We start from the raw sequence: 230,686 nt of genomic DNA on the forward strand, positions 1-230,686 counted from the left end.
CTCACCACCACCCACCCCATCGACACCCGAGAACTCCGCGCACTGCTCGAGGAATCGCTGCCGGAGTACCTCGTGCCCGCCCATCTCGTCGTCCTCCCCCGGATGCCGCTCACGCCCACCGGAAAGATCGACGTCGCGGCCCTGCCCGCCCCGGTCGTGCGCGGCACCGGATCGGGATCGGCGGCCGACGAACGGGAGCGGATTTTGTGCCGGCTGGTCGGCGAGGTCCTCGGAGTGCCTCACGTGGGCACCGAGGACAACTTCTTCGATTTGGGCGGGCACTCCCTGCTCGCGACCCGGCTGATCGGCCGGATCCGCGCCGAACTCGGGGCCGAGCTCAAGCTGCGCACGCTGTTCGAGCACCCGACGATCGCCGGCTTCGCCCGCCGGCTCGGCACCGCCAGGATCCGGCCGCGGCTGCGCCGCGAGGACGAACCCGAAAACCGCTGACACACGACGAATCGGAGGAAGGACCGCAGATGGCCGAGTCGACCAACCCGTTCGACGATCCCGAAGGCACCTTTCTGGTGCTGATCAACGATGAGAAGCAGTACTCGTTGTGGCCGCAGTTCGCGGCTGTGCCCGACGGCTGGCGGACGGTGCACGGTCCCGGCCCTCGGCAGGACTGCCTCGAGTACATCGAGACCCACTGGACCGACATGCGCCCGGCCAGCCTCGTTCGCGCCATGGCCGAGCGAGAGAGCTGAACGGCGGGAGCCCTATGGAGCGCACGACCATGCCTGCGGACGGCCGCGCGGTGGTCCTGACGGCGGAGGAAGCCCAGGCGTTGACCCGCCTGACCGGCGAGCTCGCCGACGGAACCGCGCTGGAGAGTCCACTGTGGATGAACCGGGCGCGGACTGCCTCGTGCGCCTTGCCGACCAGGATCGGCGCGGCCCTGCGCCGGTTCCGGCACGACGCCGGCGAGGACGGGGTGCTGCTGGTCAAGGGACTCCCGCTAGGCCCCCTCCCTCCCACCCCTGGCCGCTACGACAGTCTCCAGATGTACGCCACGCAGCCGGCGGCGCTCCTGGTGTCCCTCGCGCTCTGCATCGGCGAACCGGTCGGCTTCGCCGACGAAAAGGGGGGCAGCCTCGTGCACGATGTGGTGCCGGTTCCCGGGATGGCCGACTTCCCGGGCAACGCGGGGTCCGCGCCGCTGACCCTGCACGTGGAGAACGCGTTCCACCCGCACCGGCCGGACGTCGTCGGCTTGCTGTGCCTGCGCAACGACCACGACGACGCGGCAGCGCTCCGGACCGCGTCGGGCAGACGGGCGGTCCGGCTGCTCGACAGCGGGACGGTCGACGTACTGCGCGAGCCTCGCTTCGTCACCGAAGCGCCGGCGTCGTTCGGATCCGGCGAAACGGCCGCTGAGCCGCACGCCGTGCTGTACGGCAGCGTGGAAGACCCCAGCGTCCGCGTCGACTTCACCAGCACGCACGCGACAGACGGCGCGGCGGCCGGCGCGCTCGCCGAGCTCTCCTGGGCCTTGGAAGAGGTCCGCACCGACCTGGTGCTCGCCCCCGGCGACCTCGCCCTGGTGGACAACCGGGTCGCGTTGCACGGCCGGTCGCGGTTCGCCCCGCGGCACGACGGGACCGACCGGTGGCTGCACCGGGTCTTCGTCCACGTCGACTTCCGCGCTTCGCGCGCCTGGCGGCCGCGAGGCGGGCACGTGATCTCCGGGCAGGCGGTTTCGTGACAGCGCAAGCGATGATCGTCGACGGCAGGGACCTGGACGCACAGGCTTCGGCTCTGCGGACTGTTTCCCCGCGGCTGCACGGCTGCCTGGACCCTCTCCGGCTGGCCGCCGCGGCGTCCGCTGCCCTGGACGGGAGCGCGCGCGACTTCGGTCCGGAAACCGCCGGCGGCCGCGGTGGCGCCTACGTCCGGGCGCAGACAGCCCAGCTCTCCGCGCGAGCGGACGGCATCCGGGCGCTGCTCGGTCTCTTCGGGCCGACCGTGCGCCGCCCCGACGCGGTGGTGCTGGACCTCCTGGGCGGCAACGGCTTGGTCCGCCAGGTCAACGACCGGCTCGGCTTGATCGACGCCGAAATCCTCACCTGCGACGGTGCGCCGCACATGGTCTCGGCGGCATGGGCGCAGGGCAGCCCCGCCGTCCTGCAGCGGGCCCAGCACCTCGTCGTGCGGGAAGGTTCGGTCGACGGCGTCCTGCTCGCCTACGGCACCCATCACATCCCCGAGGAGGAGAGGTCCGGAGTTGCGCTCGAAGCGCGGCGCGCGCTCCGGACCGGGGGCGCCTTCGTCCTGCACGACTTCGAAACCGGCTCGCCGATGGACACCTGGTTCGCCGAGATCGTCGATCCGCATTCGGCGACCGGACACCGCTACCCGCACCTGACCCGGGCGATGATCGAGGACCATCTGGCCACGGCCGGGTTCGGCGCGTACCGCGTCACGGAGATCCTCGACCCCTACGTGACCACTGCGCCGACCCGCGAGGAAGCACGGCTCCGGCTCGGCCGCTACCTCACCGACATGTACGGCCTCGTCAAGGCCGAGGCCGAGCTGGGGCCGGAGGACGTGTCCGCGTGGGCGGCCCGGCGGGCCGAGGAGATCTTTCGGTTCACGACGCAGGACGGCAGGCAGGCCCGGCCGCGGTTCGAGCGCACCGCCGACGGGCAATGGGCTTACCTGGTCCCCCGGCCCGCGCTGGTCGGAACGGCGGTCAAGTGACCACCCCCCAGTCCGGAGCCGGATCCGCTGCCACGGACCGCGGCGGCTCGCTGCGCGCGCTGTTCGGCCAGCGGAACTACCGGCTGTTCGCCTTCGGCCAGGTCGTGTCGATCACCGGTACCTGGATCCAGCGCATCGCACAGGACTGGCTCGTCCTGCACCTGTCCGGCGGCAACGCGGTCGCCCTTGGCACAGCCGCGGCAATGCAGTGGGGCCCGACGTTGGTGCTCTCGCTGTGGGCAGGAGACATCGCCGACCGCGTCACGCGGCGGCGCTTCCTGATGTTCTCCGGCACGGTTCTGGGCGGGTTGAGCCTCCTGTGCGGTGTCCTGGTGCTGACCGGAGCGATCCAGCTGTGGCAAGTGCTCGTGCTGTGCCTGCTGGCCGGTGCCGTGTCGGCGGTGGAAACCCCGGTGCGTGCGGCTTTCACTTCCGAGATGGTCGAACCAGGGCAGGTCGCGACGGCGGTGGCGGTGAACTCGGTGGTGTTCAACGTGGCGCGCGTGACCGGACCGGCTGTGGCCGGCGCGTTGATCAGCGTGCTCGGCACCGGGCCCCTGTTCGTCGTGGACGCCGTCAGCTTCGGCGCGGTCGTCCTGGCGCTGCTGCGGATGCGTCCCGGCGAGCTGCGCGTCTCGGCGGTCCCGTCCCGGCGGACCAAATCGCTCCGGGAGAGCTACCGGGAAGTGCTGCGACACCCCGGGCTCGGCGCTCTCATCACTCTGGTGTTCTGCCTCTCGGCCATGGGCACGAGCTTCGTGACGATCCTCGCGGTGGTCGCGACACAGGTGTTCCAACGCGGCGCGGGGGGATTCGGCCTGCTCTCGTCGGTCCTCGCGGCGGGCGCTCTCGGCGGGGCCGTGGCCGCCACCCGCTACACCCTCCGCCACCGGCCGGGCACGCGGTTGCTCGCCGCGATCGCGTGCCTGCTCGGGCTCGGGGAAGTGGTGATGGGTCAGCTGCCGACCTTCTGGACGTTCACCGTGATGCTGCTGTGCTGCGGGTTCGTCGCGCAGATGTTCCTGCCGCTTGCCAACAGCACCGTGCAGCTGTCCGTACCGGCCGGCCAGCGAGGCCGCGTGATGGCTCTGTACGGGATCGCCGTGGTCGGCGCCTACCCGGTGGGCAGCCTCGCCATCGGCTGGCTGGCCGAGGCCGCGGGCTCGCGGGTCGCGATCGTCGCGGGCGGCGCGGCGCTGGCCGTCGCGGCCGCAGGGTACGGCCTGGTGACGAGGGGCGCGGAGATACCGCGCGGGAACGAAGGGCTGGAGGAGACCGATGGCTGACAACCGGAACACCGACGAGCCTGCGTCCCGTGCGGCACCGCCGGCAGTGCCCCTGGCCGTTCTGCACCAGGCCGCACGGCACCCCGGAAGGCCCGCCGTCGAGCACGACGGCGGCAGCTTGACCTACGCCGAGCTGGTACGGCATGCCGACGCGGTCCGCACCCGGCTCGTCGCGAACGGCCTCCGGCCGGGCGGCCGCGTGGCCCTGTTGCTGGACAGGTCGCCGGACCTCGTCGCCGCGGCACTCGGCGTGCTGCTGGCCGGCGGCGCCTACGTCGGCCTCGACGTGCGGGAACCGCCCGCCCGGCTGGCCACGATGCTGGCCGACGCCGGGGCGCCGCCGGTCCTCACCGACGAAGCCGGCGCGGCACGCCTGCCACCCGGGCACCCGGTGATCCCGGTCGCGCCCGGACCCGGCAGCGGCACTCCGGCGGTCGTGGCTCCGTTGCTCGGGCAGCCCTGCTACGTCACCTACACCTCCGGCTCGACCGGAACCCCGAAGGGAGTCGAAGTGACTCACGGCGGGGCGGCGAACCTCGTTCAGTGGTACGGCGAGCGATTCGCGGTCGGCGCGGCCGACCGGATGCCGCAAATCGCCAGACCGTCGTTCGACGGCTGGTCGCTCGAGGTCTGGCCGTGCCTGGCGCACGGCGCGACGTTGTGCATCCCGCCGGACCGCGTCTTCCGCTCGGCTGAGGGACTGGCCCGGTGGCTGGGCGACGAGCGCATCACCGTGTGCTTCCTGACTACCGCGCTCGGCACCGCGGTCCTCGCCCAGCCGTGGCACGCGTCGCGTTCCCGTTTGCGGGCCTTCCTCGTCGGCGGCGAGCAGCTGCGCGCCGATCCCCCGGCTCACCTGCCGTTCGCCGTGTACAACGTCTACGGCCCGACAGAGACCGCGATGCTGGCGACCTGCCACGACTTCGCCTCCGGCGGGGCTTCCGCGGGACCCCCGCCGATCGGGGTCCCGCTCACCGGAGTCACCGGGCACGTTCTCGACGAGCGGTTGCGGCCTGTCCCCATCGGCGGAACCGGCGAGCTCTATCTCGGCGGACGCGGCGTCGCGCAGGGCTACCTCGACCGGCCGGGGCTGACCGCGGCGCGTTTCGTCGCCGACCCGTTCGCCGGCGGCCCGGCCCGGCTCTACCGCAGCGGAGACGTCGTCCGGCTGCTCCGCGGCGGCGCACTCGAATTCGTGGGCCGCGCCGACAGCCAGGTCAAGCTGCGCGGCTTCCGGATCGAACCCGGCGAGGTGGAGTCGGCGGCGCGCGCCCTGCCCCCGGTGGCCGACGCGGTGGCTGTCGTGCATGAGCCTGCCCCCGGAAGCGGGATTCTCGTACTGCACGTGATTCCCGCCGACCCTGCCGCGCCGCCGGAGCCGGACGCGCTGCGCAAAGAGCTCGCCGCAATCCTGCCGGACTACCTGACCCCGGCAGCCGTGCGCGTGCTGGCCGCGTTTCCGACGAACGCGCACGGCAAGACCGACCGGGCAGCACTGGCCGCGCTGCCCCCGCAAGCCGGTCCGGCTGCCGGCGCCGGCACGCTGACCGGCCTCGAGGGCCTGATAGCCGAACTGTGGTGCGAGGTGCTGCCCATCACCGCCGCCGACCGCGACGACAGTTTCTTCGACCTCGGCGGCGACTCGTTGGCGGCGATGCGGGTCGCGGCGAAAGCCCGCAAGCGCGGTCTTCGGCTTGGCGCCGAAGACCTGTTCGAGCACGAGGTGCTGAGCGAGCTCGCCGCCGCTCTGGAAGGAACGGAAGCGCAGGCATGAACACCGCCACCACAGGGGTCACCTTCGTCGAATTGCCGTTGTACCCCAACACCCTTCCGCTGGCATCCGGGTACCTGCAGGCCTACGCCCAGCAGGACCCGGCGATCGCGGCGGCGTACCGCTTCACGATCGTTTCGCAGCCGGCCGGCACGCCGGTGGAGGACGTGCTGGCGGCGCTGCTCGCCGAAGAAGACACCGCCGTCTACGCGCTCAGCTGCTACCTATGGAACATGCGGGCGATGACCAGGCTGCTCGACGGACTGCTCGAACGCCGGCCGGACGCGTACGTCATCCTCGGCGGCCCGCAGGTGATGAACCACGCCGCCGCCTACGTGCCGCCCGGCCGCGATCGCGTCGTGGTGTGCAACGGCGAGGGCGAAGCGACATTCTCAGCGTTCCTCGCCGCGCTGCTTGCCGGAAAGCCGGACTTCGCGGCCGTGCCGGGAATCAGCTTCTACGACGGAGACACCCTTCGCACCACCGAGGAAGCCGCCCGGCTGCGCGATCTCGACGAGATCCCGTCCCCGTTCGCCGCGGGAATCTTCGACGGGGGCGACTACACGTTCGCGGTGGTCGAGACCAACCGCGGCTGCCCGTTCAAGTGCTCGTATTGCTACTGGGGCGCGGCCACCAACGACAAGGTGTACCGCTGGGACCAGGACCGGGTGCTCGACGACCTCACGTGGATCAGCGAGCACGGGGTGGAAAGCGTGTTCCTCGCCGACGCGAACTGGGGCGCGCTGCCGCGGGACGTCGAACTGACGCGGCACCTCGTCGCGTGCAAGCAGCGCAACGGCTATCCGATGATGATTTCCATGCAGGCGGCCAAGAACCGGCCGGACCGGGTCACCGAAATCACCGAGCTCCTGGTCGAGGGCGGCCTGCTGGCCAGCCAGCCGGTGTCGCTGCAGACCATGAGCGACGAGACCCTGAAGATTGTCGAGCGAGCCAACATCAGGGAGAGCACCTACGTCACCCTGCAGGCGAAGCTCAAGGAAAAACGGATCAGTTCCTACACCGAGCTCATCTGGCCCCTGCCGGGCGAGACGCTCCGGTCGTTCCGCGACGGCGTCGACCGGCTCTGCCGCTCCGGAGCCGACGCCATCGTCACCTATCCACAGCTCCTGCTCCACAACACCCCGATGCACGCGCAGCAGGAAGTGCTCGGCATCCGAACCGTGCGGGTGGACGACGCGGTGGCCGAAGCCGACGTCGTGGTAGGCACCAAGTGGGTCGACCGGGCCGACTACGACTCGGGGATCTGGTTCACCTATGCGGTGATCAGCCTCTACAACGGCCGTGCGGCGCAGTTCACCGCGCGGGAACTGGACCGCGACGGCACCTGCTCCTACGGGGACTTCCTCGCCGGCGCGGCCGAGTTCTTCCGCGCCCGCGCCGGCGATCCGATTTGCGCGTTCTTCGCCGACTCGGTGTCCGGGCTCCGCAACTACGACATCAACAACACCGGCAAGGTGCTGCACTACGTCCTGCACTCCCACCGCGCCGAACTCGACCGGTCGCTGCGGGACTTCCTGCGCGAGCACGGCTGGCTGGACACCGCCCGCCGCCAGGCTGCCTTCGAACTGGATCTGCTCGCCCGGCCGTACGTCTACCGAGAACCCTTCGCCCCGCCGTCGCTTCCGTTGCGGCAGCTCGAAATCAAGTCAACGTCGCGCTACGCCGTCGAGCTGGAGGCTTCGGCGGAGGCGCTGGACCTGCTGGGTGCGCCGAGCGGCGTCGACCGCGTCCGCGCGGACCACACGGGCCGCCGCAAGATGCCCTACCCGCGGCACCGCAGCCTTGACCACAACGCGGCCTACTGCCAGGCGATGATGAACCGGCTCCGCGACATCATGCCCTCCTGGTCCGCACTGGCTCCCGACGGCCGGGCGGAGGTCTTCGATGCGGCGTGAGCTTTTCACCGCGGCACACGAGGACTTCCGCGCTCTGGTGCGGACGTTCCTGGAGCGGGAAGTGCTGCCTCGCTACCCGGACTGGGAACGCGCAGGGGCGGTCGACCGGGACGTCTGGCGGGCGGCGGGCAAGCACGGCCTGCTCGGCATGGACTTGGCCCTCGAATACGGCGGCGGCGGCGCGGACGACTACCGGTACCACGTCGTGCTGGCCGAGGAATTCGCCGCGGCCGGGGTGCACGCACCGGCTTTGTCGCTGCACAACGAGGTCGTCGGCGCCTACCTGAAAGCGCTCGCGACGCCCGAGCAGCGGACGCGGTGGCTGCCCGGATTCTGTTCAGGCGAGTTGATCACTGCGATCGCCATCACCGAACCCGACGCGGGCAGCGATCTCACCCGTCTGCGCACCACTGCGCGGCCGGACGGCCGGGGATTCCGGCTCACCGGCCGCAAGACGTTCATCTCGCACGGCGAACTGGCCGATCTGGTGCTGGTGCTGGCCAAGACGGGAAAACGCGACACCGACTTCGGGCTGTTCGCCGTCGAGCGCACCGCCGCCGGGTTCGCCGTCGGCAAGCGCATCGACAAACTGGGAATGCGCGCACTCGACACCGTCGAAATGGTCTTCGAAGACGTATCGGTCCCCGCCGCGAATGTCGTCGGGCGCCCGGGCCGCGCGATGGGCTACCTGCTGCGTCATCTCAAACAGGAACGACTGTGGATCGCGGTGTCCGCGCTCGCCGGAGCGGAGCGCGTGTTCGCGGACACGGTCGGCTACTGCCGCGTGCGCGAGGTCTCCGGCGGCCCGCTGACCGCGCTCCAGCACACCCGCTTCGTGCTCGCCGAACTCGCCACGGAGCTGTCGGTGGCCCGGACGTTCACCGACCGCTGCGTCGCCGCGCACGCCGACGACATGCTCGGGGCGGACGAAGCGGCGATGGCCAAGTGGTGGAACACCGAACTGGCGCAGCGCACCACGGACCGCTGCCTGCAACTGCACGGCGGATACGGCTACACGCACGAGTTCGCGGTCGGCCGGGCTTTCGTCGACAGCAGGGTCCAGACGATTTACGGCGGTACGACCGAAGTGATGAAAGAGACCATCGCGCAGTCGCTGATCTGACGAGCGGACGCGCGCGGCCGAGAAAGGGGCCATCGATGAGCACCAACCCGTTGTGGTACCAGGCATTCGAGCCGCGCCCCGCGGCACAGGTCCGGCTGTACTGCCTGCCCTGCGCGGGCGGCGGCGCGTCGTCCTACCGGCCGTGGACGCCCTTCGTCCCGGAGTGGGCCGAGCTGCGCGCGATCAGGCTGCCGGGACGGCAGGCCCGGCACCGGGAAGCCTCCTTCGACGATTGCGACACCGCGGCCCGCGCCCTCGCCGGCTGGCTGTCCGAGGAGGACGGGCCGTATGCGCTTTTCGGGCACAGCATGGGCGCCATGCTCGCCTACCGCGCCACGAGGTTCCTGCTGGCTGACGGTGCCCGGCCGCCCCTGTTCCTCGCGTCCGCGTGCTGGCCCGTTCAGGGAGTGCCGCCGACGACGATGCCCGCCACGACCGACGACGACGAGACATTCTGCGCCAAAGTCGCCGGAATGGGCGGGGCGGCCTCCGAGCTGTTGGACGACCCGGATGTCCGCGAACTGGTGCTCCCGGTCCTGCGCGCCGACTTCGCGCTGTGCCATAGCTACCGGTACCGCGACGAGCCGCCGCTGCCGATGCCGGTCGCCGTATACGGGGGCGCTGACGATCCGGTCACTGTGGCCGAAAGCCTCGATGCCTGGAAGGCGCACGCCGCCCGGCTCACCGGCCCCCGGCTGTTCCCCGGCGGTCACTTCTTCCTCCAAGAACGCGCTGACGAGTTCGCCGGGACCGTGTTCAGCGACCTCGCAGCCGCACTGCGCACAGTTCCCCTCCCGGCCGACCAAGGAGCCCGCCCGTGATCGTGCTCAACGCCGCCGACGTGCGTGAGCTGCTTCCCATGGCGGACGCAGTGGACCTGATGCGGACCGCCTTCCGCGCGTTCAGCGGCGGCGCCGTGGAACAACCTGTCCGGCACATGGTGCGTTCCCCGTCGGGCGACGTGCTCGCCGTGATGCCCGCCCATGTCAGCGAAGGCGAACAAGGGTTCGGGCTCAAGGCCGTGTCGGTCGTTCCGGAGAACGCCGAACGAGGGCTGCCGGTGCACGCCGGGCTGGTGCTCGTATTCGACCGCACCACGGGGCAACCCTGCGCGCTGGCGAGTGGTGCCGCGATCACCGCCATCCGGACCGCCGCCGCGTCCGCGGCCGCCACCGACGCGCTCGCCCGCCCGGACGCGAGCACACTCGCGATCCTCGGCTCCGGCGTACAGGCCCGGTCGCACCTCGAAGCGATGGCGATCGTCCGGCCGCCGAAAACAGTGTCCGTGTGGAACCACCGCCGAGAGAGTGCCGAACGGTTCGCGGAGTGGGCAGGCGAGCGCGTCGACTGCCCCGTCGAAGTCTGCGCGACCGCGGCGGAAGCGGCATCGGGAGCGGACGTGGTGTGCACCGTGACCGCCAGCGCCGAACCCGTGCTGGCCGCCGCCGACGCCGGCGCTCACCTGAACGCGGTCGGCTCCTCCTTCCCGCATGCGCGCGAGCTGACCGGAGAACTGGTCGGCCGCTGCCGTGTCTTCGCCGACAGCCGCGAATCCGCGGCACGGGAGTCGGGCGATCTGCTCGCCGCCGTGGCCGAGGGGCACTTCGCGATGGACCGCATCCAAGCCGAGATCGGCGAGGTTCTCGCCGGGCGGCGCCCGGGCCGCCAATCCGCGGACGAGGTGACGTTGTTCAAGTCCCTCGGGCTGGCGGCTCAGGACGTCTACTCCGGACTGCTGCTGCACCGCCGTGCCGCGGCGGCCGGGATCGGCACCCGGCTGGACTTCGCCGACGCCGACGAATGAGCGGCGCCGAAGCGATCCCCCTGTCCTACGGCCAGGAAGGGCTGTGGTTTCTGCACCGGCTGGACCGAGCCGGCGCCGCCTACAACCTGCCGCTGCAGCTGGCGCTGTCCGGCGTCCCCTCCGAGGAGACGCTGCGCGCGGCGCTCGGCGACCTGCTGGACCGGCACGAAATCCTCCGCACGGTGTTCCGCGAGGACGAAGGCACGCCGGTCCAGCACATTTTCGAACCCCGGCCCGCAGGCTGGCCGCCGCTGCACGTCGTCGCGACCGAGGCCGACGCGGTGGACGACCTGGTAGCCGACGCCGTCCGCGGCGAATTCGACCTTGCGGCCGGGCCGTTGCTGCGCGCTTGGCTGTTCGTCTTCGCCGACGGCACCAGCCGCCTGCTGCTGGTGCTGCACCACACCGTGGCCGACGGCTGGTCCGTCGCGCCGCTGCTGGCCGACCTCTCCGCGGCTTGTCGTGCCCGGTTGTCGGGCCACGCTCCCGTCTGGCCTGGAGAACTGCCGGTGCAGTACGCGGATTATGCGCTGTGGCAACGGGATCTGCTCGGCGACCCCGCCGATCCGACCAGCCTGGCCGGGCTCCAGCTGTCGTTCTGGCACCGCCGGTTGAGCGATCTTCCCGACCAGCAACCGCTGCCTGTCGCCGGACCGCGTCCAGAGCGTCCCGTGTCCGCCGGTGCGGTGGTGCCGTTCCGCGTCGACACGGCGAGCGCGCTGCGGCTGGCCGACCTGGCCCGCGAGCACCGGGCCTCGCTGTTCATGGTCCTCTACGCGGGCCTGGCCGCGACTTTGCACCTCGCCGGCGGAGGAGAAGACATCGTGATCGGTTCGCCGGTGGCCGGCCGCACTGACACCGCACTGGAGCGGCTGGTCGGCTACTTCGTCAACACGCTCGTCCTGCGCGTCGACGTGAGCGGCGACGATACGTTCTCCGCGCTGCTGGGCCGGGCCCGCACGACAGTGCTCACCGCTCAGTCCCACCAGGACGTCCCGTTCGAGCAAGTGGTCGAGACGGTGAACCCGCCTCGCGCGCCCGGCAGACACCCGCTCTTCCAGATCGCACTGCTCTTGCAGCACGACGCCCCGGCCCACGTCGAGCTGGCCGGATGCGTCGGCAGGCTTCTTCCTGCGCGGACCGGAACCGCCAAGTTCGACCTGACATTCGCGGTCGACGCGGGCGACGCCGCCGCCGGGTTCACCGGAACGCTCGAATACGCCACGGCGCTTTTCGACAATGTCGGTGCGGCTTGGCTCGCAGGCTTGTTCGAAACTGTCCTGGCACAGGTCGCGGCGGCTCCGGACCTTCCGCTTGGCGCGATCGTGCCGCCGGACGACCCGTGGCCGGCTGCGATGCCCGTACCGGCGCGGCGGGCCGCTCCGGAGGTCCGCGACGAAGCGCTCGAGCGCCGGCTCTGCGCACTGTTCGGGGAAGTCCTGGGCACGCCTGGCTTCGATCCGGCACACAGCTTCTTCGAGGAGGGCGGCCACTCGTTGCTCGCCGCGAAACTGGCTCGCCGTGTCGAGCGATCGCTGGGCCGCAGGTTCGACCTGTGGACGCTCGTGGCCGCGCCAAGCCCGCGAGAACTGGCCGCGCGGCTTTCGGCCGGGGATGCGGCCGAGGGCGCGCCGGCCGTGACGCTCCTGCGCGGCGGCGGGGACGCGCCGCCGTTGTTCTGTGTTCCCCCGGCCGCCGGCGTCAGCTCGGTCTACCTCGAGTTGACCCGGCATCTGCCCGCCGAAATACCCGTCCTCGGGCTGGACTCGCCGCTGCTCGACGGCGGGCGGCGCGGGCAGCCGACGTTCGACGACCTGACGGCCGACCTCGTCTCCCGCATCCGCTCGATCCCCTCCGCAGGAGGGTACCGGCTGCTCGGCTGGTCGTTCGGGGGGAACCTCGCCCACGCGACCGCAGCCAGGCTGCAGGAGGCCGGCGAACGAGTCAGCCTGCTCACCCTGCTGGACGCGCACCCCTGTCCTCCGAAGCCCGGCGACGACGTGCCGAGCGAGGCCGCCCTGCGCCGGTCGCTGGGGCTGTCGACAACGGACGAGCTGCCCGCGGAACTGGACACGCTGGTGAACGCCTTCGCTGCTTCCCTTGCCGCAATGCCACCGCGCCCCGCCGCCGAGTTCGACGGCGATCTGCTGTTCTTCCGCGCCCTTCGCAACCCCGAGCCGGCAAACCCGGCGCAGTGGCGCCCGTACATCGGCGGTCGCATCATCACCCACGACGTCGACTGCGCACACGGCGAACTGACCGGGCCGGCGGCTCTGCGCCGCCTCGGCCCGCTGCTGGCACACGCTTTGCTCGCTTCGGCCGCATAACTCACCCGGACAGCGAGCCAAGGCCGTCCGCCGCTGCGCGGACCGGCTGTTCAGCGGTCGGCACCGAACAGCGATCAGATCCCGCGACGTGGCCGAGTTTCGGACGACTGGATTCCGGCGCTTCCGAAGGCGCCGGAGAATCTCTTCCGCTTGTCTCCAGGAGACATGCACTGAGGTGTTCCCGGACATGAGGCCGACGGCGATCTTCCGGAGGCGGCATTCGCGTCGTGGGACAGGCATCCGGATCCGCGACCACCGTCAGCTTCAGCGTTCCTTGGCCAGCCCCCTGTCGGCGGAATCTCAACTCCCCGCGGCACCTCAGCCCTGGCTGAGCAACGTGCGCGATGGTCGACCCGCGTCCCCACAACCGATTTGACGCATTCATGCGTCTCTCGGCGCTACCCCGCGGATCGGCGCCCTTCGCCTTCCGGCATCTCGCCGACGTCGAGACCGGGCCGCAGCGGTCTCCCCTGTGCGATGGTTTGCACCGACCCCGGGCTCTCCACCGCATCGCCTTCGTCCGACTCGCGAGGAAAGACCCATTTGCGGAAGGCCCACCAGCGGAACACCATTGCCACAAACGTTCCTACGATGAGGCTGCTGACGAAATCGGCCGCTTCCTGGACTACGAGAGACACCACCGGGACGTGCAGCTGGAGCACGTACCGCGACAGATACAGCGGTGTCGAGTTCAGGGCTACCCCGACACCGCTGAGCACGAAGAAGAGGGCAGCTTCGTGCCGTCGCTCGCGGACTCGGCGGGAGCGAAAGGACCACTCGCGGTTCAGCACATACGAAACGATCGTCGCGACGATGGTCGCGACGATCATGGCGGTAACCGGTTTTTCCCGCAGGACGGTGTACTTTAACGCGTAGTTGACGAAGAACGTGACCAGAAAGCACACGCCGCCGACGAGTGCGAACTTAAGAAGTGCTCGATGCCGAAAAACGTAAGGACGCGCAAAAGCTGGCACGAGCGTCAAGGCTTTCCGAACAACCGACACCGTCTGAACTATACACAGGGCTATTCCCCGGTATCCGGACGCCCTGCGGACAAGCGCGCTACGGTTTTGGGGCCACCTTGACCAGCGGGACGAACGCCTCCGCGACGTTGAGTTCGCCGACGCTGCATCCGTCGACTTCCGCCCAAGCGTGCGCACTGAACGGCGCCGCTCGCCGCACGCCCGCGCACCACGTCGGCCACGCTCCGCGGAATCGGCAGAGCAGCACGATCGCCAGCGATCGGGGCAGGCATGCTCGCAAAGCGCGCATGCCCAAGCTCCCGGCAAGGACGTCGTCGCGGCACCGTTCCGCCTCGGCATAGGTAGCCGGTCGCGCCTTCCAGCGCAAGCAGAGCAGTATCCGGCGAATATGTCTCGGCGGCAGCAACGAGAGGAGACGACCGGACACGATCGCGCACCGGGTCATCACCTTGACCCCGAGGGGCCGCGGGGCGTTCGCTCTCCGGGCGACAGACATCTCGACGCTCATGACAGGAGTCCGGCCGCGGCGATTTTGCCGATGATGTTCGAAACGTCAGCCAAAGACCGGTCGCGGTCGACCGCGAACTTGCCGGCGACGATTTCCGCGGTCCGCTCCGGCGTCTCGCCCGCCTCGAGCGCGCGGACTATCAGAGCGGCTGTCGGGTTCATTTCCCAGTACCGGCCGCTTCGCTGGTCGAGCAGCACGGCGCCGAACTCGGTCTCGGCCAGGCTGACATGTTTTCTGAAGACGAAACTCATCGTTCACTCCTTGGGCGAGCCATTTCGTGACGTCTGGCGCGCAGCCACGTTTCACAGGCCAGCGCGCCGGAAAGCCCTAGGTCGCTCGACGCGAGCGGATCGATCCGGGCGCACACCGAACGCAGCCGTCCTGGATCGACGAGCCCCAGTCGCCCGAGTTGCGAGTCCTCCCACATCTCAGCGAGTTCAGCCTGATGGTGACGCAGCCCGCGGACGGCGTCGACAGTCCCGTCCGCCTTCGTAGTGCGATCGAGGATCGGGCCGGGCACGATGTCGCGCATCGCGACAGCCAGCAGGGGTTTGTAGCGCCACGCGGTAGCCCGGTGCTCAGGCGCCGCGCCGAGCGCCGCATCGATCACCTGGTCGTCGAAAAACGGTGCGTGGGTCTCGACGCCCAAGCCGCGCGACATCCGGGCCAGGGCTCGAATATCGCGGGTGCCCGACCGGATCGCGCTGAGTTCGGCATGGGTCCCCCGCGAGGACGCCAACGGCGCGACTCGCGCGGCCAGTTCGCCGATCTCCCCGGCGATCATCTCCTCGGCGTCCGCGGTCAGCCAGCCGGGCAGGTGGAGATCAGTGTTCCAGCCGAGCCTCGGTTCGAACATGTCGAGGGGCCTGCCCCGCGTGAGGTCGACCGCGGCGAAGGCTTCGGGAAACGTCTGATTCCGGAGAACCGCGCGCACCGTGCGGGACAACGGCCACGAGCGGGAGATCCGGAACGCCCTGAGTTCCCGGAACGCCCTCAGCGGCTTCGTGCGCGCGAGGGTATGCCAGTGCGCCGGCGATCCGGTGAAGAGGTGGTCCCCGCCGTGGCCGGTGAGGTGATGCCGGGCTCCGCGCTCTGCCATCCGCGCGACAATTCCCAGCGCGCGCTCGCGGAAAACCACCATGGCCGACGGCTCGTCGAGCAGGTCTCCGGCCGCGTTCATCCCGGCGTAGCACAAGGGGATCTCGTTCGCGGGAATTACCTCGTGCCGGACGCATGGCAGGTGAGCGACGGCGCGGCTCGCCCACACGTTGTCGTCGACGGTGGAATCGGACACGAGCGCAGTGCACGCGGTGAGGGGCACATCGTTCCGCGCCGCGAGAAAGGTCACCGAGGTGGAGTCGAACCCTCCCGAGAGCTCGGTGCTGACGTGCCCGTTGAGCTTGGTTCTCACCGACACCGCCGAAGCAAGCGCGGCCCGGACCGCGGCGGCGCTCTCCGCCATGCCGCGACTCGCCGGCGGCGGGGTCCACCAGCGCCGAACCCGCACGGTCCGGCCATTACCCGCGACCTCGACGCAATCGCCCGGCTCGACCGGTGTCACGCCGGACCACAGCGGGCGCTCGCTCAGCGGAAACGACGGCTGCAGCAGGCGAACTGCGAGCGTCGGCACCCGCAACTCCGCCCGTGTCAGGTCCGCGAGCACGTCTGCCTGGTCGGCGACGACCGGGATGCCGTCGAACTCGGCGTGGTAGACGCGGCGGAGACCGGACGCCGTGCCCTGAATCCTCATGCGGTCGCCGATCGCGATCGCGACGTGGTAGCTGCCGGGATACTTCCGCGTAATCAGCTCCGTGTCGGATAGCTGCCTGATTCTGCCGACGTCGCCTCGGAGTTCGTCAGCCTTCGCGGCGAAGCAGCCGATCAACGCGACCCTCGTCGTGCCCACGGTGACGGTGAGCAACTCTCGCTCATCCCATCGACCGACCAGCCACGGCCTGCCGGAAGGGTGCGGGCTGGTGTCGACGCCCGCTCCGGACAGGCGAGGATGCAAGGCCACGGCGTCCGTGAACGTGTTGTCCGGCAGCACGACAAAGAACGGAACACCGAAGCCCTGCATCATGCACTCCTTACCTGGTTACGGGAATCACCAGTCGCGGCTGAGCACAATCCCGTCGAATCCGAAATTGTTCAGCCCGTCCGTCTTTTCCCGAAACGAGCCGACCGGGCGAAACTCCGGGATCTCGTACGGCTCCTTGGACTCGATCGATTCGCTGGTCGTGTCGGCTTCCATCATGAGGTCCTTTCCGTGAATGACAGAATGCATCAACCCGGGCACGCGGGTCGACGCGAGAAAATAGGAGTTTGACCTTCACGAACAGGAAAACAAATCAACCTCGAAATTGTTTTCCGGTGCCCTGCAAACGGTAGCAGCTGCACCGATTCCGATCCAGTTCGCGCCGCACCGGCAGGCGCCATCGCAACGAGATACTCTCCGGCAGCGCACCAGCCGGGACTGGATCTGCGAAGATCCAGTCCCGGCTGTCCTCGGCTCCGGTGGTTGCTCGTGGCGGCTCCCGCCGCATGGCACGGGCAGATCCGCCGCGAAGCTAACGAGTAGACCTCTGTCCGCCGGTAACCAGTCCGGCGGACAGCAGCTGCTGGACGAAATCCCTCACATCCTGCTCGACCATTTCGCGGTCGGCTCCCGCGGAGGCGGCAAGACGGTCTCTGAGATCCTCCGGCCTGCCGCCGGCGATGAGTTCGCGCAAGATCCGGGCAGCCGTGGAGTTGAGCTGCCAGTACCGCCCCTTGCGCTCGTCGAGCAGGACGACGCTGTCGTCGACCGGTGTCATGCTCACGTGGTCACTCAACCGCAGCGCCAACGTCGGCTCCCCCTTTCCGTACGGACACGGTCATTTGCCGTTGCCATCGGGACATGTCGCCCGACTCGCCTATGGCCACTCCGTCGGCCTCGACCCACGCATGCGCGCGGAACGGGTGGACCTGGACCCCGGTGTGCCAGGTCGGCCAGTGACCATGCAGGCGGCACCACAGAGCAACTGCGATCGACCGGGGCAGGCAGCCGTCGCCGGCGCACATGAGGCTCGCCCGCAACACTGCGCGGTGCGCGATTTCCGCCTCTTCCCTCCGGGAGGGGCGAGCTCCGCGACTGAGCGCTTCCAGTATGCGACGAATTCGGAAAGGCGGGCAGGCGGCCAGGATTCGGGCCGCGTAGACGACCGTCGCCACCGGTATCCGGCGGACAAATCCGGACCCGTCAAGCCTGGCCAGGGCGGTAGCTGCGGCTTTCATCGCACACCTTTGCTTTCCGCGGTCGCTTTGGTCGGCTCGGCACCAGGCGACGGCGAGGAGGACGTGACACCACGTAGCCATGTTTCGCAGTTGAGAGTCGTGATCATCGCCGGCAACGCCGCTCCGGGAGGCTGGGGCGACGTGCACGCCAGGCGCAGGGCGTTCGCGTCGACTAGTCCGAGCTGTGCCAGGACTGAATCCTGGCACAGCTCGGCGATCTGCCGACGCCGCTTCCGAAAGCCCGCATGCACGTTTTCGGACATGTCGTTCTTTGTCGATCGCTGCATCAGCTCCGCGGGCACAATGCCGCGCAGGCTCTCCGTCAGCAATGGCTTGAAGTCCCACGGGCTCGACCGTTCGTAGGGCCGCACGGCAAGGCAGCACTCGATCACCCGGTCGTCGAGGAACGGAGAAGCGACCGCGACACCTCCTCGTCCGGCGGCCTGTCCGATCAGCCGGGCAACACGTCCGGACAGGCCGATGTTCTCCAGAGACTGGTGCTGAGACCGCGTCCGGGCCAGCGGTTCGGCGTCGGCCGCGGCGGACAAGGCGTCGGCCACGACGCGTCTGCCCTCTTCGGTGACCCAGCCGGGCAGGCGCAGCCGCTGGTTCCAGGTCGGCGGTGGCGGATGCGGTCCGGACAGCGGGAAGGCCAGATCACGGGCGCATCCCGACAGCCAGTCGCCGTAGGAGCCGCGATCGCCGACGACTCCCCACAGGTCACGCAGCGACCAGCGCCGAAGCGCACGTTGGCCGTACAGATGATTCAAGGCGACCCTGGGGTTGCGCCTGGCCAACGTGTGAAGATAGGACGTCGGCGCGGTGAGCACTTCGTCACCGCCGTGCCCGGAGAGATGGAGGGTCGATCCACGGGCCGCCACGAGTCGAGCGATCGCCAGGAACTTAGCGCTCTGGACGCCGACGAACGGCTCGTCGTGACATTCCGGTGCATCGAACATGCCGTCAAGCGCGCCAGGCATATTCGCGTCCTCGAGCAGGACGTGATCGACGCCTGGCATTCTTTCCGCGGCTCGCAACGCGCTCGCGGTGTCGTCGTCCGCAGTGGTCAGGCCGCACAAGGTCACTGCGGTGAGGCGCGGATTCTTGAGCCAGGCCAGGTAGGCGACCGGCGTCGAGTCCATGCCGCCGGAAAGGTCGCAGCTCATCGTCACGTGCGCGGACGCCCGGTTGTCGACAGCAGCGCACAGGGCCTCTCGGAACAGAGAACTCGCTTCGGCCCTGCCGAGTTCAGACTCGGGCGGCTGCCACCACTGAGACGTCCGGACGGCGCCGCCGGTCGCACGAAATTCGGCGTCATGCCCAGGCGGAACTGCCTCGACGCCACGCCAGAGAGTCCGGTTCGAGAGCGGGTGCGGCACCGCCGGAAACATCAGCCGCAGCGCGATCGATGTCTCGTCCAGCGCCGCCGTCTGCATGCCTGCGACGACATCCGCACGATTGGAGAGCACGCAGTCGCTCGTGCCCCGCGGGTAGAACACACGCCGCGTGTTCGACAGGGTCCCCCGGACGCGAATGCGATCGCCGAGCGCAGCGATCACGTAATGGCTCCCCGGCAGCCGCTTGGTCACGCGGTCGAGATCAGCGTAGCTGCTGACCTGGTCGAGCTTGGAGCGGAGATCCTCGTCGGAAACCGGGCAGAAGCCGAGCAGGGCCACGAGGCCGGCACGACTCCGGTGCACGAAAAGCGCGTCCGCGCCGAGCACTCCCACGATCAGAGGCCGACCCGATTCGTGCGTCGCGAGCGTTCGGGAATCCGGAGCGGGACGACGAACGGCGAGAGCGCCGTCGTGGTCGGGCAAGACCACGAACACGCTCTCGCCTCCGCCGACTGTGTGGCGGTCACGCATCAGCCGCTCTCAGTCCCAGAGCCAGGCGACGTCCCACGTGTTGCTGCCGATTCCGTTGGTGAGTTCGCCGAACTCGCCAACGGGCGTCATCGCCGGTCGCTCGTAGTCGATCGGCAAATTCTCGGCTTCACTCTGAATACGCTGGTCCATGAATCTTCTCCTCGTTTTCGGAAATTTCCCGGAAATATGGGCCGAATGTGCGAACTGGCCCACTGATTACGTTATCCCAGCGTCAGATTCCGGGCAACTCAAGAGAGCATCTCTCGCTGTTGCCGACCGCGAATGACCACTATGGAAGCAGATCAACAAACTCCAGCATCCAAATGCCGGTGAAATACACCGATGATTTTCCGGCTTTCACGCCTGCGCCGGCCGTCCCGCGCGGGCAAGACCGCGGACTGGGCATGAAACGTCAGGTGGTGGCAGGTTCCCGCATGTCAAGCGCTGATGACTGAGCCGAAACCTGCTCTGCGAACTCGCGCCACGTCTGGGAGCATTCCCTGGCAAGATTTGCCACGGAGTTCGCCCGGTGCGGCGGCACATGCGCGATGAGACGATTCCACTCGCGCACCTGGTTGAGATGCAAGTCCAGCAGCCGGAGCAGAAAGCGGCCGGTGTCAGTCAGCCGGAAGGCAGGATCCTGCCGCAGCGCCTGAAGCGTTTCCATGCTGGTTGCGGCGCTGCGACCAGCCGGGGCGCGTGATCGGCGCTCCCGCCCGTCACCTCGCTCGCCTGCCTTTCCGGTGCCAGTGTCCGCTTTCGACTCTCCCTCCGGCGCGGCCGGACGCTTGTTCCCCGGTTTCCGCGCGGGAAGTCGGCGAACCCGGCCGTCTCGGCCGACGCGTACCTGCGACTGAGGAATTTCCTCAGTCGAACGCATCCGCACAGCGCCGACCGTCTTGGGCGAGAGTCCGACCAAGACGGCGATCCTGCGGTCCGACCACTCGGCGTGCGCCTTGACAATGCGGGCGGCGGCGGCCGTGCGATCAGCCAAGGTCAACGGCAGCCCGTGCGCCACGTTCGCCTGCACTGACTTGACGAACGCTTCGTCCTCGGAGCCGTCGAAGAAGCAGACCTCGACGGTCGAACAGCCCTGCAATTCGGCCGCCATCAACCGGTGCCTGCCATCGATGACCTTCATCGTGCCGCGATGAACAAGGATCGGCGGGAGCTGCCCTTGTGCCTCGGCAAGAGCGTGGACGTGGTCCATGTCGACGCCTTCGAGCCGCGGGGAGTCGTCGACTGCCAGCAAGTCGATTCGCACCGGCTGTGCCACGTCCTCCGCGGTGTCTTCGCCAAGTACCGTTCTGTCCGCCGGTTCGGAGCCCCGCCCCGCCGACCGGGCGCCGGTCGACCCGACGCCGCTCAGCACCGGATTGATTTCAGAAGACGAGTATTCGTTGCTGTCTGGCGATCTTTTCGTGCAACCATCCAAGAGTCCTCCCCCTGACCGTAGACGTCCCGCCTTCGCGGCCCGCGCCAATGCAAGGCGGCTGCGGCGAACTGAACATCCGATGGCTGAATCCCCCGACGGAAGACATCGCAACATTGCGTGCCTTCATCGTCACAGTAGCTCGGACTTGAGACATGTCAAGCTGTTTCGCGCCTGCTCGACAACGCCTGGCGGCGAACAGGTCCGTGCTGCGCGGGGGCATCCGGTCGATCGTGTCGCAGGTTTGGGCGCGGGCAGCGTGACCGGAGTGCGATCGCGGGTTGCTGCACCGAATCTTGCTGTCGAGAGCGCGGTTTTCGCTTGGCTCCGACGGAGTTGTACAGCTTTGGTCTTTGCCTCTCACCGCAGGGGACGGGAACTGATCGCAGGCGCTGCGGACCGCCCGGGGCCAGCCGTGGCTGGTCGCCGCGGTTCTGATCAGCGACATGCCTTGCGAGTTCGCCTACGATCGCTCACTGGCCTTCGACGTCGGCCAAGCGGGAACCTTCGACCACGACGATTTCCCGGCCTTGTCCGGTTCCCGGGCCGCCGCTGCGCGGATACCCGGTGCATTCCGCAGTGCCCGACACGAAGCAGGTCGTCGAAGCTGCTCCAGGCGTGGCTTGCGACCGACCGCGGACTAGATGTCTCCGTTGGTGCCGTTGATGAATTGACCCGACCACTTGCGTTTGAGCCGGAGGCTCGCCAGGTTCACCCGGTCCCGGAGAATTCCCATCGGGCGGCGGATGTCGATGATCACCACGATCCGGTCCTCTTCGCTCTCGTTGCTGACCTCGTGCTCGAAGGTGTCGTCGATGAGCACGCTTTCGCCCTCCCGCCAGGTGTAGTGCTCGGTGTCGACCCGCAGCCGCGGCGGATTCTCCCGCGGCACTTTGATCCCGAGGTGATACCGGAGAATTCCCGCGTAGGGACCGTTGTGCGCGTTGAGCTTCACCCCGGGTTCGAGGACCGAGATCATCGCGTTCACCACCGTGGGCGTCCGCTCGGCGAAAGACAGGATGGTCGGGCAGTCTTCCCGTGCTTTGGGGTTCGCGACGCCGAGCATGTAGGCGTAGTAGAGCCGCCAGTTGTCGGACACCTCCGCCGCGCGGACGGGGTCGATGTCTCGGTACTGGGGCAGGTCGCGCCTGCCGACCAGGGCCAGCACTTCGCTTCTGACCTGGTCGAACTGCGCTTCGAGCTGTCGTGCCTCAGGAAAGAGCTTGTACGGGGACATGATCCGGAAACGTTTCTCGCCACCGCTGGTGCGCAGGAAGTAGCTGTTGATCGCGTTCCGGACGCCCGGCTGGTCGACGCTGAGCGAGCCTTTCATGTGATGCTCCTTGTGCGGAAGAGGGTGGTTTTCGGTTCAGTCGGAGCCTTCGGCGTGCGAAACCTCCTTGGTGCCGTGACGGCGGAGGAGCAGATGGATCGTCAGCCCGCCGCAGATGATCGCGGCGCCCCAGCAGACGATCACCATGCGCACCGACAGGACGAGGGTCAGCGTGCCCAGACCCAGCGCGACGGCAAGCCACAACGCCGACAACACCAGCTGCGACACCGCGAGGATCCGGCCGGTGTAGTCCGGCGGTGCTTCGGCCTGGACATAAGCGCGGAACAGCACGAGCGAGCCGAGCGCCGCCCCGCCCACGAAGGCGGCCAGCGCGATCGACCACGGCAGGTTCGTCGCCGTGGCCAGCAGCGTCATCGCGCAGCCGGTGAGCAGCAGCGAACCGGTGTGGTAGCGCGGGTCGTCGTGCGCGTGGGAAAGCTTCACGCACACCAGCCCCGCGAGGAACGCGCCGACGCCCCAAGCCGCGTCGATCAGCCCGTACTCGGCGGCGCCCATCCCGTTGTCGTTCTTGACGAAAGCGGGCAGCACCGCGTTGATGCCGGAGATCAGACTGCCTGGTATCGCGGCGAAGAGGGCCGCCAACAGCAGTCTCCGGTGCGACGCCAGCACGCGCCAGGCGTCGGTCATGTCGCGGAACAGCAGCCCGCTCGTGCGCTTCGTCGCGGGTTTGGTGGTGCGCCGCGACGGCATCGCCAGGAGCATGCCGCTGGTGAGTATGCGCCCGGCCAGGCCGACGAGCAGCGGAGCGGTGTCGCCGAGAGCCGGAATGGCGGCCCCGCCCAACCCCGCCCCGATGAACACCCCGACCTGCGACACGGCCTGCCAGACCCCATTCGCCCGCAGGAGTCCCGTCCGGTCGAACAGTTCCGGCAGCAGGGCGCTGTAGCTGGCCGACGACAGCGAATACAGGCCGCTGACCACCGCGCCCGCTACCAGCACGTGCCAGGGCCGCAACTCCCCCAGGCCGGCGAGGAGCGGGATCGCGCCGAGCGGCAGGACACGCCCGAGTTCGGTGGCCACGGTGACCGCGCGCCGGGAGAATCGGTCGATCAGCGGTCCCCCGAAGAACGCGGCGGGCACTCCCGCGCCCGCGTTGAGCGCGGCCATGACCGCGAGGTGCAGCGGGGTGCCTCCGAGGGCGAGGACGAGCCAAGCCAGCACGACGACGTCCAAGCCGGTGCACAGGGTGGAGAGTGCACGCGCGCCCAGCAGCAACCGGAAAGCGGGGGTGCCCAGCATCAGAGCTCGGCCCTTCCGGCGTCGGCGATCCGGTCGAGCCGTTCCCGCAGCCCCTCAGGGCACATCGGACCGAGCTCATCCCGCAGTTCCCGCGCCTTGGCCCGGTTGTGCCGGGCGGCGTCCTCGTCCGACCAGCCGGACGGAGGGCGCAGCAGCATCGACCACACGGGCACGGGCTCGCCGCCCCGCAGCAGTTTCTGCCGGTACCCCGCCACGCCGAGGTCGAGTTCGCGCAGTCCGTTCCGCAGGCAGTACCGGACCGGTTCGTGGATCATCAGGTTGAAGTACTCGGCGTGGTCGCCGATCCGGTCGTAGTCGAGCCCCGCGGAGCGGCCGACCAGCGTACGACCGTGCCGGATGCAGGAGAAGTAGCCGAGGGCGCGGCCTTCGTGGCGGCAGACGAAGGCGAACAGCGCGTCGCCGAGGACCGATTTCAGCTTTCGGTAGCGCCCGACGAAATAGTCGGCGTCGCCGTAGCTGCCGTGCCGGCGCTGGGTGCTTTCCTGCAGCTCGCCGATCTCGCGGAGGTTGTCGTCGGTGATGTCCTCGACGGTCACCGACCGACCGCCTCTCGCCAGCAGCCGTCGCTCCCAGCGCACCCGGTCGCGGTCCCGTTTGCGCAGGCCCGCTTCGTACTCCCGCTCCGAATCGGCGTGCACCGGCACCGAGATCCGCATCGCTGTCAGCAATACCGGCCGGCCGGGCAGCAGTTCCCGCAGCCGAGTCATGTCCGGTCCGGTCAGGTGCGCGGCGAACGCGGTCCCAGCCCCGGCAGCCGCCTCGCACTCCGCCGCCGCGGCCCATGCCTCCAGCCCGCCGTTCACCACGGGTGCGGTTCCGTAGCCCGAGGCGTTCCCCACCACGGTCACCGGTTCCCAGCGGCGGGCGGCCTCGTCGGTCACCCGGTCCGCGCCGCCGAAGAGCGTGCCGGGATGGAGGTGGGAGTTGGCGGGACCGTCGCGGTACCGGAACAGCGGGACGATCGCGCGCAGGGCGCCGCCGGCGTCCCGTACGACTAGTACCCGCTCCTCCGCGCCGTTCTGCCCGAGCATGGCGAGGTTCCAGGTCCTGGCCGAGTAGAACCCGATCCCGGTCGGGGCCGCCAGATCGTCCCATTCCGCCGGCGCGGCGGGAAGCGGGCACTCCTCGATCTCGAAAGCGCTGCGGCCGGTTGCCCGCGTGCGCGCGGTCATGCCGTGGGCCCCGTCAGCGCCACCAGAGGACGGGGGGTCAGGCCCATCTTGCGTTTGAACGGTTCGTTGAGGCGTCCGCATTCCGCGATCTCGACCCCGGACGACCACATCAGTTCCAGCATCTGCCACCACATCCGGTAATAGGGGCTGAACGCGACGTCCGGCCGGTCGCGCAGGTACCCGGCGGCCCAGTACTGCAGCCGGGCCGCTTCGAGAAAGCTCACTCCGACGGCCAGCGTCGCGCCGGCGGCGTCGCAGACCTCCAGCACCCGCACGGGCTCCCCCAGTTCGCGCAGGAACGCCGCGAGCTTGACCGGGTCGTAGTACCGCGGCGACCCGGCCCGGGTGGCGGTGGCGGCCACGAACTCCATCAATCGGGGAAGGTCCGGGTGGTCGGCTCGACGGATCTCGCACCGGGCGCCCTGGTCTTCGGCCCGGCGCAGCTGCCTGCCGAGTTCGCGCCGGGCCGAGCCACGGAGCGAGGCCAGGTAGGAGGGGCCGTCGGGCGCGAGCGTGCGCGGCAGCACCCACCGCGGCACGAGTTCCTCGCGCTGGAACCCGTGCTCGCCAAGCGCGCGGACGGTGTCAGTGCCGTCCTCGAGATTGATGAAGCCCCATCGTGCGCATCCGGTCTCCGCTGCCTGCGCGCCGAACGCTTCGCCCAGCGCCCGCAGGGATTCGTCGTCGCGCGCGAGCACTCTCGCACCGGGGCAGTGCCACATCGGGGAGAGAAACGCCTGCTCGTTTTCGCGCAGGCCGAGCAGTCCGAGCGGGTCGCCCTGGAGGTAGGCGGGGGCGGCGGCCAGCAACGCGCCGCTGGCGTCGCGCACTTCCAGATAGCGCGGGAGGGCGATCTTCTGCACCGGATGGTGTTCGTAGGCACGCAGGAACGCCCTGGTGTGGAACACCGGCGCGGCGAGATCCTTCGCCAGCTCGTCCCACTCCGGGCCGAGCTCGTCGGCGGTGCGGAGCACCCTGACCTCCCGCCGCCCGCCGCCCGGCGCGCTCCGACGGGGCGTGGTGACGGCGGCGATCGCCTCGGCGCAGGCCGCCACGTCGGCGGGCGCGACCGGGCCCATGTGACCGATCCGGAGGACATCGCGTTTCCACGCGCCGCGTCCCGAGGACACCCACACGTCGTGCCGGGCGGCGAGGGTGTCGCGAACCCGTTCGGCGGTGGGCGCCGGCAGGCGGACCGCAGTGACCGTCGGCGAGCACAGCGGCTCCGGAGGCACTACGAGGAGTCCTCGCGCACGCAAGGTCTCCCGGCAGAGGCGCGCCGTCTCGGCGTGCCGCGACCAGACGTTTTCCAGGCCCTCTTTCTCGATCTCGCCGACCGCCGCTTCCAGCGCGAAGAGCACGGACAGGTTGGGGGTGTACGTGGTGGTGGACTCGCGGGCGTGCGCGGCGGCGCGAGCGAGGTCGAGGTAGTAGCTGCCCGCTCCGGGAGCGGCGGCCCGGGCGAGCGCCCGCTCCGACGCGGCCACCAGCGCGAGGCCGGGCGGACAGGCGAGTGCCTTCTGGGGCACCCCGACGGCGACGTCCAGGCCCAGCCGGTCGAACGCGATCTCGGCAGCGCCCAGACTGCTCACGACGTCGACCAGGATCAGGCAGTCGCTGACCGAACGGATCGCCGCGGCCCACTCCTCCAGCGGGGCCAGTACCCCGGTCGAGGTTTCGTTGTGCGTCAGCAGGACAGCCTGGTAGCCCTCGGCGGCCTTCGCGCGGATCTCCTCGGTCGAGGGCACGTCGCCCCACGCGGATTCCAGGACGTCGACCTCGGCGCCGTGGAACGCGGCGATCTCGCCGAAACGCGCGCCGAAGTAGCCCTGCCGCACCGACAGCACGCGATCGCCCCGCCGCAGCACCGACGCGGCCGCCGCCTCAAGCCCGCCTGTGCCGGAGCAGGTCAGCACCAGCACCGGCGCGGTCGTGCCGAACACCCTCGCCAGCCGCGGCGTCAGGTCTGCCAGCCGGTCGCGAAACTCCCGCGAGCGATGGCTGATCATCCGTTCGGCGGCCATCGCCTCCAGCGTCGCCCCGCTCACTTCCGCGGGGCCGGTCATTCGGTAGTTGCGCATGGGACATCGCCCTTCCTTCGCCGGTCCGCGGCGCTCGATCCGGCAGGCAACAAGCCCTCGACCGCGGCACGGACGCGCGCCCGGTCGAGCACCACCGGGGTACCGCTGACCCGGTTCGAAGCCAATCCCTCTTCCACCACGACTCCGGCGAGTCCGGGTTCGCCTTCGGCGCGGCACTCCGCCGGCAGGCCGCGGGCGGTGATGAGCGACCGGATCGTCGCGCCGAGGTCGCGCTCGCCGGCTCGAAGCAGCCGCCGCAGCTTCGCGGTCGCTGCGGCGACCGCCGCCGGATCGTGGTGGTCCGGAATCTCGGCCGGCCCCGCCCGCTCGACCATCGGGGCCAGCCAGGTCAGGTGCATCGCACAAGCGAGGCCGTGCGGCACGCCGAGATGGACGGTGAGCGGATAGGCCAGGGCGTGCGCCGCGGTGGTGCGGGTGATGTCGATGGCCCGTCCAGCCAGGGTGGCGGCCTCGCAGAGCAGATCCCGCTCCGCCGCCGTGGGAACCTCGCCCGCCTCGCGCAGGATCGGGATGACCTTGCCGAGCGCGGCCTCGGCATGGTCCCGGGATTGCTCTGTCGCGCGGATCGACCACAGCGATTCGACGGCGTGCGCGAGCGTGTCGAAAGCACAGCTCCAGGTGAGCGCGGGCGCACAACTGTCGGTCAGCGCGGGATCGACCAGCGCGACGTCGGCCCGTACCGCCGCGTCGTCGAGCGAAACCTTGCGGTTCCCCCGGTACAGAGTCGCGAACCGGGTGACCTCGCTGCCCGAGCCCGCGGTCGTCGGGACCAGCACCAGCCTGGCTCCGTCGAGCGGAGCGCGGCGTCCCTCGAGCACCTCCGCGGCCGCCGAGGGTTCGGGAGGCAACGCCCGGGCCGCCTTGGCGATGTCGAGCGAAGAGCCGCCGCCCACGCCGACCACCAAGGTGGCGCCGCAGTCCGCCCTCGCCCCGGCCGCAGCCACCGCCTCGTCGAACGTCGGATTCGGCCGGAATCCGGAGAAGACGCGGGTGCCGGGCGGCAGCCGGCGCGCCAGCCCGAGCCGTCGCACGGTGCCCCTGCTGGCGACCACGAGCGTGCCTGCCCAGCCAAGCCCCGCGAGCTCGGCGAGCCTGCCGGACACACCCCTCCCGGCGATCACCGGGACGCTCGGCTCGGCAGCCGCTGTCACGACGCCTGCCCAGCAGCCGCGCCGCGGAACCGTTCTGCGACCGCGTCGAGGCTCATGGCCGCGGACGCCCTCGGGTGCACCTCGTCCGGCGTCGGCATGGCCTTGAGGACGCACAGCACCGGACCCGGCGCGGACAGGGCGGCGCGCACCTTGGGGGTGAGCGTCCTTTCGTCGTCGCACGTCAGGACCGTGCGGTACCCGAGCCCCCGGCCAAGGGAGTCCCAATCGAGCCCCGCCGAGGTACTGCGCTGGCAGCCGGTGGATTCGTAACATCCGTTGTCCACCACCACATGCACCAGTTGCGCGGCACCGGAAGCGGCGACGGTGCTTCCGGTGCCGAGATGCATGAGGAAAGCGCCGTCGCCGTCGAGCACCACCACGCGGCGTCCTGGGCGCGCGGTCGCCAGGCCCAGCCCGATGGCCGCGGCGTGCCCCATCGAACCCTGCATGTAGAACGTCTCCGGCCGGTCCCGCTCGTGATGAGCCTGCCGCGACAGATAGCCGGTCGTGGTGACCAGCAGTTCGTCGGTCAACTGGTCGAACAAGGCGGCGACCGCGGCCGCCCGGGTCAGCCCGGACCCCCGCACCGGTTCCTTCTCCGCCGCCTTCCCGATCGATTTCCTCGGCACCAAAAGGAAGAACGGGTCGTTCTTGGCACGCGCTCGAGCCGCGTCGTCGAGCGCTTCGCCGAGTCCGTCCGGCCGGAGCACCGCGTGCGGAATGCCGAAGCCGGCGAGCATCGGAAGGGTGGCCGAGCCCATCACCGCGTGCTGGGCCTCGTCCTCGCCGGGGTCCGGCCAGCCGCGCAGCGTCATCACCACCAGCACCGGGACGCGGTAGGGCAGCACGAGCGAGGTCAACGGGTTGACCAGGTTGCCGAATCCCGAGTTCTGGCACAGCACCGCGGCCTGCTCCCCGGCGAGTTCCCAGCCCGCGGCCAGCGCCAGCGCGGCGCCCTCGGACGCGGCCGGGGTCAGTTCGCCCGCACGGTCGAAGAGCGTCCAGGGCCCGGCGAGATGACCGCACGGGACGCCCGTCACCCGGCGGGTGCCGTAGGCGCGCAGTTCGCGGACGAACGCCTCGGCCGCCAGTACCCCGCTCAACGGTCCCTGCCCAGCCACTGGTTCATGCCGGACAGGTCGAAGATCTCTTTCACCGAAGCGATATGCGGTTCGATGCCGGTGGTGGACCCCTCGGCGAGCACGGTCGCCCAAGCGTCGCGTACCGCCCGTACTGTCGCCCGCATTCCCTGGTTCGCGTAGATCACCATGGCGATGCCGGCGTCGTTCGCCTCTTGGACCGAGAACCGCGCGTAGGTGGTGGGCACGACCACCACCGGCGCCCGATGCCGCCACCGGTCCATGAAGGCGATGACTTCCGCCGAATCGACGGCCTTCGAGTGCACCAGCACCGCGTCGGCGCCGACGTCGACGTAGTGATGGCAGCGGCGGAGCGCCTCATCGACCCCGAGGCCGCAGATGAACGCCTCTGTCCTGGCGATGAGGACCGTGTCCGGGTGTCGCTGGGCCTGCTTCGCGGTCGTCAGCTTCTGCCCGAACTCTTCGGCCTCGAGAAGCTGCTGTCCGGCGTCGACGAAGCTGTTTCGCTTCGGGAACACCTTGTCCTCTATGCAGACCGCGGCGACCCCGGTGTCCTCGTAGCACATCATTGTGTACGCGGCGTTGAGGTTTCCGCCGAATCCGGTGTCGCAGTCCGCCACCACCGGGACGGCCACCGACCGTTGCATCGTGGCCGCGCCGGCGAGGAATTCGGCCATGCCGAGAAGGCTGACGTCCGGAAGCCCGTGCGCCGCCGAGATCTCCAGCCCGGACGCCCAGATGGCGTCGAACCCGGCTTCGGCGGCCAACCGGGCGCTGAGGCCGTCGTGCGCGCCTGCCACCCGGAGAAGCTTTTTCTCGGCGAACGCGCGCCGCAGCATGGCCGCCCGCGCACCGGGCGCCTCGATCAGGTTCGCAGTTTCTGTTGTCATCGCAGTCCTTCGCTCTTTCCGGCTGCTCCGATTGCAGCCGTCCCCAGGAATTCCGACAGGCGGCCAGCGGCCTCCGACAGGAGGCCAGGCACCGCCGCGACACAGAGCCGGACATGGCCCGGCAGCCCGAAGGTGGACCCGGGCCGCAGGCGGACTCCGGCGTGCTCGGCCAACGCCGCGCACAGCACCCGGTCGTCACGCCACTCGGGCCGCGCCTTCGCGAGCCCCGAAGTGTCGAGGCACAGATAAATACCGCCGCGCGGGACGATCACGCGCACCGCCGGAACGGCCGACATCGTCCGTACGGCGTGCTCCCGCAACGCGTCCAGCCGGCGCACCCGATCCGGCACGGCGTCCTGCTGCCGGTCGAGAACCGCGGCGACCGCGGGCTGCGCCAGGGTGCTGACCGGCCCGGTGGTGTGCTCCACGATGGTCCGCACCGCCGCCGTCAGCGCCGCGTCCGCCCACACCCAGCCGACCCGGAGACCGGCCAGCGCATGCACCTTCGAAGCTCCGCCGACCACGACCTCGCACGCACCGGCCCGTACCCCGCCGGCGTCTTCGCCGCCGTAGGCCCAGTAGATGTCGTCGACGACCAGAAGCAGCCCGTGCTGTGCGCACCACGCGCGGATCGCAGCCAGGGTTTCCGTGTCGTAGACGGCTCCCGTCGGGTTGACCGGGCTGTTGACCACGACCGCTTTGGTCCGCCCGGTCCGCGCGGCTTCGAGCCGATCGGGATCCGGCAGCCAGCCGTTGGCCGGATCGCCCGGCACGGGCACCGGCCGGGCGCCTGCGATCCGCAGCATCTCGGGATAGTGGCTCCACCGGGGTTCCGGGACGAGGATCTCGCCGTCGGCCGCCGAAGCCGCGGCGACGCTGAAGAGCCCGTGCCGCGCTCCCGCGGTGACGGTGATCTGCTCGGGGTCGACGTCGGATCCGACCCGGCGGGCGTAGTGCGCGGCGACGGCGGAGCGCAGACCCGATTCTCCGCCGGATGCCGCATAAGCGGTGACCTCGCGGGCGGACACGGTCTCGGCGAGCGCCTTCAACGCCGGTTCGGCCAGCGGCTCGATCACCTGGCCCGAGGACAGGTCGATCACCCCGCTCATCCGTCGCCGTCCTTGGCCTGGAGCGGGCGGATGCCGTTGAGGGCCGCGATCTTCGCCAGGTCGGTTACCACCGCCGGCAACAGCGGGATGCCGTCGGCGGCGCGCTGTCGCGCCGATCTGCGGCGCCGGTCGCCCGGCATGCGCACCGGGACTTCCGGATTCGCAGGCCTGGCCGAGCGCACCTCGGCGGCCAGGCGGTGCACCTCGCCGGCGACGACGTCCGGTTCGCCGAGGGCGCCGAGATCCAGGCACAGCACGAACTGCCCGAGACCGGCCCCGCTCTCGTCGTAGGTGTGTTTGCTCCACCGCGCGCCCGCCAACGGGCCGCACAGCAGTTCGGCGAGCAACCCGAGCCCGGATCCTTTGTGCCCGCCGTATTCCTCGCCGAGGCCGCCGAGCGGGAGGAGCGCGAATCCCGCCCGTGCCTTCAGCCCGGCGACGACCGCGGGGATGTCCGTCGCTGATTCGCCGTCCGGGCCGACCGCCCAACCGGGACGCATCGGCCTGCCTTCGCGGCGAAGACGTTCGAGCTTGCCGCGCGGCACGATGCTCGTCGCCGCGTCGAAACACAGCGGGCCGTCCGTACTGGGCACGGCGTAGCTGATCGGGTCGGTGCCGAACATCGGCTCGCCCGCTCCCGACGGCGCGACCTGCGGCGTGGCGTTGGTGGTGGCGATCGCGAACATGCCCGCGCGCGCGGCGCGTTCGGTGTACCAGCCCGCGATGCCGATGTGGTTCGAGCGGCGCACCGCCACCGCCGCGACTCCCTGCGCCCTCGCACGTTCGACGGCCAGGTCCATCGCGAAGCACAACGCAGGCTGTCCGAGCCCGTTGTGCGCGTCGACCACGGCGACCGCGCCGTGGTCACGCACGACCTCCGGCGAGGCGAGTCCGTCGATCGTGCCTTCCCGCAATCCCTCGACGTAGCGGCGCAGCCGAGCGACACCGTGACTGTCCACACCGGACAGATCGGCGGCGACCAGCACCTCCGCGGTCAGGTCGGCATCGTGACCGGACGCTCCCGTCGCTCGCAGCGCGGTCGCGGCGAACGCGCGCAGTTCGGCGGCTCCCACGATCACGACGGCATCACCGCCGCGAACGGCGTGCACGAGCGTGCCGCCGCGTCGGCCAGCCCGCTCCACAGCGCGGCGCCGGTCAACGGCGACGCGGGCGGCGGATCGGCGACCTGGTGGTGGGCGATGAGCGGATCCGGAGAGCGGCCGGCGAACCGGATCGCCACTACGCCCGTGCGGAGCCCGTCCGCGGCGCGCCGGGAGGCTATGGTGCCCGGGAGTTTGCCCCTCCAGGTGCTCTCGTCCACTTTTCCTTCCGCGGTGACGGCGAGATCCGCCGACCGCACCGCGCCTGTTCTGTCCACCATGTCGAGAAGTGCCTCCGCCCCGGGTTTCGCCTCCGCTGTCGCCGCCGCGGCCAGTCCGAATCCGATCCCGCCGCCCGCCCCGAACCAGCCGCTGCGGAACCGGGCCGGGGCGGCTTCGTCGCCTGCTGCCGCGAGCAGGCCGACGAGCTGGCTCAATGCGCCCGCCGCGATCGGCCGGTCCTGCTCGGTCATGCCTTTCTGCGCACCGAAAAAAGCAAGGTTCTCCGCCAGCGACGGGCGGACGTCCGGCAGCAGGCGCAGACTCACTCCGTCGAGAAGACGCCGGGCTGGGGCCAGATCGATCAACGCTGCCTCGCGCAGCGTCGAGGGAACGGGAACGACGCGCTTGCCCGCCGAGTCGAGAAACCGTGCACCGAGCGCGTGCAGCGCGCCCGCTCCGCCGTCGACGACGGCCGTGCCGCCAAGGGCGAGCAAAACAGTCTTCGCTCCGTTGGCGATCGCGTGTGCGATCACCGTGCCGACCCCCGCCGAACTCGCCGCGAGCGGGCGGAGATTCCGCGGGCTCGTTCCGCCGAGCCCGCAGATCGACGCGGTCTCCACCACAGCGGTGCGGGAGTCCAGTGCCAGCCAGGAAATCCGTTGCGCGCGACCTGAGGCGTCCTGGGCGGTGACGGGCATCAACCGACCCCCGAGGACCTCGTGCAGCACGGACAGCGTGCCGTCGCCTCCGTCGGCGAGCGGCAGCACGGTGACGGAGGCGTGCGGAAGCGCGCGCCGGACGCCGACCGCGAGCGCGTCGGCGACCTCGACGGACGTGGCGTAGCCACGCAGGCAGTTCGGAGCGACGACCACGCTGCCGATGCGTCGCGCGGCCGCCCGGATATCGGGACTCATCTGCGCACGGCGGAGCGCCCGCGGACCCACGTGCGTAGCAGCAGCCGCGTGTGATCGGGTTCGTCCTGGAATTCGGTGCGCCCGTGCAACAGGGAGAGATTGTCGAACAGGGCGAGTTCGCCTTCGCGCAGCTTGCCTGTCTTCGCGAGGCCGCCGGAGGCGACAATCCGGTCCAGCTCGTCCAGCGCGGCGCGCTGCCGATCGGTCAACGGCGGGATTCCGGGGTGCTCGTGCCCTCGCTCGATGTAACCGCGAAGATAGCTGATCGCGGACTTTCCGTTCTGAGTGAACAACACCGGCTTCCGCGTGGTCGGCGGTTCGCCCGGAGCCTGGTCGCCTCTGCGATCGAAATGGAAAGGCTCGCGCAGCGCCGCGGTCACCCCTGCGCGGGAGGCGAGAGCGGCTTCCAGGTCGCGAATGTGCACGAACTCCAGTGCTCCGCCCCGCGCGGATTGCCGGACGCACAGGAGCGTGAAGAACTCGGGCGCCGGAAGCGGAGCCTCCGCGCCGTCCGTGTGCAGGCTGCCGCCGAAGCGGGAGTCCGAATACCGCGCCCGCGCGCCTTCGCCGATCGCCGTTCCGCGGTCCCGGACCTCGCGAACCAGGTTGCCCTCCCCGTCCTGCGGGAGCGGTTCGCCGAGCAGGCTCGTGAACCGGACCAGCGCCTCCTTGTTCCTCTCGTCGTCGAGCGGGAAACCGGTCAGGACCAGCACTCCCTGGCCAAGCTCGACGTGCTCCCTGACCAAGGCGGCGAGTTCGTCGCGCGCCTCGTGCGGGGCCGGGTCCTCGTCGTCGGCGACGAGGAATGCGCGAAGCCCTCCGGCGAGCGGGACGCGCGAGGCGCCGAAGCTGTCGACGCTGTCGACCTCCGCTCTGGCACCCGCGGCATCGCGAGGCGTTGCCAAAAACTCGACCAACGGATCCCCCTCTGTCCGTTTTGTGCACCTGCCGTCAGAAAACTGCCAAGCTCCGGCAGAACGCCGAATCACGGCAAGGTGCTCCCCAGATCTTATTGCCCCAGTAGTGCGCAATTAACGAAAATGTAGTCTAGGTGTCATCTTGTCCGAGTGTCAAGGCAGCATCCGCGTCCGCCGGGTACCGTACTGCTCCTTTCGGGCCACCGGCTCCTGCGTTTTTTGACAATTTTTGCGCCCGTTTCGCTTTTCCGCGCGCGGTGCGTACAGCAAGCGGATGCGATCGCTGCCCCAAAGGACGGAACATCATTAACGAACAGACTGCCGGGCAGACGCACCGCTCGATACGGGAAAGATCAGCGGCACCAATGGTCACAGGCTGACATTCCGGGCGTAACACCGCGGACGGCAGTGCGATTTTCCCAGCATTGAGCGCATCGAACTTCAGATTCCGCAAAAGCTAAGCAGCGGCAAACAACATCGCTGCACGGCCGCGCCCCGCCCCGGAGTTGCCGATCGGCCGGCCGACCAGTTGGTGTTCCACTTGCACACTATTCAGGAAAATGATCGTGACCAAAGAGCGCAAACAGCGCAGAACCGGCTAATAGGTCAAGTAATCCGCTGCGTTCTCGGGCCTTGCTGCCCGCGCAACGGCGGGTCGACCGGGCCCGGCAACAGCATGGGCGGAGCGATTCGCTTGCTCGAGGTGGCCGGGGCGGACTACTCGCGTTGACGCGGCGGGAGATCGTCCTCGACCCGGTTGCCCGGCCGCGGCACCACTGTGTTCCACAAGACTCGACGACGCAGCCGCTCCCGGCTGTCCTTGGCAGGCCGTGCCATCACCGTTCCGCCGAAGTTTCGGCCTATCAGCACGACGTCCGCGAGGCCGCATCCCGGGCCGGACCGCCGCACCAGGAACTGTGCCCCTGAACGAAATTGATCGTAACTAAGCGCTCGTTTTCCGGGGTACGGAACGAATCGAACGGAACGATGCGAGTCACCGACGAAAACCCGCGCTCGCCACGCACGCGAGGACAAGCAGTGCAACCCTCGCGCCCCCGCCGCCCGACCAGGTTAGCCGCAGCCCTGGCCAGAAGAAGATCAGCTCACCCCAAGGCGGCGCGATCCGCCCGCGGCAGCGGACGGCCAAGGGGCCTCCGCGCCGCCGGAACCGCGGATGAGCCTTTCGGATGGATCAATGCTCCGTCGGCGGTCATCGCGAGTCTGACATTTGTCCCACGGCGCGTCCCCGGCCGAGGTTTCGACGTGCTCGCCGCCGAACCGCGCAGTACAACGCCAGTGCCTAGGCCGTTGAGCAATGGAGTCATGGGCGGTTGCGAAACCGGAAATTCTCGCCGGACGCCCGACCGCCGCGGGCAGTCGGTGCAGATTTTGCGGGCAGGGTCGGAGGTGGAGAGCTTCTGCCACTGACGTGCCGCAGCACCGGTTCTACCCTTCGGCCCGGACGGTGACCAGCCCCGACAGTCTGGTCACTGCGATGCAGGACTCCGCCCGGATCGGTTTCCCTTCGACGTCGCCGACCGGCCGGATGGCGGCCCGCCGGGCAATTTCGGAAAACCTCGACGGCCGCGGCGTGCGGGCGGGCGACAGCCGCCCGGTCAAGATACTTGTCGCCGGCGTCCGAGAGACCTGGTTCATCGACCGTCAGGTCGGAGTCTTCGTGCCGGAGAACCGGCGGCTCGCGATGGGCCACCCGGACCCACCTCTCGCGGGACCCAGCACGGCGTGAAACCCGGCCGGTACTCGCGGTTGTTCCTGTTCATTCCCCGAACCTGTTGCCGCATCGCGACCCGCGCAGGGCACCGACCTCTCGCCGATAAGATCCGCACGGGTTTCCCGGTGCGGGAAAGCTCCTCGCCGAGGCTGCCACGGTCACCGCGGCCAGCATCGGATCGCCAGGAGCACACGCGCCCGCGTCCCGTCGTCTTGCGGCCCGCCGTGGACTTGGCCGCAGGCGCCCGCTGCGTGCTCACGGCGACCGGGAACGCAACTGTCCCCCACCTTTGCCGCGGTTGCCCCGCTCCCTGTTTGCGGATCTCGGAGCCGGACCGCGCGCCCAGTGCGGCTATCGCACTCGCCGGGGCTTTCCGTCCGCTCAATTCGAGAAGAACAATTCTCATGGAATTGCGATCATTGCGGTCGTCATTTTGTCCGTTTCGAGATTTTCCTCAGGTTCTGCCGGGCTCGTGATTCGGATCACCGAAATGGCGCAGCGAATTCACCGGCTGCGCCTGTAGCATGTGAGAAGGAGACCGGGTGGGCATTCTCGCGCCATCTGGGGAACAGAGCTTCAGTGTCGGATCCGATCTCCGGGCGAGGGTTTGCGCGCGACAGCGGATCGTTCCCGGGCGTCGCGGGAACCGCGCGGGCGACGCATTTATCGGAAACAGCTGTGCATCAGCGGCATCATGACGACGCGGTACGGGCGCATCCGGCAACTGCGCCAGTACCGCACTGGGGGTACGGTGGAAGAATTGAAAAGCCGGGCCGCGGTCCGGCGTGCGGCTTTTTTCGATGTCGACGAAACAGTCATCACCGCAAAAAGCATGTTCGCCTTCCTGCGCTACTGGATGGAACGCCATGGCGACGACGGGAGCGGGTATGCCCGCCGCGCCGGCGAATTGCGGCAGATCGCTGCCTCCGGCAGGCCGCGGGAGGAAGGGAATCGACTTTACTACCGGTATTTCGCCGGGGCCGTTGCGGCCGAGGTGCAGGCCGCGGGCCGGGCCTGGTACGCGACGTACCGGGCGGGTCCCGAAGCGTTCGTCGGGGCCGCCCTGGCGGCACTGGAGAGACATCGCCGCGCCGGGCACCGGATCGTGCTGGTGTCCGGCTCCTTCACGGCCTGCCTGACGCCGCTCGCGGAGGACCTCGGGGCTGACCTCGTACTCTGCTCTGAGCCGTTGACCTCGGAAGACGGGCGGTATACCGGCGAAGTCCGCCGTTCGATGATCGGCGAGGCCAAGCGGGACGCGGTGACGGCGGAGATCGCCGCGGCGAATCTGGATCCGCGTGATTGCTTCGCGTACGGCGACCACGCCAGCGACCTCGACATGCTGGCCGCGGTGGGCAATCCGGTCGTGGTCGGGAACGATCCGGTGCTGACCGCCCGCGGCTGGCCCGCCCTGCCCGCGGACCCCGCGCCGCGGTATTCCGGCGCGCGGGAAAACGCCGCGCACTGACTCCCGCGGCACATTACTCAGCAAGGACACCAGCCCCGTGGAGGTGGGGATGACTGCGTTCGTCGTGGTCGGCGATCGATTTTCGAAATTCGCCGCGCGTACCGGAGCTCTGACCGTTTCACAAGTGATCCAAAAGATGCGGGGCGACGGCATGCCAGGTGCGACGAAGCTGGTCGGCGGGCAAGGCGTGGCAGAATGCGACTGGGACCGGATCCGAGACGAAATCGCGCACCGGGGAACGTCCGGCGAAGTCGAGATCCACCCGCTGACGCACGGCCCGCTCAGCGACCGTTCGGAAACCCACAAGCACAATCCGCACAACGTTCTGGTCGCCGGACTGGAACCGGTGGGCGACCACGAGTTCGAGGCAGCGCTGCGGTTGCACAACGACCAGGAGTTCCAACTCGACCACATGGGCGTGCACGTCCAGGGAATGATCGTGCTGGAGGCCGCGCGGCAGATGTATCTCGCGGTGTGCGAGCGCTATTACCCGGGCGAAGGCGAAATTCATCTGTTCGACAAGATGGAGACAACTTTCCGCAACTTCCTTTATCCCCTGGAAACCCGGCTGCGCTCCGCGGTGACCGCCGGGACCAGCGACCTCGGCCGGCCGGTCTTCGACGTGCGGACCGAGTTCCGGCAGGCCGGGCTGCACATCGCGGAGGTGCGGACGGTCGGCACCGCCTTGTCCGCGCAGTCGCTGGAGCGCAAGGAGCACCGCGGGGCCGAACGCGCCCTGCGGCACGCCCTCAAGAACGCCCCGGCGCCCGATCCGGCCCGCTGACCCCGCTGCGAAGAGGAGAACCATGACGACGACGGAAGGCGCGGGACCGCCGAAATTCCCGATGCCCCGCCGCCCCGGCTGCCCGTTCGACCCGCCGGAGGAACTCGCCGAGATCCGCGAGACCCGGCCCGTCCAGCAGGTGCGCAACTGGGACGGCTCCCGGCACTGGCTGATCACCCGGTACTCGGACTGCCGCACGGTGCTCGGCGACGCGCGGTTCAGCTCGAACTTCCGGCTGCCCGGCTACCCGACCACCGGGCCGGCGCAGCTCGCCTCGACCTGGCGCAGCTTCATCAACATGGACGGCCCCGAGCATCTGGACCAGCGCAGGGTGCTCATGCGCGAGTTCACCCGGCGCCGGGCGGAGCAGCTGCGGCCGCACGTGCAGCAGATCGTGGACGACGCCATCGACGCTCTGCTCGCTCAAGGCCCGCCTGCCGACCTGGTGAGCCGTTTCGCGCTGCCGGTCTCCTCGCTGGTGATCTGCGAACTGCTCGGCGTGCCGTTCGAAGACTCCGCGTTCTTCCAGGACCGCTCGGCCGCCATGCTGGACAAGACGCTGAGCCGGGAAGGCATCAACAACGCCAGGGAGGAGCTGCGCGGTTTCCTGCGCGACCTGGTGGCCGCCAAGGAGGCGACGCCGGGCGACGACCTGATCAGCCGGCTCGTGCACGACCAGGTCCGGGCCGGGCGGATGACTTCGGTGCAGGTCGTGGACACCAGCATGCTGTTGCTCATCGCCGGCCACGAGACCACCGCGGACATGATCGGTCTCGGCACCGCGGCGCTGCTGGCCCATCCGGACCGGCTGGCCGAGATCCGCGACAGCGACGACCCGGCGTTTCTCGCCAACGCGGCCGAGGAAATGCTGCGGTATCTCACCATCACCCAGTCCGGCAGGCGGCGGGTGGCGGTCGCCGACATCGAGGTGGGCGGGCAGCTGATCCGCGCCGGCGAAGGCGTGATCGTCGCGAACGCCGCCGCCAACCGAGATCCCCGGCACTTCGCGGCCCCGGACGACCTCGACCCGCACCAGAAGGCGCGCCACCACCTCGCGTTCGGCTACGGGCCGCACCAATGCCTCGGCCAGTCGCTGGCCCGGGTCGAGTTGCAGGTCGTCTACGGCACGCTCTACCGGCGGATCCCCGCCCTGCGGCTCGCCGTCGCTCCGGAAGAAGTCCGCTACCAGCACGAAATGCTCATCTACGGCGTGCACGAGCTGCCGGTCGCCTGGTGACCGCGGCGCGAACCCCGATACCCGGAAAGGGAATCTTCATGACTTCATCGTTGCTCCTGGCCACCGAGATCCCGGTGGCCGGGCAGTCGGCGGCCGACGCGGTCAAAGCGCTGCGGGACAACGGTTCCGGCACGCTCTACGAGGGCCTCGAACACCCGGCGATCCTCGAGCTGACGCCGGTCGCCGACGCGGCCGCGCTCGCCGCGCCGCTGGCCCGGCTGCGCGAACTGCGCAAACCGCTCGCGCCGCTGCAGACCGGCGACTTCCGCACCCAGGTGCTGGAATTCGTCGCCGCGCCGAAGCCGGTCGACAGAGACCTCCCGGACACCCCGTACGTGCAACTGCGGCACGTCGAGGTGAAACCGCCGGTGCACGAGGAATACCTGGCCTGGCGCGAGGGGACGATCTTCGCCGAGGTCCGCGAGTCGGCCAAGATCGAAGCCTTCCTGGCTTATCACTCGCTGGTGAGCACCGAGCCGGGCGTGCTGTTCGTCGCGGGGTTCTCCTGCCCGCCGGAGGAGTACCTGCCGACGTTCGCCTCGGCGCGGTACGCCGAGATCGCCCGGCAGGCGCATCCCCGTTTCGTCACCGACGAAGGCCTCTACACCCGGATCTACCGGCGGGTTCCCGCTGAAGGCGAGCAGTCCCGATGACCGAGCCGTGCCGGTCCGCGGTCTACCGGCTGAGCATGACCACCCAGGGCCCGCTGTACCCGCCGAGCGAGGTGATGAACACCGACGGGGACTTCGTCGTCATCGGCACGATCACCCGCGCGCAGCCGGACGGCAGCGTCGCGGCGGCGCCCGGACGCGCGATCGTCTCGGCGGACAGCCCGCTCCCGGAGTTCGGGAGCACCCTCCCCTACCGGATCGTCCGCGAACTGCCCGAGGAGCTTTCCGCCGAGGACGAGGCGATGGTGCTCGCCACGCTGCCGCTGCCGCTGCCCTGCTCCAACTACACCGCGGTGATGGCGCCGCAACAGCAGCCGGAGCCGTTCTCGGTGACGCGCCCGAGCTATCCGTTCCACCAGGCCCCGATTCCGGATCTGCAGCCGGAAGACGGCCCGAAGGTGACCGCGCCGGTCACGCTCGGGCAGTGGGTCAAGGCCCGCGGCTCGCTGACCGTCACGCTGGCGGAGGACAGCACGGCGGCGGAGTTCCGCGGCGAGTTCTCCGGGCTGATCCCGGAAAGCCTGTACACCGTGATGGCGATCCGCCGCCGGGACATGGACCCGGACGGCCCGGCCCACCCCAGCCCGCTGGGAGTGCCGAATGTGTTCGTCGCCGACGAGGAGGGCAACGGGCGCTACCGCGCCGTGCTGCCCGACCCGTTCCCGGCCGCGGACGCGCCGAACAGCGCGGACCGGCTGGTCAATTTCGTCGTGCTGTGGATGAGCTACCAGCAGAACTACGGCGGCGCGGTGGGGCACCACGGTCTCGGCGCCGACATCCACGCGCAGCTGCGCCTCGACGCGCCCGGCTTCGCCGAATTCACCACCCGGCCCCGCAACGGAGATGGCAAATGACGTCAGGAATCGTGTCCCCGGTCAGCGATCCGGCCGACGAGGCCGCCCGCGGGCGCAACGCGGCGGCGGGCTTGCGCCGGCCGGTCGGCGTCGTGTCGACCGGGCTGTGCGTGCCGCCGCGGGTGGTGACCAACACCGAACTCACCCGCACGCTCGACACCTCCGACGCGTGGATCCGGTCCCGCACCGGGATCGAAGAACGGCGGTACCTCGCGACTGGACTGTCCACATCGGACATGAGTATCGCAGCGGCGCGCGAGGCGCTGCGCCGGGGCGGTGTCGCCGCGGCCGAGCTGGACGCGATCATCGTCACCACGTTCACTCCGGACCAGCCGCTGCCCTCCACCGCGTTGATGGTCAAGGAACGGCTGGGCGCGCACCGCGCCGTCCCGCTCGACCTCACCCAGGCGGCGTGTGCCGGCGGGATCTACGCCCTGGTGGTGGCGGCGCACTTGCTGCAGAACACCTCGTACCGGCACGTGCTGGTGATCGGGGCCGACGCGGGTTCGCGGGCGACCGATCCGCAGGACCGCGGCACCCGGGTGTTCCTCGGGGACGCCGCGGGCGCCGCGCTGCTTTCGCCGACCGCGGACGGCTTCGGAATCCTGTCCTGGCACACCGATTCCGAACTGTCCTACGAGGTCGAGATCCCGGCAGGCGGCTCGCGGACGCCGACCAGCCCGGAAACCCTGCAGCGGCGCGACCAGTACCTGAAGATGAACGGCAAGGCAGTCTGGACCATGGCGACCGACCGGCTGCCGCGCAGCATCCGCGAAACCGCGGCACGAGCCGGGATCGGTCTCGACGAGGTCGGCTATTACCTGCTGCACCAGGCCAATCTCAACATCATCACCGAGGCGATGGCGAGCCTCGGCGTGCCTGCCGAGCGAGCTCCCACCACCGTCCGGCGCTTCGGGAACACCGCCGCGGCCAGCATGTTCACCGTTCTGCACGAGACGCTGAACGGCCCCGCGGAACACGGCGACGTGCTGATCATGGCGGGCATCGGCGCCGGGTTCCTGTGGGGTTCGATGTGCCTGCGCCACTGCGCGGCCCGGGGCTAGCTGTGTTCGCGATCTCAGCGGCGGGCACCGACGCCGCCGACCCGCTCGGCCAGCTGCGCGCCGGAGAGTGGCCGGACCCCTCCCCTGGCGAAGGCTGGACGACGGTGACCGTTCGCGCGGCTTCGCTGAACCGCCACGACCTGTGGACGTTGCGCGGCGTGGTGCCGCCGCACCAGCGGCTGCCGGTGGTACTCGGTTCGGACGCCGCCGGCGTCGACGAGAACGGCGAACCGGTCCTCGTGCATTCGGTGATCGGGAACCCGGAGTACCGGGGCGACGAGACGCTGGATCCGGACCGCACCGTGCTGAGCGAGAAATACGACGGCACGTTCGCCGAACGAGTCGCCGTCCCGGTCCGGAACCTGCTGCCCAAACCATCGTGGCTTTCGTTCGAGGAGGCCGCGTGCCTCCCGGGTTCGTGGTTGACGGCGTATCGGATGCTTTTCGAACAGGCACCGCTGAAACCCGGCGACACGGTGCTGGTGCAGGGCGCGGGCGGCGGGGTGTCGACCGCGCTCGTCGCGCTCGCCGCCGCCGGCGGGTTCCGGGTCTGGGTGACCGGCAGTACCGAAGAACGGCGGCGGCGGGCCGAGCGGCTCGGCGCGGACGCGTCCTTCCCGCCCGGAACCCGCCTGCCGCGCCGGGTCGACGCGGTGATGGAGACCGTCGGCGAGGCGACGCTGGCGCATTCGCTCCGGAGCGTCCGGTCCGGCGGCCACATCGTCGTCTCCGGTGCGACCACCGGGGCGACTCCGCGCATCGACCTGACGCACGTGTTCTACCGGCAGCTCACCCTCACCGGCTGCACGCTCGGCACCCGCGAGCACCTGGCGCGGCTCCTGCGGTTCTGCGCGGAGCATCGGCTCGCGCCCGAGGTCGACCGGGTGCTGCCGCTGTCGCGTGCGGCGGCCGGATTCCGGGCGATGGCGGAGGGGAACGTGTTCGGCAAGGTCGTGTTCACGGTCTGAATCAGTTGTCCGCACGGAAAAACTAACCCAAGGAGAGTGGTGTGGTGAGCAGTTCCGCGGTGACCCGCGAGGCGCTGGAGACCTTCGTGATCGACGCGCTGGCGGAGCAGGGCGCGGCCCGGGAACGGATCGGCCCGGATGTGTCCTTCGACGAGCTGGGGCTGGATTCGCTGAACGTGACCGACATGGGCCTGTCGGTCAAGAACGAGTTCGGCATCGACGTGCACCCCGGCGACCTCGAAGACGCCGAGAATCTCCGCGCGGCGCTCGCGGTGATCTACCGGAAGGCCGGGCTCGGATGACGGTCACGCTCTCCGGGGCCGGATCGGCGCTGCCGCGCCGCGTCGTCGGCAACGACGACTTCACACACCTGGACACGTCCGACGAATGGATCGTGCAGCGCACCGGCATCCGGCAGCGGTACTGGCTGGAGGAGGACGAAACCCTCGCGGACCTCGCGGAGCGGGCCTGCCGCGCCGCGCTCGCCGACGCGGCGGTCGCGCCGCAGGCGATCCGGCACGTCATCGTGGCCACGTCCACCGCGGACCGGATCAGCCCGGGTGTCGCGGTCGAGGTGGCCACCCGGCTCGGCCTCGACTGTCCGGCGGCGTTCGACGTCAGCGCCGGCTGCTCTGGCTTTCTCTACGCGCTGGACCAAGGGATCGCGCTCATCGAGTCCGGGCGCGCCGAGCACGTCCTGGTGTGCGGAGCCGAGGCGCTTTCGCGCATCACCGATTTCTCCGACCGGAGCACGGCCGTGCTGCTGGGCGACGGTGCGGGCGCGGTGGTGGTGTCGCGCGCACCGGGCGCGATGCGGCCGGTCTTCGCGTTGGGCTCGGACGGGACGAAGATCGACCTGCTGTACGTCGGCCGGCACGACGGGCTGCTGCGGATGCGCGGCCGGGACATTTACGAACACGCCGTCGAGGCGATGACCGGGCACACCCGGCTGGTGCTGAAAACCTCCGGGCTGAACGCAGGCGACCTCGCGCTCTTCGTCGCGCATCAGGCCAACGCGCGAATCGTGCAGGCGGTTGCCCGGCGGCTGGAAGTGCCCGAGCGCAAGGTCTTTCTCAATGTCGACCGGGTAGCGAACACGTCGTCCGCGTCGATCCCGCTCGCGCTCGCGCAGGCCGCAGGGCAGCGGCTGGCGCCCGCGGGCGGAATCCTCGGCCTGGCCACCTTCGGTGCGGGCCTGACCTGGGGTGCCGGGGTCATTTCGTGGAAAGCGAGACCCGGCGCAAGCGGAGAATCAACCGAAAGGGAAACACCATGAACCATCCGGGACTGCTGGCAGGCAAGGTCGCGCTGATCACCGGCGCGAGCAGCGGGATCGGCGCCGCGGCGGCAAAGATTTTCGCGCGGGAGGGCGCCAAGGTCGTTCTGGTGGCGCGGCGCAAGGAGCGGTTGGAGGCGTTGACCGAGGAACTGCGGGACCGCGGCGCGGAAGCGGAGTTCGCGGTCGCGGACGTGCGCGTCGCCGAAGAATGCGCGGCTGCGGTGGACCTTGCCGTCGAGCGGTTCGGCCGGCTCGACGTGGCCTTCAACAACGCGGGCCACGGCATCGGGCGCGACCCGTTGCACCTGATGGACGACGATGTTTACGACTACCTCGTCGACACCAACCTGCGCGGTGTCTTCAACTGCCTCCGTCCGGAGATCACCACGATGCTGACGAACGAGAACGGCGGTGCGATCGTCAACACCAGCAGCGTCGGCGGGCTCGTCGCGTCACCCGTGTCCGCGCCGTACATCGCTGCGAAACACGCCGTCGTCGGCCTGACCCGGGCGGCTGCCGCGGAGTACGGGCGCGAGCGGATCCGGGTGAACGCCATCGCACCGGGCGCGACGCACAGCGAGCAGGTGGCCGACTGGTTCACGAAGAACCCTGGCATGGAGGAGACGCTGCACCAGCTGACCCCGCTGCCCCGGACCGCGCAGCCGGAGGAAACCGCCGAGGTGGTCGCGTGGCTGTGCAGCGACCGTGCCTCCTACGTCACCGGCGTCGCGATGCCGGTCGACGGCGGATTCACCATCCAGTGACGCCGCCGGCCGGCGCGGGAAAGGAGAAGGCGATGGGAGGCCGCCTCGACGGAAAGGTCGCGGTGATCACCGGGGCGGGATCGGGAATCGGGCGGGCGACCGCGGAACGATTCGCCGCCGAAGGCGCCGTCGTCGCCGCATGGGACGTCAATGCCGACGGCGCGGGTCTGACGGCGAAAACGTTGGCAGACCGTGGATTCCGGGCCGCCGCGTTCGCGGTCGACGTGTCCTCGGCGGAGTCGGTGCGGACGGCCGCCGGCGAGGTCGCCGCGCAGTTCGGCACAGTGGACGTCCTGGTCAACAACGCGGGGATCTTCGATTACTACGCCACCCTGCGCGACACGACCGAGGAAGCCTGGGACCGCGTCCTGAACGTGAACCTGAAGGGGATGTTCCTCGTCACCCAGGCGCTGCTCGACGCGCTCGTCGACGGCGGCGGGGCGGTGGTGAACACGTCCTCGATCTCCGGCTTGGTGGCCGGCGGCGGCGGGGTCGCCTACACCGCGTCGAAGCACGGCGTCATCGGATTCACCCGGCAACTGGCCCTCGAATACGGCAAACACGGCGTGCGGGCCAATGCGGTGCTGCCCGGCGCGGTCGAAACCGAAATGACCAAACCGCTGCTGGCACAGGCTGATCTGCCGATTCTGGAAACCGTCCGCAGCGTGCCGGCCGGCAGGCACGCCCAGCCGGACGAGATCGCCGACACGGTGCTGTTCCTGGCCAGCGACGAGGCCAGGTTCGTCTACGGCACGAGCTTCGTCGTCGACGGCGGCTGGACCGTCGTCTGACCGACGGAACCGATTTCGGCTGTTTTTCCTGGGGAAGCATTTTTCTCAGCACTGGGGTTCCGCGCGCGAAAAATCGCGCGCGGATGGACGAAAGAATGGACGACCATGTTCTTTTCCGAATCGCGGACGCCGGGCAGGGCCGGCCGCCGCGGCATCGCGTTGCTGGCCGCCTGCGCGGCGTTGGCGCTGACCGCGGGGACGGCGGACGCAGCCGGTCCGGTGACGCCGCTGTTCACCCTTCCGGCAGGCAATGTCGCTCCCGAGTCGCTGACCGCGGACCCGGCCACCGGCGACATCTACGTTTCCAGCTACACCAACGGCGAAGTCGACCGCCGCGCCGCCGGTTCCGGGCAGGCGCAGGTGTTCATTCCCGGCGGCGCCGACGGCAGGGCGAACGCGACCGGGGTCAAAGTCGACAGCGCCGGCCGGCTGTGGGTGCTGGGCGGCCCCACCGGCATCGTCGACGTCTACGACGTCAAAACCGGAGCGCGGATCGCGGCATTCACCAGCGGCAGCACCGACGGCCTGCTCAACGATGTCGCCTTCGGCCCGGACGGCAGCGCGTACATCACCGATTCGTATCTGCCGGTGGTGTACCGGGTCGCCCCGGCCGATCTCGCCGGCGCGGCGAACGGCGCGACCCTGCCGCAGTGGCTCTCCCTGCGCGGCACGCCCGCGGACTACGGCACGGCGAAACAGCTGAACCTCAACGGCATCGGCGTGTACCGCGGAAATCTGGTGACAGTCAACTCCACCACCGGGCAATTGTTCCGGATCTGCCTGGCGACGCGTTCGGTCAGCGTCGTGCAGAGCAGCGCGAAGTTTGTCGACGGCGACGGCCTGACCATCGCCGGCGACAAGATGTGGATCGCCCAGAACTACCGCAACACGGTGGTGCGGGCCGGACTCAGCGGCGACGCCGGTGTCGCCTCCCCGGAGGTCTCGTTCACCAGCGACGACCTCCGGATTCCCAGTTCGGTGATCCGCTACGGCGGGCAGACGGTCGTGACCCGCGGCCAGTTCGGCAGCCCGACGCCCGTGACCCCGTTCGACGTCGCCGCGGTCGCCGGGGTCTAGCGGACGATCTCCGCGAGAGCCGTAGCGCCTCCCGTGCGGGTGCCGGCGGTCTCAGCCGCCGCCGGCACCCGCACGGGAGGCCATCTCCGCGAGCCTCCGCAGCGCCTCGTGGTCCGCGCTGCCCGGTTCGGCCTGGTAGATCGTCATCCGCTGGCCGCCCGGGCCCAGCCGCAGCACCTCGTAGTCGAACGTGACCTCGCCGAGGTCCGGATGCCGCAGCCGGGCTTGGGCGCTGCGCCGGCTGCGGACATCGTAGCGCTGCCACAGCCGGCAGAATTCCGTGCTGTCCCGGGAAAGTTCCTCGACCAGCGCGGCCAGGTCCGGAGCCTCGGGCGCGTCGGCGAGCAGCGACCGCAGCTGCGCGGCGGTGCTGACCGCGGCTTCCTCCCAATCGACGTAAAGCTCCCGCGCGGCCGGATGCCGGAACAGGTACCGGATCGTATTGCGGCGTTCGGCAGGCCAGTCCGTCAATCCCGGGAACAGCGCGAGCGCTTCCGGATTCGCGGCGAGGATGTCGCTGGTTCGGCTCAGCAGATGCGCAGGCCACGGGCGCACCGTCTCGAGGAGCCGGAGAATGCCCGGCCGCACCTCGCGTTCGGACGGATTTCCCGGTGACAGCACGCGTTGCGCGGTGTGGTTGGCAAGCGCGTAGAGGTGCGCGTGCTCCTCCCGGTTGAGCCGCAGCGCATTCGCGATCCCGTCGAGGACCACGCCGCTCGGATTGGTTTCGCGGCCTTGCTCCAGCCGGATGTAGTACTGGACGCTGAGCCCGGCGAGAGTGGCGAGTTCCTCCCGGCGCAACCCCTGCGTGCGGCGGAGTCCGGTGCCCTCGGGGAGCCCGACGTCGGCAGGGCGCAGCCGGGCGCGCCGGGCGAGCAGGAATTCGCCGAGCAGGGCGGGCGTGCTCGTGGGCACGGATTCTCCTCTTCCAGGGCTCGCCGGTGTGGTGGTTGCCGGACGCTGCCTGTCCCTTTCACTGGCAGGCACGGTGGTGCCATGCACACTGCGGTCTTCTTCCTGACGGTACTTGCTGCCAGGGTCGAAGTCATCCCGGAAACCCGGGCAGACCCGAAGGGAGATCCGTGACACGAATGCCGGGCACGGTTTCGCCGCCGCGCGGCCGCTGGGCGGGCCCGCCGCCGGAACAGGCGGGGTTCGGCGGCCGGTTCACTGCCGCGACCTCGATCGGCTCCGTGCTCAACCCGGTCAACTCGTCGATCATCGCGATCGCACTGGTGTCCATCGGCCAGGCGTTCGGGGTCGGAGCCGACGCCACCACGTGGCTGGTTTCCGCGCTGTACGTGGCGACCGCGGTGGGCCAGCCGACCGCGGGACGGCTCGCCGACCTGTTCGGACCGCGCCGGGTCTACCTGATCGGCTCGGCGCTGGTCGGCCTCGGCGGACTGCTCGGATTTCTCGCGCCGACGCTGTCCCTGCTGGTGGTTGCGCGGGTGATCATCGGGATCGGCACCTCAGCCGCGTATCCGGCGGCGATGGCCATGGTGCGGCGGCAATCCGAGCGGCTGCGCACTCCGGCCCCGGGCGGCGTGCTGAGCGCGCTGGCGATCGCTGGCTGGACCAGCATGGCGGTCGGTCCGCCACTGGGCGGTCTGCTGATCGCGATCGGCGGCTGGCGGGCCACCTTCGTCGTCAACCTTCCCCTGGCGGCGATCAGCGTGCTGTGCGCTCTGCGCTGGCTGCCCGCCGACGAACCGAACGAGCGCGGCACTTCGCGGCTGCGCAGTTTCGACCCGGCCGGAATGGCGCTGTTCGCGGTCGTGCTGATCGGCCTGCTGGTATTCCTGATGGACCTGAGCGCGCCTCGCTGGTGGCTGCTCGGCGGCGCCGCGGTGCTGCTTGGCGTGCTGGTCTGGTGGGAACTGCGGAATCCCACGCCGTTCCTCGACGTGCGGATGCTGGCCACGAACCGGGCGTTGACCACGACTTATCTGCGGTACGCGGTCACCATGCTGGTGACGTACTGCTTCCTCTACGGCTGGACGATGTGGCTGGAGCAGAGCGCGCACTTCTCGAGCTCCACGACCGGTCTGCTGATGGTGCCGTGCTTCGTCGTGGCCGCCGCCGGTTCGGCGCTGATCGCCCGGTGCGGGGCGTGGGGCCCGCTGCTGGCAGGCACGATCGCGCTGACCGCGGCCAGCGCGTGCCTGTTGCTGCTGCACGCGGATTCGCCGCTGTGGCTGCTGATCGTGACGAGCCTCGTGTTCGGGCTGCAGAACGGGCTCAACGCGGTGAGCAACCAGGCCGCGATGTACCGGCAGGCACCGGCTTCGCACACCGGCTCGGCCGCCGGGCTGCTGCGCACGTTCTCCTACCTCGGGGCGATCGCGTCGGCCAGCCTGATCAGCCTGACCTTCGGCGAACAGGCCACCGATGCCGGGCTGCACGAACTGGCGTTGATCCTCACCTTCGGCTCCGCGGCGACCATCCTGACCGTGGTGTTCGACCGGGAACTGCGGAAACCCGCGCCGGACAAGACTTCCTGACCTTTTCAGCAGTACGACAACAAGGAGAAGAGAACCCGTGGCCATCACCACGCTGGACCGCACCACCGCACTGATCGTGATCGACCTCCAGAAAGGCATCGTGGCACTGCCCACCGTCCACCCGGCCGCGGACATCGTCGAGCGCAGCAACCAGCTGCTCGCCGCCTTCCACCGGCACGACCTGCCGGTGGTGCTGGTCAACGTCGACGGCGGCGCTCCTGGCCGCACCGACGCTCCCGCCGGCGGCGGCGAGTTGCCTGCCGACTTCGCCGAGTTCGTGCCCGAACTGGACCGGCAGCCCGGCGATCATGTCGTGACGAAGCCGAACTGGGGCGCGTTCTACGGGACGTCGCTCGACCTTCGGCTGCGCCGGCTCGGCGTCACCCAGGTCGTGCTGGCCGGCATCGCCACCAGCATCGGCGTCGAGTCCACCGCCCGTGCGGCGCACGAACGCGGCTATCACGTCACGCTCGCGGTGGACGCGATGACCGACCTGAACGCCGAAACGCACCGGAACAGCATCGAGCGGATCTTCCCGATGCTCGGTGAGAGCGGTACCGCACAGGAGATCATCGATCACCTGAAGAACTCTCACTGATATCGGGCGCGCGGCCGTTGGCCGGGTCTTCTTCCCCCCAGGGATGACCCGGCCAACGGCCTTTTTCGTGGGCTCGACGCGCTATTTGGGGGAACAATAAACCACATTTCCTCCTATTACGCTCGCGGCCGTCGGAAGCTGTTGTCCGGCTCCGCTGTGCTTGCTAAGGTCGCAACCGGATTCACGCGGGGACAAGGAGACCGGTCCGATGAGCCTTGCCAATGTACTGTCCCTGCGTGCGCGTCCGGCGGACCGGATAGAGAATTACGGCACCGGATCCGAGCACGTGCTCGAAATGTGGCACGGCGGCGAACAGATCGCCGTAGTGGTGCACGGAGGGTTTTGGGCCGCGGAATACGACCGGTCGCATATCCGTCCGTTCTGCGCGGCGCTCGCGGATCAGGGCTACACGACGGTCGCGGTCGAATACCACCGCGTCGGGCAGCACGCGGGCGGCTGGCCGGGCACGTTCACCGATGTCGCGGCTGCGGTCGATGCGCTTCCGCGGCTCGTCGGGGCACGACGCGAGACAACGGTGCTGGTCGGGCATTCCGCGGGCGGGCATCTCGCGCTCTGGACGGCTTTACGGGACCGGTTGCCCGACGGCGGGCCGGGCGCGCCGGGGAACCGGACGGAAGTCAACGGAGTGGTGTCCCTGGCGGGCGTCTGCGATCTGGTCGACGGTCACCGGCGCAACCTCGACGACGGCGCGGTGCACCGCCTCCTCGGCGGTCCGCCGGACGGTCTTTCCGCCCGCTACCGCCTGGCCGATCCGATCCGGCTCGTGCCGTCGGCCGCGCGGTGCGTCCTGGTCCACGGCGACCAGGACGACCGGGTGCCGGTGAGCCAGAGCGTCCGGTTCCACGCCGCCGCACTGGCCCAAGGCGGCGACGCACGGCTGACGATCCTTCCGGGCACCGGGCATTTCGAGTTGATCGACCCGACCTCGGCGGCCTTCGACGCGGTGCTCGACGCGGTCCGCACCGCCTTCTCCGCTCCCGGCTATCTCGCCCCGACCGGCTCGGAATCGGCGAAGTAAGGCCCGAAAACCCGCTCTATCACCGGAACCGGGCGCAAGGCGTACAGCATCAACGCGTAGCAACTCCCCCGCAGCAACAACGACGGCACCAGCACACCCGCACCGACCGCGAGCGTCGCAAGCGGCTTGTTGTGGACGACATCGAGCAACACCAGCGGCGCCACGCCCAGCAGCATCGTTTCCAGAATCACCCGGACCGCGAACAATCCGTAGAGGGGCAGGAATATCCGGCGTTCCCGCATCGAAGCGACCACCGAGCTCCGCTCCCGCACGGAAACCGGGAGCGGGGCGGCGACGATCGCGGCCGAGACCGCGGCATAGGCGGCCGGGAAGGCCAGCACGGCGACGGCCAGCAACGGAATCGTCAGGTCCGCCCCGGCAGTGCGCCACACCAGCAGGGCGGGTAGGTACCCGAGCAAGCCGGCCAGTGCGCACAGGACGTAAAGCGCGAGTTCCGCACCGAAAAGCCAGCAGACGGAGCCCACGCGGATCGACCGCAGCGTGGCGAACAACGTCGTGCGCCGGTCCCGGAAAACCAGCATCAACTGCTGCGAAGCGGCCGCGCTGACCAAGATCTTGCCCGCAAACCCGCCCGCGGCCACCGCCAGGAACGCGGGCGACCGGATCAGGGACCATGCTTCCGCGGGAGCGTCGTCGAAGAGCCAGCCGCGGCGGAAGACGTCGGTGGCGATGCCTTGATCCGGGACCAGCAAAGAAAAAGCCAGCACAACCACCGCGACGGCGAGAACGCTCGGGTTGCGCAGGAGGAGCGCGAACGGGCGTACGACGGCCTGCCTCGCGAAGTCCCGGAGCACGGCGTCAGCCGGCGGCAAGGGTGTAGAGGTCGCGCAGGGTCCAGCCGCACAGGGCGGTCAGCACGAGCAGCGCACCTCCGAGAACCAGGGGCAGCAGGCCGGTCACGCCGTCCACTACAGTGGACCACAGCACCACACCGCCGCCGACCGCCAGCGCCGCGGCCACCATGCCGATCCCCCACCACAGCCGCCCTGGCTCGGGCGCCACCACGTCCTCCGGGTCGAGGCCCGCGACGACGGTGCACACTTGCACCGAGCCCAGCACCAGCGCCAGCCACCACCCGACCAGAAGCGTGATGCGCAGGCCCGGCGAAAGCGAGGCGGACAGGTTCGCGGCGACGTACACCGCGCCGCCGATGACGACCGGCACCGCGAGCCGGCGCAGGGCTTGCGCGACCAGGCGGAGCATCGCCCGCACGGAAAGCCGCGGCAACGGGACGACCAGCACCAGGCCCGCCAGCACGAGCACATCGCTGACGTTCGCCGCCCACGAATGCACCACGTTCTCCGGCAGCAGCGAGTCTTCGACGGCGATGTGCCCGAGCAGCCAACCGCTCAGCCCGGCCGCGAAAACCAGTGCGGAAGCCCGGCTGCGCCGCTGCGCGGCCGAATCGGCAGGCCACACCACCGGATGCACCCACATGTCCAGAGCGCCGACGACCAGGTTCGGCAGCCGCCGCCAGCCGGCGGCGCGGGCCTCGTCTTCCAGCCCCGCGCCCCAGCGGCTGCGCAGCGACGCCGGATAAAGCCGGACCAGCCGCGCCGCCCAGCTCATGCCGGGTTCACCCCCAGCCGCCGCAGGCCGGCGTCGGCGACCCGGGCCATCGCCCGCAGTTCGCGTTCGAGGACCTCCCGCCCGCGGTCGGTCAGCTGCACCGGGCGTTGCCTTCCCTGCTCCTCCAGCGATTCGACCAGCCCCTTCGCCTCCAGCCGGGCCAATGCGCCGTAAAGGCTGCCCGCGCCGAGACGTTCGCCGGTCAGCTGCTCGATCGCGCTGTTGATGGCGTAACCGTGCAACTGGCCGTCGGCCAGTGCACACAGCACCAGGGTCTGCGCGTCGTTGGCTTGCATCCGTTCTCCCTTGCTCGCCTCTCAGCATACTAGTACGCGCCGCGTCGTACGCGCCGTGTACTATCCGGGTCATGGTGGAAAACGACACACCAGTGGTCCTGGACAACGTCTCCAAGAGGTTCGGATCCACTGCCGCGGTGCAATCGGTGTCCTGGGCGCCGCTGCGCGGCCAGGTCACCGCGTTGGTCGGGCTCAACGGAGCCGGCAAGTCCACGCTCATGCGCATCGTCACCGGGCTCATCCGGCCGACCGAGGGCACCGTGACGGTGCGGCCGTCCCGCGACGGCGGCCGCGCGCTCTCGGCGATGATCGAAGCCCCCGCGCTGTTCAACGGGCTGACCGTCCGGCGCAACCTGGAGATGCACCGGATACTGACCGGAGCGGACGCTGCCCAGGTGGCCCGCGCGGTGGAGCTCGCGCAGATCGGCGACGTGCTCAAGCGTCGCGCCGGCACGCTCTCGCAGGGTTACCGGCAGCGGGTCGCGATGGCGCAGTCGCTGCTGGGATCGCCGGATCTGCTCCTGCTGGACGAGCCGACGAACGCCCTCGACCCGGAAGCCATCGTGCAGCTGCGCGCGATGATCCGGACGGTCGCCGACGAAGGCTCCGCGGTGGTGGTTTCCAGCCACCAGCTGCGCGAACTCGAAGGCACCGCGGATGCGCTGGCCCTGCTGCACGGCGGGCGGATCCTCTACGACGGCCCGTTCGATTCGTTCGTCGGCCCGCCGACGCTGCGGGTGCGGGTCGCCGGCTCCGACGGGGCGGACACCGCGCGGCTGACCGCTCTGCTGCGGGAGAAACACATCGACGCCGCGCAGACCGACGACGGCATCCGGGCGGTCGCCGACGGCGCGGCCGACTCCATCGCCCAGCAGATCTTCAGCACCGCGGTCAAAGCCGACATCGAACTGATCGAACTGACCCACCTCGCACCGACCCTCGAAGAAGCCTTCCACATCGCGATCGCCGGAGCCCGCTCATGACCACCTACCGCGCCGAACTCCTGCGCGCGCGCAGCCGCACCACCCTGGTGTTCTTGCTGCTGTGCATCGTTTTCACGCTGTTTTCGATGAGCAATGCAGGCCCGCAGGGCCATCCGCCGCTGTGGGGTTTCCGCGAGGTGGCGATCCTGACCGCGACGCTGCTGATGGGCCGCGGCGCGGTGGTGGCCGCCAACGACTTCTCTACCGGCACGATCCGGCCGTGGCTGATCTCGCGGCCGTCCAGGCTCTCGGTGTTCGCCGGCAAGCTCGCCGCCTCGGTGACTGTGGCACTCGGCGCCGCGGTGCTGATCGGCCTGGTTTCGTACGCGGCCAGCGGGCTTTTCGGCGAAGCCGCGACCGCGCGGGACATGGCCGTGGCGACCGGGCAGTTCGCGCTCGCCTGCGTGGCGCTCACCATTTTCGGGCACGCCGTCGGCGTGCTGACCCGGTCGGTGCCCGCGGCGCTGGCCATCACCATCGCCTGGGTGCTTCCCGCGGAGAAGGTGCTTCAGGGCCGGTCGGAGACACTGGACCAGTGGCTGCCGGGAAACCTGCTGCAGGACTTCACTCTCGGCGTGATCGGCTACCACACCGGCCCGGCCGCCGCGGTCCTGCACGCGACCGTGCCGTTCATCCTGCTGGACGTCGTGGCGCTGGTCCTGTTCGCCCGACGCGACATCAACAGCTGACGAGGTGTTCGCCGTGACGACAGACGCACTGGAAATCCCGGCCGGGCACCCGGCCCGCCGTCCCGCCGCGTGGGCGCTGTGGTGCAGCGTCCTCACCGGGGTCGTGTTCACCGCTTGGGCGTACGCGACCACCCAGTTCCCCAGCATCAGCGCCAGCACGCCGTGGCAGGACGACCCGTACCACGGGATGATCTCGTTCACCGAGTTCCTGGTGCCCGCGATGACCGCGCTGCTCGTCGTGCGAGCCTCGCTGTGGCGGCGCGGGCAGCCGCAGCCGGTGTTCCGGATCAACCAGCTCGCGCGCGGCTGCCTGGTCAGCTCGGCACTGGTCGCGCTGACCGTCCTGACCGACGTCGTCGCGACCGTGCTGGCGGCCGACCGCGACCGGTGGGACGCGAAAACGCCGGGGCTCATCGCGAGCCTGGTCCCGCTGGCGCTGCTGGCCGCGGAGTCGTTCGCGCTGCACCGGACGGCGCTGCGGCAGTTGCCGCAGACCGAATCCGGCCGTCCGGACGGCGACTGGCTCGACGACCTGGCCGAACTGGTCCACCGCGTCGCCCGCGTGCGTATCGACCGGCCGCTCGGATTCGTGCGCGACCACATCGTCGCGTCCGCGGTGCTGCTCAGCGCACTCGCCGGCATCGGGGTCGCCTCAATGCAGGCGCTCGGCGAGGGCGGCGAAACCCCACTGCTGTACGGCATGAGCGTGCTCGTCGCGTTCGGCGGATTCCTCGCGTTCTGCCTGATTTCGAACGCCGTCTTGCACATCGCGGTGCCCCGGGGCGCGGAATCGGCCCGCCCCGGCCGCATCCGGCGGGCCGCCCGCGTCGCGGTGATCGCGGGCGCGCTGACGCTTCCGGCCGCGGCGGTGCTGCGCGACCGGATCTGGCAGTTACTTGGCCACCGAGCGGAAGTCGATTCTGTCGGAACATACGCGAGCATCACGCTGATCACTGCGCTGCTGATCGGTCTGCTGGCGTTCGCCGCGGCGGCCGGCATGCCCCGCGGAGGCCGTCGACGGGCCGCCTCACTCCGCACCTGATTCATCCGCCGCGCGGGCGGTCCGGGGCTTCCCTGCCCGGGCCGCCCGCGTCCGAATTTTCCGTACTGCCGGGACGTAACGCAGCCTCTCCGGCAACCAGGGCGCACAGGTGCGGACACCGGCCGCGAACCGCTCGAAGCGGCGCTGGTCCGCGGGTGTCCAGCGCAACTTCAGCACATCACGCACTTCGGGTGGCAACGTGCCGGCGGTGACGAAACCGGCGGCGCGGCCGAGAATCCGGCCAGGCCGCCGCCACAGCGCGGGCGGCACAGCCGGTGGCGGCGGCGGATCGCGCAAGTCCGACAGCACAGCCAGCGCCGCGGCCGAGCGTTCGAGGCACCCGCTGATCATGGTCGCGAAGTATTCGCGGAACTCGTTCAGCGTGGGCGGCATCTCGCGGCCGGGAACGCCCAGCACATGTCCTAATTGGACGGCATCGGCGTACAGCCGTTCTTGTTGCCGCGCCGACAGCTCCGGCCCGAACAGCGCGCACGAGGTCAGGTACCGCTCTGCCAGCGTCGCGTTAACCCAGGCGTAGGCCGCGCCGTTCAGCGCGTGGTAGCGGCGGCCGTGCTCGTCCACGCCATGGAAGGGCTTGTGCAGCTCGCGCAGCCGGCGCGCCTCGGCGAGGGCCAGCTCGCCGCCGTAGATGTAGCGCAGCATCGAATCCGACGTGCGGCTCGCCCGGCCCCACTGGTCGGTGCGGAACGCCGAATGCGCGCTCACCGCCGCCCCGACCACCGGATGCATCACCTGCAGCAGCAGAGTGGAGGGAATGACGAGGAACGCGCGCAGCTCCCCCGCGACGTCCCACATCACGCTTCCCGCGCCGAGCGGTTCGGGATTTGCCATCGCCCGCCAGCATACGCCGAGTTCGTCTCCGGCGCGGCCGGCGAGCGCAATAATCGTAATTCGCCGCAATCGGAAAACTGTCCCGCGCGCCATTTTTCCGTAGTACGATGACCGGCATAATGCGCACGGCGTGAATGCCCGCGCCGCCGCGCTTCCGCCGAATCCCCGATATCCGGCTGCGCACCGGTGAAAGGCGAGCACATGGGAACGTCCACGGCAACCCGGCCAGCAGGCCCGCCGGATGCGGTCAAGCTGCTGCCCGTCATCGAGCCGGAGCGGCTGCGCGCGGACTTGGCCGCGGTGGAGAAGCACTTCCTCATCCATGCCAACCCGGCCGCCGCGGACGCGGAGCCGGCGGAGGGCGAGCAGACCGGCTGGGATGTCCTGGTGCTGCGCTGCCCTGGCGGCGACCTGGAGAAAATCGGCCGCAACGCGGGCGGACTGGAGGACTTCGCCGACACCTCCTACCTGGAACTGACCCCGTACGTGCGGGAAATCCTCGACAGCATGGACGTGCCGATCCGCGGCGTGCGGTTCAGTTCGCTGGCTGCAGGCGCGGAAGTTCAAGAACACACTGACAGCCCGTACGGCCTGCCGGTCGGATGGGTGCGACTGCACATTCCGGTGGAAACCAGCGACGACGCGGTGCTGACCATCAACGGCGCCGACCAGCGGTGGAAGCCGAGCGAATTCTGGTACGCGAATTTCGGGCTTCCGCATTCGCTCTACAATCGCGGTTCCGCGGCGCGTGTCCACCTGATCATCGACTGTTACGTCGCGCCCGGGCTTTTCGACCTCTTCCCGCCGGACGTACGCGCGCAGATCGCCGAGGACGAGGTGCTGTTCTTCCGGGAGGAACGCGCGCTGCCGGGTCAGCTGCGCAGCGTGCACGGAACGATCCGGATGCCGGCCGCTTTCCTGAAACCGCATCCGGAACTGCCCACCGCGGAAGAATGGGATTCCGGCGAGGACGCCGAAGCAGAACTGCGAGTACAGGACGACCGGCTCGTCCTGCGGCTGGGCGAGCACGAGACCGCGCTCGCCCACATCGGGGACCGCGAGTTCCGCCCGCTGTGCTGGACGCACGAACAGAGCATGGTGCTGGACCCGGCCGGCCCAGCGCCGCGGATCGTGTTCCGCTACCGGCGCGGCAACCAGGTGATCGAGGCGGTCCGGGAGCAGCCCGCGCTGGCGAGCTGAACCGGCGAAACCGCACGTGCGCCGCACCGGTGGGTGCGGCGCACTTTTCGCGGCTCCTGCTCCGGCATGAGATCCGCGAAATGCTCTGGCAGGACTGGGAAACCGGCAAGGTCCCTCGCGGGAACCGTGTTGCCGCAAGGGACCTTGCCGGATCGCTGCGCACCGAGACGGGATGCGGAGCGGCGCAGGGCGGGGCGGCGAACGGTTCCGCTGCGGCCCCTGCGGCGCCGTTCGGCAGCTCCGCTCAGTACTGGCCGAGCGACCCGCGCACCCGTGCCCTGCGGATGCCCACCTCGAACACCAGCACGCCGAGCCCGAGGTAGATCCCGGTGTTCAGGAGCAGCCCGGGCAGTCCGCCGTCGGACCACATCGCGGCCAGCGACCGGCCCTGCAGCACCGATTCGCGGAGCATGGTGACCCCTTGCGTGCTGGGCAGGCTGTTGGCGATCGTGGTGAGCCAGCGCGGGAACTCGTCCACCGGCAGCAGCGTGCCGTTGGTGAAGATGATCATGTTGATCATCAGGTTCGCGAGCGCCCCGACGTGCTTGAAGACCAGCATCGCACCGCCGATCATCAGGCCGAAGCCGAACAGGCCGGTCAAGGTCAGGGCGAGCATCAGCAAGCCGCCGCCGGACACCGGGACGGACACGCCGAAACTCGCGAGCAGCACCAGGTCGAGCACGGCGACCAGTCCGGTGGTGGTGACCAGCGCCGCGACCGCCCTGCCGACCAGCAGCAGTTCCGGCTGGCTCACCGACATGCACATCTGTTCCAGCGTGCCGGTCTGCGCCTCGCTGACCAGATCGATGCCCACCCAGCTGACCATGTTGACGGCGTAGAACCACACCACGTAGCCCAGCAGTGCCGAGGTGAGCTGCCCGGGGTCCATCGAACCGTGGCCGAGGAAGAACACCAGGAAAAGGAAGATCGCAGTGAGCGTGACGAGTTGCATCACCATGTTGAACTTGTAGTACCAGTTGACGCGCAGGCCTTTGCGCGCCTCGGCCAGCACCACGTGCACCGCCGCGCTCATCGTCGCAGCTCCTGCTCGTCCTGGACCACTCGCAAGAAGACTTCCTCCAGTGTCGGCTCGAGGCGATTGATCCCGAGCACGGTCAGCGACCGGCTGCGCGCGTGCGCCAGGAGTTCGTGTAGTTCCTCCTGGTCGTTGATCTCGCCGGAGAGGGTGATCTCGCCGTCCCGCGCGGTGACCTCCAGGTCCCGCCAGGCCGGTTCGCGGGCGTCGAGATGCCCGCCCAGCCGGATTTCGTAGCTGTCCTTGCCGAACAGCGCCAGCAGTTCCTTCACCGGCTTGTCGATCAGCATCCGGCCCTGGTGGATCACCGCCACCCGGTCGCACAGGTCCTGGACGACCTCCAGCTGGTGCGAGGTGAGCAGCACGGTGCGGCCCTCCTCGCGGGCCAGCCGGTCCACCCAGAGCCGCACGGTGCGCGAGGCCTGCGCGTCCAGTCCGAGCGTCGGCTCGTCGAGCAGGATCACCGGCGGGTCGCCGATCAGCGCGCAGGCGATCGCCACTTTTTGCTGCATGCCGCGGGAAAACCGGGTGACCGGCTCGTGCCTGCGCTCCCACAGCTCCAGGTTGCGCAGCAGCTGCTCGGCTCGCTCCCGCCAGGCGGTGCCCCGGGAACCCTTGAGCCGGGCGAAGTACCGAAGGTTCTCCCATGCCGAGAGCTGCCAGTAGATGTTGCGGGTGCCTTCCAGCACCGCACCGATCTGCGCCATCGCGCGCCGCCGCGAGCGGCGCACGTCGCAGCCGTTGACGCGCAATTCGCCCGAGGTGGGGGTGACCAGTCCGCAGATCATCTTGATGGTGGTCGTCTTGCCCGCCCCGTTCACGCCGAGCAGGCCGAGCACCTGGCCGTGCTCGATGGCCAGGTGCAGACCGTCGACCACCCGGCGCGTTCCCGATCCGGCGCGGTAGACCTTGGTCAGCCCGGTCACCTCGACGGCCTTGCCGCTCTCGGAAGTCATGTCCGCATCGCCTGTCCGTTCTCGCTGGGGGGCCGTCCGCCGGCCGGCGGAGTGCGCAGGTGCTCGGCCAGTGCCGCGACGTGCGGCGGGTCGAGCATGGTCAGATGGCTGCCCGGCACCAGCCGGACCTCGAGGCCGCCGCGGGCCAGCTCGCCCCAGCCCCACGCCGGATCGCTGTCCGGCGGTTCGTCCGGGTCGGCGCAGCGCAGCAGCAACGCCGCTCCGGCGTGGGGTCGCGGACGGTAGGCCAGCGCAGCTCGCGTGTGCGCGCGGGCGATGTCCACGTACTGGCGCATCGTGCGCAGGTCCATGTGCTCGGCCAGCAAACCCGCTTCGTCGGCCAGCGCGACCACGTGCGGCAGCCGTTCGTCCTCGGGCAGCGCGCGCAACCGCGCTTCGGTCACTGGCAGGTGTTCGGCGAACTCGCTTGCGAGGAATCGCACGTCGTCCATCGCCTCGAATTCGGCGAGCGACGGGAAGTCCGGCCCGAGGTCGGGACTGCTGTCGAGCAGAACCAGACGTGCCACCTCGTGCCCGGCCGCGCGCAATTGCCGGGCCATCTCGTACGCGATCAGGCCGCCGAGCGAGTATCCGCACAGGTGATACGCGCCCTCCGGCTGCACCTTCCGGATGTCCGCCACATACGCGGCAGCCATCTCCTCGATCGATTCGTGCGGTGCGCGCGCCAGTTCGAGGGAGTGCGCTTGCACGCCGTAGACCGGGCCTTCCCCGGGCAGTACGCGGGCCAGCGAGGTGAAGCAGAAGACGGTGCCGTTCTTCGGGTGCATGCAGAACAGCGGTGGCTCGGCGGTTCCGGCGCGCAACGTGATAATCGAGCGCGGCCAGCCCTCGCGCGGCTGCTCCAGTGCCTCGGCGAGTTCCGCGGGCGTCGGGTTGCCGTACAGGTCGGCCAGCGACACTGCGCGGCCGAGAATCCGGCGCAACTCCCCCACCAGCCGCAGCGCGACCATGGAATGCCCGCCCGCGTCGAAGAAGTTGTCGTGCGCGCCGATGCGCGGGACTCCCAGCACGTCCTGCCAGACCGCGGCGATCACTGCCTGCACAGGGGTTTGCGGCGGGACGTACTCCGCCGCGAGCGTCGGACCGACCGGCGCGGGCAGCGCGTCCCGGTCGATTTTTCCGTTGCGAGTCAACGGAAGTTCGCCCAGGGTCAGCACTGCCGAGGGGACCAGGTAGTCCGGCAGCGCCGAGCGGCAGTGCGCGCCCAAGTCGCCCGCATCGCTGTCGCCCACGACGTACGCGACGAGGCGCCAGCCTGCCCCTTCGTCCCGGTGCGCGACGACGATCGCCTCCCGGACCGAGGGGTGCGCGCGCAGCACCGCTTCGATTTCGCCGACCTCGACCCGGAAGCCGCGGATCTTGACCTGGTCGTCCGTCCGGCCGACGAAGTCCAGCACGCCGCCTGCGGTCCAACGCACCAGGTCGCCGGTCCGGTACATGCGAGAGCCCGGTTCGCCGAACGGGTCCGGCAGGAACCGGTCGGCGGTCATGCCGGACTGGCCGAGGTAGCCGCGGGCCACCCCCGCGCCGGCGACGAACAATTCGCCGACCGAGCCGGGCGGCGCCAGGCGCAGCCGCGCGTCGAGAACTCGCACGGCCATGCCGTCCAGCGGACTGCCGATCGGGACCGGCGACGGCACGGTCTCGCTGTCGGTCATCCGGAACCGAGTGGCGAAGGTCGTGGTTTCGGTCGGCCCGTAGACGTCCGTCACCGCGAGGCCGGGGCATGCGGCCAGCACGCGGCGCACGGCGTCGGCGGGCACCGCGTCGCCGCCGGTCCACAGTTCGCGAAGACCGGCCAGCGCGGACGGTGCGGCGTCGGCAAGCACGCGGAACAGCCCGGAGGTCAGGAAAGCCGCGGTCACCTGGTGCTCGGCGACGAGTTCGCCCAGGTCGTCGATGGTGAGGTCGCCGGCCGGTGCGACGACTACTTCGCCGCCGGACAGCAGCGGCGCCCAGACCTCGTAGGTGACCGCGTCGAATGCGTGCGGCGAGTGGAAAAGGACCCGCCGATGGCCATCGGCCCAGGACGAGTCGGCGGCAAGAGCCACGACGTCCGCGTGCGTGACGGCGACGCCCTTCGGCGCGCCCGTGGAACCGGACGTGTGCATCACATAGGCGAGGCCGGCCGGGTGCACCGGAAGATCCGGTGCGGCCACGGGGAAATCGGTCCGCTCCGCTGCCGTGTCGACCACGCGCACCGCGGCGGATCCGGCGACGTTCCGGGCCGCCGAGGCTCGGTCGGTGAGGACGGCTTTCACCGCACAGCGGCGGACCATCGCGGCCAGCCGGTCGTCGGGACTGCGGGCGTCCAGCGGAACGTACGCGCCGCCGGCCTTGAGCACCGCCAGCGTCGAAACGATCAGCTCCACTCCGCGTTGCTGGAGCAGGGCGACCCGGTCTTCGGGGCCGACCCCGGCCGCCCGCAGGCAGTGCGCCAGGCGGTTCGCCCGTTCGTCCAGCTCCCGGTAGGTGACCGTTCCGCCCCGGTGCCGCAGGGCGGGCGCGTCCGGGGTGCGGGCCGCTTGGCCGGCGAACAGCTCGTGCACGCACTGGCCGGCAGGCGGCCTGCCCGGCGTCCGGCCCCACTGTTCCAGGAGGATCCGGCGCTGGTCGGCCGGGAGCGCCATCAGGTTCTCCACCGGCGCATCGGGCGCCTCGGCCATCCCGTCGAGAATCCGGACAAGCCGGTCCAGCAGCGTTCGTGCCGCGTCGCCGTCGAAGCGCCCTCGCTCGTGCCACAGCTGCAGTCGCAGTTCCTCGCCCGGTGCTGCGGCGAGAGTCAGCGGATAGTTGGTCTGCGCGTCCGTCCGCACGTCGCGGACGCGCAGACCGGTCTCGTCATCGCTGCCGGTGCGAGACGCGGGATAGTTCTCGAACACGACCGCACTGTCGAACAACGCACGGTCCCGCGGCGCCTCGCTGAGAGCGTGGATGCGGGCCAGTGGCGTGTGCTCGTGCTGGCGCGATTCGGTGAGCTGCCGCTGGACGTCGGAAAGCCACTCGCCGACCGGCTGCCCGGTCCGGAGGACCGCCCGGACCGGCACGGTGTTGATCAGCAGGCCCACGATGTCGTCCGCGCCGGGCAATTCCGGCGGACGCCCGGAGACCGTCATGCCGAACACCACGTCGTCGGAGCCGAGCCGAAGCGCGGTGAGCACTGCCCACGCCGCTTGCACCACGGTGTTGAGCGTGACGTGGCAACGCTTCGCGAGTTCGGCGAGCTTGCTGGTCGAACTCGCCGGGAGCTCGGCTTCCTGGCAACCCGGTTCCCCGCCGTTCTCGCGGCCGGTCTCGACCGGCGGCCGGTAGCCGGACATCAGCTCGCGCCAGTACGACTCCGCTCGCGCCGGATCCTGCTCGCCGAGCCAGCTCAGATAATCGCGGAACGGCCGCGCGTGCGCGAGTTCCGCCGGCACGCCGCGGACCGCGGCCTCGTATCTCTGGAATGCCTCGCCGGTGACTCTCGGGAAGGACCAGCCGTCCAGCAACAGGTGATGATGGCTGAAGACGAACCGGTGGTCGTCGGCTGCGAGACGGATCAGCGCGAAGCGCAACAACGGCGGGCGGTCCAGCGCGAACCCGCGTGCGCGGTCGTCCGCCAGGAACTGGTCGAGCCGGCGCTGGTGCTCGGAGGAGAGCGTGTCGCGCCAGTCCAGCTCCGTCCACTCCGGACAGACCGAGTCGTGCACCACTTGCACCGGAGCGGGCAGACCCGACCAGTGCACGGAAGTGCGCAGCACCGGGTGCCGCTGCACGACCGCTTCCCACGCCGCGCGCAGCGCTGCCGGGTCCAACGGGCCTTCGAGGCGGCAGGTGAACTGTTCGACGTAAAGCCCGCCGCCCTGTTCGCTGTGGAAGACCATGCCTTCCTGCATCGGGGTCAGCGGGTAGACGTCCGCGACGCCGTCCATGCCGGCCAGCACCCGGTCGAGTGCTTCCTGGTCCAAGGCGGACAGCGGGAAATCGGACGGCGTCCAGCCGCCGGTCCCCGGCGCACAGCAGTGTGCGACGAGGGCGCGCAGGCGGTCGGCGAAGGAGGTGGCGAGCGCTTCGATCGTTTCCGGGCGGTGCACGGTGGTGCTGTAGCCCCAGGCGACTTCGAGCTGTCCGCCGCTGACCGCGGCCGTGACGTCGAGCAGGTTCTCCCTCGGCTCGTTCGGGTCGTGCATCCGCCCGGCCGGTTCCGGCGCGGGCTCCCACCATGAGCCGGGCTGGAAGGAGCTGTCGAACTGGCCCAGGTAGTTGAACGCGACCTGCGGGCGGTGCGCGGCGCGGAGCTCCGGCGTGCCGCCGAGGTAGCGCAGCAGCCCGTAGCCGATGCCGCCGCGCGGCACCGCGCGCTGCGCTTCTTTGACCCGCTTCAGGAGCGCGCCCGGATCGTCGTCCGAACCCAGCTCGAGCAGCACCGGATGGAAGCTGGTGAACCAGCCCACCGTGCGCGACAGGTCGAGGTCGTCGGGCGCGGCGTCGCGGCCGTGGCTTTCCAGCTCGACGAGCACCCGCGACGAGTCGAGCCACTCGCCCAGCGCCTGTCCCAGCGCGGCGAGCAGGACGTCATTGACCCGGGTCCGATATGCCTGCGGCACTTCGCGCAGCAGGGCGGCCGTCTCGTCGGCGCCGAACCTCGTGCGCACAACGTCCACTGTGGACACTGTGGGCGGTTCGGCGGACGGCAGGTCGAGCGGAATCGCCGCGGTGCTGGCGAGTCCGGCCCAGTAGTCCGCTTCCCCGCGTATCTCCGAGCTCCGCGCGCGGCGGCGCAGGTGGTGTGCCCACTCGCGGAACGAGGTCGTTTTCGGCGGCAGCGCGGACGCACCCCGCGCCATCACCGCTTCGAGGTCTTCGAGCAGGATGCGCCAGGACACACCGTCCACCGCGACGTGGTGCACCACCACCAGCAGGCGGCAGTCGTCCGGTCCGAGGTCGAAATAGACCGCGGCGACCAGCCGGCCGGCCGCGAGGTCGAGGCTGGTTTGCGCGCGTTCCGCCGATGCCGCGATCCGGGCAGGCCGGTCGGATTCCGGAACCGCGCGAAGGTCCTCCACAGTCAGAATCCGCTCCGGGATCCCGGAGAGCCCGGCCTGTTCCTGCCGCCAGCCCGAGCCGGCCCGCTCGACGCGCAGCCGCAGGGCGTCGTGGTGCCGCAGCAGTTCGCGCAGCGCCGCTTCCACAGCAGACGGCGGCGCCGGGCGGCGCGCCCGCAGCAGAACGGCCTGGTTGTAGTGGTCCGGCACCGGCGGGCGCTGCTCGGTCAGCATGGCTAGCTGGATCGGCGTCAGCGGCACCGGGCCGGTCACCACACCCTGTTCTGCCTGCTGGACATCGGTCTCCGCGATCTCCCGTGCGGCGGAGGCGAGCGCCCGCACCGTCTGATGTTCGAACACCTGCTTCGGTGTCACGGCCCAGCCCGCGGCGCGGATCCGGGCGACCACCTGCAGGCTCACGATCGAGTCGCCGCCGAGGGAGAAGAAGTTGTCCTCCGCGCCGACCGCGTCGAGGCCGAGCACCTCGGCCCACGCCTGCGCGACCGCCTGCTCGGCAGGCGTCGCCGGAGCGGTGCGCACCGGGACGGGCTCGGGAGCGGGCGGCGCGGGCAACGCCTGGCGATCCACCTTTCCGTTGGCACTCAACGGCATCCGGTCCAGCAGCACAATTGCCGAAGGCACCAGATATGGCGGCAGGCCCTGCGCCGCGTGTGCCCTCAGTGTCTCCGCGAGACCGGCGCGTTCGGCACCGGGTGCGGCCACGGCGTAGCCGACCAGCCGGGCGTCGGGCCCTGACTCGGCGCGCGCGACGACGACGGAGCCGGCAACCGCTGGGTGGGCATCAAGCACTGCCTCGACCTCGCCGGGCTCGACCCGGTGCCCGCGGATCTTGACCTGATGGTCGGCCCGGCCGAGGAATTCGAGGTCGCCGCGGGCGTTCCGGCGCACGAGATCGCCAGTGCGGTAGAACCGGGCGCCGGGCTCGCCGAACGGGTCCGGGACGAACCGGGCGGCGGTGAGGCCTGGCCGGCCGAGGTAGCCGCGAGCCACGGCGTCGCCGCCGAGGAACAGTTCCCCCGGCACGCCCAGCGGAACCGGGTTGCCGTGGCGGTCCAGCACGTGCGTCCGGCTGTGCCCGAGCGGACCACCGATCGGGGTGAGCGCGCCTTCCGGCCCGGAGTCCGACTCGAACCAGGTGTTGTCGATGGTCGCTTCGGTGACCCCGTAGGAATTCACCACCCGGCCGCCCGGTCCGACGATCTCCCGCGCACGCGCGTACTCCTGCGCAGGCCACGCGTCCGCGCCGGAGATCAGCAACCGCAGGGCGCCGAGCCGTCGGCCGCGCAGGGCGGCGGCGACGTGCCGGAGCACGACGGGGACGAATTCCGCGCAGGTGATGCCGTGCGCGTCCGTCGACTCGGCGAGCGAAGCCGGCTCCAGCAGCAGATCCCGCGGGCAGAGCACGAGGGTCGCACCCGAGCCGAGCGCGCGGGCCACATCGCCGGTGAAGACGTCGAAGGCGGCGCTGGCCATTTGCAGGTGACGGTCGTCCGGGACGAGGTCATAGGCAGCGTGCCAAGCCTCGATGGCGGAAGCGAGATTTCGATGGGTCACCTGCACGCCCTTCGGGCGCCCGGTCGAGCCGGAGGTATAAACCACGTACGCAAGATTGCCCGGCTTCGCGCGGCCCGGCAGGTTACCGGCGGAGTGCTCGGGCGCTCGCGGCCGGACCAGCGGGAAGTCACTCAGCGCTTCCTCGGCGATCAGCAAGTCCGCGCCCGCGTCGGAGAGCAGCATCGCCTGCCGTTCCCGCGGGTGGTCCGGATCCACCGGGACGTACGCGGCGCCGGCCTTGAGCACGGCGAGCACCGCGACGATCAGGTCCGGGGACCGGCGCAGCAGCACGCCGACCCGGGTTTCCGGCCTGGCCCCGCGCTCCCGCAACGCACGCGCCAGCCGGTTCGCCGCGGCGTTGAGCGCGGCGTAGGTCAGAGTCCGGCCGTCGCCGGTCACCGCGACGGCGTCCGGGCGAAGTGCGGCGTGCTGCTCGACGAGTTCGTGCAGCGACCGTCCAGGTTGGACGGGCCGGTCCGGAAGCGCCGCGGCGAGGGCGCGCGTCCGCTCGCCCGGGGCCAGCATCGACAGGCTCCGCATCGGCTCCGCGGGGCGGGCGGCTGCCTCGGACAGCAAGTTCCGGCAATGCTCGGCCATCCGCTGCACGGTGCCGGCGGCGAACAGATCGGTGTTGTACTCCAGCGTGCCTTCGAGGCCGTCCGGCGTCTCGCGCAACGACATGCTGAGGTCGAATTTCGCGGTGGTGCCGAGCAACGCCTCCCCGCCGGCGAACGGACGAAGCCGCAGCCCCGGCCACTCGACCTCTCCTCCGGGCGTGTTCTGCACGTCGAAGAACACCTGCACCAGCGGGCTGTAGCTGAGCGAACGGTCCGGACGCAACGCCTCGACCAGGCGTTCAAAAGGCAGGTCCTGGTGGGAAAACGCGTCGAGGCAGGTGCGCCGCACCCGCGCGAGCAGCGATCGGAAATCCGCGGAGTCGTCGCACCGGGTGCGCAACGCGAGCGTGTTGACGAACAATCCGATCAACCCGGCCAGCTCGGACCGCGTGCGGCCTGCCACTGGGGTGCCGACCACCACGTCGTCTTGCCGCGTGTAGCGCGCCAGCGCCGCCGAGAAACCGGCCAGCAGCACCATGAAGAGCGTCGCGTCCTGGCTGCGGGCAAGTTCGTGCAGCCGCTCGACCAGCTCGCCGGGCCAGGTGAACGCGACCGTCGCGCCGCGGAAGCTCTGCACCGGGGGCCGCGGGAAGTCCGCGGGCAGATCGGCGAGATCCGGCGCGCCGGCGAGTTCTTCGCGCCACCAGGCGACCTCGCCTTCGAGCCAGTCGCCTGCCAGCCGGTCCCGTTGCCAGGCCGCGTAATCCTGGTATTGCACCGGCAGCGCCGCGAGCGCGGGCGGACGGCCCTCGGCGCGCGCCAGGTACACCTCGCCCAGTTCGCGCACCAGCACGCCGAGGGACCAGCCGTCGCTGACGATGTGGTGGGTCGCCAGCACCATCACATGGTCGCGGGCGGAGACCCGGAAAAGGGTCAGCCGCAGCAGCGGCGGACGGGTCAGGTCGAACGGCGCCTGCGCGGCCCGGGCAGCCAGGCCGGGCAGCACCCGCTCGGCCTCCGCCGAAGGCAGCCCGGAGAGGTCCACCGCCGACATCGGTGTCGGCACGGCAGGCCGGACCGACTGGCGCACCAGGCCTTCTCTGCTGTGGAACGCCGACCGCAGGGCGTCGTGCCGGGCGAGGACGGACTCCAGGCCCGCTCGCAGCGAGCCGGCCCGCAGCGGTCCGTCGATCCGGGCGCTCATCGCGATGTGGTAAGTGGACTGTCCGGGCTCGACCTGGTCCAGGAACCACATCCGCTGCTGCGCGAACGAGAGCGGCAGATCGTCGGTGCGGCCGGCCGGGACGATCCGGTCCGGGTCGGGCAGCGCGATGCCCCGCTCGCGCAGCAGCCGCGCCAGCAGCCGCTGCTTGGCCTCCGCGGCCCGGGCGTCGGGAACGTGCTGGTCGGTCATCGGCTACTCGCCGTCTTCCAGCTGCGCGAGGATCTCCTCGAGCGACAGCGCGTCGATCTGGCCGCGGAGTTCGGCGACCGCGGCGACGTGTCCCGCCGCGGGCTCGGCCGCTGCGAGAGCGCGCGCCAGACGGGCAGGAGTCGGCGCGTCGAACAGAGCACGCAACGGCAGGTCCACCGCGAAGTCCGCGCGCAGCCGGGCCGCGACCTGCGTCGCGAGCAGCGAATGGCCGCCGAGCGCGAAGAAGTTGTCCTGCGCCCCGATCGGCGCGACGCCGAGCACGTCCTCCCACACCCGGACAACCGCCGCCTCGACGGCGTCGGCGGGCGGCTGCGCTTCGGCTGCCGCTTCGTCCCGCCCCGCCGGAGCCGGCAGGGCACCGCGATCGAGTTTCCCGTTGGGGTTCAAGGGAAACCGGTCGAGCAGCTGGACCGCGGCAGGCACCATGAAGGCGGGCAGCCGGTCGGCGCAGTGCGCCCGCAGCTCGGTTTCGGCCACCGGGCCGCCGGGCACCGCATACGCGACCAGCCGGCGGTCGCCGGGAGCGTCCTCGCGGACCAGCACGGCAGCTTCGGCCACCGCGGGATGGGCGCGCAGCACCGCCTCGACCTCGCCGGGCTCGATCCGAAACCCGCGCAGCTTGACCTGGTGGTCGCGCCGGCCGAGGAAGGAAAGCTCGCCGTCGCCGCGCCACCGGGCGAGATCGCCGGTCCGGTACAGCCGATCCCCTGGCTCGGCGGAGAAGGGATCGGGCACGAACCGGTCCGCGGTCAGCCCGGGCCGGCGGAAGTAGCCGCGGGCTACCCCGGCACCGCCGAGGTACAGCTCTCCGGCGACGCCCCGCGGCACCGGCCGCAACCACTGGTCCAGCACATACGCGCGGGTTCCGGCGATCGGTGTCCCGACCGGCGGCGGCAGTTCGGCATCGGCCGGCACGAGCGCCGCGGTCGAGTACGTGGTGGCCTCGCTGGGCCCGTAGAGGTTGTGCACCGCTGCGACGGCCGCCTGCTGGTGCGCGGCGTCGACGAGCGACCCCGGCAGCGGTTCTCCGGCAAGGCAGACCGTGCGCGCGCCGGGCGGCAGTCCCCCGTCCCGCAACACTTCCGCGAGCACAGACGGCACGGTGTTCACCAGCGTGACGTCCGGCAGCGGCGTGTCCAGCATGGCCAGCGCACTGTCGACGAGCACGACGCGCGCGCCGAGGGTCAGCGGCAAGAAGATCTCGAACACCGACAGGTCGAAGCACACCGACGTGGCGGCTAGCATTCCGTCCGACCCGTCGAGCGGGAACGCGGAACTCGCCCAGTCCACCAGCGCCGCTACGTTGGCATGGCTGATCTGCACGCCCTTCGGCTTGCCGGTCGATCCGGACGTATAGAGGACGTACGCGGTTTGCGCGCCCGAGACCGCGTCGTCCGGACGGTCCGCCGGCTGTGCCGCGATAGCCGTCGCGTCGCCGTCGACTGAGACCGTGCGCATTCCGTTGCCGGTCCACCGACCCGCCAGCGCATCACGGGTCACGACGATCTCGGCGCCGCTGTCGGAGAGCATCGCGTTCAGCCGCTCCGCCGGATACGCCGGATCCAGCGGCAGGTAGCCGCCGCCTGCTTTGAGCACCGCCAGCAGCGCGATCACCAGCTCCGGCGTGCGGTCGAGACAGACCGCCACCGGGGTTTCGGCTCGCACGCCCAGGCCGCGCAAATGCCCGGCCAGCTGGTTGGCGCGCTCGTCCAATTCCCGGTAGGTCACGGCGGTTTCCCCGCACCGCACGGCGATCGCGTCCGGAGTGCGGGCCGCCTGGGCGCGGAACCGCTCGGGTACGGGCGTCCGGCTGCCCGCCGGGCCGCCGTCGGCCAACCGCGCCGCTTCGTCCAACTCGGCCGCGCTCAGCATCGGAAGCGTGCTCACCGGCGCGACGGGATCCGCGACGGCCGCCTCCAGCAGCGTGCGGAGATGTCCGGTGAGGCGTTCGACCGTCGTGTGCTCGAACAAGGTGCCGTCGTATTCGATCACGACGTCGAGGCCGTCCGCACCGATCTCGGTGACGAACAGGCTGAGGTCGAACTTCGAGGTGCCTCCGCGGTGCTCCCGCCGGAACAGCACCGACCGCAGCCCGGGCCAGTCCCGGTCCGCCGCCGGAGTGTTCTGCAGCGCGAAAAGCACCTGCACCACCGGGTTGTGCCGAGAGTCCCGCTCCGGCCGCAACGCTTCGACCAGTCGCTCGAACGGCAGGTCCTGGTGGCTGTAGGCGTCGAGGCAGCTCTCCCGCACCTGATCGAGCAGGCTGGCGAAACCCGGGTCGCCGGAGACGTCCGTGCGCAGCGCCAGAGTGTTGACCAGCAGGCCGATCATGCCGTCGAGCTCCGGACGGCCGCGACCGGCGACCGGGGTGCCGACGACCACGTCCGGCGAACCGGTGTGCCGGGCCAGCACCGCGCTGAAACCGGCCAGCAGCACCATGAACAGCGTGGCCCCGTGCTCGTGTCCGAGCGATGCGAGGCCGTCGCGCAGCTCGGCCGGCCAGCGCACGGCGACCTGCGCGGACCGCGACGCGGGCACCGGCGGGCGCGGGCGGTCCAGCGGGAGGTCGAGCAGCGCGGGAGCGCCGGACAGCCGGTCGCGCCAGTAGTCCAGTTCGCGTTCCAGCGCGGCGCCGGAGAGCTGTTCCCGTTGCCACACCGCGTAATCCGCGTACTGGATGGGCAGCTCGGGCAGCTCCGGCTCGCTGCCCGCCACGGCGGCCTGGTAGCAGATGCCGAGCTCCCGGGCGAAGTTTCCGAGCGACCATCCGTCGGTGATGGCGTGGTGCATGGTGGTGAGCAGCACGTGGTCGGCGCGGCCGAGACGGAGCAGGCGGACCCGCAGCAGCGGTCCGGTCGCCAGGTCGAACGGTGCGGTGGCTTCCGCTGCGGCCAGCCGCGCCGCGACCTCGGCGCGGTCCGCCTCGGGCAGGCCGGACAGGTCGATCGCCGGCAGCGCGACGTCGGCGGCCGGGGCCACGAGCTGGCTCGGCACGCCGGACTGGTCGATGTCGGCCAGCGTCGTCCGCAGCGTTTCGTGCCGGCCGGCCACGGTGCGCAGCGCTTGGCGCAGTGCCGGGGCGTCGAGCTCGCCGGCCAGCCGCACGGCCATCGGGACGGTGTAGGCGGGGCTGCCCGGTTCGAGCTGGTCGAGGAACCACAGCCGCTGCTGCGCGTAAGACGAGGGCAGGACGAAGACGTCCTGCTCCACGCCCGGATCGATGCCGGTCACCAGCCGGCCTCCGGGCTGAAGTCCGCGACGGACTGCCCGGCGCCTGCCGCGCGCACCCTCTCGGCGAGCCAGGAGCCGACCGCGAGGTCCAGCACGCCCAGCCCGAACGGCGAGAACACCGCCGCCCGCTCAGGATCGCGGGAGACCGTGCCGCTCAACACGTCCGCGAGGGTTCCTGCGACGAAATCGCGGTGCCCGACCCGCTGCTGCGCCAGGTGCAGCGAAGTGCGCTCACGCATCACGTGGTCGATGTCGTCGGTGAAATTCTGCACGCCCAGCACCAGGTCTTCGCTCAGATCGCGCAACGACAGGTGCAACACCGTCGGCCGGTGCGCGAGCAGGTCCGGATCGTGCAGGTGCGGGCTGCCCGCGACGGTGGCGAGCACCACGAGATCGCAGTCTTCGAAGGCTCCGGACACCTTGTCCGCGACGACGACGTCGGAGCCGGGCAGCCGCTCCGCGAACCGGTGCGCGGCCGCCGGGTCGGTGTCGAACAACCGGTAGCCGCCGACGTCCCAGGACAGATCGGCGACGAACCGGCGCACGTGGTCGGCGATCAGGCCGGTGCCGACGAATCCGATCCGGCGGGCGGTCCGCCCGCCGGTCAGCGCCTCGGCCGCGAGCACGGCCGATCCGGCCGTGCGGGTCGCCGAGATCAGCGAGGATTCCATGCAGGCGTAGGCGAATCCGGTCGCCGGGTCGTTGAGCAGCAGCACCGCCGACGCGCGCGGCAGGCCGTGGTTCTTGTTGCCGGGGACGCTGGCGATCCACTTGATCCCCGCGACGTCGAACTCCCCGCCGAGATATCCGGGCAGCGCGATGATCCGGTCGGACGCGCGCCCCGGGAACCGCAGGAAACTGCTGTGCGGCAGCGACGAGTCCCCCGCGGCGTGGACGAGGTAGGCACGGCGGACCACGTCGGCGCACTCCGGGCGCGCGGCGTCGAGGTGCTCGCGCGCGTCGCTTCCGGTGATGACGGCGAATTCGGGCGGCGCCAGCTCGGGCATGGGAATCCCTTTCAGATGCTCAGCACCGGCTCGGGCAAGCGCTCGGCGAGCCAGCCAGGCCGGTAGACGGTGTCCGCGTACGCGGTGCCCCGGTCCGCGCACAACATGGCGACCACCGGGGCCGGACCGCGATACCCGGCGAAGTACCGTTCGATCGCGGCGTAGACGCTGCCGGTGGACCCGCCGGCGTAGATGCCGTGTTCGCGCACCAGGGCGTGGCAGGCGGCGACGGTTTCGGTCTCCGGGACGAGCACCACGTCATCGATCTCGGCCCGGTCCACCATCGGCGGCCGGATCGCCGAGCCGAGCCCCGGGATGTGCCGGGCGCGCGGCGGACTGCCGAAGATCGCCGATCCCTCGGCGTCCACCGCGATCACCTTCGCCCGCGACCGCAGTCGTTTGACGCAGCGGGCGACGCCGGCGATCGTCGCGCCGGTGCCGACCCCGACGAACACGTAGTCGATCCGCTCCAGCGCCGCGCACAGCTCGGCTCCGGTCATCAGCTCGTGCGCGTCCGCGGCGTCGGCGTTCTCGTACTGGTTGGGCCAGTACCCGTCCGGCATGCCCGCCCTCAGCCGGCGCACCGCGGCGAGCCGGCTGAGCAGGAATCCGCCGCTTTCATCCCGTTCGGTCACCTTCTCCACCCGCTCGCACGCCGCGCGCAGGAACCGTTCGGTGGACTGGTTGGTGTTCGGGTCGATCACCGGCACGAAGGACAGGCCGGCCGCTCGGCAGAACGACGCCAGCGAGATCGCGAAGTTCCCGGACGAGGACTCCACCACGACGCTGGCCGACGTCAGCTCGCCCCGTTCGGCCGCGCGGCGCAGGATCAGGTACGCCGAGCGGTCCTTCACGCTGCCGGTCGGGTTCTGGAATTCGAGCTTCGCGTACAACCGCAGCCGCTCGTGCGAGAGCCGCGCCACCGGAGTGCGCGCGAAGCCGGCGCCGATCCCCTCCAGCCGCGCGAGCAGCGCGTGGTCGGTCACGCGTCCGCGCCGGTCGTCGCCAGCAGCCGGCCGGTCCCGCTCAGTGTGGCCAGGTCGATGTCCGCGACGCAGCGCACCGGTTCGTCGTTGAGCACCAAGCTGCCCTCCAAGTGCACGGCGCCGGTGCCCAGCGCGAAGTCCGCGCCGTCGAGCGCGCAGCGTTCGCGGTCGAGCCGGACGCCGAGGTCGGTGCCGCCGGAGGTCCCGGTGAACTTCACGAACACGAAGCCCAGCTCGTCGACCCGGCGGTGCAGTTCGGCCAGCGTCGCCACCGGCCCGCCGACGGCCACCGGGTGCGTGCCCTCCGAAAGACGCTGCACCAGTTCATCCATTGCGCTGTCCTCCTTGGTTTTCCGAATCAGCCGCGGCCGCGAGGTCGGCGGGCACCGCGAAACCCAGCTCGGCGGTGCAGAATTCGCGCCATCCGGCGGCGTCGCCGCCGAACAGCAGCGGTTCGCCGGTCACCGGATCGGCGCGCACCGCGTAGTCGTCGCCGAGATAGCCGAGGTCGTCGTCCCCGAGACCGGCCTGCGCCGGCGCGGCCGCCGCGGCCCAGCCGGGGAACCGGCGGAAGTCGGCCAGCGCAAAGGCTTTGCAGTACCCGGGCAGTGCGGCCGCGCTCACTGTGCCGCGGCCTCGGCGGCCATCTGCTTGCGCAGGCTCAACGGCCGCATGTCGGTCCACACCTCGTCCACGTGGGCCAAGCATTCCTTCTTGGTGCCCGAGGTGCCCTCGTCGCGCCAGCCGGCCGGGATCTCCCGGTCCGCGGGCCAGATCGAGTACTGCTCCTCGTGGTTGACCACCACGTGGTAAATGGTGGTCTCGTCGTCGTCCTCGAACACAGTTCCTCCTTCGGCGCGCTCAGCGGCGCGGTTCTTTCACGGTGTTCTTTTCGGTGGCCAAGGTCAGCTGCCGCCGCAGGTCCCACAGGAACGGGAAAACCCGCTGCGCGGCCCGGCCTTCGAGATAGCCGGACGATCCGCCGCCGGTGCCGCGCACCAGCCTGCCGATGATCCGTTCGACCAGGCACAGGTGCTCGTGCCGCCAGCGCAGCCACATCCGGTCGTGGTCAAGCAGTTCCTCGCCGAGCAGCACCAGCGCGGCATGCCGCTCCGGTTCCGCGTACACCGCCTGCCAGTCCTCGGCGCCAGCCGCGCGCGGCACCCCGACGGCCACTTCGGCGAGGCTCGGCACGGCGAGCGCGGCGCTCACGTCGGACGGCAGCACGCCGCTGCTGGCCGAGGCGAGCTGGGCCAGGTAACCCGGCTCGCGCAAACCGACCAGCACCTCGAGCACCCGGAACTGCACCGACTGGAATCCGCTCGCGGTGCCGAGCGCGTGCCGGAACTGCAGGAAGGCGCTCGGCTCCAGCGTGTTCAACGTCTGCATCTGCGCGGTCTGGGCGGCGAAGATCTCGTTGACCCGGCGCATCCTGGTGACCGCACGCGCCCACTGCCGGTCGGCCAGGCAGGGCAGAACCCGGTACAGCTCGTGGATCATCACCTTGAACCACAGCTCCATCGCCTGGTGGGTGACGATGAAGTGCAGTTCGTCCGGGTGCTCGGGTTCGCTCACCGGGCGCTGGAGCCGCAGCAGGGCGTCCAGTTCGAGGTAGCTCCCGTAAGTCAGCTCGGCGGTGCCGGGCAGGTCGGTCATCCCGCATCTCCCCCTCTGGGCTGCGCTGCCGGGGCGGTCGCGCGCGGCATTCGGAGTTCGGATTTCCGGCGGCGGTAGCCGTCGCGGCCCACCGCCCGGATCGCGCCCGCGTCCGCCGCGGGCCCGGCCGCGGACCGGCGGTCGAGCTCGGCGGCCAGCGCGGCCACGGTCGGCAGCTCGAACAGCGCCCGCAGCGGCAGGTCGGACTGGAATTCGGCACGGAGCCGGGCGTGCACGCGGGTCGCCAGCAACGAATGGCCGCCGAGCGCGAAGAAATTGTCGTCCGCGCCGACCTCGGGCACGCCGAGCACGACCTGCCACACCTTCGCGACCCTTTCCTCGGAGGGCGTCGCGGGCACCCGGTAAGGAACTCCGCCGAGTTCGTCGCCGTCTGCCTGCCGAAGCGCTTTCCGGTCGATCTTCCCGTTGGGCGACAACGGGAATTCCGTGAGCCGCACGAACACGGCAGGCACCAGGTAGGCGGGCAGCGTGCGAGCGCAGTGCGACCGCAGCCCCGCATCGTCCACTTCGGACTCCGTGACGACGTATCCGACCAGGCGCGCCTGGTCGCCGGTTCCGTGCGCGACGGTGACCGCTGCCCGGACGTCCGGATGCGCCTCGAGCACCGCGTCCACTTCGCCGGGCTCGATGCGCAGGCCGCGGATCTTGACCTGGTGGTCGAGCCTGCCGAGGAATTCGAGCACCCCGTCGGCGCGCAGTCGCACCTGGTCGCCGGTGCGGTACAGCCGGGAGCCGGACGTCCCGGCCGGGTCGGGCACGAAGCGTTCGGCGGTCAGGCCCGGCCGGCCGTGGTAACCGCGGCCGACTTGCACGCCGCCGATGCACAGCTCGCCGGGAACCCCGGCAGGCACCGGTCGCAGGAAACGGTCCAGCACGTGGATCCGCGTGTTGGCCACCGGCGCGCCGAGCGGCACGGCGCCGATCGGGTCCGGCGGGCACGGCCAGTGCGTCACGTCGACCGCGGCTTCGGTCGGCCCGTACAGGTTGTGCAAGGGCACGCCGGGCAACCTCGCCGCGACCGCCCGGACGACCTCCGCGGGCAGCGCCTCTCCGCTGGCGATCAGCCGGCGCAGGGAACTCGCACGGGCGGATTCGGGCGTTTCGACGAACGCCGAGAGCATGGCCGGCACGAAATGCGCCGTGGTGACGGCTTGTTCGTCGGTCAGCTCCGCCAGATAACGCGGGTCTCGGTGTCCTCCGGGCGCGGCGAGCACCAGCCGCGCGCCGGTCAGCAGCGGCCAGAAGAACTCCCACACCGACACGTCGAAAGTCGCCGGCGTTTTCTGCAGCACCCGGTCGTCGCCGTCGAGGCGGTAGGTGTCCTGCATCCACTGCAACCGGTTGACGATCGCGCGGTGAGTGTTCATCGCCGCCTTGGGCCGCCCCGTCGAGCCCGAGGTGTAGATGACGTAAGCGAGATTGTCCGGCACCGCCTCCGGTCCGCCTCGCGGATCGGCTCCCTCGCCCGGATGCACCGTTTCGATGTCCGGCGCGACCGCCTGGTCGGCGACCAGCGCCGCGACCGCACTGTCGGCCAGCAGCGACGCGAGCCGTTCCGCCGGGTGCTCCGGATCGAGCGGCAGGTAGGCGGCAGCGGCGAACAGAACGCCGAGCACGGCGACGACGAGCTCCGGCGACCGGTCCAGGCAGACGCCGACCCGGTCCTCCGGGCCGATCCCGGACGCGCGCAACCGCTGCGCCAGCCGCTCGGCCTTGGTGCACAAGGCCCGGTAGGTCAGCTCGCGCCCGGCCGAGGACACCGCGATCGCGTCGGGTGTTCGATCCGCCTGCGCGCGCACCAGCGCGGCCAGGGTGGTCTCCGGCAGTTCGGCGGCGGGACCGGCGAGCACGGCCTGCGCGGCGAGCTCCGGTGCGGGCAGCAACGGCAGGTCCGGCACCCGCCGGTCGGGGTCCTCGGCCAGCGCCCCCAGCACGCTTTCGTACGAGCGCATCAGGCGGCGGATCGTCGCCTGGTCGAAGAGGTCGGTGTTGTATTCGACGTTGGCGTGCAGCCCTTCGGCGGATTCGCGCACCGAGAGGGTCAGGTCGAAGCGCGCGGTGTCACCGGCCGGCTGGTCGTGCAGCGCGCTGATTTCCAGTCCTGGCCACGGCGCACCGCCCGCCGGCGCGTTCTGCAGCACGAACAACACCTGAACCAAGGGGCTGTGGCTCGGCGAGCGCTCCGGCTGCACCGCGTCGACCAGCAGCTCGAACGGCACGTCCTGCCGGGTGTAGGCGTCCACAGTGGTCTCGCGCACCCTGGCGAGCAGTTCCCGGCCGGTGGGCGCGCCCGTCAGGTCGGCGCGCAGCACCAGGGTGTTGGCGAAGAATCCGATCAGCGGCTCCAGTTCGGGCCGCGAGCGGTTGGCGATCGGGGTGCCGATCAGCAAGTCGTGCTGGCCGCTGTAGCCCGACAGCACGGTCGCGAAGGCGGCGAACAGGACCATGAAGACGGTCGCGCCTTCCGCACTGCCCAGTTCCCGGGCGGCCGCGGCCACCCGCGCGGGCAGGTCGACCGCGAGGTTCGCGCCCCGGTGGGTCTGCACCGCCGGCCGCGGCCGGTCGGTGGGCAGCGCAAGCAGCCCGGGCGCGCCGGCCAGCTTCTCCCGCCATTGCGCGAGCTCGCGTTCCAGCCGCTCGCCGCTGAGCAGTTCGCGTTGCCACACCGCGAAATCCGGGTACTGCACCGGCAGCTCCGGCAGCACCGCGGGCCGGTGTTCGACCGCCGCGGTGTAGCTCTCGCTCAGCTCCGCGACCAGCACGCCGGACGACCAGCCGTCGCTGACGATGTGGTGCAGGTTCAGCAGGAGGACGTGGTCGTCTTCGGCCAGCCGCACCAGCGCCGTCCGCAGCAGCGGGCCGGTTTCGAGGTCGAACGGCGCGCGGGCGTCCCGCCTCGCCAGCGCCCGGGCCTGCGCGAGCGCGTCCGCCCGGTCGAGTTCGCGCAGGTCGACCACTGGCAGCCGGACCTCCGGCATCTTGGCGATCACCTGGTACGGCGTGCCGTCGTCGCTGGAGAACGTGGTGCGCAAGGATTCGTGGCGGCGCACGACGTTCCGCACGGCGTCGGCCAGTGCAGTGACGTCGAGGTCGCCGGCGAGGCGCACTGCCATCGGCAGGTTGTACGCCGAGCTTCCGGGCGCCCATCGGTCGAGGAACCAAAGACGCTGCTGCGCGAAGGAAAGCGGAAGGACGCTAGTGCGCGGGACCGGGGCGAGCGCCGGCGCCGAGTCGTCCGCCAGCCGCGCACGCTCGACGAACCGAGCGAAGTCGGCGAGCGTCGGGTTGTCGAACAAGGCGCGGAGCGGGAGCTCCGCGTGCACCAAGGCAGACAGGCGGGCGATCACCCGCATCGCCGAGAGCGAATGCCCGCCCAGCGCGAAGAACGCCGACTGCCGGCTCACGTCCGTGCGGCCGAGGACGCCCGACCAGACGGTGGCGACCAGTTCCTCCATGCCGGGTCGCGGCCGGTCCGCCTCGGCGGTCGCGGCGGCCCCGGCGGCAGGCGGGAGCGCGCGGCGGTCCAGTTTCCCGTTGGGGGTCAACGGAAGCGCGTCCAGCCGGACGAACGCCGACGGCACCATGTACCCGGGCAGGTGCTCCGCGCAGTGCGCCAGGAGGTCCCGGTCGGCGGAGCCGGTCACCGCGTACGCGACGAGCTGCTGGTTGCCCGGCACGTCCTCGCGGAGCAGGACGACGGCGTCGCGCACCGCCGGGTGCCGGTGCAGGACCGCCTCGATTTCGCCGAGTTCGATCCGGAAGCCGCGCAGCTTCACCTGATGGTCGATGCGGCCGAGGAATTCCAGCGTGCCGTCCACCGCTGCGCGCACCAGGTCGCCGGTGCGGTAAAGCCGCGTGCCCGGCGGCCCGAACGGGTCCGGCACGAACGACGACGCGGTGCGGCCAGGCCGTCCGGCATACCCGCGGCCGACTCCGCTGCCGCCCACGCACAATTCGCCGGGCGCGCCGAGCGGCACCGGACGCTGCCGGTTGTCCAGGACGTACAGCCGCGTGTTCGGCAACGGCGTCCCGATCGGCACTCCGGAAGCGTCCGCGGCGGGCGGGGCCGCGATGACGTGGTGCGTGACGTCATCGGAGCATTCCGTCGGACCGTAGGCGTTGAGCAGCGGAATCCGCGGATGCCGGGCGAGCCAGGTCCGGCAGAGGTCGGCGGGCAGCGCCTCGCCGGTCAGCAGCAGCCACCGCAGCGCAGGCAGTTCCCCGGATGCCTCGGACGCCTCGATCGCGCGGAGCATCGAGGGCACCAGTTCGAGAATCGTCACGTCCCGGCGGGCGGTCTCGGCCATCAGCCGCACCGGATCGTGGGCTACCGGATCGGCGAACACCCGCACGCTGCCGCCGACCAGCAGCGCCGAGAAGAACTGCCACACCGAAATGTCGAAGGACGGCGACGCGGTGGCAGCCACCGTGTCGTCCGAGGAAAGGCCGAGGGCGCGGACCTTCGCGAGCAAGTGGTTGACCATCCCGCGCTGCTCGACCATCGCCCCCTTGGGCCTGCCGGTGGAGCCGGAGGTATAGATGACGTACGCGAGATGGTCCGGCCCGGTCCGCGGATCCGGCGGCTGTACCGCGCTGGGCTGGTCAGCGTCGTCTACGCAGACGATCTGCGCGTCCGTCGGCGGAAGGGCGGCGCGAGCCGCGCTGGTGGTGACCACGACCGCCGCGCGGGCGTCGTCGAGCATGAAGGCGATGCGCTGCGCGGAAAGCGCCGTGTCCACCGGGAGATACGCGCCGCCGGCCTGCCACACCGCGAGGATCGCGACGATCAGGTCGACCGAGCGGTCCAGGCACAGGGCGACCCTGGTCTCCGGCTCGACACCGAGGCCCCGCAAGCGGTGCGCGAGGCCTGCGGCGGCCGCGGCCAGTTCGGCGTAGGTCAGCTCACGGTCGTCGTCGGCCACGGCGAGCGCGTCCGGAGTGCGCGCCGCTTGCGCCTGGAACAGCTGCGGGAAAGTCTGGTCCAGCGGGAACGGCACCGCGGTGTCGTTCCAGTCGACCAGCACCTGCCGGACCTCGTCCTCGGCCAGCAGCGGCAGGTCCGCGACAGTGCGCCGCGGATTGTCCGCCAGCGCTGCCAGCGCGGTGCGGACCTGGTCGAGCACCCGCCGTGCGGTCTGCGGACGGTAGCGGTCGCCGTCGTAGAGCAACTGGAGCCGGACCTGCTCGCCGGGCGCCGAGATCAGCGTCAGCGGGTAGTTGGTCTGCTCGTGCCCCTGCAACCGGTCCACCGCAGGCATCCCGGGCGGACGCGCCGCGGCGGCTTCCGGCAACTGCTCGACCAGGTAGTTCTCGAACACCAACACCGACTCGAACAACGGCTGGTCCCGGGGAGCCGCGCTGACGCCGTGGATCTCCACCAGGGGGGTGAACTCGAACTGGCGGGCGTCGGCGAGCGCGCGCTGCACGTCGTGCAGCCAGTCCAGCGCTTCCCGGTCCGGCTCGACCGCGAGCCGCACCGGCTGGGTGTTGATGAACTGCCCGACCATGCCCTCGGCTCCGGACAAGTCCGCGGGCCTGCCGGCCACGACGGTGCCGAACACCACTTCGGGTTCCATGCTGTGCCGGTGCAGCACCAGCGCCCAGGCGGCGTGCACCAGGGTGCCGAGCGTGACCTGATTGGACCGGCCGAAGTCCTGCACGGCGGCAGTCTGCTCGGCGGTCAAATGCGCGATCTCGGTGGCGGACCCGGTGCCCGGCACCGGCTCGCCCGGTTCGGCCGGCAACGGCGTCGGCGCGCTGATGTCGCCAAATTCCTTGCGCCAGAAGGCTTCCGCTTGCGCCGAATCGCGCTCGGCGAGCCAGCCGAGGTAGTCGCGATACGGCCGGGCCGGCGCCGGGACGAACTCAGTGCCGGTCAGCGCGGCCCGCTGGAACGCGAGGACCTCCTGGAACACCCTGGCCAGCGACCATCCGTCCAGCAGGAGATGGTGGTGGGTCCAGATCAGCTCGCGGGTGTCCTCGCCGGTTCGGACCAACGTCAGCCGCATCAGCGGCGCAGTTTCCGGGCGGAACCGCTCGGCCCGGTCCGCGCGCAGCAGATCCGCCAGCGCTTCGCGTTGTTCCACGGCCGTCCGGCTTCGCCAGTCCAGCTCCCGCCACGGCACTTCCGCCGTGCGGTGCACCGCTTGCAGCGGGGAATCGCCGTCGCGCCAGTGGAACGAAGTGCGCAGCACCGGGTGACTCGCCACCACCGCCGCCCACGCCGAACGCAGCGACGGCATGTCGAGGTCGCCGGTGAGCCGGCAGGTCACCTGCTCGACGTTCACGCCGCCCTCCGGCGCGTACAGCAGGTGGAACAACATCCCTTGCTGCATGGGCGACAACGGATACAGGTCTTCGAGGCCGCCGGGCAGCGCGGCGAACCGGTCCACCGCGTCCTGGGTTACCGTCGCGAGCGGGAAGTCCTGCGGGGTCGCCAGCGCGGCGTCCTCCGCGACGCCCGCGAACTGCGCGACGCAATCGAGAAAGCGGCCCGCCAGCCGGGCCACGGTGGCTTCGCGGTGCCGGCCGGGGCTGTAGGTCCAGCGGACCTGGAGCTTGCCGTTCGCGACGGCGGCGGTCACTTCCAGCGCATACCGGCGCGGCGCGCGGTCGTCCTGCGGCACTCCGGCCGGTTCGCCGGACAGCCGCCAGCCGGCGCCGTTCTCCGGGTTCTCGTCGAACTGGCCGAGGTAGTTGAACAGGACGTCGCGCTCGGCCGCCCCGAAACGGACGCCCCGGCCGTAGGCGAGCAACTGGTGCCCGATGCCGCCGTCCGGCACCGACCGGAGCCGGGCTTTCGCGTGCCGCAGCGCCGAAACCGCGTCGCCCGCGGACAGCTCGAGCGGGTAAAGGCTGGTGAACCACCCGACAGTGCCGGTCAGGTCGACACCGGCCCAGCGCGTCTCGCGGCCGTGTCCCTCGGTGTCCACTACCACGCGGTCGCGGCCGGACCACTCCCCCAGGGTCTGGCCCAGGGCGGCGAGCAGGACCTCGACGGGCCGCACCCGGGCAGACCCGGCGTGCAGGAGGGAGCGGGTCTGCCGCCGGTTCAGCGACCGGGTCACAGTTGCCGCTGTGCCGGCCATGTGCGGTCCGGCGCTGGGGAAATCGACGGGCAGCGACGCGTTCGCGGCGCGGAGCATGTCCTGCCAGAACGGGATTTCCGCGGCGAGTTCGTCCGACTCCGCGTGCTCGGCCAGCCGAGTCGCCCAGGCAGCGAAGGAAGTGCCGGACGCGCCGGCTGGCGGCTTTCGGCCGCGGGAGATCTCGGCGTAGGCCGCCGAGAGGTCAGCCAGCAGGACGCGCCACGAAACGCCGTCCACTCCCAGGTGGTGGACGACCAGCAGCAGCCGCTCGCCGTCGTCGCCGAGGCTGACATGCACCGCGCGCAACAGGAGGCCGTCGTCCAGGGCGAGCGAAGTCTGCGTCTCAGTCGCGATCTCCTCGAACGCGCGGACCGGCTCGGCGCTCGCGGAGAGGTCGACGCAGCGCAGAAGCTCCGGATGCTCGGCGGGCTCAGCGATCCGCTGCTGCCACCGGCCGTCGGGGCGTCGCTCGAAACTGAGCCGCAGCGCTGCGTGCTTCGAGGTCAGGTGCACGAGCGCGGCTCGCAGCGCGTCGGGGTCCGCGGGCTGGTCGAGCCGCATGACGAACGCTTGGTTGAAGTGATGCGGAGCGGGCCGTTCCGCGGCGAAGAACCAGGACTGGATCGGCGTCAGCGGGATCGGGCCGGTCGGATCGGGCTCTGCCACCGCGGGTTCGGCTGTTTCGGAGCCGGCCGCCGTCGCCAGTTCGGCCACGGTCTGGTGCTCGAACAACTGCCGCGGATTGATCCGCAGCCCGGCCTGCATCGCCCGGGCCGCGATCCGCATGCTCAGGATCGAATCTCCGCCCAGTGCGAAGAAATTGTCGTGCACGCCGACCGCGTCCAGCCCCAGGATGTCCTGCCAGATCTCGGCGAGCGCCCGTTCGGCGGGGGTGTCCGGCGCGGCGTACTCGGCACCGGACTGAACGCGGTCGGCGGACGGCGCCGGCAAAGCGGCATCGTCGATCTTGCCGTGCGCGGTCAACGGGAACGCGCCGACAACCACGTAGTGCGCGGGGTGCAGGTAGCTCGGCAGGGACCCGGCCACGTGTTCGCGGATGTCGGCGATCTCGCCGGTGGTGACCAGGTACGCGGCCAGCCTCTCGTCGCGCAGCAGCACGTGTGCGGCGGTCACGTCCGGGTGGGTGCGCAGCGCGGATTCGATCTCGCCCGGCTCGACGCGGTGCCCGCGGACCTGCACCTGGCTGTCGCTGCGCCCGAGGTAGACGAACGTGCCGTCGGGCAGCGCCCGCGCCAGGTCGCCGGTGCGGTACATCCGGGCGCCCGGCGCGCCGTGCGCGTGCGGGTCCGGCAGGAAGCGCTCCGCGGTGAGCCCGGACCGGCCGAGGTATCCGCGGGCGGGCCCGGCGCCGCCGACGTAAAGCTCGCCGGCCACGCCGGCGGGCACCGGGCGCAGATCGTCGTCCAGGAGGTACACGCGCAGGTCCGCAATCGGCCTGCCGATCGCCGAGCCCGCCCCGGGCCGCAGATCGGCCTCGGCGACCCGGTGCTGGGTCACGTGCACGGTCGTCTCGGTGATGCCGTACATGTTCACCAGCCGCGGCCGGCGCAACCCGGTGCGGCCGGCCCAGCCGGCGAGTTGTCCGGCGGACAGCGCCTCGCCGCCGAAGATCACCGTGTGCAGGGCGGGCAGTTCGCCGGCGCGAGAGGCCAGCGGCAGGAATGCCGAAGGTGTCTGGTTCAGCACGGTGACCGCTTGCTCGGCAAGGAGTTCCGCGAAGTCGTCCGGCGAGCGCCGGGTCGGTTCGTCCACCAGCACCAGCCGGCCGCCGTGTGCCAGCGCGCCCCACAGCTCCCACACGGAGAAGTCGAAGGCGATCGAGTGGAACAGGCTCCAGATGTCGTCCGCGCCGAACCCGGTCCAGCATTGGGTCGCGTCGAACAGCCGGGCCGCGTTGCCGTGCGGCACCAGCACGCCCTTGGGCTGTCCGGTGGAACCCGACGTGTAGATCACGTACGCCAGCTGCGCCGGGTCCACCGGCACGTCGGCCGGTTCGGCCGCACGCTCGTCCAGGACGACGACCGCGGGTCCGGCAGGCACCCGCGCGGCCAGGTCCGCGGTGGTGACGACGATCGGCGTCCGGCTGTCGGCCACCAGGTACGCGATCCGGTCGGCCGGGTAAGCCGGGTCCAGCGGCAGGTACGCGCCGCCGGCGAGCTGGCAGGCCAGTACCGCGATCACCTGCTGCGGCCCGCGCTCCGACAGCACGCCGACCAGCTTCTCCGGGCCGACGCCCGCGGACCGCAGACGTTCCGCGAGACCGGACGCGCGTCGCAGCACCGCGCGATAGCTCAGCTGTTCCTCGCCCCACACGACGGCGATCGCGTCCGGCCGCGTCCGGGCCTGCTCCTGGAAGCGGGTCACCAGCGGCGTCGGTGCGGCCAGTTCGCCGGCCTCCGGGTTCCACCGCCGGACCAGCTCCGCCTCGTCCACTGTGGACACCAAGGGCAGCCGGGCCACCGGGCGGGCCGGATCGGCGGCCATGCCGGCCAGCAGCCGGGCGAGCTGGCCGAGCAGGTCGGCGGCGGTCGGCGCGTCGTACCGGTCGGTGGCGTACAGCAGGCGGAGGCTGAACCGGTCGCCCGGGGCCGCGACCAGGGTCAATGGCACGTCGGTCTGCTCGGCGACCCGCACGTCGCGCACCACCGGGTCCGATTCGCCGCGCACGGAGTCGTCGCCGAGCGGGTAGTTCTCGAAGACCACCAGGCTGTCGAACAGCGCGACCCCGCCCGGTACTTCGCTCCACGCCCGGATCCGCGCCAGCGGCGTGTGTTCGTGCTGCCGCAGCTCGGCGACCGAGCGCTGCAGCTCCGGAAGCCACTCGCCGACTGGCTGACCGTGCGACCAGCGCACGCGCACCGGAACGGTGTTGATGAACAGCCCGATCATGTCCTCGGAGCCGGGCAGTTGCGGCGGACGCCCGGCCACAGTCACGCCGAACACCACGTCGTCGGAACCGCTGTGCTTGCCCAGCAGCAGCCCCCAGGCGGCCTGCACGACCGTGCTCGCAGTGAGCCCGTGCTCCCGGCACATCCGCTGCAGCGCCGCTGTCGCTTCCTCGTCCAGCTCGGCGACCGCGCTCGCCGATCCCGCCGAGCCGGGGTTCGCGGGCCCGGCCGGCAGCGGGGTCGGGGCGGCGAACCCGCGGAGCGCGTCGCTCCAGGTCTTCTCGGCCGCCTGGTCGTCCCGGGCCTGCAGCCAGCCGACGTAATCGCGGAACGGCCGGACCGGCGCAAGGCGGACCTCGGCACCGGGCGCCGCCGAGTAGTACGCCATCACTTCGCGCAGCAGCCTTGCCCGGGACCATCCGTCGAAGATCAGGTGGTGGTTGCTGCAGACGATTTCCCACGCGTCCTCGGCGAGCCGGATCAGTGCGATGCGCAGCAGCGGAGCCCGCGCCACGTCGAACCCGCGGGTGTGGTCGGCGCGCAGGAACTCCTCCAGCCGCTGCTCGCGCTCGGCGTCGCTCGCGCCGCGCCAATCCTCCATCACGACGTCGAGCCGCGCCTCGCGGTGCACGACCTGAACCGGCTCGTCCAGCTTCTGCCACAGGAACGAGGTGCGCAGCGCCGGGTGCCGGTCGACCACGCGCTGCCACGCGCGGGCGAAAGCATCCGGGTCGAAGGGGCCTTCGACCCGGAACGCGACCTGTTCCACGTACATCCCGCCGCGGTCGTCGGAGACGGTGTGGAACAGCAATCCTTGCTGCAGCGGGGAAAGCGGGTAAAGGTCCGCGACGTCGCTCACAGCGCCGAGTCCAGCTCGTCGGCGGCCGCGGCCGGGACGACCGCGACCGGCAGCCTGCTCGGACCGCTGAGGAAGTTGGAGCGCACTCGCGTCACCGGCCCGGCCACGTCGATGTCCGCGGCGAACTCGGCCAGCGCGCCGAGCAGGGCGGACATCTCCACCCGGGCCAGATAGGACCCGAGGCAGAAGTGCGGGCCGAACCCGAACGTGACGTGTTTGTTGGGCTGGCGGGCCAGATCGAACACCTCGGGCCGGTCGAACACCCGCTCGTCCCGGTTCGCCGAGCAGTTCCACACCGTCACGATGTCGCCCGCGGCGATGGTGCGGTCGTGCAGCACCACGTCTTCGAGGGCGACCCGGCCGAAGTGCATGGCCGGCGTCGCCCAGCGGAGCACCTCCTCGACCGCGGTTTCCTTCGCCACCGCGCCCTCGCGCAGCGCGCGCCACTGGTCTTTGTGCTCGCTGAGTGCCTGCACCGCGGTGCACATGGACAGCCGCGCGGTTTCGTCGCCGCCGATGACGAGGCTGTAGCAGTTGAAGATGATCTCGTGCACGGTGAGCGCACGATTGCCGATGCTGCCGGTGGCGAGCGCGCTGATCACGTCGTCCTCCGGGTTTTCGCGGCGCAGCTCGGCCAGCTCGGCGAAATACATCAAGATCTCGTTCCGCGCCGCCCACGCGTCGCTGAACGTTTCGTCCGCGTCGTCGGAACTGAGCGCGGATTTGTTCAGGCGGAGCAGATGCGGCCGGTCGGCCTCGGGCACGCCGAGCAGATCGCAGATGGTGGTCATCGGGATCCGGTCGGCCACCTCGCCGGCGAAATCGAACGTGCCGCGCCGCACCGCGGCCCGCACTGCCCGCCGGGTGGACCGGCGCACCTGCCCGGAGACCCGTTCGAGCACCCGCGGCGAGAACGCCTTCAGCAGCACCGCGCGCAGTTCCCGCTGCCGCGGCCCGTCGGTGACCGCGAGCATTTTCCCGGCCGCGGTGTCGCCGCCGCGCAGCAAAGTGGTGAGCAGATTGCCGCGTTCGGACGTGAACCGGATGTTGTCCTTGTACACCGCCTGCACATCGGCATGCCGGGTGATCACCCAGAATTCCGGGCCGTGCGCCGTTTCGGAATGCCGGTAAACCGGTTCGCGGTCGCGCAGATAACGCCACATCCCGGACAGGTCGGAATCGGCATGGGTGGCCGGGTCGGCCAAATCGAACACCGCCGGGTTTTCCGCCGCAACCGCCGTTTCGGCACTCACGAAGCCGCCCTCCGTCTTCCGCCGCCCCGGGCGGTCGTCCCCTGCGCCGGAACCGGACTGCTCCACATGCTGTCCGGTCGGCGAGCCCGACAGTAGAGGCTTCGGCGGAATGCGTGCAAGACCTTCCCGGCAATGCTTTCAGCGGTCCGGACAATGCGCAATGATCGTAATTCGATGCAATGCTCCATTACCTGCCACAGCGCATTTTTTGTCCCGCGCAAAGCGGGTTGGCGAGGTCCCCGCTCCGTGCTAGCGTGCGGGAGAATTGATCCGCAGCCACGCCATTCTGGGGGCGTTTCAGCGTGTTATCCAGCGAGTCACGGACGACGGCCGCCGCCGGTTTCCGGCGCACCGCCGAAGCAGCTGCATGACGGCATCGAATACGCCGGACGGCGCAGTCGCGCTCGCCGGCGCTCCGTCCGGCCAGGCCACGCTGCACGAACTGTTCGCCGCGCACGCGAGCGCGGCGCCGGACGCGATCGCGGTCGTCTGCGGCGACCGGCAGCTCACCTACCGGGCGCTCGACGCGCGCGCCACCGCCCTGGCGTGCCGCCTGCGCGCGCTGGGCGTCGGACCGGACGTGCGCGTGGGTGTCTGTCTTCCGCCGGCCGCGGACCTGGTGACCGCGCTGCTGGCAGTGCTCAAGGCGGGCGGAGCCTATCTCCCGATCGACCCCGCGTATCCCGCCCGGCGGCTGGAGTTCCTGCTCGCGGACGGCGACGTACCGCTTTTGCTCACCCATTCCGCGATCTCGCTGCCCCGGCACAGCGCGCGGGTGCTGCCGCTCGACCAGCCGTGGCCCGCCGAAACCGCCGGGCTGCCGGCGCCGCGCGTCGACGCTCTGGCGTACGTCATCTACACCTCCGGATCGACCGGACGGCCGAAGGGAGCCCTGCTCACCCACCGCGGCATCGCCGGACTCTCCCTCGCGCAGCAACGGATTCTCGGCACCGGACCCGGCCGCCGGGTACTGCAGTTCGCATCCGCCAGCTTCGACGCCTCGGTGTTCGAGATCGTCATGGCGTTGTGTTCCGGCGCGACGCTGGTCCTTCCCGGCGAGCGGCTGATGCCCGGCGCGGACCTGATCGCGACCCTGGACCGGCAGGCGGTCACGACGGTCACCCTGCCGCCGTCCGCGTTGGTGGTCACCCCCGCCGCGAAGCTGCCCGCACTCGTCACCGTATCGGTGGCCGGCGAGGTTTGCCCGCCGGAAGTCGTCCGCCGGTGGGCACCCGGCCGCCGCTTCCACAACCTGTACGGCCCCACCGAGGCGACGGTCTGGTCGACGGCGGCGACGTGCGTGCCGGACGGGCCGGTCACCATCGGCGTCCCGGTCGCGGACGCCCGGGCGCACGTCCTCGACGCCGATCTCCGGACGGTGCCGCCCGGCGCATCCGGCGAGCTGTACCTCGGCGGGCCCGGCTTGGCGCGCGGCTATTGGCGGCGTCCGGGAACCACCGCGGAACGTTTCGTGCCGGATCCGTTCGGCGAGCCCGGCGCGCGGCTTTACCGGACCGGCGACCGCGTGTTGCGCCGCCTGGACGGCGAACTGGACTTCGTGGACAGGCTCGACCGGCAGGCGAAGGTCCGCGGCCACCGCGTCGAACCAGGCGAAGTCGAGGCTGTGCTGCGCGAGCACCCGGCAGTGCGCGATTGCGTCGTCATCGCCGCGCCCGACACGCTGACGGCTTACGCGGTCGCCCCCGAGACGACTGCCGAAGACCTGCGGTCGCACTGCGCCGAGCAGTTGCCGGCCCACCTGGTGCCGGACGCGTTCCCGCTCCTCGACGCGCTGCCCACCACGCCGAACGGCAAGGTCGACCGAGCCGCGCTGCCTCCCGTGCGACGGGATTCCGGCCAACCGTACGAAGAACCGGTCACAGATGTCGAAAAGCGGCTCGCCGAGATCTGGGCCGACGTCCTCGCCGTGCCTAAGGCAGGCAGGCACGACCGGTTCCTCGCCCTCGGCGGCCATTCGCTGCTCGCCACCATGGTGCAAAGCCGGGTCCGCGCGGCGTTCGGTGTCGACCTGCCCGTGCGCGCGGTGTTCGAGGCGACCGATCTCGCGGCGCTCGCCCGCGAGATCGCCGAGCAGGACCGCACGCACACCGACGCCGCACTCCCGTCCGGCGACTCCCCCGCTCCGCTCTCCTCCGGACAGCGCCAGCTGTGGTTCCTGGAAGAGCTTCTGCCCGGTACCGCGGCCTACGTGTCGCACGTGGCGGTGCGGCTGTCCGGGCCGGTCTCGGTCGCGGAGGCCGAACGCGCGCTCAACGCGGTCGTCGCCCGGCATTCCGCGCTGCGCACGGCCATAGTTTCGGACGACGGCCAGCCGGTGCAGGTGGTCTCCGATGAGCTGTGCCTCGGCATCGAGCTGATCAACGCCGAGGCGACGCCGGACGCGGGGCGGGAATTGGCGGCGCGGGTCGCGCGTCGCCAATTCGACCTCGGCCGCGCCCCGTTGCTGCGGGCCGCGCTGGTGCGCGTCGCCGACGACGACCACGTGCTGGTGCTGGCCGGGCACCACGCGGTGGTCGACGGCTGGTCGTTTTCCTTGCTGCTGCGCGATTTCGCCACCGCCTACCGAGGCGCCCCGCTGCCTCCGCCGAGCGCGCGGTACGCGCAGTTCGCCCGCTGGCAGCGGGACCGCCCGGAGCTGGGCACGCGACTGACCTACTGGCGAGCTCAGCTCTCCGACGCACCGGCGTTGCACGAATTGCCGCTGGACCGGCCGCGCCCGGCCGCGCAGACCTTCGCCGGAGCCGTGCACACCTTCACCGTCCCGGCCGACCTGCACCGGCGCCTGATCGCGTTGAGCCGGGAAGAAGAAGTCACCCTTTTCATGACCTTGTTCACCGCGTACGCGGTCCTGCTCGCCCGGCACAGCGGGCAAGACGATCTGGTGGTGGGGACGCCGGTCGCGAACCGGGTGCAGCCGGAATTCGAGGAGGTCGTCGGATTCTTCGCCAACACCGTCGCACTGCGCGTCCGGATCGACGGCGACCCCAGGTTCCGCGCCCTGCTGCGCCAGGTCCGGCGCACCTGCCTCGCGGCCTACGCCCAGGACGTGCCGTTCGAGCTGGTCACCGACGCGCTGCGGCCCGGACGGGACCTCAGCCACAACCCGGTCTACCAGGTGTTGTTCGCGCTGCAGAACGCTTCCGCCTTCGACGTCGACCTGCCAGGGGTGACCGCCCGGCAGCTCGATCTCGATCCCGGCACCGCCCGGTTCGACCTCGCCTTCGCGGTGACCGAGACCGACGGCGGGCTGCACGGTGTGGTCGAGTACAGCACGGACCTGTTCGCCGCGCGCACTGTCGAACGGCTCGCCGACCACTACTGCCTGCTGCTGGCCGCGATGGCCGCCGATCCCGGCGGGCGGGCGAGTTCGGTGCCGCTGCTCACTCCCGCCGAAACCCGGCAGCTCGCCGAGTGGAACGACACCGCGGTACCGGTCGAAGAGGGTCAACGCCTGCACCAGCTCATCGCGCGCCAGGCCGCTCGGACGCCGGACGCGATCGCGGTCGTCTGCGGCGACCGGCAGCTCACCTACGCCGCGCTGCAGCGGTCCGCGCACCGGCTCGCCCATGTGCTGCGTGCGCGGGGAGTGTGCGCCGAGACGCCGGTCGGCGTGTTCCTCGAACGCTCCGCCGAGTCGATCGTCAGCCTGCTGGCGGTGCTCGCCGCGGGCGGGGCGTACCTGCCCCTCGATCCGGCCTACCCGGCGGACCGGCTCTCGTTCATGGCCGCCGACAGCGGTCTTCGCGTCGTCGTGACCACCAGCGATCTCGCCGAGTCCGTTCCGTCCGGCGTCGGCACTGTCGTGCGTCTCGACGGCCACCGGGACGAGATCGCCGCCGCGAGCGCATCCGCACCCGCGGTCACCGTCGGCCCGGACCACCTCGCATACGTCATCTACACCTCCGGATCCTCCGGACGGCCCAAAGGCGCGCTGATGACGCACCGCGGCCTGACGAATCTGGTCGCCGCCGAGGCGTCCGCGATCGCCCCGTCCGCCGCGGACCGGGTGCTGGCCGTCGCGTCATTCGGTTTCGACGCCTCGTTGTGGGATGTCGTGATGGCGCTGTGTTTCGGCGGCACGCTCTGCATCGCGACCGGTGAGGAGCGCCTGCCGGGTCCGGAACTGGCCGGGCTGATGGGCCGGCAGGCGATCACGCACGCGACCTTGGCGCCGTCCGCCCTGGCGTCGCTGCCCGCGACCCCGCCGGACCTCGCAGTGCTGACCTCGACCGGAGAAGCCGTCACCGCGGAAGTCGTGCGTCGCTGGGCGCCGGGCCGCCGGTTCCTCAACGGCTACGGCCCGACCGAGTGCACCGTCGGCGCGACCATCGGCCAGTGCCGCGCCGAGGACGCGGAACCCACGCTGGGCCGTCCCTTTGCCAACACTCAGGTCCACTTGCTCGACGCGCGTCTCCGGCCGGTGCCGCCGGGTGTCGCGGGCGAGGTGTACGTGAGCGGGCCCGGTTTGTCGCGCGGTTATCTCGGCCGTCCCGGGCTTACCGCGCAACGGTTTCTGCCGGACCCGCTCGGTGCGCCGGGCGGCCGGCTCTACCGCACCGGCGACCGCGCGCGGTTCGGCCCCGACGGCGGCCTGGTCTTCCTCGGCCGGGCCGACGATCAGGTGCAGCTGCGCGGATTCCGGGTCGAGCCCGGCGAGATCGAGACCGTGCTGCTCGACCACCCCGCGGTGCGCGAAGCCGCGGTGCTGGTCCGCCGCGGCACGGCCCGGCTCGCCGCCTACGTGGTGGCCGAACCCCGCCCCGGCACGGCCGAGCTGCGCGAGCACTGCGCGCGCCGCCTGCCGGAGTTCATGGTGCCGGCGGCGATCGTGCTGCTCGACCGGATGCCGTTGACCAGCAACGGAAAAGTCGACCGCGACGCGCTGCCGGAGCCCGATTTCACCGCGAGCGCGGAATACCGGCCGCCGCGCACCGCGGCCGAACGCGCGCTCGCCGCGGTCTGGGAGCAGGTGCTCGGCATCGCCCGAGTGGGACGGGACGACAACTTCTTCGCGCTCGGCGGCGACTCGATCCTGAGCATCCAGGTGGTCTCCCGTGCCGCGCAAGCCGGGCTTGCCGTCACCGCCAGGCAGCTGTTCCAGCACCAGACCGTCGCGGAACTGGCCGCCGTCGCCGGATCGGCACCCGCAGTCTCCGCCGAGCAAGGCCCGGTCGCCGGGCCCGTGTCCCCGACGCCGATCCAGCAGTGGTTTCTCGATCAGAAGCTCCCCGCACCGCACCATTTCAACCAGGCGCTCGCCCTGCGCTCCGCCCAGCCGCTCGACCCGGCGGCGTTGGAAATCGCGCTGCACGCGCTGCTCGCGCATCACGACGCGCTGCGCCTGCGGTTGCGCGCCGAAGACGGCTGGGCGCTGGACAACGCCCCGCTCCCGGCGGAACCGCCCGCGCTGCTTCACATCGCCGATCTGACCGCATTGCCTGCAGCGCAACGGTTCTCCGCGCTCGAGTCCCGCGTCGCGGAAACACAGCGCTCGCTCGATCTCGCCAGCGGTGTACTGCTGAGCGCCCTGTACGCCACCGTCTCCCAGGACGACCACCGCGTCCTGCTCGTCGCGCACCATCTCGGCGTGGACGGCGTTTCCTGGCGAATCCTGCTCGACGACCTCGCCACCGCGTACCGCCAAGCGCTCCGGCGCGAGCCGGTCGTGCTGCCGCGGAAAACCACGTCGTTCCGTCAGTGGGCCGAGTCGGCCGGCGGCCGCTCGGGCGACCAGGACCGGTGCCGGGCATTGCTGGAACAGCACGACGGCAGCGTTCCGGTGGACTTCGCGCCCGCCGACTTCGCACACGCCGGAGCCGGTGCCGTCGGCGACGCTCACACCGTGACCGTCGCTCTCGACGAAGACCAGACCTCGGTGTTGCTGCGGCCGGCCGGCCGCCGGTCGGCGAAGGACATCCTGCACGCCGCGCTCGGCCGGGTGCTGACCGGCTGGACCGGCCGCGACCGCGTGCTGGTCGACGTCGAGGGCCACGGCCGTGACACCGGTCCCGATGCCGACCTCACCCGCACCGTCGGGTGGTTCACGGTCGTCGAGCCGGTGGTGCTCGGCAAGGACGGCACGGAAGCGGTCGGTACCGGATGCCTGGCGCTGCGGCACGGCTCGGACGCGCCGCTGCGTTCCCTTCCGGTGCCGGAAGTGTGCTTCAACTACCTCGGCCAGCTCGACGGCGGACTCGGCGACGCCCCGTGGGAACTCGTCCCCGAACTGCCTTCCGGCACTCAGGATCCCCGGCAGCCGCGGCCGTATCCCCTCGAGGTAACCGCCTTCGTGGCGGCCGGGCGGTTGCACGTCCGCTGGACCCACGTGCCCGCGATGCACGCGGAGCGCACCGTCACGCGGCTCGCCGAACAGTTTCTCCAGCACGTTCGCGACCTCGCCGAACCGGCTGACGAATCCGGCGCCGAAGCGACGTATCCGCTGTCCCCATTGCAGCAGGGCATGCGCTTTCACGCACTGCTGTCGCCGGACAGCGGGGTGTACGTCGTCCAGCTTTCCTTTGCGCTGGAAGGCGATCTGGACGTCGCCGCGTTCCGCAGCGCCTGGCATCAGGTGGTCTCCCGGCACCCTGCCCTGCGCACGACCTTCCATCAGGCAGACGGCGAAGATCCCGTGCAGGTCGTCCACCGCGAGGTGCCGGAGCCGTGGCGGCTGACCGACTGGCGCGGTCGCGACGACGTGGCCGCGCTGGTCTCGGATCTGCTGGAGAGAGAGCGCACCGCCGGATTCGACCTGGCCGAGCCGCCTCTGTTCCGCTTCGCCCTCGCCCGGGTCGCCGAGCGGACCCACCGGTTCGTCTGGACGCATCACCACCTGCTGATGGACGGCTGGTCGCTGCCGATCGTCCTCGCCGATTTGTTCACCGCATACGAAGCGCGGGTCGCCGGACAGCGGCCGAACCTGCCCGCCGTGCCGCCGTACGAGAAGTACGTCGGCTGGCTGTGCGAGCAGGACGCCACCGAATCCGACGCCGGATGGCGCGAAGCGCTCGCCGGGTTCGCCGCGCCGACCCCGCTTCCGCTGGACCAGCCCGGATGCGGTCCGATCGGCACCGCGACGGCAGAGGTCGAACTGTCCGCGGAGCGCACCCGCGCGCTGCGGGACCTGTGCCGGGGCAACGGGCTGACGTTGAGCACCGCGGTGCAGGCGGCATGGGGCCTGGTCCTCGCCCGCCACGCCGAGTCCGACGACGTCGTGTTCGGCGTGACCGTGTCCGGGCGGCCGCCGGAGCTGCCCGGGGTCGAGAGCATGGTCGGACTGTTCATCAACACCCTGCCGATGCGCCTGCGCGTCGACCCGGACGCCGAGGTGGCGCCGTGGCTGCGTGCCGTGCAGTCGTCGTTCGCCGAAGTCCGGCAGTACGAACACACGCCGTTGGTGCGGATACAGGGCTGCAGCAACGTGCCCCGCGGCAGCCGCCTGTTCGACAGCCTGGTGGTCTTCGAGAACTACCCGCTCGGCGAACACGCCCTACGGCCGCGCGGCGGGTTGCGGGCGCACGATGTGCGCGCCACTGAACAGACCGACGCGGCGCTGACCCTCGTCGCCGCCCCGGGCGAGCGGCTGGCGCTCCGTCTCATGTACGCCACCGATCGCTGCCCCGACGACAGTGCTGCCGCGTTGGCCGAGCAGGTGATCCGCGCGCTTGAGTCCTTTGCGGACGGTCCAGGCCGCCTGGTCGGCAGCGTCTCGCTGGCCCCGGCGGACGACCGGTTGCTGCGCGCTTGGAACCCCGAGCCGCAAGAGGTTCGCGGCCCGGCGCTGATCGAGCGGTTCGTCGAGGCGGCACGAACGCAACCCGACGCGGTGGCGCTGGCGTGGGGCGGCGAACAGCTCACGTACCACGCCGTGCTGCACCGCGCGGGCGGCCTGGCGAGCCGGCTGCGTGCCGCCGGGGTCGGGCCGGACGTGCTGGTCGGCGTCCTGCTGGACCGCGGGCCGCTCCAGGTGATCGCGATACTCGCCTGCCATCTCGCCGGCGGCGCGTACTTGCCGCTTGACCCGGCTTATCCGCAGGAGCGGCTCGACTACCTGCTCTCCGACAGCGGCGCCCCGGTCGTGGTCGCCTCGCCGGATCTGGCCGCCCGGGTACCCGCAGGGCCACGCGTCCTCACGCCCGAGGCCGCGCCCGCCGAGCCCGCGCCGGCTCCGATCGATCCCGCGCACCTCGCGTACGTGATCTACACGTCCGGATCGACCGGACGACCGAAGGGCGTCCTGGTCCCGCACGGCAACGCGGCCCGGCTGTTCGAGGCGACCCGGCACTGGTTCGGATTCGGCCGCGAGGACGTGTGGAGCCTGTTCCACTCCGTGTCGTTCGACTTCTCGGTCTGGGAACTGTGGGGTGCGCTCGCGCACGGCGGACGGCTGGTCCTCGTCGACGACACCACCCGGCGGGCCCCCGCCGACTTCGCCCGGGTCCTGGCCGACCAGGCGGTCACCGTGCTGAACCAGACGCCCTCGGCCTTCCTGCCACTGGCCGAGACGGACTCCGAACTGCCCGCACTGCGCACGGTGGTCTTCGGCGGCGAGGCGCTGTCCGCCGACCGGCTCGCCGGCTGGGCCAAACGGTTCGGGCTGGAGCGGCCGCAGCTGGTGAACATGTACGGAATCACCGAGACCACCGTCCACGTCACCCGGCACCCGGTCGGCCGTCCGGACCTGGACCGCGCATCCGGAAGCGTCGTCGGCCGCCCGATCCCGGACCTGCGCGTCTACCTGCTTGACGACGATCTCCGGCCGGTGCCCGCCGGGATCGCCGGGCACCTCCACGTCGGCGGAGCCGGTCCGGCGCGGGGCTACCTCGGCAGGCCAGGGCTGACTGCCGAGCGATTCGTGCCGGACCCGTTCGGGGAACCCGGTTCGCGGATGTACCGCACCGGCGACCGCGCGCACGCGCTGCCCGACGGAGCCTTCGTCTATCTCGGCCGTTCCGACGACCAAGTCCAGTTGCGCGGCCACCGCATCGAACCGAACGAAATCGAAGCGGTGCTGCGCCGCCACCCCCAGGTCACCGGTGCCCGCGTGGTCCTGCGCGAAGACGAACCCGGGGACCAGCGCCTGGTCGCTTATCTCACCGCGGACGGCGACACCAGCGACCTGCGCTCCCGCGTCCGAGAGGCCCTTCCGGCGCATCTGCGTCCGGCGCATTACGTCACGCTGGAAGCCTTCCCGCTGACCGCGCACGGGAAGATCGACGTCGCCGCGCTTCCCGCGCCGGGAGGGGGCGAAGAACCGGCCGCCGGGTACGTCGCACCGCGTACGCCGACCGAACAGGCGCTGGCCGAGCTGTGGTGCAGCGTGCTGCACGTGCCCGAAGCCGGACTGCACGACAGTTTCTTCGCGCTCGGCGGGCATTCGCTGATCGCTACGCGGCTGCAGGGCCGCATTCGTGCCGAGTTCGGTGTGGAACTGCCGCTGCGCGCCGTTTTCGAAGCACCCGATCTCGCCGCGATGGCCAAGGAGATCGCCGGCACCCGGGCCGACGAAGCATCGATCGTCCCGCGGAAACGGACCGGACCGGCTCCGCTCTCGTCGGCGCAACTGCGGCTCTGGTTCCTGGAGCGATGGCGGCCGGGCACCCCGCTTTACCACATCGCCGGCGTCCTGCGGTTGACCGGAGAACTGGACCCGCGGGCCTTGCGCACAGCGCTGCAGGCGGTGGTCGACCGGCACGAAAGCCTCCGCACGCACCTGACGATCGCCGGTTCCGAAGCGGGTCAGCTCGCGCGGGACCCGCTCGCCGCCGAGCTGCCGGTGGTGGATCTGTCCGGCCAGCCGCACCATGCCGACCGGCTGGCAGCGGCGGTCGCGCAAACCCCGTTCGACCTCGCCGAGGGCCCGCTGTGGCGGACCGTGCTGGTGCGCACCGCCCCGCGAGAGCACCAGCTCGCGCTGTGCCTGCACCACCTCGTCGCCGACGGTCACTCGCTTGATCTCCTGCTGCGCGAGCTGGCGGAGAACTACCGCACCGCGCTCGCCGGCGAGCCGATCGCGCGCGCGCCGCTGCCGATCCAGTTCGCCGACTACGCCGACTGGCAGCAGGACCGCTTGGCAGGCAGGCAGATCTCCGACGATCTCGCGTACTGGCGCGCGAAGCTGACCGGAATCTCCCCCGCCCCGCTGCCGACCGATTTCCCCCGGCCGGAGGTGCAGACGCACGCCAGCGCCATGCACCAGGCCGAACTGCCCGCCGCGGTCGCGGCCGGAGCGGCCGAAGTGGCGGACCGGACCGGCACGACGGCGTTCATGGTCTTGTTCGCGGCCACCGCGGTCGCTTTTCAGCAGGCAAGGGAACTGCCCGAGGTGGTGGTCGGCACGCCGGTCGCGAACCGGTCCCGGCCGGAAACCGAGGAGCTGATCGGCTGTCTGGTCAACACCGTCGTGCTGCGCGCGGACCCGGGCGGCGAGTCCACCTTCGCGAGCCTGCTGGAACAAGTCCGGGCCACCTGCCTGGACGCTTATGCGCACTCCGAAGCGCCGTTCGAACGCGTCGTGCAGGAGGTGCAGCCGGAGCGCTCGGCCAGTCACCTGCCGTTGTTCCAGACGTGGTTCGTCGTGCAGGACGAACCGGCCGCCGGCGGCTTCGGCAGCCTGGACGCGCGGCCGGTCGGGGCGCCGCCGGGCATGGCTCGCTACGACCTCCGGCTGGAGTTCCGCCGCACGGGCACCGGCTTGAGCCTGGTGTGCGAGTACAAGACCAGCCTGTTCCGGCCCGCCGGGATCGTCCGGCTGGCCGAGCACATCCGGCGGGTGCTGCGCGCCGTGACCGCCGACCCGGGCGCCGCGATCGCGGACCTCGCGGACGAACTCGCCGCCGCCGACGAGGAGGAACGGGTCGCAGGCGTGGCCGGAGCCGCCGCCTACAGCCAAGGAGCCCTGCGACGGCGCCGCCGTGCTGTCGCCGCGGCGCCCGACCAGGTCGAACCCAACGCACGACAGGAAGCGGGAAGATGAGCAATCGGGAAAGCGGATCAGCCCAGTTCCGGCCCCGGCGGCGAACCGCGGTGAGCCTCGCGCCGGAGACGCTGGTCTCGGCCCGCCCGCTGCTGGCCGAAAGCCCGGCGCCGCTGCTGTTCGCCCCGGCCGTCGACGGCGTCAACGCGCTGTCCTGGGTCGAGGCCAACCGCGAGCAGGTCCGCGAGCAGACCGTCCGGCACAAAGCCGTGCTGCTGCGCGGGTTCACCGTCGGCGACGTCGCCGAATTCGAGCAGGTGGTGCGGCTGGTCGGCGGCGACATGCTGGAGTACTCCTACGGATCGACGCCGCGCAGCCACGTCGCGGGCAACGTCTACACGTCGACCGAATACCCGGCCACGCAGGAAATCCCGCAGCACAACGAGATGGCCTACAGCCGGTCGTGGCCGCTGAAACTGGGCTTCTACTCGGTACGGGCCGCTCCCGAAGGCGGCCAGACGCCGCTCGCGGACAGCACCCGCGTCCTGGCGCGCATCCCCGCCGCGATCCGCGACCGGTTCGCCGAGCACGGCGTGATGTACGTGCGCAATTACGGGCAGGGCCTGGATTTGCCGTGGCAGGACGTGTTCCAGACGCCGGAGCGCACCGAGGTGGAGGCGTTCTGTGACCGCGCCGGGATCGAGTACGAATGGCTCGCCGACGACAGCCTGCGCACCCGTCAGGTCTGCCAAGCGGTGGTGACGCACCCGGAAACCGGTGAAACGGCCTGGTTCAACCAGGCGCACCTGTTCCACATTTCCGCGCAGGCGCCCGAAATCCGCGAAACGCTGCTGGCCGCCTTCGGCGAGCAGGGCCTGCCTCGCAACACCTACTACGGCGACGGCAGCCCGATCGACGAAGCCGACCTCGACGAGATCCGCCGCGCCTACCGGGAAGAAACCGTCATGTTCCGGTGGCAGGACGGCGACATCGCCATTCTCGAGAACATGCTCGTCTCGCATGGGCGCATGCCGTACGCCGGACCGCGCAAGCTCGTCGTCGCGATGGCCGGCGCGGGCGGACAGGGCCAGTAGAGCGACGATGGAAGGCTACCGGCTCTCCCCTCAGCAAAAGCGTGCCTGTCTGGTGCACCAGGCCGACCCGAGCGGTGTCTACCCGGCGCAGGCGCGCGCCGAAGTCGACGGGAACCTGGACCGCGAGCGGTTGCGCCGCGCCGTCGAAAGCGGGTGCCTGCGCCACGAAGCGCTGCGGACGGTGCTCCACCGGCCCGCGGGCATGGACTTGCCGATTCAGGTCATCCAGCCGACGCCGCGCGTGGCGTATGCGGTGCACGGCGGCACCGACCCGGCTGATCTGGCGCGAGCGCGCGCGGGCACGGATTTCGATCTCCCGGACGGTCCGCTCGTGCTGGCCGATCTGGTGCTGCTGTCCGATTCCCGGGCCGAACTGCTGCTGACGATGCCCGGCTGGCTGGTCGACGCGGTGTCCCTGCACGTCCTGCTGTCCGAGATCCGCGAGAGCTACGAGGGACGCTCGCAGCCCGAGGAACCGTTGCAGTACGCCGACGCCGCCGAGTGGCAGCACGATGTCCTGACCGCTCCCGAGACCGCCGGTGGCCGGGAGTTCTGGCAGACGCACCTCGCAGCGCTCCCGCCTGCCGAAGCGCTCCCCTGCGAGCGAACCGGTGCGGCGGAAGGCTTTCGCCCGGCGACCGTACCGGTCGAACTGCCCGCCGAAGTCGTCGCGCTCGCGCAGCAGCGGGAGTGGCCGCTCGACGCCGTGTTCGCCGCGGCATGGCAGGCATTGCTCACCCGGATGGCCGGCAGCGTCGTCCGGATCGCCTCGGCGGCGGCGAACCGGCCGCACGCGGAGATGCGGCACGCGGTCGGCTCGTACGTCCAGTGGCTGCCGCACGCCGCGGCGGCCGACCCGGCACAGACGTTCGCCGAGTCCGTCGCCGCGGTGGCGGATCAAACCCGAAAGCTCGCGGAAAACCAGGAATTCTTCGATGCGGCCGCGTTCGGCGAGACCCCGGCAGCGCGTGCCGGATTCGCCTGGACAGCGCTGCCGGCGCGGTCGGGCTGGCCGGTCGTTTTCGCGGTCGCACACCGCGAACCGTTCCCGGTCCTGCTCGACGGGATGCGCTGCGGCACAACGATCCGGCTGACGCTGCACCACGACACCGCCCGGCTGACCACCGGCGACGCGCGCCGGTTGGCAGCGATGTACGAGTGCTTGCTCGCCGCCGCGGTGCGGGAACCGGAGGCGCGGATCGAGTCGCTGCCGATGTCCCCGAGCGAAGAATCGCGCCGCGCGCTGGCCGCCGGGCTGCCCGCGTCCCCGGCCGCGGTTCCGGATCGCTGCGTGCACACGATGTTCGAGGAGCAAGCGGCGCTCCGGCCGGAGCAGACGGCGGTCGTCGCGGGAGAGGACCGGCTCACCTACCGGCAACTGAACGAGCGGGCGAACCGGATCGCGCACCGCCTGCGCCGGGCCGGCGTACGGCCGGAAGACCGGGTAGGCCTGGTGGCCGGGCGGGGAACCGGCTTGCTCGCCGGACTGCTGGGCGTGCTGAAATCCGGCGCGGCGTATCTGCCGGTCGACGCCGACCTGCCACCGGCCCGCCGCGACGCCCTGTTCGAGCAGGCCGGCGTGCGGCTGGTCCTGGCCGAAGGCGGTGCGGGCACGATCGACCCGGCCGACCCGAGCCTGGCCGGCGAACCGGCGACCGACCCGGTCGGCGGAGCGGGACTCGCCAACCTCGCGTACGTCGTCTTCACCTCCGGATCCACCGGCACGCCGAAGGGCGTCGCGGTCACGCACGACAGCCTCGCCCGCTATACGAGCGGCATCGCGGGCGTGCTGGATCTGCCCGCGGGCAGCGGGTACGGCATTGTCTCCACCTTCGCCGCCGACCTCGGGCACACCGTCGTCTACCCGTCGCTGTGCACCGGCGGCACGCTGCACGTCCTGTCCCGCGAGGTCGCCAACAGCCCGGCGCGGATGGCAGGCTACGCGGACCGGAACTTGATCGACTGCCTGAAGATCGTGCCGTCCCACCTGCGGGCGCTGCTGGACGGCCCGCGACCGGCGGCGGTCCTGCCGAAGCGACGGCTGGTCCTCGGCGGCGAGGCGCTGACCGCCGATCTGGTCCGGTCGGTACAGGAACTGGCGCCGGACTGCCGGCTGCTCAATCACTACGGCCCCACCGAAACGACCGTCGGCGTGCTCAGCCACGAAGTCGCCGCGGCGGACGACCCGGTGCCGCTCGGGCGGCCGCTCCCGCACGCCAGGGTGCATGTGCTGGACGACCGGCTCGACCTCGCTCCCTTGTGGACAGCAGGCGAGGTGTGCGTCGGCGGTCCCGCGACGGCCCGCGGCTACCTCGGCGACCCCGCGGCCACCGCCGAGCGGTTCGTGCCCGACCCCCGCCTGCCCGGCGAACGGCTTTACCGCACCGGGGACCTGGCGCGCCGGCGCGCCGACGGCACGCTGGTCTTCCTCGGCCGCGACGACGAACAGGTGAAGCTGCGCGGGTACCGGGTCGAACCAGCCGAGGCCGCCGCGGTGCTCCGCCGGCATCCGGACGTCCAGGACGCGGCCGTCGTGGTCCGCAGCGGCAACGGCGCGCCGCAGCTCGTCGGGTATGTCGTCTCCGGCGCCACCCCGGAAGTTCTGCAAGCGCACTGCGGCGCGCACCTGCCGTCCTACCTGGTCCCGTCAGCGATCGTGCCGATCGGCGCGATCCCGTTGACCGCCAACGGAAAGCTCGACCGCGCGGCGCTTCCCGAACCGGCAGGCGCCACCACGTACGCGCCGCCGGAATCCCCTGCGGAGGAGACTCTCGCCGCCATCTGGGCCGAACTTCTCCGCGTCGACCGAGTCGGCCGCCACGACGGGTTCTTCGCACTGGGCGGCGACTCGATCCTGGGCATCCAGGTGGTCTCGCGCGCGAACCAAGCCGGCCTCGCGGTGACGCCCCCGCTGCTGTTCCAGCACCCGACGATCGCCGCTCTCGCCGCTGCCTGCGCGACCGGCGCCGCGCCCGTCCGGGCGGAACAGGGACCGGTGACCGGACCTGTGCCTGCGACGCCGATCCAGCGCTGGTTCCTCGGCTTGGACTTGCCCGACCCGTCGCGGTACAACCAGACGATCTGCTTGCGCCCGCGGCAAAGCCTGCGTGCCGGGCCGCTGCGGTCCGCACTGCACGCGCTGGTCGTCCACCACGACGCGCTGCGGCTGCGCCTGACCCGGACCCCCGACGGCGATTGGACGCTGGACAACGCACCGATCGCCGAGCACGAACTGCTGCGCACCGCCGACGACCTCGAACCGGTCGTGGTGCACGCACAGCAGGACATCGACACCGCGTCCGGCTGCCTGCTCCGCGCCGTCCTCGCCGGCGACGGCGCCGCTCAGCGGCTGGTCCTGGTCGCACACCACCTCGGAGTCGACGGGGTGTCCTGGCGCATCCTGCTCGAAGACCTCGCGACCGCGTACCAGCAGGCAGCGGCAGGGCACCCGGTCCGGCTGCCCGCGAAAACCACCTCGTATCAGGAGTGGGCCGTGCGGACCGCGGAGCGGGCGCACGCCCACGACGCGGAAATCCCGTACTGGACGGACCTGCTGACCGCGGCGCGCAACGCCCAGATACCGCAGGACGAGTACCGCGCCGGCGGGCCAGGCACCTACGGCGAGAGCCGGACGGTCGCCGTGGAACTGGACGCTTCCGCCACCGAAGCCCTGCTCGGCCGGTCCGCGCAGACCTCGGTGCACGCCGCGGTGCTCGGTGCGCTCGGCCGAGTCCTGCACAAATGGACTGGGCAGCAAGCGGTCGTGGACGTCGAGGGCCACGGCCGGGACGTCCACGGGGCGGACTCCGACCTGAGCCGCACCGCCGGCTGGTTCACCACCATCCACCCCGTGCGGCTGACCTCCGACGGGGCCGCGCCCGCACCGTCCGGCGGGATTGGCTACGGCATCCTGCGCCACCTCCGCTCGGACACCGCCACCGCCCGTCTGCGCGCGCTGCCCAGCCCGGCGATCCGGGTCAACTACCTCGGCCGCGGAACCGGCTCCGCCGCCGGCGGATTGCTCGAGCTGATGCCCGACCGTCTCGGCCGCACGGCGGACCCGACGGCTCGGCGGCCGTACCTGCTCGACATCACCGCCGTCGAACTGTCCGGCCGGCTGAAGATGACCTGGGAGTACCGCCCAGCAGTTCACCGCGAGCAGACCGTCGCGACACTCGCCGGGGACTGCCTGCGCGAACTGGCCGCGGGCCCCGGCCCCGGCACCCGCGCGGAGCAGGGGCCTCGCTTCGCCGAGTCCGGCCTCGCCGAAGCGGACCTGGCCGAGCTCATGGACGAACTCGACACGCTGCCCGCCGAGGGGGACGCATGACCGGACAGCACGCCCGCATCGAGCGCATCTACCCGCTCTCGCCTCTGCAGCAGGGCATGGTGTTCCACGCCCTGTACGAACCGGGCAAGGACCCGTACGTGGAGCAGGTGTGCTGCACGCTGACGGGCGAACTCGACACGGCGGCGTTCCGGGACGCCTGGGCCCAGGTCATGGACCGGCACGCCGCGCTGCGCACCGCGTTCCGCTGGACTGGGCAGGCGCAGGCACGGCAGGTCGTGCACCGGCAGGTCGCGTTGCCGTGGACCGAATCCGACCTCGCCGGGCTCGGCGCGCACGAACAGGCCGCGGCCGTCGCGGAACTGGCCGAGCGGGACTGGGCCCGCGGCTTCGACCTCGCCCGCGCCCCGCTGTTCCGGCTGGCCTTGGCCCGGCTCGGCGAGCGGGAGCACCGTCTGGTGTGGACGAACCACCACGCGGTGCTGGACGGCTGGTCGCGTTCCCGGGTGTTCGGCGAAGTGATGACGCTCTACGGCGCCGCGGTCGCCGGACGGGACGCCGAGCTCGCGCCGGCGCCCGCTTTCGGCGACTACATCGCGTGGTACCAAGGGCTCGACCTCGCGCAGGCGGAGAAGTTCTGGCGCGACACGCTTTCCGGATTCAGCGCGGCCACCCCGCTGCCGTTCGGAACCGCCGAGGCGCGCGAGGGCACCGGCTCGGTGCGGCTCGACCTGTCCGAATCCGGCACGGCCGCGCTGCGCGCGCTCGGCCCCAGCCACGGGTTCACCGCCAACACTCTCGTCCAGGCCGCGTGGACGTTGCTGCTGGCGCGGCACAGCGGGCAGTCCGACGTCCTGTTCGGGGCGACCGTCGCCGGCCGGCCGCCGGGCCTCGCGCGCGTCGAGGACATGGTGGGGTTGTTCATCAACACCGTCCCGGTGCGCGTCCGGGCGACCGGCGAGTCCGTCGCCGAATGGCTCGGGGATCTTCAGCGGGCATTCGTCGAACTCCGCCAGTACGAGCACACGCCGTTGGCGGAGACGCGGCGGTGGGCCGAACTGCCCGGAAACAGCCCCCTCTTCGAAAGCCTGGTGGTCTTCGAGAACTACCCGCTGGACGAGCACACCGCAGGCAGTCCTCGAGTGGCCGGCGTCAGCTTCCGCGAGCAGACGCACTACCCGCTCACCCTCGTCTCGGCGCTCGCCGATCGGCTGACGCTGCGGCTGGCGTACGCGCGGAATCAGTACGACGAAGCGGGTGCGAGCGGATTGCTCGCCGAACTGAAGGACCTGCTGGCCGCGCTCGTCGCGAATCTCGACGCACCCGTCGCTGCGCTCGCTGCGCTCGCCGCGCTCGCGCCGGAGCGGGAAGCCGCCCTCCTCGCGAGCTGGAACCCCGCCCCGGCAGCGGTTTCCGCGGACGAAGGAACGCTGGTGGAACGCTTCCTCAGGCAGGCGCGCGAGCGGCCGGACGCCATCGCGGTGGTCTGGGGCGGGGAACAGTTCACCTACCGCGCGGTCGCACGCCGGGCCGCGGGGCTGGCAGAGCAGCTCCGCTCGGCCGGAGTCGGCCGCGAGGTGCTGACCGGGGTGCTCGTGGACCGCGGCCCGCAGCAGGTGATCGCCGTGCTGGCGTGTCACCTCGCCGGCGGAGCCTACGTGCCGCTGGACCCGGAGTATCCGCGGGAGCGGCTGGACTATCTGGTGTCCGACAGTCAGATCCCGACGCTGATCAGCACCGTCGACCTCGCCGACCGGATCCCGGACGGGCCGGCGGTGGTCTTCCTCGCCGGCACCGAAGCCGACCCGGCGCCGCCGCGGATCGACCCGGCCGACCTTGCGTACGTGATCTACACGTCCGGATCGACCGGAGAGCCCAAGGGCGTGCTGGTCCCGCATCGCAACGCGGCGCGCTTGTTCGACGCCACCCGCTCGTGGTTCGGCTTCGACGCCCGCGACGTGTGGAGCCTGTTCCACTCGGTCGCGTTCGACTTCTCGGTCTGGGAGCTGTGGGGCGCGCTGGCGCACGGCGGCCGCCTGGTGCTCGTGGACGACCTGACCCGGCGCACGCCCGCCGAGTTCGCCTGCCTCGCCGACCGGCAAGCGGTCACCGTGCTCAACCAGACTCCTTCGGCGTTCCTTCCGCTGACCGAGGTCGCCGGCGACCTGCCCAGCCTGCGCACGGTGGTCTTCGGCGGCGAAGCCCTGGCCGCCGACCGGTTGTCGCACTGGGCCGGGCTGCACGACCTGGACCGGCCCCGGCTGGTGAACATGTACGGCATCACCGAAACCACCGTGCACGTCACCGGGCACCCGGTCGGCGCGGCGGACCTCGACCCGGCCGCGGGCAGCGTCATCGGCCGTCCGATCCCGGACCTGCGCGTATACCTGCTTGACGAGAACCTGCGTCCGGTGCCGGCGGGCCGGACCGGCGAGCTTCACGTCGGCGGCGCCGGCCCGGCCCGCGGCTACCTTCGCCGCCCAGGGCTGACCGCGCAACGCTTCCTGCCCGATCCGTACGGCCCGGCCGGGACGCGCATGTACCGCACCGGCGACCTGGCGCGGGCGCTGCCTGATGGCACGTTCGTCTACCTCGGCCGCGCCGACGACCAGATCCAGGTCCGCGGCCACCGCGTCGAACCGGCCGAGATCGAGGCCGCATTGCGCGCCCATCCGCACGTGACCGGCGCGCACGTGCGGCTCCGCGACGATCAGCTCGTCGCGTATCTCACCGCCGGCGGCGAGGTCGGCGACCTGCGTGAGCACCTCGCGCGGCGCCTCCCCCGCCACCTCTTCCCGGCGCATTGCGTCGTGGTGGACGAGTTCCCGCTCACCGTGCACGGCAAGATCGACCCGGCGGCGCTGCCGGAACCCGGCCGCGAGCGGTCGGGAGTCGAGACGGCCGCACCGAGAACGCCGGTGCAGGAGGTCGTCGCCGGGGTCTGGCAACAGCTTCTCGGCGTCGAGAACGTCGGCATCCACGACGACTTCTTCGCGCTCGGGGGCCACTCCCTGATCGCCGCCCAGGTCCATGCCCGGCTCCGGGCGGTGTTCGGCGTCGACGTGCCGCTGCGGGTGCTGTTCGCGCATCCCACCGTCGCGGAACTCGCCGAGCACGTCGAAGCTCGCCGCGGCACGACCGCGGACCAGCGGCCGCCGCTGCGCGCGCAAGACCGCCCGGCGGACGTTCCGTTGTCGTTCGCACAGCAGCGCGCCTGGTTCTTCGAGCAGTGGGCTCCGGACAGCCCGCTCAACACGATCATCGCCGGCCTGCGGCTCACCGGCGTCCTCGACGTGGCAGCCGTTGCCGCGGGGCTGACCGTCATCGCCGCGCGCCATGAACCCCTGCGCACCGCTTTCGGCACCGGGGCCCCGTCGCAGGTGATCTCGCCGCCCGCGCCGGTGCCGTTGCCGGCGGTGGACCTCCGCCGCCTCGACCCGGCCCGGACCGCCGCGGTCGTCCGCGAGCTCGCCGCGTCCGAGGCCCGGCTGCGCTTCGACCTTCAGACCGGGCCGCTCGCCCGCGCTCGGCTGCTGCGCCTGGCCGAAGACGACCACGTGCTGTTGCTCGGCCTGCACCACACCATCGCCGACGGCCGTTCGCTCGAGGTCCTGCTGGCCGAATTGACCGAGCTGTACACCGCGCTCCGGGAACACCGCGAACCGGTGCTCCCGGAACTTCCCTTCCAGTACGCGGATTACACCCTGTGGCAACGGTCCTGGTTGGACAGTGCGACGCTGGAGCGGCAGCTCGCGCACTGGCGCGAGAACCTCGCCGGCGCGCCCGCGCTGCTCGAACTTCCCACCGACCGTCCGCGCCCTGCGGAGCTGGGATTCGACGGCGCGAGCCACGCGTTCACCGTGCCCGAACCGGTCCGGCAGATGCTGCACCAGGTGAGCCGGGAGATCGGCGCGACGCCGTTCATGACTCTGCTGGCCGCGTTCTCGCTGGTGCTGTCCCGCTACAGCGGCCAGGACGACATCGTGGTCGGCACGCCGATCGGACAGCGCCCCACCGAGGAAGCCGAACGGCTGATCGGGTTCTTCACCAACACCTTGGCCCTGCGCACCGATCTCAGCGGCAACCCGACCTTCGCGCAACTGGTCGCCCGGGTCCGCGAAGGGTGCCTGGACGCCTACGCCAACCAGGACGTGCCGTTCGAGCAACTGGTGGAAGAACTGCGTCCCGCACGGGACGCCAGCTACGCGCCGCTGGCCCAGGTGGGATGCGACTACCAGCGGGTGTCCTCGCCCGAACTCGGCTGGCCGGGCGTGCGCGTCCGGCCGCTTGACCCGCCGCCCGGCAACGGAACGGCGAAGTTCGACCTGGCGCTCGCCCTGGTCGAAAGCCCGGATTCGCTGACCGGCACGCTGATCTACAACACCGCGTTGTTCGAGCCGGCTACCGTCGAACGGATTGCCGTCGTGCTGCTCGACGCGCTCGCCGCCCTGACGACGGAGCCGAACCGGCGGCTGCGCGACGCGCCGCTGCTGTCCCCTGCCGACCACGACCTGCTGACCCGCCGGTGGAACCACACCCCGGCCCCCGCGGCGCCAGCCCTCGGATTCGCGGATCTCGTTGCCGCACAGGCCAAGCGCAGCCCGGACGCGGTCGCGGTCGCGATGGGCGGGCATCAGCTCACCTACGCCGCGCTCGACGCGCGCGCCACCCGGCTGGCCCAGCACCTGCGGGCCGCCGGAGCCGGACCGGACGTCCGCGTCGCGGTTTGCCTGGAGCGTTGTCCCGAACTGGTGATCAGCGTGCTGGGCATCATGAAGGCGGGCGCCGCCTACGTGCCGCTGGACCCGACGTATCCAGCCGACCGGCTGGCATACCTGGTCCAGGACAGCCGCGCGCAACTGCTGCTGTCGCAACGGGACCTGCTGGACCGGTTGCCTCGGCACGAGAACGTCCTGCTCCTCGACGAGCAGTGGCCTGCAATCCGCGCGGAGCGCGACGACACCCCGCTGCCGCCGGTTCCGCTCGACGCCGTCGCGTACGTCATCTACACCTCCGGCTCCACCGGCCGTCCAAAAGGGACGATGGTGCCGCACCGCGGCATCGCGGCGCTCGCCGACGCGCAGGCGGGCGCGCTGGAGGTCGGCAACGGGAGTCGCGTGTTGCAGTACGCGTCGCTGAGCTTCGACGCGTCCCTGCTGGAACTCGTCATGGCGCTGCCGTCCGGCGCGACGTTGTGCCTCGCGCCGCGCGAGCGGCCGCTCCCCGGCCCGGATCTCGTCCAGCTCCTGGACGAGCAAGCGGTCACCACGGTGATGCTGCCGCCGTCCGCGCTGGCGGTCACCCCGGACGCGGCGCTGCCGGCTCTGACCACCGTGACAGTCGGCGGCGAGGCGTGCTCGGCCGACCTGGTGCGCCGATGGGCCCCCGGCCGCCGGTTCCACAACCTGTACGGGCCCACCGAGGCGACCATCTGCACCGTCATGGCCGAATGCCTGCCGGGTGCGCCGGTGGCGATCGGCAGGCCGATCCCGGGCAGCACCGCGTACGTGCTCGACGCCGAGTTGCGTCCGGCGCCGATCGGCGTCCCCGGTGAGCTGTGCCTCGGCGGGGACGGCCTCGCCCATGGGTATCTTGGCCGGCCCGGCCTGACCGCGGACCGTTTCGTGCCGGACCCGTTCGGGCCGCCCGGTGCGCGGCTTTACCGCACCGGTGACCGGGTGCGGTTCCGTGCCGACGGGACGCTCGCGTTCCTGGGCAGGCTGGACGCCCAAGTCAAACTGCGCGGCTTCCGCATCGAGCCGGGCGAGATCGAAGCCGCGTTGCGGAGCGTCCCGGACGTGGCGGACGCGGCGGTGGTTCTGCGCGAGGACCAGCCGGGCGCGCCCCGGTTGGTCGGGTACGCGGTGGCGAACACCGGAGTCACGACTGACGAGCTGCGCGCGGCGTGCGCCCGCGATCTGCCGGAGTACATGGTCCCGGCCGCGTTCGTGGTTCTCGACGAGTTCCCGTCGCTGCCGAGCGGCAAGCTCGACCGCGGCGCGCTGCCCGCGCCCGGCGCGGACCGTCCGGAACTGGCGGTGTCGTACGCCGCGCCCTCCACCCGGACGGAGCGCACGATCGCCGACATCTGGGCGAAGGCGCTCGGGCTGGATCGAGTGGGCCGCGACGACGACTTCTTCGCCCTCGGCGGCGACTCGATCCTGAGCATCCAGGTGATCACCCAAGCAGCCAAGACGGGTCTGCGGATCAGCCACAAAATGCTCTTCCAGAACCGGACCGTGCGCGCCCTCGCGTCCGCCGTCGAAGAAGCGGCCCCGGCGGCGGCCGGCTCCGGCGCTCAGGACGCGGTGTCCGGCCTGGCCCGGCCGACTCCGATCCAGCAGTGGTTCCTGGACCAGCACCTGCCGACACCGGAGCACTACAACCAAGCGCTGCTGGTGCGTCCGCGCCGTCCGCTGCACACCGAAGCGCTCCGTGCGGCGCTGCGCGAAGTGGTTGCCCACCATGACGTCCTGCGGTTGCGCGTGACGTCCGGCACCACGCTGGACATCGCCGCCCTGTCGGACGCGGCGCCGGTCCAACTGACCGTCGCCGGACCGGCGGACGCGGAAACCATCGCCGAAACGGCCGCCGAGGCGCACGCGGGCATCGACCTGTCCGCGGGCTGCCTGCTTCGCGCTGTCCACATCAGACTCGCGGACAGCGAACGGCTGCTGCTGGTGGCTCACCACCTCGCCGTGGACGGCGTTTCCTGGCGGATTCTTCTGGAGGACTTGGCCACCGCTTATCATCAAGCGCTGCGCGGTGCGCCGCTCGCGCTCCCGGCCAAGACCACCGCCTTCCGGGACTGGGCCGCCGGTCTGGCCGAGCACGCGAACCACCCCGAGATCAGCGTCCAGATTCCCTATTGGACAGACGTGCTGGTCGACGCGCGGACCCCAGCCCTGCCGACCGACGCGGACCTCGACCCGGCGGGCGACACCTATGCCGCCGCCGGTTCGGTGACCGCCGAGCTCGACGCCACCGCCACCGAAGACCTGCTCCGCTCCTCCGGCCCGGCCAGCGCGCACGAACTGCTGCTGACCGCGCTCGGCCGCGCACTCTGCGACTGGACCGGAAGCGACCGGGCGGTGGTGGACGTGGAAAGCCACGGCCGGGACGCCTTGTCCGGCATGGCCGGGACCGCCGACCTGACCCGCACGGTCGGCTGGTTCACCGCGATCTACCCGCTCGTCCTTCCGGTCACCGGACCGCCGCGGACTGCGGTGCGCAACGTCCGCGAAGCGATCCGCGCGCTGCCGGACGGCGGTCTGGGCTACGGGCTGCTGCGGCACGGACGCTCCGACGCCGCGACCGAGCGGCTGCGCGCGCTGCCCGGACCGGAGGTGTGTTTCAACTATCTCGGCCAGGTGGACCAGTCCTTCGCGGGCGACTCGCCGTGGCTGCCCGCGGAAGAAGACACCGGGCCCGGCCAGTCGCCGGACGTCCCGAGGCGGTACCTGATCGACGTGGTTGCGCTGGTCGCCGACGGCCGCCTCCGGATCACCGTGACGCACGGCGCGCTGCACCGGCGCGAGACGGTGGCCGGCTTGCTCGACGCGCTCCGCGCGCACCTGCGCACGTTGCTGGCCGCCGTCCGGTCCGGATCCGGCGACGCGCTCGTGCCGGCGGACTTCCCCTTGGCCGACCTGGATCCGGCAGCGCTCGACCGCCTCGCCGCCGCGACCGACGGCGCGGTGGAAGACGTCTACCCGCTTTCGCCGATGCAGGAAGGGATGCTGTTCCATACCGTCCGCGAGGACGGGCCCGGCTCGTACGTGGTGCAGATGGCCGCCCGGCTGACCGGGAAGGTCGACCCCCGCCGGTTCCGCGCCGCCTGGCAGCGGGTGCTGAACCGGCACGCGGCGCTGCGCACGTCGTTCCACTGGGACCGGCTGCACCGTCCGCTCCAGGTCGTGCACCACACTGTGCCCGTCGCCGTCGACACGGTGGACTGGCGGGCGCTGGACCGCGCGGAACAGGTCGTGCGCAGCGCGGAATTCCTGGCCGCCGACCGGGAACGCGGGTTCTCCCTCACCCGGCCGCCGCTCATCCGCCTCACCCTGCTCCGGCTGGCCGACGAGGAGTGGGAACTGGTCTGGACCCATCACCACCTGTTGCTGGACGGCTGGTCGATGCCGCTGGTCGTGCGCGAGCTGTTCGGCTGGTACGAAGCGCTCGACGACGGCGCCCCGGCGGTTCCGGCCGCTCCCGCCCGCCCGTACCGGGACTACATCGCGTGGCTGCGGGACCAGGACCCGGCGGAGGAGTTCTGGCGCGCACGGCTCGGCGGCTTCGCCGCCGCCACTCCGCTTCCGGCGCGCACACCCGGCAGAACCGGGAACGGGTACCGCACCGCGGAGATCCGGCTTCCCGAGGACGCGACCGAACGACTGCGGCAGTTCACCCGCGACCTGGGCATCACGACCAGCACACTGGTGAACGCCGTCTGGGCGGTGCTGCTCGGCCGGCACAGCGGGGAGGAAGACGTCGTGTTCGGCGTGACGGTCGCCGGCCGCCCGCCGGAACTGCCCGGCGTCGAGTCGATCGTCGGCCTGTTCATCAACACGCTGCCCGCGCGCGTCCGCCTGCCCCGGCGGCAGCCGGTCGGCGAGTGGCTGCGAGAGCTGCACCAAGACCTGCTGGAAATGCAGAGCAACGCCTACAGCCCGTTGGTGCGGATGCAGGCCTGCAGCGCGGTGCCGCGCGGCAGCAGCCTGTTCGAAAGCATCGTCGTGTTCGAGAACTACCCGGTGGACGAAGCCGCGGGCCAAGCCCTCACCGGGGTCGAAGCACGCCAGGTGCACGCCGTCGAGCAGACCGACTATCCGCTGACCTTCAGCTCCGCTCCCGGCCCGCGGCTGCTGCTGTCGCTGCTCTACGACAACGGCCGCTACAGCGCGGATGCGGCCGAAGAGCTGCTCGCCCAGCTGCGGCACCTGCTGGCCGAGTTCGCGAAACACCCCGGTCGACCGGTCGGCCAAGTGTCCGTTTTGGACGACAACGCGCGCTGGGCGGTGCTGTCCCAAGGGATTTCCCAGGTCTCCCCGGCGTCCCAGGAGCGTCCGCTGCACCGGCTGGCCGAGGAGCACGCCGAGCGCACGCCGGATGCGGTCGCGGTGGTCGCCGACGACCGGCAGCTCACCTGTCGTGCGCTGAACGCACGCGCGAATCAGCTGGCCCGGGTGCTGCGGCGGCACGGCGTCGGTCCGGAGACACGGGTCGGGCTGCTGCTCGACCGCGCCCCCGGCCTGCTGGTCGGGTTGCTGGCGGTGCTCAAAGCCGGCGGCGCGTACGTGCCGCTCGACCCGGACGCGCCTGCGGACCGGAATCACCGGCTGATCGGCGACGCCGGAATCCGGCTGCTGGTGTCCGACCAGGACCTGAGCGATGCGCCCGTGCCGGCAATCCCGGTCAGCGCCGGCGGTTCCGAGTCCGCGGAGAACCTTCCCGGCACGACCTTGCCGGACAGCCTCGCCTACGTCGTGCACACCTCCGGTTCGACCGGACGTCCGAAGGGCGTGCAGGTCAGCCACCGCAACCTGAGCGCCGCCGCGGCCGCCTGGCGCACTGCGTACGCGCTGTCCGAAGAGGATCGGCACCTCCAGATGGCGGGCGTGACGTTCGACGTGTTCACCGGCGACGTCACCCGCGCGCTGAGTTCAGGCGCGGCTCTCGTGCTGTGCCCGCGCGAACTGCTGCTCGACCCGGCCGCGCTGGCCCGGATCCTGGACGAGCAGCAGATCACCGCGGCCGAGTTCGTGCCAGTGGTGCTCCGGCACGCAGTGGAGGCCGTGCAGTCGTCCGGCGGCCGGTTGCCCGCACTGCGGTTGCTGGTGTCCGGCGCGGACGCTTGGCCGGCGCGCGATCGCGCGGCCGCCGCGCGGATCGGCGGCGAGCACACCCGTGTCATCAACTCCTACGGCGTCACCGAAGCCACTGTCGACAGCACGTGTTTCGACGGCGATCTCACCGAGGCCGGCGACGCGCTCGTCCCGGTCGGCCGTCCGCTCGGCGCTACCAGGGTGTACGTACTGGACCGGTCCGGCGCGCCGGCGCCGCTCGGCGCGCCCGGCGAACTCCACCTCGGCGGACCGCAGGTGGCCCGCGGGTACGCGGGTCTGCCCGGCCTGACCGCTGAGCGGTTCGTGCCCGATCCGTGGGGCGGTCCGGGCGACCGGCTCTACCGCACCGGCGACCGGGCCCGCTGGCGCCCTGACGGCGAACTGGAGTTCCTCGGCCGTCTCGACGAGCAGGTGAAGCTGCGCGGCGTGCGGATCGAACCAGGCGAGGTGGAGGCGGCGCTCGCCGCGCATCCGGCCGTGCGCGCCGCGGCCGTCGCGGTCCGGGCCGATGCTCGCGGGGAACCCCGGTTGGCCGGTTACGTCGTCGCGGACCGCGACGACGCTCTGCTGGCGGAAGTCCGCGCGACGGCTGCGCGACGGCTGCCCGCGTCGATGATGCCCTCCGTTCTCGTGGTTCTGGACGCCTTGCCCCTGACCGCGAACGGAAAGCTCGACCGGTCCGCGTTGCCTGCCCCGGAGGCGCCCGAAGCCACCGAGGATTACGACCCCCCGGAAACGGCCGCCGAACGCGCGCTCGCCGAGGTCTGGGCGAAAGTGCTCGGCGTGCCGCGAGTGTCGGCGACCGACAGCTTCTTCGCCCTCGGCGGCGATTCGATCGTCAGCCTTCAGGTCGTGGCCCGGACCCGCGCCGCGGGCTGGGCCGTCAGCCCGAAGCAGGTGTTCGACCACCAGACTGTCCGGGCGCTGGCGGCGGTCGCGGTCCCGGCCTCGCCCGCGTCGCACGCCGAGCAAGGCGTGGTGAGCGGCTCGCTACCGCTCACTCCGGTCCAGGCGACGTTCTTCGCCGAACAGCACCCGGCCCCGCACCACTACAACCAAGCGGTGCTGCTCCGTGCGCGCGGTCCGATCGACACCGAAGCCCTCGAACGGGCGTTGCGCCTGGTGGTCCGACATCACGACGCGTTGCGGATGCGATTCCGGCGCACCGAAGACGGCTGGGCGCAAGAGCAGGCCGGGCTGTCCGGACTGCCGGCGCGACTGCTCACCGTGGAAGACCTCGTCGCGGCCGACGATCCCGCCGCGGCGGTCGAGGCCCGCGCCGCCGCCGCGCAGCGCACCCTCGACCTCGACGCCGGGCTGCTTCTGCGCGCGGTGTGGTTCGACCTCGGCACCGACCGTCCCGGCCGGTTGCTGCTCGCGGTGCACCACCTCGCGATCGACGGCGTCTCGTGGCGAATCCTGCTGGAGGACTTGGCCCACGCGTACACCCGGGAGCGCGACGGGGCTCCGGTCGAGCTGCCGCCCAAGACCACGGCGTTCCGGGACTGGGCGCGGGCGCTCGCCGAACACGCGCACAGCGACGAGATCGGCGCGCAGACCGGCCACTGGCTCTCCGTCGCGCGAGCAGGGGCCGAATCCGGTCTCCCGCTGGACCTGCTGCCCGAGGCGGACGAGGGTCTGGAGGACGTCAACACCCGGGCCCAGCTGGCCGCGGTGACCCGCGAACTGGACGAGGAAACGACCCGGCTCCTGCTGCACGAGGTGCCCCCGGCATACCGGGCCCGGATCGACGAGGTGCTGGTGACCGCGGTCAGCTCCGCGATCGCGGGCTGGGCGGGCGAGCCCTCGGTGCTGGTGGACCTGGAAGGCCACGGGCGCGAGGATTTCGGGGCCGCGCTGGACGTCTCCCGCACCGTCGGGTGGTTCACGAGCGTCTACCCGGTCCTGCTGACGCCCGATCCGCACGACCCGGCGGCCGCGCTGCGGCACGTCGGGCAGCGGATGCGTGAGGTGCCGCAGCGCGGCCTCGGCTACGGCCTGATCCGCCATTCGCGCACCGGAGACCCCGCCGCGGCACAACTGGCGGACCTGCCGTCCGCGGCGGTCTGCTTCAACTACCTCGGACGGCTGGACGCCGGATTCGGCGGGGCCGGGCCGTGGGAGCCGGCCGCCGAACCGGAAGGTCCGGGCCAGGACGCCCGCGCACCCCGGCCGTACCTGCTGGAGGTCGACGCCATGGTGCTTTCCGGGCGGTTGCGGTTCACCTGGTCCTACAGCGACCGCCTGCACACCGAGGCGACCGCCGCCGGGCTCGCCGACAACTGCGTCGCCCTGCTGCGGACCCTGGTCGAGCGCCGCCGCGACGCGGAGGCGGCGGGCTGGCCGGCCCCCGACGTGACCGGGGTCGCCTTAGCCCCCGGCGAGCTGGACGACCTGCTCGCCGGTTTCCGGACGCCATGACGATCTCCCCAGGAGCGCCGCCAGCGATGCCCGAGCAGACCACCGTCGAGAGCATTCACCCGCTGTCCCCGCTGCAGCAGGGCATGTTGTTCCACGCCCTCTACTCCCCGCACGACGACGTCTACGTCGAGCAGTTCAGCTGCCGCTTCGACGGGCCGCTGGACGTGCCGGCGTTCCGCGCCGCCTGGACGGGCGTCGTGGCTCGGCATCCAGCGTTGCGCACGTCGTTCCACTCTCTCGAAGGCGAGCAGCCGGTGCAGGCGGTGCACCGCGCCTTCGAGCTGCCGTGGACCGAACACGACTGGCGGACCGTCGAACTCGCTCCGGACCGCCTGCCTGAGTTCCTCGCCGCGGACCGGGCGGCGGGCATCGACCCGGCCGCGCCGCCGCTCCACCGGTTCTCGCTGCTGCGGGTGGCCGACGACGCGTACGTGTTCGTGTGGACGCACCACCACCTGCTCCTGGACGGCTGGTCCATGCCGCTGGTGCTGAGCGAAGTGGCCGCGAGGTACGCGGCGCTGCGCCGCGGCGAGGACGCGGACCTCCCGCCGGTGCGGCCCTATCAGGACTACCTGACCTGGCTGGCCGAGCAGAATCAGGCGAAAATCGAGGAGTTCTGGCGCACTCGCCTCAGCGGGTTCGCCACCGCCACCCCGTTGCCGCTGCGCGCCGCGGAAGCGGTGCCGGCGCAAGGATTTCTCTCCGTCGAAGAAGTGTTTTCCGAGGAGTCGACGGCGAAGCGGATCGCAACCGCACAGGCCGGCGGGCTCACCATCGGCACCGTCGTACAAGCAGCGTGGTCCTTGGTGCTCGCCCGGTTCAGCGGCGTCTCGGACGTCGTGCACGGCGCCACGACTTCCGGTCGTCCGCCGGAACTGCCGGGCGTGGAAGACATCGTGGGCATGTTCATCAACACGCTTCCCGTACGCGCCCGGGTCGAGGGCCGGCGGCCGGTCTTGGAATGGCTGCGCGAAACACAGGCGGACTTCGCCGCCGCACGCGGGCACGAGCACATCTCCCTGGTGCGTGCGCAAGGCTGCAGCGATGTGCCGCGCGGCGAGCCGCTGTTCGAAAGCCTCGTCGTGGTCGAGAACTTCCCGATCACCGCCGCGGCGGACAACGCTTTCGACGGCGTCGCTGTCACCTCGGTCCAGGCCACCGAACAGACCAGCTACCCGCTGACGGTCGTTGCGCTGCCGGGGCGTTCGTTGCGGTTGCGGCTGCTGTGCGACCGGCGCTGGTACACCGAAGAGACCGCCCGCGCGGTCGTCGGGGCGCTGCGAGCCGCGGTGACGGGCCTGCTCGAAAACCTGGACCGGTGCGTGAACGACGTGCCGATCATGTCCGACGACGCAGCAGCGGCACTGGTCCGGAAGTGGAACGCCACCCGCGGCGACTACCCGCGCGACCACAGCGTGCCCGCTCTGGTCGCGGAACAAACTGCACGCACCCCCGACGCCGTAGCGGTCGTGCACGGCGAACAGCACCTCACCTACCGCGCGCTGGCCGCCCGCGCCGCCCGCCTGACTGGCGCGTTGCGCGCGCTGGGCGTCACGCCGGGTTCCTGCGTGGGCGTCTTTCTCGAGCGCTCCTCCGAACTGATCACCGCATTGCTCGGCACTCTCCGTGCCGGTGCGGCGTACGTCCCGCTCGCTCCTTCCTACCCGGCACAGCGCCTGGCGTTCATGGCTGAGGACAGCGGAACCTCCGTCGTTCTCACCGTAAAAGAGTTGCAGCACAACGTTCCAGACGGAGTGCGCACCCTGCTCCTGGACGATCCCCGAACCTGGCCGACCGGCGACGAAGCGGCGGTCACGGCAACCGCGAATGCGCCCGCGTACGTGATGTACACGTCCGGTTCCACCGGAACTCCCAAGGGCGTCACAGTCCCCCACCGGGCGATCGTCCGGCTCGTCCGCGACACCGATTACGCTTCGCTGCGAGCCGACGACCGGATCGCCTTCGCGGCTACCACCGCCTTCGACGCGGCGACCTTCGAGCTGTGGGGAGCCTTGCTGTCCGGTGCCGCAGCGGTGGTCGTGGCGAAACAGCAGGCACTGGACCCGGTCGGCTACGCGGCGCTGATCCGCGAGCAGGCGATCACGACGCTGTTCATGACCACCGCGTTGTTCAACCAGTTCGCCGCAGGCGCGCCGGACGCGTTCGCGCCGATGCGCCAGGTGCTTTTCGGCGGTGAGGCCGTAGATCCGGCCGCTGTCCGCACGGTGCTCGCCGCTGGCGCGCCGCGGCGCCTCCTGCACGTCTACGGCCCGACCGAGAGCACCACCTTCGCGACCTGGCACGTGGTCGACGCCGTGGGCGATCAGGACCGCACAGTGCCGATCGGCACTGCGATCGCCAACACCACCGCGTACGTGCTCGACCGTGCGGCTCGGCCGGTGCCGGCAGGCGCGGCCGGCGAACTGTGCCTCGGCGGAGACGGCCTGGCGCACGGCTACCGCGGTCACCCTGCACAGACCGCGGACCGTTTCCTGCCGGATCCGTTCGGGCCGCCGGGAAGCCGGCTCTACCGCACCGGCGACTTGGTCCGCACCCACGCCGACGGCGCGATCGTCTTCCTCGGCCGCACCGATCACCAGGTCAAGCTGCGCGGCTTCCGGATCGAACTGGACGAGGTGGCCGCCGCCCTGCGCGCAGCCGACTCGGTCGCCGACGCAGCAGTCCTGCTCCGCGAGGACGTCCCCGGCAATCCGCAGCTCGTCGCGTATGTGACCGGAGCCCCGCCGCTGGCCGAACTGCGCGCCCACTGCGCCCGCACGATGCCCGACCACATGATCCCCGCCGTGTTCGTGCCGATGCCGAGCCTTCCCTTGACGGACAACGGAAAGCTGGACCGCAAGGCCCTCCCCGCACCCGAGTGCCGCGCCGACGACCCCGACCCCGGCTATGTCGCGCCGCGTCCGGGCACCGAGGAACTGGTCGCCGAACTGTGGGCGCACGTACTGCACGTCGACCGGGTGAGCCGGGACGCCAATTTCTTCGATCTCGGCGGACATTCGCTGACCGCGACTCAGTTGCAGACCCGGCTGCGCCGCGCGTTTGCCGCGGACGTGCCGCTCCGCGCCATCTTCACGGCCGCCGACCTCGCCGGTCTCTCCGCTGAAATCGACGCGCTGCGCCGCGACCAGGCCGTCGCGTCGGAGCCTCCGCGCCCGGTCGACCGAACCACGCCGTTGCCGCTGTCATTCCCCCAGCGGCGGCTGTGGTTCCTCGAACAGTGGGAACCGGGCACCGCGCTCTACCACATTTCCGGCGCGCTTCGGCTGCGCGGGAGACTCGACGTGCCCGCGCTGCGCGCTGCCTGGCAGGCCGTCGTCGACCGGCACGAAGTACTGCGCACCCACGTGTCCGCGACGTCAGCGGACGACCCCCGGCAGACCGTGGCCTCGCGGATGCCCGCCGCTATCCCCGTGGTCGACCTGACCGCCGCAGAAGCGCGGGAAGTCGTGCGAGCCGTGCTCGAAACGCCGTTCCGACTCACCGAGGGCCCGTTGTGGCGGCTGATGCTGGTCCGCACGAGCCCGGAGGAGCACATCTTCGCGCTCTGTCTGCACCATCTGATCGCCGACGGCGAGTCCATCGGCTTGCTCCTGCACGAACTCGGCGCGCAGTACCGGGCGCGCGGCCGCGCGGATCTGCCCGCGCTGCCCGTGCAGTACGGCGATTACGCGGCATGGCAGCACCGCACCCTTACCGACGACCGGCTCGCCGCGGACCTCTCCTACTGGCGCAAGACGCTCAGCGGGCTCCCGTCCGTCACCCTTCCCACGGACCGGCCGCGCTCGGCCGACGCCGGTGCCGAGGCCGCCCGCTGCGCCGTCGCGCTTCCGTCCGAAGTGGACGGAAGGCTCGGCGCGCTCTGCCGGCAGGCGGGCGTGACCCGGTTCATGGCGCTGTACGCGGCCTTCGCCGCCGCGCTGGCCCAGACTCGCGACCTCTCCGAGGTCGTGGTCGGCACCCCGACCGCCAACCGCGACCACCAGGAGCTGGAGGGACTGATCGGGTTCTTCGTGAACACCCTGGTGCTGCGGCTGGACCTCGGCGGCGACCCGGCGTTCCGGGACCTGCTCGGACGCACCCGGGAAACCTGCCTCGGCGCCTACGCGCACCAGGCGGTCCCGTTCGAGCGCCTCGTGACCGAACTGGCCCCGGACCGCGCCGCCGGCCGCCTGCCGCTGTTCCAGACCTGGTTCGTCGTGCAGGACGCGCCGGCCGCGGCCGAGGCGTTCCCCGGCATCGAGGTGTCGCCGGCAGGCGACCCGGACCGGCTCGCGCGTTACGACCTGCGGCTCGACGTGCAGCGGTCCGGCGGCGAAACGCGCGCGGTGTTCGAGTACAAGTCCGCCCTGTTCGAACCGGCGGCGATCGCGCGGCTGGCCCGCCGGTTCGTCACCGTGCTCGAACTGGTCACCGCCGACCCGGAGATCCGGTTGTCGGCGGTGACCCGCCGGCTGGCCGAGTCCGAAGACCGGCTGCGCCGCGAACGCAAGAACGGGATGAGCCTCGCCGGGCTGCACCGGCTCAAGAACACCCGGCGCGCGGACGCCCCGGAGCGAAGGGGCCGCACATGAGCGCGACTGCCTGCCCGGTACCGCGCCCGAACCTCGGCCCCGTGACCGGTGAAAGCCGCGTTCGCCGCCGTCCCGCCCCTAGCCCTGCCCAGGGGCCCGTACAGAAGAGGGTGCACTAGTGACTGCCACCGAGGGCTACCCGCTCTCCCCTCAACAACGCCGCCTGTGGGAACTTCAGCGCAGCGGCCCGTCGCCCTATCGCAGCTGGTGTGCGCTCCGGCTGGCGGCGGGCACGACCGCCGAACAGGTCGCCGCGGCGCTGGCCGAAGCGGCGGCGCGGCACGAGATTCTCCGCACCGAGTTCCGGCGCCCGGCCGAGGCGTCGATCCCGCTGCAGGTCATCGCCGACACCGCGGACCGCCTGGAGGTGCCCGTGCACGATCTGCGCTCGGTGCCCGCCAACTCGCGGGACGAGGCATACGCCGCAGTGAAAGCCGCGTTCACCGGGACACTCGGCACCGGCGCACTCAATGCTGCCCTGGTCCTGCTGACCGACGACGCCCGCCTGCTGCTGCGGCTGCCCGCCCTCTGCGCGGACGAGGCATCGGTGCGAGTGCTCGCACAGGAAATCAGCGACCGGCTCATCGGCGCCGGTGCGGGGACAGAACCGTTGCAGTACGCGGATTTTGCCCCGTGGCAGGACGAACTGCTCACCGCATCGGAGTTCGACCTCGAACGGGAGTATTGGCAGCAGCGGCTCGTCGCGGCGGATCTGCCCTTCGCCCGCACGTCCAGCGCGGGCTTCGCCCCGGCCGCGTTCTCCGTCGACCTCGGCTCGTCGCTGGGCGAGGCGGGCCCCGCCGTCGCGCTGGCCAGCTGGCATTTGCTGCTGCGCACGCTGACGGGGCAGGACGAGCTGGCGATCGGCGTGCGGCTGCCGAACCGGGTGGCGGACGAGATGGCCGGTGCGATCGGCCCGTACGAGAAGTACGCGCCGTCGCTCGCCCGGCCGCAGGCCGGCGAAACCGTCGCCGGATTCGTCGCGAAGGTCGCGGGCGAACTGGCCGAAATGGCGGATTGGCAAAGCTATTTCGACCAGACCCGGTGGGCCGCCGGACTCGACCGGACCGGCGCGATCGCGGCGGGCTTCGACTGGCGCCGCGGCGAATCCGGCGTGCTCGAAGAGGCCGAAGCGATCACCGAACGGTTCACCGTCCGGCTGTCCGGTCGCGAATACGACGACCGGACCCGGCTGTCCGTCTGGTTCGACTCGTCCGTCGTCGACGCCGCCGACATGCCGTTCCTCGCCGAACAGTACGTCGCGGTCCTGCGCTCGGTCCGCAGCGACGGCGCACAAGCCGCGCTCGCCGTGCGCGTGCCAGCCGCCGCCGGGCCGGCACCGGCCCGGCAGGCTGACCCGGCACCGCCGGTCCACCGCCGGTTCGAAACGCACGCCCAGCGCGATCCCGGTGGCATCGCGGTGCGCTGCCTGGACGAATCGGTCACCCGGGCGGAACTCGACGCGCGCGCCGACCGGCTGGCGCGCAGGCTGCTGGCCGCGGGAGCCCGGCCCGATACGCCGGTCGGGCTGTGCCTGGACCGTACCGTCGACCTGGTCGTCGCGGTGCTGGGCATCCTGAAGAGCGGTGCGGCGTACCTGCCGCTCGACCCGGCCGTACCGCTGGCCCGCCGGCGCGCCATGCTGGACCAGGCCGGTGCCCGGGTGGTCGTCGCCTCCGCCGGGCAGACCGGTCTCGCCGGTCCGGACCGGGCACTCGTCACCCCGAACGGTGCTGAAGCACCGGCCGTCGCGCTGCCCGCCGCCGGGAATGCCGACGCCCGGCTCGCATACGTGATCTTCACTTCCGGCTCCACCGGCGCTCCCAAAGGCGTCGCGGTGAGCCACGCCAACCTGGCCGCCTACGTCGACGACGTGACCGCTCGCCTCGACCTGTCCGGCGGCGCGAGCTACGCCATGCTGTCCACGCCGGCCGCCGACCTGGGCAACACCATGCTCTTCGCCGCCCTCAGCACCGGCGGCACGCTGGACCTGCTGCCGGCCGAGCACACAGCTGACCCCGCGCGCCTCGTCGCGCATCTGCGCAAGCATCCGGTCGACTGCGCGAAGATCGTGCCGTCGCATCTGCGCGCGCTCCTCGACGCACCCGACGCGGCCGCGGTGCTGCCCACGCGGTGTCTGGTGCTCGGGGGCGAGGCGGCCGACTGGCAGCTCATTGCCGACGTACGCCGTCTCGCGCCGGACTGCCGCATCCTCAACCACTACGGTCCGACCGAGACTACGGTCGGCGTGCTCACGCACGAGCTGCACCCGGACGATTCGCGGGCGTTCCGCACCGTCCCGCTGGGCACCGCGCTGCCGCACAGCCGGGCCGAGATCCTGGACGAACGGCTCGAGCAGGTCCCTTCCTGGGTCGCGGGCGAGATCCATCTCGGCGGCGCCGGCGTGGCCCGCGGCTACCTGGGCCGTCCGGGTCTGACCGCGGACCGCTTCGTGCCCGACCCGTTCGGGCCGCCTGGCGCGCGCATGTACCGCACCGGCGACCGCGGCCGCAGGCTTGGCGGCGGAATCACCGAATTCCTCGGCCGCGCCGACGAGCAGCTGAAACTCCGCGGGTACCGGGTGGAACCCGCGGAGATCCAAGCCGTGCTGTGCACCCATCCCGCGGTCCGCCAGGCCGTCGTGACGCTCCGGGAGGAAAGTTCGACGCTGGCCGCGTACGTGGTCGGCCCCGGCGCCGAACCCGGGCAGCTGCGCGAGCACTGCGCCGAGCACCTGCCCGACTACATGGTGCCTGGCGCGATCCTGGCGATCGAGGCGATCCCGTTGACCGCCAACGGGAAAATCGACTACAGCGCGTTGCCCGCCGCCGGGCCCGGCGCGGTCGCCTACCAGCCGCCGCGCACCCCGGACGAGGCGACGTTGGCCGAGATCTGGCAACAGGTGCTCCGCGTCCAGCGGGTCGGCCGCGACGACAACTTCTTCGCGTTGGGCGGCGATTCGATCCTGGGCATCCAAGTCATGTCGCGCGCAGCCAAGGCGGGCCTCGCGGTCACCCCGAAACTGCTGTTCCAGCATCCGACTGTCGGCGAACTGGCCGGCGTGGCCACCGCGGCGGACGGCAGCGCGACCGGCGCGGAGCAGGGCCCGGTCACCGGGGCGGTGAAGCCCACGCCGATCCAGCGCCGCTTCCTCGCGCAGCGACTGCCCGCCCGCCACCACTACAACCAGGAAGTCCTGGTGGCGCTGAAACAGCCGCTCGATCCGGAACCGCTGCGGATCGCGCTGCGTGCCCTGATCGACCACCACGACGCTCTGCGCGTCCGGGTCCGAGGCGACGAACTCGACCTCGCCGGACCGCTGCCCGCCTCCGCCGATCCGCTCGTCACCGTCCGACTGGCCGACCTGCCCGCGGCCGATCGGCGCAGTGCGTTCGAGAAGGCCGCCGAGCACGCCCAAAGCTCGCTCGATCTCGCCTCCGGCTGCGTGTTCCGGGCCCTTCTGGCCGATCTCGGCGACGACGGGCACCGGCTGCTGCTGGTCGCGCACCATCTCGGCGTCGACGGAGTGTCGTGGCGCGTCCTGATCGCGGACCTGGTCGCCGCGTATCAGCAAGCGGCGGCCGGGACTGCGGTGCAACTGCCGCCCAAGACCGTCTCCTACCGTGCCTGGGCGGAGCGGCTCGCCGAAGAAGAAGACCGCCACGCCGCGGAAATCCCCTTCTGGACGGACCTCCTCTCCGGCCAGTCCGCGCCGCCGCGCTCCGGTGAGAACACCTATGGCGTTTCCGAGACCGTCACCGTCACTGCGGACGAGGACACCACTCGCGATCTCGTGCGTTCGGCTGGCGCTACCTCGGTCCCCGCGCTGCTCCTGGCCGCGCTGGGCCAGACGCTCACCGAGTGGTCCGGCGCGCCGCGGATCGTCGTCGACATCGAAAGCCACGGCCGGGACGCACTGGCCGACGACCTCGACGTGTCCCGGACCGTCGGATGGTTCACCGCCATCCACCCGGTGGCGCTCGACGCTGGAGCCACCGCACGATCGGTCAAGCAGTCTCTCGCCGAAATACCCGCCAACGGCGTCGGATACGGCCTGCTGCGGTACGGAACCGACCCTGCGGCCGCGGCGCTGCGGGCCATGCCCGAACCGTGGGTCCGGCTCAACTACCACGGTCAACTCGTCGCCGACCCGGCCGCCGACGCCCTGTTCGACACCGCCCCGGAGAACCCTGGCCCGTCCGCGGACCCGGCCGGCGTCCGGCCGTACCTGCTGGACCTCACCGCCGCGGTCGCCGGAGGCCGCCTCCGAGTGGACTGGACGTATTGCCCGGCCGTGCACGCGCCGGACACTGTGCGGACACTGGCCGAGGCGTTTCTGAGCCGCGTGCGCGAGGAGGTCTCGCACGGCGGCGCAGGCTGGACGCCCGCCGATTTCCCGCTGGCCCGGCTGGACCAGGGCGCGCTCGACGCCATCGCCGGCCTGCTGGACGAACTCGGCTGACCGGACGCGGCGGCCGCTGCCGGAGCGGCCGCCGCGTCCGGGCGCTCACGCCGACCTGGGCGAGCCCGCCGGGTCCTCGCCGAATCCGGCAGCCAGCCGGTACACCCGTTCCGGCGCGCCGACTTTCCCGTAGCGGCACGACACCTGCAACGAGCCGATCTGCGCCAGGTAGCGCACGTAACGCCGAGCCGTGACCACGCTCATCCCGGTCGAATCCGCGATGTCCGCGGCCGACACCTCGCCGTCGGGCGCGCTGCGCGCCACGTCGATGACGCGATCCACGGTGATCGCCGATATGCCGTTCGGCGGATCGATGCCCGGATCGATGCTCATTTGTCCCCAGCTCCTCGTCGCTCGCGTCGCGAGGTCGATCGAAGGGCGCCGCGCGTCCCCCGCGCCCGGTCGCCGACCATCGATTGGCTGCACGCCACCACATCCGGCGGACCGCCCAGATTCCGCCGGAGCAGGCGCCTGCACCCCCAGACCCCCTGATCGCATACGATCCTACGCCGCGAATATAAACGGCCGTCAACCCCGCAAACGCAGTCTCCTCCGCCTGGAATACGCGAAGCGGCCGAGCGCGGAGCCGAGAAAGCGCGCCTGCCACCGCATTCGCGCAGATCCCCCGGCGAGTCCGCGCCAACGGAATTCGGCCGCATCGTTCGCGAAATGCAGAACAAAAGCAAGAAGACGGTAAACTACACTCGGTAATACCGACCAGATCGGACATAAGACGATCAGAACTCGGAGAACTTGAGCGCCAGGAATTGCCCGCTTCGTCGGTGAAATCCCTTTCGGACGGTCGTTTTGCCGCACACTGCCGTCCCGTCCTCGGCAGCCCTCGACGCCGCCCGCCGAGCGTTGATCTCCTCCGGTGAACACTGGACGACACCGCCGGAAACACCGGAGAAAGACACGCGCGATGCGCCGAGCGCGATCAATAAGCCCGGACCAATCAGTCAACCGGACCGGCGATACGGGATGCCCCAACAACGCACTGGTCCCGTTTTACGCCGATCGTTCGAAATGGTCATTGCTTGACCATCCGGCAAACGGCGCAATGATTATGACCCGATTAATCCGGCCCGCTTCGGCGAACCGTCGCCGGGTGCGAACCACCCCGAACCTGATCGGGCCGCGGCGGCCAAAACAGCGTTGCCGCTCGGGCGATAACCGCATCTGTGCACGTACTCTGCTCCGCTGTTCGGCGGATGCCGGAAAAGCACCGCGGTCTCGAACGGCGTTCAGTGTCCGCGCCCGCCAGGTCACGTTCGAGCCGCGTTGTCGCAGATGCACCAGCCACGCCTCGACCGCGCTGCGGGACACGGGCGTGCAAACTGTGGTGTTGCCTTAAAATTTCACGCTGACTGGTGCAGGCGCCAAAGGCGGTCTTCGGCCGGCCGCGTGGGCGGCAGGGATCACCTGTGCCACAGCTGAACAACGCCCGTCCGGAGCAGAGCCGGGCCACCACCACGCGGCGCGGGCGGACGTTCCGTGCAGCGAGCCGATCCTGTGGCCTTCCTCGTCCGGCCGTAGTCCCCGCGCCCAGTACCGCCCCCCCGAGTGCCGGAGGCCAGCAGTCCGCGTCGAAACGTCGGCGAACCAGGGCCTCGGCTGAAGACATCACCGCGGCGAAGCCATGCATCGGCCTCGCCGTCCGTCGCGGACCTCGCGACCTGCTTGCCGACTCCGACGAGCTGAGTTCGTGGAGGTGCACTTCGACGCTGAACTGTGGATCTGGGACGCCCGGCGGACCGAAACCTGGACCTTCGTGAGCTTGCCCGGCGACATCTCGGACGAGATCCGCGAGCTGGGCGGACCGCGCCGCGGGTTCGGATCGAGGCGCGTGCTGCCGGTCAAACGCGCGGTGCGGAAGGCCGAGAAGCTCGATCCTGGGGACGTCGCTCAGGTGACCGTGACGGTGCTCGATCTCTGATTCCGGCGGAGCTGGCTTGATCATTGCGGCGAGCCGTGGAGCGTTGGCCGGGCAGGAAAGGGGAGCACGAACTGCAGAGGATGTCCCGCATGGACTCGTGTCGAGCCACGCGGTGCGACGCCCTCGGCCAGGTGCCGCGGCTCGGTCTCGGGCGCGCCGTCATGGCCGACGGCGTTCTCGACAGACCCGTGAGCCGGGCGCGGGTGTGCCCGGCTCAGTTGCCCCACGCAGGGCTGTCGTTAGGCGGGTAGGGAGAACTCGACGCGCCCTTCACCCATTCGTCCACGTCCTGCCGGTCCCACGCGAGCAGGATCTCGGCGTTGCGGATGCAGAGGCCGTAGTCGAGGTTCCCGAACAGGCGGCTGACCGTCAGGTGCTGGTTGAGCTGCTGGTATCCCTTGCCTGTCTTGTATTCCATCTGCACCGTCGTCTGCAGGCGCCCGAGGCGGAGGTTTCCGTTCACCACCGTCAGGACTCCCTGGTGCACGTTGCTGTTCTTCTCCTGCAGCCCCTTGTTCTCCACCGCCAGCTGGCCGATCTTCTTGATCGAATTGACGATGCCGGTGAGCGTGTCCGGCGTGACCAGCCCGCCTACCAGCTGGGTCACCGCCGAAATCACCGGCGACAGGGAAAGCGACGAGATGGACACGCTGCGGCTGTCTCCGGTGATGCCGGTGAGGAACGGCATGGTGGTGAACTGGTTTCCGAAGACGATCCACCGGAACAGATCGAATATCGTGGACGATTGGTCGAAACGAGCTGAATCCGCGGTCTTGCGCATGATCGTGGCGGCCACCGACTGCCACGAGCCGAAGGGGGCCAGCGGTCCCAGGCTGGGCAAGCCGGTGTTGTCTCCGCCGCAGGCGTTGCCGACTCCTGCTTCCTGGTTGAGGTCGCGGCTGTCGCAGCCCAGCACGTCCGGCCTGCCCTCCGCCCACACGGCGATCTCGAACGCTTCCCGCCGCGACTGCTCGTCGCTTGAAGTGCCCACGGCCGGCTCACGACGCTCGCGCGGCGTACTGCTCGCGCGAATCGCAGATCAGGCGCTCGATGTCGTGCACCGTCCGTACCTGCGGGATCGCCTCGAAGCCCAGGTTGACCCGGAAGCCGAGCTCGACCGCGCCCACCAGGCTGAGGACCTTCATGGAGTCGACTCCGGGCAGCTCTGCCACCGTCGTGGTGTCGTCGAGCTCCTCGCCGCCGAGTTCCAGCTTTTCGCGGATCAGGGTGTACAGCTGCTCTCGCTCTCGCGGGGGTAGACGGGTGTCCATGGTTGCTCCTCCCAAAGGGGTGCTCAATGCGCTCCGGAAAGCGCGCCGCGGTGGAGAAATCCCTGCAGATACTGCTGTCGTGTCTTGTTCCGGCGGACTTTGCCGCTGGACGTCTTGAGCAGTTCCCCTGGCGGCACCAGGAGGACGTCGGCCACGGGCAGGGACAGCGTCGTCTGGACGCGGATGCGGACCCGCCTCGCCACCGCGGTGGCGTCGCCGTCGCGGAGTTCGGCGACGATCACGACCTCCTCGGTCGCCCGGCCGGGCCGGGTGAAGGCGACGACGTTGCCCTTGCGCAAGCCGGGTACCTCGGCCGCGGTCCATTCCACGGTCTGGGGGTCGTGGTTGCGCCCGTTGACGATGAGCAGGTCCTTCTTCCGGCTCGTCACGTAGAGGATGCCGTCCGCCAGGTAGCCGCAATCCCCCGTGCGGAGGCCGCGAGTCGTGAAGCTTCGCCGAGTTGCTTCCGGGTCCTCGTGATAGCCCGCCGCCACGCTCGGTCCTTGGAAGACCACCTCGCCGATGTGCCGTTCCGGGAGCGGATTCCCGTCGTCGTCCACGACGAGGACGCTGTGGCCCGCGACGGGACGTCCGCACGGCACGAACGCCACGTGCTCTTCGGAGGCTGACGCTGGTCGTGCGAGGTTTCCCGCGTGGTAAGGCTCCTTTTGGATGACGTCTGGGGCGAGCGGGACTCCGAGCTCGCCGAACGAGATCGCGAGCGTCGCCTCTGCCATGCCGTAACACGGGACGACCGCCCCCGGACGCAGTCCGGCCGTCGCGAAGTGCGTCGCGAAGGACCGTAGTGTCTCGGGGTGGTTGGGTTCTGCGCCGCAGCCCACGACTCTCAGACAGGACAGATCCAGTTGCCGCAACTCGTCGGCCGGGGTGTGCTTGATCGCCAACGCCAGGCCGAAGTTCGGCGCGAAGGTCACGGTCGCGCGGTGACGGCTCACCGTTTCCAGCCAGAGCCTCGGCGAGAGCGCGAAGCGCAGCGTCGGCAGGAAGGTCACCGGGCAGCGCGCCAGCAGCGGTGCCAGCACGAAACCGACCAGCCCCATGTCGTGGTACATCGGCAGCCAGCTCACGCCCCGGTCGCGGCCGCGGTCGAGGCGAAGGGCGCCGATGATGGCCGCGCAGTTGGCGAGCGCGCTGGCGTGCGTGACCCGCACTCCCTTGGGGGCCGCCGTGCTTCCCGAGGTGAACTGCAGGAACATCACGTCCTCGGGAAGGATCTCCTCGGGCTGGGGCGCGTTGCGCGGCAAGGGTTCGGCGAAGAGGTCCTCCGGATCGAGGACCTGCATGCCGGCCACAGCGTGCACGAGCGGGTTCAGCAAATCTGCGAGGCTGCGGGGAATCAGGAGAGCGCGTGCTCCCGCGGCGCGGAGGATGTGCGCGGAGTCCTCGCAGTACGCCTCGAACTTGCCGAGGCCCATCGGCGGGCTCATCGGGACCGGGACGACGCCGACCGAGACCGCGCCCAGGAAAGCGAGGACGAATTCCTGCTGCTCGGGGACGATGAGCGCGATGCGGTCTCCCTTGCGCAGGCCGCTCCGGAGCAGTTGCCGCCCTCGGCGCAGAGCTTCCCTCGACAGCCCTGCCCAGCTCGCGAAGTGCTCGTGGGCGAAGGTGAAGCCCCCGTCCGGATGGCCGAGGTTGTCGGCGAGGACTTGGGCGAAGGTCGATGCCGTTGGGCGCTCGGGAGGCCGCGGTTGCGGGAACACCATGGGACCTGCCTGGGGTCAGGGGCTCCCGGGGCCGCGACCCCGGGAGCCCGCGGAACACGGGACGAACCGGCTCAGTGCTTCCAGGCGGGGCTCTCGTTGGGCGGTTTCGAGGAGCTGGCGGTGTCCTTCTCCCAGTCGTCCACGTCCTGGCCGTCCCACTTGAGCAGCGTGTCGGCGTGGCGCTTGCACTTCTCGAAATCGAGGATGCCGTAGCCGCGGTAGACGTAAATAGTCTGATTCAGCTGCTCGTACCCCTTGCCCGATTTGTACTCCATCTCCACCGCGGTCCGGACGGCTCCGAGGTACAGCGAGCTTTGATGCCGTGACAGGACCCCGACCTGCTGGTTGGAGTTCTTCTGTTTTCTCCCCTCGTTCTCGAGCGCGAGCTGGCCGATCTTCTGGATGGTGGTCACGATGCCTTGGAAGTTCTCCGGCGTCATGATGTTCTCGACCAGGTCCGACACCGCTTCGACGGCCTTTTTCAGCGACGTCTTGCTGATGGACGCGTCACGGTTGTCGAAGGTGTAGGTGAGGAAGAACGGAATCGTGGAGAATTTCTGCAGGAAAACGCTCCACGCGACCGGGTCGAATTTCTCGCTCCCCGGGTTGAAGCCGCTGAGCGTCACCGCCCGGTGCACGATGGTGCTGCCGACCGACTCCCACGAACCGAACTTCGACAGCGGACCCAGGTCGGGCAGCAGGCTGTTGTCCCCCGCCGCCTTGTTGCCCACGCCCTGGGCGTTGCTGTCCGCGTCGAAATCCTGCAGCGCGGACCTCGCGGCGGCCTCCAGTTCGGGGTACGACGTCTGCCACAGCGCGATCTCCAGGGCCTCCCGGCCCAGGTGGGACTGGCTGATCTCGGTCATGACTGCTCCTTGTCCACGGGTGACGGATGAAATGTTCGCGGCGCGGAATCGCGGAAAACGCAGGGAGGAATATTCCACTGGAACGGCGGGTGCGAACCGGCGAGAATCCAGCGAAATAAACGTGCTGCCAACAGTCGGAGCGGGTGGATCTGCCACCGCGAACGCGGGCGCAGTGGTCTATTCCATGACAACACCTCTCCGCGATTTTCGATCCGCCCGCGCCTCAGCGCCGCGAGGAAACATGCTCCGCCTCCGGGAGAGGCCGGCGAAAGGCCATTGCCACGAATGCCAGGAAAAACATCCGTCCGAGTGCTCGCCGACTACCGGGCATCGCGTCGCCCGGTTTCCCCGCCCCTGGCTAGAATTCATCAGATCGAGCCCCTCGCGGGCCGTTCCCCGGCGACATCGCGAGATATCGCTCCGCGAAAAACTCCTCGATCGCACACGACGGACACCCCGGGCGCACACGCGTAATTCGCTCGGGTTCGCAATGCATATTCCGGCGGGCTCCCCGAATCGGAGCAGGGCCTGCTCCAACCGAGTGGCCCGCCACGGGGCTCACGGGCTCGGCGGGCCTCGCGCGGCCCCGCCGAGCCCTTCAGCAGCGGCTCAGGTGTGCCCGCCGAGCTGGATCATCTCGACCCGCTTCTCGTCGTCCAGCACCCGGAAGGTCGCGCGCTGCTTCCCGCCGAGGCGGATCTGGAACTGGTTTCCGCTCAGCTGCTTGTAGTTCATGTCGCCCGCTTCCTCGGCGGCCTTCTTCGGATGCCACTTGTTGTTGTGGATGTAGTTCTGGAACGTGTCGAATTTCGCCTGCTCGGCCGCGGTCAGCGGCTGGTTCCCGAACCGCATGTCCTGTTTGCTGAACGTCCACTTGCAGTCGTTGAGGCCGAGCGGGTCGACCAGCAGCGTCGGGTTGCTGACGTACATCTGGGCGTTCGTGCCGCCGGTCAGCCCGACCGGGTCGGCGCTGAGGTAGCGGGCGAGGGCCGGGTCGAAGTAGCGGTGGTAGTTGTAGTGCAAGCCCGTCTCGGCGTCGAAGTACTGGCCGGGGAACCGCAGCGGCGTGACGTCGTCGCCGCGGCCGGATTCCGCGCCCCAGATGGTGCGCGGTCCGCTTCGGGCGACGGAGCCGTCCAGGCCCACCAATTCGGTCGGCGTTCCCACGAGGTCGGTCACGATCGCGTGGTAGCGGCGGTCCACCACCTGCTGCGGGGTGTTCGCGTCCAGCACCTTCTCGCCCTGGATCAGCGGCAGGTCCGTCTCCGGTTCGAACTCCCAGTTCCGCAGCCGGCGCAGCCCGCCAGGACCGCGGTGGTGCTCCTCCGCCAGCCGGGACCCGTCCCAGGTGAAGTCGACCTGTTCGACGACCTCGCCGGTGGCCGACAGCCGCTGCTTGGCGGTGCGCCGCCGCATCGCGTCGTAGCGGTAGCGCCAGCGGTGTCCGTCCACTGTGGTCACCGCGACGAGCCGGTCGTCTGCGTTCCATTCGTACTGTGCGGTGCGCGCGCCCGGGCTGATCAGGCGGATCAGCCGTCCTTGAGCGTCGTGCTCGTACTGGTTCGCCCCGGCGCGGACGATCCGGTTTCCGGCGAACTCGCGCACGCCGGAGTGCGGACCGCTGACCGCGGACGAGTTCGCCGCGACGACGTTGCCGGTGCCGTCGTAGCGGTAATGCTCGGTCCCGGCCGTTCCGGTGACGCCGGTGATCCGGCCGAGCGCGTCGACGTCGAACCGGCGGGTGCCCGCCAACGCGTCGTCGACCGCCCTGAGCGTGCCGTCCGCCCGGTAGTCGTACGAACGTCGTTGCTGCGCGGCGTAACCGCCCGACAGGGTTTGCGCGGCGAGCGTGCCGACCGCGTTCCAGTGGTGCCGGATGACCGTCGTGCCCCACGAGCGATCGGATTCGCGGCCGAGCAGGTCGCGCCCCAGCGTCATGGAGTGCCCGTCGACCCGCACGCCGACGAGGCTTCCCGCGGCGTCGAAACTCCACTCGCTGGCGGTGCCCGAGGGCAGGATCCGCTTGACCCGCCTGCCGAGCGCGTCGTACTCCGAGCGCAGCACCCGGCCGTTGCAGCTTTCGGCGAGGACGCGCCCGCAAGCGTCGTAGGTCCAGGTCAGCTCCGTGTCGGCGTTGACCGCGCGGACGACCCGGCCCGCCCGGTCGTAGTCGTAGCGGCTCGTGCTGTCGCCGGCCTGCTCTTCGACCAGCCTGCCCAGCGCGTCCCAGCCGAACCGGGTGGTCTCGCCCGCTCCGTTCACGCGGCTGACGAGCTGGCCCGCCGCGTCGTAGGCGTAGCGCAGCACCCGGCCGTCGAAATCGGTTTCCTCGACCAGGTTCCCGGCCGCGTCGTACCGGCAGCGCCAGTAGTTCCCGCGCTCGTCGCGCACGGAGACGAGGCGCAATTCGGTGTCGTAGCCGAATTCCAGCCGGGTGCCGTCGGGGCGTACTTCCGCCGCGGGCAGGTCGAAGTGGGTCACCTCGGTGACCGTCGACTGGCCGAGGGCGTCGACGTGGGTGCGCAGGTTGCCCTCGCCGTCGTAAATCCACCGTTCGGTAGTTCCGTCCGGCAGGGTCTGCCACGCCGGTTCGCCGCTGACGGTCCACCCGAGTCGCGTGGCGTTGCCGAGGGGATCCACCACGGCTGAAATACGCCCGAAACCGTCGCGCTCGAACCGGGTGGCGGCGCCGGTCGCATCGGTGACCGAGATCGGCAACCCGGCCGCGTCAGTTGTCACGGCGCGAACCCCGCCGAGCGCGTCCGTGATCGACGACAGGTGCCCGTGTTCGTCGTAGCTGTAGCTGGTGGCCTGTCCCGCCGGGTCGATCAGGCGCGTGAGGTTGCCGCGCGCGTCGTACTCCCGTCGGGTGACCGCGCCGTCCGGCTCGATCACCGTCACCGGAAGGCCGAGGTCGTTGTACTCGGACCGGGTCTGCGTACCGTCCGGCCGCGTCACCGCCACCGTGTTCCCGGCCTCGTCGTACTCGTACCGGGTCACCCGGCCCAGCGGATCGGTGCGCGCGAGCAGCCGGTCGACCTCGTCCCACTCCGATCGGGTCTCGTTGCCCGCCGGATCGATCTCGCGCAGGGTTTGCCCGCGTTCGTTGAGGTGGTACGCGGTCTGCTCGCCTAGGGAGTTCGTCCACCGCGTCACGCCGTCCGCGTAGGACAGCGAGCCGCTGAAGAATCCGCCGGAACCTTCAGCTCGCACGACGCGGCCCTCGCCGTCGTAGCTGTAGCGGTACCAGGCTCCGTTGCGGTCGGTCCAGCTCGTCATCCGGCCTTCGCCGTCGTAGGCGAACCGCAGCGGCGCCCCGGAAGCGTTGACCACCTCGGTCAGCAGGCCGTGCCGGTAGCCGTACCGCAGCAGCTGCAGATCGGCGCCGCCGTCGGCACCGCACAAGTGAAACGCGCTGATCAGCCCGTCCGCGGACTCGACCCGCACGCGGTACCCACCGCTGTGCCGGACCTCGGCGAGCGTTCCGGCGTCGTCGCGGACGAACTCGACGCGGTGCCCGTTGCGATCGGTGATCGCCCGCAGCGGCAGCACCCGGCCGCCGCGGCCGAAGTGCAGCGTCCGGCCCTCGTCGGGGAGAGTGATCGTGTACCCGTCGCCGGTCAGCGCGAGCCGCCGCCGCGGTCCGGCCAGCGGCATGGCGTCCGGCGCCGGGTGCGGGTAGAACAGCAGCGTGCCGTCGTCGGACGCGAACGACACGCCCTCGTCGTCCACCTCGATCCGCTGGTCCACAGTGGACGCCCAGTTCGGGCCGAAGGACTGCCCCGCCCGATACGACGAGAGGTGCACCCGCCGCAGCACCAACGGGAGCACGCCCGCCAGTTCGACGTCCGTTTGCGGCAGCACCACGTCGCCGCTGGCCACGTCGATCGGATCGCCGCAGGTGTTCAGGTTCTTGTCCGGCACGCGGTCCTGCTGCGGCCCGCGGCTGTTGTCCCGGATGTTCGAACCGGAGCCGCCGCGCGACCCGGAACCGCCGCCGTGCGAGCCGCCCCCGGACTGGCCGCCGCCGGGAGAGTGCACCGGAGCGTCGTTGCCGCCGCCGCGGGTGCCGTCGGTCTCCGGTCCCCGGCCGCCGGAACCGCCGCCGTGCCCGCCGGAGTTCGCCGGCGGGGAATCCGCGCTGGAGGTCGTCGTGCTCTCGTTCTTGCCGCCGCCCTTGCCCGGCGAACCCTTCGGGGTTTCGATGTCCTTCGGCTTCGGACTCGGCTTCGGCTTGCCGCCCTTGATCCCCTTCAACGCCTTCCCGGCGTCGGCGAACAGCGTCCCGGCCTTCTTCAGCAGCGGCATCAGCGCCTTGAGCGCCTTCACCAGCTTCGTGGTGACCTGGCCGATCTTCGACGCCGTCTTGGCGACCGCCGAGATCACCTGCGGCACGACCCAGGTCATCCCGATCCCGAGCGTGAACACGACCTGCAGCGCCCACGAGATCAGGTGCCCGACGAGGTCGGCGATGGTGTCGCGGACAAGAGACCGGACCGCCGCGACGATCTCGCCCGCGGTCTTCACCCCGCTCGCCGCGCCCTCGCTGCCCTTCTGCGCGCTCGCGATCAGGGCGGAGGTGTCCTCGGCCTTCTTGCGGTAGCTGTCGGCCGCTTCGCCGTGCCAGTCCTGCAGATCCTTCTTGACCAGCTCGGTCAACTCCGCCGAGACGCTCTCGAGCTCCTTCGCGACGTTGGTCCAGGTCGCGGCCTGGGACTTGATCTCGTCCGCGTTGCCGGTCAGCGCGTCGAGAGCCTCCTTCAGCGGACCGACGTGCTCCATCAGCCAGCCGACCCCGGCCGCGAAGATCGCGCCGAACGGGTCCATCACCGCGGTGAGCACGTCCAGCGCGGTCCCCACCGCGCCGATCGCGACCGCGGCCCAGTTCTTGCTCTCGATCGCCTCTTTCAGCCCCGTCGCGTCCTCCAGCAACGGGACCCCGGCCATCGCCGAAGTCTCCTTCACCGGTGCGACCAACGGATTACTCATGCGACGTACAACCCCCTTGCGGCCGGGCCCGATCCCGGCGAACTCCCCCGGAAACCTAGCGGCACCCGGCAACCGTCCGCCCGCGGCACCGCGAGTCCCTGCCCGAACGAAGTCCCGATGTTGCCCGAGCACCGATCCGGCCCGCGCTGACACCGCGCCTGACACGGCCGCCTCTCCGGCGTCTGAGCCGTGACAGCTGCGTGTCCGCCCAGCAGGCGAATGTGGTCACAACAAACCGCCAGACCAGCCAGGGAGACCGGAAATGTCCACGTTCACCACCCCCAACCCCATCACCGCCGCGCTGACCACCGCGGGGGCTCGCGTCCGGATCACCGCGGGCGAGCGCGCCGAGACCGTCGTGCGGGTGCAGCCGGTCGACGCCGCGAACTCGACCGACGTGAAGGTCGCGGAGAAGACCAAGGTCGAGTTCGCCGACGGCGTACTCGCCGTCAAGACGACCAAGTCCGGACGCCAGACCGGTTCCGTCGATATCGCGATCGAACTGCCCGCCGGGTCCAAGATCGTGCTCAACACGGCTTGGACCGAGGTGCAGGCGGACGGCGCCCTCGGCGACTGCGAGGTCAACATCGGCTCGGGCCAGGTGCAGCTCGACCGGGTCGCCGCGTTGCGCGGGAACCTCGGCGCGGGCGGGCTCGCGGTCGGGCACGTCGGCGGCGACGTGGTCATCGAGGGCAGCGCGGCGGGCCTGCGGCTGGGCGAGGTCGACGGCGAGATCCGGTACCAGGGCACCAGCGGCAAGGTCTGGATCGGCCACGCGCGGTCCGACGTGGACCTCGGCGGGTCGAACGGCAGCTTCGACATCGGCACCGCGGACGGGAGCGTCGTCGCCAAGGCGGCCGACTGCCCGATCCGGATCGGGCGGGTCACGCGCGGTCAGGTGGAGCTGTCGAACGCGGCCGGCGGGATCGAGGTCGGCGTCAGCGCGGGCACCGCCGCCGACGTGGACGCGAAGAGCACGAAGGGCGCCGTGCGCAACACCCTCGGCACGCCGGAGAGCCCGCGCGGCACGCTCAAGGTCCACGCTCGCACGCGGCTCGACGACATCGTCGTCTATTCCGCTGCCTGACCACCCGATCGGATGGCAGGATCGGACGGGTGCAGATCAAGATCCTGGGTCCGTTCGAGGTCCGCGACGGCACGACGGCCGAGGTGCCGGGCGCGCGGTTGCGCGGGCTGCTCGTCGCCCTCGCGCTCCGGCCGGGCCAGGTCGTCCCGAAGGCGTCGCTGATCGACTGGATCTGGGGCGAGCAGCCGCCGGCCGACGCCGCGAACGCCTTGCAACGCCTGGTTTCCCGGCTGCGCAAGGCGCTCCCGGGCGCCGTGGTCGAAGGACTGACCGACGGGTACCGGCTGGCGATCGACGCCGACGCGGTCGACGCGGTGCGCTTCGAGCGGCTCGTCGCCCAGGCCCGCGACCACGGGCCTGGGCGGCTGCGCGAGGCGCTGGAGTTGTGGCGCGGTCCGGCGATGCAGGACGTCGGATTGCAGGACAGCGACGCGTTCGACGCGGCGGCCACGCGGCTGGAATCACTGCGGCTGACGGCCATGGAGGACCGGTTCGAAGCCGAGCTCGATCTCGGCGGCGGCGCGGATCTCGTCCCGGAGCTGACCGACCTGGTCGCCGCGCACCCGGTGCGGGAAAGGCTCGTCGCCGCGCTGATGCGCGCGCTCGCCGCCGCGGGCCGCAACACCGAGGCGTTGCAAGCGTTCCAGCGGATCAGGGAAACGCTGGCCGACGAACTGGGCGCCGACCCGTCGCCCGAACTGTCCGCGCTGCACGTCGCGTTGCTGCGCGGCGAGGTGGGACGGCGCGAGGAGACCCGCAAGACCAACCTGCGCGCCGAATTCACCAGCTACATCGGGAAAGAAGCCGATGTAGCCGCGGTCCGCGACCTGGTTTCGCGGCATCGGCTCACCACCTTGACCGGGCCCGGCGGCTCGGGGAAGACCCGGCTGGCCACGGAAACCGCCCGCACGCTGGTCTCCGGCCTGCACCACGGCGCGTGGCTGGTCGAACTGGCCGCGGTCGGGAGCGGGGACGACGTCGCGCAGGCCACGCTGTCCGGGCTCGGCCTCCGCGACGCGCTGCTCGGGGAAGCGTCCGCCGCGGACCCGGTGGACCGGCTGGTCTCCGCGATCCGGGACCGCGAAACGTTGCTGGTGCTGGACAACTGCGAACACGTCATCGAGTCCGCCGCCGCGCTCGCACACCGGCTGCTCGGCGAATGCCGCGGACTGCGGATCCTCGCGACGAGCCGGGAACCGCTGGGGATCACCGGCGAGGCATTGTGGCCGGTCGAACCGCTCGCCCGCGCCGAGGCCGTCCAGCTGCTGCGCGATCGGGCGACGACGCGGAACCAGGACCTCGCCGACGACCGGACGCTGGTCCGCATCTGCACCGCGCTCGACGGGATGCCGCTCGCGATCGAACTGGCCGCGGTCCGGCTCCGCACGATGTCCGCCGAGCAGCTCGCGGACCGCCTCGACGACCGGTTCCGGCTGCTGACCGGCGGCAGCCGCACCGCTCTTCCCCGGCACCGGACGCTGCGCGCGATGGTCGACTGGAGCTGGGAACTGCTCAGCGACGGCGAACGGCTCGTGCTGAGCAGGCTGTCGGTGTTCGCCGGCGGCGCGAGCCTCAAGGCGGCGGAACGGGTCTGCGCGGGAGAACTCGTCGACGAGTACGAGGTGCTGGACCTGCTCGCCGCGCTCAGCGACAAGTCCCTGCTCGTCGCGTTCGGCGAAGGCGCGCCGCGGTACCGGATGCTCGGCACCATCAAGGAGTACAGCGCCGCACGCCTCGCCGAGGCCGGGGAGACCGAGCTCGCCCGGCAAGCGCATCTCGCGTACTTCACCGAGCTGGCCGAAACCGCGGAACCCCGCCTGCGGCGCGGCGAGCAGCTGGAATGGCTCACCGTTCTCAAGGCAGAGCACGACAATCTCGTCTCGGCCATGCGCGGCGCGCTTGCCGCGGGTGACGCGCATGCCGCGATGCGGCTCGCCGCAGCCTGCGGCTGGTACTGGTGGCTCGTAGGCCGCAAGGCCGAGGGCATGGAACTGATCGCCGCCGCGATCGCGATTCCCGGCGAGGTCCCCGACGGGACCAAAGCCATCGTGTACGCGCTGACCTCGATGTTCGCCACGTCCGGCCCCGGCGACATGCCGGAAGCCGCGCAGTGGATCCACAAGGCGTACGAGTTCGGCAGACACGGCCGGCACCTGCACGCGGCGCTGCGGCTGGTGGTGCCGCTGGAGATGATGCTGCGCGACACGGATGCGCTGCTGCCGGCGTGGGAGTCGCTGCTGGACGACGAGGACCCGTGGGTGCGCGCGTTGTCCCGGCTGCACATCGGGAAACTGCGGATGATGCTCGGCCAGGACTGCGAATCCTGGTTCGACGAATCGCTGGTCGAGTTCCGGGTGCTCGGCGAACGGTTCGGGATCTCGTTCGCGCAGACCGAACTGGCCGGTTGCCTCGCCATGCGCGGCGAATTCGGCGAGGCGAGCGAGCATTTCGACCAGGCGATCGCGGTCGTCGCCGAGCTGGAGGCCCTCGACGACATCGTCCAGCTGCGCATGCGGCAGGCGCGGCTGCACTGGCTCGCGGGCGACAAGGACGCTTGCGCCGCCGCGGTCGCCGAGGCGGAAAGACTCGCGGAAGGCGTCACGTGGCCCGGGACGCTGGCGTCGCTCGCCCTCGTCCGGGCGGAACTGGCGCGGTGGAACGGCAACGCGCAGGACGCTTTCGACCAGTTCGGCCACGCGATGAGCCTGCTCGGCGACGAAGCGCAGCAACCACATCTGCGCGCCGCGGCTCACGACTTGCACGCCTGGTTCGCGACCGATCTTGAGGAGGCGCGCGAACACCGTGCCGCTGCTTGCGACGCGGCGGCGGAAACCGGACGCGCGCCGGAGATCGCGCAGGCGGTCGTCGGGGTCGCCGACCTGGCATTGCGGCGCGCGCAGTACGAGCACGCCGCACGGCTGCTGGCCGCGAGCGCGCAGGTGCTCGGCCGGAAAGACCTGTCGAACCCGGACGTGCCGCGGATCGAGCGGGAGGCGCGCAACCACCTCGGCGACGCGGCGTTCGACCGGGCCGCCCGGGAAGGCTCTGCGGGTGTGTGGACCGACCTGGTCACGGAGCCGCTGACGCGGGCCTGATCCCGTGTCAGCGCCGTGACGGCTCGGTGTCTGGGCGCTCGGAGATCGTGGTGACATCAAGCCACCACGAGAGGATTTCCCGATGAACCAGCAGGTTTCCCCGGTCAACGGCCTGCCGATGGACCGCGACGCACGCCCGTTCGACCCGCCGTCGGCGATCACCGCGCTGCGCGAGACCCGCCCGGTCAGCCCGATGCTCTTCCCCGACGGCCACGAGGGCTGGCTGATCACCGGATACGAGGCGGTCCGGCAGGTCATGTCCGACGCCCGGTTCAGCAACCGCCTCGACCTCGGCGTGGTCCACGTGCCGTACGAGACGCCGGGCATGCCGGTCGCCACCGAACCGTCGCCGCAGATCCCCGGGCTGTTCATCAGCATGGACGCCCCCGACCACACCCGGTTGCGGCGCAAGCTCACCGGCGCGTTCACGGTCAAGCGGATGAAGCAGCTCGAAGACGGGATCATCGCGATCACCGAACAGCAACTGGACGCGGTCGCGCAGCTCGCGCCGCCGATCGATCTCGTGCGGGAGTTCGCGCTTCCCGTGCCGTCGCTGGTGATCTGCGAACTGCTCGGCGTTCCCTACGCCGACCGCGAAACCTTCCAGGCGAACTCGTCGAAGTTCATGGAGCGCGACGTCAACCTCGAAGACAAGATGGCCGCGTTCGGCGCGATGATGGGCTACCTCGGCCAGCTGTGCACGGACAAGCGCGCGGAGCCGGGCGAGGACATCCTGTCCGACCTCGCCCGCGACGAGGACCTCAGCATCGAGGAACTGACCGGCATGGCGTTCCTGCTGTTGCTGGCGGGGCACGAGACCACCGCGAACATGCTGTCGCTCGGAGCCTTCGCGCTGCTCGAGCACCCGACGCAGCTGGCGGAACTGCGCGCCGACCCGACGCTGTTCGGCAACGCGGTGGAAGAGCTGATGCGCTACCTGTCGGTGGCTGACATCTTCTACCGCTACGCCACGGAGGACATCGAGGTCGGCGGCGAGACTATTCCGGCCGGCTCGACTGTGGTCGTCTCGCTGCTCGCCGCCAACCGCGACCCGAAGCATTTCGAGGACCCCGACACGATCGACCTGCACCGCAAGGTCCGCGGGCAGGTGGCGTTCGGCCATGGCGTCCACCAGTGCCTGGGACAGCAGCTGGCTCGCATCGAGATGCGCGTGGGGTTCGAGGGGCTGTTCCGGCGTTTTCCGGACTTGCGGCTCGCGGTTCCGGCTGGGGAGGTGCCGTTGCGGACGAACATGAATATCTATGGGGTGCACGAGCTTCCGGTCACCTGGGGCTGAGCGAGCGCCACGTTCACCATGGCGCCGGGCGTCAGCCGCGCAGTGCCGGGCCGATCCAGCGGCGCACCAGGTCGCGCAGTTCGTCGTCGGTCGCCGGTGGTGTCGACGGGTATTGCAGGAAAGACATGAACAGCCGCATCAGGATCTCGGCTAGTTGCTGGAGTTCGGCGTCGGTGTGCACGCCGGCGGCGGACCAGTCGGCCTCGGTGTCGCGCAGGATTCGCGCGCCGAGGGAGAAGGACGGCGGCGTGGCGGTCCCGGCCGTGAAATAGTCGGCTTCCCCGGCCTGCAGGAGCAAACCGAGGTAGGGCTCGTCGGGCAGGCTGCGGACGGCGAACACGACGGACTCGACGGCGATCTCGACCGGGCTGTCGAACGCGGACAGGTGCCGCCGCATCCGTTCGGCGAACTCCTCGGCTCCCGCGTGGGCGACGGCGCGCAGGATTTCGGCCAGGCCGGGAAAGTAGCGGTAGACGGTCTGCCGGGTCACTCCGGCTTCGGCGGCGATGTGGGAGAGGTTGGTCTTGGCCAGCCCGGCGCGGTCGATGCACGCTATCGCCGCCTGCACGATCCGGCGGCGTGCCTCGTCTTCGGCGCCGGGCGGGTCGCCCTGCCATCCGTGGTACCCCATGACCCCATCGTTCCAGACGAGACCGCAGGTCACTGACGGGCGGGGCGAGCGGCGGCCAGCAGCGAACCGGCGGCGAGGAAGCACGCGAGCGCGTACGGTCCGCTCCCGATCGGGGAACCGTCACTGGTGATGCCGTCGCGGGCTCCGAAATAGGCGGGCAGCGCGCCGATCCAGAACACTGCCATCCCGCCCAGGTAGATCGCGGGGTAGTACCGGGCGAACGCCGACTGCGGCTCGCCCGCGCCGCGCTCGCCGGAGCGCAGCTGTGCCACGACGATCCACGCGCCGGCCACCCAGACGAGGCCCAGTTCCGCGCCGAGCACCCACGCTTGCGCGACCTGGTTCGGATGATCGCCGCCGAACAGACTCGCCGGGAGTCCGGCGACGGCCATGGTGAACGGGGTGAGGACGCCCGCCGCGAGGATGCGCGGAACCAGCCGCCAGCCGCGGCGCGGTCGGCCGTCTCCGGCCGGGCTGCCGGTGAAGCGCACCACGAGGTAGGTCATCGCTGCCATCGAAACCGAAGCGAACAACAGCATGCTGGTCATCGGAACCGCGGCGAGCGCGGGCTGGTTGACGATGCGGTCGGCCGGGTTCCAGGCCCACCACTTCAGTTGCGGGCCCACCTGGTCGAAGACCTCGTAGAAGACCTGGCAGGCGAACGCGACGGCGACGGAGCCGATCAGCGGGCCGCGGCGGCGGAAGACCCCCAGCGACCGCACCAGTTCGTAGGCGAGCTGGCTGATCACCGGATAGAACGCCACGATGTAAAGCGGCAGCCGGTCCCCCATGAACTGCACGGTGAACCGGTTGTGCGCGAAGATGAATCCGTACAGCCGGTCGAGGCCGAACCATTCGGGGAAGTACAGCGGCGGTTCGGTGACGACGAGATACACCAGCGAAGCCCACCACAGCGCCAGGTTGACCGGATCGCCCGCGCGATAGCGGCGCACGGCGTGCCAGAGCGCGAACACGGCTCCGCCGACGATCAGCACCTCCAGCAGCGGCATCGTCCAGTGCGCCAGGTCCCACGGCGCCCGGACCGAGACCACCGGGCTGACGTCGTGGCAGTCGAAACCGAGCCGCCGGGCGACTTCCTCCGCCTCCGGCCCGCACCCGGCGCTCATCCCGCGACCGCGGCCGGCGAGTAGTCGGTGGCGGGCGGCTCGGCCTGCGGATCGAAGCCGAACGGCACCCGGTGCCTGCCCAGCATGGAGCGGACGCAATAGCGGGCCAGCCCGGCGAGCACGCGCGGGGTGCGCATCATCTCGCCCAGCGACTCGTCGAGATTGAAGACCTTCGCGAAATGCTCGTCGACGACGTCGTCCTCCCGGGCGGCGCCGACGACAAGGCTGAACGCCGGGGCGGAGACGGCCGCGAGGAGGCGACGTTGCCACCCGGGCAGGCGTTCGGTGCCCTCCGCGCACTCGTAGCCGCGGTCGCGGGCCATCGCCAGAGTCCAGGGCACCTTGAGAAGGTCGCGTTGCGCCGCAAGGAATCGCGCGCAGAAGCTCGCGTCGAGGTTGGTCGCGCGCGCCAGGTGCTCGCGCAGCAGCAGCGCCGAACCCGACGCGGAACTGATGCCCTGTGCGTAGAACGGATTGAACGCGCAGATCGAGTCGCCGACGAACGCCAGGCCTCGCGGCGGGCTCGTCCAGCTGTCGTAGCGCCGCCACCGGTTGCCGGTGGACCGCGTCAGATGCACCTCCGAGGACGGCGTGCACCGGTCCATCGCCGCGGCGAACAACGGCGTCCGCGTCCTGCGCGCCGATTCGACGAAGGCGTCGGCCGTCCGCGGCATCTCCAGTCCCCACGAACCCATGCAGGCGATGACCCGGTCGCCCTCGATCGGGAAGAAGTTCACCAGGAACTCGTGCTCCGCGGGATGCCCGCCGCGGTCCTGGGTCGGCATCAGCACCAGGTGCCGCCACCACCAGGACGCCGGACGGCTCTCCGGCGGCGGCAGCTCGTACCAGCGCGAGGTGTAGGTGACCTTGGCGTCGAGGGTTCGCACCTCGGGCTCCGCCCAGCCCGCCGCCGCCAGCCAGTTCGCGACGGGCGAGCCGCGGCCCATCGCGTCCACGACGAAGTCGGCGTCGAGATGCTCCTCTCCCCCGGGCCGGGCGATGTCGACACCGGTGACCGCCCCGGGCGCGGTGCCGAGGCCGCGCACCGCCACGTGTTCCCAGATGTCCACATTGGACAGTTCGCGCACCTTGTCCCGCAGCACGCGCTCGATGAGGACGCGCGAGCTGTAGACCATCGTCATCGCACTGCGTTTGCGCGCCGACCAGCCCTCCCGGTCCAGGTAGGCGGCGTCCATCGACGGCATCAGGTGCAGCCCGCCCGCCGCGACGAGGTCGTCCTCGAAACCGGGGAAGAGCGCGGTGATCGCCCGGCGGCCCGAGTTCAGCAGGAAATGCGGGTGCTTGCTCTGCGGCACCCCGCGCCGGTGCTCGGCCCCCTCCGGCAGCTCGTCCCGCTCCAGCACGAGCACCTGATCGAAATACGGGGACAGCGCCCCGGCGGCGCACAGGCCCGCGACGCTTCCGCCGAGGACGACAGCGGTCTTGCCGAGCTTCATCCGAACCAGCTCCGCTCGTCATTCATACAACTCTCGAGATAATGTATGAATGATGGACCGGCGTGTCAATCGGCTCGGTCGGCGACCAGCCCCGGATTACCCGCGGTCGGCCGCATGCACCAGCCGTCCGTCCTGGTACACCGCGAGGATCCGTTTGCCCAGATCCCGGACGTCGAGGGGATCGCCGTCGACGACGACGAGATCCGCGCGCTTGCCGGGAGTCAACGAGCCCAGTGAGGAACCGAGGCCCATCAGGTTCGCCGCGGACAGTGTCGCGGCGTGCAAGGCGTCGGCTGGGCGCATGCCCTGTTCGACCAGGAGTTCCAGTTCCAGCAGGTTCTCCCCGTGCGGGTACAGCGGCGCGTCGGTGCCCATCGCGATCGGGACGCCCGCCTCGACTGCGCGCCGAACGCTGCTTTCGGTGCGTTCCTTGATCTTCTCGACGATGTGGTCGGGATAGCCCGCTGCCCCGGCTTCGACCGCTTGCCGCAGACCGACTCCGGCGCTGAGGGTCGGCACCAGCCAAGTGCCGCGCTCAGCCATCATCTCGAGCGTCTCGTCGTCCAGGAAATGGCCGTGTTCGATGGAGCGGACCCCGTTGCGGACGGCCGCCTTCGCCCCGTCGCCGTGAGCGTGGGCCATGACGTGCAGTCCCGCCGCCGCTGCTTCGGTGACCATCATGGCGATCTCGTCGTCCCGGAAGTGCGCGATCTTCGGCCCGGCGCCGCCGGACACGACGCCTCCGCTCGTTGCGGCTTTGATGACGTCGGCACCCGCGCGGACCAGCTCCCGGACCTTGCGGCGGATCTCCTCCGGGCCGTCCACGACGACCGGCGGGCGGCCCGGGTGCGGCGGCAGCAGGTCCACCACGCAGGTCGAGGGCCACCACGGGTCGCCGTGCCCGCCCGTCTGGCTCAGCATGTTCAGCGAGATCTGCATGCGGGGCCCGGCGATCAGCCCGCGCTCCTGCGCCACGCGCATCCCGAGGTCGGCGCCCGCCGCGTCCCGGACGGTGGTGACGCCCGCGGCCAGCGTCCGCGCCATGTTCCGCGCGCCGTCGTAGAACTGGAGCGAAAACGGCTGTTGCACGCTCTCGAAGAGATCCGAACTCGTCATCGTGAGGTGCACGTGGCAGTCGATCAGGCCGGGCAGCACTCCCCGGCCGGTGCAGTCGACTTCCTCGTCGCCGTCGAGGCCGGTCCCGACATCGACGATCCGGCCGTTTTCGACCGCCACGTCCGCCGAATCCGCGCACCGCGACGGCGCGTCGAAGAGAGTTCCGCCGCGGAAAACAGTGCGCTTCACCGGCCCGCCCCGTTCACGGCCGGCTGGTCCCGGTCCATCGTGGTCCCCCTTCTCGCTGCTTGCTTTCGGATGAGCGGAGCCAGCGCGAACAGCAGCAGAGCCAGCACGACCGCGCCGGCGCCGAGCGCGCCGAAGTAACCTGCCGCCGAACGGGCGTCGTAGAACTTCACCAGCTGGGCGCCGATGCCCTGCCCGGCCGCGTTCGACGACAGCCACAACCCCATCGTCTGCGTCGCGAACGCCGCGGGCGCCAGCTTCGTCGTCGCGGACAGCCCGATCGGCGAGAGGCACATTTCGCCGACGGTGACCACGGCCAGGCTCCCGGCCAGCCACAGCGGGTTCGTCTGCCCCGGATGCGCCGCGGGCACCACCATCAGCAGGTACGACAGGCCGGCGATCGCCAGTCCCGCGGCGAACTTGTGCGCGGTCGACGGCGAACGGGGCGAACGGTCCAGCCGCAGCCACAGCATCGCGAACAGCGGCGTCAGCACGATCAGCACCAGCGAGCCGACCGACTGGAACCACGACGCCGGGATAGCGAAGCCGAAGGCGTCGAGATCGGTGCTTTCGCCCGCGTACTGCGCGATCACCGTCGCGCCCTGTTCCTGGATGCACCAGAACGCGACCGCCGCGACGAACATCGGAATGTAGGCGCGGACCCGGGCGCGTTCGGCCGCGGTGGTGCGCGAACTGCGCAGCATGACCGTGAAGTAGCCGACGGGAAGCGCGATCGCCAGCACGCTGATGAGATTGACGGCACTGTCGGCGTCGAGGACTCCGGTGCTGACCGTCACCGCCGCCAGCACGGCCAGCACAGCGATTCCGGCGACGACCGCGACGAGCCGCGACCGCGGGACCTCGGCCAGCCGCAACGGGTTCTTCGGACTGTTGCTCACCGGGTTGAGGCGCCGCTGCGACCGGAGATAGACCACGAGACCGGCCGCCATGCCGATCGCGGCGATCCCGAAACCGGCGTGGTAGTCGTAATCCTGGCCCACCGTGCCGACGACCAGCGGAGCGGCCACCGCGCCGACGCTGATGCCCATGTAATAGATGCTGAACCCGGAGTCGCGCCGCGGATCGCCGGCCGCGTAGAGATCGCCGACCGACGACGAAATCGCCGGTTTCAGCAAGCCGGTCCCGACGGCGATGAAGACCATCGAAGCGAACAGCGCGCCGGCGCCCGCCGGGACGGCCAGGCAAATGTGCCCGCACATGATCAGGAACCCGCCGACGAGAGTGGTCCGGCGGTCGCCGAGCAGCCGGTCGCTGATCCAGCCGCCCAGGATCGCCGCCAGGTAAATGGCCGAACCGTAGACCGCGATCAGCGGCTTCGCGCTCTCCGGCCGCAGGCCGAGTCCGCCGTCGGACAGCCGGTCGGTCATGTAGTAGAGCAGCAGCGCGCGCATGCCGTAGTAGGAGAACCGCTCCCACGCCTCGGCGAAGAACAGCCCCACCAAGCCGCGGGGCTGACCGAAGAACGCCCGTTCCTTCCCCATGCCCACCGCACCTTCCGCGTCGACCGCCGCTCCGATGGGAGCAGACGGTACATCTGCCGAATGCGGCAATCAATAGCCGATTCGGCGAGCGAAAGCCGATAGTTACGCCGTTTCGTCTTCCGACATGCCTCCCAGGGGGAAGATTCGCCGACCGAGGGGGAATCAGCTAGGTTCTTCCCCGTGCCAGGAAACCCCGACGACGTCGACGAGCTGCTCGTCCGCGCGCTGCAACAGGACGGGCGCGCGTCGTTCGAGACGCTGGCCCGGCTGGTCGGGCTCGCCCGCTCCACCACCAAGGCGCGGGTGCAGCGGCTGATCGAGGAGGGCGGGCTCCGGCTGATCGGCGCGATCCATCCGGCGGTGTTCGGGCTCCATCAGCTCGGGCACGTGATCGTCGAGACCGAGGGAGCCGCCCGCCCGGTCGCCGAACGGATCGCGGCGCTCGGCGAGACCTCGTTCGTCACCACGACCGCGGGCCGGTTCGCGGTGACGGCCGAACTGCGCGCCGCCGACCTGGAGTCCTTCGCGGAGGGGCTGGCCCGGGTGCAGGCCGTCCCCGGCGTCCGGGCGGCGCAGGCGATCACGTACCTGCGGGTCTGGAAGGACCCCTATTTCCCGCCGGGACCGCTGGAGAGCCCCGGACCGCTCGCGGACCTCGAACTGGACGACGTCGACCACCTGCTGCTCGCGCAGCTGCGCGACGACGGGCGCGCGTCGTTCGCCGAACTGGCGAAAGCGACCGGGCTTTCCCCGGGAGCCGCGCGGGCCAGGGTGCTCCGGCTGCTCGAGTCCGGCGTCGTCCACATCGGAGCGCTGGTGCGGCTCAGCCGCTCGACGCGCACCCACACCATCGGTTTCGCGGTGCACGCGACCGGCGACACCGAACCGGTCGCCCGCCGGATCGCGGAGTTCGGGAACATCGACTGTTTCGCGACCGGAGTGGGATGGTGCAACGGAATCGGCAGCATTCAGGCGCAGTCCCCGGACGAGGTGCTGGACACGCTCGAACGCCTGCGGGAGCTGCCCGGCGTGCGCGCGATCGAGTCCTGGAGCCACCTGCGGGCGGTCAAGGAGGAGAATGACCGCCCGCTCACCGCCGTCGGCACCGGGCAGGGCTGAGCAGCCCGTCTATCCACTGTGGACGATCCCGAGCCGCTGCCGCTCCATCAGTTCGGCGCCTGGAACCCGCCGATCCGCTCCTCCAGCAGCTCTGCCAGCCGCAGCGGGGTCCGGTCCTCGAACATCGGGCCGACGACCTGCACCCCTACCGGCAGGCCCTCCGGCGAGAAGCCCGCGGGCATCGCCGTGGCGGGCAGGCCCGGCATGGTGGCGACGCCGGCCCAGACCAGCTGGTCGAAGAACGGGTACTCGACGCCGTCGATGTCGATCCGGCAGGCCAGCAGGTCGGGGTTGTGGTCGTGCGGGAACGCGGGTGTCGGCGTCACCGGGCAGACCACGGCGTCGAACTCGGCGAAGAACTGTCGCCAGCCGTGCCGGTGCAACTCGCGGCGGTGGTTCACCCCGAGCCAGTCGCGGTGGCTGAGCACCAGTCCGCGCAGGCGCGCCGCGTCCAGGCTTTCGTCGGTTGCGCTCAAGGCGGCGGCACGAGCCTGCAGCTGCTCGTAGGCGTCGACCGGGAAGCGCGCGACCGAGCCGGAGAACAGCAGCTGGGTGTAGAGGGTCGCGGCTTCGGCCAGGTCGGGCAGCAGCGGGCTGTGTCGTTCGACCCGGGCGCCGGCGTCGGCGAGTGCGTCGGCTACCCGGTTCACTCCGGCCCGCACCGCGGCGCCGGTCGGGATGAAGGGGTGCTCGTCAAGGATCAGGACGCGGAAGTCGCTCAGCTGCTCGTGGCGGGCGGGCGGCAAGGCCAGGTTGTGCGCGACGCCGTAGGTAAGCGGGTCCGGCCCGGCCATGACGTCGAGCAGCATCGCCAGGTCGCGGGCAGTGCGCGCCATCGGCCCGACGACGGCGAGGTCCAGGTCGAGCGGCAAGGGCAGTTCGTTCGGCAGGACCATGCCGCGGTTCGCCACCAGGCCGAGGGACGGCTTGTGCCCGTAGACACCGCAGAAATGCGCGGGGGTGCGCAGCGAACCGCCGATGTCGGAACCGATGGACAGGGTGCCGAAGCCCGCCGCCAGGGCCGCCGACGATCCGCCGGAGGAGCCGCCCGGGGTGCGGTCGTGGTCCCAAGGGTTGTTGGTGGTGCCGTAGACCGGGTTGGAGCTCTGCAAGCCCTGAAGTCCTAAGGGGACGTTGGTTTTGCCGAGGATGACCGCGCCGGCGTTCTTGAGCCGCGACACCTGGACCGCGTCTTCGGCGGGCATGAAGTCCCGGTGCTGCGGCATGCCCCAGGTCGTGGGCAGCCCGGCGACGTTGTAGCACTCCTTGACGGTCACCGGGATTCCGAGCAGTGGCCGGTCTTCGCCGCGGGCACGCGCCCGGTCGGCCTCGTGCGCGGCGGTGCGGGCACGGTCGAAGTCCGGTGTGCAGATCGCGTTGAGTGCCTTGTCTTCCCGCTCGATGCGGGCGATCGCCTCGTCGGTCAGCTCCGCCGAGGTTGTTTCGCCTGCCCGCATGGCGGCCGCGAGTTCTCCGGCCGACTGAAAGTTCCGCTCCATGAATTCGACCGTAACGGGTACCCGGTGGAGCCATAAAACATTAATTCGCGCAACGGGTCAGTGGTCCCAGAATCCCTGTTTTTCCAGCAACGCCACCGCTCGCTCGCCCGCGTCGGCGAGGTGCTTCTCCACCAGGGTGCGCGCCCGGCCTGCCGAGCGGGCGGACAGTGCGTCCAGGATCAGCCGGTGGTCGTCCCGGGCCTTGACAGCCCAGTCCTCGTGTGCCTCGTAAAACCCGTGCGAGACGGTTTTGACGAGGATTCCCAAGAGCGACAGGAGACGGCGCGAGTCGGCGGCGTAATTGATTCGCCGGTGGAATTCGTAGTTCAGCCGTTCCTGCTCGCCACTGTCCACTGCGGACTCCATCCGGTCCGCGAGATCGTGCAGCGCCTGGAGGCTTTCCGGGGAGAGGTTCTTCGCCGCGCGCTCCGCGGCCAATCCGGACACGACGCCGAACACGCGGAAATGGTCCCGGATGTCGTCGCGCGTCATCCGGGCGACGAACGCGCCCCGGCGGGCGATGTGCTCCACCACGCCCTCGTGGTCGAGCGTGATCAACGCTTCGCGGACCGGGAGTTTGCTGATGCCGAGTTCGTCGGCCAGCGCTTCCTGGTCGATCTTCGCCCCGGCGCGCAGCTGCCCGGAGAAGACCCGCCGCCGGATTTCCTGCGCGGCCATCGCCTTGAGGTTCGCCGGGCCGGTGCGGCGCGGTCCGGCACTCGCGGTCTCGGGCATCGCCACTACCTTCTCCCTCCTCATGCGCGGCTGTATCGGATCAAGTATTACACGACCGGGGCACGCTCGGGAGGCTCTGTCACTCGCGCCCGAAGCGCCCGTCAAGCGAAGAAACCGCCGTTGACCTGGAGAACCATGCGGGCCGAGCGTCGCCCGGGAGTGTGAGCCATTCGATGATTTCTGATAAAGTATTTTCCAGCGAGGCGGTCTGGGTCATAGTGGGAGGCATGGCAGCAGCGGTTACCCCCGAGGACTTCCGGCCCATCCTGGAGCTGGTGCGCGACTTCGTCCGGGCGAAGGTCGTCCCGCGCGAGCAGGAGATCATGGACGGCAACGCCATCCCCGACGACCTGCGCGGGCAGGCCGCCGAGATGGGCCTGTTCGGCTACGCGATCCCCCAGGAATGGGGCGGGCTCGGGCTCGACCTCACCCAGGACGTCGAGCTGGCGATGGAGTTCGGCTACACGTCGCTCGCGCTCCGGTCGATGTTCGGCACCAACAACGGCATCGCCGGACAGGTGCTGGTCGGCTTCGGCACCGACGAGCAGAAGAGCCAGTGGCTGGAGCGCATCGCCTCGGGCGAGGTCGTCGCGTCGTTCGCGCTGACCGAGCCCGGCGCCGGGTCCAATCCCGCCGGGCTGCGCACCAAAGCGGTGCGCGACGGCGACGACTGGGTGATCGACGGGCAGAAGCGGTTCATCACCAACGCGCCGATCGCGGACCTGTTCGTCGTCTTCGCGCGCACCCGTCCCGCGGACGACTCCGGGCCGGGCATCGCGGTGTTCCTCGTGCCCGCGGACACGCCGGGCCTGGAAGTCGGGCCCAAGGACAAGAAGATGGGCCAGGAGGGCGCCTGGACCGCGGACGTCACCTTCTCCAACGTCCGAGTGCCTGCCTCCGCGCTCGTCGGCGGCAACGAAGACGACGGGTACCGCGCCGCGATGACCTCCCTCGCGCGGGGTCGCGTGCACATCGCCGCGCTCGCCGTCGGTTCCGCGCAGCGGGCGCTGGACGAGTCCGTCGCATACGCCGCTTCGGCGACGCAGGGCGGTCAGCCGATCGGCGATTTCCAGCTGGTGCAAGCAATGCTCGCGGATCAGCAGACCGGCGTGATGGCCGGCCGCGCGCTGGTGCGGGAGACCGCCGCGCGCTACGTGTCCGGTGAGGACCGCCGGATCGGGCCGTCGGCCGCGAAGCTGTACTGCACGGAGATGGCGGGCAAGGTCGCCGACCTCGCGGTGCAGATCCATGGCGGCACCGGGTACATGCGCGACGTGCCGGTCGAGCGGATCTACCGCGACATCCGGCTGCTGCGGCTTTACGAAGGCACCAGCGAAATCCAGCGCCTCATCATCGGCGGCGGCCTGGTCCGGCAGGCGAAGAAGGCACAGAAATGACCAGCCGCGCGGCCACGCGGGCGCGGGAAGCGACAACCCTCCTGTTCGTCCCGGGCGACCGGCCGGAGCGGTTCGGCAAGGCGATGGCGGCCGGGCCGAGCCTGGCCGTGCTCGATCTGGAGGACGCCGTCGCGCCGGAACGCAAGGTGTACGCGCGGGAACAAGCCGTCGCGTGGCTCGAGGAGAACCCCGAGTGCGCGGTGCGGGTAAACGCCGCCGGCACCGCCTGGCACGACGAAGACCTCGCCGTGCTCAGGCGGCGCCGGTGCACCGTGATGCTGCCGAAGGCCGAACCGGCGACGACGCGCGCCGCGGCCGAGCAGCTCGGCGTTCTGCCGGTGGTGATCGCGCTCGTCGAAACCGCGCGCGGCGTGCTGGACGCGCGGGAGACCGCCACCGTGCCGAACGTGCAGCGTCTCGCGTTCGGCAGCTTCGACCTCGCCGCGGAGCTGGGGGCCGATCCGGCGGACCGGGACGCGTTCGTCGCCGCGCGGGGCGCGCTCGTGCTCGCCTCCGCCGCGGCGGGACTGCCCGGGCCGGTCGACGGCGTCACCGCGGACCTGGACAACGAGCTGCACCTCACCGACGAAGTCCATTACGCACGGCGGCTCGGCTTCGCCGGAAAGCTGTGCGTGCACCCGAAACAGGTGCCCGTCGCCGCCGCGGCGCTGCGTCCGACGCGCGAGGAAGTCCGCTGGGCGCAGTCGATCCTCGACGCCGGCGCGGACGGCGCGGTCGCGGTGAACGGGCAGATGGTCGACAAGCCGGTGCTGGAGCGCGCCCAGCGCGTCCTCCGGCAGGCACGAGAAGGGAACGGGCGATGACGCTCACCGACGACGAACAGCAGATGGTCGCCCTGGTCGCGGAGTTCGTGGACGAACGGGTCCGGCCCCGGGTCCGCGAGTTCGAAGCCGACGACATCTACCCCGCCGAGTTCATCGACGAGATGAAGAAACTCGGCTTCTTCGGGCTGCTCGTCCCGGCCGAATACGGCGGCGTCGACGTCAGCACCGCCTGTTTCGCCCGCGTCACCGAAGAACTCGCGCGCGGCTGGATGAGCCTGGCGGGCGCGATCGGCGGGCACTCCGTCATCACTTATCTGATCAAGACCTTCGGCACCCCGGAGCAGCGCGAGAAGTACCTGCCCGCCATGGCCGAGGGGCGGATCCGCGCGACGATGGCGCTGACCGAACCCGGCGGCGGCAGCGACCTCCAGGCGATGCGCACCCAGGCCGTGCCGGGCGACGAGGGCTACACGATCACCGGCTCGAAAACCTGGATCTCCAACGCCGCGCACTCCGGCCTGATCGGCCTGCTGTGCGTCACCGACCGCGACGCGAAACCCGCGCACCGCGGCATGAGCGTCCTGCTCGTCGAACCCGGCGACGGCCTCACCATCTCCAAGAAACTGCCCAAGCTCGGCTACCGCGGCGTCGAAGCCTGCGAACTCGTCTTCGACGGCCAGCAGGTGCCCGCGGACGCGGTTCTCGGCGGCACGCCGAACCAGGGCTGGTCGCACATGATGCGCGGGCTGGAAGTCGGCCGGATCCAGGTCGCGTCGCGCGCGCTGGGCGTCGGGCAGGCCGCGTTGAACGACGCCGTCCGCTACGCCCAGGAACGCGAATCCTTCGGCAAGCCGATCTGGAAACACCAGTCGGTCGGGAACCTGCTCGCCGACATGGCCACGAAGATGCGCGCCGCCAGGCTGCTCACGGTGGACGCCGCGGAGAAGCTCGACGCGGGCGAACGCGCGGACATGGAAGCCGGGATGGCCAAGCTGTTCGCGTCGGAAACCGCGATGCAGGTCGCGCTCGACGCCATCCGCGTCCACGGCGGCTACGGCTACTCCCGGGAGTACGACGTCGAACGCTACTTCCGTGACGCGCCGCTGATGATCGTCGGCGAGGGCACCAACGAAATCCAGCGCAACGTCATCGCCGCGCAGCTCGTGGCGCGCAACAAGATCTGAGGGAACCCCATGACTCTGCTCAACGGCCGGACCGCTGTCGTCACCGGCGGCGCGCAAGGCATCGGACTCGCCATCGCCCAGTTGTTCGTCGCCCAGGGCGCCCGCGTGGTGCTCGGCGACATCGACGGCGACGCGGCCGCGAAAGCCGCGGACAGCCTGGACGGGGAAGCAGTCGGCGTCGCCTGCGACGTGACCAAGTCCTCCGATGTGGACGCCCTGCTGGCGGCTGCCGCCGAGTCGTTCTCGCCGGTCGACGTGTTCGTCAACAACGCGGGCATCACCCGCGACGCGACGATGCGGACCATGACCGAGGACGAGTTCGACCAGGTCATTTCCGTGCACCTCAAGGGAACCTGGAACGGCACCCGCAAGGCCGCCGCGATCATGCGCGAGCGCAAGAGCGGCGCGATCGTGAACCTGTCGTCGCTGTCGGGCAAGGTCGGCATGGTCGGGCAGACGAACTACTCCGCCGCGAAAGCGGGGATCGTCGGGCTGACCAAGGCCGCGGCGAAGGAGATGGCGCACCACGGCGTCCGGGTCAACGCGATCCAGCCCGGCCTGATCCGCACCGCGATGACCGAGGCCATGCCGCAGAAGGCGTGGGACCAGAAGATGGCGGAGATCCCGATGCGCCGCGCGGGCGAGGTCGGCGAAATCGCTTCGGTGGCGTTGTTCCTCGCCTCCGACCTGTCGTCGTATATGACCGGCACGGTGCTCGAGGTGACCGGCGGGCGGTTCATGTGACCGGCTGGGAACCGCACGCGGTCACGACCGCGGAGCTGGTCGACCCGGCCCCGGTCGCGGCGCTGGCCGCGCTCTTCGACAACGGGCTGCCCGCGCCGCGGCCGGGCGACGACCTGCCGCCGCTGTGGCACTGGGTCGCGCTCCCCCACTGGCCGGTCTCCTCCGGGCTCGGCCCCGACGGGCACCCGGCGCGCGGCACGTTCCTGCCGCCGGTCGACCTGCCGCGGCGGATGTTCGCCGGCGGCGAGGTGAGCGTGCACCGGACCCCGAAGATCGGCGAGACGGTGACCCGGCGGTCCATTGTGGACTCGGTGACCGAGAAGTCCGGCCGTTCCGGGAAGCTGGTGATCGTCGTGGTGCGGACCGTGCTGTCCGGGGTGGACGGTTCGCCGCTCGTCGAGGAACGGCAGGACCTCATCTACCGCGAAGCGGGCGCGACCACGTCCGACGCAGCGCCCGTGGAACCTGCGGAGCTGGCCGGAGCCCCGTTCCGCCGCACCGAAGACGGCTGGGACTTCGCCACCGACCCCACCCTGCTGATGCGCTTCTCCGCCGCCACCGCGAACGCGCACCGCATCCACTACGACTGGCCGTACGCGACCCGGGTCGAGGGCTATCCCGGCCTGGTCGTGCACGGGCCGCTGATGTCGCTCGCGCTGGCCGAGGTGCTGCGCCTGGACTCCCCCGACGCCCGGGTGACCCGGCTGGCGCACCGCAACCTGGCCCCGCTGTGCTGCGGCCAGCCCGCGCACCTGCGCACCGAACCGCGTCCCGGCGGCGCGACCCTGACCCTCGTCGGGGACGCCGGACCGCGCACCAGCCTCGAAGCCGACTACCACGAGGAAGGCACTCCCCATGCGTGACGCCGTCATCTGCGAACCTGTCCGCACCCCGATCGGCCGCTTCGGCGGTTCGCTCAAGAGCGTGCCCGCCGCCGACCTCGGCACGATCGCGCTGAAAGGCCTGCTGGAGCGCACCGGCCTGCCCGCCGACGCGATCGACGACGTCATCCTCGGCCACTGCTACCCCAGCGCCGAAGCCCCCGCGATCGGCCGCGTCGTCGCGCTCGACGCCGGGCTGCCGGTCACCGTGCCGGGCATGCAGGTCGACCGCCGCTGCGGTTCCGGACTGCAGTCGGTGCTGCTCGCCGCGCTCCAGGTGCAGGCGGGCGCGAGCGACCTGATCGTCGCGGGCGGCGCGGAAAGCATGTCCAACACCGTCTTCTACGCCAACGACCTGCGCTGGGGCGCGAGCGGCGCGGGCGTCCACCTGCACGATTCCCTCACCCGCGGCCGCCAGACGCCGGGCGGCAAGCACTACCCGGTGCCCGGCGGGATGCTGGAGACCGCGGAGAACCTGCGGCGGCAGTACGGCATCACCCGCGAGGAACAGGACCGGCTCGCCGCCGCCTCGCATCAGCGGGCCGTCGCCGCGCAGCAGTCCGGGGTGTTCGCCGAGGAGATCGTCCCGGTGCCGGTCGAGACGCGGAAGGGCACCGTCGTCGTGGACACCGACGAGCACCCGCGCCCGGACACGACCGTCGAAACGCTCGCCAAGCTGCGGCCGGTGCTGGGCAAGCAGGATCCGGAGGCGACGGTCACCGCGGGCAACGCCAGCGGCCAGAACGACGCGGCCGCGGTGTGCGTCGTGACCACCCGCGAACGCGCCGCCGAACTGGGCCTGCGCCCGCTCGTGCGGCTGGTCTCGCACGGCGTCGCCGGGGTCGAGCCGAAGGTGATGGGCATCGGCCCGGTGCCCGCTTCGGCGCTCGCGCTGGAACGCGCCGGGCTGAAGATCTCCGACATCGACCTGATCGAACTCAACGAGGCGTTCGCCGCGCAGGCGTTGGCATGCACCCGCGAATGGGGCTTCGGCGAGTCCGACTTCGACCGGCTCAACGTGCACGGTTCCGGGATCTCGCTGGGCCACCCGGTCGGCGCGACCGGCACCCGGATTCTCGCCACGATGGCGCGGGAAATGCAGCGCCGCGAGGCCCGGTACGGGCTGGAGACGATGTGCATCGGCGGCGGGCAGGGCCTGGCCGCGGTGTTCGAGCGCGTCACGGCATGACCCGCGTTTTCGGCTCGGCGGACGAGATGCGGGCCGCGCTGGGCGAGGAGATCGGGCCGACCGCATGGTTCGCCGTCGGCCAGGCGCGGATCGACGCGTTCGCCGAGGCCACCGGCGACCGCCAGTGGATCCACATCGATCCCGAGCGGGCCGCGAACGGGCCGTTCGGGGCGACGATCGCGCACGGGTTCCTCACGCTTTCGCTGATCCCGTACTTCAGCGCGCAGCTGGTCCGGCTCGATTTCGGGTCCGCGCGGATCAACTACGGGCTGGGCAAGGTCCGCTTCCCGGCACCGGTTCCGGTCGGGTCCCGGCTGCGCGCGAGCGCGTCGTTCGCCGACGTGAAAGACGGCACCGCCGGGATCACCGTGACCACGCGGTACACGGTGGAACTCGAAGGCGCGGCGAAACCGGCGTGTGTCGCCGAAACCTTGGTGGTCGTGGCCTGATGACCGAGTTCTGCCAGCTGGACGAAGCCGTCTTGCGGCATGTGCGCGAGGGCGACGCGCTGCACGTCATCCTCGGGCACAGCCGCTGGAGCGCGCTTGTCCGGGAGATCGCGCGGCAGCACTGGCACCGGCCGTCGCGGTTCACGCTGATCATGGCGAGCCTGTCGTCGCTCGGCGCGGTGCTGTTCCGCTCCGGGTGCGTGGAGAAGGTCGTGACTGTCTACTCGGGAGACTCGTTTCCCGTCTTCACGCCGAATCCGGTGTTCCAGCAGGCGTACGCGGACGGTTCGGTCGAGGTCGAGAACTGGTCATTCCTGAGCTACATCCAGGGGTTGCGCGCCGCGGCCACCGGCGTGCCGGCCGTGGTCACCGGCTCGGTGCGCGATTCTTCGATGGCTGAGAACCCTGGTTACGCGGAGGTCGACACGCCGTTCGGCCGCGTCGGACTGGTCGCGCCGATCACCCCGGACGTCGCGATCGTGCACGCCGCGGTCGCCGACCGGCAAGGCAATCTGGCCATCGCGCCGCCGATGTTCGAGGGCTCGATCGGCGCGTTCGCCGCGCGGCGCGGAGTCCTCGCGACGGTGGAGAAGGTCGTCGACGACCTGCGGCCGTGGGCTTCATTCGTCCGTGTTCCGGCGCACCGCGTGCTGGCCGTGGTCGAGGCTCCGTTCGGCGCTCATCCCGGCGGGGTCTTCCCCGGCAGCGAGAACGCTCGGTTGCCCGTCGACGGCTACGCCGAGGACGTCGAATTCTGGATCGCCGCCCGGGAAGCCAGCCGTTCGGCGGACTTCGACGACTGGATCCGCGAATGGATCCTCCTCGACCACGACGCTTACCTGGCGAAACTCGGTCAAGCGCGGCTGGATCGGCTGACCCGCACCCTCGGGCAGCCGACCCCGCCCACCCGCCGCGGCGACCACACCGGGCCGGTGACCCGGCCGGAACGCGCGGCGACCTGGCTCGCCGCACTCGTCCGGTCGCGGATCGCCGAAACCCGAGCCGACGGCGTACTGGCCGGCGCCGGGCTCGCGAACCTCGCCGCCTGGGTGGCCGTCGAACAGGCGAAGGCGGACGGGCACGAGGTCGCGCTCGCGGCCGAACTCGGTCTGTGGGACTACTCCCCGACGCCCGGCGACCCGTTCATCTTCAGCTTCGCCAACTTCCCGTCGTCCTCGATGCTGCTCGACACCGAACAAGCGCTCGGGACGCTCATGAACGGCCCGGCCACGAAGTCGATCGCCTGCGTCGGAGCGGCGGAAATCGACCGCCGCGGCAACATCAACACCACCCGGATCGACGGCGGCCCGTACCTCGTCGGTTCGGGCGGCGGCAACGACGTCGTGACCGGCGCCGACGAGACGTACATCGTCGGGACGATGAGCCCGCGACGGTTCATCGAAAGCTGCAGCTACGTCACCAGTCCCGGCGCGCGGGTCCGGGCGGTGGTCACCGACCTCGGCATCCTGACCCCGCGCGACGGCGAACTCGTGCTCACCGCGATCGCGCCCGGTCCGGAGCCGCTGGGCGACCGCATCGCGCACGTCCGGTCGCGCTGCGGCTGGGACCTCGCGGTGGCGGACGACCTGAGCGAACTGCCCGAGGTGACCGCGGACGACGTCGAGCAGTTGCGGAAATACGACCGCGAGGGCTTGTTCCTCGGCGACGGCAGGAAAGGAGCGGCATGAGTCGCTACGCACAGTTCGAGAACCTGCGGGTCGACGGCCCGGACGAGGACGGCGTCGTCGAACTCGTCCTCGACGCCCCGAATCTCAACGCGGTGAGCGAAGCCGCGCACGCCGATCTCGCCGACGTCTGGCGCGAGTTCGACCGCGACCCGGCGGTGAAAGCCGTCCTGCTGCGCGGCGAAGGCAAGGGTTTCTCCGCCGGCGGGTCCTTCGACCTGGTCGAAAAACTCGCCACCGACTTCGAAGCGCGCTCCCGCACCATGCGCGAGGCCCGCGATCTGGTCTACAACGTGATCGACTGCTCGAAGCCGATCGTCTCGGCGATCCACGGCCCCGCCGTCGGCGCCGGGCTCGTCGCCGGAGTGCTCGCGGACGTCTCCGTCGTCACCGCCAACGCGAAGATCATCGACGGCCACACCCGGCTCGGCGTCGCGGCGGGCGACCACGCGGCGGTGTGCTGGCCGCTGCTGTGCGGGATGGCGAAAGCCAAGTACTACCTGATGACCTGCCGCCCGCTGAACGGCGCCGAAGCCGAGCGGATCGGCCTGGTGTCGCTGTGCGTCGAGGACGAAGCCGAGCTGCTGCCGACCGCGCGGGAGATCGCGCACGAGCTGGCATGCGGCGCGCCCACTGCGATCCGGTGGACCAAGCAGAGCCTCAACCTCTGGTACCGGCAGCTCGCGGGCGCGATCTTCGACTCCTCGCTGGCACTGGAGTTCTACGGCTTCGGCGGCCCCGAAGTGCACGAGGGCCTCGCGTCGCACCGCGAACGCCGCAAGCCGGACTTCTCCCGGGTGCACGACGCATGAATCCCGCACTGCTGGAGGGATTGCGCGTCGTCGAGCTGTCCGCCTACGTCGCTACGCCGCTGTGCGGGCTCACGCTCGCCCAGCTCGGCGCGGACGTCGTTCGGGTCGAGCCGCTCGGCGGAGCCGCCGACCGCACGCGCTGGCCGTTGTCCGACTCCGGGACCAGCCTGTACTGGTCCGGGCTGAACAAGGGAAAACGCGCGGTCGCCGTCGATCTGGAGTCCGAAGTGGACCGCCGCCGGGTCGCCTCGCTGATCCTCGACGGCGGCCCGTGCGTGGTCGTGACGAACACTTCGCGGCACGCCGATCTCGGGTACGAGGCACTGAGCGCGCAACGGCCGGACCTCATCCACGTCCTCCTGGACGGCCGAGCCGACGGCGGCGCCGCGGTCGACTACACCGTGCAGGCCGCGACCGGCTTCCCGCTGCTCACCGGCACCGGATCCGAGCCGGTCAACCACGTGCTGCCCGCCTGGGACGTCTGCGCCGGGCTGTATCTCGCGGTGGGCCTGCTGGCCGCCGAACGGCACCGGCAAGTCACCGGCCGCGGCCGATCGATCCGGGTCGCGCTGGAGGACGTCGCCCTCGCCACCGCCGGGAATCTCGGCTATCTCGCCGAAGCGCAGCTGACGGACCATTCGCGGACCAAGTCCGGCAACGAGATCTACGGGACCTACGGCGACGATTTCGAGACCGCCGACGGTGTCCGCGTGATGATCGTGCTGCTCACCGAACGGCACTGGCAGAAAATGCTCGCCGCGACCGGGCTGTCCGACGCCTTCGCCGGATTGAGCGAGGCGCTGGGGATCTCGTTCGCCACCGAGTCCGACCGGTACCGGCACCGGGACGTGATCACGCCTCTGCTGGCCCGGTGGTTCGGGCAGACCTCCTACGCGGAGGTGGCGGAAGTGCTTACGCGGCACCGAATTCTGTGGGAGCGCTACCGCAGCTTCGCCGAACTCGGCCGGGACGGCGGGGCGGCGCTGCGGGAGCTGGCTCTGTTCGGGAGGGTGGACCAGCCTGGGGCCGGGACGCATTGGGCACCGAAGTCTCCTGTGCAGGTGGACGGGGCGCGGCTCGATCCTCAGCCTGCGCCGGACGTCGGCCAGCACAATGCTGCGGTGCTGCCTCCGACTCAGGGATAGCTGTCGCCTGCCGTGGGCGCCCTCCCGTTCGACCGGGGGCGAACGCACGTTTATCCCCGTCCGATGCGGCAAACCCTCCGGTGACCGCACCGACGACGAGGAGACCGGACATGACCGCACCCGGGCCCGAACCGGACGACGTGCCGGGTCTCGAACCGGGCGGTTCCGTACCGCCCGGCGACACCCCGCCCGACGCCGGGCAGACTTCGGGGCTTTCGCATCCGCAGCCGATGCCGTCGCGCAAGCTGCCCGCCCGGTGGCTTGCCATTGTGGCGATTCTCGTGCTGGTGGTGGCCGCGTTCTTCGTGCTGCGCGCTGTCGATTGGTTGTAGGGCAGCGTTCGGGGAAATTCGTTTCTAGCGTTGCTGCGGTGTCCCTACTGTGCCGTGGTGACGACTAACGTGATCATGCTCAACGGCGGTTCCAGCTCGGGGAAGTCCGGGATCGCTCGGTGCCTGCAGGCGGTTCTGCCGGATCCGTGGCTGGCCTTGGGGACGGACACACTAGTTCAGGCGATGCCCGCGGCCATGCGGGCTTCGAACGCCGGGATCGAGTTCGCTCCGGACGGAAAGGTGCTCGTCGGGCCGGAGTTCCGGGCGCTGGAAGCGGCATGGATCGAGGGGATCGCCGCGATGGCCCGCACGGGTGCCCGGGTCATCGTCGACGAGGTCTTCCTCGGCGGAACGGAGTCGCGAAATCGATGGCAGAAGGCTTTGGGCGGCTTGCGGGTGCTGTGGGTCGGCGTCCGCTGCGACAGCGCGGTCGCCGCGGGTCGTGAAGTCGCCCGAGGCGATCGGGTCATCGGCATGGCGGCCGCCCAGGCTGAGGTAGTCCACCGGGGCATGGTCTATGACCTGGAGGTGGACACCACGCGTACCGAGTCGCTGGAGTGCGCTCGGACGATCGCCGCGCAGGTCGGCTGATCGGCCTGTCGCGGCCGAGCGGTTTGCGAGTGATCTCCGCCGGGAATTCGCGCCGCGAGGTGATCGACGTGGTGCGAACCGATGTGCCGGCGAGGATGGACCGGCTGCCTTGGTCGTCGTGGCATTGGCTGATGCTCGTCGGGCTGGGCACGGTGTGGATCCTCGACGGGCTCGAGGTGACCATCGTCAGCGCGCTGTCCGACCGGCTGACCGAACCCGGCAGCGGGCTCGTGCTGTCCGGGACCCAGGTCGGGCTCGCGACCTCGTGCTACGTCACCGGCGCGGTCTGCGGTTCGCTGGTTTTCGGGTATCTCACCGACCGCTGGGGCCGGAAACGCCTCTTCCTGCTGACCCTCGGCCTCTACCTCCTCGCCACCGTGCTGACCGCGTTTTCCTTCGCCCCATGGTGGTTCTTCCTCATGCGGTTCCTGACCGGCGCGGGCATCGGCGGCGAGTACGCGGCGATCAACTCCGCGATCGACGAACTCGTGCCCGCCCGCTGGCGCGCCACGGTGAGCCTCGCGGTCAACGGCTCGTACTGGTTCGGCGCGGCGGGCGGTGCGGCGCTCAGCCTGGTGCTGCTCGACGTCGGCCTGATCCCGGCGTGGCTGGGCTGGCGGCTGGCGTTCGGGCTGGGTGCGGTGCTCGGCCTGTTCATCCTGATTGTCCGCCGCACCGTGCCGGAAAGTCCGCGTTGGCTGTTCACGCACGGCCGTGCCGAGGAGGCCGACCACGTCGTCACCGGCATTGAAGACCGCGTCCGGAAAGCGACCGGCGAACGGCTCGAACCGGTCGACGACACCATCGAGGTCGAGGAGCACACGCGCACCAGCCTGACCGAGGTCGCGGTGACACTCGTGCGCAGCTACCCGAGACGGACGTTGCTCGGGCTCGCGCTCTTCGTCGGGCAGGCGTTCCTGTACAACGCTGTCTACTTCACCCAAGGCCTGGTGCTGAGCCGGTTCTTCGGCGTTTCCAGCGGATCCGTCGGGCTCTACCTGGTGCCGCTCGCGGCGGGCAGTTTCGTCGGCCCGCTGGTGCTCGCGCGGTTCTTCGACTCGATCGGCCGCCGTCCGATGATCATCACCAGCTACCTCGGCTCCGGCGTGCTGCTGGTCGGGACCGGGCTGCTGTTCCAAGCCGGAGTGCTCTCCGCGGTCACCCTGACGATCGCCTGGTGCGCGGTGTTTTTCCTGGCTTCGGCCGGAGCCAGCTCCGCGTACCTCACGGTGTCGGAGATCTTCCCGCTCGAGGTGCGCGCGCTGGCGATCGCCATTTTCTACTCCGTCGGCACCGGCCTCGGCGGGATCATCGGGCCGGTGCTGTTCGGCAGCCTGGTCGAAACCGGCGTCGTGGGCAACGTCGCTTTCGGCTACTACCTGGGCGCGGGCATGATGATCGCGGGCGGTCTTGCCGAGTCGGCGCTGGGGATCCGGGCTGAACGGCGCTCGCTCGAATCGGTCGCCCAGCCGTTGTCGGCCAAGGCGGCGGCGGGATGAACGCCCCGGCGCGCAAGATCGCGGGCGCGAACCGCCGTCGACGCCGGGACGCCGCCGACGCGGTGCCGTGGTCGCTCCGGGTCGCGGCGGCGGCCAGCTGGCGGTTCCTGGTCGTCCTGACCATGCTCGGGGTCATCGCGTGGACGCTCGGCTACCTCGCGCAGGTCACCGTCCCGATCGGGATCGCCCTGCTCCTGTCGGCGTTGTTCGCGCCGCTGGTGGAGCGGCTGGTGCGCTGGCACGTGCCGCGCGCGCTGGCGACGCTCGTCGCGATCGTCGTCGGGCTCGCCGTCCTCGGCGGGGTTCTCGCGCTGGTGATCACCACGGTCACCGCGAGCCTTCCGCAGCTGGGCGACCAGGTCGGAGCCAGTCTGGCGCGCATCAACAACTGGCTCCAGCACGGGCCGCTGCACCTGCCGCAGGTGCAGCAGCTCCTCGACAAGGCGGTCAGCGCGATCCAGGGCAACACCGCCGAACTCACCGGCCGGGTGCTCTCCACCGCGGCGACCGTCGGCGGCGTGCTGACCGAGATGCTGCTGACGCTGTTCGTGCTCGTTTTCTTCCTGTACAGCGGCAATCAGGTGTGGCACTTCCTGCTGCGGATCGTGCCGGTCTCCCTTCGCGACGAAATCGACGTCGCCGGCCGCCGCGGGTTCGCCTCGCTGGTCAGCTACGTGCGCGCGACCGTCGCGGTGGCCTGCGTGGACGCGGTCTGCATCGGCGTCGGCATTTGGCTGGTCGGGGTCCCGCTCGCGGTGCCGCTGGCGGCGCTGATCTTCATCGGCGCGTTCGTGCCGATCATCGGGGCGGTGGTGACCGGCGCGGTCGCCGTGCTGATCGCCCTGGTCGCCAACGGATTCGTCGCGGCGGGCATCGTGCTCGCGATCGTCGTCGCGGTGATGCAGCTCGAAAGCCATGTCCTGCAGCCCTTCCTGCTCGGCCGCGCGGTCCGGCTGCACCCGCTGGCGGTGGTGCTGGGCATCGCGCTCGGCCTCGAGGTCGCCGGGATCGTCGGGGCCCTGCTCGCGGTGCCGATCCTCGCCGTCGCCAAGGCCGCGTTCGGGTCCCTGCTGCGCGACCCGCATCTGGACCCGGTCGGCATCGACCCGCTGCAGCCGGCCAACGCGCGCACGACCGGACGATCAAGGGTTTCGGCCGTGCGGAGGCGGGTAACCGCACGTCGGAGGGACTCTGATGACGAGCTTGATCACTGACAGCGCAGACGGCACGGCACCGCGGCGAGGACCTCTCGAACGCGGGTTTCCGCTACCCCGGTCCGCACCGCCGACGGTTTCCTCGACGCTGCACCGGCTTTCCTCGATGGCGTCCTTGCGGGCATGGGAACAGCGCTCGACGCCCGCGTTGATGCACCAGGCGATCCTGGACGGCGTGAACGCTCGCCACGCCGCCGAAGCAGCGCACTTGAGCGTCGAGGAAGCACACGTGCGGTGGGGCGATTGGGCGGCGAAACAGCTGGCCCCGCAGCGTCCCGGGGTCGCGGCAGAGCTGCCGGTGCAGCAATTCCTCAACGTGCACGCGGCTTTCGCGGCGGCACTCGCCGGAGAAGACTCGCGTTAACCGCGCAGGTCCGCCTCCAGCGCCGCCGCAGTTGCGCGCAGCGACGCGACCAGCGTGGGCAGCTGATCTTTCCGGTACCGCACGCTCGGCATCGACACCGACAGCCCGGCGACGACCACCCCGTCCGCTCCGTGCACCGGCACGCCGACCGCGACCACTCCCCGTTCCGATCGGCCCTGGTTCAGCGCGAAGCCGCTGCGCCGCACACGCGCCAGGTCAGCCCGCAATTCCGCCGGGTCCGGCCGCTCGCCAGGCTTGTCGACCGCGTAGAGCTCCTCCACCTGGTCCGGCGGCAGCTCGGCGAGCAGCAGCAGACCGGCCGTCGTCTGATGCACCGGGAAAACCATCCCTTCGCGTGAACCTACCCGCAGCGCCTGCGAGCATTCGACGCTCGCGATGAACCGGGCCGTGTCCCCGGTCCGGACGGTCAGGTTCACCGACTCGTCCAGCAGGTCCACCAGGCGCCGCAGGTGCGGGAGCGCCGCTGCGCGCAGCTTCGACGCGGCCGACTGCGAATGCGCGGCCAGCTCCAGGACCGGCCCGACCCGATAGGCGCGGTTGGCGTCCTGAACGGCGAAATCGCGGTAGACGAGCATGGCGAGCAGCCGGTGCGCGGTCGAGGGTGCCACGCCGATCCGCTCGGCCACCTCGGACACCGTCAACGGGCCTTCGAGCTGCAGCATCGCTGCGATCCGCAGGGCGTTGTCGACGCTCGCCACCGCGTACGGCGGCGGTGCCTTGAACCGTTTGTCCATCGGGGCTGCCTTTCCGCACACCAGAATCCCGTTTTCCGCAGAACGGGACAGGCCCACCATAACCCCATGACCAGCACTCCAGCGCGAACTCCCGTTCAGCTCGCCGCGGTCGACGCACCGGACCAGCCCGCGGTCACGCCCGCGCTGCGGGACCTCTACCGCGGCTTCGAACAGGAACTGCTCGTTCCGTTGTGGACGGAGATCGGCGACCTGATGCCCGCGCACCCGCGCTCGCGGGCGGTGCCGCACCGGTGGCAGTGGGCGAACCTGCTCCGGCTCGCCGAGCAGGCGGGCGAGATCGTGCCGGTCGGGCGCGGCGGCGAACGGCGCGCGATCGCGCTCGCCAACCCCGGGCTCGGCGGCCGTCCGTTCGCGACTCCGACGCTGTGGGCGGCGATCCAGTACCTGATGCCCGGCGAGGACGCGCCCGAGCACCGGCACACGCAGAACGCGTTCCGGTTCGTCGTCGAGGGCTCGGGCGTGTGGACGGTCGTCGGCGGTGACGCGGTTCCGATGCGCCGAGGCGATTTCCTCCCGCAGGCGGGCTGGAACTGGCACGCGCACCACAACGCCACCCGCGAGCCGATGGCCTGGCTCGACGGCCTCGACATCCCGTTCCAGTACGGCATCGACGCGCAGTTCTTCGAGTTCGGCCGCGAAGCGATCAGCGACGACGAGCGGATCTCCCCCGAACGGTCCCGTTCCGAACGGCTGTGGGCGCACCCGGGCCTGCGGCCGCTGTCCGTCGGCTCGGTCGCGCCGGGTTCGCCGTTGCTGGCGTACAAGTGGGAGCACACCGACGCCGCCCTGCGGGACCAGCTGCAACTGGAGAAAGAGGGCTACGGCGGAACAGTCGAGCCGGGTCACGCGGCGGTGCGGTTTTCCAACCCGCACAACGGTTCCGACGTCCTGCCGACCGTCCGCGCCGAGTTCCACCGCGTGGCGCGCGGCACCGAGACCGCGCCCGTGCGGGAGACCGGCTCGTCGGTCTGCCAGGTGTTCGACGGCTCCGGCACGGTGACCGTCGGCGACATCACCTGGGCAGTTTCGCGCGGGGACCTGTTCGTCGTCCCGTCGTGGCAGCCGTTCTCCGTGAAGTCGGAGGCCGGTGCCACCGATTCCGACTCCGGCGCCCTTGATCTGTTCCGTTTCTCGGACGCGCCCGTCTTCGAGGCGCTCCACCTCGACCGTCAGGAGACCCTCCGATGAAGCTCGCCACCCTCCGCGTCGACGGCGGCACGCGCGCCGTCCGCCTCGACGGAGACGTCCTGGTCGACCTCGGCTCCCCCGATCTCGGCGCGCTTTTCGCCCAGGACGGCTGGGAAACGCACGCCGCCCAGGCGACCGGCCGGACCTGGCCCGCCGAGGGTGCGGATCTCGCCCCGGTCGTGCCGCGTCCGTCCAAAGTGGTCTGCGTCGGGCACAACTACACCAACCACATCAAGGAAATGGGCCGTGAGCTGCCCGCGTACCCGACGCTGTTCCCCAAGTTCGCCGACACCCTGACCGGCCCGGCCGACCCGATCGTCAAGCCGCCCGAGACCGACGCGCTCGACTGGGAGGTCGAACTCGTCGTCGTGGTCGGCAGGACCGTGCGGCGCGCGAGCGAGGACGAGGCCGCGGCGGCGATCGCCGGGTTCACCGTCATGAACGACGTCTCGGTCCGCGACTGGCAGTTCCGCACCATCGAGTGGACGCAGGGCAAGATCTGGCAGTCCTCGACGCCGGTCGGCCCGTACGTCGTCACGCCGGACGAGGTCGGCGGCGTCCGGCCCGCGCTCGAGGTGAAGACCACAGTGGACGGTCGCGTCATGCAGCAGGACGACACCGGCACGCTGCTGTTCGACCCGGTGCACCTGGTGCAGTACATCTCCACGATCGTCCAGCTCAACCCCGGCGACCTGATCGCGACCGGCACGCCCGCCGGGGTCGGCCACGCCCGCGATCCGAAGATCTACCTGACCGGCGGCGAAACCGTCGTCACCGAGGTCGCCGGGATCGGCGCGTGCGTGAACCAGATCGTGAAGGAATCCTGATGGCACCCGGCGACGCGCGGAACTGGGTCTCGTTCGGGACCGAGCTTTTCCTCACCCACGCGAAAGACCTGTCCGGATCGAGCGCGCTCCCCCGCTGGTCCCGCAAGCACCTCGCCGCGCACGTCGCGGCCAACGCGGACGCCCTCGGCAACCTCGTGCACTGGGCGCGGACCGGCGAGCGCACCCCTATGTACGCCTCGTCGGACCAGCGGAACGCCGATATCGAAGCGGGCTCGCAGCTGTCCGAAGCCCAGCTCACGTCGTGGCTGCGGGATTCGGCGCGCTCGCTGGAATCCGCGATGGCCGAGCTGACTCCGGAACAGTGGCAGGCCGAGGTGGTCACCGCGCAGGGCCGGACGGTTCCCGCCACCGAGATCCCGTGGCTCCGGGCCCGCGAGGTGTGCGTGCACGCGGTCGACCTCGGCACCGGACTGGCGTTCGCCGACCTGCCGGAGGCGTTCCTGTCCGCCCTCGTCGCCGAAATCCAGCCCAAACGCGGTCTCGGTGCGCTGCCGGACGGTCCGCTGCCCGACGTCGCGGCGTACCTGGCCGGGCGGCCGCATTCGCTGACCGGGGTCCCCGACCTCGGCCCCTGGTTGTGAGGAGATCCCATGGACACCCCTGACGTGCTCGTCGTCGGCGGCGGGATCGGCGGGCTGAGCACCGCGTTCGCGCTGTCCCGGCTCGGGCTGCGGGTCCGGGTCCTGGAGCAGGCGAAGGAATTCGGCGAGGTCGGGGCCGGCATCCAGCTCGCGCCCAACTGCACCCGGATCCTCGACGCCTACGGCCTGCTCGACACCGCGAAGGCGCGCGGCGTCGTCCCGGACCGGATGGTCATGCGCGACGCCGTCGACGGCCGCGACCTGACCGCGCTCGACCTGCGCGACCTCGAACGCCGCTACGGCTTCCCGTACCTGGTCATCCACCGCAGCGACCTGCACCGGCTGTTCCTCGACGCCTGCCGCGACGCGGGCGTCGAACTCCTCACCGAGCAACGGATCGTCTCGTACACGCCGGACCCCGCGACCGCAGTGACCGACGACGGCACCGTGCACACCGCGCCGGTCGTGATCGCCGCTGACGGCCTGCACTCCGTCGCCCGGAAGCACTTCGCGGACGACCAGCCCGTCTCGTCGGCGTACGTCGCTTATCGCGGCACCGTGCCGATCACCGAGGTCGGCCGTCCGGTCGATCTGTCGGAGGTCGTGGTGTACGTCGGGCCACGGTGCCACTTTGTCCACTATGGACTACGCGGCGGCGATTTGCTCAATCAGGTAGCCGTTTTCGAGTCTCCGAAGGCGGTGGCGGGCCTCGACGACTGGGGCACGCCGGACGAGCTGGACGCCGCCTTCGCCGCGACGTGCGACGAGGTGCAGGCCGGGATCCCGCGGATGTGGCGGGACAAATGGTGGCGGATGTACGACCGCAACCCGATCTCCACCTGGGTTGACGGCCGCCTCGCCCTGCTCGGCGACGCCGCGCACCCGCCCCTGCAGTACCTGGCTCAAGGCGCGATCATGGCCATCGAGGACGGCTGGGTGCTGGCCGAGCACATGAAGCGGCTGGGAGATTGGGACGGTGCACTGGCCGCGTACGAGGCGGTCCGGACGGAACATTGCCGCCGGGTCGTGCTGACCGCCCGGGCCTGGGGAAACCTGTGGCATCTGGATGGTGTCGCGCGGGAGCAGCGCAATACTCTGCTGCGCGCCCGCGCGACGGACGATTACGCGTTCACCGACTGGCTGTACGGGCCGACAGCCCTATTCCCCGAGGACGAACCAACGATGTTCGAGCCGGTCCCGCTGTCCACAGCGGACGATCTGACGGCTACTCGATAACCACAACCGGCGGTGAACAACCCGTTCACCGCCGGTTTTTTCGTTCAGACCAGCTTCTCCGCCAGCCGACGGCAGCCCTCCACCAGCGCGACCGCGTGCTCGTCCCGCTGCGCTTTCGTCATCCGCCCGGTCGGCGCCGCGACGCTCAATCCGCCCAGCAGCGGACCGTCCGGACGGGCCACCGCGCAGCCGATCGAGCTGACACCGTCCTCGCTCTCGCCGGCGTTGAGCGCGTAACCGCGCCGCCGGATCCGCTCGATCTCGGCCAGCAGCGCGCTGCGGCTCGTCATGGTCTTCGTGGTGACCTGGCCCAGGACGTCGTCCGGGTAGCGCTGGGCGATCTGGTCGTCGGGCAGGTGCGCGAGCATCGCTTTGCCCAGGCTCGTCGCGTGCGCCGGAAGCGTGCGGCCGACGCGGCCGGACACCCGCAGCGCCCGGTCGCTCTCGATCACGTCGAGGAAGCGGACCTGGTTGCCCTCCAGGGAACCGAGGTGCACGGTCTCGCCGGTGGTTTCGGACAGCCACTGCAGCACCGGCCGCGCGACCGCCCGCAGGTCCATCTGGTTCACCACCGACAGTCCGATTTCGACCAGGGCCGGACCGGCGCGGTAGACGCGGCTGGCCGGGTCCTGGTCGACGAACCCGTGGTGGACGAGCATCGCCATCAGCCGGTGCGCGGTCGACTGCCCGACCCCCAGCGCGTCCCTCGCGTCGGACAGCCGCAGCTCCCGCGTGGCGCTGAACATCCGCAGCAGCCGCAGCGCGCGGTCGACGGATTCGATCGGGTACTGGGGCGCGGGCCGCGCGGGACCGGCTTCGGCAGCGGATGTCTGCATAGCAGACATGGTATCTGGACCAGGGAGTTTGCGGGTGCTTCCGGGGAGAAAACTTGGCACGATTTCTGGATAACAGAATCAGAGTCCGCAGGCTAGACTTCGGGCCGGGTCGCGGGGTTAGCATGAACCGACGGCACGCGGGGCTCCAGGTCCCCGCGGGACTCAGGAAGCGCAGGAGCGACGATGCTCGAAGCACATTCCGGCCCGGAAATCCCGACCCGGGTCGCCGAACTTCTCGACCGCGAGTGGCGCCTGCTCATCGACGGCAAACTCGTCCCGGCGCGGTCCGGCGCCACCTTCTCCCGGGTGTCCCCGTACACGGGCACGGTGATCGCCGAGGTCCCCGACGCGGGACCCGACGACGTCGACGAAGCAGTGCGCGCGGCGGCCGACGCGAGGGCGGTCTGGCGGGACACCCTGCCGGTCGAGCGCGCGAAGCTGGTCGCCGAACTGGCCGACGCGATCGAACGCCACGGCGAGGAACTGGCCCTGCTCGACACCGTGGACGCCGGTTCGCCGATCTCGAACTCGCGCGTCGACGTCGGCGTGACGGTGGCGCAGCTGCGCATGTTCGCCGGGCAGGCGCTGGAGCTGAAGGGTACGTCGGTGCCCGCCAGCACAGCACTGCACGTGACCACGCGCGAACCGGTCGGCGTGGTCGCGCGGATCGTGCCCTACAACCATCCGCTGATGTTCGCGGGCAAGATCGCCGCGCCGCTGGTCGCGGGCAATCCGACGATCCTCAAGCCGCCGGAGGCCGCGCCGCTGTCCGCGCTGCGGCTGGCCGAGCTGGCGAAGGACATCTTCCCGCCCGGCGTGCTCTCGGTGCTCGTCGGCGACGGGCCGGCGGTGCCGGACGCGCTGGTGCGGCACCGGCACGTGCGGCGGATCGGGTTCATCGGGTCCGAACCCACTGGACGCGCCATCCAGCGCGCGGCGGCGGAGAGCGGCGTCAAGGACGTCAGCCTCGAACTCGGCGGCAAGAACGCCATGGTGGTGTTCCCCGACGCGGACCTCGAAGCGGCGGCCGCCGGAGCCGTGTTCGGCATGAACTTCACCTGGTCCGGGCAGTCCTGCGGGTCGAACTCGCGGCTGCTGGTCCACCAGGACGTCCACGACGCGCTCGTCGCCCGCGTGGTCGAGCTGATCGAGGCGCGCCGGATCGGCGATCCGTTCGACGAGCGCACCGAACAGGGCACGATGATCAACCGGGCGCAGTACGAGAAGTCGTTGTCCTACATCGACATCGCGGTGTCCGAAGGCGCGAAGGTCGCCACCGGCGGCGGTCGCCCGGCAGGCGTCGACCAAGGCTTGTTCGTGGCTCCGACGGTGTTCACCGGCGTGCGCCCGGACATGCGGATCGCCCGCGAGGAGGTGTTCGGGCCGCTGCTGTCGGTCATCCCGTTCGCCGACGAGGCCGAAGCGGTCCGCATCGCCAACAGCGTCGACTACGGGCTGACCGCGAGCGTCTGGACCTCCGACGTCACCCGGGCGCACCGCGTCGCCCGCGCGTTCGAGGCCGGGTTCGTCTGGATCAACGGCTCGTCCCGGCACTTCCCCAACGTGCCGTTCGGCGGCGTCAAAGGATCCGGCGTCGGCCGCGAGGAAAGCCTCGAAGAACTCCTCAGCTACACCGAAACCAAGTCCATCAACGTCATGTTCTGACCATCGAAGGCAAAGGGGCCCTCATGGCGTACGTCATCGGCATCGACACCGGCGGAACGTTCACCGACGCCTTCGTCGCCGACCAGCACAACCGGCTCGCCGCCGCCAAAACCCCGTCCACTCCCCCGGATTTCGCGACCGGCTTCCTCACCGCGATCGACGAACTCGCCGCGGAACTCGGCATCCCGGTCCGCGAACTGCTCGCCAACACCGATTACGTCGTGCACGGCACCACTTCCACGCTGAACGCACTCGTGACCGGGGACGTCGCGCAGGTCGGCTTCCTCACCACTCGCGGGCACGCGGACTCGATCAGCATCATGAACCTCGAAGGCCGCTACGCCGGTCTCGGCAGCGACGACATCCAGCACATGGCCCGCACGGCGAAGCCCGCGTCTTTGGTGCCCCGGCACCGGATCCGCGAGATCGACGAGCGCGTGGACTACCAGGGCCGCGTCGTCGTCCCGCTCGACGAGGACGACGTCCGGACCGCGGTCCGCGAACTGCTCGCCGACGGTGCGGAGGCGATCGCGGTGTCGTTCCTGTGGTCGTTCCGCAATTCCGCGCACGAGCAGCGGGTGCGCGAGATCGTGCAGGAGGAAGCGCCGGAGGTGTACGTGGCGCTGTCCAGCGAGGTCAGCCCGCGCATCCGGGAGTACCCGCGCAACGTCACGACGATCATGAACACGCAAGTCGGCCCGCGGCTGGGCAGCTACCTGCGGCCGCTCGAAGCCGAACTGCGGGAGCGCGGGCTCACCGGCGCGCTGCTGGTGATGCAGGGCTCCGGCGGCTGCGTCACCGCCGCGGACGCGCCGGCGCACGCGATCACCACCATCGGTTCGGTGCTCACCGGCGGGGTCGTCGGCTGCACCCGGATGGCCGCGTCGCTCGGCCACGACAAGGTGATCTCGACCGACATGGGCGGCACGACCTTCCTGGTCGGTCTTGTCGTCGACGGCAAACCGGTGACCACCACCAGCACGATCCTCAACCAGTACACGATCAGCACGCCGATGGTCGACGTGCACACCATCGGAGCCGGCGGCGGCGCGATCGCCTGGGTCGATCCGGGCGGGAACCTCCGCGTCGGGCCGCGCAGCGCGGGCGCCCGTCCCGGACCGGCCTGTTACGGCGAGGGCGGCTGGGAGCCGACGGTCACCGACGCCGACCTCGTCCTCGGCATCATCAACCCGGACAACTTCCTGGGCGGGCGCAAGAAACTGGACGTCCAGCTGTCCCGGGACGCCATCGACAAGGTGGTCGCGACCCCGCTCGGCATGTCCGTCGAGGACGCGGCCGCGGCGATCTACGCGATCCAGAACGCCCAGACCGCCGACCTCGTCCGCAAGGTCGTGGTCAACTCCGGCCAGGACCCGCGCGACTTCACCCTCTACGCGTTCGGCGGCGCGGGCCCGATGCACTGCGCGAGCTACTCGTCCGACCTCGGCGTCAAGGAGGTCGTGGTCCCGCTCGGCTCCACCGCGGCGGTCTTCTCCGCCTACGGCCTCGCCGCCTCGGACATCGTGCTGACCGCCGAACAGTCGCAGCCGGTCGCGATGCCGGTGCCCGCCGAGACCGCGAACGAGGTGTTCACCGGCCTGGAACGGGAACTGGAACGCCGGTTGGCCGAACAGGGCCTCACCTTCTCCGCGATCAGCTACGAACGCGAAGCCGACATCCGCTACACCATGCAGCTCGCTGAAGTCGCGACCCCGGTACCCGGCGGCGAGCTGACCGACGAGTCGGTGGAGCAGCTCGGCCGCGACTTCGAAGCGAGCTACGAAGCGTTGTACGGCAAGGGATCCGGTTTCCCCGACGCAGGCCTGCAGCTGATCACCTACCGCGTCCGCGCGACCGGGATCCTGCAGATCCAGCCGGAACTGCCCGAACACGGCACCCTGCCCGGCAAGCCCGCCACGAGCGGCGAACGGGAGGTCCTGCTCGACGTCCGCACCGGACGCCAGCCCGCCGCGATCTACGACTACCGCGCACTCGGCGCCGGCCACGAGATCGAAGGCCCCGCCGTCGTCGAAGCGCCGACCACCACCGTCGCCCTCCCGCCGGGCACTCAGGCCGCTGTGGACCGTCTCGGCAACCTCGTGATCCGTTTCCCTGAACGGAAGGAACCCTCCTGATGGCTGTCATCCCCGTCGCCGGATCCGAGCGATTCGTCCAGTCCGGCGCTCCCCTCGACCCCGAAGCCCGGTTCGGCGACCTGAAGCTGCACCGCGTCGACTCCACCGACGTCGACGCCCTCACTTACGAGGTCGTCCGGCACCGCTTGGTCGCCATCACCGACGACATGGGCGACGCGATCAAGCGCATGTCCGGCTCGGTCGTCGTGACCGACTGCAACGACTTCGGCGCGGGCATCATGGACGAGACCGGCGAAACCGTGCAGGTCGGGCTGTACAACATGCAGCTCGGGTCCGCTTTGGACATGGCGGTGCGCTGGACGCTGGAGCATCGCGCCGAGAACCCGGGAATCGCGCCGGGCGACCAGTTCCTCCTGAACGACCCGTGGATCGGCGGCGGACTGCACCAGAACGACGTCACTGTCCTCGCCCCGCTGTTCTACGACGGCCAGCTGTTCTGCTGGACCGGCGCGGTCGCGCACCAGGTCGACCTCGGCGGCGTGTCGCCGGGCAGCTGGTCGGTCGAGGGACACGACGTGTTCTGGGAGGCGCTGCCGATCCCGCCGGTGAAAATCGTCGAAGGCGGCACGCTGCGCTCGGACATGGAGGACATGTACCTGCGGCGCTCCCGCGTGCCGCGGCTGGTCGGGCTGGACCTGCGGGCGAAGATCGGCGCGAACAACGTCGCGCAGGACCGGCTCACCGCGCTCATCGACAAGTACGGCCCGGACACCGTCAAGGCCGTGATGAAGAAGATGATGGGCGACGCGGAAGCCCAGCTGCGCACGAAATTGCGAGCGCTGCCGGACGGAACGTGGTCGGCGGTCGCGCACCAGGACGGCGCGCGGGCGGGCGACCGGGACATCCACAAGATCGTCGTCGCGATGTCCAAACAGGACGACACCCTGACCTTCGATTTCACCGGCACCGACCCGCAGGTCGACGGGATCATCAACTGCACACTCGCCGGGCTGCGCGGCGGCATCCTGCCGATCCTGCTGACCATGCTGTGCCCGGACATCTCCTGGTCGCCGGGCGGGATCTACCGGTGCGTCGAGATCGTCAGCGAACCCGGGACGATCAACAACTGCACCTTCCCGGCCGGCATCGGGAAGGCGTCGGTCAACTCGGCCTGGTCCACGCAGAACGCGGTCTCCGAAACCGTCGCGCAGATGCTGAGCACGCACGCCGAACTCAGCCGGTCGGCGATGAGCGTCTGCTGCGGCACCTGGGATCTCACCCTGCTGGCCGGCGTCGACCAGCGCGGCGGCGGTTTCGCCACGATGCTGTGCGACGCGATGTCCGGCGGCCTCGGCGCGAAAGTGGACGGCGACGGCGTCGACACCGGCGGCGAGAACTGCATTCCGATGGGCCGCATCGCCGACATCGAGATCAACGAGTTCAGCTTCCCGATGCTCTACCTGTGGCGGCGCGAGGAAGTCGATTCCGGCGGACCGGGCCGGTGGCGCGGCGGCGTCGGAGCATCGAGCTGCTTCATCCCCTACGACTCCCCCACCCGCAGCGTGCACCTCGTCGTCTCCGCCAACGGCAAGGCGGTCCCGCAGGCTCCCGGCATTTCCGGCGGCTATCCCGCGGCCACGCAATGGGACGTCCTCGTCCGCGACACCACCGTCCGCGACCAGCTCGCGAACGGCCGGATCCCGCAGACGATCGACGACCTGCGCGGCCGCGCGGACACCCTCCCGCCGCACCTGGAAACCGACCTCGCCGAAGCGGACGTCTACTTCACCCATTGGCAAGGCGGCGGCGGAATCGGCGACCCGCTGCACCGTGAACCTGAACGCGTCGCCGCCGACGTCCGCGACGGCAAGGTGTCCGCGATCGCCGCGCTCGACGTCTACGGCGTCGTGCTGGACAACGGCGCGCCTGACCTCGCGGCCACCGCGGCGCACCGCGACCGGCTGCGGTACGAGCGCGCCGGGCTCACGCCGCCGGAAGGAGCGCACCAGTGAACCTCGACCTGAACCTCCGCGTGGACGACGCGACCGGCGCGGTCGTCTGCCGCCACTGCTCGGCGCGGATCGGCGACACCACCGCCGAACCGATGGCGCACGCGCTGCGCCACGAACGCCCCTCGACCGACGCCGGACCGGGCGTCCACGCCGATCCCGCCGCGTTCGTCGACCGGGAAGTCCTGCTGCGCCAAGCGTTCTGCCCCGGCTGCCTGACGCTGCTGTCCACCGAGATCGTCCCGGACGGCGAACCCTCCTACCGAAGCTGGAGCCTGACATGACCCTCAACGGACTCGCCGGAAAGGTCGTCGTCGTGACCGGCGCGGCCCAAGGCATCGGCGCGGCTTACGCCCGCCGGCTGGTCTCCGAAGGCGCGACCGTGGTGCTCGCCGACCTCAACCTCGAGGGCGTCCAAGCCACCGCCGCTTCCTTCGACGGTCCCGGCAAAGCCAGCGCGTACGCCCTCGACGTCTCCAGCCGCACCAGCTGCACCGAATTCGCAACGCAGCTCACCGAGGCGCACGGCCGGGTCGACGGCCTGATCAACAACGCCGCGATCTTCTCGACCATCAAGATGAAGCCGTTCTGGGAGATCACCGACGAGGAGTGGGACCGGCTGATGGCGGTCAACCTCCGCGGCCCGTGGCTGCTCGTGTCGGCGCTGCTGCCGCTGCTCCAGGCTTCGCCGTCGGCCAGCGTCGTCAACATCGGCTCCGACGCGGTGCAACTCGGCCGCCCCGGGTACCTGCATTACGTCGCCAGCAAGGGCGGTGTGCACGGCATGACGTTCTCGATGGCGCGGGAACTGGGCGAGTTCGGCATCCGGGTCAACACCCTGTCGCCGGGCCCGGTCTACACCGAAGTCGCGCGGGAAACCGTGACGCCCGAACAACGCGAGGCCATGCTGCGCGCCCAATCGCTGCACCGCCCCGCCGGGGCCGACGACATGACCGGGCTGGCCGCGTTCCTGCTCAGCGACGACGCGGGCTACCTGACCGGCCAGACCCTCAGCGTCAACGGCGGGCTGGTGCACCGATGAGCACGCAACAGGAACTCGTCGCGCTGTCGTCCCGGATCCTGGCCGCCGCCGGACAGGGCGACCTCATCTGGGGCCACGTCTCCTGCCGCGACGCTGACGGACGGGGCGTGTGGATCAAGTCCGCGGAATGGGGCATGGAGGAGGTGACGCCGGAGCGGGTGCAACTGGTGAACGCCGACGGCGAGGTCGTCTCCGGCACCGGGCCGCGGCACAGCGAATACCCGATCCACACCGAGGTCATCGCCGCGCGACCGGACGTCAACGCGGTGGTGCACACGCACGCCCCGCACGCCGTCGCCCTCGCCGCGACGGGACAGGAGCTGCGGCCGGTGAGCCATGCCGCGAACCTGTTCGTGCCGCCCGAAGTGCCGCGCTACACCGAGACCGCGGATCTGATCCTGACGCCGGAATTGGGCAAGTCCCTGGCCGCGGAACTCGGCGATGCCCGGGCGGTATTCCTGGTGAACCACGGAATCGTGGCGGTCGGCGATTCGGTGGAAAGCGCGACTGTCGCCGCGGTGGTGCTGGAGCGGGCTTGTGAGCAGCAGTTGCTGACCCAGTCGTTCGGCGGATGGCCTAGCTGGTCGCCGCCGGAGGAGTCGCACGCGAAACGGGAACACATCTATCACCCGCGTGCGGTGCAGGCGGTGTGGGATTACTTGGTGCGGCAGCTGCCGTGAGGTCGTGAGTGGCGACGCCGGTTCTAAGCGGCATCGCCACTCACGACACCCCCACCGAAAACCCCACTGTCCGCCCAGATTCGCACAGGAATCCGCACCCCACCTGCCCTTGCCGCGGTAGGGAACAATTTCTAGGGCAGGTTCCGCGGCGGAGGGGCGGCTCGATGACGGTCCGAGTCTTGCTGGTCGAGGACGACGCCCTGATCAGCGAAGCGCTTTCGCTCGCTCTCGCTGACCAGGGCTGCACGGTGACCCAAGCCGCGTGCGGCGAGGACGCGTTGGCGATGCTGGAATCGGTGCGCGTGGACGTCGTCCTGCTCGACCTGATGCTTCCGGGCATGGACGGGCTCGCCGTCTGCAAGGAACTGCGCGTGCGCGGGGATCTGCCGGTCATCGTCATCACCGCCCGGGCCGACAGCCAGGACGTCATCGCCGGGCTGGAAGCCGGTGCCGACGACTACGTGACCAAGCCGCTGGTCGCCGGCGAGCTGGCGGCCCGCATCCGCGCGCTGCTGCGCCGCGCGGCACCGGTTCGCAGGTGTTGTCTCCAGGTCGGCGATCTGCTGTTGAGCACGCACGACGACACCGTCTCCCGCGAAGGTGTCCCCATTCGCCTTACCCGTACCGAATTTCGCCTGCTGGCCGAATTGGCCGCCGCCGACGGAGAGGTTGTCACGCGGGAGCAGCTGCTGCACCGGATCTGGGGGCGCGACTACTTCGGTGGCACGCGGCTGCTCGACGTGCACATCCGGCGATTGCGGCGCAAGGTCGAGCCGAATCCGGATTGTCCGCGTCTCGTGCTCACTGTCCGGGGAATCGGCTACCGCGCCGAGCCCCGGCCGTGATCCCCGCTTCCGTGTCCCGGGTTTCCTTGCGCTGCCGGGTTTCCGCGGCGTTCGGGCTCGGGCTGCTGGTGGTGGTCAGCGCGTTGTCGGCGGCGACCTGGCACCTCGCCACCGACTACCTGCTCAACCAGCGCCAGCAGAGCGCCGACCGCCATTCCCGGATCAACGCGCGGCTGGTCGAGAACGAGGTCCGCGACCGAACCGGCGGTCTCGGCGAACTGCTGTCCGGCCTCACCTCCGGGCCGAATTCGACGATCCTCGTGGCCCTGCCGGGCGGCTGGCACACCGCCGGACGCCCGGTCGGCCCCGCGGACCTCCCGCCCGGCCTGCTCTCCCGCGCCCGCCCCGGCGCGCCCGCGCACGAGCGGTTCACCGCCGACGGGATCCCGGTCCTCGCGGTCGCGCAACAACTCGCCCGGTCGAACGGCTACTACGTCGAACTGCATCCGCTGCTCGGGCTCGAACGGACCTTCCGCAACCTGCGCATGATCCTCGTGGCGGGAACCGTGGCGTGCGGGCTGTTCGGCGTCGCACTCGGCGCGTGGGCGGCACGGCGCGCGCTCCGTCCGCTCGCCGCGTTCACCGAAACCGCCGCCCGCATCGCCCGCGGCGACCTCCGCGCGCGGTTGCCCGAACAGGCCGGACCCGACCTCGCCCCGCTCGCCGCGACGTTCAACTCCACCGCCGACGCACTGGAACAGCGGGTCCGCCGCGACGCCCAGTTCGCCGCCGACGTCAGCCACGAACTGCGCTCCCCGCTCACCACGATGACGTCCGTCGCGGAAGTCCTCGAACGCCGCCGCGACGCGATGCCCGCGCCCGCGCAGAAGGCGTTGCAGCTCCTGCTCGCCGAACTGCGGCGGTTCCGCGGCATGGTGCTCGACCTGCTGGAGATCTCGGCCGTCGACCAAGCCGACCATGGCGAGGAACGCGAACTGGTCGACCTCGGCTCGCTCGTCCGCAGCGGCGTCGCGAGCAGCCCGGCCCCGCGCCCGACTCTCGACCTCGCCCCGGACCCGCTGCTGGTCGCCGCGGACCGGCGACGACTCGACCGGGTATTGGCGAACCTCCTCGACAACGCGTCCCGCTACGGCGGCGGTGCGGTCCGCGTGGCCGCACACGCGAGCAACGGCGTGGTCCGGCTGGAAGTGGACGACGCGGGCACTGGGGTGCCCGCCGAACTCCGGGAACGCATTTTCGAGCGGTTCTCCCGAGGGGTGCACGCCGGGCGGCGGGATCCCGATTCAGGGACCGGTCTGGGATTGGCGATCGTCGCGGACCACGTCTACCGCCACGACGGACGGGTGTGGGCGGAGGAACGGCCGGGCGGCGGGGCGCGGTTCGTCGTCGAACTCCCGCAAGCACCCGGATGACGCGTCAAGCTAACTCGACCAGCCGCGCGGCAAGCTTCGGGTGCGTCAGACGGCAGTGTCGGGCGCACCGCCAAGCGAAGGCCTTGGGTTCTTTGCGCCGCACCGGGTTGCTTGCCTGTCTGCCCGCGGTCAGTTATCGCGCCGGACCGCGCTTTCCAGCAGGGCCAGCGCCCGTTCGATGTCCTTGCGATCCGCTTCGTCCAGGTTGGCGAGGAGCGATTCCTCGCGCTCGAGATGTCCTTCGAGAACCCGGTCGATGAGCTTGCGGCCGGCGGCGGTCAGTTCGGCGTAGCTGACCCTGCGGTCGCCCCGGTGGTCGCGGCGGCGGATCAGCCCGTCGCGTTCGAGCGCGTCCAGCCGTCCGGTGAGAGCGCCGGACGTGACGAGCGCGGAGGCGGCCAGTTCGGACGGCGTCTTCCGGTAGGGACGGCCGGCTCGGCGGAGGTTGCACAGGATGTCGAACGCGCCCGGGGTCAGGCCGTGCGGGGCGAGGTACTCGCGCAGTCCGCCGGCGGCGAGGTCGGCGATCCGGCGGACCCGGCCGAAAATCGCGATCGGCGAGGCGTCCAGGTCCGGGCGCTGCCGGGCCCAGTCCGCCACCACCTGGTCGACCGGGTCCATCGTCATCGGCTCCTCGTTCCGCGGCATGCGGACGGAGCCTATCCGCGTCCTAACGGGACTGCGCCGCGGGCTGACCGGCCGCGGCGGGTGCTTTCCCGGCCGGAGCGCGGCCGCGAAGCAGCACGACCGCACCGACCAGCGTGAGCAGCTGGGTCGCGGCGAGCAGCGCGTACCCGGCGGCGAACCCGTGGTCGCCGCCCGCCGCGATCGCCACGCCCATCAAGGTGGGAAGCAGCGCGGACACCAGATTGCCGACCCCGTTGATCAAACCGTAGGCGCTGCCCACCGCACCCGCCGGCGCGTATTGCTGCACCAGGGTCGGGATCGCCGGTCCTTGCAGGCCCCAGAACGCGTTGGCGAGGATCAGCGTCGCCGCCGCGAGCCAGCGCGAATCGGCGAAGGTCACGGCCGTCGCGCACAGCGCGGTGCCGACGCTGCCGATCACCAGCACGAGCGGCGCCCGGCGGGCCGGCATCCGGTCGATGAGCCATCCGCCGAGGAACCCGGACCCGAGGCTGACCACGAACGGCAGCGCCGACAGCGCGCTCATCTGCGCCAGCGAGAAATGCCGTGCCTGCAGCAAATACGACGGGAGCCACGACGTGCTGCCCCACAGATAGCCGAGCGTCGCCACCTCGATCAGCAGGATCCAGCCGAGCTTGGGCGTGCGCAGCGCCCCCGCGAACCGCCGCAGCGCCGGTTCCCGGACCGCCGTCCGGCGGCGCGAGGCCCGGACGAACACCGCGACCAGCGGCAGCCCGACCACGAGATTGAGCGCCGCGAGCAGGAGGAACGAGCCGTGCCAGCCGAAGTGCACGAGGGCGAAGGTGATCACCGGGATGCCCAGCGCCGTGCCCAGCGAAACGCCCATCGAGCTGACCGCGTTGGGCTTGCCCCACGCGCCTTCGGCGAAATTGTCCTTGACGTACATGGTTTTCAGCGAGAACAGCGGCCCCTCGCTGGCCCCGAGCAGGAACCGCAGGGTCAGCAGCAGCATCGCGCTCCCGGCGTACGGAGACACGAGGGTGAACAACGCCCAGCACCCCAGGCTGACGAGCAATCCGCGCCGCACCCCGAAAACTGCTTCGTACCAGGGCGTGATCAGCATGGCCGCGATTCCGTAGCCGGCCAGGAAGAGCGTCATCAGGGCGCCTTGCGCCGCCCGGTTGCCCGCGATCCCGAAGTGCCGCGTGAAGGCCGGATCGGTGATCAGCACGGACACGTTGACCCGGTCGATGTAGGAGATCGCCACGACCGCCAGCAACGCCAGCACGCCCAGCCACGCGGTCATCGGCGCGCCGGGACGCCGGTCTTCGGTCGGCAGAGTCACCGCGGTTCCTTTCCGGGCCGGACCATCGCGAGGCGGCCCGGACCGCGCGGACCCGCCGCGCCGCCAGACCGGCCGCCTCGGCCGGCGGGGTCGCCCGGAAGTATCTTTGTCCTAAGATGCTTGTGTCAAGCTATCTCGCCAGAGTCCTCTCCCCCGGCCCAGCGCCGTGACCGTACGTGAAGGGCCCCTTGAGGGGAATGAGATTTTGCGCCAAGGACCCAAGGCGGCGCCGTGGATGCGGCTGAGGCGAGCCTGCCCAGGCCGAAGGTCCTGAGTGGCTGCGGGCCGTGAGGGTCGCCTTGAGGGAATCAGATTCCCTCAAGGCGACCCTCACGGACCTGAATAACCCGTCACGGAATCGCAAAACGGGCATTTCGGCGGCTGTTGCGTCTCTTGTGGACGGTCAGCCGGGCCGAATCGCGGCTGACGTCGCCCGGCACGGGACTCGGCGTCCCGCCAAGCGCTTTCGCGAGCGTCCTGCCGCCTCCCCGGCGACCGCCGACCCTGGCCAGCCCTTCGACGCGGGCACACGAGCCCCGGCTATCCCCGCGGTGTCGCCTTAAGTCCCTTGGCATGGGAAATCAGATTCCTTCAAGGGGCCCTTCACGGACAGTTGCCGGAATGCCGGGCGATCAGCCCCACGCCGGTTCGCGCGCCGGGGCGAGCAGATCGCTCACGTCGCCGGAAAGGTCCTCGCCCGGCAAGCCGCGCCGGAACAGCCGCCCGGCCGCGCCGCCGCTCGTGGACACGCCCGCGAGTTCCGCCCAATCCCCGCGCACGCGCAGCCAGGTGCCCTCGCGCAGGCCGAGCACCGGGATGTCGTTGCACTCGTGGAATTCCGCGAGCCGCTTCTCCCGGGTCTCGCCCATGTGCGTGCTGCCCGGGTCGGGGTCGACGTAGTGCGGGTTGAGCTGGAACGGCACCAAGCCCAGCGAAGTCAGGCTCGGCGGTTCCACGATCGGCATGTCGTTCGTGGTGCGCACCGTCGGCCCGGCGATATTGGTTCCCGCGCTGGCACCGAGGTAGGGCATTCCCTCGGACACCCGGTCCCGCAACGGTTGCAGCAACTCGCGCCGGTACAGCTCGGCCAGCAGGCGGAACGTGTTGCCGCCGCCGGTGAACACGGCCTCGGCGGAGCGCACGGCAGCGACCGGGTCTTCGGCGGTGTGCAGCCCCCGCACCCGCACCCCGAGCGGTGCCGCGGCGGCGGCGATGCGCTCGGTGTAGCCGTCGTGGTCGGCCAGCGCGAAGGGCACGAACAGCAGCTCGGTGCGCCCGTCCAGCACCTCGGCCACCGCGTCCAGCGCGTGTTCCAGCGGCTGGTGGCCGTGGTTGGTCGAATTGGACAGCAACAGCAAGTCAGTCACGCGATTCTCCTTGGTTCGCCCGCCATTGTTCAGCAAGTCCGCAGCAACCGGTCGAGGACCCGGACGGAGAACCGCAGCGACTCCAGCGGGACGCGTTCGTCCACGCCGTGGAACAGCCGGTTGTAGGGCAGTTCCGGCGGGACGCGCAGCGCCTTGAACCCGAAGCCGCGGATGCCGAGCCCGGACAGCGCCTTGTTGTCGGTGCCGCCCGCGTTGCAGTACGGCGTGGGGTGGCCGTCCGGGTCCTCCGCGGTGATCGCGGCGCACATGGCGTCCACCAGGGGGCCGTCGAAACCGCTTTCCATGGCGATGTCGCGGTGGATGAACTCGCGGCGCACCGACGGCAGCAGCAGCTCGTCGATGGTGTCCAGCAGTTCCTGCTCGTACCCGGGCAGGAACCGGCCGTCGACCGCGGCGGTGGCCCGGCCGGGAATGACGTTCACCTGGTACCCGCCGGAGATCATGGTCGGGTTCGCCGAATTGCGCAGGATCACGTTCACCAGGTCGGCCACCGGGCCCATCCGCGCCAGGCTTCCGTCCACATCGGACGGATCGAACGGGACGCCGAGCAGTTCGCCGGCGCGTTCCAGCAGCGCCCGCACCGGTTCGATCAGCCGGACCGGGAACCGGTGCCGCCCGATCCGGGCGAGCGATTCGGCGAGATCGGTGACCGCGTTCTCGTCGTTCGGCGAGGAGCCGTGCCCGGCCCGGCCGGTGGCGGTCAGCCGCAGCCACGCCTGCCCGCGCTGCGCGCACTCGATCGGATACAGCCTGCTGCCGTTGCCGAGGTCGAACGACACCCCGCCGCCCTCGGTGATCGCCTCGCCCACGCCGTCGAACAGGTCCGGGCGGTGCTCGGCCAGCCAGCGCGAACCGAACTTGCCGCCGCCCTCCTCGTCGGCGAGGAAGCCGAACACGATGTCCCGCGCCGGTTTCTCGCCGGTGCGGCCGAACTGCCGCGCCAGCGCGAGGATCGCCGCGTCGAAGTCCTTCATGTCGATCGCGCCGCGGCCCCACAGCATGCCGTCGGCGATCTCGCCGGAGAACGGCGGGACGCTCCACTCGTCGGCGTCGGCGGGCACCACGTCCAGGTGCCCGTGCAGAAGCAGCGCGGGACGCGACGAGTCCACTCCGGACACCCGGGCGAACACACTGGCCCGCCCGGGCGCGCTTTCCACCAGCGTCGGTTCCAGCCCGGCGTCGATGAGCTTCTCCGCGACGTACTCGGCGGCGGGCCGCTCGGTCGCGCCCGGGTTGGACGTGTCGATCCGGATCAGGTCCCGGCAGAGGTCGACCACCTCGTCCTGTGCGCTGGTCACCGCGCCACCTCCTCCAGTTCCGCCGAGCCCACCGGCCGGATCAGCCCGGCGCGGCCCAGCACCGTGTACAGGATCGCGGCGGTGAGCAGCGAGTTGAGCGCGGGGATGCCCCAGTGCACGAACTCGCCGACGCAGAACGCCGCCGCCCACACCGCGAGCGTGGCGGGCACCCATACCGGCATCGACGCCGGGACCCGGCCGGCGGCCCTGGTCTCCCGCAGCGGGGTGGAGAGGCCGCGCACCAGGAAGTACTCGGCCACGATGATGCCGCCCACCGGCGGAATCGCGACGCCGAGCACGGACAGGAACGCGGTGAAGTGCTGGAGGAACCCGATCGCGGACAGCACCGTCCCGGCGATGCCGATCACCAGCGTCACGACACCGCGGTGCAGCGGGCGGCCGAACACGGTCCGCACGAAGTTCACCACGCCCAGCGAAGAGCCGTAGAGATTCCAGTCGTTGATCTTCGCGGTCGCCAGGACCACCACGATCAGCCCGACGAAGCCCGACGTGGACAGCACGATGTGCGTGACGTCGGAACTGCCGACCAGGTGCCCGAGCAGCACGCCGGTCATGCCGACGATGTACTCCGACAAGACCATCGACGCGGAGCTCTGCAGCAGGACGTGCCAGCCCTTGCGGTTGAACCGGGTCATGTCCGGGGCGACCACGGCACCGGTCATGTACCCGCCCGCGATGATCGTCGCCGCGGCCGGGATGGAGATCGCCGTCGCGGTCGGCGCGGCCGACATCAGCGCGCCCACCGAGTGGTCGGACAAGGTCGAGATGACGCTCCACGCGACGAGGCCGAAGAACAGCGGCACGGCGATCTTCGCCAGCCACATCATGTACTTGAAGCCGTAGATCACCAGCAGCGTCAAGACGACGCCGGACACCGCGCACCACAGCCACGGCGGACCGCCGACGAGCGCGTGCATGCTCTTGCCGAAGATGCCGTTCTGCACGCCGAACCAGCCCACCAGGCTGATCGCGATCACCAGGCTCACCAGCGCGGACCCGTTGCGGCCGAAACCGGTGAACCGGGTCAGCATGGTCATGGTGAGCCCCTCGCGCTGCCCGGCGAGGCCGATCAGGAAGATCACCACCTCCAGGATCACCGCGCCGAGGGTGAACGCCCAGAACGCGTCGGAGAACCGCATCCCCACGCCGAGCGTCGCGCCGAGCACGAACTGCGACAGCGAGCCGGACTGCGCGAGCCACTGCAGCAGCATCGAACCGAAGCCGTAGCGGGCGTCTTCGGGGACGCGGCGCAGCGAGTAGTCGTCGTTGCCGATCCGCTTCTTGGCGTGTTTCGCGGTTTTCGTCGCGGTGCTCATCCGGCCACCTCCGTGCCCAGCGTCTGCAGGTGCGCCATCGAGCCGTAGCGGGCTTGCAGATTGGCGAACTCTGCCTCGTCGTGGAAATGCAGCGCGCCCGCCCCGAACTGCTTGGCGACCTCGACCGCGTAGCGCGCGGCGGCCGCGATGTCCGTCTCGTGGCTGGCGCCGGTCGCGCAGCCCGCCACCGTCGCCGCCGACGTGATCGCCAGCCCGACGACCGGCGCGTCCGTGGCCGTCGCCGGCTGCAGGATCGAGTTCAGGTGATAGACGCCGTTGCCGTACGGGGTGATGTCCTGCGTGGTGATCGGGTAGGTCACCAGCGGCGCACCGGTCACCGCCTCCAGCAGTTCGCCCAAGCCCTCCGAGACCCGCAGGATGTAGCCGCTGCGCACGGTCGGGGAAAGGGCGAGCCCGCGGTGGTTGATCACCCGGTTGCCCTTGGTGGTGTCGATCGACAGCACGGCGGCCATCTCGTCGGAGAGCTCGTAGCTGTTCATCGTGGCGATGTCGACCGGCGAGTTCATGAACGGCACCGGATCGTGCGGCAGGGTCGGCGCGTCCGGGCAGACGTGCGTGCCGATCAGCACGTCGCCGGCCAGCACGTCCCCGCGAGCCCGCATGGACAGCAGCTTGGCCGCGGCGGCGAGCGCCGCGGCCGCACCGTCCCCGTCGGACACGAACCCGGTCACCTCCGGCCGGGCGCCGACCCCGCCGAGCCGCCCGACGACACCGAGCGTGGGCGCGTCGCCACCCGCGGTGCGGCCCCGGCTGCCGGACACGCGCACCCGGACGAAGTCGGTCTTCCCGGCCGGGCCGGGCACCGTCGTGATCTCCGCGCCGCTGCCGTCCGCGCCCGCGACGGCGTCGAGGTAGGCGACGACCTCTTTCCCGGTCACCGCCGGGTCGTCGAGGATTTCGAGCAGTTCCAGGACGTGTTTGAGCATGTGGTTCCTCTGGAGAGTTCAAGGCCGCCGGGGATTGGTCCGACCAGATTCCGTCCGGGCGCCCCGGCATTGCCAGCATTTCCCGTTATTCGCACAATGGCTGGATGCCGGACCCCGACGACCGCGCCACCCCGCCCGGCCTGCCGCAGACCGCGGACCGCGCGCTGCAGGTCCTGCTCGCGTTCGACCGCGCCCGCCCGGAATGGGGCGTCACCGCGGTGGCCCGCGAGTTCGGGCTCCACACGTCGATCGCCCAGCGGCTCCTGGCCGTGCTGGCCCACCGCGGTTTCCTCGTCCGCGACGACAGCACGCGCAAGTACCGGATCGGCCCGGCCGCTCTTCACCTGGGCCGGATGTGGGACCGGGCCGGGGCACTGGATCTGCTGGTGGCCCCGGTTCTCTCCGACCTCGCCGCCCAGACCGGACACGCCGCCCTGCTGTCCCTGCCCGACGGTGCGCACACCCGATGCGTGCTGGCCGCGGAAGGCGCGGACGGACGGCTGCGCGGCTACTCCCTTGTCGGCGAGCTGTACCCAGCGCACGCGGGGGCGACGAGCAAGGCTTACTTCGCGTTCCTGTCCGAAGAGGAACGCGACCGGTTGTTCGCGGACCGCCCCATGGCCCGGTTCACGCCGGATACGGTCACCGATCTCGCCGTGCTCCGCGAACAACTGGCCGAGGTCGCCGAGCGGGGTTGGGCGTTCACCACCGGCGAGTACGACACCGGGGTGGCGACGCTCGCGGTGCCGGTGTTTTTGCGCGGAGAACCGTACGGGAGTTTGTCGGTTGGGTGGTCTGCTTCCCGGTTCCAGCATGATCCGGAGCAGTGGGTGGATCTGTTGCGGCGAGGGGCGGAGTTGATCGAGCTTCGGCTTTCTCGGCCGGTTCCGCGGCGGTGACCCCGTCTTCAGGTACGTGAGGGCCACCCTGAGGGAATCTGATTCCCTCAGGGTGGCCCTCACGTACCGCTCGCAGCAGTCCGGCATCAAGTTCCCGGAGAACACTTGACCAGCCGCCTGTTATCGCTAACATTGCCATGCTCACGCCGCGAACTTCAGCGAGGAGGTGCGGGGATGCCCACCGACGGTCCCACTGCCAAACGCCAGCCCGGGCTGGCCGAAGTGGCTGCCATGGCGGGTGTTTCGCACATGACTGTCTCCCGGGTCGTCAACGACACCGGGACGGTTCGCGCGGAGACGCGGGCCCGGGTGCTCGCCGCGGTGGAGGAGCTGGGGTACCGGCCGAACTCGGCGGCCAGGACGTTGGCGACCGGGCGGTCGAGCATTCTCGGCGTCGTGGCGCTGGAGTCCAATTTGTACGGTCCAGCGAGCACGCTGTACGGCATCGAGCACGCCGCTCGCGAGGAGGGTTACGGGGTCACCATCTCCAGCGTCAGCCGGCCTCGGCGGTCGACTTTCGCTGAGGCGGTGGACAATCTGCGGCGGCAGGCGGTCGGCGGGATCGTGGTGATCGCGCCGCACGTCGCGGCAGGCGAGGCGTTGCGGCAGGTGACCGGCGACATTCCGATGGTCGCGGTCGGCGGCGGCGAATCCGTTCCGGTGCCGGTGATCTCGGTCGACCAGTACGACGGGGCCCGCCGGGTGACCGAGCATCTGCTGTCGCTCGGGCACGAAACCGTGTGGCACGTCGCCGGGCCGGAGGACTGGCTGGAATCGCTGGAACGCGAGCGCGGCTGGCGGGAAGCGCTCGAGCGGCGCGGAGCGCAGGTGCCGCCGCCGTTGCGCGGGGATTGGAGCCCGCGTTCCGGCTACGACGCGGGACGCCGTCTGGTCGCCGAAACACGGCCCGACGCGGTGTTCGTCGCGAACGACCAGATGGCGCTGGGCGTGCTGCGCGCCTTCGCCGAGGCGGGCATTTCGGTGCCGGGCCAGGTGCGCGTAGCCGGGTTCGACGACGTGCCGGAGGCGGCGTACTTCAGTCCGCCGCTGACCACCGTCCGGCAGGACTTCATCGAGGTCGGGCGGCGGACGTTCCGGCTGCTCGTCGAACGCATGGAAGGCGGCGACCCCGGCATCCGCCACCTCGTCGCACCCGATCTGATCGTCCGGGACAGCACCGGGCCCCGGTAACAGCACCGCACGACCGCATTCAAGCAAGCGATCACCCTTCAAATGTTAGCGCTAACAGTCGAGCGGCAGCCCGTCGCGCGGCGTGGAGTCCGGAAGGAAATCCCTCCAGTGCCAGCAGATTCCCTCGTCGTCGGCATCGACTTCGGCACGCTCTCCGGACGCGCCGTGGTGGTCCGGGTGCGCGACGGCGCCGAACTGGGGACCGCCGTGACCGAATACCGGCACGGGGTCGTCGACGACCGGCTTCCCGCCACCGCCGAGGAGTTGCCGCCGGGCTGGGCGCTGCAGGTTCCGTCGGACTACGTGGACGTCCTGCGCACCGCCGTGCCCGCCGCGTTGGCTGATGCGGGCGCCAACCCGCAGGACGTGATCGGGATCGGGACGGATTTCACCGCCTGCACGATGATCCCGACCACCGCGGACGGCACTCCCCTGTCCGAACTCCCGGAGTTCACCGGCAATCCGCACGCGTACGTGAAGCTGTGGCGGCACCACGCCGCGCAACCGCAGGCCGATCGCATCAACGCGGTGGCCCGCGAACGCGCTGAGCCCTGGCTGCCGCGGTACGGCGGATTGATCTCGTCCGAATGGGAGTTCGCCAAGGCGCTGCAATTGTTCGAGGAAGCCCCCGAGGTCTACCGGGCCATGCGGCATTGGGTCGAGGCGGCGGACTGGATCGTCTGGCAGCTCACCGGAACTTATGTCCGCAACGCCTGCACGGCCGGGTACAAGGGGATCTACCAGGACGGCCGCTACCCGGACCGGGAATTCCTCGGCAGCCTCAACCCCGGCTTCGCGTCCTTTGTAGAGGACAAGCTCGACCATCCGATCGGCCAGCTGGGCTCGCTCGCCGGGAAGCTCAGCCCGGAGGCCGCGGCCTGGACCGGGCTGCCCGCCGGGATCACGGTCGCGGTCGGGAACGTCGACGCGCACGTCACCGCGCCGGCCGCGCAGGCGGTCGAGCCGGGGCAGATGGTCGCGATCATGGGCACGTCGACCTGCCACGTCATGAACGGCGCCGACCTGCGCGAGGTCCCGGGCATGTGCGGGGTCGTCGACGGCGGCATCGTCCCCGGGCTCTGGGGTTACGAGGCCGGGCAGAGCGGGGTCGGCGACATCTTCGGCTGGTTCGTCGACCACTGCGTCCCCCAGTCCTATTCGGACGCTGCGCGCACCGAAGGGCTCCACGAGTTCCTGACCGGGCTCGCGGCGCAGCAGGAGATCGGCGAGCACGGACTGGTCGCGCTCGACTGGCACAGCGGCAACCGGTCGGTCCTGGTCGACCACGAGCTGTCCGGCGTGCTCGTCGGGCAGACGCTGAGCACCCGGGCCGAGCACGTCTACCGGGCGCTGCTGGAGGCCACCGCGTTCGGCACCCGCAAGATCATCGAGACCTTCGAGGCCGCCGGGGTTCCGGTCACCGAGCTGATCGTCGCGGGCGGGCTGACCAAGAATCCGTTGCTGATGCAGATCTACGCCGACGTCACCGGCCTCCCGCTCTCGGTGATCGGCTCGGCGCAGGGACCCGCGCTCGGCTCCGCGATCCACGCCGCGGTCGCCGCCGGCGCCTACCCCGACGTGCGCGCGGCCGCGGCGGCGATGGGCTCGGTCCAGCGGATGGCGCACCAACCCGTGCTGGCGAACGTGTCGGCCTACGACGAGCTGTACGCGGAATACACCGCGCTGCACGACTACTTCGGCCGCGGCGGCAACGACGTGCTGCACCGTCTCGCCGCGCGCCGCCGCGAACTGGCCACTGTCGCGAAAGGACAGAACTGATGACGCTGACCGCCCAGGCGCGCGGGACGATCGCGGAGCTGCGGGAATCCGTCGCGCGGCTGCACAGCGAGCTGACGCGCAACGAGCTGGTCGTCTGGACCTCGGGCAACGTGTCGGCGCGGGTGCCCGGCGAGGACCTGATGGTGATCAAGCCGTCCGGAGTGTCCTACGACGACCTGAGCGCCGACACCATGGTCGTCACCGACCTGCACGGCGAGCTCGTGCACGGCGAACTCGCCCCGTCGTCGGACACCGCCGCGCACGCCTACGTCTACCGGCATCTGCCCGAGGTCGGCGGGGTCGTGCACACCCATTCGACCTACGCGACGGCCTGGGCCGCGCGCGGCGAGCCGATCCCGTGCGTGCTCACGATGATCGCCGACGAGTTCGGCGGCGAGATCCCGGTCGGCCCGTTCGCGTTGATCGGCGACGACTCGATCGGCCGCGGCATCGTGGAAACGCTGCGCGCGACCCGCTCCCCCGCCGTCCTGATGCGCAACCACGGCCCGTTCACCGTCGGCGCGACCGCGCGGGACGCGGTGAAGGCCGCGGTGATGGTCGAGGACGTGGCCCGCACCGTCCACATCGCACACCAGCTCGGCACGCCCGTCCCGCTCTCGGGAACCGACGTCGACCGGCTGCACGCGCGCTACCAGAACGTCTACGGGCAGCGCTGAAAACCCCGATCCAGCAAGGAGAACAGATGATTTCCGCGACCAAGCCGCAGGTGTGGTTCCTCACCGGCAGCCAGGCGCTCTACGGCGAGGAGACCCTCGACCAGGTCGCCGGGCAGTCGCTGCGGATCCGGCAGCTGCTGGCCGATTCCGGCGGGCTCCCGTGCGAACTGGTCGGGAAACCGGTGCTGACCGAGTCCGCCGGGATCCGGCAGGTGCTGCAGGAGGCCAACGCCGACCCCGCGTGCGTCGGCGTGATCGCGTGGATGCACACCTTCAGCCCGGCGAAGATGTGGATCAGCGGACTCGACGCGCTGCGCAAACCGTTGCTGCACTTGCACACCCAGCTCGACGCGGCGCTGCCGTGGGCCACGCTCGACATGGACTACATGAACCTCAACCAGGCCGCGCACGGCGACCGGGAGTTCGGGTTCGTCCAGACCCGGCTCGGGATCCCGCGCAAGACGGTCGCCGGGCACGCGGCCGATCCGGCGGTGGTCGCCCGGATCGACGCGTGGGCGCGCGCGGCGATCGGCGCGGCTCACTTGCGGACCCTGAAACTGGCCCGGTTCGGCGACAACATGCGCGACGTCGCGGTCACCGAAGGCGACAAGGTCGAGGCAGAGCTGCGGTTCGGGGTCTCGGTGAACACCTACGGCGTCACCGAGCTCGCCGAACGGGTCGACGCGGCCTCCGCCTCGGACGTCGACAGCCTGGTCGCGCAGTACGCCGACGAGTACGCGCTCGCCCCGGAACTGGCGCGCGCCGGTGAGCGGCACGAGTCGCTGCGCTACGCCGCGCGGATCGAACTCGGCTTGCGGTCCTTCCTCTCCGAAGGCGGGTTCGGCGCGTTCACCACGAACTTCGAGGATCTCGGCGGACTCCGCCAGCTGCCGGGACTAGCAGTGCAGCGGCTGATGGCCGACGGCTACGGCTTCGGCGGCGAAGGCGACTGGAAGACGTCCGCGCTGCTGGCGTCGGTGAAAGCGATGGGCCGGGGCTCGGACCACGGAACGTCCTTTATGGAGGATTACACCTACCACTTCGGGCCCGGCGAACCGAAGATCCTCGGCGCGCACATGCTCGAGGTGTGCCCCAGCATCGCCGCGGGTCAGCCGTCGTGCGAGATCCACCCGCTCGGCATCGGCGGCCGCGAGGACCCGGTGCGGCTGGTCTTCGACGCCGCGGCCGGCCAGGGCACGGTGCTGGGCCTGATCGACCTCGGCGACCGGTTCCGCCTGGTGGCCAACGAGATCGACGTGGTTCAGCCCGACGAGCCGCTGCCGAACCTGCCGGTGGCCCGCGCGGTGTGGAAGCCCGCGCCGTCGCTCGCCACGTCCGCGGAAGCGTGGATCACCGCCGGCGGACCGCACCACACCGTCCTCACCCAGGCAGTCGGCACCGAGACCGTCCGGGACTTCGCCCGGATGCTCGACGTCGAACTGCTCGTCATCGACGGAAGCACCACCACCGCGGACTTCGCCGACCGCATCCGCTGGAACCAGGCCTACCACCGGCTCGCCCAGGGTTTCTGAAAGAAGGAGAACGAACAATGAGGTTCATTCGAGGAATCCGCACCGTCGCGGCGACGGCCGGGGTCGCGGTGCTCGCGTTCGGCGCCGCCGCCTGCGGGTCCAGCGCGAAGACCGTCGACCAGCAGGCGGGCGGATCCGCCGGCGCGCTGGTCGGCGTGACGATGCCGACCAAATCGTCGGAGCGCTGGATCCACGACGGGGACAACATCAAGGCCGCGCTGGAGAAGCTCGGCTACCAGGTCGACCTGCAGTACGCCGAGAACGACATCCCCACCCAGGTCAACCAGATCGAGAACCAGCTGACCAAGGGCGCGAAACTGCTGGTCGTCGCCTCGATCGACGGCACCGCGCTCACCACCCAGCTGCAGGAGGCCGCCGACCGCAAGGTCCCGGTGATCGCCTACGACCGGCTCATCCGCAACTCGACCGCCGTCGACTACTACGCCACCTTCGACAACTTCAAGGTCGGCGTCGAGCAGGCGAACTCGCTGCTCAAGGGCCTCGGCGACGGGCCGGGCCCGTTCAACATCGAACTGTTCGGCGGCTCGCCGGACGACAACAACGCGACCTTCTTCTACAACGGCGCGATGTCGGTGCTCAAACCGCTGATCGCGAGCAAGAAGCTGGTGGTCAAGAGCGGTCAGGTCGACTTCGCGCCGACCGCGATCCTGCGCTGGGACCCGGCCACCGCGCAGCGCCGGATGGAAGACCTGCTCACCAAGACCTACACCGGCGGCGCGAAGGTCCAGGGCGTGCTCTCCCCCTACGACGGCCTTTCGATCGGGATCCTGTCGGCGCTCAAGAGCAACGGCTACGGCACCGCCGGCCAGCCCTACCCGGTCGTCACCGGACAGGACGCCGAAGTCGCCTCGGTCAAGTCCATCATCGCGGGCGAGCAGTACTCCACCGTCTTCAAGGACACCCGCAAACTCGCCGACGTCACGGTGAAGATGGCCGACTCCGTCCTCAAGGGACAGAAGCCCGCGGTCAACAACACCACCGACTACGACAACGGCAAGAAGGTCGTCCCGTCCCAGCTGCTGCAGCCGGTCGTGGTGGACAAGTCCAACTACCAGAAGGAACTGCTCGACTCCGGCTACTACACGGCGGGCCAGCTGAAATGACCGAACTGCTCGGCATGCGCGGGATCACCAAGACCTTCCCCGGCGTCACCGCGCTGTCCGACGTCACGCTGTCGGTGCGGCGCGGGGAGATCCACGCCGTCTGCGGCGAGAACGGCGCCGGGAAGTCCACCCTGATGAAGATCCTGTCCGGCGTCCACCCGCACGGCAGCTACGACGGCGAGATCACCTTCGACGGCCAGGCCTGCGCGTTCGGGTCCATCCGCGACAGCGAGCGCCGCGGCATCGTGATCATCCACCAGGAACTCGCGCTGTGCGGGCAGCTTTCGATCGCCGAGAACATCTTCCTCGGCAACGAACGGGCCCGGCGAGGCTGGGTCGACTGGAACCGGACCAACCACGAGGCCGCCGACCTGCTGCGCCGGGTCGGGCTGCGCGAGAACGCCGTCACGCCGGTCAGCGAACTCGGCGTGGGCAAACAGCAGCTGGTCGAGATCGCCAAAGCCCTGTCCAAGCGCGTCAAACTCCTCATCCTCGACGAGCCGACGGCCGCGCTCAACGACGACGATTCGGAGCATCTGCTCGGGTTGCTGCGCGAACTGCGGGACGACGGCGTCACGTGCGTGATCATCTCGCACAAGCTCGGCGAGGTCACCGCGATCGCCGACACCGTCACGATCCTGCGCGACGGCAAGACGATCGAAACGCTCGGCGCGGCCGGGCTGAGCGAGGAACGCATCATCACCGGCATGGTCGGACGGGACCTCGAACACCGCTTCCCGCCGAGGGAACCGGACATCGGCGAGGAGGTGCTCCGGATCGAGGACTGGACGGTGCACAGCCCGAACCAGCCCGGCCGGGTCGTCGTGGACGGGGCGAACCTGACCCTGCGCCGCGGCGAGATCGTCGGGCTCGCCGGGCTGATGGGCGCGGGCCGCACCGAACTCGCGATGAGCGTCTTCGGCCGCTCGTACGGCACGAACATCTCGGGGCGGCTGATCAAGGACGGCAAGGAGATCTCGCTGCGGTCGGTCCGCGACGCCATCCGCAACGGCATCGCCTACGCCACCGAAGACCGGAAGCTCTACGGGCTCAACCTGATCGACGACATCCAGCGCAACACCTCCGCGGCGGGACTGCCCTCGCTCTCCCGCCGCGGCTGGGTCAACGAGCACACCGAACACGACGTCGCGCTCCGGTTCCACCGCGATCTCCGGATCAAGGCGCCGTCGGTGCGCAGCGTCACCGGGAAGCTGTCCGGCGGCAACCAGCAGAAGGTCGTGCTGGCCAAGTGGATCTTCACCGACCCGGACGTGCTGATCCTCGACGAGCCCACCCGCGGCATCGACGTCGGCGCGAAGTACGAGATCTACACGATCGTCTACGAGATGGCCGCGCAGGGGAAAGCGGTCCTCGTCATCTCCTCGGAACTCCCCGAACTGCTCGGCCTCTGCGACCGCATCTACACGCTCTCCGCGGGCCGGATCACCGGCGAGGTCGCCCGCGCCGACGCCACCCAGGAACTGCTCATGCGACACATGACGAAGGAACGGCCATGACCACCGCCAACCCCGTGCGGCCAGCCGATCCGGCCGCCCCGCCCGCCGGGCGCAGCCCCCGGCGGATCTCGATCAACCTCCGCCAGAGCGGCATCTACGTCGCGTTCGCGCTGATCGTCGTGCTGTTCGAGGTGATCACCGGCGGCGCGCTGCTCGAACCGCAGAACATCTCGAACATCATCGTCCAGAACTCCTACGTGCTGATCCTCGCCATCGGGATGATCCTGGTGATCATCTCCGGGCACATCGACCTGTCCGCGGGCTCGGTGGTGGCGATGACCGGCGCGGTCGCCGCGGTCCTCACCGTGAATCTCGGGCTGCCCTGGCCGCTCGCGGTCGTGCTGACCCTCGTCGTCGGCGCGGTCATCGGCGCCTGGCAGGGATACTGGGTCGCGTACTTCGGCATCCCCGCGTTCATCGTGACCCTGGCCGGGATGCTCGCTTTCCGCGCGCTCACCCTCACGGTGCTCGGCAACCAGGGCATCGGCCCCTTCCCCGACGCGATCCGCACCCTGTCCAACGGCTTCACCGGCGGATACCTCGGCAACATCGGCCTCGGCCCGCTCGGCGGCGCGGACCTGGTCAGCCTGCTCGCCGGGGTCGTCGTGGTGGCCGGAATCGTGCTCACGCAATGGCGCAAACGCGCCGCCCGGCTCGGCTACGGCCAGGAAGTCGACCCGTTCCCGCTGTTCGTGCTGAAGATCGCCGTCGCCGCCGCGCTGGTGCTGGCCGTGGTCGTGCAATTGGCCCGGTTCCGCAATCTGCCGTGGGTGCTCGTCCTGCTCGCGGTGCTCGTGCTCGGCTACTCGCTCGTCGCCGGGAAATCCGTGTTCGGCAGGCACATCTACGCCATCGGCGGGAACCTCCAGGCCGCGACGCTGTCCGGGGTCAAGGTCAAATCCGTGACGTTCTGGGTGTTCGTCAACATGGGCGTGCTCGCCGCGCTCGCCGGCATCATCTTCGCCGGACGGCTCAACCAGGCCGGGCCCACCGCGGGCGTCAACTTCGAACTCGACGCCATCGCCGCCGCGTTCATCGGCGGCGCCGCGGTCCAGGGCGGGGTCGGCAAGGTCGTCGGAGCCATCACCGGCGGCCTGATCATGGCGGTGATCAACAACGGGATGTCCCTGATCGGGGCGCCCAGCGAACGCGTCATGCTCGTCAAGGGTGCGGTCCTGCTCGCGGCGGTCGCTTACGACATCTGGACGAAGCGCCGCGCGGCGGCTCGCTGACTCGTGGCTGGTGGGCGACGTTTCGGCGCCCACCAGCCACCCCTTGCTCAGCTTTCTGCGACAACTCCGCTGAGCTCGTTCGGCACCCCAGGAAGCGAGCCGGTCGCGGTCTTCTCCCCCGTCCCGAGATCGACCGCGTGGACCTCCTTCTTGCCCGGATCCGTCACATACGCCGTCCCGCCCCGGACGAACAGCGCCGGACGCGGCTGCTGCCATTCGAGCGGCTCCTGCCACGAGCCGATCACCGGGATTGTCCGGGTCCCGCGGGCCGCGGCCGGGTCGATCACGTGGATCTTGCCGTCGGTGCCCAGCACCAGGCCCTCGCCCTGCGGGCCGCGCGCCAGGGAGCGGAAGGTGTAGCTGGTGCCGAGGTCCACGTGCCGCAGGCTGGCCTTCTCGGTATCGATCAGCGAGACCCGCGTCGGCCGCTCCAGCTCCGCATCCTTGTCGGTTTTGTAGTCTCCCAGCGTGATCGACGACTGCGGGGAGCCGGCCTGATTGCCGATGCGCCCGTACGCGTCCGGGCTGGTCACCTTGGTGATCTTGCCCGCGCGGTAGATCAGCGCGCCGGTCTCGCAGCCGACCACAACGGCCTCGCCCCGCGCGGTCGCTTCGCCGTGCACGCCCGGGCATTGGTCGTTGCGCGCGATCTCCTTGCCGTCCTTGTCCCGCACCGCGATGCCGTTCCGGGCGTCCTCGTTGCCGATCGTGGCGACCAGTTCGCCGTTGGCCAGTTCGACCGCGACGCCGTGATGCGGTTCCGGGGTTTTGTGCTGCGGCGCGGGCGGTTTCCCGGTCCCGAGCGTCGCCGGGTCGAGCACCGTGATCTCGCCGGTGCCGTCGGAGAAGAGGACCGTTTTGCCTGCGTGCCGCACCACGTGTCCCGGCTTCGGGGCGCGGATCTCGGTGTCGGTCAGCGTCGCGCCCGCCGCGTCGAGGAGCCGGAATCCGGTGGCCGTGGACACGATCAGGTGCCGGTCGTTGCCGGCCGGGTTGAGGCGGTTGAAGCCGGGCAGCGGGAGGTCCTTGACGACCTTCAGGGTTTTCCCGTCCAGCAGCGAGATCCCGCCGTCGTAGGTGATCGCGATCGGATCGGCGACCGTCTGGGGCGCGGCTGCCGGGGGCGGCTCCGGGGATCCGCAGGCGGTCACCGTCAGCAGCCCGGCCGCGGCGAGAGCGGCGCAGGCGGTTCGGTAGGGCGGCACTGGCATTTCGTTCTCCTTGGTGGGGATGGGTTTTCTCGGTGTCGAAGATCAGGGCGCGGCCAGGCCGTCGACGATCGCGTCGGTATTGGCGCGCATCATCTCCAGGTAGGTCGCCGCGCCTTGGCCGGGTTCGCTGAGGGATTCCGAGAACAGCGACTTCACCCGCACCCGCACGCCCGCCTGGTCGGCGAGCACCCGCGCGAGGCGGTCCGGCTGGGAGGAATCGGCGAAGACCGCCGGGACCCCGGCCGCGCGCACCGCGTCGGCCAGCGACTTCAGGTCGGACGCGCTGGGCGAGGCGAGCGTGGTGCCGCTCGGGATCACCGCGCCGACGACCTGGAAGCCGAACCGCTGGGCCAGGTAGCCGAACACGTGGTGGTTGGTGACCAGTTTCCGGCGCTGCGGCGGGATTTCCGCGAACCGGCGGCGCATCGTGTCCTCGAGCGTGCCGAGTTCCTGCCGGTACCGTTCGGCGTTGGCCCGGATCACGTTCCCATCCACTCCGGACACTCGCGCGACGATCTGGTCGGCGATCACCGGCACGGCGGCGCGGACACGGCCGGGATCAGTCCAGAAATGCGGATCCGGACCGCCGTGGGCGGCGTAGCTGATCGGGTCGACCCGCTCGCCCACCGCCAGCGCCGGGACCCCGTTGCGCTCGGCCGCCTGGACCGTGCGCAGCATGCCTTCCTCGAGCCCGAGTCCGTTGTAGACGATCAGCCCCGCGTGTTCGACCTCCGCAGCCTGCTGTGCAGAAATGCCGAACGAATGCGGGTCGGCGTTCGGTTTCATCAGCACCGTCACGCCCGCCTGGTCGCCGACGATGCGGCGGGTGATGTCGCCGAGGATGTTCGTGGTCACCACCACCGAGCCGCCGCTCGCGCCCGCGGCGGAACAGCCGGACACGACCAGGAGCGCGGCGACCAGCAGGGCCCGGATTCTGCTCATCGGCCGGTCTCCACGACGTAGCTGGCCTTGCCGGGAACGGTGAGCGTCCGGGCTCGGCGGAGGTGGTCGTTGTAGTCGATCTCGTAGATCTCGCCGGAGGCCGGGTTGTTGACGTAGGCGCGGGTCGCGTCGACCTGGATCGCCGGGGTGACCGGGCCATTGACCGCGGGCAGCAGCGGGACTTGCGCCTGCTGCGCCCCGCTGCCTGGGTCGAAGGCCCGCAGCACGCCGTCCCGGGTCAGCACCAAGACCGGCGCGTCCTCGCCGACAGCGTTCAGTGCGGCGACCGGACCGGTCTCGATCCGGGACCACTTCCGGGCCCGGACGTCCAGTGCCCACACCGCGTCAGTCCCGGCCGCGGCGGCGAGGGTCGTGCTGCCGGGCCGGTGCGCGAACCTGGAGGCGCGTTCCTCCTTGCCGACCGGTCGCGGGTAGGTGATCTTCTCCCCGGCGAACGTCCCGTCCTTCTCGGTGACCAGCAACGCGCCGTCCGCGCACCCGAAGACGACGCCCCGCCGCGTGACGGCCGCACCGCTCAGTTCCGGGCACGGCTGGCCGATCTCCGCGACCTGCTTGCCCTGCCGATCGTGCACTCGCACGCCATCGGCAACCGAGGCCAGCACACGTTCGCGATAGGGCACCGCTACCCCTGGGTGCGGACTCCGCGCGATCGTGCCGAGTTCGGCGATCGAGCCGCGGTCCAGCTTCGCCCGGTCCAGCAACTTGGCAGTTCCGTCCGGAAAGGACAGTGCGGTGACCGCGGGATCGCTGTAAGCGGCCAGCAGCTGCTGGCCCGGCGCGGTTCCGGTCTCGCGCACCGCGGCGCGGTAGTAGTGCACGTGGTCGCCGTGGTCGACCATCCAGGCGCCGCTGTCGATGACGCGGACCCCGTCGGCGCGGCCGGTGAGGTAGCCGAACCGGCCGTCCCCGGTGATCGCATGCGCGCCCTCGACCGTTCCCACCGGCGTGACTTGCTCGGTGATCAGGTCCAGCACGTGCGCCGCACCGGTCGAGGCGTCGGCGACGACCAGTCTCGACTGAGCCTCGGCGGTTTCCTCCGCTCCCTCGACGTAGCCGTGCGGCGTGGCGGCGGGTTGCTCCGCCGGATCGTGCCCGCAGGCGGCCAGCAGCGCCGCCACGGCCAGCACGCCCGCCGCGCGGCGGACAGGAGATGTCGTCATGCGTCCTCGATTTCTGTTGTCGGACAACGGATTCGTTCAGCGACGGCGGCCGCGGACGGCGGACAGCAGAGCGGAGAGGAAGAACAGCGCGATCGCGGCGGCGGCGATGCTGGCTCCCGCGGCAGTGCCCCAGTGCCAGGACGCGAGCAATCCCGCGACCGTCGACAGCATTCCCAGCAGCGCGGCGAGCACCATGACCGTCGTGATGCGGCGCGCCCAGAACGTGGCCGCGGCCGCCGGGCCGATCAGCAACCCGAACGCCAGCAAGGTGCCGACAACCCGGAACGACGCGACCACGGTCACCGTCACCAGCGCCAGCACCAGCGCGTTCGCGAGACCTGGCCGCAACCCCAGTGTCTGGGCCTTGCGGACATCGAAGGCGACGGCGGCGAACGGGCGGTACCCGAGAAGCGACACCGCGGCGACCAGCCCCAGCGCGATCGCCAGGACCAGCAGGTCGCCCGTGCCGACGGCGAGCACGTCGCCGAAGAGGAACCCGGTGAGGTCGACCGCGAACGACTGCGAATGGGACACGATGATCACGCCGGCGGCGAGCATCCCCACGAACAGCAGCCCGATCAGCGTGTCCTGCGACAGCCTCCGCGACCGGCCCAGCACGGTCACTCCCCCGGCCATCACCGCGGCGCTCAGCACCGCGCCGAGCAGCGGGTTCACTCCCGCCAGCGACGCGATCGCCACCCCGGGCAGCATGCCGTGCGACAGCGCCTCCCCCAGGAAAGCCATCCCGCGCAACACCACCCAGACGCCCGCCAGCGCGCACATCACCGACACGAGGACCCCGGCGACGAGCGCGCGCTGCACGAACGACACTTCGAAGGGGGTCAGCAACCAGGTCACGGCGCCACTATAGTGGAAATGGTTTTCATTCTCTTTAAGGGGGCTTTGGTGAACCTTGCCGAACCGGCTGTCACCTTGCGGAACGTCCGCGCGGGCTACGGGTCGCACGAGGTGCTCGGCGGGATCACCGCCGAGCTGCCCGCGGCGCGGAGCACCGCCGTCGTCGGGGCGAACGGGGCCGGGAAGTCGACCCTGCTCAACGTGATCGCCGGAATCCAGCCGATCAGCGCCGGCACGCTGCACCGCACCAGCCGGTTCCGCGCCGCCTACGCGACCCAGTACAGCGAGGTGTCCGGCGAACTCCCGATCACCGTCCGCGCCACGGTGACCATGGCCCGCTGGGCCCACCGCGGCCCGTGGCGCAGGCTCACCGCCCGGGACCGGACCGTCGTCGAGGATTGCCTGGAGCAACTGGACATCGCGTCGATCGCCGACCAGCCGCTGGGCACGCTCTCCGGCGGCCAGCGGCAACGGACGCTTGTGGCGCAAGCTCTTGCCCAGCAGTCGGATCTGCTGCTGCTCGACGAACCCGCGGCCGGTCTGGACCTGCACGCCCAGACCCTCATCGACGACGCGCTCGACGCGACGGTGCGCGGCGGGACGACCGTTGTCCGCATCACCCACGACCTCACGGTTGCCCGCCGCGCGGCCCACTGTCTGCTGCTGTGCGACGGGCGGTTGCTCGCCGAAGGGCTGCCGTCCGCGGTGCTCACCCGGGACCGAGTGGCCGCCGGGTGGGGCCTGCCGGATTTTCCCGACCCCGCAGGGTAAGCCGGAAATATCGGTGGCGGCGCAGTCCTGCCGCGACATAGGATTCCGGACGCGGGGAACGGCATGGAGTAGATCAGCGGCAGATCACCTGGCTCGTAACCGGGAGGGCGCGGGTTCGAGTCCCGCCTCCATGTCCATCCCCCGCTCCTTGGAGTAGTTCAGCAGGCAGAACACCCGGCTGTTACCCGGGAAGGCGCAGGTTCGAATCCTGCCTCCAAGTCTTGACCACAGGGGGAATCCACATGGGACACAGCGCGTCGCCGGGGTACGCCTACGGGCAGCTCGAACGGGCTGTGCACACCGCCCTGTCCGCGAAGGACAGCGGGACGCGCCGTCGTGCGCGGGCGAAGGCCGACCGGTGGCAGGACGTCCTCACGGGCATGGCCACCGGTTCCCTGCGGATCGGCTCGCGGGCCCCGGTCGCCGGCACTCCGGCGTGGGTGACCCTCGAAGTCGTGCACGGCGGGTTCGCCACCGGCCGGTGCCTGGCCGAGGTCCCGCTGTCCCCCGCCGAGGCCGCTGTCTGCCCCGACGGACCGGGCCGGACCGACCGCGAACAGCTCAACCTCTGGTACCTCACCGACGCCGGGCTCGCCGCGCTGCGCGCCATGCTCGCCGCCGAGTCCTACCGGATCGACGTCCCGGAGGACGCCGCGCTGCCGACCGTCGCGTGGCTGCTGGAGCACGGACACGCCGAAGCTGCGCTCGACCTGATCGCCGAACTGCGGCCGCACCTGCATCGCCTGCGCTTGGCCCCGCTGCCCGGCTCGGCGCCGCGACCGGCGGGCGCACTGGTCCGGCTGAGCACCGTCGGCGAAGTCCGGGAATCGCTGCGGTCCGCGAGCACCCCGCCCGCGATCAAGGCGATGCTGGAAACGCTGACGGTATGGCACCCGCTGTTCGACCGGCTGGTCGCGCTGTGGTGCGACACCGTCGAAGGCGAACTGCCGCGGCTGGACGAAACCGGCGTCACCGGCGGATGGCCGTGCCGTACCTGGCCGGAGGACTGGCAGCAGCGTCGCGCCGAATGGCTCGAGGATTACGCGAGCGCGCGCTTCCGGCACACCGCGTCGGGAGTCCACGTCCACCCGAAGAGCAACTTCACCCGGCTGTACCGCGCGTTGCGGGCGTGCGAGCACGACAGCTCGGACCTGACCGGCCGGGACGTCGGCTGGATCCGCCGTGCCCTGGCGAACACGATCACCAAGCACGGCGAGCCGGGCTCGGAACCGCGGGCGGCGCTGCGAGCGCTGCAGGCCTCGGTCGCCGCGCGGCCCACGCACGCCGAACTCGCCGCCGCGCTGGCCGAACGACTGGACCGCTTCCCGGCCGACGGCGGGCTGCCGTCGATCGAGCCGGTCGCCGGGGACGCGCCGGCGCACCTGGTCGCCAAGGTCGCCCGCGCGCTGGAGGCGCCGATCGAGGAACTGGTCGCGCGGAAGGTGATCACGTCGGCGGACGTCCTCGCGACGGTCCTGCCGCAGATCACCGCGCAACTGCTGGCCGCGAACTTCGACAACGAGCAGCTTTCGACGCTGTACGCGCAGACCTACGCGGCCTTCCGCCGTCGCCGCAGTCTGCTGCTGCTCGACCTGGAACACCAGGTCCGGATCGAGGAACTCCCCTGGGTCCACGCGATCGACCGGCTGCGAACGCGGCGTCCGGACGCCACCCGGGCCGCCCGCCAGACGCTCTCCCAGACGGTGCTGCTGGCGCTGAGCGCGTTCCCGCAGGCGATCCTGCCGAACACGCTGGTGCGCGAACTGGGCGCGCTGGCGAAACAGGCCGGGCTGCCGATGCCGCTGGTCGAGGAGGTCGCTGCCGACATCTTCATGGGCATATTCACCGCGAAGTGGCGCACGGCAGCGGAACTCACGAGCCGCACGATGGCAGGCACGCTCTACGCGCGCTACTACGACCTGCCGGAATCCTGGACGTCGGAGCCCCGCCCGCGCCGGTTCCGCGCGCTCGCGAAGGGCACGGCCAACGACTTCGCCGACCTGTGCGTCGAGCGAGCCGGCGGAACCCGCCCGTCGTGGCGGCTCCGCTCGGTTGCGGTGAACGGCACGGTGCTGGAGCAGAGCCAGATTCTCACGACGCAGAACCTGGCAGTCCTGGTGCACACCCTCGATCTGCGGAAGCGGCTCCGGGCTTCGGCTCCTGAGCTGGCCGCCCAGGCGCTGACGTGGACGGTGATCCGGCTGGCGACGCGCACCGACCACCACCACGCGGCCCTGCAAGCGGTCAAGAACGCGGCCTACGCCTGGCGGCAGGCGCTGTTCTTCCTGAGTTTCTGCGACCTCGAAACTCAGCGCGCGACCGTCCGCGAGCTCGCCGAGCAGGTCGCCCGAGCGGGCCTGGCCGAACGCTTCACCCCGGCCGTGACCGGCTTGGCACACGTGGTGGAGGGCGGCCGGTTCACCCCGGAGGGCCGCATCGGCGGCGGGACCGGACGGCGTTTTCTCGGGTGGACTACGGGAAAGCACTGGTGCCTGCCCGAGGTCCGAGCGGCGCGCGGTTAGGGAGACGGGACGCGGTGCCAAGCCGAAATCCGGACAACCCAGCTCACCGAGCCGCCGCCGCGACCCGGGACACGACCGACTCCACCACCGGCAGCATCGGCGGCGCGAACTTCGCCACCACGATGCCGCCGCCGACCCCCGCCCACGCCACCGGGCCCAGCGGGGTGCAGCCGAAGAAGTGGCTCACCACCGGCGTCTGCACCACCGCGAACAGCACCGCCGCCGAGCCGAGGCTGGTGGCCAGGACCAGCGGGCTGTGCTCGCGGCCGGACAGGGTCTGCACCAGCTGCGCTCCGACGAGGCCGCACAACGACATCGTGCTGGTGCGGCGTGCGGTGCCCGGCGTCCAGGTGCCGGCCAGCCACGCGGTGGTCGCTCCCAAAGCCGTGACGACGCCCCGGTCGCGGATCTGCCGGGTCAGCGGCGCGCCGAGCGACCCGGTGCCCACGTCCTCTCCGGCGTCCGGCGCGGCGCTGGGGGTGACCGAGATGGCCATCGCCGGGAACATGTCGGTCAGCAGGTTCACCAGCAGCAACTGCCGCGTGGACAACGGCGAAGCCCCGGACAGCAGCGTGCCCAGCACGGTGAACCCCACCTCGCCGGCATTGCCGCCGATCAGGATGCTGATGGCGTCCGCGACGCTGCGCCACAGCGCCCGTCCTTCGTCGACCGTGTCGGCCAGCACCCGAAGGTCGCCGTCGGTCAGCACGATGTCGGCGGCGTTGCGCGCGGCCGCGGACCCGCGTGCGGCCAGCGCGATGCCCGCGTCGGCGGCCCGGATGGCGGCGGCGTCGTTCGCGCCGTCGCCGACCATCGCCACGACCCGGCCCGCTGCCCGCAGCGCCTCGACCACCTGCAGCTTCTGCTCCGGTGCCACCCGGGCCACCACTCCGGCCTCGCGCAACAGGTCCGCCCGGCCGGCCCGGTCCAGCGCCGCCAGTTCCTGCCCGGTCACGACCGAGGTGTCCTCGGGCCAGCCCAATTCGACGGCGACAGCCAGGGCGGTGCGCGGGTGATCACCGGTCAGCACCACCGGGTTCACGCCCGCCGCGCGAAGCCCGGACACCATCGGCGCCGCGCTGGGCCGCGGGCTGTCTGCCAACGCGAGCAACCCGATGAACTCTAGGTCTGCCAACGGTTTCTCGACGGCCTCGGGCAATCCGTCCGGACCCACGCGCCGGCGAGCCACCGCCAGCACCCGGAGGCCGGAGCCAGCCAGCGATTCCGCCCGCGCAAGGACATCAGCCGGGGCGTCCGGGCAGCACGGGAGCACGACTTCGAGCGCTCCTTTGACCACCAGCCAACCGGTCTCGCCCTCGACGCCCGCCGCGGCCGCGTAGCCACGGCTCGCCTCGAACGGCAGGCCAGCGACCTGCTGCCAATCCTCACCGGGCGGCGACGCGGCGAGCACCGCAGCGTCGGTCGCATGCGCGTGCTTCGCTCGGGCACTGTCCTCTTCGGACGGACAAGCCCGCGCCCCGGCGCGCAACACCTGCGCGGCAGCATCGGATCGCGTCGCGTGCTCCAGCGGCAGAACCTCACCACTCGCCGTCGCGACCTTGATGACCTTCAGTTCGTTGGTCGTCAGCGTGCCGGTCTTGTCGAAACACACGGTGTCGATCCGGCCCAGCGCTTCCAGTGTGCGCGCGGAGCGAACCAGCACGCCCCGGCGGCTGAGCCGGCGCGCAGCAGCCATCTGCGCGACCGTGGCGACCAGCGGAAGTCCTTCTGGCACAGCGGCAACCGCGACTGCGACACCTCCGCTGACCGCCTCGCGCACCGTTCGCCCGCGCAGCAACGACAGACCCGCGACGGCGACTCCGCCAGCCAGCGTCAGCGGCAGTGCCTTGCTGGTCAGTTCCCGCAGTCTCGCTTGGACCCCGGCGGCCGGCGCGGTGCGGGACGCCAACGCCACGGCGCGCCCGGCCTCGGTGCGGTCGCCGGTGTCCGCGACAATCGCCCGAGCCGATCCAGCGACCACGGTGGTTCCTTCGAAAACCATGCACCGGCGGTCCGCGATGTCCGAGGCCGGGGTCGGCGCGGTTTGTTTCGGCACCGGCAGGGATTCGCCGGTCAGCACCGATTCGTCGACCTCGAGGTCGTGCAGCCGCACCAACCGCGCGTCGGCGGGCACGACGTCGCCCGCTCGCAGTTCCACCAGGTCACCCGGCCGCAGGTCGGCGGCGTCCACCGCTTCCGGCTCGGCGTCCGCGGAGGCCAGCCGACGGGCCTGCTGAGTCTGAGTCGCCGCGAGGCCCGCCAGAGCCTGCTCCGCACGCAAGCCCTGCACCCCTCCGACAAGCGCGTTGGCCCCCATCGCGGCCAGCACCAGCAGCGCGTCCACAGTGGATCCGAGAATCGCGGACGCGGCCGCTCCGACCGCGAGCACCGGAGTGAGCGGATCGCTCAACTCGCCGCGCATCGCGCCGACCAGACGAAGCCCAGTCGCCACCGGCGCGGTTCCGGGCAGCTCGGCGGCCTCCGCGGCCAAGTGCTGGGCGCGCTCGGGCAGACCGGCGCGGCGAGATCGGCGGCGGCGCGGATCCGAGGCCAGCTTGCGCAGGACTTCCTCCAGCGGCAACGCGTGCCAGGCGACTCGCGGCCGCGGCGCCGGAGCCGTTTCCGCGGCCATGGACACGGCGCTCTGCCATCCGGCGGCCAGCGCGACACCGGTGGCGAGGTTGACCGGACTCAGCCGGGCCAGCGGCGACAACAGACGCCGCCACTGCCGGTGCCCGTCCGTGGCGACCACCAGACCGGACAAAGCCGCCGCAGCCTCGGCGCAGGTCGTCGCCCGGTCGCCAGCCGAACGCGCACTGCGCACCGCGCGCATCAAACGCCAGACTCCCGCCAAGCCACTGATCGACAGCAAGTCAGCAGCCCAGACCGCGGCATCGCATCCGTGCGCGACCGCGACCGCGAGATCGCCGCGCAGCAGGCCGTCCAGCACTTCCTCCCGGGCAGACGCGTCCGCGCTCGGCGGGACGCGGGCCAGGGTCAGCACGACATGGCCGTCTTCATGGCACCCGGTGACGACGTCGGCTATCGCGCGATCGGTGACGACCTCGTCCGCCAGCGCGGCCTCAGCGCCCGGAGAGCTGCCCTGGACGACCACGATCCGCAGACCGGCTTGCCCGGCCGCGTCCAGCACGCTCTCCGCTAGCGGATCGGGCACCCATCCGACGAGCACCGTTCCGACGTCCACGCCGTCGGCCGAGGCGATCATCAACCCGGTCTCGGCATCGGGATCGTCGGGCGCCGGCCGCAGCCGCACGGAGCTGTCTTCGCCGTCCACCGCGTGCAAGGCCGCTTGCCACAGCCTGCCTTCCGCCCACTCGGTGTCAGTGGGATGGGCCTCGAGCACCGTGCGCTGGTCGCCGCACAGTGCGTTGCTGTGCACCACAAGGGTGTCGGCCGCTTGCAGCAGCCGGAGCCGGTCTGGATTCCGGACGAGCACCCCCTCGCGCGCGAGGGCGAGTCCGGTGCCCGAAGCGTAGGCAGTCCAGCCGTAACGAGCGGGTTTGGGAGAACTGGCGAGGATCGCCGAACTGGCCTGGCTGAGGTCGCGTTTGAACAGCACGGTCGCCCCCGCGCCGACGAGGCCGCCGGTCAGCGCGGTCTTGGCGTAGTCGGTGACCGGATCCGGCGGGGCCGGCCTGCGTTCGGGCCGGGCGGTGGGACAGTCGCGGTCGGGCACGCACAACCGGTCGCAGGACCGTTCGAACGCGACCACCTGCGCCACCGCGTCCGCGAGCTGCCCGGCGCGCAGCAGCACGTCGAGGGCAAGGTCGGCGGGTGACTTCCCGATGCCGTGCAGCGCGGCGTTGGCGGTGGCGACCGCCAGTTCGGCACCAGGCCGGCCGAGCCTGGCGCGCAAGAAGTCTTGTGCGAGCGGATGTTCCCGCACCGCGGTGAGCGCGGCAGACAGCACTTGCGGCGGACGGCGCAGCCGCAGGGGCGTGGCAGCAGTCGCCATCGCGAGTCCGGCGCCGCTGATCGCCAGCGCGGCAGCCTGCGTCTGGACCGCGCTGAGATCGCCGGGATGGGCGGACGCTTCGTCCGGGGAGCCAACGGAAAGCCCGTGCTTCCGGGCGCGGGCCGTCACGGCGGCCACCAAACGGTCGCTGGCCGCGCCTTCCGCCATCGTCAGCACCATCCGGGACAGACCGGCGTCCCAATAGGCAGCCAGGACGTCAGGCCGAGCCACCGCCTCGCGGACCAGCTTGCGCACCACGCGTCCGAACCGGCTCGCGTCGCCAGTGGATTCCGGCCGGAGGCCGACGTGGAGCTTCTGCCCGTGCCGCCACACCGCCTCGGTTCCCTTGACCCCATGGACAACAGCATCGCGCAACACCCGCGCGGCACAGGTCGTGGCGCGGACGCTGGCACCCGCTCCGGTCGTCACGGCATCGGTTCCGAGGCTGACCGCTTCGGCGGCCACACCCGCGACCTGTCCCGCCCCGCGGAACGCACGCGACACCAAGGAGGACAGATTTCCCGTCATGCTCTCGCCATCCTCCGCACGCCGACCCGCTGCCCTCGAATTCCTTCCATCGCAAGCACGGTCCTGATACCCGGTGGAGAGCGAGGCAAACACCCGGACGAGGGAAGCTGGCGCGCGGAACGGACCAGCGGCTACCGGAGGAACCGGACCAGCGTTTCCGAGAGCTGGTCCGGATTTTCCTCGGCCATGTGGTGCCCGGACTCGATGCGGGCGGACGTCAGCTCGCCGCTGACCCACGACCGCCAGATGCCGACCGGATCGCCGTAAAGGTCCTCCATGTCGTCCCTGACGGACCAGGCGACGAGGGTCGGACAGGAGATGACGCGCTGTGCCGCCCGGTCCGCCTCGTCATGGGCGCGATCGACGGTCAGCCCGGCGCGGTAGTCCTCCAGCATGGCCCGCACGGTGGCCGGATTGGTAATCGCGCGCGTCATGTCGAGATAGTTCTCGCGCCCCATGGCTTTCTCATTTGGGCGGTACCAGGCAAGGGGATCCGCCGTGATCACCCGCTCCGCGTGCGGGGAGGCGCCGAGGAAGAACCAGTGCCACCACGCCGTGGCGAACTGAGTGCCCGCGCGTTCGAGCGCCTCGAGAATCGGCACGCTGTCGAGGACGCCGAGACGGGACACCGAATCGGGATGGTCCAGCGCGGTGCGGTAAGCGACGTAACTGCCGCGATCGTGTCCTACGACGGCGAATCGGCGGTGGCCGAGGCTGCGCATCAGAGCCACGATGTCGGCTGCCATCGCACGATCGCAGTAGACCTCGTGGTTTTCGTCGGGATCGGGTTTGGCCGACCGGCCGTACCCGCGCAAATCCGGGCACACCACGGTCAATCCCGCCTCGGCGAGCCGGGGAGCTACCCGGTACCAAGTCGTATGTGTCCGGGGATGCCCGTGCAGCAACACCACGGGCGGCCCTTCCCCGCCGCTTCGGCCGTGGATGGTCACTGAGTCGCTGACGGAGACGTCCCATTCGGCGAAGGTGTCGAACACGCTTCCACTCTCGCACCGCCGAGACCCGCTCGCGCGCTGGTGCGCCTCGCTCAACCGGAAGACTCAACGAGCCCGCGAAGGCGACTCGCCATAACGCCGCCGAAACGCCGCAGCGAACCGGCTGGCGCTGGAAAATCCCCACCGCGCCGCGATTTCGCTGACCGACAATTCCGGGTGCTCTTCGAGATCCACCCGCGCATGCTGCAACCGCACCCCGACGAGATGCTCCGTCGGCGTGCAGCCGACCCATTCCCGGAAGCTCTCCTGCAACCGGCGAACCGTAGTCCCGGCGACGGCAGCCATGTCCGCCGCCGTCCACGCCCGGGCCGGGTCGGCGCGCACCGCGTCGACCACTCGCGTGATCGCGCGCGGCCGCGGCGGCGGAACGCGGCCGGTATCGGGGCAGCCCGCCAGGAGGAATCCGGCCGCGACCGCTCCGGCCAGTTGTTCCCGGACGATCGGCTGGTCGCTGAACAACGAGCCGTCGCGCATCTGCGACGACAGACCGGCGACGAGATGCCGCCAGTCGCGCGCGGGACCGTGCTCCAGCGGCAACTGGTCCGGGAGCGCACCGGCGACGCGGACGGTCCCGGCGCCGACGACCCGTTCGGCCTCGCGGTCCAGCCAGTCCCGGTCGAATTTGACGCCCAGCACGGTGCAGGTCGCGTCCCAGTGGGTGATCAGCGACGGCGTGTCCGCCCGGAAGACGGTCGCCTGTCCCGGCACCGACGTCACCGAACCGTGCCTGCCGCGGCTGGCGAGGTGGCCGGTCAGCGGCAGGTTGACCTCGTACGCGGAGGGGTAGTCGCAGGCGATCTCCACGTCGGCTCCCCATCCGACGTACCCGATCAGCACCGGGCCGAGGTCCAGCGTCCGCAGGGTCAGCCGCGGTTCGCGGCCGCCGCCGAGCGGCGTCAGCTGGTGCGGAAAGTAGGCGTCGGCCACCGACTTCGAGACTCGCTCCCAGTCCCGCGGCGCCGCACCACGGCGTGCGGACATGGACGCATGCTAGCTGATCAGCGGCGGAGCGCCGGATTCGTCGCGCGATCCGTACCGGATCCGCGCTTCGCGTGTCGTGGGCGCTGCCCGCGCGGACCTACCTTCGCCCCACCACGCACGAAGGAGGCCGCGTCAATGACGACGAACAGCACCACCGCCCCGGACCTGTCCTGGATCGACGACATCACCATGGCCCAGCTGGAGCGCAACCCGTACGAGCCGTACGAACGGCTGCGCCGCGAGGCCCCGCTGGCGTACGTGCCGGTGCTCGGCTCATACGTGGCGACGACCGCGGAGATCTGCCGCGAGATCGCCACCAGCCCCGATTTCGAAGCCGTCATCACCCCGGCCGGCGGCCGCACCTTCGGCCATCCGGCGATCATCGGGGTCAACGGCGACATCCACGCCGACCTGCGCTCGATGGTCGAGCCCGCGCTGCAGCCCGTCGAGGTCGACCGGTGGATCGACGACCTCGTCCGCCCCATCGCCCGCGGCTACCTGGAGAAGTTCGAGAACGACGGCCGCACGGAACTCGTCTCCCAGTACTGCGAGCCGGTCAGCGTCCGTTCCCTCGGCGACCTGCTCGGGCTGCAGAGCGTCAGCTCGGACAAACTGCGCGAATGGTTCGCGAAACTGAGCCGGTCCTTCACCAACGCGGCGATGACCGAGGACGGCGAATTCGCCAACCCGGAGGGGTTCGTCCAGGGCGACGAGGCGAAGGCCGAGATCCAGGCGACGGTCGACCCGCTGATCGACCGGTGGATCGCCGAACCCGCCGACACCGCGATCTCGCACTGGCTGCACGACGGGATGCCGCCGGGCAAGACCCGCGACCGCGAGTACATCTACCCGACGATCTACGTGTACCTGCTCGGCGCGATGCAGGAACCGGGCCACGGCATGGCCTCGACGCTGACCGGGCTGTTCAGCGAACCCGACCAGCTCGAGCAGGTGGTGGACGACCCGGCGCTGATCCCCCGCGCGATCTCCGAGGGGATGCGCTGGACCTCGCCGATCTGGTCGGCCACCGCGCGGATCTCGACCAAGGCGGTCACCGTCGCCGGGGTCGAGCTGCCCGCGGGCACGCCGGTGATCCTCTCCTACGGCTCGGCCAACCACGACACCGGCGTCTACGAGGCCCCGACCCGCTACGACCTGCACCGTCCCCCGCTGCCGCACCTGGCGTTCGGCGCCGGGAACCACGCCTGCGCCGGGATCTACTTCGCCAACCACGTCATGCGGATCGCGCTGGAGGAACTGTTCGAGTCGATCCCGAACCTCGAGCGCGACACCTCCTCGGACGTCGAGTTCTGGGGCTGGGGTTTCCGCGGGCCGACGTCGCTGCACGTCGCCTGGGAGGCCTGACATGTCCTTCACCGCGACCGTCGGCGGCCGGGAAGTGCCGTGCGGGCCGGACCAGCCGATGCTCGACGCCTTCCTCCGCGCCGGCGTCTGGATGCCGAACTCCTGCAACCAGGGCACCTGCGGCACCTGCAAGCTGCGGGTGGTCGACGGCGCCGTCGACCACCGCGACTCCCCCGCCGACACCCTGACCGAGGACGAGCGGGCGGCGGGCCTGGCGCTGGCCTGCCAGGCCCGGCTCCGCTCGAACGTCGTCGTCGAAACCTCAGGCGGCACCGCCCGGGCTACGCACCCGCTGCGCGATCTCACCGCGACCGTCCGCGAAATCCAGGACATCGCCCGCGACACCCGGCGGCTGCGGCTCGGCCTGCCCGAACCGCTGGCGTTCAACGCGGGCCAGTACGTCGAGCTGACCGTGCCCGGCACCGGCGTGCGCCGCCAGTACTCGCTGGTCAACACCGCCGACGAGGACAAGGTCCTGGAATTGCACGTCCGTCTGGTGCCCGGCGGGGCGGCCACCGAACAGTGGATCTTCGCGGGGCTCTCCGTCGGAGAACAGGTCCAGGTCACCGGCCCGCTCGGCGATTTCTTCCTGCCGCCCGAGGACGAGGACGACGGCGACCCGATGGCGCTCATCGGCGGCGGCACCGGCCTCGCCCCGCTGATCGGACTGGCCCGCACCGCGCTGTCCCGGGACCCGAGCCGGAAAGTGGTGCTGTACCACGGAGTTCGTGGTGCGGCCGACCTCTACGACCTCGACCTGATGGCCGAACTCGCCGACAGCTACCCGGGTTTCTCGTTCCTTCCGGTGCTGTCGCACGAACCCGGGAACAGCACGTATCGCACCGGTTTCCCGACCGACCAGTTCCTCGAGGACGTCCCCAGCGCCCGCGGCTGGTCCGGCTGGCTCTGCGGGCCGCCGCCGATGGTCGACGCCGGGGTGAAGGCGTTCAAACGCCGCCGCATGGCGCCGCGGATGATCCACCGGGAGAACTTCACTCCGGCCACGACCTGACCGGAATCCCGTTTCCTAAAGGTCGATGACGACCTTGCCGTGCACGTGCCGGCCCGACTGCAGCTCGACCGCGGCCCGGATCTCCTCGACCGGGAAGCTCGCCGCGATCGGCACCCGGAGCCGTCCCGCCGCCACCAGCTCGGCGATCTCCTCGATGGCGCCGGGCGCGGCGTTGGCCCCGTTCGCCGGAGTGATCCCGTCGATCTGACCGGCGATGGTGGTGATGCGTTCGTCCGGCACACCGAGTTCGCGGGCCGCCCACGCCGTTTCCGCCCCGTGCAGATCCATGGCCGCGGTGACGCCGGCGGGCGCGAGCGCACGGACCCGGTCGACCAAGCCGTCGCCATAAGCGACCGGCTCGGCCCCCAGGGCGCGCAGGGCGTCGGCCGAGGACGCCGACCCCGTCCCGATCACGCGCGCACCGGCAAGGCGGGCGAGCTGGACAGCGAACACGCCGACCCCGCCTCCCGCGCCGCCGATCAGCACCGTGTCGCCCGGGCCCGGGTTGACCACCGCCAGCGCCGCGGCCGCCGTGCAGCCCGCGATCGCAAGCGCGGCGGCGGTGCGGTCGTCGACGCCGTCCGGAGTGCGGTGCGCATCGCCGCCCACCGCGATGGTCCCCGCGACGTCCACGACGACGTAATCGGCGACCGCGCGGGACAGCGCGCCGCCGAACACCCGGTCGCCGATCGCGAACTCGGTCACGCCGTCGCCGATCTGGTCCACGGTCCCGGCGTAATCGGTGCCGAACCCGCACGGCAGGCTCAGCCCGAACCGCGCGGCGGTCTCCGCGTCCGAGGTCATGAACCAGTCCATCGGGTTCAGCCCCGCCGCGGCGACCCGCACGCGAAGCTGCCCCGGACCGGCCTGCGGCACTGGCACTTCGCGCACCCTCAGGGCCTCCGGCCCGCCGAACGTCTCGAACCGCACCGCCCGGCTCGCTTCTTTCCCGCTCACGTGGCTCCTCCGATTCCAGGAAACGGACTATGCTCCGTTTACGTCCGCGAATCTAGCACAAGTGGAGCGTGATCCGTTTTGGCTGCCGCGAAGTCCCCCCGGGCAGACGCGACCCGCAACCGCCGGCAACTGCTGGACGTCGCGACCCGGCTGTTCGCCGCGGCCGGGACCGAGCCGTCGATGCGCGCGATCGCCGCCGAGGCCGGGGTCGGCATCGCCACCCTCTACCGGCATTTCCCCACCCGCGAGTCGCTGGTCGACGCGGTCTACCAGGACCAGGTCTCGCGGCTCACCGCCGGCGCCGAGGACCTGCTCGCCCGCCTCGGCCCGGCAGCCGCGCTGCGCCGCTGGATGGACCTGTTCGGGGACTGGATCGCCACCAAGAACGGCATGCTGGACACGCTGCTCGCGATGGTCGAATCCGGCGAGATCGCGCACGCCCACACGAGAACCGAACTCCTCGCGGCCATCGACGGCCTCCTCGAAGCCGGGCGCGCCAGCGGCGAACTCCGCGCCGACGTCCCCGCCGAAGACATCGCTGCCGCGCTCATCGGCATCTTCACCGTGGCCGGTTCCGCCGAGCACAAGGCGATGGCGGGTCGGCTGCTGGACCTATTGCTGGACGGGCTCCGGGCTACCGCCTAGCCGTCGCGGGCTCCAGCGCACTCAACACCGACTGGTGCGTGATCCAGCCGGTCAGCCGCGGCAGCTCGGCGAGGTCGCCCACTTGACCGGCCTGGTCCTCGGCCACCGCTTCGGGTAGCGGCCGTCCTCGTCGATCACCGGCATCTTCACCGTGACCGGTTCCGTCGAGCACAAGGCGATGGCAGGTCGGCTGCTGGACGGGCTCCGGGCTACTGCCTAGCCGTCGCGGGCTCCAGCGCGCTCAACACCGACTGGTGCGTGATCCACCCGGTCAGCTCATCAGCCCCGGTCAACACCGGAAGCCCGGTCCCCGGCGCCTGGGCAAGCGCGTCGAGCGCATCGGCAAGCGTCGAATCGCTCGTCACCAGCGGCGGCAGCTCGGCGAGGTCGCCCACCTGGCCCGCCTGGTCCTCGGCCACCGCCTCGGCGACCGCACGGGCGGTGGCGCAGCCCTGGTAGCGGCCGTCCTCGTCGATCACCGGCAGGATTCCGTGGCCGGACAAGGCGAGCGCGTGCGCGGCCAGTTCCAGCGGAAGGTTCTCCCGCAGCGGCTCGGGAAGCGGTTCGGTGACCGCGGAGACCTTGGTGCCCGCCAACCGTTGCGCGGACGGGTGTTTGTCCAGATCGATGCCGCGACGGCGCAGTTTGAGCGTGTAGATCGTGTCCCGGCTCAAAGTCTTGCTCACGGCGGTCGCGATCACGATCGCCGTCAGCATCGGCAGAATCACCGTGTACTGCCCGGTCAACTCGAACAGCACGATCACCGCCGTGATCGGGGCCCGCGCCGAACCGGCGAACGCCGCCCCCATCCCGATCAGCCCGTACACCCCCGGCGACGCGGTCACCGACGGGAACAACGCGTGCACCGCGATCCCGAACGCCGTGCCCGCCATCGCCCCGATGAACAGCGACGGCGCGAACACCCCGCCCGACCCGCCGATGCCGATCGTCAGACTGGTCGCCAGGATCTTCCCCAGCATCAGCACCAGCAGGAACCCGAACAGGTACTTGCCTTCGACCGCGTTCTGCAGCACGGGATAGCCCACCCCGTACATCTGCGGCAACGCCAGCAGCAGCCCGCCGAGGAACACCCCGCCGACCGCCGGGCGCAGCCACTCCGGACCTCGCCACAACCGGTCGCACAAATCCTCGATCCAGTACAGCACCCGCGTGAACAGCACCCCGCACGCGCCGACCACCAACCCCAGCATCACGAACAGCAGATACTCCACCGGACTGCGCAACGAGAACGGCGGCAGATCCAGGAACGGCGCGTTCCCCAGCACCGCCCGCCCCACCACGCTCGCCGTCACGCTCGCCAGCACCACCGCCCCGAACGACTCCGCCGCGAAATCCCGCAGGATCAGCTCCATCGCGAAGAACGGACCCGCCAACGGCGCGTTGAAGGTTGCCGCGATCCCGCCCGCCGCACCACACGCCACCAGCACCCGCAGCCGCGACTCCGGCAGCCGCGCCGCCCGCCCCAGCGCCGAACCCAGCGCGGATCCGATCTGCACGATCGGGCCTTCCCGGCCCACTGAACCGCCCGAGCCGATCGTCAACGCCGACGCCAGCGCCTTCACCACGCTCACCTGCACCGGAATCCGCCCGCCCCGCTCGGCGACGGCGTACATCACCTCCGGCACCCCGTGCCCCCGCGCCTCCGGAGCAAACCGGTACACCAACGGCCCGTACACCAACCCCGCCAACACCGGAGCCAGCAACAAAAACCACGGACCCAACGCAGGAAACCACGAATGCGCCTCGCGCCCGGCCGCCGAGTAGTCCGCGTGCCCGGAAAACACGTGCGTGAACGTGGTGATCAACCACCGGAACACGACCGCACCCAAACCCGCGCCCGCACCGATCAGCACCGCCAGCCCGACCAGACCCGCCCGGCTCTCCCGCACCCACCGGCCTACCGGCTGGCGCACCGGCACGACCAGCCCGCGTTTCCCCGCACTCTCACCCGACGACATTGATGCAGTATGCAACAATTGCGCACGGACATGGTTGCGGGATCGCTCACACCAAGCGCGCTAAGGGTTTTCGTCCGCTTTGCCCGCCGTCGGAGGTTTCTCCGACGAGCAGGTCAGAACACGAAGTAGCGCAACCACAGATAGGGCGCGGCGACGAGCACGGTGAGCACCGTGACGATCGCGCCTTTCTTCGTGAATTCCCAGAACGAAATCGGTGCCCCCGCCCGGGCGGCGAGGCCCAGCACCACGACGTTCGCGCTCGCGCCGACCGCCGTCATGTTGCCGCCGAAGTCCGCGCCGAGGGCCAGCGACCACCACAGCGCTTCGGAGTGCGCCGGATCCGGGATGTCGTGGGTCAGCGCCAGCACGAGCGGCGACATCGTTGCCACGTAAGGAATGTTGTCGATCACGCCGGACAGCAGCGCGGACACGCCGAGGATCAGGAAGACCGCCAGCAGCGCGTTCCCGCCGGTGGCTCCGGCGGCGAGCTTGGCCAGCCAGTCGATCACCCCGGTCTTGACCAGCGCTCCGATCATGATGAACAGCCCCGCGAAGAACAGCAGGGTCTCCCACTCCACCCCGGCCAGATACTGCTTGGGCGCCGTCCCGGACACCAGCACGAGCAGGCCCGCACCGAGCAGCGCGACCACCGACGGGTCCAGGTGCACCACCGAATGCAGCACGAACCCCGCGAACACCAGCAGCAGCACGACACCGGACTTGAGCAGCAGCTTCGGGTCCCGGATGGCCTCGCGTTCCTTGAGCGCCATGACATCGGCGACCCGTTGCGGGTCCACCGAGAACGAACCGCGGAACAGCCACGGCAGCACCAGTCCCAGCACGACGAGTTCGATCGCGACGATCGGCGTCAGGTTGAGCAGGAAGTCGTTGAACGCCAAGCCCGCGCGGCTGCCGATGATGATGTTCGGCGGGTCGCCGATCAGGGTCGCGGTGCCGCCGATGTTGGAGGCGAGGACCTCCGCGATCAGGAACGGGACCGGGCTGATGTCGAGCCGGTCGCACACCAGCAGCGTCACCGGGGCGATCAGCAGCACCGTCGTCACATTGTCCAGGAACGCCGAGGCGACCGCGGTGATCAGCACCAGCAGCAGCATGATCCGCAGCGGCGACCCCTTGGCGCGCTTGGCCGCCCAGATCGCCACGAACTCGAACACCCCGGTCCGGCGCAGGATCCCGACGATGATCATCATGCCGAGCAGCAGGAACAGCACGTTCCAGTCGACGCCGGTGTCCTCGGAGAAGAACGCGTCGGCCGACCCGGACACCCCGGTCGCGAGCACCACGCCCGCCCCGGCCAGCGCGGCGGTCATCTTCGGGATCTTCTCGGTCGCGATGAACACATACGCCACCACGAACACGACAACCGCGATGACCGTGCTCACCGGCGGACCGCCCGGCTCAGCCGCGCCAGGGTCAGCGAGGCGTCAGCGCGTGCTCCAGCAGCCGCGACGCGGACACCACGCCGAGCAGCGTCCGATCCCGCATCACCGCCACGAGCGGGCAGCGCAGCCGGGCCATCGTCGCGGCGACCTCCACGATCGTGTCGTCGGCGTCCACCCTCGGCAGCTCGCGCGGTTCGTCCGGCAGCAACTCGCGCACCGTCCGCCCGCCCAGCTTGTCCGCGACGCGGTCCGCCATCGACTCGCTCAGCACCCCCGCCAGCGACGGATCGTCGCGCACGTAAGGCGGCACGAGGAACTGCACGACGTCGGACGCGGGCAGCACCGTGTGCGGACACCCGGAAGCTTCCGTCACCACCAGCCCCGGCAACCGGTGCTCCGCCAGCAGCCGCGCGGCCGCCAGCGCGTCCGCATCGAGATCGACGACCGGGAACTCCTCGGCCAGCTCCGCTGCGCGCATGCCCCCAGGCTACGGCGGACCGGGCCGCTCCGCCGGAACTCGCGATTTCTTTCCGCACGCCTGACGCCATGAGGCTCCTCGGGGTCGACCGGACCGCCCGTCGCCCGGCTGGGCACGGGCAGGCCGACCAGACTTCCCGGCACACCACGCGTAAAGATGCCGCAAAGACCGGCCCGGAGCAAACCGGGCCGGTCTGGGGACCGCCGCGGGATCAGGCCCGCACGGACACGAGTTTCGCCCGGGCTTCCTTCACGGACGGGCCGCCGGTGAAGCACCAGATCGCGATCACCGGGTCGCAGATGGCGCAGCCCAGCGACGACGTGTGCGCGAACGGCAGGATCGGCGCGCCTTTGAGGTGGTGCAGCACGTCCAGCGTCGTGTGCAGCAGCCAGGCGACCCCGATGAAAGCCCAGGATTCCAGACCGCGGTAAGCGCAGTAGGTCACCGCGGCGGCGAACGCCAGCTCCCACGGGCCGAACGCGCCGCTGCTCAGGTAGGCGGCACCCGCGCCCGCGACCATGATCGCGTTGAAACGACGGCGGTACGGCTCGGCGAGAAAGGAATTGAGCAGGGTGTAAGCAATGCCGATGAGAACGGCGGAAACGATGATCACCTTTTCACGCTAAGGTCGCGGGCGGCTGCGCATAACTGGCTACGACGACACTTTTCGCCGGGTTCTGGCCAGCGGAGCGCCCGCTTGCTCACCCGTCGCGACGCTATTCGCGTCCGGTCAGGTTCGCTGCCTGCCATTGCCCAGGGCGGACGCCGGTCTGGCGCAAAAAGAACGCCGAGAAGTTCGCGGCGTCAGGGAAACCCAGCCGTTGCCCGCACCGCGCCGCGCTGAGCCGGTCGTGCGCGAGCAGCCGCTTGGCCTCCAGGACCAAGCGTTCGCACAGGTAGTCCTTGGCACTGCGGCCGGTCGCCGCTCGGACGGCGCGCGTGAGCGTTCTCGGGGCGTACCTGAGCTTGCGGGCATAGCTGGCGACGTCGTGGCAGACCCGGAAATCCTCTTCCACCGCAACGCGGAACCGCTGGAAGAGACCGGCTCCGGAGTCGCCGTCCGCGGCAGGCGGCGCGAGTCGCAGCAGCAGCGCGGACAACACCAGGCCGAGCAGTTCGCCGGTCCGCTCCTGCCGGGCGGCGCCGGCCTCGCTGCGCAGATGCCCGAGCGCGGCGTTGATCAGCGGCCACTGCGCGGCGGAGGCGGTCCAGCACGCCGCCGCCCACGGGTCCGCAGCCAATTCACGGCTGCCGGGAGTGGCCGGTGCGGTGGGCACGAACAGCACCAGGTCTCCGGCCAGATCGCCGAGGTCGTCCCAGCGGTGCACGACGCCCGGCCGGATCCACACCACGCTCCGGGCCGCGAGCGGGCAGCTCGCGAAGTCGACCGAAACCCGGCCGTGGCCGCGCCGCACCACCGCGAGCACATGAAAGTCGCCGCGTTCGGTCATGCCGCGGTCCAGCCGCCGCAACTTCGCGAACGACATCGTCTCCACCGGCGCGCCGGACTCCTGCGGCTGGTAGGAGAGCTGACGAATCCCGGTCATGCAGTCCATTTTTCACCATGCCAGGTCCGGCGTCGACGATGCGCCCAGGCGGGCCGGTCGGTTGACTCAAGGGCAAGCAACCCGACTGGCAACAAAGGAAATCTCTCATGGTGACGACCGCATCGACCCAGCTTCCGGTCTACGACTACCGGCCGGGCGACGGACCTGTGCTGGTGTTTTTGCACTACTGGGGCGGCTCGGCACGCACCTGGCAGCCAGTGCTCGACCGGTTGCCGGGACGCGCCGCGCTGAACCTCGATTTCCGCGGCTGGGGACGCTCGCGCGAACTGCCCGGCCCCTACACGCTGGAGCAGTTCGCGCACGACACCGAGGCCGTGATCGCCGACGCGGGGGTGAGCGACTACGTCCTGGTCGGGCATTCGATGGGCGGCAAAGTCGCGCAGCTGGCGGCTTCCGCGCGTCCGGCCGGGCTCGCCGGTCTCGTCCTCGTCGCGCCCGGACCGGCCAAGCCCGCCGCGACGGTCACACCCGAGTACCAGGAAGGGCTGTCGCACGCCTACGACTCCGACGAGTCGACAGCGGCCGCACGCGACACCGTCCTCACCGCGACGGCGCTGGACGACGAGACGAAAGCCCGGATCGTGGCGGATTCCCGTTCCTGCGCCGAGCAAGCCCGCTTCGAATGGCCCCTGCACGGGATCGCCGAGGACATCACGATCGCGGCCCGCGCCATCGACGTTCCCGTCCTGGTCGTCGCGGGCGAGCACGACCGGGTGGAACCGGCCGGGGTGCTGCGTGACAACCTGCTGCCCTACCTGGCACGCGCGAGCATGACCGTCCTTCCCCGCAGCGGCCACCTGCTGCCGCTGGAAGCACCGGACGCACTCGCGCAGGTGCTCCGGAGCGAGTGGGGCCGGTGAGCTCGGCTCCGTGCGGCTCACGCCCGCACCGTGGATCCCGCACTGCCGCGTGCTCTCCCCCGCGAAGTCCTCACGAAACAGCGGTGCGCCGGAAAGCCAGCAACGCCACCACACCCACCAGTGGTCCGGCCGCGAGCACCAGCAGCGCAACGCTCCAGGACGCGGATTCGGCCAGCACCGGCACCAGGTAGATGGTCACCGCGGTGGTGACGTAACCCAGCGCCAACTGCAGCGACACCGCGCTGCCGACGTAACGCGGGTCGGCGGTTTCAGTGACCAGCGCGGAAAACTGGGCGGAGTCGGCGATCACCCAGAATCCCCAGAACGCGCTCAGCACCACCACGACCGGCGTCGGCATGTCGCGCAGCAGGGCGAGCGCCACCGCGGTGGATCCGGACAGCACGAGGCTGATCAACGCCGACGGCGCGCGCCCAGCCCGGTCGCCGATCCAGCCGCCGACGAGGCATCCGATCGCGCCGGCTCCGATGCAGACGAAGGCCGCGAGCGCGGCGTGCCGGGCGCCGTCCGGTCCGCCGGAGAAGCCCTGCAGCCCGGCCAGAAATGTGCCGATCCAGGCCCACATCGCGTACAGCTCCCACATGTGCCCGGCGTAGCCGAGGTTGGCCAGCATCACCGGGCGGCTGCGGACTGCCCGGAGCGCGGACCGGAGCCGGAACGTCGAGCGCGGGAACGGGTACGGCCCGGTGCCGCGCACGGTCAGCACCAGCAGCCCGCCGCACGCGGTGAGCGCCGACGTCGCCGCGATCACCGACTGCCAGCCGAGCCCGCCCGACGCCTTCACCAGCTGCGGCGCGGCCGAACCGAGCGTCAGCGCGCCGATGATGACGCCGAGCGCGGTGCCGCGGCCCTTGCGGAACCAGGACGAAACTTCTTTCAGCGCGGGTGGATAGACCGCGGCGAGGCACGCTCCGGTGAGCGCCCGCAGCACCAAGGCGGTGCCGAAACCGGGGGCCCACAACAGAAGCAGGTTCGTCACCGCCGCGCAGAGCGCCCCGGCGCACATCAGCTTCCGGGGCGCGACCGCGTCGGCGAGGCCGCTCGCGGCGGACGCGAGCGCTCCCGCCACGAACCCGAGCTGCACCGCGATGGTCAGCAGCGAGGATTCTCCGCTGGTCAGGTGCCACAGTTGCTGCAGCTGCGGCACCACGAACGACGCCGAGAACCAGACGCTCATCGAAGCGAACGTCGCGACGGCGATCAACGCCAGCGCCCGCCGGTCCGCGGTCAGCCTTGCCATGCGGTCACCTCCTCCGGAACGCGGTGGCCGCGCGGACCCGCCCGAGCGCGGCCACCGCGCGTTCGACCGAGTCCAGCATGGCTACGCCGTGCTCGCTCGCCATCGTGCGCAAGCGGCGGGCCAGCGCGTCCTGCTCCGCGCTGAAACTGGTCCGCAGCACCAAAACGAGCGGGACGTCGCCGCGATCGGCGGTCAGCAGATCGCGGGTGAGCGCGGTGACGAGGTCTGCGGCTTCCTTGCTCTCCTTCAGGTCGTAGACGGTCCCGAGATCGAGGTACGCGCACAGGCTGTCGACGCCCGGATCTCGCGCGAGCGCGGCGGCGAGCGCCCCGGTGAAGCAGCGGTCACCGTCGAACAGCGACCAGATGGGGATGTCGACCGGGTTGTGCAGACTGCTGCCGGGAGCGTCGTACGGGGCGAGGGCTTCCGCTGTCTCGGCCGAAACCGGGGGCAGGACGAGGCCGTGGTCGTGGGCGATGTCCGAACCGACGACCGCGACCCCGCCGCCGCTGCCGACCAGGCCGAGGCCGGTGCCGGTCAGGCCGGGCGCGTACTGCGCGACCAGCAGGGTGTCGAGGAGTTCGTCCAGATTCCCGGCGAGGACGACCCCGGCGGCCGACGCCGCGTCGCGCAACAGCCGGGGATCGCTTGCCAGCGCGCCGGTGTGCGAAGCGGCCGCCGCGCCGCCCGCCGCGCTCCGGCCGCCCTTGAACAGCACCACCGGGATCGACACCTGCGCGGCGAGCGTGAAGAACCGCTCCGCGTCGCTGTCGTCTTCCAGATAGAACGCGGCCAGCGACGTACGCGGATCCGCCTCGCAGAACGCCAGGAACTCCGACGGGGAAACGTCGTCGCAGTTGCCGACCGAGCTGACGAAACTGAACCGCAGCCCCAATTCCTTGCCGCGGCGCACGACATCGCCCGCATAGGTGCCCGACTGCGACACGAACGCGATGCCGCCTGTTTCGTCCGACGAAGCCGACCGGCCGATCATCGTGATCCGCGAGTACGGCGTGTAGTGGCCGATGCAGTTGGGTCCCAGCACGCGGAGCTGGGTTCCGGCGACTGCCGCGGCGAGATCGGCGGTGTCGGCGGTGTAGACGTGCGCGGTTTTCGTGCCCTTCGCGGCGAGTGCGCGCAACGCATCCGGCACTGCCGCGGCGGGAAGCGCGACCACGGCCCGGTCCAAGCCGGCGGGCAGCTGGCCGACTTCCCGCACGGCGGGGTGCCCGAGGATCTCGGTCGCCGACCGGCTCACCGGGTGCACCGCTCCGGCGAATCCCTGGTCGACGAGAGTGCGCACAGCTCGGTGCCCCATCTTCGCCGGGTCGGCCGAAGCGCCCAGCACAGCGATGCTATTCGGATAGATGGCGGGCCGGAGTTGCGCGTAAGCCTCCGCAGGGACCGGCGGGGCCGAGGGCGGTGCCGGGGACCTGGTCACCGCGCGGGCGTCCACGGCGACGATCCCGTCCGGCCCTACGACGACCGGGTTGAAGTCGACCTGGTCTACCGGCTCGGACAGCAGCAGCCCGTCCGCGCCGCCGACCCGCACAAGCAGGTCCGCCAGCGCCGCGTGCGCGTCCGGGAACCGGCGGCGCAGCACCGCGCCGAGCCGGGTCCGGTCGATCAGCGCGACCGCTCCGGCGAGATCGAGCGGAGCGAGCGCGAACGCGACGTCCCCGAGCGTCTCGACGTCCACTCCCCCGGACCCGACCATCACCACCGGGCCGAACCCCGGGTCGTGCAACGCGCCGACCACCGCCTCCAGGCCGGGTTCGACCATCGGCTCGACCGTCACGCCACGCACCGCGACGCCCTGTCCCGCCTGCGCGGCGAACAATTTCTCGACCGCGTCGACGACGTCGAGCGGGTCGACGCCGAGCAGCACGCCGCCCGCCTTGCTCTTGTGCACCACGCCGTCGGCGACGAGTTTGACCGCGACCGGGCGAGCGATCCGCGCGGCGGCGGCCCCGGCTTCGATGGCCGTCGCGGCGAACGTCACCGGGTTGGCCGGCACGCCGTACCGGATGGCCAGGTCGCGGATCTCGTCCTCGCGCAGCCGCTCGCCGGACAGCGAAACCGTCGTCACGACAGCACCTCGGCAATGCGGTCGTGGTGGTCGCCGGGGTGGTCCGGGTAAGCGGGCGGACGGCGTTCCAGGAACGCGGAGACGCCCTCGCTGCCGTCGGGCAACTCCCGGACCAGCGCCGCGAGAGCGGGTTCCGCCGCCAGCCCGGCGTCCGTGCCGTGGCGCAGGCTGTGCCGGAGCCCGGCCTTCACCGCGGCGACCACGGCGGGCGAGACGGCGGCGATGGCTTCGGCCAGTTCCAGTGCTCCTTCGAGGGCGTCCGGGCCGTCGTGGACCTGGGTGACGAAGCCATGCCGAAGCGCCTCGTCGGCGCCGAACGGCGCGGCGGTGGCGAGCCACCGGTAGGCGACCGGGTAGCCGACCAGGTTGAGCAGCCTGCTCAGCTGACCGCCGACCGGCACCAAGCCGATCGCCGCGCCCACCGCGCAGAACCGGGCGTCCCGGCTCGCGACCCGCAGGTCGCAGTTGAGCGCCAGGATGAACCCGGCCGCGTACGCCGGGCCGTCAACCGCGGCGATGACCGGCGTGAGGATTTCGGCGGGCCTGCCGAAAGCAGCGTTGGCGGCCGGATCGCCCGCGGTTTCCGGCTTCTCCAGCACCTCCTGCAGGTCGTGCCCGGAGGAGAAGCATCCGCCCGCGCCGGTGACGACAACGGCTCGCACCGCCGGGTCGGCGTCCGCCCGGTCCAGTTCGCTCAGCAGGGCCGGCGCCATGTCGCCGGAGAACGCTCCGCGCTTGGCGGGGTTGTGAATGGTCAGGACGCGCACGGCGCCCCGGTCGGACACGCGAATGCCGGGTGTCATCGGGAAAACTCCTCCTCCGGGAGAACGGGAACGGGATCAGTTCGGGGCCGGGACCGGCTCTTCGGCCGCGACCGCGCCGCGCGGGCTCGCGCCGAGCGCACGGACGAGGACGCTGCCCAGCACGACCACCGCGAAGTTCAGCGCCAGCGCGGAGATCGCGATGTAGATCGGGCTGTCGAAGAAGAACGGCTTCGCGGTCGACCCGCCGAACGGGCCGCCGGTCGCGGATTTGACCTCGTAAGCGGCCCAGGTGCCGTAGGCGACCGACACCAGCAGTCCGGCGAGCAGCGCCCGCCGGTCGGCGAACCGCTTCGTGAACAGTCCGAAAAGGACGGTGGGAAGAGTCTGCAGGATCCAGATCCCGCCCAGCAGCTGGAAATTCAGCGCGAACTTCGCGTCGAGAGTCAGCACGAACACCAGCGCGCCGACCTTCACCAGCACCGACACGACCTTCGACACCAGCGTCTCCGATTTCGCGCTGACCGGCCGCGTGCGGAACTGGCGGTAAAGGTTGCGGCTCACCAGGTTGCCCGCGGCGATCGCCATGATCGCCGCCGGGACCAGCGCGCTCATCGCGATCGCGGCGTAGGCGATCCCGGTGAACCACGGCGGGAAGAGCGCTGACAGCAGCTGCGGGACCGCGTACTGCGGGTTGCCGTCGTGCGGCTTGACGCCCATCGCGAGCGCCATCATGCCCAGCAGCGCGACGAACCCGAGCAACACGGTGTAGACCGGCAGCACGGACATGTTGCGCCGCACGGTTTTCGCGCCCCGCGACGCGAACACGCCGGTGATCGCGTGCGGGTACAGGAAGAAGGCCATCCCGGACCCGAGCGCGAGAGTCAGGTAGACGCTCGGGTTCACCGCGATCGTGGGATCGGGGCCGGCCGGGGCCTTGCCCGCGAGCGCCTCGCCGCCCTTGCGGAAGATCTCGCCGAATCCGCCGAGCTTGATCGGGGCCCAGATCACCGCCGCGATGACCACGAGATAGGTGAGGCCGTCCTTGACGAAGGCGATCAGCGCGGGCGCGCGCAGCCCGGCGGAGTAGGTGTAGGTGGCGAGCACGCCGAAGGCGATCAGCAGCGGCAGGTCGCGGACGAACCACGAGCCCGAGCCGCCGAGCCCGAGCGCGCCGAACACGACCTCGAGCCCGACCAGCTGCAACGCCAGGTACGGCAGGGTCGCGAGCAGCCCGGTGATCGTGACGGCGAGCCCCAGCGCCTTGGACCCGAACCGGTCGTTGACGAAGTCGGTGAGGGTGACGTAGCCCTTCTTGTGCGCAAGCGAAACGAGCTTGGGCAGGAACAGGAAACCCAGCGCGTACAACACGATCGCGTTCGGCACGGCGTAGAAGCCGAAGGCGCCCATGCTGAAGATCGCGGCCGGGACGGCGATCAGGGTGTAGGCGCTGTACAGGTCGCCGCCGAGCAGGAACCACGTGACGAACGGCCCGAACGTGCGGCCGCCGAGCGCCCATTCGTCGAGCTGCTCGGCCTGTTTGGCGCGTCGCCAGCGGCTGGCGGCGAAGCCCATGACGGTGACGACGGCGATCAGGACGAGGAAAACGGTGAAGGTGACGGGGTTGAAGGTCATTCCTCGCCCTCCGCGTCTTTCTCGCCGGCGAACAGCAGCCGGTAGACGGCGCTCGTGCACAAGGCGGTGAGCACGGCCGCGGCCATCTGGAACCAGTAGAAGAACGGGATCCCGCCCAGTGCGGGGCCGGTCCGCTGGTAGAGCGGCACGGCGAGGCCCGCGGTGACCGGGGCGAGGATCAGGAAGGCGGAGAGGACAACGCGCAGCGGACGCCGTGAGGACGGCGCGACGGTATCGCCCATCTTGGACTCTCCTTTGAGCCGAGGCGGGTGGGCTGACGGCGCGCAGCTGGGGTGGGGACCTGACCGGTGCCGTCGGGGACAGACGCTAAGCGGCGCGAGTAACCCACGTCATGAGAGGAACAGAGAAGTTCCGCGGGTATTCGTCTCGGTTTTTACGAGAGGTCCGGCAGCCCGGCGGCGCCCGAGTCGTACAGCCGCAGCCCCAGCGACAACAGCAGCAGGTCGTCCACCTGCAGCGGGTCGCGCCGGGTGAGCGTGTGGATGCGCCGCAGCCGGTAGACCACGGTGTTCGGGTTGACCGACAGTTCCGCCGCGGCCTTGGTGAGGCTGAAGTTCGCGCCCACGTACGCGCGCAGCGTCGGCAGGAGCGGCGCGCCCTTGCGGGCGTCGTAGTCCAGCAGCGGCTGCACGGTCTCCTCCAGCAGGGCGTCGGTGTGCCCCGGCGCGCGCAGGAGCCGGTCGAGCAGCACGTCGCCGAACCGGACGGCCCGGGTCCGCCCGCCGGCCGGGCCGCCGAGGTCGGCGGCTTCGCGCGCCTCGCCGTAGGACCGGCGCACCCCCGGCAGGCCCTCAGCGACGCGGCCGACGCCGACTGCCCAGCCGCGTTCCGGGTCGGCGAGCCGGTCGCACGCGGGCTCGATCTCGCGGGCATCCTCGGCGGTGTCCAGGCAGCAGATGCCGACGACCTCGGACTCCCGCGCGCCCACCAGGAATTCCTTCGCCAGCGGTGCGAGCTGGTTGCGCACCGCGCGGATCGCCGACTGCACGCCGATGGTCGAGTCGACCCCGGCGGGCAACTGCACGACCGCGACCAGCACCGGCCCGCGCAGCGTCATCCGCAGCACCGCGCTCTGCCTGCGGGCCTGCTCGCTCACCGCCTCGCCGGTCAGGAGGGTTTCCAGGACGTCGGTGCGCAGTGCGGTGCGGTCGGCGGAGATCGTGGCGGATTCCCGCACGTACGCCGAGGTGACCGCGGTCGAGACCCGGTCGACGTGCACCATCGTCGCCTCGGCCAGCTCGATCGACAGCAGCCTGCCCGCCTTGCCCGCCCCGGCGAGCTCGTCCATGGCCTGCCACAGCCGGATGCCCCACAGCCGGAAGCTGCGCAGCAGGGACGGCAGGCTGACCCGCTGGTGCACCCGGCGCGCTGCACTGCGCCGGAGCCATTCGTGCGAGTCGCTGAGGCTCCGGTCGGCGTCGTCGGCGGCGAGGCTGCGCACGAGGAACTCGATGTTGAGGACGGCCGCCTCGGTGACGTCGCGCACGAGCACCGGTTCGGGCAGCTCGCCGTACTCGGGGATCTCGCGCCGGTACTCGGCCACCAGCTGCTCGGCCAGCTCGTGCCGGCGCGCGAAAACCTTGTCCAGCACTGCCTGCCGCCGCGAAGCGTCCGTCGCCATTCCGCACCGCCGTTCGCAGTTTTTCCGAGGTTCGCCGGCAAACTTATCGTTTCTTCTCATGACTCGCGCCGCCCGGCCCCTCTAGCGTCGCCTGCGTCATCCCCGGCGCGCAGACAGCCGCACCGGCGCGAATTCCCCGGATCCCCTTTGCCTCGGCGCACAACCCGCGGCCGGGACCGAGCGGCGCGCCGGTCCGTTCACGAAGGAGTGCACTGATGAACGACGAAGAACGCACGAGCGTCGCGACCCCGGGAGCGGAGCCGGTCCCGATCGGCCAGCTGCCGCCGCTGGGCGTGGTGCCGGCCCGGATGCACGCGCAGGTCGTGCGCCAGGACCGCTTCGGCGACCCCGCCGACGCGTTCCGTCCCGAACTGGTCGACACGCCGCGGCTCGGACCGGGCGAGGTGCTGATCGGCGTGATGGCCGCCGGGATCAACTACAACAACGTGTGGGCCGCGCGCGGTTATCCGGTCGACCAGATCGCGACCCGGCAGAAGCGCGGGGAGCCGGAGGACTTCCACATCGGCGGGTCGGACGCCTCGGGCATCGTCTACGCGGTCGGCGCCGGGGTGACCGGCGTCGAGATCGGCCAGCACGTCATCGTGCACCCCGGGGTGTGGGACGAGCAGGACCCGTGGATCGCGGCGGGCCGGGACCCGATGATCGCCCCCAGCGCGAAGATCTGGGGCTACGACACGAACTACGGCGCGTTCGGCCAGTTCGCCCGGGTGCAGGCGCACCAGGTGCTGCCGAAGGCCGAGCACCTGTCGTGGGAGGAGGCGGCGGCGCCGACGCTGGTCGGGACGACGGCGTACCGGATGCTCTACGGCTGGGCCGGAAACACCCTGCAGGACGGGGATCTCGTGCTCGTCTGGGGCGGTTCCGGCGGGCTCGGCACGCAGGCCTGCCAGATGGTGCGCGCCGCCGGCGGCCGCGCCGTGGCCGTCGTGTCCGATGACGAGCGCGGCGCGTTCGCGATGAAGCACGGCGCGATCGGCTATCTCAACCGCCGCGAGTTCGGCCATTGGGGCGTGCCGCCGCTGGTCGACGACGCCGCCGGCCAGAAGGAATGGACGAAGGGCGCGCGGGCGTTCGGAAAGAAGCTGTGGGAGATCGCCGGTTCCCGCGAGGACCCGGCGATCGTGTTCGAGCACCCCGGCGGGGCCACGATCCCGACCAGCATCTTCCTGTGCCGCCCCGGCGGGATGGTGGTGATCTGCGCGGGCACGACCGGCTTCGACGCGATGGTGGACCTGCGCTACCACTGGACGCGGCAGAAGCGGCTGCAAGGTTCGCACGGCACGAACGACGAGCAGGCCGTCGCGTACAACGACCTGGTCCGCGCGGGCACGATCGACCCGGTGCTCGGCCGGACGGTCCCGTTCACCGAAGTGCCGGCCGCGCACGCCGCGATGGGCCGCGGCGAGGACGTGTTCGGCAACGTCTCGGTGCTGATCGGCGCCGCCGCGCCGGGACAGGGCCGCGCCTGAACCCAGCGCCCGGGGGCGGCCCGCCCGCCCCCGGGCCCGCGCGCCGGGAGGACTCCGATGATCTCCGCCGACGACCTGGGCATCTTCCTCGAGGTAGCCCGCCGCGGCCGGCTCACCGAAGCGGCTAAACACCTCGGCCTCAACCACACGACGGTGGGCAGGCACATCGCACACCTCGAACGCACCGCGGAACAACGGCTGTTCCACCGCGAACCCGGCGGCTGGGTGCTCACGACGGCAGGCACGCGGCTGCTCGAACACGCCGAAGCGGTCGAAGCGGCGGTGCTCGCCGCGCGCGAGGACTGCCTGCAAACCGGCCATCACCTGACCGGAACAGTCCGCGTCACCGCCCCCGACGGCTTCGGCACCTTCCTGCTGATCCCCGGCCTGCACCGGCTGGCGCGCGAGTTTCCGTCGCTGTCGCTGGAATTCGTGATCGCGAACGTCCACGCGTCGCTCAGCACGCGGGAGTTCGACCTCGCGATCGCCATCGAACGCCCCAGCACCCGCGCCGTCGACGCGCGGCTGCTGGCGAACTACGAACTGCGCCTGTACGCCGCTCCGGCCTTGCTGGAAAACTACGC

Annotated in this window: 163 protein-coding genes and 2 tRNA genes (1 of these 165 cut by a window edge); 87 read left to right on the forward strand and 78 right to left on the reverse strand. The window is 70.8% G+C overall.

Annotated elements, in window-relative coordinates:
• From EIZ45_RS14280 to EIZ45_RS14330, 11 genes are all read left to right on the forward strand, one after another.
• On the forward strand, window positions 1-450 hold a 450-nt coding region (locus EIZ45_RS14280; protein ID WP_134736054.1), incomplete at its 5' end, for a phosphopantetheine-binding protein.
• 29 nt (window positions 451-479) lie between these two features.
• Window positions 480-707, forward strand: coding sequence for an MbtH family protein (locus EIZ45_RS14285; protein WP_134662747.1), 228 nt, complete (start codon window positions 480-482; stop codon window positions 705-707).
• 14 nt (window positions 708-721) lie between these two features.
• Complete coding sequence (locus EIZ45_RS14290; RefSeq protein WP_134662748.1) at window positions 722-1,705, forward strand: TauD/TfdA family dioxygenase; 984 nt, start codon at window positions 722-724, stop codon at window positions 1,703-1,705.
• Window positions 1,702-2,700, forward strand: a complete 999-nt coding sequence (locus EIZ45_RS14295) for a methyltransferase domain-containing protein (RefSeq protein WP_134662749.1) — start codon at window positions 1,702-1,704, stop codon at window positions 2,698-2,700. The genes EIZ45_RS14290 and EIZ45_RS14295 overlap by 4 nt, the downstream gene beginning before the upstream one ends.
• Entirely contained in the window at window positions 2,697-3,986 is a 1,290-nt protein-coding gene (locus EIZ45_RS14300; RefSeq protein WP_167756438.1) for an MFS transporter, read from the forward strand. Before EIZ45_RS14295 ends, EIZ45_RS14300 begins: the two co-directional genes overlap by 4 nt.
• The gene (locus tag EIZ45_RS14305; protein WP_134662751.1) at window positions 3,979-5,760 is read left to right on the forward strand and encodes a non-ribosomal peptide synthetase; all 1,782 of its coding nucleotides are present in this window, start codon (window positions 3,979-3,981) and stop codon (window positions 5,758-5,760) included. The genes EIZ45_RS14300 and EIZ45_RS14305 overlap by 8 nt, the downstream gene beginning before the upstream one ends.
• Window positions 5,757-7,673 (forward strand): B12-binding domain-containing radical SAM protein, encoded by a 1,917-nt coding sequence (locus EIZ45_RS14310; protein WP_134662752.1) that lies wholly within the window; start codon window positions 5,757-5,759, stop codon window positions 7,671-7,673. The genes EIZ45_RS14305 and EIZ45_RS14310 overlap by 4 nt, the downstream gene beginning before the upstream one ends.
• Window positions 7,663-8,796 carry an acyl-CoA dehydrogenase family protein gene (locus EIZ45_RS14315; protein WP_134662753.1) on the forward strand — a complete coding sequence of 378 codons (1,134 nt, stop codon included), beginning with the start codon at window positions 7,663-7,665 and terminating at the stop codon, window positions 8,794-8,796. The genes EIZ45_RS14310 and EIZ45_RS14315 overlap by 11 nt, the downstream gene beginning before the upstream one ends.
• 35 nt (window positions 8,797-8,831) lie before the next feature.
• A complete protein-coding gene (locus tag EIZ45_RS14320) occupies window positions 8,832-9,617 on the forward strand; it encodes a thioesterase II family protein (protein ID WP_134662754.1) in 786 nt (261 codons plus the stop codon).
• Window positions 9,614-10,600 carry an ornithine cyclodeaminase family protein gene (locus EIZ45_RS14325; protein WP_167756439.1) on the forward strand — a complete coding sequence of 329 codons (987 nt, stop codon included), beginning with the start codon at window positions 9,614-9,616 and terminating at the stop codon, window positions 10,598-10,600. Before EIZ45_RS14320 ends, EIZ45_RS14325 begins: the two co-directional genes overlap by 4 nt.
• Window positions 10,597-12,927: a condensation domain-containing protein gene (locus tag EIZ45_RS14330; protein ID WP_134662755.1), complete on the forward strand. Its 2,331-nt coding sequence runs from the start codon at window positions 10,597-10,599 to the stop codon at window positions 12,925-12,927. Before EIZ45_RS14325 ends, EIZ45_RS14330 begins: the two co-directional genes overlap by 4 nt.
• Before the next feature lie 398 nt (window positions 12,928-13,325).
• Here the strand turns inward: EIZ45_RS14330 and EIZ45_RS14335 are convergent, their stop codons facing one another.
• The 21 genes from EIZ45_RS14335 to EIZ45_RS14430 all read right to left on the reverse strand — a co-directional run bounded on the left by EIZ45_RS14335 (window position 13,326) and on the right by EIZ45_RS14430 (window position 34,282).
• On the reverse strand, window positions 13,326-13,931 hold the full coding sequence (locus tag EIZ45_RS14335; protein ID WP_134662756.1) for a GtrA family protein: 606 nt from the start codon (window positions 13,929-13,931) through the stop codon (window positions 13,326-13,328).
• 58 nt (window positions 13,932-13,989) lie between these two features.
• Entirely contained in the window at window positions 13,990-14,418 is a 429-nt protein-coding gene (locus EIZ45_RS14340) for a lasso peptide biosynthesis B2 protein (protein ID WP_134662757.1), read from the reverse strand.
• Window positions 14,415-14,669, reverse strand: a complete 255-nt coding sequence (locus tag EIZ45_RS14345) for a lasso peptide biosynthesis PqqD family chaperone (protein ID WP_134662758.1) — start codon at window positions 14,667-14,669, stop codon at window positions 14,415-14,417. Before EIZ45_RS14345 ends, EIZ45_RS14340 begins: the two co-directional genes overlap by 4 nt.
• A complete protein-coding gene (locus tag EIZ45_RS14350) occupies window positions 14,666-16,495 on the reverse strand; it encodes an asparagine synthase (RefSeq protein WP_167756440.1) in 1,830 nt (609 codons plus the stop codon). The genes EIZ45_RS14345 and EIZ45_RS14350 overlap by 4 nt, the downstream gene beginning before the upstream one ends.
• A 27-nt stretch (window positions 16,496-16,522) precedes the next feature.
• Complete coding sequence (locus EIZ45_RS46115) at window positions 16,523-16,669, reverse strand: hypothetical protein (RefSeq protein ID WP_167756441.1); 147 nt, start codon at window positions 16,667-16,669, stop codon at window positions 16,523-16,525.
• Between the two features lie 316 nt (window positions 16,670-16,985).
• The gene (locus EIZ45_RS14355; RefSeq protein WP_134662967.1) at window positions 16,986-17,231 is read right to left on the reverse strand and encodes a lasso peptide biosynthesis PqqD family chaperone; all 246 of its coding nucleotides are present in this window, start codon (window positions 17,229-17,231) and stop codon (window positions 16,986-16,988) included.
• Between the two features lie 10 nt (window positions 17,232-17,241).
• The gene (locus EIZ45_RS14360; RefSeq protein WP_370318140.1) at window positions 17,242-17,772 is read right to left on the reverse strand and encodes a lasso peptide biosynthesis B2 protein; all 531 of its coding nucleotides are present in this window, start codon (window positions 17,770-17,772) and stop codon (window positions 17,242-17,244) included.
• The gene (locus tag EIZ45_RS14365; RefSeq protein ID WP_167756442.1) at window positions 17,688-19,523 is read right to left on the reverse strand and encodes an asparagine synthase; all 1,836 of its coding nucleotides are present in this window, start codon (window positions 19,521-19,523) and stop codon (window positions 17,688-17,690) included. Before EIZ45_RS14365 ends, EIZ45_RS14360 begins: the two co-directional genes overlap by 85 nt.
• 45 nt (window positions 19,524-19,568) lie before the next feature.
• Complete coding sequence (locus EIZ45_RS14370; protein WP_134662762.1) at window positions 19,569-19,709, reverse strand: lasso RiPP family leader peptide-containing protein; 141 nt, start codon at window positions 19,707-19,709, stop codon at window positions 19,569-19,571.
• A 262-nt stretch (window positions 19,710-19,971) separates the two neighbouring features.
• Window positions 19,972-20,931 carry a ParB/RepB/Spo0J family partition protein gene (locus EIZ45_RS14375; RefSeq protein ID WP_167756443.1) on the reverse strand — a complete coding sequence of 320 codons (960 nt, stop codon included), beginning with the start codon at window positions 20,929-20,931 and terminating at the stop codon, window positions 19,972-19,974.
• A 700-nt stretch (window positions 20,932-21,631) separates the two neighbouring features.
• Window positions 21,632-22,324 carry an aspartyl/asparaginyl beta-hydroxylase domain-containing protein gene (locus tag EIZ45_RS14380; RefSeq protein WP_134662764.1) on the reverse strand — a complete coding sequence of 231 codons (693 nt, stop codon included), beginning with the start codon at window positions 22,322-22,324 and terminating at the stop codon, window positions 21,632-21,634.
• A gap of 36 nt (window positions 22,325-22,360) precedes the next feature.
• On the reverse strand, window positions 22,361-23,584 hold the full coding sequence (locus EIZ45_RS14385) for an MFS transporter (protein WP_134662765.1): 1,224 nt from the start codon (window positions 23,582-23,584) through the stop codon (window positions 22,361-22,363).
• Window positions 23,584-24,777, reverse strand: a complete 1,194-nt coding sequence (locus EIZ45_RS14390) for a GNAT family N-acetyltransferase (protein WP_167756444.1) — start codon at window positions 24,775-24,777, stop codon at window positions 23,584-23,586. The genes EIZ45_RS14385 and EIZ45_RS14390 overlap by 1 nt, the downstream gene beginning before the upstream one ends.
• A complete protein-coding gene (locus EIZ45_RS14395; protein WP_134662767.1) occupies window positions 24,774-26,858 on the reverse strand; it encodes an aminotransferase class V-fold PLP-dependent enzyme in 2,085 nt (694 codons plus the stop codon). The genes EIZ45_RS14390 and EIZ45_RS14395 overlap by 4 nt, the downstream gene beginning before the upstream one ends.
• Window positions 26,840-28,030 (reverse strand): iron-containing alcohol dehydrogenase, encoded by a 1,191-nt coding sequence (locus EIZ45_RS14400; protein WP_167756445.1) that lies wholly within the window; start codon window positions 28,028-28,030, stop codon window positions 26,840-26,842. Before EIZ45_RS14400 ends, EIZ45_RS14395 begins: the two co-directional genes overlap by 19 nt.
• A complete protein-coding gene (locus tag EIZ45_RS14405; protein ID WP_158714384.1) occupies window positions 28,027-29,133 on the reverse strand; it encodes a thiamine pyrophosphate-dependent enzyme in 1,107 nt (368 codons plus the stop codon). Before EIZ45_RS14405 ends, EIZ45_RS14400 begins: the two co-directional genes overlap by 4 nt.
• Complete coding sequence (locus EIZ45_RS14410) at window positions 29,130-30,020, reverse strand: isocitrate lyase/phosphoenolpyruvate mutase family protein (protein ID WP_205669892.1); 891 nt, start codon at window positions 30,018-30,020, stop codon at window positions 29,130-29,132. Before EIZ45_RS14410 ends, EIZ45_RS14405 begins: the two co-directional genes overlap by 4 nt.
• Entirely contained in the window at window positions 30,017-31,129 is a 1,113-nt protein-coding gene (locus EIZ45_RS14415) for a pyridoxal phosphate-dependent aminotransferase (protein ID WP_134662769.1), read from the reverse strand. Before EIZ45_RS14415 ends, EIZ45_RS14410 begins: the two co-directional genes overlap by 4 nt.
• A complete protein-coding gene (locus tag EIZ45_RS14420) occupies window positions 31,126-32,208 on the reverse strand; it encodes an Ldh family oxidoreductase (RefSeq protein ID WP_167756446.1) in 1,083 nt (360 codons plus the stop codon). The genes EIZ45_RS14415 and EIZ45_RS14420 overlap by 4 nt, the downstream gene beginning before the upstream one ends.
• On the reverse strand, window positions 32,205-33,365 hold the full coding sequence (locus EIZ45_RS14425) for a glycerate kinase (protein ID WP_134662770.1): 1,161 nt from the start codon (window positions 33,363-33,365) through the stop codon (window positions 32,205-32,207). Before EIZ45_RS14425 ends, EIZ45_RS14420 begins: the two co-directional genes overlap by 4 nt.
• Complete coding sequence (locus EIZ45_RS14430; protein WP_167756447.1) at window positions 33,362-34,282, reverse strand: TauD/TfdA family dioxygenase; 921 nt, start codon at window positions 34,280-34,282, stop codon at window positions 33,362-33,364. Before EIZ45_RS14430 ends, EIZ45_RS14425 begins: the two co-directional genes overlap by 4 nt.
• Before the next feature lie 1,465 nt (window positions 34,283-35,747).
• On the opposite strand from EIZ45_RS14430, the gene EIZ45_RS14435 reads away from it, so the two are divergent.
• The 13 genes from EIZ45_RS14435 to EIZ45_RS14495 all read left to right on the forward strand — a co-directional run bounded on the left by EIZ45_RS14435 (window position 35,748) and on the right by EIZ45_RS14495 (window position 46,971).
• Complete coding sequence (locus tag EIZ45_RS14435) at window positions 35,748-36,029, forward strand: hypothetical protein (protein ID WP_134662772.1); 282 nt, start codon at window positions 35,748-35,750, stop codon at window positions 36,027-36,029.
• Window positions 36,030-36,708: 679 nt separating this feature from the next.
• Window positions 36,709-37,482, forward strand: coding sequence for an HAD family hydrolase (locus EIZ45_RS14440; protein ID WP_134662773.1), 774 nt, complete (start codon window positions 36,709-36,711; stop codon window positions 37,480-37,482).
• Between the two features lie 124 nt (window positions 37,483-37,606).
• Complete coding sequence (locus EIZ45_RS14445; protein WP_167756448.1) at window positions 37,607-38,266, forward strand: AfsA-related hotdog domain-containing protein; 660 nt, start codon at window positions 37,607-37,609, stop codon at window positions 38,264-38,266.
• 22 nt (window positions 38,267-38,288) lie between these two features.
• A complete protein-coding gene (locus EIZ45_RS14450; protein WP_134662775.1) occupies window positions 38,289-39,503 on the forward strand; it encodes a cytochrome P450 in 1,215 nt (404 codons plus the stop codon).
• 38 nt (window positions 39,504-39,541) lie between these two features.
• Window positions 39,542-40,156: a hypothetical protein gene (locus tag EIZ45_RS14455; RefSeq protein WP_134662776.1), complete on the forward strand. Its 615-nt coding sequence runs from the start codon at window positions 39,542-39,544 to the stop codon at window positions 40,154-40,156.
• Complete coding sequence (locus EIZ45_RS14460) at window positions 40,153-41,028, forward strand: hypothetical protein (RefSeq protein ID WP_134662777.1); 876 nt, start codon at window positions 40,153-40,155, stop codon at window positions 41,026-41,028. Before EIZ45_RS14455 ends, EIZ45_RS14460 begins: the two co-directional genes overlap by 4 nt.
• Window positions 41,025-42,092 (forward strand): 3-oxoacyl-ACP synthase III family protein, encoded by a 1,068-nt coding sequence (locus tag EIZ45_RS14465; protein WP_134662778.1) that lies wholly within the window; start codon window positions 41,025-41,027, stop codon window positions 42,090-42,092. Before EIZ45_RS14460 ends, EIZ45_RS14465 begins: the two co-directional genes overlap by 4 nt.
• 2 nt (window positions 42,093-42,094) lie before the next feature.
• The gene (locus EIZ45_RS14470) at window positions 42,095-43,060 is read left to right on the forward strand and encodes a zinc-binding dehydrogenase (protein WP_134662779.1); all 966 of its coding nucleotides are present in this window, start codon (window positions 42,095-42,097) and stop codon (window positions 43,058-43,060) included.
• Window positions 43,061-43,104: 44 nt separating this feature from the next.
• Window positions 43,105-43,362 (forward strand): acyl carrier protein, encoded by a 258-nt coding sequence (locus EIZ45_RS14475; RefSeq protein WP_158714388.1) that lies wholly within the window; start codon window positions 43,105-43,107, stop codon window positions 43,360-43,362.
• Window positions 43,359-44,336, forward strand: coding sequence for a beta-ketoacyl-ACP synthase 3 (locus tag EIZ45_RS14480; RefSeq protein ID WP_134662780.1), 978 nt, complete (start codon window positions 43,359-43,361; stop codon window positions 44,334-44,336). Before EIZ45_RS14475 ends, EIZ45_RS14480 begins: the two co-directional genes overlap by 4 nt.
• Complete coding sequence (locus EIZ45_RS14485) at window positions 44,333-45,103, forward strand: SDR family NAD(P)-dependent oxidoreductase (protein ID WP_134662781.1); 771 nt, start codon at window positions 44,333-44,335, stop codon at window positions 45,101-45,103. Before EIZ45_RS14480 ends, EIZ45_RS14485 begins: the two co-directional genes overlap by 4 nt.
• A 32-nt stretch (window positions 45,104-45,135) precedes the next feature.
• On the forward strand, window positions 45,136-45,894 hold the full coding sequence (locus tag EIZ45_RS14490) for an SDR family NAD(P)-dependent oxidoreductase (protein ID WP_078870221.1): 759 nt from the start codon (window positions 45,136-45,138) through the stop codon (window positions 45,892-45,894).
• A gap of 105 nt (window positions 45,895-45,999) precedes the next feature.
• The gene (locus EIZ45_RS14495; protein WP_134662782.1) at window positions 46,000-46,971 is read left to right on the forward strand and encodes a superoxide dismutase; all 972 of its coding nucleotides are present in this window, start codon (window positions 46,000-46,002) and stop codon (window positions 46,969-46,971) included.
• Window positions 46,972-47,022: 51 nt separating this feature from the next.
• Here the strand turns inward: EIZ45_RS14495 and EIZ45_RS14500 are convergent, their stop codons facing one another.
• Window positions 47,023-47,886, reverse strand: coding sequence for a helix-turn-helix domain-containing protein (locus tag EIZ45_RS14500; protein ID WP_037806228.1), 864 nt, complete (start codon window positions 47,884-47,886; stop codon window positions 47,023-47,025).
• Window positions 47,887-48,062: 176 nt separating this feature from the next.
• Here EIZ45_RS14500 and EIZ45_RS14505 point away from each other — a divergent pair, with 176 nt between their 5' ends.
• The 3 genes from EIZ45_RS14505 (at window position 48,063) to EIZ45_RS14515 (ending at window position 51,112) form a co-directional block, all read left to right on the forward strand.
• A complete protein-coding gene (locus tag EIZ45_RS14505; RefSeq protein WP_037806231.1) occupies window positions 48,063-49,475 on the forward strand; it encodes an MFS transporter in 1,413 nt (470 codons plus the stop codon).
• Between the two features lie 37 nt (window positions 49,476-49,512).
• The gene (locus EIZ45_RS14510) at window positions 49,513-50,073 is read left to right on the forward strand and encodes an isochorismatase family protein (protein WP_037806232.1); all 561 of its coding nucleotides are present in this window, start codon (window positions 49,513-49,515) and stop codon (window positions 50,071-50,073) included.
• 208 nt (window positions 50,074-50,281) lie between these two features.
• On the forward strand, window positions 50,282-51,112 hold the full coding sequence (locus tag EIZ45_RS14515) for a S9 family peptidase (RefSeq protein ID WP_051728529.1): 831 nt from the start codon (window positions 50,282-50,284) through the stop codon (window positions 51,110-51,112).
• On the opposite strand, the gene EIZ45_RS14520 is transcribed toward EIZ45_RS14515, so the two are convergent.
• The 3 genes from EIZ45_RS14520 to EIZ45_RS14530 are packed head-to-tail and all read right to left on the reverse strand — an operon-like array spanning window position 51,076 to window position 52,998.
• Window positions 51,076-51,927, reverse strand: coding sequence for a hypothetical protein (locus EIZ45_RS14520; protein WP_134662783.1), 852 nt, complete (start codon window positions 51,925-51,927; stop codon window positions 51,076-51,078). The two genes, EIZ45_RS14515 and EIZ45_RS14520, sit on opposite strands and share 37 nt — an antisense overlap.
• Before the next feature lie 4 nt (window positions 51,928-51,931).
• Entirely contained in the window at window positions 51,932-52,702 is a 771-nt protein-coding gene (locus EIZ45_RS14525) for a hypothetical protein (RefSeq protein ID WP_134662784.1), read from the reverse strand.
• Window positions 52,699-52,998, reverse strand: a complete 300-nt coding sequence (locus EIZ45_RS14530) for a PadR family transcriptional regulator (protein ID WP_037806238.1) — start codon at window positions 52,996-52,998, stop codon at window positions 52,699-52,701. The genes EIZ45_RS14525 and EIZ45_RS14530 overlap by 4 nt, the downstream gene beginning before the upstream one ends.
• Before the next feature lie 71 nt (window positions 52,999-53,069).
• Between EIZ45_RS14530 and EIZ45_RS14535 the strand changes: the two genes are divergently transcribed.
• Genes EIZ45_RS14535 through EIZ45_RS14545 form a run of 3 tightly spaced genes read left to right on the forward strand, consistent with a single transcriptional unit; the run spans window position 53,070 to window position 55,712 of the window.
• Entirely contained in the window at window positions 53,070-53,981 is a 912-nt protein-coding gene (locus EIZ45_RS14535) for an ABC transporter ATP-binding protein (protein ID WP_134662785.1), read from the forward strand.
• Window positions 53,978-54,670, forward strand: a complete 693-nt coding sequence (locus EIZ45_RS14540; RefSeq protein ID WP_134662786.1) for a hypothetical protein — start codon at window positions 53,978-53,980, stop codon at window positions 54,668-54,670. Before EIZ45_RS14535 ends, EIZ45_RS14540 begins: the two co-directional genes overlap by 4 nt.
• A gap of 13 nt (window positions 54,671-54,683) precedes the next feature.
• Entirely contained in the window at window positions 54,684-55,712 is a 1,029-nt protein-coding gene (locus tag EIZ45_RS14545) for a hypothetical protein (protein WP_134662787.1), read from the forward strand.
• Here the strand turns inward: EIZ45_RS14545 and EIZ45_RS14550 are convergent.
• Window positions 55,698-56,633, reverse strand: coding sequence for an oxygenase MpaB family protein (locus EIZ45_RS14550; protein WP_167756449.1), 936 nt, complete (start codon window positions 56,631-56,633; stop codon window positions 55,698-55,700). The two genes, EIZ45_RS14545 and EIZ45_RS14550, sit on opposite strands and share 15 nt — an antisense overlap.
• 132 nt (window positions 56,634-56,765) lie before the next feature.
• Between EIZ45_RS14550 and EIZ45_RS14555 the strand changes: the two genes are divergently transcribed.
• Complete coding sequence (locus EIZ45_RS14555; RefSeq protein ID WP_051728532.1) at window positions 56,766-57,764, forward strand: aspartyl/asparaginyl beta-hydroxylase domain-containing protein; 999 nt, start codon at window positions 56,766-56,768, stop codon at window positions 57,762-57,764.
• A 244-nt stretch (window positions 57,765-58,008) separates the two neighbouring features.
• Here EIZ45_RS14555 and EIZ45_RS14560 read toward each other — a convergent pair whose 3' ends face one another.
• From EIZ45_RS14560 to EIZ45_RS14615, 12 genes are read right to left on the reverse strand one after another with little or no spacing between them, the layout of a single operon-like run.
• On the reverse strand, window positions 58,009-58,797 hold the full coding sequence (locus EIZ45_RS14560) for an ABC transporter permease (RefSeq protein WP_051728533.1): 789 nt from the start codon (window positions 58,795-58,797) through the stop codon (window positions 58,009-58,011).
• On the reverse strand, window positions 58,794-59,756 hold the full coding sequence (locus tag EIZ45_RS14565) for an ABC transporter ATP-binding protein (RefSeq protein ID WP_134662789.1): 963 nt from the start codon (window positions 59,754-59,756) through the stop codon (window positions 58,794-58,796). Before EIZ45_RS14565 ends, EIZ45_RS14560 begins: the two co-directional genes overlap by 4 nt.
• The gene (locus EIZ45_RS14570) at window positions 59,753-68,350 is read right to left on the reverse strand and encodes a non-ribosomal peptide synthetase (RefSeq protein ID WP_134662790.1); all 8,598 of its coding nucleotides are present in this window, start codon (window positions 68,348-68,350) and stop codon (window positions 59,753-59,755) included. Before EIZ45_RS14570 ends, EIZ45_RS14565 begins: the two co-directional genes overlap by 4 nt.
• A 3-nt stretch (window positions 68,351-68,353) precedes the next feature.
• Window positions 68,354-71,602, reverse strand: coding sequence for a non-ribosomal peptide synthetase (locus tag EIZ45_RS14575; protein ID WP_134662791.1), 3,249 nt, complete (start codon window positions 71,600-71,602; stop codon window positions 68,354-68,356).
• Complete coding sequence (gene sbnB, locus EIZ45_RS14580) at window positions 71,599-72,609, reverse strand: 2,3-diaminopropionate biosynthesis protein SbnB (RefSeq protein ID WP_134662792.1); 1,011 nt, start codon at window positions 72,607-72,609, stop codon at window positions 71,599-71,601. The genes EIZ45_RS14575 and sbnB overlap by 4 nt, the downstream gene beginning before the upstream one ends.
• Window positions 72,610-72,620: 11 nt before the next feature.
• Window positions 72,621-73,595 (reverse strand): 2,3-diaminopropionate biosynthesis protein SbnA, encoded by a 975-nt coding sequence (gene sbnA, locus EIZ45_RS14585; protein WP_205669893.1) that lies wholly within the window; start codon window positions 73,593-73,595, stop codon window positions 72,621-72,623.
• Window positions 73,592-73,927: an MbtH domain protein gene (locus EIZ45_RS14590; RefSeq protein ID WP_134662793.1), complete on the reverse strand. Its 336-nt coding sequence runs from the start codon at window positions 73,925-73,927 to the stop codon at window positions 73,592-73,594. The genes sbnA and EIZ45_RS14590 overlap by 4 nt, the downstream gene beginning before the upstream one ends.
• Window positions 73,920-74,219, reverse strand: a complete 300-nt coding sequence (locus tag EIZ45_RS14595; RefSeq protein WP_134662794.1) for a hypothetical protein — start codon at window positions 74,217-74,219, stop codon at window positions 73,920-73,922. Before EIZ45_RS14595 ends, EIZ45_RS14590 begins: the two co-directional genes overlap by 8 nt.
• Complete coding sequence (locus EIZ45_RS14600; protein ID WP_037806251.1) at window positions 74,216-74,437, reverse strand: MbtH family protein; 222 nt, start codon at window positions 74,435-74,437, stop codon at window positions 74,216-74,218. Before EIZ45_RS14600 ends, EIZ45_RS14595 begins: the two co-directional genes overlap by 4 nt.
• A 19-nt stretch (window positions 74,438-74,456) precedes the next feature.
• Window positions 74,457-75,251, reverse strand: coding sequence for a tryptophan 2,3-dioxygenase family protein (locus tag EIZ45_RS14605; RefSeq protein WP_134662795.1), 795 nt, complete (start codon window positions 75,249-75,251; stop codon window positions 74,457-74,459).
• A complete protein-coding gene (locus EIZ45_RS14610; RefSeq protein ID WP_134662796.1) occupies window positions 75,248-86,128 on the reverse strand; it encodes a non-ribosomal peptide synthetase in 10,881 nt (3,626 codons plus the stop codon). The genes EIZ45_RS14605 and EIZ45_RS14610 overlap by 4 nt, the downstream gene beginning before the upstream one ends.
• Entirely contained in the window at window positions 86,125-87,381 is a 1,257-nt protein-coding gene (locus EIZ45_RS14615; protein WP_240690616.1) for a cytochrome P450, read from the reverse strand. Before EIZ45_RS14615 ends, EIZ45_RS14610 begins: the two co-directional genes overlap by 4 nt.
• Window positions 87,382-87,748: 367 nt before the next feature.
• On the opposite strand from EIZ45_RS14615, the gene EIZ45_RS14620 reads away from it, so the two are divergent.
• The 6 genes from EIZ45_RS14620 to EIZ45_RS14645 all read left to right on the forward strand — a co-directional run bounded on the left by EIZ45_RS14620 (window position 87,749) and on the right by EIZ45_RS14645 (window position 125,019).
• A complete protein-coding gene (locus tag EIZ45_RS14620) occupies window positions 87,749-98,377 on the forward strand; it encodes a non-ribosomal peptide synthetase (protein ID WP_134662797.1) in 10,629 nt (3,542 codons plus the stop codon).
• Entirely contained in the window at window positions 98,374-99,411 is a 1,038-nt protein-coding gene (locus tag EIZ45_RS14625) for a TauD/TfdA family dioxygenase (RefSeq protein ID WP_134662798.1), read from the forward strand. Before EIZ45_RS14620 ends, EIZ45_RS14625 begins: the two co-directional genes overlap by 4 nt.
• A gap of 7 nt (window positions 99,412-99,418) precedes the next feature.
• On the forward strand, window positions 99,419-103,741 hold the full coding sequence (locus EIZ45_RS14630) for a non-ribosomal peptide synthetase (RefSeq protein ID WP_167756450.1): 4,323 nt from the start codon (window positions 99,419-99,421) through the stop codon (window positions 103,739-103,741).
• Entirely contained in the window at window positions 103,738-115,965 is a 12,228-nt protein-coding gene (locus tag EIZ45_RS14635; protein ID WP_134662800.1) for a non-ribosomal peptide synthetase, read from the forward strand. Before EIZ45_RS14630 ends, EIZ45_RS14635 begins: the two co-directional genes overlap by 4 nt.
• Window positions 115,966-115,991: 26 nt before the next feature.
• Complete coding sequence (locus tag EIZ45_RS14640) at window positions 115,992-120,557, forward strand: non-ribosomal peptide synthetase (protein ID WP_167756451.1); 4,566 nt, start codon at window positions 115,992-115,994, stop codon at window positions 120,555-120,557.
• A gap of 118 nt (window positions 120,558-120,675) precedes the next feature.
• Window positions 120,676-125,019 (forward strand): non-ribosomal peptide synthetase, encoded by a 4,344-nt coding sequence (locus EIZ45_RS14645; RefSeq protein WP_134662802.1) that lies wholly within the window; start codon window positions 120,676-120,678, stop codon window positions 125,017-125,019.
• Between the two features lie 45 nt (window positions 125,020-125,064).
• Here EIZ45_RS14645 and EIZ45_RS14650 read toward each other — a convergent pair whose 3' ends face one another.
• Window positions 125,065-125,352, reverse strand: coding sequence for a hypothetical protein (locus EIZ45_RS14650; RefSeq protein WP_134662803.1), 288 nt, complete (start codon window positions 125,350-125,352; stop codon window positions 125,065-125,067).
• A gap of 1,372 nt (window positions 125,353-126,724) precedes the next feature.
• On the opposite strand from EIZ45_RS14650, the gene EIZ45_RS14655 reads away from it, so the two are divergent.
• Window positions 126,725-126,955: a DUF1905 domain-containing protein gene (locus EIZ45_RS14655; protein ID WP_134662804.1), complete on the forward strand. Its 231-nt coding sequence runs from the start codon at window positions 126,725-126,727 to the stop codon at window positions 126,953-126,955.
• Window positions 126,956-127,169: 214 nt separating this feature from the next.
• On the opposite strand, the gene EIZ45_RS14660 is transcribed toward EIZ45_RS14655, so the two are convergent.
• The 5 genes from EIZ45_RS14660 to EIZ45_RS14680 all read right to left on the reverse strand — a co-directional run bounded on the left by EIZ45_RS14660 (window position 127,170) and on the right by EIZ45_RS14680 (window position 135,808).
• On the reverse strand, window positions 127,170-127,946 hold the full coding sequence (locus tag EIZ45_RS14660; RefSeq protein ID WP_134662805.1) for a hypothetical protein: 777 nt from the start codon (window positions 127,944-127,946) through the stop codon (window positions 127,170-127,172).
• A gap of 7 nt (window positions 127,947-127,953) precedes the next feature.
• Window positions 127,954-128,226, reverse strand: coding sequence for an acyl carrier protein (locus EIZ45_RS14665; protein ID WP_037806259.1), 273 nt, complete (start codon window positions 128,224-128,226; stop codon window positions 127,954-127,956).
• Window positions 128,227-128,249: 23 nt separating this feature from the next.
• Window positions 128,250-129,953 (reverse strand): fatty acyl-AMP ligase, encoded by a 1,704-nt coding sequence (locus EIZ45_RS14670; protein ID WP_134662806.1) that lies wholly within the window; start codon window positions 129,951-129,953, stop codon window positions 128,250-128,252.
• Window positions 129,954-130,024: 71 nt separating this feature from the next.
• Window positions 130,025-130,819 (reverse strand): hypothetical protein, encoded by a 795-nt coding sequence (locus EIZ45_RS14675; RefSeq protein ID WP_134662807.1) that lies wholly within the window; start codon window positions 130,817-130,819, stop codon window positions 130,025-130,027.
• A 609-nt stretch (window positions 130,820-131,428) separates the two neighbouring features.
• Window positions 131,429-135,808 carry an RHS repeat-associated core domain-containing protein gene (locus tag EIZ45_RS14680; RefSeq protein WP_134662808.1) on the reverse strand — a complete coding sequence of 1,460 codons (4,380 nt, stop codon included), beginning with the start codon at window positions 135,806-135,808 and terminating at the stop codon, window positions 131,429-131,431.
• A gap of 262 nt (window positions 135,809-136,070) precedes the next feature.
• Here EIZ45_RS14680 and EIZ45_RS14685 point away from each other — a divergent pair, with 262 nt between their 5' ends.
• The 3 genes from EIZ45_RS14685 to EIZ45_RS14695 all read left to right on the forward strand — a co-directional run bounded on the left by EIZ45_RS14685 (window position 136,071) and on the right by EIZ45_RS14695 (window position 141,287).
• A complete protein-coding gene (locus EIZ45_RS14685; RefSeq protein ID WP_134662809.1) occupies window positions 136,071-136,895 on the forward strand; it encodes a hypothetical protein in 825 nt (274 codons plus the stop codon).
• Window positions 136,896-136,924: 29 nt separating this feature from the next.
• Window positions 136,925-139,990: a BTAD domain-containing putative transcriptional regulator gene (locus EIZ45_RS14690; RefSeq protein ID WP_134662810.1), complete on the forward strand. Its 3,066-nt coding sequence runs from the start codon at window positions 136,925-136,927 to the stop codon at window positions 139,988-139,990.
• Between the two features lie 82 nt (window positions 139,991-140,072).
• Entirely contained in the window at window positions 140,073-141,287 is a 1,215-nt protein-coding gene (locus EIZ45_RS14695) for a cytochrome P450 (RefSeq protein ID WP_134662811.1), read from the forward strand.
• A 31-nt stretch (window positions 141,288-141,318) separates the two neighbouring features.
• On the opposite strand, the gene EIZ45_RS14700 is transcribed toward EIZ45_RS14695, so the two are convergent.
• The 5 genes from EIZ45_RS14700 to EIZ45_RS14720 all read right to left on the reverse strand — a co-directional run bounded on the left by EIZ45_RS14700 (window position 141,319) and on the right by EIZ45_RS14720 (window position 147,306).
• Entirely contained in the window at window positions 141,319-141,918 is a 600-nt protein-coding gene (locus EIZ45_RS14700; RefSeq protein ID WP_134662812.1) for a TetR/AcrR family transcriptional regulator, read from the reverse strand.
• A 29-nt stretch (window positions 141,919-141,947) separates the two neighbouring features.
• Window positions 141,948-143,045 (reverse strand): hypothetical protein, encoded by a 1,098-nt coding sequence (locus tag EIZ45_RS14705; RefSeq protein ID WP_134662813.1) that lies wholly within the window; start codon window positions 143,043-143,045, stop codon window positions 141,948-141,950.
• Entirely contained in the window at window positions 143,042-144,502 is a 1,461-nt protein-coding gene (locus EIZ45_RS14710) for an NAD(P)/FAD-dependent oxidoreductase (RefSeq protein WP_134662814.1), read from the reverse strand. The genes EIZ45_RS14705 and EIZ45_RS14710 overlap by 4 nt, the downstream gene beginning before the upstream one ends.
• 96 nt (window positions 144,503-144,598) lie before the next feature.
• Window positions 144,599-145,807, reverse strand: coding sequence for an amidohydrolase family protein (locus EIZ45_RS14715; RefSeq protein WP_134662815.1), 1,209 nt, complete (start codon window positions 145,805-145,807; stop codon window positions 144,599-144,601).
• Complete coding sequence (locus EIZ45_RS14720) at window positions 145,804-147,306, reverse strand: peptide MFS transporter (RefSeq protein ID WP_134662816.1); 1,503 nt, start codon at window positions 147,304-147,306, stop codon at window positions 145,804-145,806. Before EIZ45_RS14720 ends, EIZ45_RS14715 begins: the two co-directional genes overlap by 4 nt.
• A gap of 180 nt (window positions 147,307-147,486) precedes the next feature.
• Between EIZ45_RS14720 and EIZ45_RS14725 the strand changes: the two genes are divergently transcribed.
• Window positions 147,487-148,425, forward strand: coding sequence for an Lrp/AsnC family transcriptional regulator (locus EIZ45_RS14725; protein ID WP_134662817.1), 939 nt, complete (start codon window positions 147,487-147,489; stop codon window positions 148,423-148,425).
• Window positions 148,426-148,472: 47 nt separating this feature from the next.
• Here EIZ45_RS14725 and EIZ45_RS14730 read toward each other — a convergent pair whose 3' ends face one another.
• Together EIZ45_RS14730 and EIZ45_RS14735 are read right to left on the reverse strand one after the other, a co-directional pair.
• Window positions 148,473-149,924, reverse strand: a complete 1,452-nt coding sequence (locus EIZ45_RS14730) for an amidase (RefSeq protein WP_134662818.1) — start codon at window positions 149,922-149,924, stop codon at window positions 148,473-148,475.
• Between the two features lie 57 nt (window positions 149,925-149,981).
• Window positions 149,982-150,659 carry a GntR family transcriptional regulator gene (locus tag EIZ45_RS14735; RefSeq protein WP_134662819.1) on the reverse strand — a complete coding sequence of 226 codons (678 nt, stop codon included), beginning with the start codon at window positions 150,657-150,659 and terminating at the stop codon, window positions 149,982-149,984.
• Window positions 150,660-150,886: 227 nt separating this feature from the next.
• On the opposite strand from EIZ45_RS14735, the gene EIZ45_RS14740 reads away from it, so the two are divergent.
• From EIZ45_RS14740 to EIZ45_RS14810, 15 genes are all read left to right on the forward strand, one after another.
• Window positions 150,887-152,056, forward strand: a complete 1,170-nt coding sequence (locus tag EIZ45_RS14740; protein WP_037806283.1) for an acyl-CoA dehydrogenase family protein — start codon at window positions 150,887-150,889, stop codon at window positions 152,054-152,056.
• Window positions 152,053-152,880, forward strand: a complete 828-nt coding sequence (locus EIZ45_RS14745; protein WP_134662820.1) for a CoA ester lyase — start codon at window positions 152,053-152,055, stop codon at window positions 152,878-152,880. The genes EIZ45_RS14740 and EIZ45_RS14745 overlap by 4 nt, the downstream gene beginning before the upstream one ends.
• Window positions 152,877-154,025 carry an acyl-CoA dehydrogenase family protein gene (locus EIZ45_RS14750; RefSeq protein WP_134662821.1) on the forward strand — a complete coding sequence of 383 codons (1,149 nt, stop codon included), beginning with the start codon at window positions 152,877-152,879 and terminating at the stop codon, window positions 154,023-154,025. The genes EIZ45_RS14745 and EIZ45_RS14750 overlap by 4 nt, the downstream gene beginning before the upstream one ends.
• 9 nt (window positions 154,026-154,034) lie before the next feature.
• Entirely contained in the window at window positions 154,035-154,769 is a 735-nt protein-coding gene (gene fabG, locus EIZ45_RS14755) for a 3-oxoacyl-ACP reductase FabG (protein WP_134662822.1), read from the forward strand.
• Window positions 154,766-155,632 carry a MaoC family dehydratase N-terminal domain-containing protein gene (locus EIZ45_RS14760; RefSeq protein WP_134662823.1) on the forward strand — a complete coding sequence of 289 codons (867 nt, stop codon included), beginning with the start codon at window positions 154,766-154,768 and terminating at the stop codon, window positions 155,630-155,632. The genes fabG and EIZ45_RS14760 overlap by 4 nt, the downstream gene beginning before the upstream one ends.
• Window positions 155,625-156,839: an acetyl-CoA C-acetyltransferase gene (locus EIZ45_RS14765; protein ID WP_134662824.1), complete on the forward strand. Its 1,215-nt coding sequence runs from the start codon at window positions 155,625-155,627 to the stop codon at window positions 156,837-156,839. The genes EIZ45_RS14760 and EIZ45_RS14765 overlap by 8 nt, the downstream gene beginning before the upstream one ends.
• Complete coding sequence (locus tag EIZ45_RS14770) at window positions 156,836-157,288, forward strand: MaoC family dehydratase (RefSeq protein WP_134662825.1); 453 nt, start codon at window positions 156,836-156,838, stop codon at window positions 157,286-157,288. Before EIZ45_RS14765 ends, EIZ45_RS14770 begins: the two co-directional genes overlap by 4 nt.
• Complete coding sequence (locus EIZ45_RS14775; protein WP_134662826.1) at window positions 157,288-158,976, forward strand: CoA-transferase; 1,689 nt, start codon at window positions 157,288-157,290, stop codon at window positions 158,974-158,976. Before EIZ45_RS14770 ends, EIZ45_RS14775 begins: the two co-directional genes overlap by 1 nt.
• Window positions 158,973-159,785 carry an enoyl-CoA hydratase/isomerase family protein gene (locus EIZ45_RS14780; protein ID WP_037806292.1) on the forward strand — a complete coding sequence of 271 codons (813 nt, stop codon included), beginning with the start codon at window positions 158,973-158,975 and terminating at the stop codon, window positions 159,783-159,785. The genes EIZ45_RS14775 and EIZ45_RS14780 overlap by 4 nt, the downstream gene beginning before the upstream one ends.
• Window positions 159,782-160,930, forward strand: a complete 1,149-nt coding sequence (locus EIZ45_RS14785) for a CoA transferase (RefSeq protein ID WP_134662827.1) — start codon at window positions 159,782-159,784, stop codon at window positions 160,928-160,930. Before EIZ45_RS14780 ends, EIZ45_RS14785 begins: the two co-directional genes overlap by 4 nt.
• A 110-nt stretch (window positions 160,931-161,040) precedes the next feature.
• The gene (locus EIZ45_RS14790) at window positions 161,041-161,262 is read left to right on the forward strand and encodes a DUF6480 family protein (protein ID WP_037806294.1); all 222 of its coding nucleotides are present in this window, start codon (window positions 161,041-161,043) and stop codon (window positions 161,260-161,262) included.
• Window positions 161,263-161,319: 57 nt separating this feature from the next.
• Window positions 161,320-161,853 carry a chloramphenicol phosphotransferase CPT gene (cpt, locus tag EIZ45_RS14795; protein WP_240690617.1) on the forward strand — a complete coding sequence of 178 codons (534 nt, stop codon included), beginning with the start codon at window positions 161,320-161,322 and terminating at the stop codon, window positions 161,851-161,853.
• 68 nt (window positions 161,854-161,921) lie between these two features.
• On the forward strand, window positions 161,922-163,352 hold the full coding sequence (locus EIZ45_RS14800; RefSeq protein ID WP_240690618.1) for an MFS transporter: 1,431 nt from the start codon (window positions 161,922-161,924) through the stop codon (window positions 163,350-163,352).
• Entirely contained in the window at window positions 163,349-164,566 is a 1,218-nt protein-coding gene (locus EIZ45_RS14805) for an AI-2E family transporter (RefSeq protein WP_134662828.1), read from the forward strand. Before EIZ45_RS14800 ends, EIZ45_RS14805 begins: the two co-directional genes overlap by 4 nt.
• A complete protein-coding gene (locus tag EIZ45_RS14810) occupies window positions 164,547-164,930 on the forward strand; it encodes a hypothetical protein (protein WP_134662829.1) in 384 nt (127 codons plus the stop codon). The genes EIZ45_RS14805 and EIZ45_RS14810 overlap by 20 nt, the downstream gene beginning before the upstream one ends.
• Here EIZ45_RS14810 and EIZ45_RS14815 read toward each other — a convergent pair.
• Window positions 164,927-165,685, reverse strand: coding sequence for an IclR family transcriptional regulator (locus EIZ45_RS14815; protein WP_043838609.1), 759 nt, complete (start codon window positions 165,683-165,685; stop codon window positions 164,927-164,929). The two genes, EIZ45_RS14810 and EIZ45_RS14815, sit on opposite strands and share 4 nt — an antisense overlap.
• Window positions 165,686-165,751: 66 nt before the next feature.
• On the opposite strand from EIZ45_RS14815, the gene EIZ45_RS14820 reads away from it, so the two are divergent.
• Genes EIZ45_RS14820 through EIZ45_RS14835 form a run of 4 tightly spaced genes read left to right on the forward strand, consistent with a single transcriptional unit; the run spans window position 165,752 to window position 169,559 of the window.
• On the forward strand, window positions 165,752-166,894 hold the full coding sequence (locus EIZ45_RS14820; RefSeq protein WP_037806298.1) for a cupin domain-containing protein: 1,143 nt from the start codon (window positions 165,752-165,754) through the stop codon (window positions 166,892-166,894).
• Window positions 166,891-167,721: a fumarylacetoacetate hydrolase family protein gene (locus EIZ45_RS14825; protein ID WP_134662830.1), complete on the forward strand. Its 831-nt coding sequence runs from the start codon at window positions 166,891-166,893 to the stop codon at window positions 167,719-167,721. The genes EIZ45_RS14820 and EIZ45_RS14825 overlap by 4 nt, the downstream gene beginning before the upstream one ends.
• Entirely contained in the window at window positions 167,721-168,323 is a 603-nt protein-coding gene (locus EIZ45_RS14830; RefSeq protein ID WP_134662831.1) for a maleylpyruvate isomerase family mycothiol-dependent enzyme, read from the forward strand. Before EIZ45_RS14825 ends, EIZ45_RS14830 begins: the two co-directional genes overlap by 1 nt.
• A gap of 9 nt (window positions 168,324-168,332) precedes the next feature.
• Window positions 168,333-169,559, forward strand: a complete 1,227-nt coding sequence (locus EIZ45_RS14835; RefSeq protein ID WP_205669895.1) for an FAD-dependent oxidoreductase — start codon at window positions 168,333-168,335, stop codon at window positions 169,557-169,559.
• A gap of 44 nt (window positions 169,560-169,603) precedes the next feature.
• Here EIZ45_RS14835 and EIZ45_RS14840 read toward each other — a convergent pair whose 3' ends face one another.
• Window positions 169,604-170,395, reverse strand: coding sequence for an IclR family transcriptional regulator (locus EIZ45_RS14840; protein WP_063697846.1), 792 nt, complete (start codon window positions 170,393-170,395; stop codon window positions 169,604-169,606).
• Window positions 170,396-170,578: 183 nt separating this feature from the next.
• Here EIZ45_RS14840 and EIZ45_RS14845 point away from each other — a divergent pair, with 183 nt between their 5' ends.
• The 8 genes from EIZ45_RS14845 to EIZ45_RS14880 all read left to right on the forward strand — a co-directional run bounded on the left by EIZ45_RS14845 (window position 170,579) and on the right by EIZ45_RS14880 (window position 180,105).
• The gene (locus EIZ45_RS14845) at window positions 170,579-172,060 is read left to right on the forward strand and encodes an aldehyde dehydrogenase family protein (protein WP_134662832.1); all 1,482 of its coding nucleotides are present in this window, start codon (window positions 170,579-170,581) and stop codon (window positions 172,058-172,060) included.
• Between the two features lie 23 nt (window positions 172,061-172,083).
• Window positions 172,084-174,195 (forward strand): hydantoinase/oxoprolinase family protein, encoded by a 2,112-nt coding sequence (locus EIZ45_RS14850; protein WP_134662833.1) that lies wholly within the window; start codon window positions 172,084-172,086, stop codon window positions 174,193-174,195.
• Window positions 174,195-176,168 carry a hydantoinase B/oxoprolinase family protein gene (locus EIZ45_RS14855; RefSeq protein ID WP_134662834.1) on the forward strand — a complete coding sequence of 658 codons (1,974 nt, stop codon included), beginning with the start codon at window positions 174,195-174,197 and terminating at the stop codon, window positions 176,166-176,168. Before EIZ45_RS14850 ends, EIZ45_RS14855 begins: the two co-directional genes overlap by 1 nt.
• On the forward strand, window positions 176,165-176,449 hold the full coding sequence (locus EIZ45_RS46820) for an acetone carboxylase subunit gamma (protein ID WP_134662835.1): 285 nt from the start codon (window positions 176,165-176,167) through the stop codon (window positions 176,447-176,449). Before EIZ45_RS14855 ends, EIZ45_RS46820 begins: the two co-directional genes overlap by 4 nt.
• On the forward strand, window positions 176,446-177,207 hold the full coding sequence (locus EIZ45_RS14865) for an SDR family NAD(P)-dependent oxidoreductase (RefSeq protein ID WP_134662836.1): 762 nt from the start codon (window positions 176,446-176,448) through the stop codon (window positions 177,205-177,207). The genes EIZ45_RS46820 and EIZ45_RS14865 overlap by 4 nt, the downstream gene beginning before the upstream one ends.
• Complete coding sequence (locus EIZ45_RS14870; RefSeq protein WP_134662837.1) at window positions 177,204-177,887, forward strand: class II aldolase/adducin family protein; 684 nt, start codon at window positions 177,204-177,206, stop codon at window positions 177,885-177,887. The genes EIZ45_RS14865 and EIZ45_RS14870 overlap by 4 nt, the downstream gene beginning before the upstream one ends.
• A 164-nt stretch (window positions 177,888-178,051) precedes the next feature.
• Window positions 178,052-178,732, forward strand: coding sequence for a response regulator transcription factor (locus EIZ45_RS14875; protein ID WP_043838595.1), 681 nt, complete (start codon window positions 178,052-178,054; stop codon window positions 178,730-178,732).
• Between the two features lie 11 nt (window positions 178,733-178,743).
• Window positions 178,744-180,105 carry a cell wall metabolism sensor histidine kinase WalK gene (locus EIZ45_RS14880; RefSeq protein WP_205669896.1) on the forward strand — a complete coding sequence of 454 codons (1,362 nt, stop codon included), beginning with the start codon at window positions 178,744-178,746 and terminating at the stop codon, window positions 180,103-180,105.
• A gap of 129 nt (window positions 180,106-180,234) precedes the next feature.
• Here EIZ45_RS14880 and EIZ45_RS14885 read toward each other — a convergent pair whose 3' ends face one another.
• The 6 genes from EIZ45_RS14885 to EIZ45_RS14910 all read right to left on the reverse strand — a co-directional run bounded on the left by EIZ45_RS14885 (window position 180,235) and on the right by EIZ45_RS14910 (window position 187,026).
• On the reverse strand, window positions 180,235-180,753 hold the full coding sequence (locus EIZ45_RS14885) for a MarR family winged helix-turn-helix transcriptional regulator (protein ID WP_235147094.1): 519 nt from the start codon (window positions 180,751-180,753) through the stop codon (window positions 180,235-180,237).
• A gap of 22 nt (window positions 180,754-180,775) precedes the next feature.
• Window positions 180,776-182,056, reverse strand: coding sequence for an MFS transporter (locus EIZ45_RS14890; protein WP_205669897.1), 1,281 nt, complete (start codon window positions 182,054-182,056; stop codon window positions 180,776-180,778).
• 632 nt (window positions 182,057-182,688) lie between these two features.
• On the reverse strand, window positions 182,689-183,423 hold the full coding sequence (gene pepE, locus EIZ45_RS14895; RefSeq protein WP_134662839.1) for a dipeptidase PepE: 735 nt from the start codon (window positions 183,421-183,423) through the stop codon (window positions 182,689-182,691).
• 29 nt (window positions 183,424-183,452) lie between these two features.
• Window positions 183,453-184,742 (reverse strand): M20/M25/M40 family metallo-hydrolase, encoded by a 1,290-nt coding sequence (locus EIZ45_RS14900; protein ID WP_134662840.1) that lies wholly within the window; start codon window positions 184,740-184,742, stop codon window positions 183,453-183,455.
• Window positions 184,739-186,079 (reverse strand): cytosine permease, encoded by a 1,341-nt coding sequence (locus EIZ45_RS14905; protein ID WP_134662841.1) that lies wholly within the window; start codon window positions 186,077-186,079, stop codon window positions 184,739-184,741. Before EIZ45_RS14905 ends, EIZ45_RS14900 begins: the two co-directional genes overlap by 4 nt.
• The gene (locus tag EIZ45_RS14910) at window positions 186,076-187,026 is read right to left on the reverse strand and encodes a DUF1177 domain-containing protein (protein WP_134662842.1); all 951 of its coding nucleotides are present in this window, start codon (window positions 187,024-187,026) and stop codon (window positions 186,076-186,078) included. Before EIZ45_RS14910 ends, EIZ45_RS14905 begins: the two co-directional genes overlap by 4 nt.
• A gap of 104 nt (window positions 187,027-187,130) precedes the next feature.
• Here EIZ45_RS14910 and EIZ45_RS14915 point away from each other — a divergent pair, with 104 nt between their 5' ends.
• The 8 genes from EIZ45_RS14915 to mmsB all read left to right on the forward strand — a co-directional run bounded on the left by EIZ45_RS14915 (window position 187,131) and on the right by mmsB (window position 196,977).
• Window positions 187,131-187,925, forward strand: a complete 795-nt coding sequence (locus tag EIZ45_RS14915) for an IclR family transcriptional regulator (protein WP_134662843.1) — start codon at window positions 187,131-187,133, stop codon at window positions 187,923-187,925.
• A 174-nt stretch (window positions 187,926-188,099) separates the two neighbouring features.
• Complete coding sequence (locus EIZ45_RS14920; protein WP_134662844.1) at window positions 188,100-189,116, forward strand: LacI family DNA-binding transcriptional regulator; 1,017 nt, start codon at window positions 188,100-188,102, stop codon at window positions 189,114-189,116.
• A gap of 108 nt (window positions 189,117-189,224) precedes the next feature.
• Window positions 189,225-190,895: a ribulokinase gene (araB, locus tag EIZ45_RS14925; RefSeq protein ID WP_134662845.1), complete on the forward strand. Its 1,671-nt coding sequence runs from the start codon at window positions 189,225-189,227 to the stop codon at window positions 190,893-190,895.
• Window positions 190,895-191,572: an L-ribulose-5-phosphate 4-epimerase gene (locus tag EIZ45_RS14930; RefSeq protein ID WP_037806329.1), complete on the forward strand. Its 678-nt coding sequence runs from the start codon at window positions 190,895-190,897 to the stop codon at window positions 191,570-191,572. The genes araB and EIZ45_RS14930 overlap by 1 nt, the downstream gene beginning before the upstream one ends.
• A gap of 26 nt (window positions 191,573-191,598) precedes the next feature.
• Window positions 191,599-193,104 carry an L-arabinose isomerase gene (gene araA, locus EIZ45_RS14935; protein WP_134662846.1) on the forward strand — a complete coding sequence of 502 codons (1,506 nt, stop codon included), beginning with the start codon at window positions 191,599-191,601 and terminating at the stop codon, window positions 193,102-193,104.
• A 17-nt stretch (window positions 193,105-193,121) separates the two neighbouring features.
• Entirely contained in the window at window positions 193,122-194,228 is a 1,107-nt protein-coding gene (chvE, locus tag EIZ45_RS14940) for a multiple monosaccharide ABC transporter substrate-binding protein (protein WP_037806333.1), read from the forward strand.
• A complete protein-coding gene (mmsA, locus tag EIZ45_RS14945; RefSeq protein ID WP_134662847.1) occupies window positions 194,225-195,745 on the forward strand; it encodes a multiple monosaccharide ABC transporter ATP-binding protein in 1,521 nt (506 codons plus the stop codon). Before chvE ends, mmsA begins: the two co-directional genes overlap by 4 nt.
• Complete coding sequence (gene mmsB / locus EIZ45_RS14950; protein ID WP_037806337.1) at window positions 195,742-196,977, forward strand: multiple monosaccharide ABC transporter permease; 1,236 nt, start codon at window positions 195,742-195,744, stop codon at window positions 196,975-196,977. The genes mmsA and mmsB overlap by 4 nt, the downstream gene beginning before the upstream one ends.
• A 47-nt stretch (window positions 196,978-197,024) precedes the next feature.
• Here the strand turns inward: mmsB and aztD are convergent, their stop codons facing one another.
• Genes aztD through aztB form a run of 4 tightly spaced genes read right to left on the reverse strand, consistent with a single transcriptional unit; the run spans window position 197,025 to window position 201,169 of the window.
• On the reverse strand, window positions 197,025-198,188 hold the full coding sequence (aztD, locus tag EIZ45_RS14955) for a zinc metallochaperone AztD (RefSeq protein WP_134662848.1): 1,164 nt from the start codon (window positions 198,186-198,188) through the stop codon (window positions 197,025-197,027).
• A gap of 42 nt (window positions 198,189-198,230) precedes the next feature.
• A complete protein-coding gene (gene aztC / locus EIZ45_RS14960; RefSeq protein ID WP_043838570.1) occupies window positions 198,231-199,130 on the reverse strand; it encodes a zinc ABC transporter substrate-binding protein AztC in 900 nt (299 codons plus the stop codon).
• Window positions 199,127-200,311 carry a hypothetical protein gene (locus EIZ45_RS14965; RefSeq protein ID WP_134662849.1) on the reverse strand — a complete coding sequence of 395 codons (1,185 nt, stop codon included), beginning with the start codon at window positions 200,309-200,311 and terminating at the stop codon, window positions 199,127-199,129. The genes aztC and EIZ45_RS14965 overlap by 4 nt, the downstream gene beginning before the upstream one ends.
• A 36-nt stretch (window positions 200,312-200,347) precedes the next feature.
• Entirely contained in the window at window positions 200,348-201,169 is an 822-nt protein-coding gene (gene aztB / locus EIZ45_RS14970; protein ID WP_134662850.1) for a zinc ABC transporter permease AztB, read from the reverse strand.
• A 45-nt stretch (window positions 201,170-201,214) separates the two neighbouring features.
• On the opposite strand from aztB, the gene aztA reads away from it, so the two are divergent.
• From aztA to EIZ45_RS14990, 4 genes are all read left to right on the forward strand, one after another.
• Window positions 201,215-201,940 carry a zinc ABC transporter ATP-binding protein AztA gene (aztA, locus tag EIZ45_RS14975; RefSeq protein ID WP_370318141.1) on the forward strand — a complete coding sequence of 242 codons (726 nt, stop codon included), beginning with the start codon at window positions 201,215-201,217 and terminating at the stop codon, window positions 201,938-201,940.
• A gap of 62 nt (window positions 201,941-202,002) precedes the next feature.
• A tRNA-Thr gene (locus EIZ45_RS14980) sits at window positions 202,003-202,077 on the forward strand.
• A 10-nt stretch (window positions 202,078-202,087) separates the two neighbouring features.
• Window positions 202,088-202,160: transfer RNA gene (locus EIZ45_RS14985), tRNA-Asn, on the forward strand.
• A 22-nt stretch (window positions 202,161-202,182) separates the two neighbouring features.
• The gene (locus EIZ45_RS14990; protein WP_134662852.1) at window positions 202,183-204,462 is read left to right on the forward strand and encodes a hypothetical protein; all 2,280 of its coding nucleotides are present in this window, start codon (window positions 202,183-202,185) and stop codon (window positions 204,460-204,462) included.
• Between the two features lie 43 nt (window positions 204,463-204,505).
• Here EIZ45_RS14990 and EIZ45_RS14995 read toward each other — a convergent pair whose 3' ends face one another.
• The 3 genes from EIZ45_RS14995 to EIZ45_RS15005 form a co-directional block, all read right to left on the reverse strand.
• Window positions 204,506-208,966 (reverse strand): cation-translocating P-type ATPase, encoded by a 4,461-nt coding sequence (locus tag EIZ45_RS14995; RefSeq protein WP_240690620.1) that lies wholly within the window; start codon window positions 208,964-208,966, stop codon window positions 204,506-204,508.
• A gap of 131 nt (window positions 208,967-209,097) precedes the next feature.
• Window positions 209,098-209,961 carry an alpha/beta fold hydrolase gene (locus tag EIZ45_RS15000; RefSeq protein ID WP_134662853.1) on the reverse strand — a complete coding sequence of 288 codons (864 nt, stop codon included), beginning with the start codon at window positions 209,959-209,961 and terminating at the stop codon, window positions 209,098-209,100.
• A 63-nt stretch (window positions 209,962-210,024) separates the two neighbouring features.
• Entirely contained in the window at window positions 210,025-210,960 is a 936-nt protein-coding gene (locus EIZ45_RS15005) for an AraC family transcriptional regulator (protein ID WP_134662854.1), read from the reverse strand.
• 135 nt (window positions 210,961-211,095) lie between these two features.
• Here EIZ45_RS15005 and EIZ45_RS15010 point away from each other — a divergent pair, with 135 nt between their 5' ends.
• Together EIZ45_RS15010 and EIZ45_RS15015 are read left to right on the forward strand one after the other, a co-directional pair.
• Window positions 211,096-212,325, forward strand: coding sequence for a cytochrome P450 (locus tag EIZ45_RS15010; RefSeq protein ID WP_134662855.1), 1,230 nt, complete (start codon window positions 211,096-211,098; stop codon window positions 212,323-212,325).
• 1 nt (window position 212,326) lies between these two features.
• Window positions 212,327-213,337, forward strand: a complete 1,011-nt coding sequence (locus tag EIZ45_RS15015) for an FAD-binding oxidoreductase (protein ID WP_134662856.1) — start codon at window positions 212,327-212,329, stop codon at window positions 213,335-213,337.
• Between the two features lie 15 nt (window positions 213,338-213,352).
• Here EIZ45_RS15015 and EIZ45_RS15020 read toward each other — a convergent pair whose 3' ends face one another.
• Window positions 213,353-214,294: an NADP-dependent oxidoreductase gene (locus EIZ45_RS15020; protein ID WP_134662857.1), complete on the reverse strand. Its 942-nt coding sequence runs from the start codon at window positions 214,292-214,294 to the stop codon at window positions 213,353-213,355.
• Window positions 214,295-214,372: 78 nt separating this feature from the next.
• On the opposite strand from EIZ45_RS15020, the gene EIZ45_RS15025 reads away from it, so the two are divergent.
• On the forward strand, window positions 214,373-214,939 hold the full coding sequence (locus tag EIZ45_RS15025; RefSeq protein WP_134662858.1) for a TetR/AcrR family transcriptional regulator: 567 nt from the start codon (window positions 214,373-214,375) through the stop codon (window positions 214,937-214,939).
• Between the two features lie 209 nt (window positions 214,940-215,148).
• Here the strand turns inward: EIZ45_RS15025 and EIZ45_RS15035 are convergent, their stop codons facing one another.
• The 5 genes from EIZ45_RS15035 to EIZ45_RS15055 form a co-directional block, all read right to left on the reverse strand.
• Window positions 215,149-216,918 carry a chloride channel protein gene (locus EIZ45_RS15035; protein ID WP_134662859.1) on the reverse strand — a complete coding sequence of 590 codons (1,770 nt, stop codon included), beginning with the start codon at window positions 216,916-216,918 and terminating at the stop codon, window positions 215,149-215,151.
• Window positions 216,919-217,031: 113 nt separating this feature from the next.
• Entirely contained in the window at window positions 217,032-218,321 is a 1,290-nt protein-coding gene (locus tag EIZ45_RS15040; protein ID WP_134662860.1) for an ArsB/NhaD family transporter, read from the reverse strand.
• Between the two features lie 31 nt (window positions 218,322-218,352).
• Window positions 218,353-218,799 (reverse strand): CBS domain-containing protein, encoded by a 447-nt coding sequence (locus EIZ45_RS15045; RefSeq protein WP_134662861.1) that lies wholly within the window; start codon window positions 218,797-218,799, stop codon window positions 218,353-218,355.
• 211 nt (window positions 218,800-219,010) lie between these two features.
• The gene (locus EIZ45_RS15050) at window positions 219,011-219,409 is read right to left on the reverse strand and encodes a DUF6010 family protein (RefSeq protein WP_370318142.1); all 399 of its coding nucleotides are present in this window, start codon (window positions 219,407-219,409) and stop codon (window positions 219,011-219,013) included.
• Between the two features lie 106 nt (window positions 219,410-219,515).
• Window positions 219,516-220,346, reverse strand: a complete 831-nt coding sequence (locus tag EIZ45_RS15055) for an AraC family transcriptional regulator (RefSeq protein WP_134662862.1) — start codon at window positions 220,344-220,346, stop codon at window positions 219,516-219,518.
• 107 nt (window positions 220,347-220,453) lie between these two features.
• Here EIZ45_RS15055 and EIZ45_RS15060 point away from each other — a divergent pair, with 107 nt between their 5' ends.
• Window positions 220,454-221,227, forward strand: coding sequence for an alpha/beta fold hydrolase (locus EIZ45_RS15060; RefSeq protein WP_134662863.1), 774 nt, complete (start codon window positions 220,454-220,456; stop codon window positions 221,225-221,227).
• A 70-nt stretch (window positions 221,228-221,297) separates the two neighbouring features.
• Here the strand turns inward: EIZ45_RS15060 and EIZ45_RS15065 are convergent, their stop codons facing one another.
• The 6 genes from EIZ45_RS15065 to EIZ45_RS15090 all read right to left on the reverse strand — a co-directional run bounded on the left by EIZ45_RS15065 (window position 221,298) and on the right by EIZ45_RS15090 (window position 228,612).
• Entirely contained in the window at window positions 221,298-222,485 is a 1,188-nt protein-coding gene (locus tag EIZ45_RS15065) for a nitrate/nitrite transporter (RefSeq protein ID WP_037806370.1), read from the reverse strand.
• Between the two features lie 4 nt (window positions 222,486-222,489).
• Window positions 222,490-224,574 carry an acetate--CoA ligase family protein gene (locus tag EIZ45_RS15070; RefSeq protein WP_134662864.1) on the reverse strand — a complete coding sequence of 695 codons (2,085 nt, stop codon included), beginning with the start codon at window positions 224,572-224,574 and terminating at the stop codon, window positions 222,490-222,492.
• Window positions 224,571-225,377 (reverse strand): enoyl-CoA hydratase/isomerase family protein, encoded by an 807-nt coding sequence (locus EIZ45_RS15075; protein WP_134662865.1) that lies wholly within the window; start codon window positions 225,375-225,377, stop codon window positions 224,571-224,573. Before EIZ45_RS15075 ends, EIZ45_RS15070 begins: the two co-directional genes overlap by 4 nt.
• A 36-nt stretch (window positions 225,378-225,413) precedes the next feature.
• A complete protein-coding gene (gene mctP / locus EIZ45_RS15080) occupies window positions 225,414-226,970 on the reverse strand; it encodes a monocarboxylate uptake permease MctP (protein WP_134662866.1) in 1,557 nt (518 codons plus the stop codon).
• Entirely contained in the window at window positions 226,967-227,212 is a 246-nt protein-coding gene (locus tag EIZ45_RS15085; protein WP_037806376.1) for a DUF3311 domain-containing protein, read from the reverse strand. Before EIZ45_RS15085 ends, mctP begins: the two co-directional genes overlap by 4 nt.
• 152 nt (window positions 227,213-227,364) lie before the next feature.
• Window positions 227,365-228,612, reverse strand: coding sequence for a CdaR family transcriptional regulator (locus tag EIZ45_RS15090; protein ID WP_134662867.1), 1,248 nt, complete (start codon window positions 228,610-228,612; stop codon window positions 227,365-227,367).
• Window positions 228,613-228,827: 215 nt separating this feature from the next.
• On the opposite strand from EIZ45_RS15090, the gene ccrA reads away from it, so the two are divergent.
• Complete coding sequence (gene ccrA, locus EIZ45_RS15095; RefSeq protein ID WP_134662868.1) at window positions 228,828-230,102, forward strand: crotonyl-CoA carboxylase/reductase; 1,275 nt, start codon at window positions 228,828-228,830, stop codon at window positions 230,100-230,102.
• Window positions 230,103-230,159: 57 nt separating this feature from the next.
• A protein-coding gene (locus EIZ45_RS15100; protein ID WP_134662869.1) for a LysR family transcriptional regulator crosses the window boundary here: on the forward strand, window positions 230,160-230,686 show its 5' portion. It continues 364 nt past the right edge of the window; the window shows 527 of its 891 coding nt (coding positions 1-527); its start codon is at window positions 230,160-230,162; the stop codon falls past the right edge of the window.

This window comes from Amycolatopsis sp. CFH S0740 (assembly GCF_004522315.1).
GTDB lineage: Bacteria > Actinomycetota > Actinomycetes > Mycobacteriales > Pseudonocardiaceae > Amycolatopsis > Amycolatopsis nivea.

Coding starts and splice junctions, on each gene's coding strand:
- EIZ45_RS14285 (WP_134662747.1), top strand. CDS start 480: ATGGCCGAGTCGACCAACCCGTTCGACGATCCCGAAGGCACCTTTCTG.
- EIZ45_RS14290 (WP_134662748.1), top strand. CDS start 722: ATGGAGCGCACGACCATGCCTGCGGACGGCCGCGCGGTGGTCCTGACG.
- EIZ45_RS14305 (WP_134662751.1), top strand. CDS start 3,979: ATGGCTGACAACCGGAACACCGACGAGCCTGCGTCCCGTGCGGCACCG.
- EIZ45_RS14310 (WP_134662752.1), top strand. CDS start 5,757: ATGAACACCGCCACCACAGGGGTCACCTTCGTCGAATTGCCGTTGTAC.
- EIZ45_RS14315 (WP_134662753.1), top strand. CDS start 7,663: ATGCGGCGTGAGCTTTTCACCGCGGCACACGAGGACTTCCGCGCTCTG.
- EIZ45_RS14320 (WP_134662754.1), top strand. CDS start 8,832: ATGAGCACCAACCCGTTGTGGTACCAGGCATTCGAGCCGCGCCCCGCG.
- EIZ45_RS14330 (WP_134662755.1), top strand. CDS start 10,597: ATGAGCGGCGCCGAAGCGATCCCCCTGTCCTACGGCCAGGAAGGGCTG.
- EIZ45_RS14340 (WP_134662757.1), bottom strand. CDS start 14,418: ATGAGCGTCGAGATGTCTGTCGCCCGGAGAGCGAACGCCCCGCGGCCC.
- EIZ45_RS14345 (WP_134662758.1), bottom strand. CDS start 14,669: ATGAGTTTCGTCTTCAGAAAACATGTCAGCCTGGCCGAGACCGAGTTC.
- EIZ45_RS14350 (WP_167756440.1), bottom strand. CDS start 16,495: ATGCAGGGCTTCGGTGTTCCGTTCTTTGTCGTGCTGCCGGACAACACG.
- EIZ45_RS46115 (WP_167756441.1), bottom strand. CDS start 16,669: ATGGAAGCCGACACGACCAGCGAATCGATCGAGTCCAAGGAGCCGTAC.
- EIZ45_RS14355 (WP_134662967.1), bottom strand. CDS start 17,231: ATGACACCGGTCGACGACAGCGTCGTCCTGCTCGACGAGCGCAAGGGG.
- EIZ45_RS14360 (WP_370318140.1), bottom strand. CDS start 17,772: ATGGCTACGTGGTGTCACGTCCTCCTCGCCGTCGCCTGGTGCCGAGCC.
- EIZ45_RS14370 (WP_134662762.1), bottom strand. CDS start 19,709: ATGGACCAGCGTATTCAGAGTGAAGCCGAGAATTTGCCGATCGACTAC.
- EIZ45_RS14380 (WP_134662764.1), bottom strand. CDS start 22,324: ATGAAAGGCTCGCTCAGCGTCGACCAGCCGGGCGTCCGGAACGCGATC.
- EIZ45_RS14385 (WP_134662765.1), bottom strand. CDS start 23,584: ATGCTGGGCACCCCCGCTTTCCGGTTGCTGCTGGGCGCGCGTGCACTC.
- EIZ45_RS14390 (WP_167756444.1), bottom strand. CDS start 24,777: ATGACCGCGCGCACGCGGGCAACCGGCCGCAGCGCTTTCGAGATCGAG.
- EIZ45_RS14395 (WP_134662767.1), bottom strand. CDS start 26,858: ATGCGCAACTACCGAATGACCGGCCCCGCGGAAGTGAGCGGGGCGACG.
- EIZ45_RS14410 (WP_205669892.1), bottom strand. CDS start 30,020: ATGACAACAGAAACTGCGAACCTGATCGAGGCGCCCGGTGCGCGGGCG.
- EIZ45_RS14415 (WP_134662769.1), bottom strand. CDS start 31,129: ATGAGCGGGGTGATCGACCTGTCCTCGGGCCAGGTGATCGAGCCGCTG.
- EIZ45_RS14425 (WP_134662770.1), bottom strand. CDS start 33,365: ATGAGTCCCGATATCCGGGCGGCCGCGCGACGCATCGGCAGCGTGGTC.
- EIZ45_RS14440 (WP_134662773.1), top strand. CDS start 36,709: ATGACGACGCGGTACGGGCGCATCCGGCAACTGCGCCAGTACCGCACT.
- EIZ45_RS14450 (WP_134662775.1), top strand. CDS start 38,289: ATGACGACGACGGAAGGCGCGGGACCGCCGAAATTCCCGATGCCCCGC.
- EIZ45_RS14455 (WP_134662776.1), top strand. CDS start 39,542: ATGACTTCATCGTTGCTCCTGGCCACCGAGATCCCGGTGGCCGGGCAG.
- EIZ45_RS14460 (WP_134662777.1), top strand. CDS start 40,153: ATGACCGAGCCGTGCCGGTCCGCGGTCTACCGGCTGAGCATGACCACC.
- EIZ45_RS14465 (WP_134662778.1), top strand. CDS start 41,025: ATGACGTCAGGAATCGTGTCCCCGGTCAGCGATCCGGCCGACGAGGCC.
- EIZ45_RS14480 (WP_134662780.1), top strand. CDS start 43,359: ATGACGGTCACGCTCTCCGGGGCCGGATCGGCGCTGCCGCGCCGCGTC.
- EIZ45_RS14485 (WP_134662781.1), top strand. CDS start 44,333: ATGAACCATCCGGGACTGCTGGCAGGCAAGGTCGCGCTGATCACCGGC.
- EIZ45_RS14490 (WP_078870221.1), top strand. CDS start 45,136: ATGGGAGGCCGCCTCGACGGAAAGGTCGCGGTGATCACCGGGGCGGGA.
- EIZ45_RS14495 (WP_134662782.1), top strand. CDS start 46,000: ATGTTCTTTTCCGAATCGCGGACGCCGGGCAGGGCCGGCCGCCGCGGC.
- EIZ45_RS14505 (WP_037806231.1), top strand. CDS start 48,063: ATGCCGGGCACGGTTTCGCCGCCGCGCGGCCGCTGGGCGGGCCCGCCG.
- EIZ45_RS14515 (WP_051728529.1), top strand. CDS start 50,282: ATGAGCCTTGCCAATGTACTGTCCCTGCGTGCGCGTCCGGCGGACCGG.
- EIZ45_RS14525 (WP_134662784.1), bottom strand. CDS start 52,702: ATGAGCTGGGCGGCGCGGCTGGTCCGGCTTTATCCGGCGTCGCTGCGC.
- EIZ45_RS14530 (WP_037806238.1), bottom strand. CDS start 52,998: ATGCAAGCCAACGACGCGCAGACCCTGGTGCTGTGTGCACTGGCCGAC.
- EIZ45_RS14535 (WP_134662785.1), top strand. CDS start 53,070: ATGGTGGAAAACGACACACCAGTGGTCCTGGACAACGTCTCCAAGAGG.
- EIZ45_RS14540 (WP_134662786.1), top strand. CDS start 53,978: ATGACCACCTACCGCGCCGAACTCCTGCGCGCGCGCAGCCGCACCACC.
- EIZ45_RS14555 (WP_051728532.1), top strand. CDS start 56,766: ATGGGAACGTCCACGGCAACCCGGCCAGCAGGCCCGCCGGATGCGGTC.
- EIZ45_RS14560 (WP_051728533.1), bottom strand. CDS start 58,797: ATGAGCGCGGCGGTGCACGTGGTGCTGGCCGAGGCGCGCAAAGGCCTG.
- EIZ45_RS14565 (WP_134662789.1), bottom strand. CDS start 59,756: ATGACTTCCGAGAGCGGCAAGGCCGTCGAGGTGACCGGGCTGACCAAG.
- EIZ45_RS14570 (WP_134662790.1), bottom strand. CDS start 68,350: ATGACCGACCAGCACGTTCCCGACGCCCGGGCCGCGGAGGCCAAGCAG.
- sbnB (WP_134662792.1), bottom strand. CDS start 72,609: ATGCCCGAGCTGGCGCCGCCCGAATTCGCCGTCATCACCGGAAGCGAC.
- EIZ45_RS14590 (WP_134662793.1), bottom strand. CDS start 73,927: ATGGATGAACTGGTGCAGCGTCTTTCGGAGGGCACGCACCCGGTGGCC.
- EIZ45_RS14605 (WP_134662795.1), bottom strand. CDS start 75,251: ATGACCGACCTGCCCGGCACCGCCGAGCTGACTTACGGGAGCTACCTC.
- EIZ45_RS14620 (WP_134662797.1), top strand. CDS start 87,749: ATGACGGCATCGAATACGCCGGACGGCGCAGTCGCGCTCGCCGGCGCT.
- EIZ45_RS14625 (WP_134662798.1), top strand. CDS start 98,374: ATGAGCAATCGGGAAAGCGGATCAGCCCAGTTCCGGCCCCGGCGGCGA.
- EIZ45_RS14630 (WP_167756450.1), top strand. CDS start 99,419: ATGGAAGGCTACCGGCTCTCCCCTCAGCAAAAGCGTGCCTGTCTGGTG.
- EIZ45_RS14635 (WP_134662800.1), top strand. CDS start 103,738: ATGACCGGACAGCACGCCCGCATCGAGCGCATCTACCCGCTCTCGCCT.
- EIZ45_RS14640 (WP_167756451.1), top strand. CDS start 115,992: ATGCCCGAGCAGACCACCGTCGAGAGCATTCACCCGCTGTCCCCGCTG.
- EIZ45_RS14650 (WP_134662803.1), bottom strand. CDS start 125,352: ATGAGCATCGATCCGGGCATCGATCCGCCGAACGGCATATCGGCGATC.
- EIZ45_RS14665 (WP_037806259.1), bottom strand. CDS start 128,226: ATGGACACCCGTCTACCCCCGCGAGAGCGAGAGCAGCTGTACACCCTG.
- EIZ45_RS14670 (WP_134662806.1), bottom strand. CDS start 129,953: ATGGTGTTCCCGCAACCGCGGCCTCCCGAGCGCCCAACGGCATCGACC.
- EIZ45_RS14675 (WP_134662807.1), bottom strand. CDS start 130,819: ATGACCGAGATCAGCCAGTCCCACCTGGGCCGGGAGGCCCTGGAGATC.
- EIZ45_RS14680 (WP_134662808.1), bottom strand. CDS start 135,808: ATGAGTAATCCGTTGGTCGCACCGGTGAAGGAGACTTCGGCGATGGCC.
- EIZ45_RS14685 (WP_134662809.1), top strand. CDS start 136,071: ATGTCCACGTTCACCACCCCCAACCCCATCACCGCCGCGCTGACCACC.
- EIZ45_RS14695 (WP_134662811.1), top strand. CDS start 140,073: ATGAACCAGCAGGTTTCCCCGGTCAACGGCCTGCCGATGGACCGCGAC.
- EIZ45_RS14700 (WP_134662812.1), bottom strand. CDS start 141,918: ATGGGGTACCACGGATGGCAGGGCGACCCGCCCGGCGCCGAAGACGAG.
- EIZ45_RS14705 (WP_134662813.1), bottom strand. CDS start 143,045: ATGAGCGCCGGGTGCGGGCCGGAGGCGGAGGAAGTCGCCCGGCGGCTC.
- EIZ45_RS14710 (WP_134662814.1), bottom strand. CDS start 144,502: ATGAAGCTCGGCAAGACCGCTGTCGTCCTCGGCGGAAGCGTCGCGGGC.
- EIZ45_RS14720 (WP_134662816.1), bottom strand. CDS start 147,306: ATGGGGAAGGAACGGGCGTTCTTCGGTCAGCCCCGCGGCTTGGTGGGG.
- EIZ45_RS14730 (WP_134662818.1), bottom strand. CDS start 149,924: ATGGAGCGGAACTTTCAGTCGGCCGGAGAACTCGCGGCCGCCATGCGG.
- EIZ45_RS14735 (WP_134662819.1), bottom strand. CDS start 150,659: ATGCCCGAGACCGCGAGTGCCGGACCGCGCCGCACCGGCCCGGCGAAC.
- EIZ45_RS14740 (WP_037806283.1), top strand. CDS start 150,887: ATGGCAGCAGCGGTTACCCCCGAGGACTTCCGGCCCATCCTGGAGCTG.
- EIZ45_RS14745 (WP_134662820.1), top strand. CDS start 152,053: ATGACCAGCCGCGCGGCCACGCGGGCGCGGGAAGCGACAACCCTCCTG.
- EIZ45_RS14750 (WP_134662821.1), top strand. CDS start 152,877: ATGACGCTCACCGACGACGAACAGCAGATGGTCGCCCTGGTCGCGGAG.
- fabG (WP_134662822.1), top strand. CDS start 154,035: ATGACTCTGCTCAACGGCCGGACCGCTGTCGTCACCGGCGGCGCGCAA.
- EIZ45_RS14765 (WP_134662824.1), top strand. CDS start 155,625: ATGCGTGACGCCGTCATCTGCGAACCTGTCCGCACCCCGATCGGCCGC.
- EIZ45_RS14770 (WP_134662825.1), top strand. CDS start 156,836: ATGACCCGCGTTTTCGGCTCGGCGGACGAGATGCGGGCCGCGCTGGGC.
- EIZ45_RS14775 (WP_134662826.1), top strand. CDS start 157,288: ATGACCGAGTTCTGCCAGCTGGACGAAGCCGTCTTGCGGCATGTGCGC.
- EIZ45_RS14780 (WP_037806292.1), top strand. CDS start 158,973: ATGAGTCGCTACGCACAGTTCGAGAACCTGCGGGTCGACGGCCCGGAC.
- EIZ45_RS14785 (WP_134662827.1), top strand. CDS start 159,782: ATGAATCCCGCACTGCTGGAGGGATTGCGCGTCGTCGAGCTGTCCGCC.
- EIZ45_RS14790 (WP_037806294.1), top strand. CDS start 161,041: ATGACCGCACCCGGGCCCGAACCGGACGACGTGCCGGGTCTCGAACCG.
- EIZ45_RS14805 (WP_134662828.1), top strand. CDS start 163,349: ATGAACGCCCCGGCGCGCAAGATCGCGGGCGCGAACCGCCGTCGACGC.
- EIZ45_RS14810 (WP_134662829.1), top strand. CDS start 164,547: ATGACGAGCTTGATCACTGACAGCGCAGACGGCACGGCACCGCGGCGA.
- EIZ45_RS14815 (WP_043838609.1), bottom strand. CDS start 165,685: ATGGACAAACGGTTCAAGGCACCGCCGCCGTACGCGGTGGCGAGCGTC.
- EIZ45_RS14820 (WP_037806298.1), top strand. CDS start 165,752: ATGACCAGCACTCCAGCGCGAACTCCCGTTCAGCTCGCCGCGGTCGAC.
- EIZ45_RS14825 (WP_134662830.1), top strand. CDS start 166,891: ATGAAGCTCGCCACCCTCCGCGTCGACGGCGGCACGCGCGCCGTCCGC.
- EIZ45_RS14830 (WP_134662831.1), top strand. CDS start 167,721: ATGGCACCCGGCGACGCGCGGAACTGGGTCTCGTTCGGGACCGAGCTT.
- EIZ45_RS14835 (WP_205669895.1), top strand. CDS start 168,333: ATGGACACCCCTGACGTGCTCGTCGTCGGCGGCGGGATCGGCGGGCTG.
- EIZ45_RS14840 (WP_063697846.1), bottom strand. CDS start 170,395: ATGCAGACATCCGCTGCCGAAGCCGGTCCCGCGCGGCCCGCGCCCCAG.
- EIZ45_RS14845 (WP_134662832.1), top strand. CDS start 170,579: ATGCTCGAAGCACATTCCGGCCCGGAAATCCCGACCCGGGTCGCCGAA.
- EIZ45_RS14850 (WP_134662833.1), top strand. CDS start 172,084: ATGGCGTACGTCATCGGCATCGACACCGGCGGAACGTTCACCGACGCC.
- EIZ45_RS14855 (WP_134662834.1), top strand. CDS start 174,195: ATGGCTGTCATCCCCGTCGCCGGATCCGAGCGATTCGTCCAGTCCGGC.
- EIZ45_RS14865 (WP_134662836.1), top strand. CDS start 176,446: ATGACCCTCAACGGACTCGCCGGAAAGGTCGTCGTCGTGACCGGCGCG.
- EIZ45_RS14870 (WP_134662837.1), top strand. CDS start 177,204: ATGAGCACGCAACAGGAACTCGTCGCGCTGTCGTCCCGGATCCTGGCC.
- EIZ45_RS14875 (WP_043838595.1), top strand. CDS start 178,052: ATGACGGTCCGAGTCTTGCTGGTCGAGGACGACGCCCTGATCAGCGAA.
- EIZ45_RS14885 (WP_235147094.1), bottom strand. CDS start 180,753: ATGCCGCGGAACGAGGAGCCGATGACGATGGACCCGGTCGACCAGGTG.
- EIZ45_RS14905 (WP_134662841.1), bottom strand. CDS start 186,079: ATGAGCACCGCGACGAAAACCGCGAAACACGCCAAGAAGCGGATCGGC.
- EIZ45_RS14910 (WP_134662842.1), bottom strand. CDS start 187,026: ATGCTCAAACACGTCCTGGAACTGCTCGAAATCCTCGACGACCCGGCG.
- EIZ45_RS14915 (WP_134662843.1), top strand. CDS start 187,131: ATGCCGGACCCCGACGACCGCGCCACCCCGCCCGGCCTGCCGCAGACC.
- EIZ45_RS14920 (WP_134662844.1), top strand. CDS start 188,100: ATGCCCACCGACGGTCCCACTGCCAAACGCCAGCCCGGGCTGGCCGAA.
- EIZ45_RS14930 (WP_037806329.1), top strand. CDS start 190,895: ATGACGCTGACCGCCCAGGCGCGCGGGACGATCGCGGAGCTGCGGGAA.
- araA (WP_134662846.1), top strand. CDS start 191,599: ATGATTTCCGCGACCAAGCCGCAGGTGTGGTTCCTCACCGGCAGCCAG.
- chvE (WP_037806333.1), top strand. CDS start 193,122: ATGAGGTTCATTCGAGGAATCCGCACCGTCGCGGCGACGGCCGGGGTC.
- mmsA (WP_134662847.1), top strand. CDS start 194,225: ATGACCGAACTGCTCGGCATGCGCGGGATCACCAAGACCTTCCCCGGC.
- mmsB (WP_037806337.1), top strand. CDS start 195,742: ATGACCACCGCCAACCCCGTGCGGCCAGCCGATCCGGCCGCCCCGCCC.
- aztD (WP_134662848.1), bottom strand. CDS start 198,188: ATGCCAGTGCCGCCCTACCGAACCGCCTGCGCCGCTCTCGCCGCGGCC.
- aztC (WP_043838570.1), bottom strand. CDS start 199,130: ATGAGCAGAATCCGGGCCCTGCTGGTCGCCGCGCTCCTGGTCGTGTCC.
- EIZ45_RS14965 (WP_134662849.1), bottom strand. CDS start 200,311: ATGACGACATCTCCTGTCCGCCGCGCGGCGGGCGTGCTGGCCGTGGCG.
- EIZ45_RS14990 (WP_134662852.1), top strand. CDS start 202,183: ATGGGACACAGCGCGTCGCCGGGGTACGCCTACGGGCAGCTCGAACGG.
- EIZ45_RS14995 (WP_240690620.1), bottom strand. CDS start 208,966: ATGACGGGAAATCTGTCCTCCTTGGTGTCGCGTGCGTTCCGCGGGGCG.
- EIZ45_RS15005 (WP_134662854.1), bottom strand. CDS start 210,960: ATGTCCGCACGCCGTGGTGCGGCGCCGCGGGACTGGGAGCGAGTCTCG.
- EIZ45_RS15010 (WP_134662855.1), top strand. CDS start 211,096: ATGACGACGAACAGCACCACCGCCCCGGACCTGTCCTGGATCGACGAC.
- EIZ45_RS15015 (WP_134662856.1), top strand. CDS start 212,327: ATGTCCTTCACCGCGACCGTCGGCGGCCGGGAAGTGCCGTGCGGGCCG.
- EIZ45_RS15035 (WP_134662859.1), bottom strand. CDS start 216,918: ATGTCGTCGGGTGAGAGTGCGGGGAAACGCGGGCTGGTCGTGCCGGTG.
- EIZ45_RS15045 (WP_134662861.1), bottom strand. CDS start 218,799: ATGCGCGCAGCGGAGCTGGCCGAGGAGTTCCCGGTCGTCGATCTCGAT.
- EIZ45_RS15055 (WP_134662862.1), bottom strand. CDS start 220,346: ATGACCGGGATTCGTCAGCTCTCCTACCAGCCGCAGGAGTCCGGCGCG.
- EIZ45_RS15060 (WP_134662863.1), top strand. CDS start 220,454: ATGGTGACGACCGCATCGACCCAGCTTCCGGTCTACGACTACCGGCCG.
- EIZ45_RS15065 (WP_037806370.1), bottom strand. CDS start 222,485: ATGGCAAGGCTGACCGCGGACCGGCGGGCGCTGGCGTTGATCGCCGTC.
- EIZ45_RS15075 (WP_134662865.1), bottom strand. CDS start 225,377: ATGACACCCGGCATTCGCGTGTCCGACCGGGGCGCCGTGCGCGTCCTG.
- mctP (WP_134662866.1), bottom strand. CDS start 226,970: ATGACCTTCAACCCCGTCACCTTCACCGTTTTCCTCGTCCTGATCGCC.
- EIZ45_RS15085 (WP_037806376.1), bottom strand. CDS start 227,212: ATGGGCGATACCGTCGCGCCGTCCTCACGGCGTCCGCTGCGCGTTGTC.
- EIZ45_RS15090 (WP_134662867.1), bottom strand. CDS start 228,612: ATGGCGACGGACGCTTCGCGGCGGCAGGCAGTGCTGGACAAGGTTTTC.
- ccrA (WP_134662868.1), top strand. CDS start 228,828: ATGAACGACGAAGAACGCACGAGCGTCGCGACCCCGGGAGCGGAGCCG.